186 protein-coding genes, 1 tRNA gene, 1 rRNA gene, 2 pseudogenes and 1 riboswitch (1 of these 191 cut by a window edge) are annotated in these 230,686 nt (G+C 44.9%); of the genes and pseudogenes, 83 read left to right on the top strand and 107 right to left on the bottom strand.

The window, feature by feature from the left end; all coding sequences use genetic code 11:
- The first annotated feature begins 11 nt into the window (after positions 1-11).
- Positions 12-127 (top strand): 5S ribosomal RNA (gene rrf / locus BZA03_RS04445).
- A gap of 629 nt (positions 128-756) precedes the next feature.
- Here rrf and BZA03_RS04450 read toward each other — a convergent pair.
- From BZA03_RS04450 to BZA03_RS04460, 3 genes are all read right to left on the bottom strand, one after another.
- Positions 757-2,496 carry an AMP-binding protein gene (locus tag BZA03_RS04450; protein ID WP_110288087.1) on the bottom strand — a complete coding sequence of 580 codons (1,740 nt, stop codon included), beginning with the start codon at positions 2,494-2,496 and terminating at the stop codon, positions 757-759.
- Positions 2,497-2,864: 368 nt separating this feature from the next.
- Complete coding sequence (locus tag BZA03_RS04455) at positions 2,865-3,443, bottom strand: hypothetical protein (RefSeq protein ID WP_110288088.1); 579 nt, start codon at positions 3,441-3,443, stop codon at positions 2,865-2,867.
- A 302-nt stretch (positions 3,444-3,745) separates the two neighbouring features.
- A complete protein-coding gene (locus tag BZA03_RS04460; RefSeq protein ID WP_258364581.1) occupies positions 3,746-6,115 on the bottom strand; it encodes a DNA polymerase II in 2,370 nt (789 codons plus the stop codon).
- A 301-nt stretch (positions 6,116-6,416) separates the two neighbouring features.
- Here BZA03_RS04460 and BZA03_RS04465 point away from each other — a divergent pair, with 301 nt between their 5' ends.
- Complete coding sequence (locus tag BZA03_RS04465; RefSeq protein ID WP_110288089.1) at positions 6,417-7,448, top strand: MBL fold metallo-hydrolase; 1,032 nt, start codon at positions 6,417-6,419, stop codon at positions 7,446-7,448.
- A gap of 69 nt (positions 7,449-7,517) precedes the next feature.
- Here the strand turns inward: BZA03_RS04465 and BZA03_RS04470 are convergent, their stop codons facing one another.
- The 6 genes from BZA03_RS04470 to BZA03_RS04495 all read right to left on the bottom strand — a co-directional run bounded on the left by BZA03_RS04470 (position 7,518) and on the right by BZA03_RS04495 (position 14,841).
- On the bottom strand, positions 7,518-8,846 hold the full coding sequence (locus BZA03_RS04470) for a sensor histidine kinase (RefSeq protein WP_039225910.1): 1,329 nt from the start codon (positions 8,844-8,846) through the stop codon (positions 7,518-7,520).
- Positions 8,846-9,430 (bottom strand): chemotaxis protein CheX, encoded by a 585-nt coding sequence (locus tag BZA03_RS04475; RefSeq protein WP_014949492.1) that lies wholly within the window; start codon positions 9,428-9,430, stop codon positions 8,846-8,848. Before BZA03_RS04475 ends, BZA03_RS04470 begins: the two co-directional genes overlap by 1 nt.
- Positions 9,427-9,792, bottom strand: coding sequence for a response regulator (locus BZA03_RS04480; RefSeq protein WP_014949491.1), 366 nt, complete (start codon positions 9,790-9,792; stop codon positions 9,427-9,429). Before BZA03_RS04480 ends, BZA03_RS04475 begins: the two co-directional genes overlap by 4 nt.
- Before the next feature lie 267 nt (positions 9,793-10,059).
- On the bottom strand, positions 10,060-11,235 hold the full coding sequence (locus tag BZA03_RS04485) for a histidinol-phosphate transaminase (RefSeq protein ID WP_014949490.1): 1,176 nt from the start codon (positions 11,233-11,235) through the stop codon (positions 10,060-10,062).
- Between the two features lie 19 nt (positions 11,236-11,254).
- Positions 11,255-12,076, bottom strand: coding sequence for a sulfite exporter TauE/SafE family protein (locus BZA03_RS04490; protein WP_014949489.1), 822 nt, complete (start codon positions 12,074-12,076; stop codon positions 11,255-11,257).
- A 116-nt stretch (positions 12,077-12,192) separates the two neighbouring features.
- A complete protein-coding gene (locus BZA03_RS04495; RefSeq protein ID WP_110288090.1) occupies positions 12,193-14,841 on the bottom strand; it encodes a TonB-dependent siderophore receptor in 2,649 nt (882 codons plus the stop codon).
- Between the two features lie 401 nt (positions 14,842-15,242).
- On the opposite strand from BZA03_RS04495, the gene BZA03_RS04500 reads away from it, so the two are divergent.
- Positions 15,243-16,223 carry a LysR family transcriptional regulator gene (locus BZA03_RS04500; protein ID WP_014977398.1) on the top strand — a complete coding sequence of 327 codons (981 nt, stop codon included), beginning with the start codon at positions 15,243-15,245 and terminating at the stop codon, positions 16,221-16,223.
- A gap of 80 nt (positions 16,224-16,303) precedes the next feature.
- On the opposite strand, the gene BZA03_RS04505 is transcribed toward BZA03_RS04500, so the two are convergent.
- Both BZA03_RS04505 and BZA03_RS04510 read right to left on the bottom strand, forming a co-directional pair.
- The gene (locus BZA03_RS04505) at positions 16,304-17,014 is read right to left on the bottom strand and encodes an endonuclease/exonuclease/phosphatase family protein (protein ID WP_014949486.1); all 711 of its coding nucleotides are present in this window, start codon (positions 17,012-17,014) and stop codon (positions 16,304-16,306) included.
- Complete coding sequence (locus BZA03_RS04510) at positions 17,002-19,218, bottom strand: VTT domain-containing protein (RefSeq protein WP_110288091.1); 2,217 nt, start codon at positions 19,216-19,218, stop codon at positions 17,002-17,004. The genes BZA03_RS04505 and BZA03_RS04510 overlap by 13 nt, the downstream gene beginning before the upstream one ends.
- A 253-nt stretch (positions 19,219-19,471) precedes the next feature.
- On the opposite strand from BZA03_RS04510, the gene BZA03_RS04515 reads away from it, so the two are divergent.
- Complete coding sequence (locus tag BZA03_RS04515) at positions 19,472-21,214, top strand: PAS domain S-box protein (protein WP_110288092.1); 1,743 nt, start codon at positions 19,472-19,474, stop codon at positions 21,212-21,214.
- An 86-nt stretch (positions 21,215-21,300) separates the two neighbouring features.
- Here the strand turns inward: BZA03_RS04515 and BZA03_RS04520 are convergent, their stop codons facing one another.
- Positions 21,301-21,897: a porin family protein gene (locus BZA03_RS04520; protein ID WP_014949483.1), complete on the bottom strand. Its 597-nt coding sequence runs from the start codon at positions 21,895-21,897 to the stop codon at positions 21,301-21,303.
- Positions 21,898-22,411: 514 nt separating this feature from the next.
- Here BZA03_RS04520 and katG point away from each other — a divergent pair.
- Complete coding sequence (gene katG / locus BZA03_RS04525; protein WP_110288093.1) at positions 22,412-24,712, top strand: catalase/peroxidase HPI; 2,301 nt, start codon at positions 22,412-22,414, stop codon at positions 24,710-24,712.
- A 212-nt stretch (positions 24,713-24,924) separates the two neighbouring features.
- Complete coding sequence (locus BZA03_RS04530) at positions 24,925-25,410, top strand: hypothetical protein (RefSeq protein ID WP_110288094.1); 486 nt, start codon at positions 24,925-24,927, stop codon at positions 25,408-25,410.
- A gap of 48 nt (positions 25,411-25,458) precedes the next feature.
- On the opposite strand, the gene BZA03_RS04535 is transcribed toward BZA03_RS04530, so the two are convergent.
- A complete protein-coding gene (locus tag BZA03_RS04535; RefSeq protein WP_110288095.1) occupies positions 25,459-26,784 on the bottom strand; it encodes a mechanosensitive ion channel family protein in 1,326 nt (441 codons plus the stop codon).
- A gap of 722 nt (positions 26,785-27,506) precedes the next feature.
- Between BZA03_RS04535 and BZA03_RS04540 the strand changes: the two genes are divergently transcribed.
- Positions 27,507-28,958 carry a DEAD/DEAH box helicase gene (locus BZA03_RS04540; protein WP_110288096.1) on the top strand — a complete coding sequence of 484 codons (1,452 nt, stop codon included), beginning with the start codon at positions 27,507-27,509 and terminating at the stop codon, positions 28,956-28,958.
- A 58-nt stretch (positions 28,959-29,016) separates the two neighbouring features.
- Here BZA03_RS04540 and BZA03_RS04545 read toward each other — a convergent pair whose 3' ends face one another.
- The 4 genes from BZA03_RS04545 to BZA03_RS04560 form a co-directional block, all read right to left on the bottom strand.
- A complete protein-coding gene (locus BZA03_RS04545; RefSeq protein WP_061486537.1) occupies positions 29,017-29,835 on the bottom strand; it encodes a thioredoxin family protein in 819 nt (272 codons plus the stop codon).
- 83 nt (positions 29,836-29,918) lie between these two features.
- A complete protein-coding gene (locus tag BZA03_RS04550; RefSeq protein ID WP_110288097.1) occupies positions 29,919-31,484 on the bottom strand; it encodes an ATP-binding protein in 1,566 nt (521 codons plus the stop codon).
- Positions 31,484-32,140: a response regulator transcription factor gene (locus tag BZA03_RS04555; protein ID WP_110288098.1), complete on the bottom strand. Its 657-nt coding sequence runs from the start codon at positions 32,138-32,140 to the stop codon at positions 31,484-31,486. The genes BZA03_RS04550 and BZA03_RS04555 overlap by 1 nt, the downstream gene beginning before the upstream one ends.
- Before the next feature lie 208 nt (positions 32,141-32,348).
- Entirely contained in the window at positions 32,349-34,868 is a 2,520-nt protein-coding gene (locus tag BZA03_RS04560) for a S8 family serine peptidase (RefSeq protein WP_110288099.1), read from the bottom strand.
- 480 nt (positions 34,869-35,348) lie between these two features.
- Between BZA03_RS04560 and BZA03_RS04565 the strand changes: the two genes are divergently transcribed.
- From BZA03_RS04565 to BZA03_RS04585, 5 genes are read left to right on the top strand one after another with little or no spacing between them, the layout of a single operon-like run.
- Positions 35,349-35,861 (top strand): hypothetical protein, encoded by a 513-nt coding sequence (locus BZA03_RS04565; RefSeq protein ID WP_014980268.1) that lies wholly within the window; start codon positions 35,349-35,351, stop codon positions 35,859-35,861.
- Positions 35,862-35,891: 30 nt separating this feature from the next.
- Positions 35,892-37,337 (top strand): curlin, encoded by a 1,446-nt coding sequence (locus BZA03_RS04570; RefSeq protein ID WP_110288346.1) that lies wholly within the window; start codon positions 35,892-35,894, stop codon positions 37,335-37,337.
- A gap of 54 nt (positions 37,338-37,391) precedes the next feature.
- Positions 37,392-37,784 (top strand): CsgE family curli-type amyloid fiber assembly protein, encoded by a 393-nt coding sequence (locus BZA03_RS04575; RefSeq protein WP_110288100.1) that lies wholly within the window; start codon positions 37,392-37,394, stop codon positions 37,782-37,784.
- Positions 37,778-38,233: a curli assembly protein CsgF gene (locus BZA03_RS04580; RefSeq protein WP_014980266.1), complete on the top strand. Its 456-nt coding sequence runs from the start codon at positions 37,778-37,780 to the stop codon at positions 38,231-38,233. The genes BZA03_RS04575 and BZA03_RS04580 overlap by 7 nt, the downstream gene beginning before the upstream one ends.
- 8 nt (positions 38,234-38,241) lie before the next feature.
- On the top strand, positions 38,242-39,003 hold the full coding sequence (locus BZA03_RS04585) for a CsgG/HfaB family protein (protein WP_014950698.1): 762 nt from the start codon (positions 38,242-38,244) through the stop codon (positions 39,001-39,003).
- A 35-nt stretch (positions 39,004-39,038) separates the two neighbouring features.
- Here the strand turns inward: BZA03_RS04585 and BZA03_RS04590 are convergent, their stop codons facing one another.
- Positions 39,039-39,716, bottom strand: a complete 678-nt coding sequence (locus tag BZA03_RS04590) for a helix-turn-helix transcriptional regulator (protein WP_014950697.1) — start codon at positions 39,714-39,716, stop codon at positions 39,039-39,041.
- Positions 39,717-39,990: 274 nt separating this feature from the next.
- On the opposite strand from BZA03_RS04590, the gene dld reads away from it, so the two are divergent.
- Positions 39,991-41,724: a D-lactate dehydrogenase gene (gene dld / locus BZA03_RS04595; protein WP_110288101.1), complete on the top strand. Its 1,734-nt coding sequence runs from the start codon at positions 39,991-39,993 to the stop codon at positions 41,722-41,724.
- A 122-nt stretch (positions 41,725-41,846) separates the two neighbouring features.
- Here dld and lldD read toward each other — a convergent pair whose 3' ends face one another.
- The gene (gene lldD, locus BZA03_RS04600) at positions 41,847-42,980 is read right to left on the bottom strand and encodes an FMN-dependent L-lactate dehydrogenase LldD (protein ID WP_069944942.1); all 1,134 of its coding nucleotides are present in this window, start codon (positions 42,978-42,980) and stop codon (positions 41,847-41,849) included.
- 103 nt (positions 42,981-43,083) lie between these two features.
- On the opposite strand from lldD, the pseudogene BZA03_RS04605 reads away from it, so the two are divergent.
- Positions 43,084-43,982 (top strand): annotated as a pseudogene (locus tag BZA03_RS04605) (LysR family transcriptional regulator).
- Between the two features lie 215 nt (positions 43,983-44,197).
- Positions 44,198-46,228: a BCCT family transporter gene (locus tag BZA03_RS04610; RefSeq protein ID WP_110288102.1), complete on the top strand. Its 2,031-nt coding sequence runs from the start codon at positions 44,198-44,200 to the stop codon at positions 46,226-46,228.
- Between the two features lie 74 nt (positions 46,229-46,302).
- Here the strand turns inward: BZA03_RS04610 and BZA03_RS04615 are convergent, their stop codons facing one another.
- From BZA03_RS04615 to BZA03_RS04630, 4 genes are all read right to left on the bottom strand, one after another.
- Complete coding sequence (locus BZA03_RS04615; RefSeq protein WP_110288103.1) at positions 46,303-47,067, bottom strand: zinc-dependent metalloprotease family protein; 765 nt, start codon at positions 47,065-47,067, stop codon at positions 46,303-46,305.
- A 70-nt stretch (positions 47,068-47,137) separates the two neighbouring features.
- Positions 47,138-47,860 (bottom strand): lipocalin/fatty-acid binding family protein, encoded by a 723-nt coding sequence (locus BZA03_RS04620; RefSeq protein WP_101565834.1) that lies wholly within the window; start codon positions 47,858-47,860, stop codon positions 47,138-47,140.
- Positions 47,861-48,391: 531 nt separating this feature from the next.
- On the bottom strand, positions 48,392-49,267 hold the full coding sequence (mmsB, locus tag BZA03_RS04625; protein WP_258364582.1) for a 3-hydroxyisobutyrate dehydrogenase: 876 nt from the start codon (positions 49,265-49,267) through the stop codon (positions 48,392-48,394).
- Positions 49,268-49,281: 14 nt separating this feature from the next.
- Entirely contained in the window at positions 49,282-50,781 is a 1,500-nt protein-coding gene (locus BZA03_RS04630) for a CoA-acylating methylmalonate-semialdehyde dehydrogenase (RefSeq protein ID WP_020744244.1), read from the bottom strand.
- Positions 50,782-50,879: 98 nt separating this feature from the next.
- Between BZA03_RS04630 and BZA03_RS04635 the strand changes: the two genes are divergently transcribed.
- From BZA03_RS04635 to BZA03_RS04670, 8 genes are all read left to right on the top strand, one after another.
- The gene (locus BZA03_RS04635) at positions 50,880-51,764 is read left to right on the top strand and encodes a LysR family transcriptional regulator (protein WP_014950688.1); all 885 of its coding nucleotides are present in this window, start codon (positions 50,880-50,882) and stop codon (positions 51,762-51,764) included.
- A 266-nt stretch (positions 51,765-52,030) separates the two neighbouring features.
- Positions 52,031-53,347 (top strand): PAS domain-containing methyl-accepting chemotaxis protein, encoded by a 1,317-nt coding sequence (locus BZA03_RS04640; protein ID WP_110288105.1) that lies wholly within the window; start codon positions 52,031-52,033, stop codon positions 53,345-53,347.
- A 180-nt stretch (positions 53,348-53,527) separates the two neighbouring features.
- Entirely contained in the window at positions 53,528-54,787 is a 1,260-nt protein-coding gene (locus BZA03_RS04645; RefSeq protein WP_101565832.1) for a sensor histidine kinase, read from the top strand.
- A complete protein-coding gene (locus BZA03_RS04650) occupies positions 54,784-55,461 on the top strand; it encodes a response regulator transcription factor (RefSeq protein WP_110288106.1) in 678 nt (225 codons plus the stop codon). Before BZA03_RS04645 ends, BZA03_RS04650 begins: the two co-directional genes overlap by 4 nt.
- Positions 55,462-55,603: 142 nt before the next feature.
- Positions 55,604-57,121 (top strand): aldehyde dehydrogenase family protein, encoded by a 1,518-nt coding sequence (locus BZA03_RS04655; protein ID WP_110288107.1) that lies wholly within the window; start codon positions 55,604-55,606, stop codon positions 57,119-57,121.
- A 40-nt stretch (positions 57,122-57,161) separates the two neighbouring features.
- Positions 57,162-59,258: a 4Fe-4S binding protein gene (locus tag BZA03_RS04660; protein ID WP_110288108.1), complete on the top strand. Its 2,097-nt coding sequence runs from the start codon at positions 57,162-57,164 to the stop codon at positions 59,256-59,258.
- Positions 59,227-60,417 (top strand): nitric oxide-sensing protein NosP, encoded by a 1,191-nt coding sequence (gene nosP, locus BZA03_RS04665; RefSeq protein WP_014980253.1) that lies wholly within the window; start codon positions 59,227-59,229, stop codon positions 60,415-60,417. Before BZA03_RS04660 ends, nosP begins: the two co-directional genes overlap by 32 nt.
- Positions 60,404-62,917 (top strand): ATP-binding protein, encoded by a 2,514-nt coding sequence (locus BZA03_RS04670; protein ID WP_014977373.1) that lies wholly within the window; start codon positions 60,404-60,406, stop codon positions 62,915-62,917. Before nosP ends, BZA03_RS04670 begins: the two co-directional genes overlap by 14 nt.
- A 56-nt stretch (positions 62,918-62,973) precedes the next feature.
- Here the strand turns inward: BZA03_RS04670 and BZA03_RS04675 are convergent, their stop codons facing one another.
- The 15 genes from BZA03_RS04675 to BZA03_RS04745 form a co-directional block, all read right to left on the bottom strand.
- Positions 62,974-63,633 (bottom strand): response regulator transcription factor, encoded by a 660-nt coding sequence (locus BZA03_RS04675; protein WP_014950680.1) that lies wholly within the window; start codon positions 63,631-63,633, stop codon positions 62,974-62,976.
- Between the two features lie 272 nt (positions 63,634-63,905).
- Positions 63,906-64,766 (bottom strand): hypothetical protein, encoded by an 861-nt coding sequence (locus BZA03_RS04680; RefSeq protein ID WP_110288109.1) that lies wholly within the window; start codon positions 64,764-64,766, stop codon positions 63,906-63,908.
- A 200-nt stretch (positions 64,767-64,966) separates the two neighbouring features.
- On the bottom strand, positions 64,967-66,196 hold the full coding sequence (locus BZA03_RS04685) for a porin (RefSeq protein WP_110288110.1): 1,230 nt from the start codon (positions 66,194-66,196) through the stop codon (positions 64,967-64,969).
- Positions 66,197-66,477: 281 nt separating this feature from the next.
- Positions 66,478-68,976 carry a TonB-dependent receptor gene (locus BZA03_RS04690; RefSeq protein WP_110288111.1) on the bottom strand — a complete coding sequence of 833 codons (2,499 nt, stop codon included), beginning with the start codon at positions 68,974-68,976 and terminating at the stop codon, positions 66,478-66,480.
- A gap of 120 nt (positions 68,977-69,096) precedes the next feature.
- Positions 69,097-70,881 (bottom strand): insulinase family protein, encoded by a 1,785-nt coding sequence (locus BZA03_RS04695; protein WP_110288112.1) that lies wholly within the window; start codon positions 70,879-70,881, stop codon positions 69,097-69,099.
- A gap of 88 nt (positions 70,882-70,969) precedes the next feature.
- Positions 70,970-72,130 (bottom strand): pyrroloquinoline quinone biosynthesis protein PqqE, encoded by a 1,161-nt coding sequence (gene pqqE / locus BZA03_RS04700; RefSeq protein ID WP_110288113.1) that lies wholly within the window; start codon positions 72,128-72,130, stop codon positions 70,970-70,972.
- Positions 72,120-72,509, bottom strand: a complete 390-nt coding sequence (gene pqqD, locus BZA03_RS04705; RefSeq protein WP_069944927.1) for a pyrroloquinoline quinone biosynthesis peptide chaperone PqqD — start codon at positions 72,507-72,509, stop codon at positions 72,120-72,122. Before pqqD ends, pqqE begins: the two co-directional genes overlap by 11 nt.
- A complete protein-coding gene (gene pqqC, locus BZA03_RS04710) occupies positions 72,509-73,264 on the bottom strand; it encodes a pyrroloquinoline-quinone synthase PqqC (RefSeq protein WP_076012934.1) in 756 nt (251 codons plus the stop codon). The genes pqqD and pqqC overlap by 1 nt, the downstream gene beginning before the upstream one ends.
- 2 nt (positions 73,265-73,266) lie before the next feature.
- Positions 73,267-74,187, bottom strand: a complete 921-nt coding sequence (pqqB, locus tag BZA03_RS04715; protein ID WP_110288114.1) for a pyrroloquinoline quinone biosynthesis protein PqqB — start codon at positions 74,185-74,187, stop codon at positions 73,267-73,269.
- A gap of 72 nt (positions 74,188-74,259) precedes the next feature.
- Positions 74,260-74,331, bottom strand: a complete 72-nt coding sequence (pqqA, locus tag BZA03_RS20680; protein WP_071953288.1) for a pyrroloquinoline quinone precursor peptide PqqA — start codon at positions 74,329-74,331, stop codon at positions 74,260-74,262.
- Between the two features lie 104 nt (positions 74,332-74,435).
- Positions 74,436-76,295, bottom strand: a complete 1,860-nt coding sequence (locus BZA03_RS04725; protein ID WP_110288115.1) for a leucyl aminopeptidase — start codon at positions 76,293-76,295, stop codon at positions 74,436-74,438.
- On the bottom strand, positions 76,292-77,074 hold the full coding sequence (locus tag BZA03_RS04730; RefSeq protein WP_110288116.1) for an ABC transporter permease: 783 nt from the start codon (positions 77,072-77,074) through the stop codon (positions 76,292-76,294). The genes BZA03_RS04725 and BZA03_RS04730 overlap by 4 nt, the downstream gene beginning before the upstream one ends.
- Entirely contained in the window at positions 77,074-77,796 is a 723-nt protein-coding gene (locus BZA03_RS04735; RefSeq protein WP_110288117.1) for an ATP-binding cassette domain-containing protein, read from the bottom strand. Before BZA03_RS04735 ends, BZA03_RS04730 begins: the two co-directional genes overlap by 1 nt.
- On the bottom strand, positions 77,787-78,764 hold the full coding sequence (locus tag BZA03_RS04740) for a PQQ-dependent catabolism-associated beta-propeller protein (protein WP_110288118.1): 978 nt from the start codon (positions 78,762-78,764) through the stop codon (positions 77,787-77,789). The genes BZA03_RS04735 and BZA03_RS04740 overlap by 10 nt, the downstream gene beginning before the upstream one ends.
- Positions 78,761-80,110 (bottom strand): ABC transporter substrate-binding protein, encoded by a 1,350-nt coding sequence (locus BZA03_RS04745; protein ID WP_258364583.1) that lies wholly within the window; start codon positions 80,108-80,110, stop codon positions 78,761-78,763. Before BZA03_RS04745 ends, BZA03_RS04740 begins: the two co-directional genes overlap by 4 nt.
- A 184-nt stretch (positions 80,111-80,294) precedes the next feature.
- Here BZA03_RS04745 and BZA03_RS04750 point away from each other — a divergent pair, with 184 nt between their 5' ends.
- The 3 genes from BZA03_RS04750 (at position 80,295) to pedF (ending at position 84,084) form a co-directional block, all read left to right on the top strand.
- Positions 80,295-81,203, top strand: coding sequence for an ABC transporter substrate-binding protein (locus BZA03_RS04750; RefSeq protein WP_110288120.1), 909 nt, complete (start codon positions 80,295-80,297; stop codon positions 81,201-81,203).
- A gap of 300 nt (positions 81,204-81,503) precedes the next feature.
- The gene (locus BZA03_RS04755) at positions 81,504-83,291 is read left to right on the top strand and encodes a PQQ-dependent methanol/ethanol family dehydrogenase (RefSeq protein WP_014977357.1); all 1,788 of its coding nucleotides are present in this window, start codon (positions 81,504-81,506) and stop codon (positions 83,289-83,291) included.
- A 295-nt stretch (positions 83,292-83,586) separates the two neighbouring features.
- A complete protein-coding gene (gene pedF / locus BZA03_RS04760) occupies positions 83,587-84,084 on the top strand; it encodes a cytochrome c-550 PedF (RefSeq protein ID WP_014950662.1) in 498 nt (165 codons plus the stop codon).
- A gap of 144 nt (positions 84,085-84,228) precedes the next feature.
- On the opposite strand, the gene BZA03_RS04765 is transcribed toward pedF, so the two are convergent.
- Positions 84,229-85,161, bottom strand: coding sequence for an AEC family transporter (locus BZA03_RS04765; RefSeq protein ID WP_014950661.1), 933 nt, complete (start codon positions 85,159-85,161; stop codon positions 84,229-84,231).
- A 184-nt stretch (positions 85,162-85,345) separates the two neighbouring features.
- On the opposite strand from BZA03_RS04765, the gene BZA03_RS04770 reads away from it, so the two are divergent.
- From BZA03_RS04770 to BZA03_RS04780, 3 genes are all read left to right on the top strand, one after another.
- Positions 85,346-87,094, top strand: a complete 1,749-nt coding sequence (locus BZA03_RS04770) for a diguanylate cyclase (protein WP_110288121.1) — start codon at positions 85,346-85,348, stop codon at positions 87,092-87,094.
- A gap of 105 nt (positions 87,095-87,199) precedes the next feature.
- Complete coding sequence (locus tag BZA03_RS04775; RefSeq protein WP_110288122.1) at positions 87,200-88,318, top strand: adenosylhomocysteinase; 1,119 nt, start codon at positions 87,200-87,202, stop codon at positions 88,316-88,318.
- Positions 88,319-88,515: 197 nt separating this feature from the next.
- Positions 88,516-89,721, top strand: coding sequence for a Xaa-Pro peptidase family protein (locus BZA03_RS04780; protein WP_110288347.1), 1,206 nt, complete (start codon positions 88,516-88,518; stop codon positions 89,719-89,721).
- A 26-nt stretch (positions 89,722-89,747) separates the two neighbouring features.
- Here BZA03_RS04780 and BZA03_RS04785 read toward each other — a convergent pair whose 3' ends face one another.
- A complete protein-coding gene (locus BZA03_RS04785) occupies positions 89,748-91,451 on the bottom strand; it encodes a protein adenylyltransferase SelO family protein (protein WP_110288123.1) in 1,704 nt (567 codons plus the stop codon).
- A 113-nt stretch (positions 91,452-91,564) separates the two neighbouring features.
- The gene (locus tag BZA03_RS04790; protein ID WP_110288124.1) at positions 91,565-92,122 is read right to left on the bottom strand and encodes a DUF1439 domain-containing protein; all 558 of its coding nucleotides are present in this window, start codon (positions 92,120-92,122) and stop codon (positions 91,565-91,567) included.
- Between the two features lie 351 nt (positions 92,123-92,473).
- A riboswitch (yybP-ykoY riboswitch) is annotated at positions 92,474-92,600 on the top strand.
- A gap of 53 nt (positions 92,601-92,653) precedes the next feature.
- Between BZA03_RS04790 and BZA03_RS04795 the strand changes: the two genes are divergently transcribed.
- Positions 92,654-93,211, top strand: coding sequence for a manganese efflux pump MntP family protein (locus tag BZA03_RS04795; protein ID WP_014950655.1), 558 nt, complete (start codon positions 92,654-92,656; stop codon positions 93,209-93,211).
- An 8-nt stretch (positions 93,212-93,219) separates the two neighbouring features.
- Here BZA03_RS04795 and BZA03_RS04800 read toward each other — a convergent pair.
- A pseudogene (locus BZA03_RS04800) lies at positions 93,220-93,432 on the bottom strand (TonB-dependent receptor plug domain-containing protein); the annotation flags it as partial.
- A 310-nt stretch (positions 93,433-93,742) separates the two neighbouring features.
- On the opposite strand from BZA03_RS04800, the gene BZA03_RS04805 reads away from it, so the two are divergent.
- Both BZA03_RS04805 and BZA03_RS04810 read left to right on the top strand, forming a co-directional pair.
- The gene (locus BZA03_RS04805) at positions 93,743-95,629 is read left to right on the top strand and encodes a TonB-dependent siderophore receptor (protein ID WP_110288125.1); all 1,887 of its coding nucleotides are present in this window, start codon (positions 93,743-93,745) and stop codon (positions 95,627-95,629) included.
- A gap of 10 nt (positions 95,630-95,639) precedes the next feature.
- Positions 95,640-96,083: a DUF6314 family protein gene (locus tag BZA03_RS04810; protein WP_110288126.1), complete on the top strand. Its 444-nt coding sequence runs from the start codon at positions 95,640-95,642 to the stop codon at positions 96,081-96,083.
- Positions 96,084-96,101: 18 nt separating this feature from the next.
- On the opposite strand, the gene BZA03_RS04815 is transcribed toward BZA03_RS04810, so the two are convergent.
- From BZA03_RS04815 to BZA03_RS04825, 3 genes are all read right to left on the bottom strand, one after another.
- A complete protein-coding gene (locus BZA03_RS04815) occupies positions 96,102-96,965 on the bottom strand; it encodes a DMT family transporter (RefSeq protein ID WP_039226058.1) in 864 nt (287 codons plus the stop codon).
- A gap of 71 nt (positions 96,966-97,036) precedes the next feature.
- Complete coding sequence (locus tag BZA03_RS04820; RefSeq protein ID WP_110288127.1) at positions 97,037-97,906, bottom strand: MIP/aquaporin family protein; 870 nt, start codon at positions 97,904-97,906, stop codon at positions 97,037-97,039.
- A gap of 322 nt (positions 97,907-98,228) precedes the next feature.
- Positions 98,229-98,420, bottom strand: a complete 192-nt coding sequence (locus tag BZA03_RS04825; RefSeq protein WP_014950632.1) for a hypothetical protein — start codon at positions 98,418-98,420, stop codon at positions 98,229-98,231.
- A 277-nt stretch (positions 98,421-98,697) separates the two neighbouring features.
- Between BZA03_RS04825 and BZA03_RS04830 the strand changes: the two genes are divergently transcribed.
- The 6 genes from BZA03_RS04830 to BZA03_RS04855 all read left to right on the top strand — a co-directional run bounded on the left by BZA03_RS04830 (position 98,698) and on the right by BZA03_RS04855 (position 107,258).
- The gene (locus BZA03_RS04830; RefSeq protein WP_110288128.1) at positions 98,698-99,114 is read left to right on the top strand and encodes a Dabb family protein; all 417 of its coding nucleotides are present in this window, start codon (positions 98,698-98,700) and stop codon (positions 99,112-99,114) included.
- A 159-nt stretch (positions 99,115-99,273) separates the two neighbouring features.
- Positions 99,274-99,606 carry a DUF1904 family protein gene (locus BZA03_RS04835; RefSeq protein WP_110288129.1) on the top strand — a complete coding sequence of 111 codons (333 nt, stop codon included), beginning with the start codon at positions 99,274-99,276 and terminating at the stop codon, positions 99,604-99,606.
- A 134-nt stretch (positions 99,607-99,740) separates the two neighbouring features.
- Complete coding sequence (locus BZA03_RS04840; protein WP_258364600.1) at positions 99,741-100,433, top strand: hypothetical protein; 693 nt, start codon at positions 99,741-99,743, stop codon at positions 100,431-100,433.
- A gap of 95 nt (positions 100,434-100,528) precedes the next feature.
- Entirely contained in the window at positions 100,529-103,459 is a 2,931-nt protein-coding gene (locus tag BZA03_RS04845) for a cadherin-like domain-containing protein (protein WP_110288131.1), read from the top strand.
- A gap of 17 nt (positions 103,460-103,476) precedes the next feature.
- On the top strand, positions 103,477-106,197 hold the full coding sequence (locus BZA03_RS04850) for a TonB-dependent receptor plug domain-containing protein (RefSeq protein WP_110288132.1): 2,721 nt from the start codon (positions 103,477-103,479) through the stop codon (positions 106,195-106,197).
- Complete coding sequence (locus BZA03_RS04855) at positions 106,188-107,258, top strand: cytochrome-c peroxidase (protein WP_110288133.1); 1,071 nt, start codon at positions 106,188-106,190, stop codon at positions 107,256-107,258. The genes BZA03_RS04850 and BZA03_RS04855 overlap by 10 nt, the downstream gene beginning before the upstream one ends.
- Before the next feature lie 137 nt (positions 107,259-107,395).
- Here the strand turns inward: BZA03_RS04855 and BZA03_RS04860 are convergent, their stop codons facing one another.
- The 4 genes from BZA03_RS04860 to BZA03_RS04875 all read right to left on the bottom strand — a co-directional run bounded on the left by BZA03_RS04860 (position 107,396) and on the right by BZA03_RS04875 (position 112,928).
- Complete coding sequence (locus tag BZA03_RS04860) at positions 107,396-108,832, bottom strand: PepSY domain-containing protein (protein ID WP_039235401.1); 1,437 nt, start codon at positions 108,830-108,832, stop codon at positions 107,396-107,398.
- Position 108,833: 1 nt separating this feature from the next.
- A complete protein-coding gene (locus tag BZA03_RS04865) occupies positions 108,834-109,391 on the bottom strand; it encodes a hypothetical protein (RefSeq protein ID WP_110288134.1) in 558 nt (185 codons plus the stop codon).
- A gap of 11 nt (positions 109,392-109,402) precedes the next feature.
- Positions 109,403-111,574, bottom strand: coding sequence for a TonB-dependent siderophore receptor (locus tag BZA03_RS04870; RefSeq protein WP_110288135.1), 2,172 nt, complete (start codon positions 111,572-111,574; stop codon positions 109,403-109,405).
- Positions 111,575-111,767: 193 nt separating this feature from the next.
- Positions 111,768-112,928 (bottom strand): AI-2E family transporter, encoded by a 1,161-nt coding sequence (locus BZA03_RS04875; RefSeq protein WP_039226083.1) that lies wholly within the window; start codon positions 112,926-112,928, stop codon positions 111,768-111,770.
- Positions 112,929-113,119: 191 nt separating this feature from the next.
- Here BZA03_RS04875 and BZA03_RS04880 point away from each other — a divergent pair, with 191 nt between their 5' ends.
- Both BZA03_RS04880 and BZA03_RS04885 read left to right on the top strand, forming a co-directional pair.
- Complete coding sequence (locus BZA03_RS04880; protein WP_110288136.1) at positions 113,120-115,951, top strand: PAS domain S-box protein; 2,832 nt, start codon at positions 113,120-113,122, stop codon at positions 115,949-115,951.
- A 237-nt stretch (positions 115,952-116,188) separates the two neighbouring features.
- A complete protein-coding gene (locus BZA03_RS04885; RefSeq protein ID WP_110288137.1) occupies positions 116,189-117,277 on the top strand; it encodes a Gfo/Idh/MocA family protein in 1,089 nt (362 codons plus the stop codon).
- Positions 117,278-117,361: 84 nt separating this feature from the next.
- Here BZA03_RS04885 and BZA03_RS04890 read toward each other — a convergent pair whose 3' ends face one another.
- From BZA03_RS04890 to BZA03_RS04930, 8 genes are all read right to left on the bottom strand, one after another.
- Entirely contained in the window at positions 117,362-118,435 is a 1,074-nt protein-coding gene (locus BZA03_RS04890) for an ADP-ribosylglycohydrolase family protein (protein ID WP_110288138.1), read from the bottom strand.
- 89 nt (positions 118,436-118,524) lie between these two features.
- Positions 118,525-119,313 carry a lipase gene (locus BZA03_RS04895; RefSeq protein ID WP_014950619.1) on the bottom strand — a complete coding sequence of 263 codons (789 nt, stop codon included), beginning with the start codon at positions 119,311-119,313 and terminating at the stop codon, positions 118,525-118,527.
- Between the two features lie 221 nt (positions 119,314-119,534).
- Positions 119,535-121,640, bottom strand: a complete 2,106-nt coding sequence (locus BZA03_RS04900; RefSeq protein WP_110288139.1) for an ATP-dependent helicase — start codon at positions 121,638-121,640, stop codon at positions 119,535-119,537.
- A 208-nt stretch (positions 121,641-121,848) separates the two neighbouring features.
- A complete protein-coding gene (locus BZA03_RS04905; RefSeq protein ID WP_110288140.1) occupies positions 121,849-123,030 on the bottom strand; it encodes a PD-(D/E)XK nuclease family protein in 1,182 nt (393 codons plus the stop codon).
- Positions 123,031-123,676: 646 nt separating this feature from the next.
- On the bottom strand, positions 123,677-125,509 hold the full coding sequence (locus BZA03_RS04915) for a DUF4105 domain-containing protein (RefSeq protein ID WP_258364584.1): 1,833 nt from the start codon (positions 125,507-125,509) through the stop codon (positions 123,677-123,679).
- Between the two features lie 3 nt (positions 125,510-125,512).
- On the bottom strand, positions 125,513-125,869 hold the full coding sequence (locus BZA03_RS04920; protein WP_014950617.1) for a hypothetical protein: 357 nt from the start codon (positions 125,867-125,869) through the stop codon (positions 125,513-125,515).
- 190 nt (positions 125,870-126,059) lie between these two features.
- Positions 126,060-126,602, bottom strand: a complete 543-nt coding sequence (locus BZA03_RS04925) for a redoxin domain-containing protein (protein WP_014950616.1) — start codon at positions 126,600-126,602, stop codon at positions 126,060-126,062.
- Positions 126,603-126,611: 9 nt separating this feature from the next.
- Positions 126,612-127,208, bottom strand: coding sequence for an NAD(P)H-dependent oxidoreductase (locus tag BZA03_RS04930; protein ID WP_110288142.1), 597 nt, complete (start codon positions 127,206-127,208; stop codon positions 126,612-126,614).
- A 449-nt stretch (positions 127,209-127,657) separates the two neighbouring features.
- Between BZA03_RS04930 and BZA03_RS04935 the strand changes: the two genes are divergently transcribed.
- Both BZA03_RS04935 and BZA03_RS04940 read left to right on the top strand, forming a co-directional pair.
- Positions 127,658-130,144, top strand: a complete 2,487-nt coding sequence (locus tag BZA03_RS04935) for an AAA family ATPase (protein WP_110288143.1) — start codon at positions 127,658-127,660, stop codon at positions 130,142-130,144.
- 34 nt (positions 130,145-130,178) lie between these two features.
- Positions 130,179-131,411 carry an McrC family protein gene (locus BZA03_RS04940; protein WP_258364585.1) on the top strand — a complete coding sequence of 411 codons (1,233 nt, stop codon included), beginning with the start codon at positions 130,179-130,181 and terminating at the stop codon, positions 131,409-131,411.
- 318 nt (positions 131,412-131,729) lie between these two features.
- On the opposite strand, the gene BZA03_RS04945 is transcribed toward BZA03_RS04940, so the two are convergent.
- Genes BZA03_RS04945 through BZA03_RS04960 form a run of 4 tightly spaced genes read right to left on the bottom strand, consistent with a single transcriptional unit; the run spans position 131,730 to position 135,366 of the window.
- A complete protein-coding gene (locus BZA03_RS04945) occupies positions 131,730-132,521 on the bottom strand; it encodes an alpha/beta fold hydrolase (RefSeq protein WP_014977324.1) in 792 nt (263 codons plus the stop codon).
- 9 nt (positions 132,522-132,530) lie between these two features.
- Positions 132,531-133,733 carry a 3-oxoadipyl-CoA thiolase gene (gene pcaF, locus BZA03_RS04950; protein WP_110288144.1) on the bottom strand — a complete coding sequence of 401 codons (1,203 nt, stop codon included), beginning with the start codon at positions 133,731-133,733 and terminating at the stop codon, positions 132,531-132,533.
- A complete protein-coding gene (locus BZA03_RS04955; protein ID WP_110288145.1) occupies positions 133,733-134,551 on the bottom strand; it encodes a CoA-transferase subunit beta in 819 nt (272 codons plus the stop codon). The genes pcaF and BZA03_RS04955 overlap by 1 nt, the downstream gene beginning before the upstream one ends.
- A gap of 2 nt (positions 134,552-134,553) precedes the next feature.
- Complete coding sequence (locus tag BZA03_RS04960; RefSeq protein WP_110288146.1) at positions 134,554-135,366, bottom strand: CoA transferase subunit A; 813 nt, start codon at positions 135,364-135,366, stop codon at positions 134,554-134,556.
- A gap of 197 nt (positions 135,367-135,563) precedes the next feature.
- On the opposite strand from BZA03_RS04960, the gene BZA03_RS04965 reads away from it, so the two are divergent.
- The gene (locus tag BZA03_RS04965; protein ID WP_014977320.1) at positions 135,564-136,343 is read left to right on the top strand and encodes an IclR family transcriptional regulator C-terminal domain-containing protein; all 780 of its coding nucleotides are present in this window, start codon (positions 135,564-135,566) and stop codon (positions 136,341-136,343) included.
- A 6-nt stretch (positions 136,344-136,349) separates the two neighbouring features.
- On the opposite strand, the gene BZA03_RS04970 is transcribed toward BZA03_RS04965, so the two are convergent.
- Complete coding sequence (locus tag BZA03_RS04970; protein ID WP_220018906.1) at positions 136,350-137,258, bottom strand: LysR family transcriptional regulator; 909 nt, start codon at positions 137,256-137,258, stop codon at positions 136,350-136,352.
- Positions 137,259-137,361: 103 nt separating this feature from the next.
- On the opposite strand from BZA03_RS04970, the gene BZA03_RS04975 reads away from it, so the two are divergent.
- From BZA03_RS04975 to BZA03_RS05050, 16 genes are all read left to right on the top strand, one after another.
- Complete coding sequence (locus BZA03_RS04975; RefSeq protein WP_110288349.1) at positions 137,362-138,477, top strand: muconate/chloromuconate family cycloisomerase; 1,116 nt, start codon at positions 137,362-137,364, stop codon at positions 138,475-138,477.
- A 9-nt stretch (positions 138,478-138,486) separates the two neighbouring features.
- Positions 138,487-138,765, top strand: a complete 279-nt coding sequence (locus BZA03_RS04980) for a muconolactone Delta-isomerase family protein (RefSeq protein ID WP_014977317.1) — start codon at positions 138,487-138,489, stop codon at positions 138,763-138,765.
- A 49-nt stretch (positions 138,766-138,814) separates the two neighbouring features.
- Positions 138,815-139,753 carry a catechol 1,2-dioxygenase gene (gene catA / locus BZA03_RS04985; protein ID WP_014977316.1) on the top strand — a complete coding sequence of 313 codons (939 nt, stop codon included), beginning with the start codon at positions 138,815-138,817 and terminating at the stop codon, positions 139,751-139,753.
- Between the two features lie 25 nt (positions 139,754-139,778).
- Positions 139,779-141,146: a Rieske 2Fe-2S domain-containing protein gene (locus BZA03_RS04990; protein ID WP_110288148.1), complete on the top strand. Its 1,368-nt coding sequence runs from the start codon at positions 139,779-139,781 to the stop codon at positions 141,144-141,146.
- A gap of 12 nt (positions 141,147-141,158) precedes the next feature.
- The gene (benB, locus tag BZA03_RS04995) at positions 141,159-141,641 is read left to right on the top strand and encodes a benzoate 1,2-dioxygenase small subunit (protein WP_014977314.1); all 483 of its coding nucleotides are present in this window, start codon (positions 141,159-141,161) and stop codon (positions 141,639-141,641) included.
- 15 nt (positions 141,642-141,656) lie between these two features.
- Positions 141,657-142,679, top strand: a complete 1,023-nt coding sequence (benC, locus tag BZA03_RS05000) for a benzoate 1,2-dioxygenase electron transfer component BenC (RefSeq protein ID WP_014977313.1) — start codon at positions 141,657-141,659, stop codon at positions 142,677-142,679.
- A complete protein-coding gene (locus tag BZA03_RS05005) occupies positions 142,676-143,455 on the top strand; it encodes a 1,6-dihydroxycyclohexa-2,4-diene-1-carboxylate dehydrogenase (RefSeq protein ID WP_014977312.1) in 780 nt (259 codons plus the stop codon). Before benC ends, BZA03_RS05005 begins: the two co-directional genes overlap by 4 nt.
- Positions 143,456-143,508: 53 nt before the next feature.
- A complete protein-coding gene (locus BZA03_RS05010) occupies positions 143,509-144,864 on the top strand; it encodes an MFS transporter (RefSeq protein WP_110288350.1) in 1,356 nt (451 codons plus the stop codon).
- A 154-nt stretch (positions 144,865-145,018) separates the two neighbouring features.
- The gene (locus BZA03_RS05015) at positions 145,019-146,212 is read left to right on the top strand and encodes a benzoate/H(+) symporter BenE family transporter (protein ID WP_110288149.1); all 1,194 of its coding nucleotides are present in this window, start codon (positions 145,019-145,021) and stop codon (positions 146,210-146,212) included.
- 436 nt (positions 146,213-146,648) lie between these two features.
- Complete coding sequence (locus BZA03_RS05020; RefSeq protein ID WP_014977309.1) at positions 146,649-147,818, top strand: DcaP family trimeric outer membrane transporter; 1,170 nt, start codon at positions 146,649-146,651, stop codon at positions 147,816-147,818.
- A gap of 31 nt (positions 147,819-147,849) precedes the next feature.
- Positions 147,850-149,034 carry an ABC transporter substrate-binding protein gene (locus BZA03_RS05025; RefSeq protein WP_110288150.1) on the top strand — a complete coding sequence of 395 codons (1,185 nt, stop codon included), beginning with the start codon at positions 147,850-147,852 and terminating at the stop codon, positions 149,032-149,034.
- A 48-nt stretch (positions 149,035-149,082) separates the two neighbouring features.
- Positions 149,083-149,946, top strand: a complete 864-nt coding sequence (locus tag BZA03_RS05030) for a branched-chain amino acid ABC transporter permease (protein ID WP_110288151.1) — start codon at positions 149,083-149,085, stop codon at positions 149,944-149,946.
- A gap of 9 nt (positions 149,947-149,955) precedes the next feature.
- Positions 149,956-150,924: a branched-chain amino acid ABC transporter permease gene (locus BZA03_RS05035; RefSeq protein ID WP_110288152.1), complete on the top strand. Its 969-nt coding sequence runs from the start codon at positions 149,956-149,958 to the stop codon at positions 150,922-150,924.
- Positions 150,921-151,679 (top strand): ABC transporter ATP-binding protein, encoded by a 759-nt coding sequence (locus tag BZA03_RS05040; RefSeq protein ID WP_110288153.1) that lies wholly within the window; start codon positions 150,921-150,923, stop codon positions 151,677-151,679. Before BZA03_RS05035 ends, BZA03_RS05040 begins: the two co-directional genes overlap by 4 nt.
- 1 nt (position 151,680) lies before the next feature.
- Positions 151,681-152,394: an ABC transporter ATP-binding protein gene (locus BZA03_RS05045; protein ID WP_014977304.1), complete on the top strand. Its 714-nt coding sequence runs from the start codon at positions 151,681-151,683 to the stop codon at positions 152,392-152,394.
- A 67-nt stretch (positions 152,395-152,461) separates the two neighbouring features.
- On the top strand, positions 152,462-153,283 hold the full coding sequence (locus tag BZA03_RS05050; RefSeq protein ID WP_014977303.1) for an IclR family transcriptional regulator: 822 nt from the start codon (positions 152,462-152,464) through the stop codon (positions 153,281-153,283).
- Between the two features lie 335 nt (positions 153,284-153,618).
- Here the strand turns inward: BZA03_RS05050 and BZA03_RS05055 are convergent.
- From BZA03_RS05055 to BZA03_RS05090, 8 genes are all read right to left on the bottom strand, one after another.
- A tRNA-Leu gene (locus BZA03_RS05055) sits at positions 153,619-153,705 on the bottom strand.
- A gap of 160 nt (positions 153,706-153,865) precedes the next feature.
- Positions 153,866-154,999, bottom strand: coding sequence for a HupE/UreJ family protein (locus BZA03_RS05060; protein ID WP_110288155.1), 1,134 nt, complete (start codon positions 154,997-154,999; stop codon positions 153,866-153,868).
- Complete coding sequence (locus BZA03_RS05065) at positions 154,992-156,062, bottom strand: hypothetical protein (RefSeq protein WP_110288156.1); 1,071 nt, start codon at positions 156,060-156,062, stop codon at positions 154,992-154,994. The genes BZA03_RS05060 and BZA03_RS05065 overlap by 8 nt, the downstream gene beginning before the upstream one ends.
- A 62-nt stretch (positions 156,063-156,124) precedes the next feature.
- Positions 156,125-156,703 (bottom strand): Ig-like domain-containing protein, encoded by a 579-nt coding sequence (locus BZA03_RS05070; RefSeq protein ID WP_069944845.1) that lies wholly within the window; start codon positions 156,701-156,703, stop codon positions 156,125-156,127.
- 11 nt (positions 156,704-156,714) lie between these two features.
- Positions 156,715-158,307 carry a DUF4331 domain-containing protein gene (locus BZA03_RS05075; RefSeq protein ID WP_110288157.1) on the bottom strand — a complete coding sequence of 531 codons (1,593 nt, stop codon included), beginning with the start codon at positions 158,305-158,307 and terminating at the stop codon, positions 156,715-156,717.
- Positions 158,308-158,460: 153 nt separating this feature from the next.
- The gene (locus BZA03_RS05080; RefSeq protein ID WP_069944843.1) at positions 158,461-159,198 is read right to left on the bottom strand and encodes an anti-sigma factor domain-containing protein; all 738 of its coding nucleotides are present in this window, start codon (positions 159,196-159,198) and stop codon (positions 158,461-158,463) included.
- Complete coding sequence (locus BZA03_RS05085) at positions 159,195-159,728, bottom strand: sigma-70 family RNA polymerase sigma factor (protein ID WP_110288158.1); 534 nt, start codon at positions 159,726-159,728, stop codon at positions 159,195-159,197. The genes BZA03_RS05080 and BZA03_RS05085 overlap by 4 nt, the downstream gene beginning before the upstream one ends.
- Positions 159,729-159,880: 152 nt before the next feature.
- Positions 159,881-161,956, bottom strand: a complete 2,076-nt coding sequence (locus BZA03_RS05090) for a TonB-dependent receptor domain-containing protein (protein WP_110288159.1) — start codon at positions 161,954-161,956, stop codon at positions 159,881-159,883.
- Positions 161,957-162,131: 175 nt separating this feature from the next.
- On the opposite strand from BZA03_RS05090, the gene BZA03_RS05095 reads away from it, so the two are divergent.
- Positions 162,132-162,716: an RDD family protein gene (locus BZA03_RS05095; protein WP_080986437.1), complete on the top strand. Its 585-nt coding sequence runs from the start codon at positions 162,132-162,134 to the stop codon at positions 162,714-162,716.
- Between the two features lie 99 nt (positions 162,717-162,815).
- Here BZA03_RS05095 and lptG read toward each other — a convergent pair whose 3' ends face one another.
- Positions 162,816-163,877: an LPS export ABC transporter permease LptG gene (lptG, locus tag BZA03_RS05100; protein WP_014977294.1), complete on the bottom strand. Its 1,062-nt coding sequence runs from the start codon at positions 163,875-163,877 to the stop codon at positions 162,816-162,818.
- Positions 163,878-164,978: an LPS export ABC transporter permease LptF gene (gene lptF / locus BZA03_RS05105; RefSeq protein WP_014950603.1), complete on the bottom strand. Its 1,101-nt coding sequence runs from the start codon at positions 164,976-164,978 to the stop codon at positions 163,878-163,880.
- A gap of 263 nt (positions 164,979-165,241) precedes the next feature.
- Here lptF and pepA point away from each other — a divergent pair, with 263 nt between their 5' ends.
- From pepA to BZA03_RS05120, 3 genes are read left to right on the top strand one after another with little or no spacing between them, the layout of a single operon-like run.
- Positions 165,242-166,747, top strand: coding sequence for a leucyl aminopeptidase (gene pepA, locus BZA03_RS05110; protein WP_014999437.1), 1,506 nt, complete (start codon positions 165,242-165,244; stop codon positions 166,745-166,747).
- A 6-nt stretch (positions 166,748-166,753) separates the two neighbouring features.
- Positions 166,754-167,176, top strand: coding sequence for a DNA polymerase III subunit chi (locus tag BZA03_RS05115; RefSeq protein ID WP_110288160.1), 423 nt, complete (start codon positions 166,754-166,756; stop codon positions 167,174-167,176).
- A 35-nt stretch (positions 167,177-167,211) separates the two neighbouring features.
- Entirely contained in the window at positions 167,212-169,986 is a 2,775-nt protein-coding gene (locus BZA03_RS05120) for a valine--tRNA ligase (protein ID WP_110288161.1), read from the top strand.
- Positions 169,987-170,199: 213 nt separating this feature from the next.
- Here BZA03_RS05120 and BZA03_RS05125 read toward each other — a convergent pair whose 3' ends face one another.
- Complete coding sequence (locus BZA03_RS05125) at positions 170,200-172,872, bottom strand: ATP-binding protein (protein ID WP_110288162.1); 2,673 nt, start codon at positions 172,870-172,872, stop codon at positions 170,200-170,202.
- Positions 172,873-172,927: 55 nt separating this feature from the next.
- Positions 172,928-174,211, bottom strand: coding sequence for a PotD/PotF family extracellular solute-binding protein (locus BZA03_RS05130; protein WP_110288163.1), 1,284 nt, complete (start codon positions 174,209-174,211; stop codon positions 172,928-172,930).
- Between the two features lie 187 nt (positions 174,212-174,398).
- Between BZA03_RS05130 and BZA03_RS05135 the strand changes: the two genes are divergently transcribed.
- A complete protein-coding gene (locus BZA03_RS05135; RefSeq protein WP_014950598.1) occupies positions 174,399-175,247 on the top strand; it encodes an SPFH domain-containing protein in 849 nt (282 codons plus the stop codon).
- 71 nt (positions 175,248-175,318) lie between these two features.
- On the top strand, positions 175,319-175,528 hold the full coding sequence (locus BZA03_RS05140) for a hypothetical protein (protein WP_014950597.1): 210 nt from the start codon (positions 175,319-175,321) through the stop codon (positions 175,526-175,528).
- 119 nt (positions 175,529-175,647) lie between these two features.
- Here the strand turns inward: BZA03_RS05140 and BZA03_RS05145 are convergent, their stop codons facing one another.
- The 4 genes from BZA03_RS05145 to BZA03_RS05160 all read right to left on the bottom strand — a co-directional run bounded on the left by BZA03_RS05145 (position 175,648) and on the right by BZA03_RS05160 (position 179,379).
- A complete protein-coding gene (locus BZA03_RS05145) occupies positions 175,648-177,123 on the bottom strand; it encodes a sensor domain-containing diguanylate cyclase (protein WP_110288164.1) in 1,476 nt (491 codons plus the stop codon).
- A gap of 167 nt (positions 177,124-177,290) precedes the next feature.
- Positions 177,291-178,106, bottom strand: coding sequence for a choice-of-anchor H family protein (locus BZA03_RS05150; protein WP_110288165.1), 816 nt, complete (start codon positions 178,104-178,106; stop codon positions 177,291-177,293).
- Positions 178,107-178,222: 116 nt separating this feature from the next.
- Positions 178,223-178,621 (bottom strand): ribonuclease E inhibitor RraB, encoded by a 399-nt coding sequence (gene rraB / locus BZA03_RS05155; RefSeq protein WP_014950594.1) that lies wholly within the window; start codon positions 178,619-178,621, stop codon positions 178,223-178,225.
- 32 nt (positions 178,622-178,653) lie between these two features.
- On the bottom strand, positions 178,654-179,379 hold the full coding sequence (locus BZA03_RS05160; RefSeq protein ID WP_039226140.1) for a 1-acylglycerol-3-phosphate O-acyltransferase: 726 nt from the start codon (positions 179,377-179,379) through the stop codon (positions 178,654-178,656).
- Between the two features lie 205 nt (positions 179,380-179,584).
- Here BZA03_RS05160 and BZA03_RS05165 point away from each other — a divergent pair, with 205 nt between their 5' ends.
- Positions 179,585-180,724, top strand: a complete 1,140-nt coding sequence (locus BZA03_RS05165) for an HD-GYP domain-containing protein (RefSeq protein WP_075176830.1) — start codon at positions 179,585-179,587, stop codon at positions 180,722-180,724.
- Between the two features lie 62 nt (positions 180,725-180,786).
- Here the strand turns inward: BZA03_RS05165 and glnG are convergent, their stop codons facing one another.
- The 4 genes from glnG to glnA form a co-directional block, all read right to left on the bottom strand.
- A complete protein-coding gene (gene glnG, locus BZA03_RS05170; RefSeq protein ID WP_014977284.1) occupies positions 180,787-182,196 on the bottom strand; it encodes a nitrogen regulation protein NR(I) in 1,410 nt (469 codons plus the stop codon).
- Positions 182,186-183,271, bottom strand: a complete 1,086-nt coding sequence (glnL, locus tag BZA03_RS05175) for a nitrogen regulation protein NR(II) (protein WP_014950590.1) — start codon at positions 183,269-183,271, stop codon at positions 182,186-182,188. The genes glnG and glnL overlap by 11 nt, the downstream gene beginning before the upstream one ends.
- A 130-nt stretch (positions 183,272-183,401) precedes the next feature.
- Positions 183,402-184,028: a DUF4124 domain-containing protein gene (locus tag BZA03_RS05180; RefSeq protein ID WP_110288166.1), complete on the bottom strand. Its 627-nt coding sequence runs from the start codon at positions 184,026-184,028 to the stop codon at positions 183,402-183,404.
- Positions 184,029-184,267: 239 nt separating this feature from the next.
- Positions 184,268-185,677 (bottom strand): glutamate--ammonia ligase, encoded by a 1,410-nt coding sequence (gene glnA / locus BZA03_RS05185; protein ID WP_014950588.1) that lies wholly within the window; start codon positions 185,675-185,677, stop codon positions 184,268-184,270.
- A gap of 457 nt (positions 185,678-186,134) precedes the next feature.
- Between glnA and typA the strand changes: the two genes are divergently transcribed.
- The 3 genes from typA to BZA03_RS05200 all read left to right on the top strand — a co-directional run bounded on the left by typA (position 186,135) and on the right by BZA03_RS05200 (position 190,146).
- Positions 186,135-187,967, top strand: coding sequence for a translational GTPase TypA (gene typA / locus BZA03_RS05190; RefSeq protein ID WP_014950587.1), 1,833 nt, complete (start codon positions 186,135-186,137; stop codon positions 187,965-187,967).
- 362 nt (positions 187,968-188,329) lie between these two features.
- Positions 188,330-188,707, top strand: coding sequence for a response regulator (locus tag BZA03_RS05195; protein ID WP_014950586.1), 378 nt, complete (start codon positions 188,330-188,332; stop codon positions 188,705-188,707).
- Positions 188,708-188,970: 263 nt separating this feature from the next.
- On the top strand, positions 188,971-190,146 hold the full coding sequence (locus BZA03_RS05200) for a MalY/PatB family protein (RefSeq protein WP_014950585.1): 1,176 nt from the start codon (positions 188,971-188,973) through the stop codon (positions 190,144-190,146).
- A gap of 206 nt (positions 190,147-190,352) precedes the next feature.
- On the opposite strand, the gene BZA03_RS05205 is transcribed toward BZA03_RS05200, so the two are convergent.
- Positions 190,353-191,549 carry an Nramp family divalent metal transporter gene (locus tag BZA03_RS05205; RefSeq protein WP_014950584.1) on the bottom strand — a complete coding sequence of 399 codons (1,197 nt, stop codon included), beginning with the start codon at positions 191,547-191,549 and terminating at the stop codon, positions 190,353-190,355.
- Between the two features lie 253 nt (positions 191,550-191,802).
- On the opposite strand from BZA03_RS05205, the gene BZA03_RS05210 reads away from it, so the two are divergent.
- Positions 191,803-192,504 carry a UPF0149 family protein gene (locus tag BZA03_RS05210; protein ID WP_110288351.1) on the top strand — a complete coding sequence of 234 codons (702 nt, stop codon included), beginning with the start codon at positions 191,803-191,805 and terminating at the stop codon, positions 192,502-192,504.
- A gap of 61 nt (positions 192,505-192,565) precedes the next feature.
- Here the strand turns inward: BZA03_RS05210 and BZA03_RS05215 are convergent, their stop codons facing one another.
- The 3 genes from BZA03_RS05215 to BZA03_RS05225 all read right to left on the bottom strand — a co-directional run bounded on the left by BZA03_RS05215 (position 192,566) and on the right by BZA03_RS05225 (position 195,060).
- The gene (locus BZA03_RS05215) at positions 192,566-192,757 is read right to left on the bottom strand and encodes a hypothetical protein (protein WP_014950582.1); all 192 of its coding nucleotides are present in this window, start codon (positions 192,755-192,757) and stop codon (positions 192,566-192,568) included.
- Positions 192,758-192,953: 196 nt separating this feature from the next.
- A complete protein-coding gene (locus tag BZA03_RS05220) occupies positions 192,954-193,382 on the bottom strand; it encodes a CopD family protein (protein WP_014950581.1) in 429 nt (142 codons plus the stop codon).
- A gap of 1 nt (position 193,383) precedes the next feature.
- Positions 193,384-195,060 (bottom strand): chloride channel protein, encoded by a 1,677-nt coding sequence (locus tag BZA03_RS05225; protein ID WP_110288167.1) that lies wholly within the window; start codon positions 195,058-195,060, stop codon positions 193,384-193,386.
- 106 nt (positions 195,061-195,166) lie between these two features.
- Here BZA03_RS05225 and BZA03_RS05230 point away from each other — a divergent pair, with 106 nt between their 5' ends.
- Complete coding sequence (locus tag BZA03_RS05230; protein WP_110288352.1) at positions 195,167-195,874, top strand: DUF6776 family protein; 708 nt, start codon at positions 195,167-195,169, stop codon at positions 195,872-195,874.
- A 58-nt stretch (positions 195,875-195,932) separates the two neighbouring features.
- On the opposite strand, the gene BZA03_RS05235 is transcribed toward BZA03_RS05230, so the two are convergent.
- Both BZA03_RS05235 and azu read right to left on the bottom strand, forming a co-directional pair.
- Positions 195,933-197,042 (bottom strand): putative manganese transporter, encoded by a 1,110-nt coding sequence (locus BZA03_RS05235; protein ID WP_258364588.1) that lies wholly within the window; start codon positions 197,040-197,042, stop codon positions 195,933-195,935.
- A gap of 202 nt (positions 197,043-197,244) precedes the next feature.
- Complete coding sequence (gene azu, locus BZA03_RS05240; RefSeq protein ID WP_014950577.1) at positions 197,245-197,694, bottom strand: azurin; 450 nt, start codon at positions 197,692-197,694, stop codon at positions 197,245-197,247.
- Positions 197,695-197,884: 190 nt separating this feature from the next.
- On the opposite strand from azu, the gene BZA03_RS05245 reads away from it, so the two are divergent.
- The 5 genes from BZA03_RS05245 (at position 197,885) to minE (ending at position 201,985) form a co-directional block, all read left to right on the top strand.
- Positions 197,885-198,223 carry a hypothetical protein gene (locus BZA03_RS05245; RefSeq protein WP_110288169.1) on the top strand — a complete coding sequence of 113 codons (339 nt, stop codon included), beginning with the start codon at positions 197,885-197,887 and terminating at the stop codon, positions 198,221-198,223.
- 153 nt (positions 198,224-198,376) lie between these two features.
- Positions 198,377-199,750, top strand: a complete 1,374-nt coding sequence (locus BZA03_RS05250) for an aspartate ammonia-lyase (RefSeq protein WP_110288170.1) — start codon at positions 198,377-198,379, stop codon at positions 199,748-199,750.
- A 352-nt stretch (positions 199,751-200,102) separates the two neighbouring features.
- A complete protein-coding gene (minC, locus tag BZA03_RS05255; RefSeq protein WP_110288171.1) occupies positions 200,103-200,885 on the top strand; it encodes a septum site-determining protein MinC in 783 nt (260 codons plus the stop codon).
- 30 nt (positions 200,886-200,915) lie between these two features.
- Entirely contained in the window at positions 200,916-201,725 is an 810-nt protein-coding gene (gene minD, locus BZA03_RS05260; RefSeq protein WP_014977272.1) for a septum site-determining protein MinD, read from the top strand.
- Entirely contained in the window at positions 201,725-201,985 is a 261-nt protein-coding gene (minE, locus tag BZA03_RS05265; RefSeq protein ID WP_110288172.1) for a cell division topological specificity factor MinE, read from the top strand. Before minD ends, minE begins: the two co-directional genes overlap by 1 nt.
- 48 nt (positions 201,986-202,033) lie before the next feature.
- On the opposite strand, the gene BZA03_RS05270 is transcribed toward minE, so the two are convergent.
- On the bottom strand, positions 202,034-202,867 hold the full coding sequence (locus BZA03_RS05270) for a polyphosphate kinase 2 family protein (protein ID WP_110288173.1): 834 nt from the start codon (positions 202,865-202,867) through the stop codon (positions 202,034-202,036).
- Between the two features lie 248 nt (positions 202,868-203,115).
- Between BZA03_RS05270 and erpA the strand changes: the two genes are divergently transcribed.
- A complete protein-coding gene (erpA, locus tag BZA03_RS05275) occupies positions 203,116-203,460 on the top strand; it encodes an iron-sulfur cluster insertion protein ErpA (RefSeq protein ID WP_014950570.1) in 345 nt (114 codons plus the stop codon).
- A gap of 191 nt (positions 203,461-203,651) precedes the next feature.
- A complete protein-coding gene (locus BZA03_RS05280; protein ID WP_014950569.1) occupies positions 203,652-204,224 on the top strand; it encodes a glutathione S-transferase family protein in 573 nt (190 codons plus the stop codon).
- A gap of 72 nt (positions 204,225-204,296) precedes the next feature.
- Here BZA03_RS05280 and BZA03_RS05285 read toward each other — a convergent pair whose 3' ends face one another.
- Positions 204,297-205,289: a D-2-hydroxyacid dehydrogenase gene (locus BZA03_RS05285; protein WP_110288174.1), complete on the bottom strand. Its 993-nt coding sequence runs from the start codon at positions 205,287-205,289 to the stop codon at positions 204,297-204,299.
- A 155-nt stretch (positions 205,290-205,444) separates the two neighbouring features.
- Between BZA03_RS05285 and BZA03_RS05290 the strand changes: the two genes are divergently transcribed.
- Both BZA03_RS05290 and BZA03_RS05295 read left to right on the top strand, forming a co-directional pair.
- Positions 205,445-207,256, top strand: a complete 1,812-nt coding sequence (locus BZA03_RS05290) for a PLP-dependent aspartate aminotransferase family protein (protein WP_110288175.1) — start codon at positions 205,445-205,447, stop codon at positions 207,254-207,256.
- A 201-nt stretch (positions 207,257-207,457) separates the two neighbouring features.
- Positions 207,458-207,904, top strand: coding sequence for an SRPBCC domain-containing protein (locus tag BZA03_RS05295; RefSeq protein WP_014950566.1), 447 nt, complete (start codon positions 207,458-207,460; stop codon positions 207,902-207,904).
- 100 nt (positions 207,905-208,004) lie between these two features.
- On the opposite strand, the gene BZA03_RS05300 is transcribed toward BZA03_RS05295, so the two are convergent.
- Together BZA03_RS05300 and BZA03_RS05305 are read right to left on the bottom strand one after the other, a co-directional pair.
- Complete coding sequence (locus BZA03_RS05300) at positions 208,005-209,126, bottom strand: alkene reductase (RefSeq protein WP_110288176.1); 1,122 nt, start codon at positions 209,124-209,126, stop codon at positions 208,005-208,007.
- 211 nt (positions 209,127-209,337) lie between these two features.
- Complete coding sequence (locus BZA03_RS05305; protein ID WP_110288177.1) at positions 209,338-210,657, bottom strand: carbohydrate porin; 1,320 nt, start codon at positions 210,655-210,657, stop codon at positions 209,338-209,340.
- Between the two features lie 499 nt (positions 210,658-211,156).
- Here BZA03_RS05305 and fucP point away from each other — a divergent pair, with 499 nt between their 5' ends.
- Positions 211,157-212,494, top strand: coding sequence for an L-fucose:H+ symporter permease (gene fucP, locus BZA03_RS05310; RefSeq protein WP_110288178.1), 1,338 nt, complete (start codon positions 211,157-211,159; stop codon positions 212,492-212,494).
- Between the two features lie 247 nt (positions 212,495-212,741).
- Complete coding sequence (locus BZA03_RS05315; protein WP_039235284.1) at positions 212,742-213,995, top strand: SLC13 family permease; 1,254 nt, start codon at positions 212,742-212,744, stop codon at positions 213,993-213,995.
- A gap of 63 nt (positions 213,996-214,058) precedes the next feature.
- Here the strand turns inward: BZA03_RS05315 and BZA03_RS05320 are convergent, their stop codons facing one another.
- Complete coding sequence (locus tag BZA03_RS05320; protein WP_110288179.1) at positions 214,059-215,261, bottom strand: anhydro-N-acetylmuramic acid kinase; 1,203 nt, start codon at positions 215,259-215,261, stop codon at positions 214,059-214,061.
- Positions 215,262-215,271: 10 nt separating this feature from the next.
- Positions 215,272-216,597, bottom strand: coding sequence for an OapA family protein (locus tag BZA03_RS05325; RefSeq protein ID WP_014950560.1), 1,326 nt, complete (start codon positions 216,595-216,597; stop codon positions 215,272-215,274).
- Positions 216,598-216,913: 316 nt separating this feature from the next.
- Here BZA03_RS05325 and tyrS point away from each other — a divergent pair, with 316 nt between their 5' ends.
- Complete coding sequence (tyrS, locus tag BZA03_RS05330; protein WP_069944833.1) at positions 216,914-218,113, top strand: tyrosine--tRNA ligase; 1,200 nt, start codon at positions 216,914-216,916, stop codon at positions 218,111-218,113.
- Between the two features lie 55 nt (positions 218,114-218,168).
- Here the strand turns inward: tyrS and BZA03_RS05335 are convergent, their stop codons facing one another.
- The 13 genes from BZA03_RS05335 to gltB form a co-directional block, all read right to left on the bottom strand.
- Positions 218,169-218,522 (bottom strand): DUF1428 domain-containing protein, encoded by a 354-nt coding sequence (locus tag BZA03_RS05335; protein WP_014950555.1) that lies wholly within the window; start codon positions 218,520-218,522, stop codon positions 218,169-218,171.
- A 97-nt stretch (positions 218,523-218,619) separates the two neighbouring features.
- A complete protein-coding gene (locus tag BZA03_RS05340; RefSeq protein ID WP_110288180.1) occupies positions 218,620-219,978 on the bottom strand; it encodes an FAD-dependent oxidoreductase in 1,359 nt (452 codons plus the stop codon).
- A 30-nt stretch (positions 219,979-220,008) separates the two neighbouring features.
- A complete protein-coding gene (locus tag BZA03_RS05345; protein WP_110288181.1) occupies positions 220,009-220,614 on the bottom strand; it encodes an N-acetyltransferase in 606 nt (201 codons plus the stop codon).
- Positions 220,611-221,012, bottom strand: a complete 402-nt coding sequence (locus tag BZA03_RS05350) for a DUF2721 domain-containing protein (RefSeq protein ID WP_014950552.1) — start codon at positions 221,010-221,012, stop codon at positions 220,611-220,613. The genes BZA03_RS05345 and BZA03_RS05350 overlap by 4 nt, the downstream gene beginning before the upstream one ends.
- Positions 221,013-221,148: 136 nt before the next feature.
- Positions 221,149-221,553, bottom strand: a complete 405-nt coding sequence (locus tag BZA03_RS05355; RefSeq protein ID WP_014950551.1) for a rhodanese-like domain-containing protein — start codon at positions 221,551-221,553, stop codon at positions 221,149-221,151.
- A 133-nt stretch (positions 221,554-221,686) separates the two neighbouring features.
- On the bottom strand, positions 221,687-222,610 hold the full coding sequence (locus tag BZA03_RS05360; protein ID WP_170826515.1) for a cobalamin-binding protein: 924 nt from the start codon (positions 222,608-222,610) through the stop codon (positions 221,687-221,689).
- Positions 222,610-223,554: a cobalamin biosynthesis protein gene (locus BZA03_RS05365; protein ID WP_061095782.1), complete on the bottom strand. Its 945-nt coding sequence runs from the start codon at positions 223,552-223,554 to the stop codon at positions 222,610-222,612. The genes BZA03_RS05360 and BZA03_RS05365 overlap by 1 nt, the downstream gene beginning before the upstream one ends.
- A gap of 1 nt (position 223,555) precedes the next feature.
- On the bottom strand, positions 223,556-224,257 hold the full coding sequence (locus tag BZA03_RS05370; RefSeq protein WP_014950548.1) for a 5'-methylthioadenosine/adenosylhomocysteine nucleosidase: 702 nt from the start codon (positions 224,255-224,257) through the stop codon (positions 223,556-223,558).
- A gap of 164 nt (positions 224,258-224,421) precedes the next feature.
- Positions 224,422-225,009 carry a DUF2726 domain-containing protein gene (locus BZA03_RS05375; protein WP_110288182.1) on the bottom strand — a complete coding sequence of 196 codons (588 nt, stop codon included), beginning with the start codon at positions 225,007-225,009 and terminating at the stop codon, positions 224,422-224,424.
- 209 nt (positions 225,010-225,218) lie between these two features.
- Complete coding sequence (locus BZA03_RS05380) at positions 225,219-225,668, bottom strand: hypothetical protein (RefSeq protein ID WP_110288183.1); 450 nt, start codon at positions 225,666-225,668, stop codon at positions 225,219-225,221.
- Positions 225,669-225,827: 159 nt separating this feature from the next.
- A complete protein-coding gene (locus BZA03_RS05385) occupies positions 225,828-227,345 on the bottom strand; it encodes a M20/M25/M40 family metallo-hydrolase (protein WP_110288184.1) in 1,518 nt (505 codons plus the stop codon).
- Positions 227,346-227,473: 128 nt separating this feature from the next.
- Positions 227,474-228,889 (bottom strand): FAD-dependent oxidoreductase, encoded by a 1,416-nt coding sequence (locus BZA03_RS05390; RefSeq protein WP_014950544.1) that lies wholly within the window; start codon positions 228,887-228,889, stop codon positions 227,474-227,476.
- A 13-nt stretch (positions 228,890-228,902) separates the two neighbouring features.
- A protein-coding gene (gltB, locus tag BZA03_RS05395; RefSeq protein ID WP_014950543.1) for a glutamate synthase large subunit crosses the window boundary here: on the bottom strand, positions 228,903-230,686 show its final stretch. 2,683 nt of this gene lie beyond the right edge of the window; only the last 1,784 of its 4,467 coding nucleotides appear in the window; its start codon lies off the right edge, out of view — the gene reads right to left on this strand; its stop codon occupies positions 228,903-228,905.

A 230,686-nucleotide genomic window follows, 5' to 3' on the forward strand; every position in this document is an offset into this window, starting at 1 on the left:
TACCAGTTTTTCCTGGCAGCCATAGCGATACGGTACCACCTGACTCCATTCCGAACTCAGAAGTGAAACGTATTAGCGCCGATGGTAGTGTGGGGCTTCCCCATGTGAGAGTAGGACACTGCCAGGTCCCATTTAAAGAAACCCGCCTAACGGCGGGTTTTTTGCGTTTGGAAGAAAGAAAAAATGGGGTCAGAGTACATTAATCCCCATCACCCCAAGCAAAACCTCAAATTGGGGTCAGAGTACTTTATAACTTTAAACATCAGAACATAGTCATTCCCTTATCCCTAAGTGCAGCTAATTCAGAGAAATGTACTCTAACCTCCATTTTTTAGAGAAGTACAATCTACTCTGACCCCATTATTAAAATGTGTTTCTCTGCGACTGCTCTTTTTACCTACTTCTAGTTACTGTGAAAGTTTCATTTATCGAATAGTTTAAGGCGCACAAACTCCGATACAGACCTTTAGTCTTTTCACTCAGGAGTAAAGGGGTCAGAGTACTTTTTGGCTCTCACTCTAGTTAAAAAAAGAAATGTACTCTGACCCCATTATTGTGGGCTAACTAAATAATCCGGGCTCTTTAACTCTCTAGGATATGTAACAGGCAGTTTGAAAATACGGTAGATAGGTACAGACTGTAGGTGCAAGCGTTGGAAATACGAATGTAGGGTCAGTGTACTTTAGAGCGTTATCTTTTAAAAAGTACTCTGACCCCAATTTTCGAAATGTACTCTGACCCCACTACTTGCTGGGATTATGCTTCGGTTTGTAGGGCTTGCTTCTTCAGTGTTTCTATCATGTATTCGCGCATTTTAAACTTCTGAAGCTTCCCTGTTACTGTCATTGGGTACTCTTTCACAACGCTGATGTATTTGGGTACTTTAAAGTAGGCTAGTTTGGATTTAAGGTAGTCGCGTATCTGATCTTCGTCTATATGTCGATTTTCCTTTGCCTTAATCCATAGGCATACTTGCTCGCCATATTTGTTGTCAGGAATACCAAAGACAGCGGCGTCTGACACATCCGCATGTTGATATAAGACTTCTTCAATTTCTCGTGGATAAATATTCTCGCCGCCGCGAATAATCATGTCCTTTATTCTACCAACTATTGTGACATAGCCTTCTTCGTCCATTTCTCCGAGATCACCCGAATGAAGCCAACCTTCATCGTCTATGGTGGCTTTCGTCTTAACCTCATCACCCCAATAACCTTTCATTACACAGTAGCCTCTCGCGCAGATTTCGCCAGGTTCTCCAATAGGCACCGTATTGCCTTGGGGATCTATGATCTTCACTTCTGTATGGGGCATAGCGCGTCCTACGGTTTTGACCTGCTTTTCAAATGGCGAGTCAATGTCAGTAATATGATTGATAGGGCTACACTCTGTCTGACCATAACCTATGACGACTTCTGTCATATGAAATTCACTATGAACCTTTCGCATGAGCTCTTCTGGACAGGTACTACCTGCCATGACACCTGTCCTTAGTGTTGATAGATCAAAGTTTTTGAAGTTGGATAGTTCGAGTTCGGCAATAAACATGGTTGGTACGCCATGTAATCCCGTGCACTTTTCTTCTTCTACTGTACGGAGTGTTGTCTCAGGGTCGAATGACTCCCCGGGGAATACTGCGCATGCACCTGATGCTAAGCAAACTAAGTTGCCCAATACCATTCCAAAGCAGTGGTAAAGCGGAACAGGAATACAAAGTTTGTCTTTGTGTGTGAACCTCATTGCTTGTGATACTAATAGCCCATTATTTAGAATGTTTCGGTGCGTTAACGTTGCGCCTTTCGGATTTCCCGTCGTGCCAGAGGTAAACTGAATATTGATGTTATCATCCGCGCTAAGGTTCGATTCAACGGCCTCCAACTGAGATTTAAGCGCTTCCGTTGGTTCTATTTGCAATGCAGAAAAAGCCTGTAATCCTTCTACAGGCTTATCGCCAATAGTGTATACATATTTAAGTGAAGGCAACTTAGCAAGCGTTAGCGGACGCTTTGGTGTGTTCTTATCTTGGCTGTCTATTTCTGGCGCAAGCTCTTTCAACATGGCGACGTAATTTGACTGCTTGAATGACTGCGCCATGACTAAGTATTTTACGGCAACGTTATTAATGGCAAACGCTAATTCATTAGGACGATAAGCAGGGTTCAGGCATACCATGATCGCCCCGATTCGCGCAGTGGCCATCTGTACGATCGACCATTCGATATTGTTCGGAGACCATATACCCACACGGTCGCCAGGTTCTACACCGTTTGCAAGTAAGCCGCAAGCAACACGTTCTACTTCATACCAATACTGCTGATAGGTCCAGCTAACGTCTTGATGTTTTACAATAATCGCTGGGTTATCGCCATAATTGTCGACAACATTTTTGAAATACTGACCGATAGTGAGCGACGTCAGCTCAGCGTCATCAGAGCCAGTAAACTCACTTTTCTGAAGAGGGAGTAGTGAGTTCGGTGTAAATTTTGATTCCATCATATCTTGCCTCCATGCGCGTACGCATCTGATTTATATATAAATAATAGAGTTGGCTGTTTCGGCTTTTGGTTCCAAATAACCAATGGCAACAATTGCAGTAAATGCTGAATACGCAACGAATAAAACAAATAATTCAATCTTTATTAACAATATTGTTGCAAACGGGTTTTGTCGACAAGATGTTAGTCGTATATGGGGTTATTCAACGATGAATTTGTGTGACTCGTCGTACACGCTGAAAAGAGAGTAATAACCAAAAGTGACAATGTATTTGATGTCTAAAGAAAATTGTCTCGACTTTAATGAAACAAAAAAGCCTCCGACGAAGGAGGCTTCCTAAAAATTTTTACTTTACGAAAGGTGAGTGTCTATTCAGACTCAATACCTTCGAAGTAGGCACGATATTCCATACGGGTAACGTAAGAATCGCCATTTTCGTCCATCATCTCAAAGTCACCTTCGACATGTGCAACCTTTAACTCCTCGGCTGTAAGCTTACCGTCGCTGTCTACATCGATTTCAGTAAACTTATTGTCGGCTGTGGCTGACATTTCAGTACGAAGCTCCTTATTCTTCTCTGATATCATTTCACCGTCTGCTTTAGAGAATAATTCAGGGTTGCCCTTTTCCGAGAGTAGAGCGTCATTGGTGCCGTCAGTTTTCACCTGAGTAATGATGTCGTCGCTAAACATTGATGGTTTTTCATCAACAAACTTGTTGAATTCAACACGGCTAATCATGCTGTCACCATCGGTATCCATTTTTGCGAGAAGCTTACTGTCAATAACGCCAGAAGACTCTGAACCGACGATATAGCCGTTTCCATCCTTATCCATTGCGTTAAATCCCACCGAGATCTTCTCTTCGTGGTGGCCTGCTACTGCTGAAGCAGATAGTGTTGCAGCAATAACAGCACTGGTAATCATACTTAGTTTTGTGATCTTCATAATCAAATTCCTTCTGGCTTTTACAGTGAACTCGGGCGTTCAATTGCCCTAACCACTAGGTCCACAGACCTCAACATAGGTGCAGATTGGAAGTAAGTTTCAATCTGACACCGCTAATGACTTACGTAATTCATTATTCATTGAATGTGCCAAATGCATAACTAACTGATTTAGTGAGGTAATAAAAATTTAAGGCGAGGTTTTCAATGTTATTGCTATGTTAAATTGTCGCAGTGTTTGCAAGATCTTCATACGTCAAACTTAAGCTGTTCTCAGATATAGATAGAACCCCATTAATGAGATTAAAACAGCGAGAGTTGATCGTTCGCTATTGTCTCAAAATTCAGGCCAATAAGAGGCAAGATACTATCGGCAATGGGTTGGATTTGCTTTTCAATATAGTGGTCATATTGAAGGGGGGCCGTGGCGGTTTCTGCTGTTTGAGGGCCCTGTACTGTAATAACATAAGCAATGGTAGTATTAAACTGATAGCGAAGTGGCAACCCCTGTTCTTTATAGTACTCGTCCGCTAATCGCGCTGCCTTTACGTGGGGAGGTAGCGACTTGGTATACGACGACAAAGGCTTTCGCAGCCGCTTTTTATAGACCAAAGCGTGATCCATTTCACCGGACTTTATCGCTGCTATCGTGCTATTTATGTAGTCTTCAACAGGCTGTCCAGTAAACACTTTTTTGTACAGCTCGTACTGGAAGGTTTTAGCTAGTACCGTCCAATCAGAGCGGACATTTTCTAAGCCTTTAAAGACAAGTTCACCGCCCTTCATTCCTGCGTAACGTTTTTTGCTGCCTTCGGAAGAGCCTCGGATCGTCGGCATAAAAAACGTAGAAAAGTGAGATTCAAACTCAATTTCTAAGTGGCAATCAATGTCGAACTCACTTTTTAGTAACTCTGTCCACTTTCGATTAATAATGCTAGCGAGCTCAAGTCCAGTCTCTGGGGGCGTACCCAGTGCATCATTCCCTTCTACATGAACAAATGTTGAGTCGGTATCGCCGTAAATAACCGTATAGCCTAGTTCTTCAATCCAACCCGCAGTGGTTTGCATAATTTCGTGACCCCTTAATGTGATTGAGCTAGCCAGGCGAGGATCGTAGAAAGGGCAACCTCCACTACCAAGCACACCATAGAAGGAGTTCATTAATATTTTGATGGCCTGAGAGCGCGGTGCGTCATTCTGTTTTTTGGCTTCGTCGCGCTGAAGCCATAGGTTTTCAATGATGGAAGGTAGAAAATGAGATTCGCGGCTAAATACTGCGCCTTTAAAACCCTCTATCGCCGTGTGGGGGGACTTAAGCCCTTCTGCAAGTCCCAACGGATCGATTTTAAATGTACGAATGATGGAAGGATACAGGCTCTTAAAATCTAGGACTAAAACGTCTTTATATAAACCTGGCTGGGAACGCATGACATAACCACCCGGACTAGCCAAGCCTCCATTTTCAGGTCTTACCCCCGCGACATAAGACTTGCGGTGAAGCTTAGGCAAGTACACATTTAAAAACGCGGCCACTGACCCTCCGGGGCGACTCATATCTAGGCCGGTGAGAATACTGCGCAGTGCCAGAAAATCGATAAATTGGGTTTTATCCTGAATGCGATTGACCAGTTCCGTATCTTTAAAGTTATAGTTAGCGAGTGCAACAGGGTCGCTATGATAAAGACGCTTTATCGCTTCAAGCTTGTCTGCAGCCTGAATAAGCTTATTTTCGCCAAGCAGTTCTTCAGATACGTGATCGAGCGAGAACGACTCGAATTGATAAGTCATTGTTTTTAGTGCTTCGATACCATCAATAACGCATCGTCCTGGCACATCAACGAGGGTTTGATCTTCCCACTGTCTTACAGAAGCCTCTCTGCCATGGCGGCCGATAGCATACTTTAGCGAGTTAGCCCTAGCGCGGCGTTCAAGTACCGCCATATCGAACTGTTTAACGTTCCAGCCTAAAATGATATCTGGGTCGTAGGATGTAAGATAAGAAAAAAATGCTTCAAGCAGTACTTTTTCTGATTCAACGGTAATGAACTCGTACGCGCTGTCTTCTTGTCCTTGTAATGTTTGCCCAACAAAACGTGGCGGGCATAGAAGCAGCACAACGTTGAGTCCTTCACCGGCTAACGCAATGCTAAAGAGTTCTTCATGCTCATTGCATTCGATGTCTATGCTAAGTGATGTAAATGTGGTTCTGAATTGACAGGGTCTGATTTGCGCATTTTCTATAACGATCTGAGGCGTATCGTCGAAATCTTGCGGAGCCAGAAATTCCACCGCACCATACACAAAGCGCTCCATTAAGTAGCGATCGGCAACGCGAATATCCGCTTCGTACAATATAATACTGCTTTCCTGCGCATGCTGGCGAAGCTGATGCATATGTGATTCGGTTGCGGTTTTTACCGTCGCAACAGGAACTTGTTCCAGCGTGTGAAACCCGTCATCTGAAACACTGATCTTTGCTGAAATACGCTCGGCGATATTGCGTAAATCATTGGCGTGATCAACAGATACAAAGCAAGTGGGGTATTGGGGTGAAGAAATTAACCTAGCGGTGCTACTGGGCGTTTTTACCCATAGCTCAACATGCACCTTGCCTCGCCGGGTAAACGTACTTTTATTGAGTATGAACCCTTGTTGTATTGTTGAGGCTGACATGGATCTGATTTACTAACCGGCTTTGTTGACGTTAATTTCTTTAAATAGCCTCATGGGCGTGTACGTTTTATAAACTCGCATTACCATTATCTGTTCAATAACTGGCGCAAAGGTGCAATAAAAATGCGCTACCACTGTGCACGAGAAACGGCAGTAGGCTTAGTATAACGTTTGTTATCACCTACTCCTATAGATCTCTATTCGACAGATATGTTTGTTTTTGTAAGCAGCGCGAGTTAAAACGAAAACGTACAGTCTTTGTGCACGTTAGACCATGCACGATAGAAAAGGTGAGGGCGATATGGAATATCTATTCGATAAACAGGTAGAGCCGGGCGAGCTAATAGAAGTGGCCGATGGTGTTCTTTGGCTAACAATGCCGCTTCCATTTGAACTTGACCACATAAATTTGTACCTGATCCGCGGTGAAGGCGGTTGGGTGGTCATTGATACTGGCATAGGAACGTCCACCACCAAAGCGCTGTGGGAGCGTATATTCAAGCAATTAGACGGGCCAATAGTTGGTGTCATCGTTACGCACTTACATCCTGATCATGTAGGGTTAGCGGGCTGGATAGCCGACACGTATAATGTTCCCTTTTATATGTCTCAAACTGAGTACTTTACTGCCAGAGCGTTTGCGGCAGGAAGAAATGGCGCAACGAATGACCGGGATGTGCAATACTACCAACGAGCAGGTTTAGACGAATCCATGATCGCAAAGCTTACTTCTGGTGAAGGCAACGGCTACAGCAGCGTCGTTTCACCACTACCTATTAGCTACACACGTCTAAAGCATGGTATGACGCTGTCGCTTGGCGGTAACGAATGGCAGATCATCATTGGCCGCGGCCACTCTCCTGAGCATGCGTGCCTTTACAATAAGCAAAAAAATATTCTCATATCAGGCGATCATATTTTGCCGATTATCACGCCAAACATTGGCGCCTACTCAACAGAGCCTGATGCCAACACCTTAGACGACTACCTTTCTACGCTGCCGCAATTCAAGAATTTGCCCAAAGGTGCGATAGTATTACCTGCTCACAAGCTGCCCTTTATCGGCCTGCATGAGCGAGTAGATTCGCTTCTTGCTCATCATCACGAGCACCTAAAAGCACTGTTAAATGCTTGCGAGCAACCTCAAACGGTCGTAGAGCTATTACCGGTTATGTTTAAGCGCAAGCTCTCTAGTCGCAACATGGTGTTTGCAGTAGCAGAGTGTTTGTCTCACCTTAATTACTTGCTTAATGAAGGAGTCATTTCGCGGACGTTAAACAGCAAGGGTGTGTATACATTTAAAGCCTGTGAAGTAAAAAAGCTTGCTTGTTAGTTCAGTCAGAGGACATACAAACAGAGTGAGGATTAACAACGTCTTACTCTGTACTGGGCTATCTGTGTTCTAGGCCGTTTGAGAATTTTCCGCTTCGTTTTCTTTATTCTCTTCATTATCTTCACTGGACGGGGGCTGTGCTGCAGGCTGTTTCGGAATGGTGATCTCTACCACGGTTCCTTTTGCCTCTTTGCTGCTAATAGATATTTTACCTTGATGTTGTTCAATGGCGGTGTAAGCCACAGAAAGGCCCAGCCCTTGGCCTTGCCCTTCGGGCTTTGTAGTAAAGAAGGGTTCAAAGACTCGCTTTAGATGTTTTGTAGGAATACCGCAACCCGAGTCCAGTATTTTGATGGTCACCAACGTAGGTGAATCGAGCACAGTGAGTTTAATGAAGCCCCTATCTTCTATGGCCTGCGCAGCATTTATCATGACGTTCATTAGCGCCTGTTTCAGCGGCCCAGGGTTTCCCATTACCTCCACTTTCTCTAATTCACATTCAAATTTATATTGGGGCGTGCTGTACTGGGCGGAAATAAGCGTGATCAGCTGGTGACACACGGCGCAGATATCTACTATCTGCACGCCTTCAGTAGTCTCCAGCGAAAAGTTCTTAAGGTTTTCGACGATGTCTTTTACGCGGGTAAGACCGTCTGTAGACTCGGCAATTAGCTCAGTAATATCGTCCTTTAATAAGTCGTAGTGATTAGACTCAAACAGTGCGTCAATCTGCTCTTTAAGTTCGTCGGTGAAGTGTTCGAGTTGCCCCTGAACGCCATCACAAATCGCAATAAGGTGAGTTGCGTATTGCTCAAGTGTATTGAGGTTAGCGCTCACAAAACCAATAGGGTTATTAATTTCGTGGGCGATCCCCGCCGCTAGCTGACCAGTAGAAGCCATTTTCTCTGCTTGAATAAGCTGACTTTGTGCGGTATCGAGTTTGCGAATTAACTTTTTTTGCGCTTCGTGTTCTTTTTTCAGCGCTTCTGAAAGCTTTTGCTGGGCTCTAAAATAGCTAGCTTGGGCGGTCACATCTTGCAGAAAAATACACGCCAATTTTTGCCCTGTGTTTTTGTCTTTAATGGGCAAGATTTCCATGTTTTGATACATCTGTGTTTCTTCACCCGTTATAGGGCGAGAGCTCTTAAACGGAAAGATGTGGGGGCGTTGTTCCCAATAGCTAAAGCTAGGATGCTGCAGTACAAAAACTGACTTTAGTCTACGTTTTAGAAACTTACCTTGTCCTTGAAATAACTCAACAACTGGCGTTTCTTTATAGCAGTCGCGCATATTGTGAGGAAGTCGATCTAAAAAGAAGTCGTTTAGATAAACAACCTTAAAGCTCTCATCGACTATACCAATTCCGACAGGTAATTTACCTACCAGTTGTTCAAACATTATGCGAGTAACTCATCCAATGTGTCTTTCATGCGTGCAAGAGATTCATCGTCTAAGCAGAAAACAACGCGCATGCTAAACGACGAGATCGCGATAATAAACTGCACTTCCATCACTAAGCTGTGCTGCCATTGCAACTCATCGAAGTTCGCTTTATCGGGCAAGAATAACGTGGGCATGTTCAAGTTAGTGGTAAGCTCCAACTGGTCGGAAAGACCAGCCAAACACGCACCTGCCAAAATGTTACAAAGCTCCAAGATAATCTCTTGAATGTCTTCTTTGCTTAATGGTTCATCGTAATCCATTAACGTTGCGACCTCACTCAATCCAGCTTGAGATAGCACAGACATCACTTCGCCGTGTACGTCGCCTAAAAAAGACTGACGGGTATAGAAAGCGTCTTCGGTTTCAAATAAGAGACTGTAAAGCTGGGTGGGAGTAACCGCTGAGATTTTTGGGATAGAAATATCAATTTTGGTTTCAATTAACTGCGCAAGAGAGTTAGCCGCTTGCCCCATGGAAATATTTAGGAGTTCTTGAAGGGCATCTCTTTGCTCTTCGTCTAGTGGTAGTACAATGCTCATAGATACCCCAACTCAAACAACGACATTGCTAATTCTTCTTTATCAAGCGGTTTGCGTAAAAAGCGCTTTGCCCCCAGAGACATGACAATTTTCTGTTTTTCTGGCTGAAAGTCAGCGCTAATCACAATTACATTTGGGGCGTCGGGCCTTTGGTGCAAGAATTCCAACACACCAACGCCGTCAACTTCTGGCATGGTTAGGTCTAAAAGTACCAATGCAAATTCACTTTCTGACAGCGCATTTATGGCTTCTTGCCCGTTTGTTGCTTCGGTGATGTCATACTCTAAATCTTGCGGAAGTGAGCGAATCACACTACGCCTCGACAACTTAGAATCATCAGCTACTAATACAGAAATTGACATTTACAGCCTCCTAGAGCGGCATTTAATGCGATGCCTTTTTAGTAAAGTATGTGCAACTTTAGCGTTACTGCAACAATACCGTAAAAATTTTCCAATCAGCGTATTCTTTGAGCAGTGGCGCTTTAAAATGAGTATATGACAGAAGTGACTTTTATGCGTATTAGACTTTTAGTTGAAAATGACTAGGAGAGTAAACGAGGAAGTAGCAGAAAATTTAAGTCTATAAGTAGCGAGGTGTGCATCGGCCGACAATGCACACCCTTGCAGCTAAGTATTTTGCATAGTGTACATTTTTTCAAGTGCACTGGGCATGGCATCAACATAGCGTTTTACATCGCCAATTTTTCCCATACTTACGCGAGACCAGTTGTCGTACGTACGGTAGATTCCTCTAATCAGCACGTCCTGTTCAGCCATGGCTTGGCGGAAGTACTCTGCGTTGCCGTCACCTAAATTAACAAAAATAAAGTTAGTACTAGAAGGTAGCGCTGTCAATCCATTTGCTTTTACTGCGTCCATAACCATAGATTTACCTTCATAAATTTTCTCTTTAGAGAAAGTTAAAAAGGCATCGTCATTGTAGCTGGCGATAGCCGCGGCAAGGCCTGCTTGATTCAATGTATAGCCGCCCATGCCATAGCGATTGATCCACTCAGTGTTTTCCTCTGATGCGATTAAATAGCCCACGCGCATACCTGCTAAGCCATAAATCTTTGAGAAGGTTCTCGCTACAATGACATTATGACCAGCTTTAACGAGCGGAATCATTGAATGCTTAGGAGGCTCATCGATAAGCTCGTTATATGCCTCGTCGACCAACACCAGTGTTTTTTTAGATGCTTTTATGCAGAATTCGCGAAGCTTATTCGGATCGAGCACTTTTCCCGTTGGATTGTTCGGGTTGCAAATGTGCACCATACCAATAGAGTCGTCTATTGCGGCGTACATGGCATCAAGGTCAATATCAAGCTCTGCCGTATTAGCAACTCTCACTATTTCTGGCGCACCTTGTTTTTCAGGTGCTTTAGACGTGGTGTCCCAAAAAAGGTCCGGGCCCAGAATTTTTCCATTCTTGCTGGCCGCAAGGGCGGCGTAGGAAAGAATAGGGCTTGAACCTGCACTCAAAGAAATGTGCTTTCGAGTAATGCCATAGCGCTCGGCAATCATATCCAATAGTGTCATAGCGGCAGGATAAGCATAGTAGGCTCCACCTTCCGCCGATGCTTTTGCGATAGCGTCTAGCGCTTTCGGGCTCGGCCCAAACGGGTTTTCATTGGCATTGAGCTTTGCAACCCCAGGCTTTGGTCCATACATAACAGACGATGGGGAAGCGCTTGCGCTAACAGATTGGGCGCTCACAAGGTGACTTATGCCACTCGCACCTATTGCTGACGCTGCAACTGTGCCACCAATAAACAAGCGTCTTGAACGGTTATAACTCACGGGTTGTCTCCTTCTTCTTTTAAATGGCTTTATAGAACATTGCGCTAGAAACAATGACGAGATAGATGCCAAATAAGCGCTTTAGCTTCTTTTCACTGAAGTTGTGCGCCATTTTGGCTCCGATTGGAGCGGTAAAGATTGCCCCAATACTGATAGCAATAAGCGCAGGTATATTGATGTAGCCAATAGTGCCTACCGGCAACGAGGCGGTTTCAGGGTGCTTCATAAACAAAAAGCCAATGGCCCCTGGAAGCCCGATAAGAAAGCCGACTCCTGCGGCGGTCGCGACAGCCTGTTGAATGGTGCGCTGGCACATCACCATAGTGATTACTGTCGGCGTACCGCCGCCTATGCCAAGCAGAGCAGAGAAACCACCCAGAACAAACGCCAAAACCGCTTTGCCTATGCCTTTAGGCATATCGAAAACAAGCCCGGGTCTTACAACGAACTCAGGGAAAAGGAAGTATACGGAGTAAAGTAGAACACCAGCGGCGAACACGACCGTTAAACCATTGGCGCTGGAGTTGTTTGCGATGAGCAGCCCGCCACCAACGCCAAGAATAAGCCAAATACTCCACGAGCGAAGAATGTCAAAATCCACCGCACCTTTAGCGCGATGCGCCATCACTGACCGAGCGCTTGATACAACAATGGATGCCAATGATGTTCCGATGGCTACCTTAACGAGGGCTTCTGATGGAGGAGTAAAAAACGGAAAAACAGCGAGAAGAGCAGGCACGACAACAAACCCCCCGCCATTACCAAACAGACCTGCCGTGATACCTGCAATGGCACCAGTTATACACAAAGTAACTACAAACCACAGTAGCTCTATTTCCATTTGCTTTTTACTCCGCATGAAACAGCTTTAAACATGAATGACCTTTTAAGTTTTTCTTATATACAGTTAACTACATACACAAACACCGACTTATGTCGGTGTTTGCAAGGAGCCAGTTAAAAACGGGCTGCAAGTCGGGTGTAGTAATATCCTCCCTGCCAATCAACCACCGAGGCAGAGTCATAGACTTCACCGCAACAGGCGTCGCCGTTAGTACTCACATCTGGGTAATTGTCGAAGAGATTTCTTACCCCCACTGACAGGGTGAGGTTTTCGTTAATAAGATAGGAGCCCTCTATATCGAACATATATTCGTCACCAAAGGTTTGAATATTCGTGGCGTTTACCCCGTCATCGCTTCCCGCATTTTCGTATTCGCCAAAATAGCTAAGACGTGCAACGGCAGACCACACGTCGTAACTGTGGGTAACTGAGAAGACACCACGCATTTCGGGACGGCCATTTTCAAAGTCGAACTGATCCTCAGCGTTCAAGTATTCACTCGGATCAGAATCGAATTCTGTTTTGTTGTAATTCACAGAGCCGGTTAGCACGGTTGCGCCATACTTCGATTCCATCTTGTAAGTAGCAACAACGTCCACGCCCTCGGTTACGGTATCGAAAGCATTTTGGAAGAAGAACACACCACCAATGGACTCGGCGCCAGAAACATTGGCACCTGCTAGGGCTAGATAGTTTTGGTATGCGTCATAACCGTCTGCTTGAGGGTCGGTAACGACAGTGGTGGAAACATCTCGGGTAGACACAGAGTAAAGGCGGTCTTCAAGCTTGATGTTGTAGTAATCAACAGTGAGCGTTAAATCGCCATAGTTCGCAGTCATGCCCAGCGTAAAGTTGGTCGATTTTTCGGGTGAAAGCTCGTTGGCACCAAGCGCCTGCGCTACTTCGCCGCCGGCTGGGAACAAACCTGTTGCTACTGGGAAGCCATCGGGCAGACGTGTAGATACGTTGGTCGTGCCTTGCTGACCTGGAGTAGGAGCTCTAAAGCCAGTGCCAAAAGACGACCTAAAGCCTACTTCATCACTAAACTGATAGAACCCTGCTACTTTGTATACTACTTCTGAGCCAAAATCAGAATAGTCTTCATAACGCAGCGCAGCCTGAGCAAACAGCTCGTCTGTAATGTCACCAGAGATATCCGTGTATACCGCATATGAGTCACGCTCGTATGAGCCCGAATAGTCTGGTGAATAGCCAGGGAAGCCGTTGGAGCCAACGCCTACAACAGTATAAACGGCGTCTACTCCAGCGAATCCATCATCTTCAACCCCATCGTCGTTACTGTCAGCACTGGTGTAGTTGGCACAATTCAGAGTTGAACCGTTAGCAATGACAGCAGCGCCCAGTGCCGTAGTAGTGTAGTCGTCGTTACAAAACTCCCATGGATCAGATGTGGCGTAAGAGCCTGCAAAATAGGAACTTAGCTCGCCTTCAGAGATTTCGTACGACTCATCTAAGTAACTTGCACCGAAGGCAAGAACATACTGGTTCAAGTCATAGGTGAAGTCAGCTTGAATCTGTGTTTCTTCGTTGGTTAAGTCACCCGGCTTAAATGAAGTAGGTGACTCGTTACCCAGTGACGGGTTAATGGTATTGGCTAGTGTGTAAGAGATTTCATTATTGCCGTAACGACCACTGATATCATAAGTAAGGTCGCCCGACATGCCCTTAACACCACCAACAAATGAGTAGTCAGTCACATCACCGAAGAAACGAGGCGTGAAGCCACCGGGGAAGAACTCTAGTGGGTTCCAGATTGAACCGTCCTCTAGTCGAATGTCTTCAATGGTGCCATTGCCTGGATAGCGATAATAAAATGAACCGTCACCTTCACTTTCTGAATAGTTACCGAATGCGTAGAGTTCAAGTTCACTGGATAGTGCGTAACCGGCGTTAAAGAAAACACGCGTCCCGCTTGTATTTGGTTGCCCCCATGGTTGGACTACGTCTGAACCATGAACGCTGTTGGCCATGGCCGTAGCATCAGCGATGTATTGATCTGACTGGTCATCCACACAAAACCATGGCTCACAATATTGCTCACCGCGAAAGGTGGCCTCGCTGTCAGAGTATTCGGCTGAAATACTGAAAAAGCCATCGTCGCCTAACGCGAAACCTTTATTCCCAGTAACGGTAATTTGATCGCCATCTCCTTCGTAGTAGCTGCCGTAGTCGGCAGTGAACGAGCCGCCTTCGGTGTTATTTTTTAATTGAAAGTTGATAACACCTGCAATGGCATCTGAGCCATATTGCGCAGCTGCACCGTCGCGCAACACTTCAACACTTTGAATTGCTGCGGTGGGAATAGTTGCGATGTCTGGCCCCTGTGTGCCAGAACCGCCAATTGAAACAAGTGCGGCCCTGTGACGACGTTTAGAGTTAACCAAAACAAGCGTTTTATCGGTGGGCATACCTCGAAGCGTTGCTGGACGGATAAACGTTCCGCCGTCGGAAATGGGTTGACGGCCTACGGAATAAGAGGGAACGAGTGTCATAAGGACATTGTTCATATCGGTAAACGCAACGGCTTCAACGTCTTCGGCGGTGAGTACATCAACCGGTACAGGGGAGCTGGTCACCGAACGCGGTGCACCGCGGGCACCAACAACGGCAATGCGTTCTAGGTCTTTGGCTTCTGTGGTTTCTTCAGTCACTTCTTGCGCCTGTACAAGCAATGAAGTAGTGAAAAGTGTTAATCCGGTAAGTGCGTAACGTACTGCAGTGTGGAGCTTTTTCTGTTTCATTTGTGTTCCCAATCGTGCTTATTGCTACTTAGTTTTGTGGGTGTGGATTATTAAAATCTGCACTCTTTTTAGGCACGCACGAGCACTACTTTGATGCGAGAAGCATCTTGTTATTGTTGTCTAGCTACTCGTGTACAAGAACAAGGCTAAAAACTCTTTGGCTTTGCAGGAAGAAAGAAGATTATTCAGGGGTATAAGAAAAATATTGAGCCGTCTCACAGGGCGCTAATTTAATGCTATTAGACTTAAGTATGGAGGAAGACAAGATTTTCATGCCCCACTGCTTTTAGCCCATTTTTACAATTTTGCTTCATATAACTTAATGGAATGGCATATTCGTTGCTGCGGTCTTCATTAAACCGTTCCCGTTCTAGAACTCACCACCTTTGTAAGGAGGGCAAGTGCATTCAAAACAGCTGCATTATTTTGTTATGACTGTGCGTAAGGGGAGTATTGCTGCGGCGGCGAGAGCATTGGATATCGCTCAACCCGCCATTAGTCAGCAGTTGGCAAGTTTAGAAAGAGAGATGAAAGCGACGCTGCTTGAAAGAAGTTTTTCGGGAGTAAACCTAACATCGGCGGGCGAAGTTTTTTATAAACATGCATTAAAGCTGCTAACCGAAATAGACAACGTTAAGGCCGCATTGGAAGCCTTTCAAACTGGACAAAAGAAGGTAGTAAAAATAGGAATGCTACCGTCAATCGGAAATGTGCTTTCTTTACCGCTGCTCACGGAGATAACGGCTAACCATAAAGGGCTCAAAGTCGAAATCAGCACTGGACCGTCTTACACCATTAATGATTGGCTTGAGTCAAAGCAGGTGGATGTTGCGCTTACTTATCAGCAAGCTGTCGACCCTAAATTCATGCGAGTCACACCGCTAATTCAAGAAGATCTTCATTTGGTTTTTTCTGCCTCCTCATCGTGTGAACAATACGCCAAGCTTCGAGATAGAACGACGATCCGTTTTTGGGAAATCAGTGAATTACCTTTGCTATCACCGGGTAACAAAGATGCATTGGGTCAACTAATTGCTGACTATGAAAAAGCAACGGGCGTTAGTTTGCAGCACGATTTGGCTTATTCTGGACAACTCATGACTGGCCTTAGGCAAGTTATGCAGGGAGAAGGCGTGATGATCCTTCCTACATCAGCTATTTTTCATTTAAAGGAGTCTGGCCTAGTTTCATCACTGAAAATAACACAGCCAGAAATGCAGCGTACTGTACTCGCTGCGACAAACAAAAGTGCCAAGACGCTACTAGATAGCAGTCCGATCATTGATATTCTCAGAAAAGTAGTGGCCCAAGAAAACGCACTGAAACACTGGTGCGGTACGTTAGAATTTGCCGCTTCATCGTTCATAGCGCAACCTGCATAGCACTGTGCCAATACAAGATGATGCTAAATTTCGCGTACGACGAGAATAATGCAACCCGTTAAGTGCAAAAGAGCACTGGGTTAGTCGTTCTGGGGCAGTTCAATATCAACAAGCACAGGTAAATGATCTGACAAGATTCGAGTTTTCGCATTTTTTAATTTTCTGCACGCTTTTACCTTGATGTCGTCAGACACCCATACTCTATCAAGTGCAAATACAGGAAAGTGGCTTGGAAATGTTGCCCCCACTTTTTGCTGTAATAGCAATTCGTTAAGTGCTTTAAACGCTTTTGAGAAAAACTGCCACTCGTTGAAATCACCGGCTAGAACTAGAGGGATTTGCTTCTCTTTCATCTTCAAAGAAAGGTGCTCATGAAGCAAAGAAAACTGTGAGCGACGTTCTAGCTTCTTGAGCCCCTTATGGGTATTCACCACCGTAAGGGGGGTCTTCTCTGTCTTGAGCTCTACAATCTGAACATTTCTAGGCTGTCGCCCGTTTTGGCTTACATCCAGTGTATCGTGCGCTAATACGTCAAAGCGAGTTAGGATGGCGTTGCCATACCAGCCATCAGATTCCCTAATGGCTGGTGATGGAATGAGCTTAAACGTGTTTTCAGCGCAGATATCTTTAACGTCCTGTGCTGTACTTCGCTCAGAGGGACGAGTATCCATTTCTTGCAGCAGCACCACGTCGGCGCCACTGTTTGCCAAGAATTGCCCTATGCGTTTGTAATCGTGCTTTTTGTCTCTACCTATTCCGCTGTGAATGTTGTAGGTCACTATGCGGCACATTTCTCTACCTCATCTTTGTCACTATTATCACTGGCAGTATCTTGATTCCCCGACTCCTTCCGAGCTTGGTAGTAGCGAGCAAATTTTTGCGAGCCCCAAATCATAAGGCCCCATAAAACGATTCCGCCAACTAAATAGCTAATGGTTTCCACAGAAGGGTTTTGCCAAATTTGTGCTATCGAATCACCCACAAGCCCTTTGGCAATCATGGGCGGGAACATGCCTAAAAATGTCCCCACTAAAAACTGGAAAATGCCAATAGATGAGATACCCGCTACCAAATTCACCAAACTAAAGGGCGCTACAGGCAACATTCGAATGGCCGCGACGCCAACGATACCGCTACGCTTTAGTTTTTCATCAACGGCAGCTACCTTTGGACCTCCAATTTTTCTAAGCCCCGCGTTGCCTGATAGCTTGCCTATTCCAAACATGATTGCAGAGCTCATTAGTGCTCCCATGATACCGTAGATGGGCCCCCATATAGGACCAAAAATAGCAGCCACAGCAAGTGACAGTACAGTGACCGGGAAGAATAAAACGCCGCCGACCACATAGACCAGTAACACGGTAGGCAGAGCAAAGTAGGTTCCACGACTTTTCTCTAGAAAGGCGTTAATGCTGTCGGAACTTAACCATGGTATGGACTGGCTAGCCCAAAACATAAGCCCGCCAAGAACAGCAATGATGGCAAGACCAATCAAAATCATAATACTGCGACGTCTTGGGTTACGAGCAGGCATAGCAGCTCCATCAAAGGTTGGCACCGAAATAAGGGGTTCTTCAGGGTCAGATAACGCTCTGAACACATTCTTAACGGATTGTTCGGTAAACACCTCATCGCGAACTTCGGTAAGTACGTAGCCGTGTGCTATCTGATCCTGCATTAATGCTTCAACCGGATATTCATTGTTGAATAACGCTGGCATTGCATCAATATCGCGTCCCGTGTGCTCTGCGAGTAAGTCGTTTCTCACTTGCTCAATACACGCCTGATTGTCCTTAGTGCTACCGAACAACACCGTGTCGATTTCGGTGTCTAGCGTCATTGAGCGATTACTCAAGTTTGATGACCCGATAACAAGGTATTTGTTATCGATGGTCATCACTTTGGAGTGGATGCGCTTGTATGCCTTGCGGCCTTGCATGTCTTCAATTGAAGAATAAGTCAGTTTTACTCGCTTAGGGTCAATCCCTTTTTCTAAAATTTCCTTGAATTCTATGCGGCTTGCCCAAAATGCTTCGCATTCAAACTTACCTTTTGGCTCGTAGGAACTTACGATAATGACCGAAAGATTAGGTTTCAGTTTGAGCTGCTTATTTAGCGCTTCAGCGATCTCCTGACGCGTTGTGAACTGATTCTCAATGTAGATTACAGACTCTGCTTCACCGATAAGATCAAGCAGCATATGACGTACCTCTTGAGCAGGCTCGACCTCATCCATAAATGGAATTGTTCTGGCAAGTGCACACTCTACGTCTTCAAAAAGGGGAGGATAATCTTGTGGCCAAGCATCAGGCAACGGGGCATTTTCATCAATGCGCGCGTCCTCGCGGATATCAATAGGTGAAGAGTCAGCAACACGCTGCCACCTCCATCGAACTAATTTTGAAAAGTCGGCTACTACAGGTCCACTTGATACCATTTGCACATCATGAAGAGGACCATACTCCCCATCAGGCCCATCACGCTCTTCTGAAACTACGGGATGGTCACGGGTATCCCAGCGGTTAGTGGATACATCCATTCCACCTGAGAATACGAGTTCATCATCGATAACCACAATTTTTTGGTGCTGGCTTCCGCCCATCGGAATCGTGTCATCGAGCTCGGTTTGCACATTGTCTGGAGTTTTTTCTTCCCACACTTCCTTTGCCCACATTTCGCGCTGTGCGAAAAAGGCTAGCGATGAGTCCCAACGTAGCAGGTAAATTTTAATGTCAGGATTTTGCTCAGCTTTCCACTTAAGTAAATCACTTATTACGCTCGGTGCTTCACTGTTCGCTTCGTCGTCGCCTCGCAGCAAGCGAATGCGGCTATCTATATCCCATCCCACAATGAAGATACTGTGCTTAGCTTTAACGATAGAGCTGTGCAAGGCTTTATAATAGTTTCCGCAATCTATCAAAGGTGTAGAAAAGCGAGCCTTGCTCTCTACCCAACAGTTTTGACCGGGTTGAAATACACTCTTTCCTGATTGCATGTGACTTTTCCTATTTATTCATTTTTCACTATTTGTATTCTGTTGCAGAATTTGTACCTCTATAAAACGTAAGAGCGAAAAATGTAAATAAATGATTTTTATAGATAATTAGAGTTTTTGAGCTCGTGTGTAAGATGTATCAGTTCGCAATGTGTAATATTTTCACTGTGAAATGAGTTTAATATTCACAGTTGGAAAAACAGGGAAAGATCTCCTATATAACTTAAAAAATTTAATGAGAAGGTCTAGATAAATGAAGTTTTTTTCAAAGGAAAATGCGGCGAAACAGGCGCTTGCTCAATCAATCTTGGCTGTAGTTACCATAGATGAAAAAAACAACATTACGTTTTACAACGATGCCGCTCAAAAGTTATGGGGCTATACGCCAAACGAGGTACTAGGCAAAAATATCAAACTATTGGTTCCCCACGAACACAAAGCAAATCACGACAATTACGTTAATTCTCATCGACAAACAAATGTTAATAAAATCGTTGGCAGCTCGCGAGAAGTCGAATTAGAAACAAAAAGTGGGGAGCGAATTTGGGTTCAGCTTGCTTTATCTCAGGTTATTGTTGCAGGAAAGAAGCACTACACCGCTTTCGTTCGAGACGTTACAGAAGAGCGAGAGTCTCGCGAAATAGTGGAGCAAACATTAGAGCAAGCGTTAGATGCTGTGGTGTGTATCGATGAAAACAACAACGTAACCTTGTTCAACGCATCCGCTGAGAAGCTATGGGGATACACAAGAGATGAAGTAATTGGCCAAAATGTGAAGATGTTAGTGCCTCAGGCGATTCAAGCGAACCACGATAACTATGTCAACGCAAATAGAGAAACAGGCCAAGACAAAATTGTCGGAACCAGCCGCGAAGTTAAAGTGGAGCGGAAAGACGGTAAAAGCCTGTGGGGCAGGCTGTCTTTGTCTAAAGTAAGGCTGGCTGACCGAACCCTCTACACAGCATTTATTAAAGATGTAACAGAAGAAGTAGAGCAGCGAGAGTTACAACGTATGCTTTCGCTGGTTGCCAACGAAACAGACAATGCCGTCATTATATCTGATGCAGATGGTCTCATAGAGTACGTTAATAACGGGTTTTACCGGTTGACGGGGTGGGAGCTGGACGAAGTAAAAGGCAAGAAACCTGGATCATTTTTACAAGGTGAGGAAACCGATCAACGTACTGTGGATGTGATACGACAAAAAATTAAAAACCGCGAAGCATTTTATGATGAAATTCTTAACTATAGAAAGGACGGTACACCTTACTGGACTTCACTATCAATAAACCCCGTTTTCAAAGAAGAAAAACTCGTTAACTTTATCGCGGTTCAGGCTGATATTACTCGTGTTAAGCAAATGGCTTTAGATTTTACTAACAAATTAAAAGCTATAGGCAGTGCACTTGTTCTTCTTGAAATGAAGCCTAATGGTGAAGTCGTTGAGGCAAACAAACTACTACGCGACACATTGAACGGGGTAATGAGCTCTGAATCATTTGCAGATGAGGTAATGAATAGTCTTTCTGCAGAGGACAAGTCTACTCTAGAGAGCGCTGGTTTTGTTTCAAAAATTACTGAGTTTCAAGTGGCTGGGCGTTATCTTGCCTTTGACGCGAGAATCAGCGCACTTAAGAACTTTAACGGGCAAGTAACACGTTATGTCTTTTTTGCCGTTAATATCACCTCTAGAAAACAAGCGGTGAACGATACTCAAGATTCTATGAAAGAGCTACTGGTTACCAGCCAGACTATAAGTAATATAGTGGGCACAATTAATTCTATTTCTGAGCAAACTAATTTGCTAGCGCTAAATGCAGCGATAGAAGCGGCACGAGCAGGTGAAATGGGAAGAGGGTTTGCGGTTGTGGCTGATGAAGTACGAACGTTAGCAGGTAACTCCCAGTCCTCATCCAATGAAATTGACAACTTAGTTAAAACGACAGTGTCAAAAATTGAGGAACTGGCGCAGCTCATCCAGAAAATAGACGGGTAGCAAAAAGCAAAAAAAGCCTTGGCTGTGTTGCCAAGGCTTTAGCATTCTCATTAAGTCACGTTGTTAAACGTGAGGCAACAAATGTCTTAGAAACGATACTCAACACCAATACTGGCTTGCTTAAGATCGGTTTCAAAATCGGTGTCGTCGATGTCATCAAACGCTTCGTCTGCATCAAGCTCTGTATCATAAACAGTGTACTCGGCGTTTACTAAAAAGTTACTAGTAATCGCGTAGCTTAGACCTGCGCCTACAAACAAGCTTTCGTCATCGTTATCACGTGAAACGCCAGCAAAGTTATACTCGGTTTCTGACCAAAGTTGACCTGCTTTCGCGTAGAGAGAAAAACGCTCTGTTAATGGAAGAATACCCTTGATCGCCGCTGTGTAGCCGTCTGTTTCAGCACCTGCAAGGTCGTTACCGTAATCACCAAAATCAATGTAACCACCTTCAATTGCAATCCACTCATTGAATTTATATCCAACAAGGCCTTGCCAAACATCTTTGTCATCGTCAAAGTCATCTTCACCTTCAACGCGTAGGTAACCGTAATTACCACCTACATAAAAACCACTGTCTTTTGCTTCAATTTGATTTGATTGAGCATGCGCACCGAATGAAGCCATAGCACTGATAGAGGCAACAGCTGCAAGTCCGGTAAGTGTCTTAAGTGTGTTTTTCATAAGTTCATCCTCATTACTTCTTTAACATTCCATCGACTTCTTATCTGAAGTTAATGCGTCTTTAATTGCATCATCTCTGTATCAATTGCTGTGCCATGGTAGAAATTGCAGAATGTATTTCAATTAGATGAAAACTTTACATAAACCGACACTTTTTAGTTGGTTATTTAGCCGCTTATAGAAAGTATGGAAAAGTTTCACTCTTCAAGAAGCGAAAAAATTTCCCAATCTCTGAAAGAGATTCACAGATCTAGCTCATTTTCCGCATTACATAGTTCTACTGAGCGACAGTCGTTTACGTTATAAAGTGAACTGGGTTTTTAAGGTATTGAAATTAATAAACTTTTCATTGATTGGATTTTCTAATCAGTTGAATTCATTTTATCAACTGTAAATATTCTCTAAGCCTGTCTATCTTTTAACTGCTTATGAGGTAAACAAAATGTTAACAAATTGGTGGTGTGATTCGCACTCACGCTTTGGTAACTACAACAAACTCAGACGGGAAAAGACCATGACTATAAACAGGTTTAAAAAAACCACATTATCAGTACTTGTTGCCCTATCGCTTGGTGCAACAGGGGCTATTGCCAACGATCAAATTAGTAAGCCTGCGGGTGCTAAAGGCACGGGCACTGCTAAAGCTTTTCAAGCGAAAAATAATCAATTTTGGTGGCCTGATCAGCTCGATCTCTCTCCGTTAAGAGATCACGATAATCGCTCAAACCCACTAGGTGATGATTTCAGTTATGCAAAGGCATTCGCTAAGCTAGATCTCGACCAAGTAAAAAAAGATGTTAATGAGCTACTCACTACTTCTCAAGATTGGTGGCCGGCCGACTTCGGAAATTATGGTCCTTTCTTCATTCGACTTTCATGGCACAGTGCAGGTACCTATCGTACGCTAGATGGTCGTGGCGGTGGTGACGGTGGTCAAATGCGTTTTGATCCGCTGAACAGCTGGCCAGACAACGGAAACCTTGATAAAGCGCGTCGCTTGCTTTGGCCTATTAAGCAAAAGTACGGTGAAAGTTTATCTTGGGGCGACTTAATGATCCTTGCGGGTACTGTAGGCATGGAGAACATGGGCTTTGACACCTATGGATTTGCGGGTGGTCGTACCGACGACTGGGAACCTGACATGGTTTATTGGGGCCCAGAAGTGGAAATGCTTGCGAGCGATCGTGAAGAGCGCGACGGTAAGCTTCAGCGCCCGTTGGGGGCAACGCACATGGGCTTGATCTATGTTAACCCTGAAGGCCCTAAAGGTGTGCCTGATCCGATGGGATCTGCGAAAAATATTCGCACTGCATTTGGCCGTATGGCGATGAATGATGAAGAGACCGTTGCGCTAATAGCGGGTGGTCATACATTTGGAAAAATGCACGGCGCACACAAGCCTGCTGATTGTTTAGAAGCTGAGCCAGGCGGTGCAGGCTTAGAAGAGCAGGGACTAGGTTGGAAGAACAACTGCGGTAAAGGCAATGCAGAAGACACAGTAACGAGCGGTTTGGAAGGTGCTTGGACACAGCTACCTACTAAATGGACGAGCCTATATCTCCAAAACTTATTGGGCTTTGAGTGGAAGCAAACTCGCAGTCCTGCCGGCGCTATCCAGTGGATCCCTACCGATGAATCGCTTCATAAATCAGTACCAGATGCGCATGTAGAAGGTAAGAAAAATCCTCCTGTAATGACCACAGCTGACTTGGCGCTTAAGTACGATCCAGAGTATCGAAAAATTGCCGAGCGCTTCTTAGCGGATCCCAAAGAGTATCAAACGGCATTTGCTAAAGCGTGGTTCAAGCTAACTCACCGTGATATGGGTCCTAAGGCACGTTACTTGGGTAACGATATCCCAGAAGAGAACTTCATCTGGCAAGATCCAGTGCCTAAAGCTGACTATAAAGCGATCTCTGATAAAGACGTTAAGAAACTTAAAGCTGACATCTTAGACAGTGGTTTAACCGTTCAGCAACTTGTGAAAACAGCATGGGCGGCAGCATCTAGCTTCCGAGCATCTGATTTACGCGGTGGAGCGAACGGTGCTCGTATTGCCCTTGAACCGCAAATGAATTGGGAAGCCAACGAGCCTGAAACCGTTCAAGCCGTTGTTTCTAAGCTTAAAGAGATGCAAGAAGACTACAATTCACGCATGTTTTCTAAGAAGAAAGTATCGCTTGCTGACCTCATTGTGATTGGCGGCGCGGCAGCAATTGAAAAAGCAGCGGCAGATGCTGGCGTCAAGGTTACTGTGCCAGTGGTTCCTGGTCGAACTGATGCTACCCAAGAGCAAACAGACGTTAATTCGTTTTCATTGTTAGAGCCAACAGCCGATGCGTTTAGAAACTATTACAACGCAGAAGCTAGCTATCGTTCGCCAACCGACATGCTGGTAGACAAAGCCGATCAGCTTAATCTAACAGTACCAGAAATGACTGTTTTGCTTGGTGGTTTGCGTTCATTGGGAGCAAACACAGGTGGCACTAGCCACGGTGTATTTACTGACAAAGTAGGCACGCTTAACAACGATTTCTTCGTAACGCTTCTTGATATGGGCGTTAAGTGGAGAAAAACAGATAACCCGTCGGTATATGAAGGTGTAAACAGAACTACTGGTGAAGTTATGTATACAGGTACGCCTGTAGATCTGGTCTTTGGATCAAACAGTGAGCTGCGTGCAGTGGCCGAAGTTTATGCCTACGACAACGCGAAAAGCCACTTTGTTAAAGACTTCGTCGACGCTTGGACCAAAGTGATGACGCTAGACCGATTCGATTTACGTCACGATCTAAACGCCAGCTTGGGTAAATAGATGCGGTATAACTGCTATCGCGAATTAGCTTAACAACTAATGCTCAATAGACATAAAAACTAAAAGGGCGCTTCCGCGCCCTTTTTAATTGATTTCTATAAGTTGTGTTATGAATTCTTAATGTGATTAAAACGACCGCGAGACCATCGCAAACCCATCTTTAATTCGATACACTGAACCTTTATTTTTCGCTTCTATAGACAATTACCACAATGGCTAGTCTTCAACGAACGTTGGTCAATTTAGAAATGCTAAGCGACGATATTAATGCACTTCACGTCGATGCACTTAATTCGCATGCCCACATTAAGCTTTTACACAATGTGTTGAATGAGCTAAAGAACGCCGAGCAATTTGTTGCCTTAGAAACAGAAGCCAGTTTCCAAAAGTCGTTATCCGGCTCACTGTTTGAGAGCATATTTGAGCGAAAGCGTATGGTGGGTGTTTACATAAAGCTGGTGGGCTATGTTATTACAGCGTGGGAAGCGACCAATAAAGCGAATGCAATCATCAGTGAAAACTTCGATTCAAGTGCCGATAAGCGATTGGAGTTACTGCAGGTAAAAGCAATAAAAGCCAAATCTCAATTAAAAACCGTAGCGTCAGCGATGGGCAAAGAAGACTATGCAAAGTTTGTCCAGACGTTAGGTCTGTCTGCCCAAGAGTGGCAATGGGATACACTTCGCGCTAGGTTTTAGCCAGCGCGAAGGTATGACCGAAAGCGCTCATGTCATGAGCGAGTTTAGCTACGGTGTGGTATTTCGAATACCAATGCCTTGTTCGTTGATAACTCTTACTTCGCGTTGAGGGAACGGTATTTCAATGTTGTGCTCGCGTAATGTTTCAAACACAGTAAGCAGCAAATCGCCACCCACGCGGTTTTTACCATCGTCCACACCTTCCATCCAAAACTCAACGAACATGTTAACGCCAGAGTCGCCAAAGCTATCTATTTCACAGTCAGGCAGCTCTTCAAATGGAACATCATCGCCACTGATCACCTGCGGATGTTCCGATACTGCCTCTTTAATAATCTCTACCATCGCGCGGATGTCAGTTTTATAGGCGACAGAAAAGTCGATGCGGTAACGTTGTTTTTGGTTTTTGTGTGTCCAGTTTATTAGCAAGGAGCTGATAAACTTTTCGTTAGGCACCAGTACATCTTTACCGTCATATGTCTCTAATACGGCATAGCGCATTTTAAATTCTCTGACGATACCTTTCTGCCCGTCTTCCAATTCAACGTAATCGCCTACGGTCAACGATTTATCCAATAGAATAATAATGCCCGAAATGAAGTTTGATGCGATGGACTGCAGACCTAAGCCTAAACCCACACCTACTGCACCACCAAACACGGCTAGTGCGGTAAGGTTAATTCCCATGACGTTAAGCAATAAAAGAAACACCACACAGAACAGGGCAACTTCAAACAGCTTTGCGAACACTTCTTTGGTAGAAACGTCGAGCGACTTATGGTTTCGAATAATATCTTGACCAATGGCGTTCGAGCTGCGGCCTAGCCAGAACAGCAAGCCACCAAACAACAGTACTCTTGTTACGCCATACGCTGAAATTTCAACATTGCCGACTGATATTGCCATTGACTCCAATACTGAAGTTATCAGCGGAAGCACGCCAACTAAGTGTAAAAATAGGATAGGTAAACCCACCCATCGCATAAACGCTGCAATGGTGTTGTTTTCGACAAAACCAGTAATCAAGGAATTAACAAACAGCATTAGTGCTACAACAACGGCTATTTCCAATAGCCATGCATCAAACTGAAATTGCGCCCCCAACACGGTAGTAAGCTTTAGCATACTGATGGTGATAAGCGGGAATAGTGCCTCACCCAGATTGTATAAAAAGCCGTGCATAGTATGTGCGCCTTGCTGTGGCTTTTCTCGGGTAAACTTAAATGGCTTTTTTACTTGTCGTGCAAGCAAAAATGCAACGCAATAAATAACTGCGATTGTTGTAAGCTGGATAACAAAGCTATCAGACATCACCGATGCTTTGACTAAAGCCAACTTTTCCTCAAAGTGCTGGGTTAAACTATCAACATTCATGTTTTCTACTTCACTTGTTTACCACACTGCAGCAGCGTGGATGTAATTTGAGCGTGGAATAACTGCGCGCTTTTTATCTGTTATAACAAATATGGTAAAGCTTTTTTTATCTATCCAACAGAAATTGGCTATCAAGTTGACTTTAATTTCAAAGGTTTTGAGGTGTTTTTACGTAGAAGAGCCCTGTTTAACTTGTTTTTTTAACGCACACTTTTAAAAGCTAAATGTCTTAAGGTATTGATAAATATAATTAAACTCTGTTACTTGAAAAGTTTACGTTTCTAGGTCGCAAAATTCGTACTAAATAGATATTTATCGTTTTGATAAAAATATAAATATAACAATATCTCTCCTAAAAATGAGGGAATACGGTACGGTTCAAGACCATTCTCTTAGTGCGAAAAGCCGATGAAACTTCCCTTGCTGTTATGCTATGTAAATTGGAACTTATTAAGTGAAACGTCAGGAAAGCTTAACTAGATTTTGAACAAAAAATGCGCTGGTGGCTTTCGGCTTTTAGTGGTAGACTCCGCGCGCAATTTGTAAGAGTAAACACCTACGTTCTTTTCTTGATGTCAAACACCAATAAGCCAAGTTGGCAATGGCGTATCTCTTTAGGTTTTCCCAGTAATCTATAACCCCCACGGTTAGCAATAAAGCACTAACGCTTATACCTTTGCGGTATGCAATTTTTTATAAATACCTATGACAGGAGTTTATTAATGTCATTTACCCAATTAGGGCTCGCTGAACCCTTGTTAAAAGCTATTGAAAAACGAGGATTTAGTACACCATCACCAATCCAGGAAAAGGCAATACCAGAAGTATTGCAAGGAAAGGATGTGTTGGCAGCTGCGCAAACGGGAACAGGGAAAACTGCAGGATTTGGACTTCCTATTTTACAGAGATTGATGGAAGGACAACCTGTATCTGGCAACAATGTTCGGGCACTTATCTTAACACCCACGAGAGAACTTGCTGCTCAGGTAGAAGAGAGCATCAGAGCGTTCAGCGAGTTTTTGCCGTTAAAAACTGCCGTGGTATTTGGTGGTGTAGGGATTAATCCTCAAATGATGAAGCTGCGTAAAGGTGTGGATGTGTTAATTGCTACGCCTGGACGATTGCTTGACCTCTACCAGCAAAACGCTGTTAAGTTTTCTCAGCTTGAAGTGTTGGTATTGGATGAAGCCGACAGAATGCTTGATATGGGCTTTATTCACGACATTAAGAGAGTATTGAAGCTATTGCCACAAGAGCGTCAAAGCTTACTGTTTTCAGCCACGTTTTCTGATGAAATCACTGCGCTGGCGAAAACAATAACGCGCAACCCTGTGAGTATTTCAACCGCGCCAGCGAATACCACGGTAGAAGCGGTTCAGCAGCACTTAGTGACCATTGATAAATCCAAAAAAACGACCGCGCTTATTTGTCTGATCAAACAGCAGAAGTGGGAGCAGGTGTTAGTGTTTAGCCGCACGAAACACGGTGCTAATCGTATTGCAGAAAAGCTAACTCGGTCAAAAATTCCAAGTGCCGCTATTCACGGTAATAAAAGCCAAGGAGCGAGAACTAAAGCGCTTGCTGACTTTAAAAATGGCGCAATTAAAGTGCTGGTAGCCACCGATATCGCAGCACGCGGTATCGACATTAGTGAATTGCCTATCGTTGTAAACCTAGACTTACCCAATACGGCAGCTGATTATGTTCACCGAATTGGTCGTACAGGGCGCGCAGGCGCTAGTGGACAGGCGTGGTCATTTGTATGTGCTGAAGAACTGCAAAACCTGAAAGATATTGAGACACTGATTCAAAAGCTGCTTCCTCGTGAAACCTTGGAAGGTTTCGAGCCTCAGCAAGCCGTGCCTGTTACCACGCTTTCTAAGCCTAAAAAGCCCAAGAAGCCGAAAAAGCCGAAAGCACCACATGGTGAGAGCGGCAGCGAAGGTAAACGAAGTGGCGAGAATAAAAAGTCGGGTCAACGCCAAGGTAACCGTAGCGGAAATGGTAATCCGCGCGCAGGTAAACCGGATTCGCGCAACAATAGCGGTGGAAAGCCTGCAGGTCGAAGACGCTCAGGAAGTGAAGGAAGTGCCGCTAAACGACCAGCTAAGCGCAGAAGTAATCCGTCAAATAGCACCACTAATAATACGGCATCAAACAGGGCAAAAGCGTAAACAGTTGAACTGCGCTTCATAAAACCGAGTTTATTAAAAAAGGGCCGTTGGAAAGGCCCTAATTATGTTCCCACGAAAACGGATTGTAGTGTCGCAATGCTGGCGTGGTGTTGACTCCGTTGCCATTCTCAGAATCTAACGTAAGCTCGGCGCGCTTTATCAGCGTTTTTTGCAGTTCAGTGCGAAACCCTTTGGTCTCTTTCCATAGCTCGTTAAGCCCTTGTGGGGTATTACCTTGTAAATCTAGCGCAAGTAGCGGACCCAGTTTGTCATAAGCGCTTTGTAATCTGAGTGCTTGCTCTTTATTGTAAGCTTCTTCTTCATCTGTCGCTTCCCAGTTAATAAACGGGGCTTTTTGCGCAGTTGTCATTGCAGGAAAGCGAGAGAAATACTGAATATACTCCGATAAGGGAATGCTGTCAGCGCGCCCCCATATATCCATTGACGTTCTGTTTAACAATGCGCTGGTTTTAGGTTCAACCACCATTACCGTTGGTGTGGCGTAATAAATGGGGTAGTCAAATCGCTCGGTTATATTTCTTCTGTCTTCAAGTGTTCCCACATCAACAAATACGGTTTCATAATGAGCGCGTAGAATAAGGTCCATTTCCTTTGTCGCAAAACGCTCAGCTAAGCCAGTACTGTCGTGGCACCACTGAGCACCCAGTACAACCAAAAGTAATTTGCTTTGTTCCACAGCTCGCTGCTGTGCATTGACCACATCTTGATAGGGTGATGCAGACGGAGCGTAAGTGTAAGGACTTTCATTTTGAGTACTTACACAGCCATTTAACGTGGTGAAAATGGCAATTAGGACAGCAATGTTCAGGCACTGTCTAAAAAAGGGGGCTCGGCGAGTAATGAAATTTTTTTGCATACGGTTATCAAAATAGTAGTTAAATCAACAGCAATGTAGCATAAAAAGGATGCAGCGACGCACCTAAAACGCAGTAGAGTAACTTAAGCACTGTAGGGCAAAGTCAGGCAAACTCGGGTGCCTGTTGGTTTGTTCTGGGAAATATCAAACTCACCATTTATCAACTTTGCGCGTTCTCTCATCGACAGCAGGCCGAGTGTGGGTTCAGCGTTTGCTAAGTGGGCAAAATGCTCAGGGATGCCGCCGCCGTCGTCAGTAACGATAAATACGGCACTGTGTTGCGCATAGTTGATATCAATACTGAGCGACGTCGCATTGGCATATTTTATACTGTTTGTCACCGCTTCCTGCACAATGCGATAGATATGTATTTTCTGGTCTGAATCGAACGGTACTGGCGTGCCGCTAACGTTAAACGAATAGTCTATGTTTGCGCGCTTGAGCGTGGTAATGATCTCTGAACGTTGGATCACGCTTTCAATGGGAAGTGTATCAATACCGGACGGACGTAATCCCCCTAAGCTTTTCTTCATTGCGTGGTATAGAGCATCTATCTTATTGAGCATCATGTCGTTGTCGCTTTCTCTGCTATCTAGCGACAGTTGAAGTTTCAAATCGACTATGCGGTGACCAAAGTCGTCGTGTAAATCCCGCGATAAGCGCTTTCGTTCATCTTCTTGCACTACCACTAATTGACTGGCCAGTGCTTGAGCGCTTTGCACCGATAGTTCAAGAGCCTCGTTTTTCTTCGCAAGCTTCATATTCAACAAGGTAGATTGGTTAATTGAAGCACCTAAAATGAGGCAACTTGTACATGATGCTAAGATGTAAAACTGATGCTCAATGGGAGGAAGTGCGCTCTGGCTTGCCACCACGAACGCAGTAATACCTATGAGTAAACACGAAAACGCACTGCCAACTATGGCATAGCGATACGATAAAAACAGCGCGGGGAAAACCGCTAGATACTTAACCTGATAGCTGATGTTAATTTGTTGGGAGTAGGCATAGCTGCTCAGCACCAGCAAAACCAGCCAAGCGATTGTTGTAAGGTACAGTACTAAGTGACTCTTAGGGATAGATGGCCGTTTATATAATGCGAAAAGAAAAGGACAAAGAACAACAATTCCTACAAAGTCACCTAATGAAAAATCAAACAAAATAGAAAGAAAAACCTCTATGCCTGTTTGCAGTTCAATAGCCCTTCTGCCCAGAAATACCGCCCCAAGAGCAACACTTATAAGAACACCAAAAGCCAACGTGGCAAGGGTGCTGGAAACATTGTCTATATAAGGTGCGCTAAAGCGACGTCTGAATAAATAAACGCATGTACAAATTACCGCGGGTGACAGCACTAAATGGACTAAATACCAACCTATGGTTCCACTTAAAAACGCCGTATTGTCGAGAATGCCACCGGGGTGAAATAAAATGAAGTGGGTTGATTTTTCTGCGATGAGTAGCAGTGGCCAGCTGTAAATTGGCAGTAGTAAAAACGCCGCCAGGCGAACTCCAGCAGGCAAATACCAGCTCACCGTACCTGAAATAATTTCAAATTGGGTGCTGAACAACCACACGCCGTGAAATAGCGCGGTATAACCTAATCCCATTAGTAAATAGGTAACGTTGAAATACCGCGTTAAATTCATCAATTTGCTTTGACTAGCGTGTCGTCGTAGATAACGTCAGAAACGTCGAGGTACCCAGTTTCTAACGCAATTCTAAGTAAACCAAATTGGGAGGTTACATTGAGTTTCTTGTAAATATTAGTTCTATGAACCATCACTGTTTTCGGGGCAGTATCTATGTAGTAAGCAATCTGTTTTGGCTGGAATCCTTTTGCTAACAGTAAGAAAATTTCCTTTTCCCTTTCAGTAAGGATAGAGGTTAGCTGTTTATCACCGAAAGCTAACTTTTTACTAATATCTGTGCTTAGATAATTCTCGTCTTTTTCTAGAGCTTCCAACGCGTCCATTAACTCTTTGGTGGCAGCATTCTTTGTAACGTAGCCATCGGCGCCGAGCTCAAGCGCTTTACTGATATAGCCTACATGATCATACATGCTCAGCATTAAGCACTTTACAAACGGCGCGTCTCTCTTGATTTTTATTAGCGTGTCGAAACCACTTTCCTGTGCTAACGAGATATCTAGAATGGCAACGTCAATATCGTCTAACGTAGCGAAGGAGGGAAGAGCATCCAGAGAGCTTACTGCGTAAGAAACATGCCAGCCATACTCTTGCTCGATAAGTGTTTTAATGCCATCCCTTACAATTTCGTGATCGTCAATAATGAGTATGTGCATGAAAAAATGCTTATTATTTCTTAATGCATCAAGTGTACGTTGTATTTGGCTTATAGTGAATAAGCCGATGGCTTAGATTGGTGCTCTCTTTAATTCTCAGAATAAAAAAAGCCGGCCTATCCTTGGCCGGCAATTGCTTAACTCTTAACTGTTCAGCGTTTCATTCGCCAACTGTCACGAAGAGTGCGTCAGCGATACGTAAACTACATTAAAGGTTTACAGACACTGGTGCAGAGCATGCAGAGGTTTCATCACAAACCATATAAGTATACTCACCAGGTTGAACGCCTCTGCTTCTGTCGCGATAACGTCCAGTGTTGCTTACTTCTTCAAGTAGCTCACCGTTGCGATAAATCATTACAGTATCGGCCATCGAGCCACTATATGATAAATCTACGCGTAACGAACCGAATCGAGACAGCATAGCGCGGTCAATCTCGGCAACAATGTTGCTATCTGAAACTGATACGGTTTCTGTTGATACGCCAGTTTGGCCTTCAGAGTCGGTAACCGTAAGGGTTACGTCATAGGCACCTGTGCTCGCGTAAACATGCGTTGGATTCTCTTCTGTTGAAGTAGAGCCATCGCCAAAGTCCCAGCTGTAGCTGACAATGTCGTCATTAACGTCGTTACTGTTATTAGTAAAGCTTACTGATAATCCTGAAGCGTCATAGGTAAACGCAGAGTTAGGCGGTGTTGGGCCTACTTCACCAATACCGGTCACCACAAGGCTCCATGTGTTAACAGTGCCGTTGTCACCGTTGAACGTATCAAGCACGTTCAAGGTCCAATCGCCTGTTGCTACTTCGCCGTTAAAGGCATCAGAGTTATAGCTCTCAACGATATCATCTGTAGCGCCACCTTGATTCTGACGAAGAACGGTGGTCGTACCCTGAGGAGAGGTCAGTGATAGTACGAGGTCTCCGCTATAGGTGTGTGTGATATTTACCGACGCCTGCATACCGAATACGGTTAAGTCGTCAGGAACGTTTATCACTAGGTCCACGCCGACATCGTCTGGATCTTCTTCATTCGGTAACGTAGGTACAGCATCACCAGAATACGCGTAAGGGAATTCGTTTAGCCCTTGAGGGTAAACATAAAGATTCGCTGATTTAGATTTCTCAATATCACCGCTTACACCGTTCACCGTAAAGCTGTATGGACCCCAAGGCGTATCTTCAGATGTCTCTACGGTCAGTGTTACCGTATCGCCAGGCATTGCCGAGCTTGCACTTAAAGACGCGATATCACTTGGCTCTGCAAGCGATAGCTGTACTTCTTCTTCGTAGCCAGCAATTGAACCAACTTCAATAGTGAAGGTGTAGGTTTCACCCGCTTCAATTTCAGCTGAACCAGGTGTAATGCCCAGTTTAAAACCTGGAGTTGGATCAGCTTCTTCAAGTGCGTTAAGTACATTTAGGCGGTTACCAGATACGGTGCGACCATCAGCCCATAGGCTAGTTTCACCTGTAGACATTAACAGCTCTTTCATTTCAGATGGCGTAAGTTCTGGGTTTAGTGACCACACAAGTGCTGCTGCACCCGCAACATGTGGCGTTGCCATTGATGTGCCTGAGTATGCCGCATAGCCGTTACCTGGGACTGTAGATAGGATAGCTGTACCTGGCGCCGCGATGTCTACAGTTTCAATACCGTAAGAGTAGCCGCTGTCTCCGTCAGTACGAGTGTGGCTAGCAACTGCAAGCAGACTGTTTGTTGTAGTGACATAGTTAGACGGGTAGTTATCTACGTTGTCGTTGTTTGAACCAGAGTTACCTGCCGCAGCAACAAACAAAATACCCGCTTGGCCAGCTTCTTCAATAGCAGTTTCTAGCGCTTCACTATAGCCGCCGCCACCCCAGCTGTTGTTGGTAGCTTTAATATTGATGCCGCGGTTCTCTTTAAGGTCGGTGAAGTAATCGATACATTCAATAGCGCCAGCGGTTGAACCGCCGTCAGGACCTAAGAATTTACATGCAGCGATTGACACGTCATGGTTTACACCGACCACGCCAATTCCGTTTCCGCCCACAGCGCCAATTGTCCCGGCCACATGCGTACCGTGAGAATCATCGTCCATAGGATCAGAATCGCCGTTAAATGCATCGATACCGTAAACATCGTCAATATAACCGTTGCCATCATCATCAATACCGTTTCCAGCAATTTCACCTGGGTTAACCCATGCGTTATCTGCAAGGTCTTCATGATTGTAGTCAACACCCGTATCGATAACGCCGATGACCACATCGCTATCACCGGTTGTAATATCCCATGCTTCTGGCGCGTCAATATCCACATCTGCAGTACCGCCGGCTTGACCGGTGTTATTCAAACCCCATAGGTCACCATAAGAAGGATCGTTAGGTACCAGGGCTTTGCGGTACAAGAAGTTTGGCTCGGCGATTTTAACCGCAGGATTTTTCTTTAAGATTTCTATGGCGTCTTTTACAGACTTGCCACGAAGTTCCAGTTTGGCAATGCGACCATTTAAAAGGTTAGAGAAGCGATCATCTACCTCATCACGGTTTGCGTCACTAATTCGTGCACCTACCGAAGAGCGAGCGCGCATCTTTTCCGCTTTGCTTACATTTTCTTTGTATACAACGATAACGCTATCGTCGAAAATTTCGGCTTTTGTGGCGTGTGCATGACTAGATACCATTAGCGGTAGAAGGGCTAATGACAGTGCTGAAAGGCCTGTTTTAAAAGGCTTTGTTTTCATAATTAGATTCCATAATTAGCAATAATGCTTTAATCACAGAACCTTCTCGTTCGGTCTGATATAACTAACGGTTAAAACTTATAACGCAAATTTAAAAACCTGCCACCCCTAACAGTAAAATTTGCTCAAAAATACTACTTAACCACTAGGAAAAAGTGAGAAGAGAAGCCCAAAGTGGTACTTAATTACTATGACTTTTGACAGGTAGTTAAGATCTCTATGTCTTAGGGGCGCGCTGTAACAATACCCGTTAAAAGACCCTACAAAAACTAGGTGGTCTTACCAATAATTACTCGGTGCGTGAATTTTCGTCAAATCTAGCACTATGGTATTACCCATAATAAATAACTTGCTGATTTAACGTGTGCTAACTGTATTTGACCTGTAATAAATACAACTTATTGGTGATGGATTCTCGCCGTCTTAAGGAGTGTTATAGAGGGGTCACCTTTGTTGTTAATCAAGGAAGCAGTCGTTCTCATGGACAAGAAGCTAAAGGTTAAAAAGAGCCAATTTGCTAATAACGCTAAGGCATGTAGAGCCGTTGCGTTGGCAGCCATTACGGGGTGCAGTCTTCTAACCGTAAATCTTCCTGCTTATGCTCAACAGTCCGACTTATCAACAAGCTCAGACATGGTGGAATCTTCTCTTTCAATGAGTCTGAATGCTCAAGCTATAACGATAGACGATGAAACGGTCTTCATCGCTGTTAGTCAGTTTGGGCTAAATAACATAACTAACATTATCCAAAGCGGCAACGGCGCCAACCTATCGAATGTTGTTCAAAACGGCAGTAATAACGAAGCTCTTATCACTCAGCTGGGTGAGGGGAACGTGGTTAATTTATTGCAGCAAAACAACAATAACTATTTCGAGATTATTCAAGATGGGTTCGACAATGTAGCCAATGTTAATCAATTGGGTGAACAGTCTTTTACTGTTTACCAGATAGGGAACGAAATGGTGATTAACATCACACAATATCAAGAATGATGTGATTGCCATAGGGAGACAAATGTGAAAATGAAAAAAACAAAAATAGCGAGTGCATTGCTTTTAGTAGCAGCGACAGGGTGGGCATCGGCTCAGGAAGTTCCAGCGAGTAAGACAGTTGATTTCAGTGCTTCCGCAGATTTTATTGCTGCAGCTGAAGGCAATGAAATTACGCTAACCCAAACGGCCCCAGAGGGAAATGAGGTAGGTAATGAATCTATTTTAAGTCAGGAAGGTGACTTAAATGCAATCTTTGTAGAAGTAACGGGTGACGCAAACGAAGTACTAGCTTCGCAAATGCAGTCAGGTAATACCTTTTTTGCAAGTGTCACAGGTAACGGCAACTTCTTAGAGTCTGAGCAAGATAGTTTAAATAGTACAGCCGATGTCGTTGTCGAAGGTGACGATAACACGGTTTCACTTGTTCAATTAGGTGATGGCGGCCCTATCGGTTTTATTTTTAATCGCTCAATAAATAGCATTTCGGGCAGCGGAAACACGTTATCAGTGTATCAGGGCGATGGTGGTAACTGGGCTAATAATGCCATTGCGGGTAACGACAATACGGTATTTGTTGATCAAAGTGGTGACTGGCACGAATCGTATGTTCGCGAGTTAAGCGGTGATGCAAACGTTATCGATGTTATTCAAGACGGCTATTACAACGTGTCTGATTTAACCGTTATCGGATCAGAAAACGAAATTGAAATTGACCAAGATGGCGACCAGAACGCTGTGGGTTGGAGCATGGTTGGCGACGGTAATGTGCTAGAGTTTGAACAAGATGGTGATGGCAACGAGATTACCACAGGAGTATTTGAAGGCTCTGGCAATGAAGTTAATATCGATCAAATCGGTGACGTTAACTTAGCTACCGTAGAAACTATCGGCGGACAAGCGAATACGTTCGAAATTAACCAAGTGGGCGAAGGCAACACGGCTTATGCTGGCGTAATTGGCTTATTAAACGAGTTTGATTTAACTCAGGTAGGTGATGCCAATGAAATCAGCACAGTTAATTTCGATGGCCTGTTTAACACCGTTGAAATTGAGCAAGATGGCGATGCCAATTTGGCGTTAGCACAAGCTGGTATTGGTGATGCAACTTACTACGCTGATGGCAACATCATTGAAATGTCTCAAGAGGGTGTTGAAAATACGGCATCAGTTGAGTTGGCAAGCAACGTTACATCAAGCTACAACGAAATTATGGTTTCGCAAACGGGCGAGCTTAACTTACTAGACCTATTGGTTAACGGTGACGACAATATTGTTAGTGTTATGCAAGAAGGCGTAGGAAACTGGGTAACAGACGACGCAGGTGGTCAGTTCGTTATTTCTGGTGATATGAATACATTTGAAGTTACGCAAATGGGTAACGATAACTTAGTTACAGGTAGTATCACTGGCAACGGCGGCACAGTAAGTGTTACGCAGGTTGGTGACTACAACGTAGCTACCGTTGTTCAGATGTAAACCTACAGATGTAAAAGTGAGTAGCCGGGCGTTTGCCCGGCTATATTCAGTAATATGAAGTACTTGTATTGTTTCTCTCTTATCACACTGCTTTTTAGTGTGTTCTTTTCTCCGATTCACGCAGAAGAAATTCGGCTAGGTGGACTGTTGCTCGATAACAGTATTAGCCGCCAAGGCCACGAATTTGCCTCTCGCATTAGCCAATACTGGCGAGAAGTCCCAGACAGTTCGGGTAAGAACCTTGTTGTTAAAGAAATTATTGTGCCACAAGCGGGTACTCTTCTTTCGGTGATTTACGACAATAGAGTGGTTTATCAAACGTACATGGGGCGTAGACAAGTACCGTTAGATGAAAAAGTACAGCAAGCCATCATGTTAGCTTTAGACGCGGTGGCAAACGCGAGTATAGACAGTAGAAGCCCAGATTTAGCAGGGGACGAATGGTAATGAAAAAAGGGATATTGATAGCAGCCTTAATCGCGACTGGCTCGTGGACTTCAGCTAGTGTGAAAGCAACAGAGTTGGTGTATGAACCGATCAACCCGTCATTCGGTGGTAATCCACTTAACGGATCATTTCTATTAAGTAAGGCGAATTCACAAAACGCTCATACAGCGCCTTACAGCGAGCGCTCCTATGACGAACGCCTGCAAGAATCACTCGAACGCGCCTATATCAATCGTATAGTCCGCGAAATCACAGACATCGCATTCGGTGAACAAGAATATGATGAAGATGGAAACCCGATAGACAGCATATTCAATCAGGATAGTATTTTTGTTAGTGGTGACTTTCAGGTAGAACTAATAACGAGTAATCCTGACAGCATTGTTGTGAACATTACTAACTTACTGACAGGTGAGGTTACTGTCGTTGAAATTCCACGGTTTGGGTAGGGAAACACATGAGAAGTACCGTTTTTTTAATAGTGGCCATGGCGCTTGCAGGATGCCAGTCCATCACGAATACGCTGCCGCCTGATACGACGGCCGCTGATGTAATTAAAGACAGTGCCACATTGTCTGAAGTAAAAAGCTTGCCAGCGCCTATGGGACAAATTCCGGTTTCTGTATATGCGTTTAGAGACCAGACCGGGCAATATAAACCTAGCACTGGGGCTAGTTCTTTTTCTACTGCGGTGACTCAAGGCGCAACCTCTATTCTTGTTCAGACTTTAAGCGAGACATCGTGGTTTTTACCTGTGGAGCGTGAAGGGCTGCAGAACATACTTACCGAACGCAAAATAATTAGAGCCGACGAAAGCAGCGGAGGCGATTTGCCGCCACTCACGACAGCGAGAATTATTATAGAAGGTGGGATAATTAGCTACGATACCAACATTCGTACCGGCGGCGCTGGTGTAGAGTACTTTGGCATTGGAGCGAGTGAGCTGTTTAGGGAAGATCAAATTTCCATTTACATGCGTGCAGTTGACGTGAGAACAGGTCAAGTATTGGTGTCGGTTTCAACATCTAAGAAAGTACTAAGCCAGGAGGTGAGAGCAGGCCTGTTTAGGTATGTTTCGCTTAAGCGCTTGCTTGAAGCAGAAACGGGCTACACGACTAATGAACCCATGTTCGAGTGCGTTAAACAAAGCATAGAAAAAGCGGTGACTGAGTTGGTGCTACAAGGAATGGAGAAAGGCGTATGGCGCGCAAAAGCGTAAGCGCCATACGCAATTAAATTCAATGGATTATCAGTTTAGATGCTTACTTGTTGTGGTTGGCTAAACTGATGATCGAACCACTTTATAAGTTCAACGCGGTTTCGGCAGTCCGTCTTTCTAAATATGCTGTAAACGTGAGTTTTCACCGTATTTACGCTGATGTGTAAGCAGTCTGCAATCTCCTGATTTTGGGCACCATCTGCAATTTTGCGTGTGATGGCCAACTCCCTCTTGGTCAGCACAGTATGTGACGATTGAAGTGCAGCAACGGGTTTTGCTTTAGACACTAAATTGGCATCAATATAGCGACTCATAATCTCGCGACTGAACCATTTGTTGCCCGCCTGAACTTGTTGAACACCGCGAACCAGAAGTTCTAAGCTATCTTCAATATGGAAAATACCATTAATACCATGTTGCAGTGCCGCATAATGAAAATCGACGTCAGACTCTGGCACGTTGAAAATGACTTTGTTCAACTCTGGGTTATCGTTGACTACAGGCAAGTTGAGCATAGCGGCAGAGTCACAATACTGCGCATCGATAAAGAAGGTATAGGTGTTATTAAGCACGCTTCGAGGTGGATGAATCGCACCGGTTGTGACGACAAATCCACATGACGGCAAAATACTTAGGAATCGTTCGTAAGCCCCATCCCTTCTAGTATTTTCTGAAAAACTTTTTCTTGTTAAAACGAACGCTTGATGTGACATGAAAGCTCCTTTTCGTGTCTATCAACCTTACGAACTATACATTGGCTTTACAATACTCCTCTGGTCTAACTTGCTCCGCCAAAGCGTAACAAAATGTAACAGTGAAAAACGCCTGTAAGTTTTGCTTAAATGCTAGAGCCTCTAAGTGTTCAACGAATTAAATATAAGTAAATTATCTCGATAAAAGCGGCTTGCCCCCTTTGTTAATAATGGTGTTAGTGTATAGTTCAACACCAAGTCATTCCTTCCATTATTTCAACACACAGAGAGAACCATGACCGTAAACGTTGACACTCAGTCTTTGATTGCATCAATGCGCGATGTAGTAGGGCAGGCCTATTTGTTAACTGATAAAGCGAAGAAGCAGCCTTACACTAAAGGGTTTCGTTTTGGTGCGGGCGAAGCGCTTGCGGTAGTGCGCCCAGGAACGCTTGTCGAAATTTGGCGTGTGCTTAAGCTGTGTGTTGAAGCCGACGTTGCGGTTATTATGCAGGCGGCCAATACAGGGTTAACGGGTGGCTCTACGCCAGATGGTAAAGATTACGACAGGCCTCTCGTTATTATCAGTACTATGCGTATTGATGATATTCAGTTAGTTGACAACGGAAAGCAGATCGTTGGCTTAGCGGGGAGCACCTTGTTTGGATTGGAAGAGACGCTTGCGCCTTATGGTCGCGAACCTCACTCTGTGATTGGTTCTTCATGTATTGGCGCATCGATCGTGGGGGGAATATGTAACAATTCAGGTGGTGCTTTGGTCAAGCGGGGCCCTGCCTATACTGAATTAGCGCTTTTTGCCCAAATCGACGCTAATGGCAATCTATCTTTGGTAAACAATCTGGGGATTAATCTAGGTAGTGAGCCAGAAGAAATTCTGAATAATCTTGAGAACAAACGTTACAAAGAAGCTGACGTTCAGCACCCTGAAGCTCGTGCATCAGACAACGAGTATGATGAACGAGTTCGAGACGTTGATTCAGACACACCTTCGCGCTTCAACAATGACGGCAGAAGACTTCATGAAGCTTCAGGCTGTGCGGGTAAGCTTGCCGTGTTCGCAGTGAGGCTAGACACCTTTCCTATTCCTGAGAAAAAACAGGTATTTTATGTGGGGTCTAACGACGCCGCTGTGTTTACCCAAGTGCGTCGCGACATACTTTCTACTTTCAAGAACTTGCCTGACTCGGGTGAGTACCTTCACCGTGACTGCTACGACGTATCCAAGAAATACGGTAAAGATATGTTTATCGTTATCAGCAAGCTTGGCGCCAAATTTATTCCTAAGCTGTTTGCATTTAAGCGCAAATTTGACGCATTTACTGACAAGCTGGGCTTCTTACCCAACAAAATGTCAGATCGCGTTATGCAGTATATGAGCTACGTTTTTCCTAACCACTTGCCTAAGCGAATGGAAGAGTACAGAGACAAGTATCAGCATCATTGGATATTGGAGATGAGCAACGACGGGGTAGATGAGGCCAAAGCCTACCTTGATGCTTTCTTTAAAACCAATGAAGGTAGTTATTTTGAGTGTACAGAAGAAGAAGCTGATAAGGCTATTTTGCATCGCTTTGTTGCTGGTGGCGCGATAGGTCGTTACCACGTGATGCACAGCAAAGACGTGGGCGCTATGATGACCATCGATGTTGCACTTCGCCGCAACGATCCCGACTGGTTTGAAGTGCTGCCTAAAGAAATAGACGACCAGATAGACACAAAACTGTATTACGGCCATTTATTCTGCCACGTAATGCACCAGAATTACGTGTTGAAAAAAGGGGCGGATGCCAAATTGTTAAAGGGTAAAATTCTGGAAACGTTCGATGCGAGAAGCGCTGAATACCCAGCAGAGCACAATGTGGGACACGAGTACTTTGCAAAAGATGCGCTGAAAAACTTTTACCGAGAATTAGACCCAACCAATAGTTTTAACCCGGGAATAGGCAAAACCACCAAACTTAAAAATTGGGCTGAGCATGATGGAAGTTGTTGTGGTGGGCATCATTAAGCGCAAACAACGCTTCCAGCCACTTGTGCATTGGTAAAAGAGCCATAAAAAATGCAGTGACCCCCAATAGTTGGACTATGCAATTACTGGGGGTCTTTTTAGTGGCCTTGGTGCCAGCGATACTAAAAAGCGAGAGAGTCGAGGTTAAGTTCACTGACTGATTTTGCACCACATAGTGTCATCGCGACATGCATCTCCTGTTTGTACAGATCGAGTAAGTTCTCTACCCCTTGTTTGCCTTCAGCAGCAAGTGCATAAATAAAAGAGCGCCCTAGTAAAGTACAATCGGCACCTAGTGCCAGCATTCTCACCACGTCCAAGCCGTTACGAATACCTGAGTCTACGAAGATACTTAGATCGCCTTTCACCGCGCTAGCAATCGCTGGAAGAGCCTTAGCGGTAGAAAGCACGCCATCTAGCTGACGACCGCCGTGATTGGATACTACAATGCCTTCTGCGCCAAAACTCAGCGCATCTTTGGCATCTTGTTCAGTTAAAATGCCTTTGATAATCATTGGGCCGTCCCAAAACTCTCTGATCCATTCTAAGTCTTTCCAACTGATAGACGGATCGAAATTGGCGCCCAACCAGCCAATATAGTCTTCCAACTGGGTCGGTTCGCCACGATAAGTAGAAATGTTGCCAAGATCATGAGGCTTACCGAATACGCCTACATCAAATGCCCAACGAGGATGAGTCATCGCTTGCAGTACGCGACGGCTTGCAGCAAATGGCCCACTCATACCGGAGTGTTTATCGCGATAGCGAGCCCCTGGTACAGGCATATCTACGGTAAAAACCAACGTTGTTACACCCGCTGCTTTGGCGCGCTCCAGAACATTCTTCATAAAGCCGCGATCGCGAAGCACATAGAGCTGAAACCACATTGGACGTTCAATGGCTGGTGCGACTTCTTCAATAGGACATACTGACACCGTCGACATGGTAAACGGGATGCCTTTGTTTGCTGCCGCTTTAGCGGCTTGCACTTCACCACGTCGCGCATACATTCCGGTTAATCCCACGGGAGCAAGGGCAATAGGTAAAGCCAATTGTTCACCAAAGACCGTTGTAGAAAGGTCAAGCGACGACATATTTCTCAGCACTTGCTGCTTTAATGCAATGTCAGCCAAGTCAGTTTCATTGCGTTTAAGTGTATGCTCTCGATAGGCACCACCATCAATGTAGTGAAATAGGAACGGCGGTAATATTTTTTGCGCAGCGCGTCGATAATCAGTCGGCGATGAAATAATCATGTCTTTAATCGATTGTAATTAACTTGATAAAAATATAACGTTTCTCGCCTTAGGGATATACGGCAACAATGAAATTTATCTTTTCCAAAAGTGAAGTAATAACGTGAGAGCAGACGATTTAATTCTCTTTGCACAAATTGCGGAGATGGGCAGTTTTAGCAAAGTGGCAGAGGCGAACAACATTACCAACTCGGTAGTCAGTAAGCGAATAGCAAAGCTTGAAAAAGAGCTGGGAACGCAGCTTTTGTATCGCACTACTCGCAAACTCACGCTTACCGAAGCGGGTCAAGCTTTGAAACAAGGCGCCATGAATGTAAAGGCGTCCACGCAGGAAGCTATCGACACAATTTCTGGATACAGTGAACAAATATCCGGACACATTAAAATGTCGGTTCCAACGATTTCGGGCGATTTACTGTTAGCCGATGCGGTAGCTGAGTTTTGTACACTTCATCCAGGGCTAAGCGTTGATATGTCTCTAGATAATCGATTTGTAAATCTAGTAGAGGAAGGGTTTATCTTGTTATTCGAACGGGATATTTGGAAGACTCAAGTCTGATTGCGCGGCACTTTTTAGATTCCCATTGGGTGGTTTGCACATCGCCGGATTACATTAGACGAAAGGGCAGGCCTAAAGCACCAGAGGATTTGAGCTTTCACAACTGTTTGTTGTATTCCTACCACACATCCGGCGCAAGGGAGTGGGAGTTTACGTCGTCTCAAGGCAGTTACACCATCACCGTAGATGGCGCATTTTCAAGTGATAATGCAGGGGCGCTTCGCAAAGCAGCTCTTGCTGGTAGAGGTATTGCCTACGTACCTAAATGTTTGGTATTCGAAGATTTATGTAATGGAACACTGGTCGATTTGTTTCCAGAGCGGGTAGGTAAGGTGTTAGGCGTTTATGCCGTTTATCCTTACAGCCGCCAGCCATCTCGAAAAATTAAGCTGTTAATTGAACATATCAGGCAGCGCTATTTATCTATGTCTGATTATTTTTGATACGCCAGAGGCAATCACGCCCGTTAATCTCTTTTTTCAGAGCAGGTCCTTGCCGCTTAAAGCGCCTTATTTACTTGAAGTCACAGTCTGTAGCGCCAAGAAAAGAATATATCTGGGTAATTATCTGAACCAAAGCAAATCCTCACTAGTAGAAAAAAGCAGCTTTTAAGTTTTCGCAGGGTTTCAACTTACCTGTCAGTGAAAAGGGACTTGCTATGAAAGGCCAAGTAAACAACTCCACCATTCTTCTTCCTGTATTTCTCCCCGCCGTCGTCATTATTTTGCTTCTGGTGATCGGAACCATCAGCAACCCCGAACTTGCCGGCGAGGCCTTCGATAGTACATTGGCATGGATTACAGAAACCTTTGGTTGGTTTTACATGTTGTCGGTCGCTATCTTTTTGGTATTCATTGTATCGGTAGCATCATCTAGCTGGGGAAACATAAAGTTAGGGCCCGATCATGCAGAGCCTCAATATAGCTTTCCCGAATGGTTTTCTATGTTGTTCTCAGCAGGCTACGGCGTAGCGCTGCTCTACTTTGGCGTAGCAGAGCCTGTTCTACACTATTCTTCACCGCCTGCAGGAGCAGCTGAAACTGTTGATGCGGCGAAACAAGCCATGCAAATCGCATTTTTTCATTGGGGCTTTCACATCTGGGCGATCTACGGGCTAGTCGGTTTGGTTCTTGCCTATTTTGCTTTTCGACATGGCTTGCCGTTATCTATACGTTCAGCTTTGTATCCGCTGATAGGGGATAAAATTTATGGCCCTATAGGTCATGCGGTAGATGTATTCGCCATTCTCGGTACATTATTTGGTATCGCCACTACACTCGGACTATCCGTTACACAGATCAATGCGGGGCTTAACTATCTTTCTGGCGATATTCCCATTGATATCATGGTGCAGGTAGGCACCATTGCTATCGTAACCATTGCCGCAACAATATCGGTCATCGCGGGCATGGATAAGGGCATTAAAAGGCTATCAATTCTTAATATGGTTCTGGCTGTATCGCTTATGAGTACCGTTTTTATCTTCGGAGAAACGGTTCATATTTTAGAAACCTTTTTACAGAACACAGGAAGTTATATCAACGGCATCATTGAGCGTACCTTTAATCTTCAGGCCTACAGTCGCAGCGATTGGATTGGCAACTGGACGCTGTTTATTTTTGGCTGGACCATCGCTTGGGCGCCGTTTGTAGGCATGTTTATCGCCAAAATAAGTCGAGGCAGAACCATTAGGCAGTTTGTTTTTGGTGTAATGCTTGTGCCTACCATGTTCACCTTCCTTTGGTTTTCCGTGTTTGGCGACACCGCGCTAAATGCCATTATGAACCAAGGTGTTATTACACTCATTAGCGATGTGCAGGAAAACGAAGCGGTTGCCTTATTTAAGCTCTATGACTTGCTACCTGGCGCGTCAATCATGTCAGGCTTGACCGTGTTATTGATCATTACGTTCTTTGTGACGTCATCAGATTCTGGGTCGCTGGTTATCGATTCTCTTGCTTCTGGTGGTAAAGAAGAAAGCCCGGTTTGGCAGCGTATCTTCTGGGCGTGTTTGGAAGGAACCGTTGCAGCAGTGTTGCTGTTGGCTGGTGGACTGAATGCCCTGCAAACGATGACCATTGCGAGCGCCTTACCATTCGCCTTCATTATGCTAGCGTCTGCAGCAGGTCTATGGCGTGCGCTTGTCATTGAAGGCTACCGAAACAACAGTTTGAAGGCGAATACGCTTAATAGAAACCACGGTCGCTCGACTAGCCTAAAAGGCCGACTCGCAGCAATGGTCGATTACCCAAGCCGAAGTGAGGTGCATGAGTTTATTGATAAAACTGTGATTGCAGCGATGAAAGACGTACAAGCTGCTTTGAAAGCGAGAGAGTGGGAGGCGTTTGTTAAGCTTGATGAGGAAACGGGAAGGGCCACCTTCACTGTTGAGCGTCACGATCACATGGATTTTATCTACGATATTCGTATGACTGAATATTTAGTGCCAGGGTTTAGCTACGCAGAGCTGCGTTCAGAAGAAGACGAGTCGGAAAAATATTTTCGCGCTGAAGTATTCCTTCGTCGCGGAGGGCAAGCTTACGATATTTACGGATATGACAAAGAGAGTATTACTAAGGACATCTTAGATCAGTTCGAAAGTTATCTTCACTTCCTCGATACCAGCCCAGGCGAACTGCCTTGGGAAATGGATGCGTATGATGACATGTTGACGCAGCCTAAAGAGTAAACAATCCACAGGGGCTTAGGTTGAAGGGAAAGCAAGGCTGCTTTCCCTTATTTATCCCCTAATTAATTACTTACTTAGAAGTAGTTAGCAATTTGGTTAATAACCGCATTTACTGCGCGGTAAGCATTAGATTCGTTTTCAACGCCACAGGCTTGGCCATTACAGCCTGACCAGTAAGGGTCAGAGAAATAGTCTAGCTGGGTGGCACTACCGAACGCCTGAGGATAGGCCATGATAGTTGAGAAGTTATTATCAACGCCGTGACCGATACCATCATCATATACACCGCCTACTGAACCTTGGCGAACAGAGTGGCCTAAGCCCATGTTGTGACCGAGTTCATGAACAAATGTGGACAGACCGCAATCAACGGCGCTAATGCTGTACATGCGGCTTTGCGAGCTAGAATACAGTGTACCGTTGTTGCCTTGACCTACCCAGCCAATGCCGCACACGTAACCCACTAGCTGACCGCCTTCATAAATGTTTTCACGATTACCTAAAAGCACAACCATGTCTGCGCCGTTTGAAGATCGTGCGTTTTGCACACCACTGCTATCCGTTAACAGGTCTAGCGCACTTTCGGTAGGTTGAAGGTCGCTAGATGTAGCAGCAGAAGACTGAGCGCCCACTAAACGCAACTGTAAATCTACCGCATTATTTTGATAAACACGGTTGGCGTGTGAGATGTATTGGTTAATTTTAGTGTCGATATTAGACACATTATTTGCAGCAGGTTGGGTGTAAAGCACCATTACATCGATGGTGGCTGCTGTTACTGATGTTGCACAAAGCAGTGAAACTGCCATTGCCGTTAAACACTTAAATGTGTGTTTCATTTTTATTTCCTTCTTGTTGTTTTATTTGAGCTTGTTGAATTTCCTGTGAAGCTCAACAGGCACTAGGGGATTAGTTTTGACCGAGATCGAAGACTTCTTCAGCGTTGTCGTCGCTAAGCGGGCGTTCGCTGTCGGGTTCACGTTCGATGTGGTTTTGCATCATTGAAGACTTCGGTGCGATCCACGCGTATTTATCATTGCCTTCAAGCACAAACACGTCGCGAGGCGTGGCTAAGTTTCCGTAGGTGGCGTTTTCGCCAAGCGTTATAACAGCGGCGTAGAGAGAGCCCGCACCTGGGATGTGGGCCTCTACGGTACGATCGCCGTTTGGATGAGTGACAACGTGATCAACTTCACCGGTGTAACTGCCACCGAACTGTGGGATGTATAAATCGAGATACTCGCCAACTTCTACCGTCATTAATTCTTCACGATCAAGCTCAATGTAAGCTTCATCGGTTACGTCAGCGGGAATATAGCCTTCTGCTTCAAGTACCTTTTTGCCATCTTCTGATGTTGTCCAGACGATGGTGTCTTTCTCTGATTTACCGTTAGTAGTAGTTGTAGCCTGAGCTTTTAGCTCGGCTTCATTTTTTGGTTTGAAGTTATCGACACCTGTCGATAACACTTTGCCGTTTCGTTGCCTTTCAACAGCGTTTTCTTTACCAACAGGTTTTGTCTCAGCATTCGCCGCTGCTACCTCTTTTTTGCCCGAAGGGGCTGTATCGATAAAGGCGAAAATACAACCAATAGCTACAATTGCCGTCGAAGCGGCAACAATACGCTTTTTCATAGTGTGTTCCTTTTATTTTTACTTACTGAATTTAGGAAATTGAACGTTAGAAATTAGCGACACTCTGCTTCTCAAAGCGCGCTCTAAGTGAGCGATATATAGAACCAATGTGTTTAGTGAAATTGCTTAGTGAATTAAGTAAGTCATTAAAACGTATAATATTTTCACGGTTATAAAAGTATCGCTTTGCATAAGGGTGTATAAAATTTAGCCCTTTAATGCAGTGTAAATTTCTTAGGCTAAATACGGGACTGCAAGATGTAGACCGAACGCCGAATTGGCTTGTTTTAACCATGTGAGTGAGAACGAATAAGCCACCTAAAAGTGGCTTCTAATTGATGAAAAGGGAACACTAAATAACAAAGGAACAATTCCGCTTGGTAAGGGAGCTTGCGAGGTAGCAACAGCGCAAAAACAAGCGAGATAGGTAGGGAAATGATAAAAAAAGAGCGAGTAAAATCCTTTACTCGCTCAGTAAGAAGGCCACCTTTTCTGAGGGAAAGTAGCCGTCGGAGAACTGTTGGTTTTCTCTTACGCTAATCGGTTGATTATTGAAGAGAAATCCATCCCTGCATTGCCTTCTTCGCAATGCATTTCAAACCACTTTGCAGCAAGCTCACCCATAGGTACTTGCGCGTTGACGCCCTTCGCGCCCTGCATGGCAAGACCTAAGTCTTTGAGCATAAGCGCCGAAGCGAAACCGCCGGCAAAATCGTTATCAGCAGGGCTTTGTGGCCCCACACCCTTAACAGGGCAGTAGGTGGTCATTGACCATGTCTGTCCCGAGGCATTTGACGCGATATCGAAGAACACTTGCGCATCTAAGCCAAGTTTTTGTGCCAGCTGGAAGCTTTCACACGTCGCAATCATGGTCGCGCCAAGTAACATGTTGTTACAAATCTTTGCTGCTTGTCCCGCACCATGGCCGCCCGCATGGACGATTTTTTTGCCCATTGCGCTAAGTACACCATGGGCTTTGTCAAAGGCATCAGCGTCGCCACCCACCATAAACGTGAGTGTGCCGCCTGCAGCCGCTGCAACACCACCAGAAACTGGCGCATCCAGCATTTTAAGGCCTTTTTTCTCAGCTAATTCTGACACACTCTTCGCCGTTTCTACGTCGATGGTGGAGCAATCAATAAGCAAGGTGCCTTCGCGGACAGAAGCCAAGATCTGATTTGAATAGATATCTTTTACGTGCTTGCCTGCTGGTAACATAGTAATAACGATGTCGGCCTCAGCAGCAGCTTGCTCGGTACTTTGCGCAATAGTGCAGCCTGCTTCTTTGGCTTTGGACAGTGCCGCTTCGCTTAAGTCAAAAGCCAATACGTTGTAATCGTTCTTAACTAGGTTATCTGCCATCCCTGAGCCCATATTACCTAGGCCAATAAATGCAACTGTGGTCATAATAGTCTCCTCACTTAGCCCATGGTTGGAATAACAAAGGCGTTGTCGTTCGTATCTGAGCCATCAGGCCAGCGCTGCGTAATGGTCTTAACCTTGGTCCAGAATTTCACCCCTTCCATACCGTGCTGGTTGGTATCACCAAATGCAGAGCGCTTCCAGCCCCCAAAAGTGTGGTAAGCAACTGGCACTGGAATAGGTACATTAATCCCTACCATGCCCACGTTTACACGTTGCGCAAATTCGCGCGCAGCATGGCCGTTACGGGTGTACATAGCAACACCGTTACCGTATTGATGATCACTTGCTAAGTTAACCGCTTCGTTGAAATCTTTCGCGCGCACCATTTGAAGCACTGGACCAAAAATCTCCTCTTGGTATGAGCGCATGTCTTTGGTCACGTGGTCGAAGAACGTTGGGCCGATGAAGTAGCCTTGACTGTCGTCTGGGATCTGACTGGTTCTGCCGTCGTAAACAAGCTCAGCACCTTCTTCTATGCAAAGGTCGATATAGCCTTCAACGCGCTCTTTGTGAGCAGCAGTAACCACAGGGCCATAATGAGCGTTAGGATCTTCACTATGACTTACCATAATGTCTTTAATAGCCGGAATAAGCTTGGCTTTCAGTTTCTCAGCGGTTTCATCGCCCACTGGGACGACAACCGGTAGCGCCATACAGCGTTCACCGGCACTGCCGTACGCAGCACCTACTAAGTCGGTTACCACCTGATCTAGATCTGCATCAGGCATTACGATGCCATGGTTTTTCGCGCCGCCCATGGCTTGAACGCGCTTACCAGCACGAGCGCCACGCTCGTACACGTAGTTAGCGATGTCAGAAGAGCCTACAAAGCTCACCGCTTTAATAGTTTGATGATCTAAAATACCATCAACCACTTCTTTGTTACCGTGTACAACGTTAAGTACACCTGCAGGAAGGCCTGCTTCAATCATAAGCTTTGCCAGTTCAACAGGTACTGACGGATCGCGCTCTGATGGCTTTAAAATGAACGCGTTACCGCAGGCAATTGCCACACCGAACATCCACATTGGGATCATGGCTGGGAAGTTAAATGGCGTAATACCTGCCACTACACCAAGTGCTTGGCGCATGGAGTACACATCGATTCCTGGGCCTGCGCCTTCGGTATACTCACCTTTTTGCGCATGAGGGATACCACAGGCAAACTCGATAACTTCAAGGCCACGCTGAATATCACCTTGCGCATCAACCAACACTTTACCGTGCTCGCTTGATAATAGTGCCGCTAAGCGATCGCGGTTTGCTTCAACCAACTCTTTAAACTTGAACATAACACGAGCGCGTCGTTGAGGATTTGTTGCTGCCCACTCAACCTGTGCAGCTTGGGCTGTTTCAATTGCATAGGCCAAAGTTGAAGTGTTAGCCAAGCTTACTTCAGCCTGAACTTCACCTGTGTTGGGCGCAAATACCGACGCGGTGTTTTCGCTGCTATCCTCAAAATCTTTACCTGCAATAAAGTGAACAATCTTTCTCATGACATAGCTCCTGTAATTTTTAACAATATTGAAACCTTGTGTTTGCAAAGACAATACATATACTTGCAGTATGGTGCTGTAAAAATGCAGGTGTTTAAGTGAATTGGGACGACATGCGTTTGTTTCTTGGTTTGGCAAGAAATGGTCGTGTAGCTATTGCAGCTAAAGGCTTGAAGGTAGACCCTACGACATTAATTCGTCGTGTAAAAAAACTGGAGGACTCATTAAATTGCAAGTTGTTCGAGCTAACTAAAAAGGGGTATGTGCTTACCACCCATGGCAGTGAGCTAGTTACGTATATTGAAAAAGCAGAGCATTACTTTCTAGAGGCACAAAATGAATTAGGTGATGAACGCTCGCATTTGGCAGGTACGATCAGAGTGAGTGTTTCTGAAGGTTTCGGTAGCTGGTTTTTAGCGCCTTTACTACCCGATTTTAAAAAGCAGTATCCGGGGATCAGTATTGAGCTTGTGGCAACCAGCGGCTTTTTAAACCTGAACAAACGAGAAGCCGATATGGCTATCTTGTTAGAAAAGCCCAGTAAAGGCTTGCTGGTTACACAAAAATTAACTGACTATAACCTCTATCTTTATACCCACCAGTCCCTTATCAGCGACAACGAACCACGAACATTACAAGAGCTCACCGCCTTCAATTTAGTGAGTTACGTGCCCGATTTGGTGTATGCGCCTCAATTAAAGTTCATTGAAGAGACTGCTTTGTCACAATTGAGTGCGCTTCGCAGCACCAGTATTAATGCGCAATATCAAATGCTTGTAAATGGCGCAGGGGTAGGCATTTTACCTAAATTTATGGCTGAAACTCAGCCAGGCTTAGTTCGACTCATTGAAAACGAGATTCATATTAAGCGTACATTCTGGCTGGCCACACACAAAGAGACTCATTCTCAGGCACGCTTTCAGGTATTTACAAAATGGCTTACAGATAAAGTTACGCAATACCATTCAAAATTTCTCGACTAAAAAATTAGACGTTTATCTACTGTCTTTTGCAGGGTAAATATGTAAAAAATAGCGTAGCAGCGTCGAAAAACTCGCCACGCATTAATACAAGTGGCTGAATGTGGTCTAGGCTTTAATAAATTAGGCCGACACGTCCTAGTTAAAAAGACATTGTCTAGCGAACCGTTTGCTAAACCTTGTGTAGATTAATCAAATTATCGTTAAGGCAAGGTTAGTTACTGCCGATAAACGGCATATTACTGTAATTCTCTGTCAGGGAAGGCCCTATGTTCAATAAACACTTAGTGAAAGAAAACGAAGCGCTTCGCGAGGAGCTACATATACTCAAGCAAGTGCGAGATGGCTTGCGCGAAGAAATGATCTTTCTGAATCTTAATGAGCGTGGTGAAATTGAAGCCGTCAACGAGATGTTCGAGAAAGAGCTAGGTTACTCACTCTCTCAAGTGAAAGGGCATCGTTTCTTTGAATTTGTTCCCGAGATTGCCAGAAACACGCCTCACTTTAAAAAACTGAAAGATTCTATCGAGCAGCGTGTTCATTACTGGGGGGCGATTGAGTTTCTTCGTGAAAATGGTGAAGAAGCGTGGTTAAGGGGCGTAGTTGAACCTATTTTTGACGGAAAAGGGAATATTCACAAATTCTCAGTTAACCTCAACGACCTCACGCGCACTATAGCCAACTCGAAAGAACACGAAGATTTGGTGGCCGCACTACATAAGTCAAATGCAGCGATTGAATTCGATTTAAACGGCAATATTCAAGACGCAAACGAAGCTTTCTTAAAAACCGTTAAGTACAGCCTTAACGATATTAAAGGTCAGCATCATAGAATTTTCTGTGACACTGAGTATGCGAATTCCCGCGAATATAAAACGTTTTGGGAGCGACTCGCTCAAGGCGAGTTTGTAGCAGGAAGATTCGAACGCTTCGACGCTCACGGCAACACTATTTGGCTGGAAGCCACCTATAACCCGATTTGTGATTCTCACGGTCGTATGTATAAAGTGGTTAAGCTGGCTACTGATATTACTGAGCAAGTGGCACGAGAAAATGCCGTGTCCAGTGCTGCTGATATCGCCTACCGTTCTTCAAACACAACGGATCAAATCGCCACACGAGGAAAGGAAGTCATTAGCGAACTGCTTTCTGAAATGTCTTCGCTGTCGCAGCAAATGGATAGGGCAAAAGAGGGAATTAATGCGTTGGACGCTCAGTCTCAACAAATTGCCACTATTATCGGAAGTATCAGTGCTATTGCCGAACAAACCAACTTGCTTGCTCTAAATGCTGCGATTGAGGCGGCACGTGCTGGCGATCAAGGGCGAGGTTTCGCTGTAGTTGCTGACGAGGTGCGTCAGTTAGCATCGCGTACAACCGAAGCCACAGAAGAAATCATCAATGTGGTTAAACACAACCAGACATTGGCCACCGACGCAGTAAATTTGGTTAATGAAGGTGATGAAAAGGCGCAATCAGGGCTCAACTACGCCAAAGAGGCGGGTGAAGTTATCGAACAAATTCAAGACGGTGCGAAAGAAGTCGTTGATGCAGTAGGCCAATTCAGCAGTCGACTGGGAAGCTAGTAGCACAGAGAAACAGGCTTACCGATAAGTGTAGACTGTCTAAGTTCTTACCAAATAAAACATCGCTCAAAACAGAATTCATCCTACCTTGGTAGGATGAATTCGCCCCTATTGCAGGATGTGCTTTTTAACGTAGCCTGTATAGCATAACCCTGTAATAAAAGGCTTGCAGGGGCGGTTATGTCAGGTTTTACGAAAATATCTACAGCTATAGTGGCCGTATTCATTGGCTGCTTTTTGGTTTTTACCTGTCTGGTCTACTTCCACATACAAGATAACATTGAGGAAGAGATGACGGGCGCGCTTAATCAAGTGCGAGAAATGGTCAACCTTAATATCCCTGTTGCTGATATCGAAGCGATTGTAGAGCCTAGCCCTCACTTATCCGCCCATTATTTCACGGGGCGCCTTCAGGCAGAGCAGACCTCAGTGATGCCGACAACCGAACGTACTGCACTCACACCTGTAATCATCCCAATTCAGGAAAATCAGTATCTTATTGTTACGCCTTTTGATGCTACTGAACTCACCCAGAATCTCACTTTTTTTGCCTTGGTGGCGGGACTGTTTTTCGCAACCTTTGTCCTGTTGCTGTTTACGTTAAAAGTGGCGGTTAAGCAAAGGTTAGTGCCGCTAAATCAGCTCGCTGACGCGTTATCTGAGCTACGAGAAGGCAAGGAATCACAGCCCCTGGCACATTCAGATATCACCGAAATGAACAGGGTATTAGACCAATTTAAGCATCTGCAAAATGCACTTAAATCAAAAGAAAAGCAGCTCATAAAAATAGATAAGCAATTAGCGCTTCTTCAAGAGCAAGAGCGTAATTACCTTGCCAGAGAGCTTCACGATAATGTGGGGCAGTTGCTGACCACGATAAAAGCCCACGCTTATATTTTGGTTAACGCAAAAGAGCGATCTGTTGTTGAACTATCGGCACAGAAAGTTCAAGTGATGTCACATCAAATAAGCGATGCAATTAGAAAACTCACTGCTCACCTACACCCGCTTGTTTTAGATAGAGTCTCTCTTCAGTCGTCGCTTGAGCGACTGGTGTACGAACAAGAAGTAGCACAGCCCGATACGCAGTGGGACGTGTCTATTAATCTAAAGCGCTATCAAGAAGATAATGAGCGAGATATTCATCTTTACCGATTTGCTCAAGAAGCCATTAACAACGTGATTAAGCATGCGAAGGCCACCAAGGTTAGCATTCAAATTTATGGCGATACTCACCGTGTTTCTGTGATGGTCAAAGACAACGGTCGGGGATTAGGGAACCACATTGTAGAAAATATTGGCATGTCTTCAATGCGCAGCCGAGCGCGTTGTATAGGAGCAAATTGCAGTGTAACGTCACCCGATGATGGCGGCGTTGCTGTATCGCTGTCCCTTACCCTTAAAAAAATGCCTCCTCTTATGGGCGCTAACGTCGCATGAATATTCTAATTGTCGACGACCACGCTGTGGTGCGTGAAGGATACAAAGCTTTACTCAATGCGATGATGCCCGACTGCCGTATTTTTGATGCTGAAAACGGCGCGCAAACCCATCGTTTATTAGCCAGTAGTGACATTGAGATCTTAATCCTAGACATAAACCTTTCAAATGAAAGTGGCCTTGTTTTAGCCAAGATTTTTTTGAAGCGACATCCAGATTTAAAAATTATCTTTTTCAGTATGTTCGAAGACAGCGTCATATTGCACCGCGCCATGCAGACCGGTGCTATGGGGTACATCTGTAAAAGTAGTTCGCCTGAAATATTGATCTCGGCAATTAAGGTCGTCGCAAAAGGGCAAAAGTATATTGAGCGAGGCCTGGCGGTAAATTTAGCCAATCAACTTCTCGATACCAATGTGGACATTGCTGCCAAATTAACAAAACGTGAGTTCGAAATATTTATTGCGATAGCAATGAATAAATCCCGCTTCGATATTGCTGATGAGTTGGGACTATCGGCTAAGACTGTCTCTAACGCGCTCACAGTCATTAAGCGAAAGCTCGACGCGGTGCCCTCCCAGTTTTCAGCCATTGCGGCTAAACACGGTTATATCGGTGATGCAGAGCTTTCAGCGTCTCAATCGGTGTCTTTTGTCGAGAAGAGTGAGAAGTAGCCATAGGTTTCCCCTCCTAAAGTAGGAGTCAAATCGGTCTATCGCATCATGGTAGGTACAACGTAAAAGTACCATTATCACACTACACAACAAACCAAGTTAGTGCGCGTGGTACGCGCAAAGTTATCAAAAGGTACTTCTTATGATTTATGCAAAGCCAGGTAGTGAAGGTTCGGTCGTAAGCTTCAAAGAAAGCTACGGTAATTTTATCAATGGCGAATGGGTAGCACCGGTTAAAGGTGAGTACTTCACCGCAACATCTCCAGTAGACGGCAGCGACATCGCACAAATCCCACGCTCAACATCTGAAGACATTGAGCTTGCGTTAGATGCCGCTCACGCTGCGAAAAAGGGCTGGGCAGATACGTCAGTAGCTGAGCGTTCTAACATTCTTCTGAAAATAGCCGATCGCATTGAAGAAAGCCTAGAGCTACTTGCCGTTGCGGAAACATGGGACAATGGTAAAGCCGTTCGCGAAACGCTTAATGCAGACATTCCGCTGTGCGCAGACCACTTCCGTTATTACGCAGGCTGTATTCGAAGCCAAGAAGGCACCATCGGTGAAATTGATAAAAACACGGTGGCGTATCACTTCCACGAACCTTATGGTGTAGTTGGGCAAATCATTCCATGGAACTTCCCGCTACTTATGGCTGCATGGAAACTTGCGCCAGCACTTGTTACCGGTAACGTAGTGGTGCTAAAGCCAGCAGAACAAACGCCAGTATCTATCTTATTGTTCGCCGAACTAATCCAAGACCTACTACCACCGGGTGTACTAAACATCGTTAACGGGTTCGGGGCAGAAGCCGGACAGGCTCTTGCAACAAGCACAAGAATCGCAAAAATTGCGTTTACTGGCTCTACACCTGTTGGCGGACATATCCTTCGCTGTGCTGCTGAAAACCTTATTCCATCTACCGTTGAGCTTGGCGGCAAGTCGCCAAACTTATTCTTCCCAGATATCATGAATCACGAGCCTGAATTTATTGATAAGTGTGCGGAAGGTTTAGTGCTTGGATACTTCAACCAAGGTGAAGTATGTACGTGTCCTTCTCGAGCGATTATTCACGAAGACATCTATGATGCATTCATGGAAAAAGTGTTGGAAAAAATTCAGAAGATCAAACGTGGTAACCCACTAGACACAGACACCATGGTAGGCGCACAGGCATCTAACGAGCAGTTCGAAAAGATCCTTAAATACATCGATATCGGTAAGTCAGAAGGGGCTCAGGTTGTCACTGGTGGTGAGAAAGAGCAGCTACCTGGCTTTGATGGAGGCTACTACATTCAGCCGACTATCTTGAAGGGTGAAAACCACATGCGTGTGTTCCAGGAAGAGATTTTTGGTCCGGTAATCGCTGTTCAAACCTTCAAAACCGAAGAAGAGGCGATTGAGATTGCCAATAATACAAGCTTCGGACTTGGCGCTGGTGTATGGAGCCGCGATGCGAATGTAGCATTCCGCGTGGGTCGAGCGATTGAAGCAGGTCGCGTGTGGACGAACTGTTATCACTTGTATCCAGCTCACGCTGCGTTTGGCGGCTACAAGAAATCGGGCATTGGCCGCGAAACCCACAAGATGATGCTAGATCACTACCAGCAGACAAAAAATCTATTGGTAAGCTACGACATCAACCCACTTGGTTTCTTCTAAGTAAACCTGAGGGCGGCGCCTACCGCCGCCCGCTACTTTTATGCGCATCGCATTTTCCTCAATCATTTTCTTGCTGTTTCTCAGCACCAATGTGTTGGCGCAGTCTGACGCGACAGACATTCCACAAGACATTTACAAAATATTTCCCAACGCTACACGCGTGGGGGAGATGCACACTGACATCAAGGTAACCCCGGTCTATCAGCTTCAGCAACTACTCGGATATGTTTTTGAGTCGAATGACTTTGTCGACTTCATAGGCTTTTCAGGCAAACCGGTTAATGTGGTGATTGGGCTAGACACACAAGGCAATGTGGTCGATCTTTTCGTCAAGCAGCATAGCGAGCCGATTTTTTTGCACGGGCTTGGCGAGAAATCCATGTTTGATTTCGTTGCTCAATATCAAGGGCACAGTGTCAAAGAACGTTTTATCATTGGTGGTAAAAGCAATGTAGGCAAAGACGCTACCTACTTTGATGGGGTTACGAAAGCCACCGTATCGGTGCTGGTTATCAACGATACCATCGTGACATCTGCATTAGCCGTTGCCAGAGCTAAGCTCGATGGCTTTGTTGCGCCTAGCAACAATATTATCAATCCAGACTTTTACGAACCTCTTACTTTTAGCGAATTGGTGGACAAGGGCTACATTCAAAAGCACCAGATTACTCAGAAAAATACCGAAGGGCTTTCGAGAGAAGTGGTTCGGGCGGTTGACGATATTCAAAGCGAGTTTGCTCTTGATGGTGACATCATTGCCGAACACTACTATGCGTTTTTAAGTCTTCCTGTTGTGGGGAGAAACCTGCTGGATGAAGAGGAATTTGCTCGGTTACAGGAAAATCTAAATCCGGGTGAAATGGCACTGATGGTACTGAATACGAAAGGGTTCAGTTTTATCAGCGATGAGTTTATTCCCCAAACCACACCTGAGCATTTACGGGTATCTCAAGGCGGTTTTCCCACGGCTATCCGCGATATCGATTTTTATAGCTTCTATGACCCAGCATTTTCACAAGCATTGCCCGACTACAACGATATCAAAGTACTTCGAGTAAAATCGAAAGGTGGGCTGTCACTTGACCAAGAAATGGAAATAGCGATTAGTGTGCCGTTTAAGCCGAGTTTCTTCGAACAAGATGAGCATCTGTTCCCTTTGAAAGTGACACTGCCTAGTGAACTATTTATGGAAAATCCTGAGGCTCAGTTAGCGAAGCCCATTCCGTTGTGGCAGAAAATTTGGAGGGACAGAACCTTAACGATAAGCATCACCGTTGTTTATCTTGTAGCGCTGTCGTTGTTTTTTGCATTCCAGCAAAGGCTAACGCCTTACACCAAGTTTGTGCATACAGTGCGGGCATTTTCCCTTGTGTTCGTGCTGTTTTTTATTGGCTTTTACGCTCAAGGGCAACTGTCTGTTGTCAACATATACACGCTGCTACTGGATATTGTCGACGGATTTTCCTTAGAGGTATATCTTCTCGACCCGGTCATTTTTATTTTGTGGAGCTTTGTATTTGTCTCGTTGTTTATCGTTGGGCGGGGACTATTTTGCGGCTGGCTTTGCCCCTTCGGAGCACTCCAGGAAATGATGGGAATACTGGCCGAAAAGCTCAGGATAAAACAAATTAGAATTAAGCCACAGCACCACAAACGGGCGCAAAAAATTAAATATGTATTGCTTATAGGCCTAGTCGCGTGCTCATTCTATTCGCTAAACCTTGCGGAGAAGCTCGCTGAGATAGAGCCGTTTAAAACGTCCATAACCCTACACTTTGTTCGATATTGGCCTTTTGTTCTGTATTCGGTTTTATTACTGCTACTTAGTTTAAAAATTCATAAAGTGTACTGCCGCTATTTATGTCCGTTGGGAGCGGGGCTTGCCATTTTGGGGCGTTTCCCTTTAGTTAAATTGCTTACACGTAAAGATGCCTGTGGTAATCCGTGTCAGCTGTGCAAACAAAAGAAATGTGGTATTGATGCTATAGAACAAGACGGCAGCATTGACTATGCTGAATGTATTCAGTGCCTTGAGTGTGTGGTTACGTTAGATAACCCTGACTTGTGCAAAATCGATAAATATAAAAAGAAAAAGGTGCCAACGCGTGTCAAAAACCTCAATCCTGTCCGCACTTAGTCAACCTGCTAATAGCAAGGTTAACGATGACAACCATTCTAGTTTATACGGTGCTAAAGAAGCCTGCCGTGATGTGGCCAATGAGATTTTAGCCAACGTTAAGTGCGATGAAATAGAGCTATTACTCTTTCATACCAGCACGCTGTTTGACTTAGACACCGTAGCAAAGGAAATCTCCGCACGTTTTCCGCACGTGAATATTGTTGGCTGCACCAGTGCTGGAGAGTTTAATAAAAATGGGTACGGAACAGAAAAACTTTTGGCCGTCGCGTTTTTGAAAAACGAATTTTCTATTGCCACAGCATTGGTGCCTAATTTAGGCGAAGTAAACTTTGATGAAGCCCACGATATTGCCAGTGGTTTGCGCCGAGCCTTACAGGGAAGGGAGCGTCGTTACGATACAGAGCAGCACTTCGTTATTTCTGTGCTCGATGGACTTACCCGCCATGAGGAACATTTTCTAGAAACCTTTGCGACCGCATTTGGCAATATTCCACACTTAGGCGGTAGCGCTGGCGACGATTTAAAGCTTGAAGCCACCTATGTGTTTTACAACGGTGAATTTCATCGAGACGCAGCAGTACTGCTGCTTGTTGGCACGGGAAAGCCCTTCACCGTATTCTCCATTGATCACATTAACTCTCCCGTATCGAAGCTGGTGGTCACCCACGCCGATCCTGAGTCGCGAACCGTGTATGAAATAAACGGTGAACCTGCTGCGCAGTATTACGCCAGTTTATTGGGAATGAAAGCTGAAGACTTAACGCCGGATGTGTTTTCCATGTTTCCCCTTGCAGTGATGGTAGGGGGCAAATATTTCATCCGCTCTATTCAAAAAGTAGATTTGGCCACTAACGCCATTACCTTCTACTGCGCGGTAGATATTGGCATTATTCTTACATTTGTTCAGCTGGGTGACTGCATTGAAGCATTAGAAAGTAAACTAGACAAGCTGCGCGCTCAGCTTGGCGAGCCCGAATTTGTCTATGCTTGCGATTGCTTTTTGCGAAGGCTCGAAATTCAACAGGGCAAAAACGACCACGAAATAAGACGGCTACAGCAAAGGTACAATGTCGCGGGCTTCAATGCCTATGGCGAGCATATTCACTCGGTTCACTTGAACCAAACGTTTACGGGGGTGTATTTTGCAGCCCAATAATCAATTTACCGACGTGGAAGCGCTCCAAAAGGCCCTTTACGAGCAACGGCGTGAAAACGAAAAGCTTGAAAAAATAAACGCAGCGCTGATGTATCGCATGGAAGAGGGTGGTTTTAATCATCATAGCTACCGCGCCTTCGAACATTCGGTTCAACTTTCTGAAAAAGTGAGTCAGAAAACCGAAGAACTGCAGTCAGTACTGCAAAAGCTGGAGCAGTCAAACGCCGAACTGGTGCGGGCGCACGAAGAAACCCATCAGGTTAAACAGCGTTTACACGACGCCATTGAAAGCACTAATCAGGCGATGGTGTTGCTAGATAGACTGGGCGGGATCATCTTCTTTAATCGGCACTTTGAAACTGTTTGGGATGACCTTTCCATTACCCCTAAAATTGGCGATAACTATTACGATATCACCCAAGCTGCCAAGCATTCCGGGGTTATTCGCCGCGCCCTGCCCGCTGATGTCGAAGGCAGGATGATCTATCAGTTGTCGAACCGGCGATGGTATCAGCTGACCAATCGACCCACGCAAGAAGGCGGGAACGTTATTCTGTTTAACGACATCACTGAAGTAAAACTGCTTGAATCGAATCGTTACGAGCAAGTCATTAAAGAGAAAAACAAGCTGTTGCAAAGCCTTATCGATAATATTGATGTTGGAATATTGCTCATTGATAAAGAAGGTGGCATTGCGTTTTGGAATAACACGTTTTTGACCCAGTCAAACGTGCCCCAGCACGTACTGGTAAACAGTAAGAATATTTATGCCCTTCAAAATAACCGTCACTGGAGCGGGCTCAACTTAAACCCGGTGGGGCCAAGTACACAGATTATCCACGAGCAACTGGTGGTTGAACGCAACATCACTACACTGCCCGACGGCAATACGCTGTGCACGTTCACCAATGTTACATCGCAGCATCACTACGCGGAAACGCTGAAGCAAAACGAAAGCTGGATCCGCATGATAACCGATAATGTACCGGCGCTTATTGCTTACATTGGTACCGATAAAAAGTTTCAATACACCAATAAAGGTTATCGCGATTGGTATGGCGTTAGTGAGCAAGACATTAATGATATGCCTATGGATAGAAGCCATCTGAAAGAGGTTTACCCTAATCTTATTCAGTACTTGCGCCGTGTTAACCAAGGCGAAGTGGTGAGCTTTCAAAGCAAAGAAAAAAATGCTCATGGCGACGTTGGCTTTTTACAGAAAGTTTATTTGCCTCATTTCAATGAATCCGGCGATATCACCGGGCACTTTGTCTTGGCGACAGACGTGTCGCAGCAGGTAGAAAGCCAACTCCAGCTTAAAGCGGCTAAAGACCAATTAGAATCGAATGTAGAAAAGCGTACCCGTGAACTCAATCACGCCAACATCGCCCTTCAAGAAGCGATTGATTCAAAGAGCAAATTTTTGGCTGCTATTAGCCACGATCTTATGCAGCCCCTTAGCGCTGCCATCTTATTCAACGAAACATTGAAAGATCAAGTGGATAGTTCATCCAGCCCCATTGTTACCGCCCTCGATAATTCACTGTCTGATTTACATGGCCTTATTCGCACGCTTATTGAAACATCCAAACTGGACGCTGGGGTGTTACAGCCCGATAAGCAGCAAGAAAATGTATTGCCGTTACTTATGCAGCTAGCCGAAGAGTTTACGCATATCAGTAAAGACTACAGTGTAGATTTTCGCTATCGCTTGAAAGAAGCCTTCGTGGTGACAGACGTGAACTTACTTTCTCGAATACTGCGAAATTTATTAATAAATGCAATGAAATACGGTGCCAACGGCAAGGTGTTACTGGCAGCACGAAAGGTGAATGAGAACCTAGAAATTAGCATCTATGATCAAGGTGTGGGTATAAGCGAAGACGATCAGAAAGTTATTTTTAAAGAGTTTTCCAGATTAGAAAACGATTTTAACTACTCTTACAGTTTGGGTCTGGGATTATACATTGTAGATAAAATGAGTAAGTTGCTAGAGCACGATATTCGAGTGCGCTCGAAAGAGGGCGTAGGCGCATGTTTCACGGTGACCATTCCTATTACCGAAGTGTGTGATACGAGTCAGGAACAAGACTATCTTTATACTTTGGAGCCATCGTTACCAGATTACGTTTTGGATAAGCATATATGGCACATTGATAACGATGCGAATATGCGCATTGCTATGCAAACGTTGTTCGCAAACTGGGACATGGAAGTAGACACCTTCTCAGGTTTTGAACAATGCAGTGCCGTAAATAATGGCAGCTTTGACGAGTGCGACATGCTTATTGTCGATTACCACCTAGATGAAGAAGAAACCGGTTTAGACATTGCGAAACGCGTAAGAAAAATCGCGCCTTCAATGCCCATTATGATTTGCACCGCTAATCACTCAAAAGCGTTAGCGAATGAACTTGAAGGCACCGACATTCAGCTGCTGCACAAACCTGTTAACTCCTCGGTGCTTAAGGCGGCGCTAGTCTCAAGCTTGAATGGCTAAAAGTATAGGACCATGGGGCCTGTTAATCTTCGGTGCATAGCAAAGAGCAACAGGTCTTAATTAAAGACGTATTGGTTAAAGTCGATATTCGCGGCACTGGCCACAACCTTTACTCGGTTGCTGGCGCCTAATTTTTTAAGAATAGATGAGACGTGAGACTTAACCGTGGTTTCAGAAATATTAAGCTCGTAGGCAATAACTTTATTGGCTAACCCTTGAGTTAGATATTTCAGTACGGTCAGCTCTTTTCGTGTTAATGAACGAATTTGCTCCGGCGAAATACCGTTGTCATTGGTCATGCGTGTTCTGGTAGACGGCGTTCTCAATATCTCTGATGGTAAACACACGTTCCCTTCAAAAATACTCTCGATAGATGTGGCGATTTCTTCAATCTTGCTGCTTTTTGAAATAAAGCCAACGGCACCATAAGAAATGGTTTGCAGTATATTTTGCTTTTCCGTTTCAGCGGAAATAATCACTACAGGTACGTTAGGGTGTTGGTTTCGAATTTCTAAAAGTCCGTTTAGGCCACAGGTTTCCGGCATATTTAAATCAAGCATGATTAAGTCGAACTTTGCGTCTTGCTCTAGTAACGTTAACGCTTCAGAAATTGAATTGGCTTCGAGGGTTTCTGAGTCGGGAAACTTTTTCCCTAAGATAGTAATCATTGCGTGACGAAAAATAGGGTGGTCGTCAATTATCAAGATACGGTGCATGGTCTTTCCCTCAGCTAAAAAAGCGACATTTGCCGCTGGCCTTGTGACTTATTTGGGCTGGCGTTTTATTCACACATAAGCCTTGTAGTAAGACAAAATTATGGCGTAAATGAAACGCTTCAAAGTGACCAAGTTCCCCGAAATATTAAAAGCTAAACAGTCACTTCACGTGTTTACAATGTTAACATTAATATAACATTAAATCAGGCCTAATAAGACCAATGGCTTATAATAAAAAAGCACGTAAGACCAGTACTGACGGGACTTTCGTTCTATAACTCGTCAAGTAACTGCCTTCTTTTTTCGGCGTATTCTGTTTCACTAATTAGGTTTGCCTTTTTTAGTGCGTCTAACCGTTTAAAACGAGCAACGATATCGTTCTCTGCTGGTAAGGGGGCCGAGCCAGCTACGTCTTTCTTACTGGGTGTGTTTTCCCTATTCGCTGGGGAAAGTGTTTCCTTTTCTAAAGGTGCTTCAAATGCCAGCTGAGTCGGTGCGACCACCCAATCGAAGCGATTTTCCGTTTTTAGTTCTATACCAGGTGCGGAAAAAGAAAGTGGGGAATCGAATGAGAACTTTGCTTGTTTCCGGTTACCAAAATCAAAGTCGTATTTTACCAAGCCCTGAGAAGTAGGATCATAAGCCATTTCGTAGGCTTTATTGGCTACTTTGTCGAACTCGCCAATAAGAATATTGAGCTGGTCGTCTGCAACGAAAATACTGCCTGCAACGTAATACGTTTGGTTTTTAAGGCCTGCCAAATAGCGCTTCTCTTTACTAAGGGCAAAAATTACGTCTTGCTGAGCAGTCGCTGTTCGCAGCGCCTCAGGCAGATAGGCGGCAAGTAACGCAACTTGTTCGTTGGAAAAAAGCGGTGTTGACGTATTTTTATTCTTAACCACCTGAATAGCGCTAAGTATGGCGGATACATCCTGCTCTTGCAGCGTAAAGGGGTGCTGGTTGGCACGCATGTCACTGTCTGTTTCGTTTTGCTTTTCAACAAGGCGAATAAAATTGTTTTTGTCCTCCTGAAATATGACCTGTGCGTCTGCGATATGTACTGTCGTTATGAAGAGTAGGGCTAACAGAATGGGTTGAGCTGAACGTAATGAAAATAGAGATATATTTTTCATGATCTTTCCTTTTTCAATAGGAAAAGCGAGAGTGAATCTCGCTTTTTTATGTCATATCTTTTAGCTTAATTTTAATTTCTTAATTAAGTGTAAAATTAATCAGTTTTTTATCATTAATTAAATGAATCGAGTAATTTTTAAGTTTCAGAGTAATTAGATATAAGTTCAATGTTAAAATATGACTGATTTTTAATTCTCAATTAAAAGAACACAGTGCCACCTAGTTGAATTAGGGTTAAGTCTTCTGCGCTGTTGTAAATTCCTTGCGCAGATTCTGAACCATCAATATCTAAACTTAGATTTTCGTATTTCGCGTACACCAAGAAGCGCGATCCAAAATATTGTTCTGCTGCAACGCCCCACTGACTAAGCTCTGAGCCGGTAACGCCATCTAAATGAGCCATGCCGTATTGGTCGTTATAACTGGCATATTCAGCATAGAAAGCAGAATCACCAAAGCGATTAAACTGTTTTCTTATGCCTGCTTTAAAGTAATAAGCATCTGTATCGTCACCCGACCCAACAATCGCATCGTCAGCTTCTTCCATCTGATAAGTGGCTACCCCAAATACTCCTGACTCAATATGCATGAGCCCTGCTTGCAGTTGCAGCGTAGTTGAACTGTTGCCCCCAACATTGCTACCGCCATCTTTATTCACTGAGTAACCTGCATGAAGGTTAGTTTTGAAGCCTTCGTGCTCAGCCGCATACTTAACCGCAATATCGTAAATTTCGTCGTTTGCATAACCTATTGCAATACTCACGTTGCCCATTTGAGGGAGATCGTAGCGCACACCGTTGCGATATATGCCGTTACAGTCAATACCAATACCCAAGCCAGGCGTTGCTAAGCACTGAGCAAATTGACCCCACGCGACATTGGTTGAACCTTCTTCTACGCCTCGAATAAAGAAGCCATTTGCTCTAAATAATGGAGAAATTCCCGACCAGATTGTGCCAGAAGGATCAGCTAGAACGGCAATGTTATCGGTGGGAAGGCTTTGTAAACCAATGGTGATTTTACCCCAGTCGCCACCAAAGTAGAGGCTACTGCCCAACAGGCCTATGTCGCCGCCGTTGAAGGTGTCTAAGTTATCCTGATTGGCAAACAAAAGCGGGGTTTGATGGCCACCACCGGCGTAGTTGGGTGCGCCTGAAAGAGGTTCAATAATGACCTCAAAGCCCACGTCCATGCCTTGTTCTTCCAGTTTATAATTCCCTGAAAGCGTAATACGGCTGCCTAGCGTTGTACCGTTGTCTGAAAGTTGTGCCACATCACTACCCACACCGTCGTCGTAATAGGTTAAGCCTTCATTTATCCATCCAGAGATATTCCATGAATAGGGCTCGTCCTGGGCAAAACTATGGCTACTGACTGTGCTTAAAATGGCAATAGATAAACAGGTTTTTGTAAATGTATTCTTTTTCATTTTACTGTCCCAATATTGGTAGTGTTGATTAATTACAGTGGCTTTTTATTTTTATTTTTGACTGGTTTTAATGCTTTCGGTGTCCAGTAAATTGATAATAGGTTCTATTGAATTTTGAACCATCGGCCGTAAGGCGTGTTAATCTCCTTCTTTAGTAGCGGGAAAATTAAATGTATAAATGATAAAAAACGCGACTACTGTGAAAAAGTAAGTCGCGTTTTTTTGATTTTTTTGCAGCTTTTGTGTGGATAAAAGCGCGTGTGGTAACAACTGCTATCTGATTAGAATCTCGCTTTTAGATTTACACTGACCATTCGCGGTTGTGCGGGGCCCACGAACTCTGCACCTTCTACGTCGGGATAAATGTCTTCTAATACCTCATCAGCCTCGCCATACGTGCCAAAGGTTTCATAGTCTTTGTCGAACACATTATTCACACGTAGCGATGCGGTAAATGTGTCGTTGAACCGGTACGATGCATAAATGTTTGCAATAACGTATCCGTCAATCTTTTCGTTTTCGTTAGCCTCATCGCCCCTAAAGTACTGACTAGATGCTGAAATAACTTCTGCGCCTAAACGCGCTTTATCCGTTAAGGCGTAATCTGCGTAGAGCTTGACTAAATGCTCTGGCTGGCCTGGAATTTTGTCACCTGGTGTTACGAGTCTGTCTGGACCCTGAGGGTTAAAGGGGCTAAACGACGTGAATGTTGATTCATAGGTTGCGTTAAGATAGTTGTAGTTTAACCGGTAGGTTAGTTTTTCCCACGTTGAGCCTACGCTGAATTCAACGCCCTGACGCTGGGTTTCATCAACGTTAATAAAGTATCCGCGAGAGGCAACAGAGCCTGCTTGTTGGAAGATAATGTCGTCCTTACTTCTACTGTGAAAAACATTTAGCATCAGGTCGATGTTATCAATGCGTGTGGTGTAGTTCGCTTCAATAGTTTGGGTGACCACCTGATCAAGAGGAGGATCGGCCACAAAACCGTTCGGTAAGCGGCACGGGTCGTCTTCATCTGCACAGCTTAACTCTGCTGGGCTTGGCGTTCTTGAAGACTGGCTGATTGCAAGATTCAACTGGCTTTGCTCATCAATAGTAATGTCTACACCTACCGCTGGGTTAAATTGGGTAAAACGGTGATTGCCGTCCAATGAACCTTCACCGTCATCAATCAGGTCTTCCATAACAATATGGTCTCGGTTAAAACGTCCACCAAGATTGAGTGATACGGCTGAAGAGAGCTGTGTACTATTCATGAAAAATAGCGACCATGCGGTGGTGTCTACATCTAATCTAACCCTGGCTTCTTGTGCCATGAGCCCGTCGATGGGTAAAACGGTGCGTGAGTCTTGTGCAGATTCGTTTTCCAAAATACCAAATGTAGTATCAGCGGCGTAGTTAACATCTCCTTTGGTGTAGCTGGCACCAACAATTAACTCTGAACTGAAGCCGCTTAAGGCATATTGTTTTGCTAGCTGAAAAGATAACCCAGTAGCTTTGGCGTCTGTCCGGCCCGTATTGTATGTTCCATCAAGTTCATCTGCGTCCACATCTGATATTTCGGCAAGCGCGGTGTCGTCATCAAAGCCAATGAATTCAACCGCTTCTATATCGTCGCCTTCGCCTACAACAGGCAAATCATCGTCATCATCGTCGTCGCCATCATCATCACTATCAAGCGGAGCATCATCATCATCATCGTCGTCATCATCTTCAAATTCACACAGTGTTACGCGTCCATCAGCGAACTGGCAGGCACCAAAATCACTGTCATCGCCGTTGATTGATTGAGTTTGTGTGTCGCGATAAAACATATTGGCGGTTAAAGATAAGGTGTCAGTTAAAACGAAATCACCGGTTATATTAACGTGCGTAAGTTCGTTGTTGGTCTGATCGGGGTGGGTGTAGACCGCTTCTCTTCCTTCAATATCCAGCAGTTCAATAGGCGACGCACCATTTCCGAGTAACTCGTTATCGGCCATAAAGAGGTTCATGTCGAGATGCATTTTGTCACTTTTATAGGCAAGCGATGTAAATACTTGCTGCACTTCAGATGGCGAATAGTCACGCCAGCCATCTTCCTCATAATGATTCAGGTTCACGTAATACGCCCAGTGATCGTTATGACCACCTGATTCCACAGACGCGGCTTTCTGGCCGAATTGTCCAGCCTGTAAATCTATTTCGTTGACGTTGAAGCTAAACCCTGTTTTCGTTCTTAGCGCAAGGGCGCCGCCTAGCGTGTTTTGGCCAAACAGAGGGTTTGAACCAGAGTACAAAGAAACGGTATCTATAGCATCTAGAGGCATTAGGTCCCAATGCACAGTATCGCCAAACGCTTCATTAACCCGACCGCCGTTTAAGTACACCGAAATGCCCTGAGGTAGACCAAGCAGCGGAGAGGCAGTAAACCCGCGGTATTGCAGATCGGGTTGGAACGGATTGTTTTGAACATCGTTTAGGTTCACGCTTGCCAGTTGAGTTTTGAGTAGCTCCGGTAGTGAACGGTTGACGCTCCCTTCAATATCGTCTTGAGTGAGTGTCTGAACGTTACCAAATACAGCAGAGTTATTGCTGTTGGCACTAAGCGGTGTCGCTCCCTGTACCTCTATAACCTCGTAGTGGTCCATTGCATCGTTAGCTTCTGCAGCAGAGCTAAACGCATAGGTTACAGCGCTTGCAATAATCGCAAGAGCAAATGGTGAACGGGCAAGTTGATGTGTTGGGGATTGTGCAACGTTTTGGCTAGAGCTTTTAGTAGAAATTCGCGTAGGCATGGTCTTGACTGCTTCGTTATTATTTATACTTTCAGTATTGCCTTAACCATTCCCTAAAAATATCCTCCTTAAGTGGGAGGAAGTATCATAAATTGGTAGCAGTGTTTTTTCCCGAATTCCCTACGAGAGAATCGATAAAACCTTATGACACCAGTTTTCACGCTCTGTGATATTTGTGTCGCTGGCACCAAATAGAAAAAGGTTATTTTCATAGGTTGCAGCGCCCAGTGCGTAGCATTCCCCCGAGGTTCTTGGTTGCCAGAAAAGGTGGTGTACCAGTACCGCTTGTAGTCTTGACTGTTGATAGAACGCGATGCGATACACCCAGTGCGAGGCTAAATAACCAGAATCAGAATTTAGAGAAGCCGACTCTAGAGTTATTGAGGGCGATGGAATGGAAAACGGCGTTAAGTGCGAAGCAATGTGTTCAGCGTTAAAGCGTTTCAAATTGGTGGTCTTGTTGGCGAGTGGCCGCAATAAACGTGGAAGTGCAGGCAAGTGCTCTAACGCAATAAAATGTCGGTATTTAGAGGTAAGACGCGGTATTAAAAGTGACTGCTCGCTATTGGAAGCGCTGGCTTGCGCGGAAAATCCCTTACGTGCCTTTCTAATCCGCTCGAGAGCGACTGACTTTTCTGGTGAAGGTAGAGCCCCCAAATAGGAGAGCGATACCTTATTAGCACTCGCTAAATAAGCGCTTTTGGTGGCACAATCTTTGGCGGCGCACTTGTTCGAACCCAACGCATCTGTTAGTTGCGCAAAATAGTGAATAGCCGCCCCCACACCCTCTGCATGTTTATCAGTGTCTGGCATTGGCTTTGAAGGTCTAATATCAAATGAGGCAAGACACGCGGATACCACATGTTTTAGTTGTCGCAGCCTTTTATCATTATCATCGCTCACTAGCTTGTGTGTCAGATTTTGTGAAAGCTTTGGAAGTGCTTCTATCGAAAGCTCGCTTGCTGTTTCCTTCATCGCTTCGTCTGCGACGAGGCGAATTGCAAAATTGCCTTGTTGATTGATTTCGGGGTCGATAATTAAAGTGTTTTCAAGGCCTGCTACGGTGCTAAGTGTTGCTTCTTGCTGTAGTAAACCCTTTAGAAAGCACTGAGGAAACCACCAGGTTAATACATGCCTTATTGATTCGTTTTCGCCTTTTGTCGTTAGCGCATCAAGAGAGGCTTCTTTGTCTAAATGTGAGTGTTCACGTTGAGATGCGTGCTGACTCAGAGAGGCGTTTCTGTTCAGTGTTGATTCTTCGCTCAAAGCCGCTCTCTCGCTCAGGGCTGTTTCCGCGCTCAGGGCTATTTCTTCGCTCAGGGCTGTAACAACCTCTTTGCACTGCTCAAAAAAGTGGGCTGAATTACTATAAACCAGCGTGGTGATATTGCTTGGCTGATACCACTGGCGTTTGTAGTCTTGAAGCGCTTGAATGCTGTTGCTGCCTATGGTTTGTGTAAAACCACCCGCGTGTTGATAGGCATTTTTATTGGTATCGGCCAATCGAATAGCGGCGTTTAATGCATAGTCGCTGTTTGCCTCTAGCATGGCGAGCTCGTTAAAGATAACCCCGTCACGCTCTAAGATAACCTCATCGTTACCGTAATCCCGGTTAAGCAGGCCACAGTACAGGTAATTTACAGCATCAAGCAGCACGTTCGCTTTTTCAGACGAAGCGAAAAAGAAGGTGTACTCGGCGAGTGTGGTAGCGTTAATAGTAACAGGCAGAAGTGTATTGGCCGTAAAAAGTTCGTGGGCAGTTGGGTATTGGTGAGAGCGTCGAAAGCTCATGTGCTCAGCTAAATGAGACAACCCAGTGTGGCCTGCTGCAGGGGTTTTTAGCGCAAAAACAACGCTATGCACTTTTGACCCAGAGCCGGCATCAATGAAATGAAATTCAGACATACACTTTTATCATTGCGGTTTAACAGTATCTCTTTTTGTTTTGTATTTATCGCAGCGCATTCATCTCGTATTACTTGTCTCGTAGCGCTTACCTCGTAGCACTTACTTCTAGGATGGGAATCGGCTTTTCCACCTTCCGATACTGTAGTGCCTTCGACGGTGCAGTACCTGCTTTATCGGTAATGCTTTTCATCAAATGGTGATCGGGCGACTTGCTGCAAACCGGATCCGTCTTATACATATCACCTGTTAGCAGGTAGGCCTGACATCGGCAGCCGCCAAAGTCTTTATCTTTTTCATCGCAGTCCCTACAGGGCGAAGGCATCCAACTATCGCCACGGAAATGATTAAAGCTAAAGTCTTGGTGCCAAATATCGTGCAACGAGCGTTCTTTCACATTAGGAAAACGAAGGGGCAATATCTTTGCACTGTGACACGGAAGGGCACTGCCATCTGGCGTTACGGTTAAAAACGTTGTGCCCCAGCCATTCATGCACGCCTTAGGGCGAGATTCGTAGTAGTCGGGCGACACAAATATGAAGGTTGGCCCTTTACCGTTTTGCTGCGCTCGGTAGCGGTTCACTGCGGCTTCAGCTTCCTGTAGCTGCTGTGAGGTAGGTAAAAGATGGTCTCTATTTTCATAGGCCCAGCCGTAATACTGCACGGTAGCTAGCTCGACAAAATCAGCGTTCAGCTGCTCGCTGAGCGCCATCACGTCTTCTATTTCGTGAATGTTCTGCGCGGTAATGCAGAAGTTAAGCACCATAGGATAGTTGTATTGTTTTACCAACTTCGCAATTTTAAGTTTTTGTTCAAATGAGTGACGCTTGTTGCCTATTAAGTCGTTGACTTCAGCATTGGCTGCCTGAAAGCTCAGCTGAATGTGGTCAAGGCCGGCTTCTTTGAGTTTGGCAATACGTTTTTCTGTCATGCCAATGCCAGAGGTGATCAAGTTGGTGTAAAAACCCAAAGCCCGCGCATAAGCGACCAAGTGCTCTAAGTCTTTTCGAAGCAATGGCTCTCCGCCAGAAAAGCCCAATTGCACGGCGCCCATTTCCCGCGCTTCACGCAGCACACGCTCCCAATGCTCAGTAGAGAGCTCATTAAATGTTTCTTCCATGTTTACTGGGTTTGAGCAATAGGGGCAATGCAATGGGCACTGATAAGTAATTTCGGCTAGGAGCCATAGCGGAGGCGTTATGCTATTTGGTTCGTCGGTTTGTAAATCAACGTCTGTATCATTCGTCATAGCGGATCCACTTCTTTTGCTCGGCATGAACCAGAAATGCATGAACATCTTCTTCTAAGTCATCAGGTGCATCAGGGAATGCTTGGCGAAGTTCAGCACAAATGGCATTTTCCGTATTGCTGCCATCTACTCGCTTAAGAATTTCTGCCGCAGAAGGGTTAAGTTTGATCATTCCTTCGGGGAACAACAAAACATAACAACCCTGAGCTTTCTCGTACTGCATGCGAAAAAGCGGATTTAAAGAAGCTGTTTTGTCTCTTGTGCGGCCGCCCTCGTTGTTGTGACTGCTGCTATTTTCAATGTTATCTTCCACGTTATCAGCACCGACGCTATCAGCATCTAAGTGGTGCTCGGTTTGTGATTGTAAATTCGACATCATTAAAACCTCCCTATATGGCACACCCGCTGGTCGGCAATACCATCAAACGGCTTTCTCTTATATTCATAGGCAAAGCAAATGGCATCAGCAATGCTCCACAAAATATCAATTTTGAACTGCAGTATATTGAGCGCATGTTCTTGCTGTTGTCGGGTAACAAAGTGGTCAAGGGTAATCTGCAGGCCATGCTCTACATCACGGCGCGCCTGACTTAACCGCATTTGAAAGTAGGTAAAGCCTTCACTGTCAATCCATGTATAGTGCCTAGGCCAGGTATCTAATCGGCTTTGATGTATTTCAGGGGCGAACATTTCAGTTAACGATGAGCAGGCAGCCTCTTCCCACGACGCACGGCGGGCAAAATTCACATAGGCATTTACTGCAAATTTAACCGCTGGCAATAGGTGGGTTTCATCAAGTAATTCACTGCGGTTCAAGCCTACCGCTTCGCCTAACCGCAACCAGGCTTCTATGCCGCCCAGTCCGTCTTCACCTTCCCGTCCATCGTGATCGATAATTCGTTGGATCCAAGTTCTGCGTACCGATTGATCTTCGCAATTCGCTAAAATTGCCGCGTCTTTAACCGGTATCGCCATTTGATAATACAGTCGGTTGGCCACCCAGCCCTGAATTTCATCAACGCTGCAGTGTCCTTCATTCATACGTTTATGAAAGGGATGATGAATATGGTAGTAAGCGCCTTTTTCTCTCAGTTTTTGTTCGAATTCTTGTCTAGACCATGCGTGTTCTGTCATTACTACACCTCAATTTCCATACCGTCGTAAGCCAATTCAATACCTTGCTCACACAGGCTGTGATAAGCACTGGAGTCTTCGTCAAGCACGCGATTTGTGTTGTTGATATGAATTAGTACTTTACGCTTAACGTTAAATTCATTTAGCAGCGCAATGGCTCCGCCCTTTCCATTAACCGGCATGTGTCCCATATCGGTGCCCAGCTTGTTGCTAAAGCCGTGATCTATCATTTCTTCATTGGCCCACAGCGTACCGTCAAATAGCACGCAGTGAGATTCGCGCATTACTTGTTTTACTGTGTCGTTTGCCTGCATACATCCCGGCGCGTAAAAAAGCACGTTGCCCGTGGTGTCGTCAGTTATCTTCAGGCCGATATTGTTGCCCGGCACAATGTTGTCGCGATACGTCGAATAAGGGGGCGCATTAGACTCTAATACCACAGGTTGGAAAGTCAGGCCTTCTGCCCCCTTTGGTACAAAGTGTTGATGATAATCGGTATTAATTGAATGCTGTTGTAGTCCGCCGTGCCAGTGTTTTAATACGGTAAAAAGCGGGAAGCTGGTGGTTAGGTCTTCGGCCACAACATCGGTACAATAAACGGGAAGGGGTAAACCTTCGCGCAAAGTTAGCAGGCCTGTAGTATGGTCTATTTGACTGTCGGTAAGCACAATTGCGCTTATGCGTGTGCCGCGAGACACATGGGCGTCGGGCCACAGCTGCGGGTGGCTATTTATCTGCTCCCGTAAATCGGGGGAGGCATTAATGAGAACCCAATTTTTACCATCGCTACTGACAGCAATGCTCGACTGTGTTCTGCCTTTCGCCTTTATTTTACCTTCGCGTAAACCCTTACAATTGGGGCAGTGGCAGTTCCATTGCGGAAATCCACCCCCGGCGGCAGCACCAAGAATCAATACGTGCATAACAACTCCATACTACAAGTAAAAAAAGGCTGCGTCGGCAGCCTTTTTGTTCATCATCCCAGAGGGCGTTGCCTAGCGGTTATTGATGTAAAGAGTTACTTCAAAACCAAGGCGCATTTCTGTGTATTGGGGTTTAGTCCACATAATTGTTCCTCTTCTTTATGATTAAACGCATGACTGAGTATATGTTGAATATGTGTTAACAGATATCCTCCTAAGGGAGGAGAACTGTCATGAATTTTGATGATTTATTGATTATTTTTGATAGCGCAGCTGCTTAAGTAAGATAACAGCAGAGGAATAGGGCGGCCGGTCGCCGATAACGATTTGGTGTAGGTAAAAGCGGTTCCTGCCACATCGAGGTGAGCCCACGGGATGCCGTCAGCAAAGCGAGAGAGAAAGCAGCCTGCCGAAATAGCACCGGGAGAGTTTATACCCGTATTCATCATATCCGCGTGCTGAGAGGTAATGGCGTCTTGATATTCTGGCCAAAGTGGGAAAGGCCAGCACCTGTCGTTGGCCAGTTCACCCGCTTCAACTAACGCACTTTCAAGCGCTGGAGCGTTGCTAAAAAGTGCAGTGGCTTTGTGCCCCAGTGCGCTAATGGTCGCGCCGGTTAGGGTTGCAATATCAATAATAACCGAGGGGGAGAACTGTTTCGCGTAGCTGATTGCATCGGCCATAAGCATACGCCCTTCTGCATCGGTGCTCATGACTTCCACGGTTTTTCCTGAGTGCATAGTAATGATGTCACCCGGGCGATAGGCTTTGCCATCAATCGCATTATCAGCGCTCGCCACAATACCAATAATATTTATATTTAACCCCAGTGTGGCAACCGCCTGAATGACGCCCAATACACAGCCAGCGCCTGCCATGTCGTAAATCATATGGCGCATATCAGGGCTGCGTTTTAACGTTATGCCGCCGCTGTCAAAGGTTACACCTTTGCCAATTAACACTACTGGCGGTGAATTCTCTAAACCTTTGGCTGTATAGCGAAGAATAGGCATGGTGGCAGCAAACTGTGAACCTGCATTTACCGCTAAATACCCGTTCATGCCTAACTGCTTTAGCGCACTTTCATTGAGGATATCGCAAGACACCGTATTAAAGGTTTGCGCCAGATGCAGAGCTTGTTCGGCCAGATAATCTGGCGTACATAAGTTGGCTGGCATGTGGGCGAGATCTTTAGCCCACGTCATTGCGGCATTCAGGGCTGATTCATAGCGGATAGTGTGTGAAACGAGACGCTTTTGCGCGTTATTAAAATGCTTGGCATCTAATGCAAGAGACAGCGTGCCCCTAATATCAGTTGCTTGGTTAATTGCTTCATTAGTTGCGGCGTTTTTTTCAACACTAGTTGCGTTGTTGTTGCCATCGCGGGCTCGACTGCTAGAAACCGAACGATTATTCGTTTTATAGCCTTTATAGTGATAACCGTGCTTGAAATAGCTTCTAAGTAGCGCACTCAGAAACTGCGAGTGGCTCGCAATGGTGCTAACAGGGTCGCTGCTTACTGTTTCAGTGCTAGAAAGCGCCATAAACGACAGTTTTTCTAAGGTTACCGACACGCTTTTAAGCTTTTTAAATAATGCATCGAACTGCTGTTCTAGATAGCGAAATGCTGGCGCGTTAGTTTGCTTCAAGTCACTAGTGCTTTTCGAATAAAACGCGGAGTTTGAATCGCTAGCGTAGCTTGAGCGGTTAACTATGGAGGGGTCATTAGTTTTAGATAAAGTCGAGGCACGGCTAGAGACGTTGGGTGCATCTGACGCTTCAAAAAGCGCAAAATCGACACCATAAAACAGCACCCGTTTTACTTCAGCTAATTGTTGGCTAATTTTGTTTTTTCCGCTGTTTTCAGTGTCTGAGATGTAACTTGTTTTAAACGCCTTAAGGCCTTCTACTAATACACATTGGCCTTTATTTCCTGCAAAACCTTCATCGTCAAAAACCTGCTCAATGTATGTCTTAGCGAGTGTTGAAAAGTGAAAGAGTTGGCTCGCTAATAACTCGGGCGTAGTTAAAATAAGTAAGCAGTCACTATCGTCTAACGTTTCAATTTTATTGCTTTCATTAGCCCAGGTTAGGTTTGCTTTTATCACGAGAAGCACCCTTTTGAGGCTTTGGGGCGAAAGCTTCTCACAGCGAAAATAAAAGTGATAGCCGTAAGACAAAGTACAACGGCTAGCGCGTTGTGTTCGAGTTTTTCATAGAGCGCAAATCGCAGTAATTCTACGCCGCTACTAAAGGGGTTAAAGGCGCAAATCTGATACAGCCATTCGCTGGCCTCACGCATTTTCCAAAGCGGGTATAGGGCGCTTGATAGAAAGAACAACGGGAAAATGACAAAGTTCATGACCCCGGCAAAGTTCTCTAGCTGCTTAATATAGTTTGCCAGTAATAATCCTAACGAACCTAAAAACAATGACAGTAGCGCAATAACAGGCAACGCATAAACGTATCCCAACGCAGATAGACGTACATCAAGCAGAAGCGCAAAGGCAAAGAATATATACACCTGAATAGCGCTTACCAAGGTGTTGGCTATAAGCTTGCTGCCTAGCAGAAAAGGGCGGGGAACCGGGCTTAACAGCAGTACTTTCATGCTGCCCATTTCTCTGTCGTACACCATGGACAATGAACTTTGCATACTATTAAAAAGCACAATCATGGCGGCAAGCCCAGGTACAATATACTCTTCGTACAAAATATAACTCTCGTAAGGCTCGGTCATTGAAAGACCGAGGGCCGAACGAAACCCTGCGGCAAAAACAAATAGCCAAAGCAGCGGGCGCACCAATGCACTTAACAGGCGTGTACGTTGCTGCCAGAACTTCAGCATCTCTCGGGTAAGTACACCCACAAAACAGCACCAATACATCAGGAGCCTTCCTGCATCAAATGCTGCCAAAGGTGCTCAATATCCTGTTGATGATACTTGGCTAACAAGGCTTCACATTGGTTGTGGGCTAACACTCGTCCTTTTGATAAGACTATCAAGTTGTTGTTGTGCTTCACTTCTTCAAATAAATGCGTGGCCCATAGTACACTTACGTTTTGCGAATGAGCGAGTGCTTGTACTACCCGCAAAATAAGATGACGGGATTCTATGTCTAAGCCAACGGTAGGCTCGTCTAGTAGCAGCAAGGATGGCTTGTGAATAAGGCAGCGAGCTAACTCGACCCGACGTCTGTGCCCGCCATTTAAGTTTCTAATTTTTGTGTTGAGCTTAGTTGTAAGATCGAGCTCGTCGAGCAGGCCTTGAATATGAGATAGCGCGCTAGTGGTACTTATACCGTGGAGCGAAGCAAAGTAGGACAAATTTTGTTTTACTGATAAGTCGATATCTAAGGTACTTTGCTGAAATACCACGCCCATTTTCGCCATAATACTTGTGCGAGATTGAGACAGGGTAGCACCATCAAAGGTAATGCTGCCTTGCGTGAGTTTTTGAAGGCCCGTAATAAGCGCAAATAAGGTACTTTTGCCTGCGCCATTTGGCCCAAGCAGCATGGTTAAGCCTGGTTTTAGGCAAAGGCTTATATTGTCCAGCGCGTGATGGCCGCCGTACTGATGTGAAACCGCCTGAACCGCTATTTCCATTTAACCGCCACGCCCCAAGGGTAACGTCCCACTTTTACCGTATGCTCTACGTTTAACGTGTGGGTATTGATGACAGAAACATCACCGCTCACACCGTTAGTGGTCAGCAATAAAGACTGATCTTGATTAAACGCTAGTTGCCACACTCGTCGCCCAACCAAAATGTAGTCTTCCACTTCGAAGGTATCGGTATTGATGACCGCTATGCGATTCGCTGGGCCAAGCGCCACGAAGGCGTAGGGCTTATCTTTCATAAGCACAATACCCACTGGCTGAACCTTGTCGCGATAAACGCCTTTAATGGCAAAGGAAAGGGTCTTCACTTTTTGCTTAGTAGCAGTATCGAAAATACTAACGGTGCCACCTATTTCCGAGCTTACCCAAAGGTACTTGTCATCTTTGGTAAAGTGAGCATCTCTGGGTCTTGCGTCAACCAAGCTATTTGCAATATTTTCGTGCGTTTTGGTATCTATCCAGTGCACCATGTTAGTGGTTTCTGATGTGACGACCATTATGCTGCCGTCGTGACTCACTGCCAGCCCCTCAGGCTCTACGCCCACATCTATCTGAGAAATGACCTGAGCCGTTGGAATGTCGATAACAGTAAGAAGGGCATCGTCTTCATTAGCTGTGTAAATAGTGGTGCCGTTAGGATGTAATGCTATGGTTTCAGGATCTGCACCTGAGGGAAGATCGCCCACTATGGAATGGGTAGACAAATCCATAATTTGAATGCGATCAGCATCAGAGGCACAGATATACGCGTGGGACTGGTCTGCACTTAAAATAAACCCTCGGGGTCGCTCTCCAACCTCGATAGTTTCAACCACATCAAATGTCGTCATATCAATGACAGATAGCGTGTTGTCTTTTTCGTTAGTGACATACGCCTGAGGAAGTGCAAAGGCTTGAGGAAGTGCAAAGCTTGCCATTAAACTGCCAAGCAAGAGTGCAAAGCGATAGCTCATAACTTGTCCTTACAGGTAGTGTGTGTTGCGCCTAATGTGTCCAGTTCGTTGGTTTGGTGCAGAAAGCCATCAAGGGGCGCATGAGTCACCAATGCGTCTTCGTGGGCCAGCGCAATAGGCTGACGAAATTGGTGGGTGTAGGGGCGAATAGAAAGAGGGCGGCCTTTATAGGCACCCAGCGTGTAGTGGTCGCTAAGCAAGGTTTTAAGTATTCCCTGCTGCGTTAAATCGCTTCCTTGCTGCGCAGCATTTGCCACCGCCGTTACCGCAAGATACGCGGCGAAGTCGACTTCATTCATGTGTCTGTTAAACGTATCGTTAAAACGGCTTTGAAGCTGACGGGCGCCCCATTGTTCGTGGGTAAAATGCCAACCTAGCGCTTTTAGGCCGGCAGCACCTACCACAGGTACGGGATAATAGGTGTTAAAGGGTAGGCTATACGCGAATTGCGCCGCGCTATCGGCGGTAAAAACAGCCTGATAGGTTTCAGTTGTTCGCGTAAATTGAGGAATTTCAGCAAAGGCAGCCCTGCGTAAATCAAAACTGTCTTTCCACTGTTTAGTTTCAACAAGTGAAAGCTTGAATTTTTTAGCGCTGCGTTTGAACGCGGCTAGGTATGCAGCATCGTCAGCGGTTTTTCCGTAAACTGCAAATATCTCGTCAATACGCTTAGTGCGAAACCACTGGGCTAGCGCGTCGGCTTTCATCTGATAACTGGGGATTGTATGAAACAAGGGCAGGCGACATGAATTTTGTCTCAGCAAATCATCGCTATTAGCTACGTTAAAAAATACGGCATTAGGAAGCGTGCTTTGAATAGTGGCAATCAACGGCTCAATTGAGGCAGCCTTTACCTTATCACTGCTTCGCATGTCCAGTAGTACAACGGGTGCAATATCGCCTTGCTGATTGCTGCTTATTTCTTTGTGATTTGCTTTAGCACTTGAACCAGAGTGCTGGTGTATTTTAGCTAAAGAAGCTTGCAGTTCGCCGATAGAAGGTACACGGATTTCAGTTAACTCAAACTGATAACCAAGAAATTTCCCCGTGATATTGGCATCCTTTATCGCCACACTTGCGCCAGCTGTCCCCTCATTGCTGGGGGACTTTAAATAGTCTGGTGTGCCTGGTGGAGATGTGCCCGCAACTTTTATGTAAATGACCACAATAGTGGCAAAAGAGGCCTGTGGTGCAGCTTGTTGAGTACGTGAAGGTTGCGCTTCATTAAACGCGAGCGCGCTGTTTAAAAACGACAACAGAACGCAGCAAAAAAGTGACGCTACACACTTTTGATAACGCTTACCGGTTAATCGTCTTTCAACCGTGCTTTTTACACCCTTTGCCATATACCACCCTGAGCTCAGCTGCATGCTTTTGCTGATATCTGTTTGTCTGACATAAGGGTATATGGCAATTTTCCCGAAGAACATCCTCCTAAAGGAGGAATGCTATGGCGCTAAAGTAGCATTAGTAAAATCACGCTAACCCCTTAGTATGCTTAAGAAGTTCGATTGAATAAGTGGGTAAGCTGTGCAGTTAGTTAAACCTTTTCGAGTTATTTTCATTTTACTCTGCCTGATAACGGGTTCTGCGCTTTCTGCGTTCGGGGAAGCAAGATCGTTAGACGATATTAAAGACAGCGGTTTAATTAGAATTGCGGTGTACACCGACTATCCTCCATTTTCATTTATTGAAAACGACAGCCCCACAGGTATTGATATTGATATCGCCCGTGAAATCGCGAGCGCCCTTGGTGTTGAGCTAGAACTGATATGGATGACACCAGGTGAAACGACAGAGGACGATTTCAGAAATTACCTATGGAAGGGCCATATAATTCATCGCATTAAGGCTGATGTGATGATGCGCGCGCCTTACGACCCAAGCTTTTCTCAAAAACGTGACGACGTGGGCTTGTTGGTTAATGAGCTCGTTCATATGTTTGCCCCCTATCAGCGTGAAAGCTGGCAAATCATTCACAACACGCAAACCTTGCCCGAAGTGGAAACCATGGGCATGTTTCAATATCACACGATTGGTGCGGAAATAGACAGCATTCCCCACTTTTACTTAACGTCAGCGTTTGGCGGCCGATTGCGAGAAAAAACATCGCACTATGGTTCAAACGCAGAAGCGATTGACGCAATGAAAGCAGGAACCGTCGAAGCGGTAATGGGATTGCGCTCGCAAATATCCTACCTCAGTCAGTTTGTTGATAATGAGCAATATCGCCTTGCAAGCAACGCGTTTCCGCTTATTGGAAAGCAAAAGTGGGACATAGGACTTGCTGTTCATACTAATTATCGCGCACTAGGCTATGAAATTGGTGATGTAATTACGCGAATGGTGGTAGAGGGTGATATGCAACGGTTATTTGAGAAATACAAAACTATTTATGAGATGCCGCCTTATTTTGCGGGGAATGAAAGTTCAGAATAAGATAAATCAGTATAAAAGCATGTGACCAATAGCGTTCAGAGCGATAGTACATTAGGCAATAACTCTATGGCCAATTGCCTTCTTACCTCTAGCGCCGTTATCAGTCACGCATTAGTTTAAAAAGACGTGAAAGCGTAAAGGCGTTAATCAAAAGGGAAAATAGCCCTTCATTCCTCCTCCTAAAGGAGGAGTCAAATCACTCCGCTGTTGCATAGGCATCGACATCCCCCCTAGCTATGCTAATCCTAACGAATAGTCTGAAACAGACCATTTATGGCCTACATGCAACTAGGAACCGTTATGAATAATAATATGCCAATTAAAAAACTTGCCCTGTCTATGCTGGTTTGTGCAAGTGCGTTAACTCCTGTCCATGCTGTTGTCACCGACAAAGATATTCAAAATGACCACGTTACCACTGACGACGTAGTGACGTATGGAATGGGCTTGAAAGCTCAGCGCTATAGCCCGCTAACCGCCATTAACCGCGATACAGTAGAAGAAGTACGTCCTGTGTGGGCGTTCTCATTAGGTGGTGAAAAGCAGCGGGGTCAAGAATCGCAGCCTCTGGTAAAAGATGGCGTGATGTATGTAACCGGATCTTACTCTCGTGTGTGGGCCATCGATGCGAGAACTGGTGAAGAGCTATGGCAATATGAAGCGCGTTTGCCAGACGGCATTATGCCTTGCTGTGACGTGATAAACCGTGGCGTTGCGCTTTACGATAATCTGGTCATATTTGGCACCTTGGATGCCAAGTTAGTAGCACTGGATAAAGACACGGGAAAAACTGTTTGGAAGAAAAAAGTTGAAGACTACCGAGCGGGCTACGCCATTACTGCAGCGCCTATTGTAGTTGACGGAAAAGTCATTACAGGGATTTCCGGTGGTGAGTTCGGGATCGTCGGTAAAGTGTATGCTTACGACGCGAAGTCTGGCAAACAGCTATGGGTTAGACCTACCGTTGAAGGGCACATGGGGTACTTATGGAAAGACGGTAAGAAAACCGAAAATGGTATTTCAGGCGGCGCGCCAGGTAAAACATGGCCTGCTGATTTATGGAAAACCGGTGGTGCAGCAACGTGGCTAGGTGGTACTTACGACTCAGATACAGGCTTGCTATTTTTCGGTACGGGTAACCCTGCACCGTGGAACTCTCACCTACGTCCGGGCGATAACTACTTCTCGTCGTCGCGCTTAGCTATCGACCCTAATACAGGAAAAATTGTGTGGCACTTCCAAACCACGCCGCACGATGGCTGGGACTTCGATGGCGTAAACGAGCTTATCTCGTTTGACTACCAGGAAAACGGCAAGACAGTGAAAGCGGCGGCAACCGCCGACAGAAACGGCTTTTTCTACGTCCTTAACCGCGAAAACGGTGACTTCATTCGCGGCTTCCCGTTCGTTGATAAATTAAACTGGGCAAAGGGACTGGATGAAAAAGGTCGACCTATCTACATTGAAGAAAATCGCCCAGGAAGCCCAGCGCAATCAGCTGATGGTAAACAAGGTGCACAGGTTGTCGCTCGCCCTGCGTTCTTAGGTGGTAAAAACTGGATGCCAATGGCCTATTCAAAGGATACTGAACTCTTTTATGTGCCTTCAAACGAATGGGAAATGGATATCTGGAACGAGCCTACCTCTTACAAGAAAGGTGCGGCGTACCTAGGTGCGGGTTTCACCATCAAATCAGTGAATGAGGACTTTATCGGCGTACTTAAAGCGATTGACCCTAAAACAGGTAAAACCGTTTGGCGCTACAACAACTTCTCTCCACTTTGGGGCGGCGTGTTAACTACAGGTGGTGGTTTGGTTTGGACCGGTAACCCTGAAGGTTATCTTATGGCCTTTGACGACAAAACTGGCGAAATGGTTTACAAGTTCCAAACTGGCTCAGGTATTGTTGGCTCTCCAGTGACATGGGAGATGGATGGTGAGCAGTACATCTCTGTACTATCTGGATGGGGCGGCGCAGTGCCATTATGGGGCGGTGAAGTTGCAAAACGCGTGAAGCACTTCAACCAAGGCGGCACCGTGTGGACGTTTAAATTGCCTAAGCGCTATCAGCAGGTGGCAAAAAACTAACCTTAGCTGAGCAGTAAATAGTGATTAATACATGGCCAGCGCCTAGGTGCGCTGGCCTTTTTTTCTTCACCTATTCATTTACCTGTTAGCAAGGTAAGTCTTCATCATTCTTATGGGCGTTATTTCGACTCTGACTTTAGCACTAACGTTGAAGCAGCAATTGTAAAGCTTGCGCTTTCAGTGGCTATCATTGTGGCCTCCTACCAAAGGAGGAGCCTTTCAAAACCAAAGTAGAGTTACCCCTTACTTCCTCGTACGTATACTTAATTCATAGTCTTTTGAGGATGTATGAATTATGAAAACAAAAATATCGATGTTGTTTGCGGCACTCGTGGTAACTGGCTTGTCTGGCCACGTGCTTGCACATGGAAATGTTATCCCTCAAGGAGCAGATAGCTCAGCTATGCCGCCAATCACTGATGGCGATGAGTCTGAAAATGGCTGGGTGTTTGAAAACCCATATCGAAGCCTCGATGAAGAAACCAAAACGAAGGTCATCAAGTTTGGTGAGTCAGCTTATGCAAATAACTGTGCAGGTTGTCACGGCTTGCACGCGCAGTCTGGCGGAATAAACCCAGACCTTCGTGAACTCGACCCAGAAAGTTTTGAAGACGACGAATGGTTCGTTGAGCGCTTGCGTTTTGGCTCGGCGAAAGGCATGCCTGCACTTGGCGGTATTCCTGAAGGTCAAACCGATCCTATCTTAGACCAAGAGACACTTTGGGCTATTAAAACCTACGTTGAAGCACGTCGCGTTGTGGCCATTGAAGAGGGTGAGATCGAAGCAGATTAGGGCGACGTCTGTTACGCCTTTTTCGCCGGGTTAACGTCGAGTTACCCGGCGCTTTTAGTTTCCAATACCGTCTAACAACACATCAATAGCTTCACTCTTCACTGTTTATAAACTTAAAATGCGCTTAACAAAGACGTATTTTCATCACACCAGCTGTAGTTTACTTAATATTCCAAAGGCGAGGGCGGTAATAGGCAGAGATGCCAATGTGCTCACTGCGATGATACTTGCCGCCAAACGATAATCACCGCCTAAGTTTCTAACCATGACATAGCTTGCTGCAGCAGTAGGTGAAATGGCGAGAAGAAGAACAATGCCCAGTTCCATACCTCTAAATCCAAAAGCATAGGCAAACGCGACTAATATGGTGGGATAAACCACGCATTTACTGGTTGTGCTAAGCACAATGTTAAACCAGTCACTGGAGAATGAGCGGAACTGTAGGGAAGCACCGGTACAAATAAGTGCAAGTGGCAGTGTTAGCTGCGCAAAGTATTCACCGGTTTTTATCAAGGTGGTGGGCAATTGCCATTCGAAGTAAGAGAAGGGGAGCGCTGCCGCGATAGAAAGAATCAGCGGGTTTTTCGCCATGCCAGTAACTTGACCCAACAAAGAACGCGACGTGCCTTGATAAAAATTAAGAACAAAGACAGACAATACGTTAAACAATATAGTAATACACCCCATATAGACCGAGGCTACAGCAAGCCCTTCTTGCCCATAGGTATTGGCACAATAAGCAAGGCCAATAATGCCCATATTGGCTCTGAAACCGCCTTGTACAACCACACCTCTGGCTTTGTACGGATGTACGGTCAGATGAGAGGTAATCATCAGAGCGGCAAAAACAATGAGCGTGCCCATAACTCCAACGCCTATCAGCGATAGGTTGGCGGCTTTAGAAAAGTCTGCTCGCGCTATCGATAAAAATAATAGCGCAGGGAGCGCAACGTTAAATACCAGTTTAGATCCAGCTTCTATAAACCCTTCATTGAGCCATTTAATGCGAAAAAATAGCCATCCCATTAACAGAAGGATCAAAACAGGAATCAGCGTGCTGGTAATAAAACTAAGCATAAAAGATACGTAAGCCTTTACATGTGGAAACGAAACAACATAAAAACGCATTTGTAGAATATTGATGAATTTAACCTATTCACAAACGGTTTTGATAAGCGTAACTTAATATTTATATAAGAAAGGGTTGCCGATACAAAAGCTTGCCCTGTGTTTAAAAGCCCCTATTCAAAAGAATTGATGTATGAAAGCACTTCTTTTATTTATTGGTTTTGTAATAGTTAATTGCTTGTGGGGCGGGCTCTCTCACGCTTACGCTAAAAGTACTGCGTCTTTAGATAAAATGCAGTTAGTTAACGACAAGCTGTGGATGTATTACGAGGAAGGTAGTCAGCTTACTGCTGAAGACATCCTGACTAAATATCAGCAGAATACACTTATAAAAAATACTAAAGGGCGCGTTAGTTATGGGTTCACTGGTAACACGGTTTGGGGTGTGTTGGCTGTTGAATTAGATACATATGGTGTTCTTGTTACTCGTATTGCTAAAAATAGCACAATAAACGTACCTTTTCTTCCTCTGAAAATAGAAATAGATAATGCGTGGCTAGACGATATCGACCTCTATTTTTTCGAAAACGGTCAAAGAAAGCGTCATGTAAAACTTGGTGATAATCAGGTGCACAGTGCTCGCTTTGAAAACGCGCGAATGCCTTCTGTATTCTATCGATTTACCCAGCCTGAAACGCTGGTGGTTTTTCGATTTTCCTCTGAAGATCCTATGACGATCCCCATATACGTAGGGCCACCAGTAGTTGCCAAAAACAAGACAACGGAAAATGCGTATTTTTATGGCGCGTTGTACGGCGCACTCGTTATTTTATTGGTCTACAACTTGGTTCTATACTCCTATCTCAAAGAACGGCGCTACCTGCTTTATTCCTTATACCTTCTCTCGTTTTTGCTATTTAACTTCACTTATACCGGTCATGGTTTCTGGTGGCTTTGGTCAGAATCGATATTCCTTCAACAGTGGCTTTTGCCCGCGCTAATGTTTTTGTATTTGTTCAGTGCGGTAAGATTCACCATCGAGTTTCTTAATACCCAACTCTATCTACCAAAGCTCTATCGGTGTCGGAAGTATATCTATGGCGCATTGGGCGCACTCGCTGTCATCATTGTGTTGATTGGAAGTCGCTCTTTCGCGGTGATGTCGCAGCTTGCCGTTTTAACAACAATAGCGATTTGGATGTTGTTGATAGGAATTTTTGCCTACCGTAATGGCGACACATTAGCTAAATTTTTCCTTCCAGCCATTTTATGCGGAACCGGCGGTGCGATGGTGTCGAGTCTAGCCACATGGGGGCTTATTCCATACTCGAAATGGGCATTTAGAGGCATTGAAATCGGCATGGTGTTGGAAATGTCTTTACTATCTATCTCACTGGCATTTAACTACAAACAAGTACAGCAAGCGCGCAGAAACGCCGAGCGTGACGCAAGGCTCGATCCACTTACGTCGCTTTATAATCGGCGAGCTTTTGAAGACTTGGTTTATCCTATTTGGGAGATGGGAAAGCGCAGTAATAAGTTCATGTCGGTTATGCTCATTGATATTGATTGGTTTAAAGGTATCAACGATAAATATGGTCACGACATGGGTGACAAGGTGCTGAAAAAAGTCGCTGAAGAAATTAAAGGGCAAGTTAGGGGCTCTGACATTACCTTTCGCTGGGGCGGCGAAGAGTTTTTGGTATTTTTGCCCAATACTCGGGTGCATTACGCCAAGCAAATTGCCGAGAATCTCCGCGTACACCTTTTCACCCACGACATTAACAAATTCATACGAGTGACAGTAAGTATAGGTGTGGCAGGAACCTCGCCAGGCGAAGAGAATGTCAATGTTCTCATTAAACAGTCAGACCAAGCCTTGTACCTAGCGAAAGCAAAAGGTCGAAACAAAGTGGTGGTTTGGGAGGAAGATTCAGAATAAGAGAAAATAACCGAGAGGAGAAATTCAGGAAAGTATCTAGCTGATTTATAAATACAGCATTCTCACGTATGATTCTGCTTTTCATTTTCTCAGAGTATCCTTTTCATGTACCAAGATTTTCAAGCAGAGTTGGCGTGGGCTAGCCTTCATATGCCGCGCACTCGTAATGCCATTGCATCACTTCCCAATCTGTCGAACGTTAAACTTGCTTGCAACATGCATTTAGATTTGAAAATGGCGCCTTTGGTTGAAGGGCTACTTTCACGAGGATGCGACATTTTTCTTACCACGTGTAACCCCACTACGGTGCAAGATGACGTGGTGTCTTACCTTGTTGATAAAGGCGCAACGGCCCATGCATGGCGTGATATGAGCGAGGCTGACTGGTCTGAGTCATTCGATAAAGCGCTGGCGTGGCAGCCTACCCATTTGTGTGAAATGGGCGCAGATCTGACAACTCGACTTCACGAAAATATAAAAGCAAATAAACCAGTACCGAGCATTGTATCGGGCTTAGAAGCAACGGGCTCTGGCATTAACCGTTTAAATGGTATGGCGCCAAACTATCCAATATTTAACTGGGATGATTTGCCGGTAAAAGAAGGGCTTCACAACAGGCACATGGTGGGCTTAAGCGCATGGCAAACCTTCTTCCAAACCACTCATCTAACCCTGCACGAAAAAGTAGTGGTTGTTATTGGTTATGGCTTGGTTGGGCAGGGCGTTGCCGCCTCGGCTAAAGCGTTTGGGGCACAGGTTCAAGTTGCAGAACTTGATCCAGCAAGAGCGCTTCAAGCGAAATACGACGGCTGGCCAGTGGTTGATTTAAATGAAGCGGCTAGTCAAGCTGACGTTATTGCCACTGCAACTGGCGCGTATGGCGTGGTGAATTCGAGTCATCTAGACAACATGAAAGACGGAACATTTATTTTAAATGTAGGCCATGTAGCCCAAGAAATTGATGTGCCTTATCTTAAAAACAACGCTACTCACAGTGAGCCAATGCCTTATGTAAATGCCTATAAACTGGGCGATAAAACACTGTATCTTCTAGCCGATGGCTCTATGTTTAACTTAACTGCGGGCTATGGTGACAGCATCAATGCCTTCGACGTAACTTTGGCCGTTATGGCGGCGGGTATCGGCTATATCGTAAATGAAGGCGCAAAAAGCGAAAAAGGCTTGTACTTGCTACCAGAGGCTGCGTGGAAAAGTGCACTGTGAAGCACAGCGAGTCATTAGCGAGTGTTTATCTTTAGGTACGCTGTACAAGCTGTACAAAAGGTCTAGCCATCTCTGCTTATCTCGACATTTCTATTGAATGTTGTACAGTGAGCCCGTTTTAATAAATTCATATTTAAGGCGGGCTGATGACCATTCCAACAGGCAATCAGCCTTGCGCCAGTGTAGGGACGAAAAAAATGGGTAAAATAATAGGCACAAAAACACCACAGCAGGCTTTAGATAGCCTTGTCAACATGACAGGCGATCTGCGCCCCATAGAACTCTCTGAATACAAAGCCCGAATTGCCAAGGCGCAGCATTATATGCAGGAAAATGGCATTGGTGCGCTCTACTTAAACGCGGGTACTAACTTAGCGTATTTTACAGGTATGCAGTGGTACGCCAGTGAGCGTTTAGTCGGTGCGCTTTTACCTGCAAAAGGTGACGTTGTATATATAGCTCCTACCTTTGAGATCGACTCTTTAAACGAACGCAAATTAGTGGAAGGCGACATAATTGGCTGGCAAGAGCACGAGAGCCCATATGCGCTTGTCATAGCTATGCTAGATAAACTAAATACCGCTGGAGGCGATAAACTGGGTGTGGATGAGTCGACCCAGTTTTTTATCGTAGATGGTTTGAACAAGATGCTTGGCCACTCTTGGCAAATTATCAATGGTGCAGAGGTAACAGCACACTGTCGCATGCACAAATCTGAAAGTGAACTCACGCTTATTCAACGCGCTATGGACATGACCCTAGCTGTGCACAAAGCGACTGCCAGTATGCTTTATGAAGGCATTACCACGACAGAAGTTGAAGCATTTATTAACGATGCACATAAGAAAGTGGGGGCTGCTGGAAACTATTTTTGCATTGTACTTTTTGGAAAAGCCACCTCGTTTCCCCACGGCGTTAAAGACCCTCAAGTACTAAAGAAGAACGACTTAGTATTGATTGATACTGGCTGTAAGGTGCATGGCTACCTCTCTGATATCACGAGAACCTATTGTTTTGGTGAGCCAACCGATAAGCAAAGAGCATTATGGGAAAGCGAAAAACGCGCGCAGCTTGCCGCATTTAACGCTGCAAAAGTTGGTGTTCCCTGTGGCGATGTGGATAAAGCTGCGCGAGACAGCTTAGCTAAAGATGGCTTAGGACCAGACTATAACTTACCAGGTTTGCCTCATCGAACCGGGCACGGCATTGGTATGGATATTCACGAATGGCCTTATTTGGTGAAAGACAATCCTCACCCGCTAGCATCTGGTATGTGTTTTAGTAACGAACCTATGATCGTAGTACCAAACGAGTTCGGTATTCGCTTAGAAGATCACTTTTATATGACCGAAGATGGCCCTGTGTGGTTTACTGAGCCTAGCGAATCGATTGACTCTTTATAAGTAAACTAAAATTAAGCTGCTCTTTCTTACGAAGAGCAGCTGTAGTGCGCGACTCCGCCCGCACTGAAAAATTCAAGTGGGCGCAGCTGGTAGTACTTATTCTCTACCTCTTTTGATTGCTCATCATAAGGCGCAGTAAGTATCTTCTGAAGTTCGTGAATTGGCGTAAAGTAACCTTTCTCTGCGGCTTTATAGGCAGGCACAATTAACCATTCGCGCCATGTGAATTTAGGGTTTGCTTTGCGCATATTCTCTGCGGTAGCAGCAATAGCGTTTGTAACATCACCTTGTGTTTCGGCGTCCTTTTCAATGCGCTCACGCCATGTTTGTAGCCATGCTTCCCATTCTGTCATGACCTCTGCTTTAGGCGGGTAGTAAAAGCTTTTCGTCAAGCTCGCCATATCTTCAGGCATTGACGATAGCTCTCGGAAAAACAGATTGTAGTCCACGCCTGTGCGCAGCATTAATTGCAGCAGCTTAATCAGCAAGTCGTGGTCGTAGCTGGCAGTACCAAGCTTTGTTGCCCACATGCTCTCCATAGCGCTTTCCATAACGCCAGAAAAACCGTCGTTGATCTCGTTAAGCTTAGAGAGCTGTTTACTGTTGCCTTCTAGTAGTGGCATTAGTGAGCGGCAGAACATATCAAAATTCTTTTGCGCAGCAATGGGCTGGTTTAAAAACGAGAAGTGACGACCGCCGCCTGTCCAAGGCTGGTAGTCTGCTTCAAAAAACTCACAAAAGCCGAATGGCCCATAATCCAGCGTAAAGCCTCCTGCGGCGCAGTTATCGCTATTAAAATTGCCCTGGCAATAACCGACGCGAACCCAACCAGAAACTAGACGCGTTAGCCGGTCTCGAAATAGTGCAGCCAGCGTTACTACTTGCTCTTCAAACAACGTGGTTATGTCAATTTCACTTGAGTACTCTCGCTCAATAAGGTGCTTAACAATGGCTTCTAGTTCGTTTAACGCTTCGCTGTGTTCGTTGCAGCGAGCTCGCCTAGCAAAAAGCTCTATTTGGCCTACGCGCAAAAAGGAGGGCGCCACGCGGGTGGATATGGCCGTTATATTTTCTACCATCACTTCAGGTTCATAGGAATGAGACCCTTCGCGATACCACGGCCTGTCTACCGTGTCTGATTCAGACATAAACAAGCTCAGCGAACGTGAGGTCGGAATGCCAAGCGCATGCATGTGTTCTTGCACTAAAAATTCGCGCACGCTTGAGCGCAATACGGCGCGCCCGTCTGCGCCGCGACAATAAGGCGTGCGACCCGCACCTTTTAACTGCATTTCCCAACGCTTGCCGTTTAATACTGCTTCAACGATAGAAATTGCTCTGCCGTCGCCGTAGCCGTTACCTGTTCTAAACGGGCACTGCTGTGTGTACTCCGTACCGTAAATAGAAAGTGCGTAGCCGGTTGCCCAGCCGAAGGGCTTCATTGGAGCAGGTACATCCGACATGTCCCCTGAGAACAGCTGGGTGAAATCTTTAGATGTTGCCAAGCTATCGTCTAAGCCTAATTCGGCAAACAGCGTTTCGCTATGAGCAACGTACGTCGGTGCAGTTAATGGGGTCGGAGTAACTGGCACATAGTGACCTGAGAACACTTGGCGCGGGTCATGGTCGTCACCATCGCACGTCGACTGCGGGTCTGGGGTAAGGGTATTCAGCAAAGAGTAATCTACGTGCTTTGCGAATTCATCTAGTGTTTTGATACGTTCTGTCACTATGCCTGCCTATTTCACTGAATGGGAAAATCTGTTTGCGAGCATCGAGGCTCAGGTTACTTTTGCACCTTTTACCATTAACAATCTCGACACTTCATATGTTTTTTCAATGATTATTGTTTAGGTCGAAGTGCAAGCTGCCCTTGCTCTACAGTTAGCTGTAAAGGTACCGTTGAAAGCATGCTTACTGCTTTGTTCGCAGGGTCTAAGCGATAAACGGGGTTAGTGGCTAGATAGCCGTTGATGAGCTGCATGAATTCGCCACTTACAGGGGCTAAATTACCCTTAAAGCCGCCAGCATCAATTGTGCTATCAAGTAGAGACAATGAGCGCACAAAAATCGCTTTTTCTTCACTGTCGTAATAAGGCGTGCCTTCCAAAGCTAGACTTACTTTTGCAGGGTAGTTCAACCCAAATGCACTAATACGCGCCGTGGCAATAGCGCCTAACTGAACCACGTCTCTGCCATCTGGGCCTATGGTTGCTGTCATATCTTCCACGTCTAAATAAAGAGGAATACCAGCAAGTGACGTTTGCTTTTGCAACTTACTCACTTGGCTATCAAGCACTTGTTCTAACTCGGCATTAGATACAGTGTAAACCGCCAGTTGAGAGAGAGTAGCGCAGCCTGCAAGAATGGCAACGAAGGCAATGGAAAGTAGAATTCTCATAAAAAAGTCTCTTTTAGCAATGAGTTGTCGAATTACACCGTGCGAGCCAGAAACACTGGCGCTGCAACAACGAAGTGCTTCTATTGTACGGGCTGAGGAAAGAGATGAACAATGAAATCGTTAACTCGCTAAGACAACGGCTTATTCAGGGAGTCCATGAGTAGGAGAGAGGCGCAAAGCGTAACGCTGGAAAAAAATACTTGGTTGCCGACACTTAATAAAATTGAGTGTATGACCACTGGTGGAATATGTGCAATCGAAAGAGCGTGAACATGCCGTCATTTATATCTCAAGTTGGACAGTTTGTCGCAATCAACTTGATTAGTTTAAAGCGGCTGTATTACCGTAGGCCCCTCGGTTGGGGAGTAGCCTGTTTCCGTTTCGAATGGAAAAGTTTGTATCAACATAATTGGTCACATTACCATGGTACAAACACCTCTTGGTTGGCGAGACCATCGATAAGTCCACGCTTAAAGGTCAGGCGTGCGGATTTGTCGTGGACTCAATTAGCCTGACCGGAGTTCTAAAACTATGAGTATCTTCGCTCTTATCTTGCTAGCCTTTGCTATGTCAACAGATGCGTTTGCCGCCGCGATAGGCAAAGGTGTCAAAATCAATCGCCCTCGTTTAAGTTTTGCCCTCAAAATTGGCCTTTTGTTCGGACTTATAGAGGCAACAACTCCATTTATAGGCTGGTTCATTGGTCGCGCGGCGTCTTCATACGTTGAAGCATGGGATCATTGGATTGCGCTAATCATTCTTTCTGGTTTAGGTATTCATATGGTACTCGAGAGCCTGAAACCTGCCGAAGAAGAGTCGACGTCTCAAAAACAATCCTTTATTTTGTTGTGTATTACTGCGTTAGGCACAAGCATCGACGCAATGGCAGTGGGTGCAAGTCTCGCGCTAATTGACGTGAACATTGCTATTGCTGCGACGTTAATTGGGATAGCCACTTTTTCTATGGTAACTATTGGCATTATGTTGGGCAGTGTTATGGGAACATTGATAGGTAAGCGAGCAGAGACATTTGGTGGCATTGTGCTTGTTTCGGTTGGTACTTGGATCTTTGTGAGTCACACACTCTAGAGCGTGTTGATCTTTGTGGTTTGAACATTAACCGTGCTTCTATTACCGCTATAGCCACGCACGTTGAAGCCGTTTATTAAATAACCCGATGGGTTATTTTCATCGCCAGAAAAACCTCGGTTCGCAAAGCTATCGAACATGCCGCCAGAGTTGTTTTGTCTAACAATGGTGGGCGCAAAATCTAGCGCATCGATGAAGCGCGTGATCCCTTCTTTTAAGATCAAGCATAAGCAAGGTATTACGTGTCTTTGGCAGGTTTTGTAGAGATCGTGAATGTTATGTTATCTCGTTTCTTTTAGAAAGGAAGGTAAGCAGACAATAAGGTGAGATTGATAATTATTGCGGGCTGCTACAGATACATACAGTCTGTTTATATTGATAAATAGAAATGTGCAGAGCTGTAAGTAAACATAAACTTACTGGTCTAAACTCACCTGCGCAGCGTTTTCCTCGGTCTGCTAATGCTATACACTTCGCGTTTTTATTACTCTTGCCTGCAGGCTGAACCTAAATTTTTAACTAGGACACTGAATGCGTCACACAATCCTACCTTTGCTCTTTTGTACTTTACCTTTTACCGCCATGGCCGCTGAAAGTGTTGATTCATCAAACGTTAACTCTGGCGTGAACAGCAACGAAAAAGGCGTAGAAAAAATTACGATTGAAGGGGCGGCGACGGCGAACAACAAGCCGGTAGGGACGTTTAATTCACCTATATCTAACTTAGAGTACGATCCGCGAGTCGATTTGCAATCAAGAAACATGGCAGAAGCGCAGGCTGACGTGACTATTCGCGGCGGTATATTCGAAAACACGGGTTTTCGCATAGGAAGCGCAACGCTGATCGACCCGCAAACGGGGCACTATTTCGCCGAGATTCCTATTGCGCCAGAAATGTTGACGAAGCCGAGTATTTTCACGGGCGTCGATAACGCGCTTTACGGCGTAAATAGCTCTGTAGGTACCGTGTCTTATGGCTGGCGTCCCATCCAAACAGCAGGCAGTGTGTCAGTGGGAATAGGTAATAACAACTTCAATTTGCAGCGTGTACACGGTGCAGTAAAGCACGCGCTTAGTGATTTACCCGGTTGGTCTGTTGGGATTGAAGGGGAGTATTCTCGCTCTGAAAGTGATGGCACTATTGCTAATGGCGATCATAATTTCGAACGCGCGTCAGGGCGTATTCAGCTGGCAAGTAATGACTCACAAACCGACGTGTTTTATGGCTTTCAGCAAAAATTTTTTGGCTGGCCTAACTTGTATACGCCTTTTAATGTAAACGAGACAGAAGACATTCAAACCCGTTTGGTCATGCTAAATCACAAACAGCGCTACGGCGAAGAGAGCATGAAAAATACCTTTGAAGTTTCTGCTTACTACAGAGAGAATGACGACCATTACGTATTCTCACGTGAAAATCCTGAAGCGTTTCAGGCGTTTCATGAAACCCAAGTGAAGTCATTGGCATTTTCCGGTACTCATAATGTTTCGCAAGAATTCGGTATTAACTACGCAGCACAGCTTACTGCAGACGACATCACGTCAACCACACTAGAGAACAATTTCACCTCTCGCGACTACTACAAAATAAGCGTAGTGCCCGAGTATCGAACTCAGTTGAACAGCAATGAATCGCTTACCATTCGTTTAGGTGGGGCGTTTGACGATACAAATCGCGACGATGACCGACTGTCTTTTGTGGGCGATATTAGCTGGCTTACCCAAGCAGGGAGCAATGCCTCGCGTACACTCTATCTTTCGTATGCAGAGGCGACGCAGGTGGCTGGCTACACTGCTGTAGGCGGCAGTACCACAAGCGGTCTGTTTAGAAGTAACAACCAGTTACAGCGAGAAGTCAGCAAAAACCTAGAGATTGGGGCTTCATTTGATAAAACGTCTTTCAAAGTTGATACCGCCGTATTCTATCGCTGGGATAACGAGCTGACAGATTGGACGTATAGCTTCGATGCTACTTCAGCTCGCAGTGCAAACCCGGTTGATATCGAAACCTTAGGTGTTGAGGTGATTGCCATTAAACGCTTTGAAAGCGCAGATGTGGTGGCCAGCTACACCTATTTAGATAAGTCTGAAGACTATCGAATTGATGAGGTAGACGCGAGCTTTTACGCGCTTAACTATCCGCCGCATCGCGCCACCCTTGGGGTGGTGTGGTTTGCAACCGATACGGTTGAAGTGCGCATTGACAACGAGTGGCGGAAACAAGAAACCAATGCGCTTAGAAACGGCGATGACTCTGCGTTTTTCTCACATGTCACTCTCACATATTCACCTGCTCAGGTTGAAGGGTTAAGTCTGGTATTGGCAGTCGATAACTTGTGGGATGAGCGCTTTGAAGAAATCCCAGGAACGCCGGGTCGCGGCGACCAATATTCTGCCACTGTTACCTATTTTTGGTAAGGACGGCGCAATGACAGTTAATTCTCCTCATACCTTGGACGATTTTGCTGGACGATGGACGCTAACGCGCAAAATCATCCAGCGAAATGGCGATGTATTTACCTTTTCTGGCGAGGCTGAATTCAGCTGGCTGGAAGGCAGTGTACAAAAAGAAAAAAGCGGCTTGGCGTATTACGAAAAAGGCGAAGTAACTGCGCCTAACGAAAGCGTAATGCTCGCAGAACGTCGGTATTTCTGGCAGCAGCCTCAAACCGGTTTATTTGAAGTGTTATTTGACGATAAGCGCTATTTTCATTCTTTCAGTGCGACCAACCCAAACGCTGAGCACTTGTGCGGCGATGATAATTACGTGGTGCGCTATGACTTCACAACGTGGCCTGTGTGGCGCTCTACGTGGCAGGTCATTGGGCCGCGCAAAGACTACACCATGGTGAGTGAGTATAGTCCTGCGTAGCTTTGGCCTTTTTGAGGCTTATAACTGTTTCTGCTTCTTAGTGTGTTGATGAGACATCCAAAGTGCAATAGCAATGATGGCACCGCCAAGAAGCAGGCGAGAAAAGTCGGTGTCTTTTTGCCAAAGCAGTAAATTAACCACAAGCCCCGCTGGAATAAGTGCGTTATTCATAATAGCTAACGTACCACCAGAAACGGCTAGTGCCCCCTGGTTCCAAAAGTAGTATCCAAGCCCTGATGCCACAATACCCAACCACAGTAGCACTCCCCATTGCTCGGTATTTTGCGGTAGTTGACTTGGGTTGCCGAAAAGGAAAAAAGCGGGCAAGGCTACAACTAACGCGCCTAAATAAAACCACGCGAATACGTTGTGATAGGGTACTTGGGCTGTAAAAGTCGAGGTCAGCTTTTTATAACCCACTTGTCCTAGTGCAAAGGAAAGATTAGCACCCTGAACAATGGCAAAACCAAACCAGTAGTTATCAGTCACGCCGTCAAAGCGAATTATGGCTGCACCTGCGGTGGCAATAAGTGCGCACAATAAATAAAACGGGGTAAACCGCTTAAACAGGGCGTCGTTCAAAATGGCGACATAAAGCGGCGTAAAAATGGTGAAAAGCAACACTTCTGGCACGCTTAAAAACAAAAATGCGTGATAGAAGAAGATGTACATCAGCCCTAATTGCACAGCACCTAAACTGGCCAGAATCACCTTTTGTTTAAGGTTCAATAATGCTGGCCTAAGGAAAGGAAGGAAGACAAGTGTGGCGAGCACAATGCGTGTCAAAACAGCAAAATAACTGTCTACTGAGCCCGCCAAAAACTCGCCTATGAGCGAAAAGGAAAATGCCCACAGGACAGTTACTGCTATTAAATAAAACACACGCTATGCTTCTTTGTAAGTTCAACCGCGGCGTAAAATAGGCCATCGCCGCTCGTATATCAATAGTTAGCTTACCCTCTATCAACACTCGCTTCAGAAGTTTGTGTAACAGCGGAAGTTTCGCAATCGTTTGGAATAGTGCAGGCGCGACTTTCTGGCGAAAGGGAATGACCTATTAATACAGGGTACAGCCAAGCGCCAAAGCATGCTCCACATATAGGCGCTACAATAGGCACAATAAAGTAGGGGATGTCTTTCGCCCCATCAAGCGCATACTCCCATCCTGCAATATAGGAAAAGAGCTTAGGACCAAAATCGCGAGCTGGGTTCATGGCAAAACCGGTCAACGGCCCTAAAGAAGAGCCAATGACAGCAATGACAATACCAATTAGTAGCGGATTCATGGCTCCACGGGATGCGCCGTTATTTTCATCTCCCAATGCCAGTATTGCGAACATCAAAACTGCAGTGATAACGAACTCAACGCCAAAGGCTCCCCAAAATGAAAGGGCTTTGTGGGGAAAAGTAGAGAAAATGCTTGCTGTTGTGAGAGCGTCTACACTATCGCGCGAGAGGTTATGAGTGAGTTCATAATCTATAAAAAGTTGATGATACAACCCGTAGATAAGTGCAGCAGCAGCGAATGCCCCCAAAAACTGGGAAAGAATGAAGGGGGCAACTTTGTGCTTTTCAAAACCGTGAAAAAGCGCAAGCGCAATAGTTACCGCTGGATTGATATGTGCACCGGAAACGCCAGCAGTACAATAAATGGCAACAGCGACGCCAAACCCCCAGACAATACTGATTTCCCATTGACCGAACGAGGCGCCTGTTAATACCAATGCTGCAACGGCACCAACACCGAAGAATATCAGAATTGCCGTGCCTATGAATTCAGCAACACACTGGCGGAAAAGCGTTGGTTCCGTGAGAGGTAACATAATTCTTCCTTTTAATCTTTAACCAGTACAACGCATTGATCAGAAAAAGAAGCGACAGAGCTATGTTATGAAGAATGAAAGCTGAAACCGTTTTATGTGGCGCAATAGTGCATTAACCGTTCATTCAACTAACAGGCCGTTAGGTGCTAATTCTGACGCAGCTTCCCATGTACATTTACTAGGAATGCATCATAAAACGAACATAAACGAACTACAAATGAGCAAAAACGAATATTTGTCGTTCTTGGTGTTGATACTGGTATTCAGCTTGGTATAGCAGCACCGTTGTTACCTCAGAGCGATAATCCTAAAAAGGCCAGTCTTAGTGGAGTACGGATAGCTCAGTACTGAGGCTAGCATTTTTGTTGTCGCTATCGCCTTTTAACTCTCCAGCTTCTTCAACCAATGCCGTCATAGCGTCAATAATATCGAGGAAGCTTGCTAGCTGCTCTGGCGTTAGACCATTAGATAAGTTTTCAATTTTATTGATAAGCTGTTTGGTAGGTAAGCGCATAGCGTCAAAATCTCGTTGTTTATATGTTTAAAATTCAGTTTCTTTAGGTATCTTTCAAGTTGCTTGCCAACATGCAGAATATTAAATTCCTGGCGCTTTCTTGCCTTGCTAATTGAGTTCAGATCTATTTCGCAGTGAAAGACAGAGCTCACAAGTGTGTTTACGCGAAGATGAACGGGTTCCTATTGCTTCAATTGAGATCCAATGTCATTGTAGAAACATCAGCATGTTCAATGTTTATGACAGAAATCTACAGCTAAGGTAAGCAGGCTCTATTATGGCAGATACAAAAAGACGACAATTTTTAGCAACCGCAGGAGCGTTTGCTTCGCTATCTGCATTGCCCGCTATGGCGCATTCGTCCCGCACCACAAACGCTGAGTTACCACCTATCCTTCATATGGTTTACTTCTGGCTGAAAGATCCAACGTCAACAGAAGATAAGCAAAAGCTCATTGCTGGTTTGCAATCGTTGCGCGCTATCCCACAAGTTCACTCGCTTCACATTGGTGTGCCTGCCAATACACTAAAGCGTGACGTGATAGATAACTCGTTTGACGTGTCTGAACTTATGCTATTTGAAAGTGTTGAAGCGCAAGATGAGTACCAGCTTCATCCTATTCACAAAAAGTTTGTGGAAGAGTGTTCTCATTTATGGCGTGAAGTTGTGGTGCGAGATTCTGTTTCGGTATAATTCTTAATTTGCCGTGAGAACGTTTTACCCTTTTACCGAATAGTATGGTATTCATCGCGTACTAAAGGCGAATCCTCAGTCTAGACGCTTTTAAAGCGTGGTATGATGCCGTTTAGAAAATTCCGGTACACAAACTAAAGAGTTATTAAAGGACAAAAAATGCCGCACATTCGCGTAAGAGGTATCGAGCAATCAGCGTTAGAAGAGGTTGCAGGTTCAATCGTTGAACAGTTTGCCAAATTGACCGACACCCCTAACGATCATTTCACAGTAGAGCACATTGCGAGCCAGTTCATTGTGGCCGGTGGAGCCTCTTCGGCTTATCCGTTTGTAGAAGTTTTGTGGTTTGATCGCGGGCAGGATGTCAAAACTGCAGTGGCTCACGTTATCGATACTGCGCTTCGCCCCTTCGTAGGAGAGGATAAGGACATCACCGTTTTATTTGAAGATCTCAACGGTAACGATTATTACGAGAATCGCGAACATTTCTAGCGTTTGTATGTCTTGTTAAGCTCCTGCAGAGCAAGGTTATCTAGTCCTTTTTCATTGCTACTTTTCTCTTTCCATCTTTTTAAAGGTTCATCATGTTCTTTGAGCGAGTTTCGCATCGTCCACTGTTTTTAAACGTGGCTTTTTTGATTTTTCCTGTTTTACTAGCGACGAGTTTTGGCCTTCATGCCAAAGTATTTTTGGACGAAAAGACTCTTGTTTACCAAGGTGGGATCTCAAAAGAAAACAACGAAAATGCATTCGAACTGTTTAAACAGGCAGAGGTGAAACCTACTACTTTGGCAATTACCAGTGGTGGCGGCAATGTAGATTTAGGAATGGACTTAGGAGAGTTTGTTCTTGAACACAGCCTGGATGTAAAAGTGAGCACATTTTGCTTTTCTTCTTGCGCAAACTACGTATTCACCGCGGGTAAAAACAAGTGGCTTGGAGAAAAAGCGGTACTGGGTTGGCATGGAGATGCGGCTTCAGCCTATTGGCGAGACAGCGATATTGACGCCATGGTAAGGCATTTAGAGGGCGAAGAGAAAAGCAAAAAATGGCAAGAACTTCGACAACATTACGACGATATCACACAAAGATCTGTTGCCCGAGAAAAGCGGTTTTTTGAACGTATTTCTACCGACCATGCACTGCTTACTATAGGGCTATCGAAAGACCTGATTAAAGCAGCGGTTGAACAAAAGGCAAGAGGGTGGACGGCTACTCCGGCACTGCTAGAAAAAATGGGGGTAAATAACATCAAGTTTATATCATCTCCCTGGCAGCCGGAAAACGATCCTCGTTTCCCGCTTTTAATTCTTGAATAAAGAAATGTAAAGATTTGAACTTTTAGCAAATGAGAATTGATATCATTTGCATTATTTATTAGTATGCGCTCCCTTTTTGCTTGGAGTTGGCATACATGGCACTTGAGTTCGTTCAAAACAAAGAAAATAGACGAAGAATTAACGTAAAACTGGCGTGTTTGACTACGTCTGTTTTAGCGTTAACTGCATGCGGCGGTGGAAGTGGAGGCAATAACGCGCCAAGCTTAAGCCAAGCTAGTTTATCAATAACTACGCTTGAAGATAATACCGCAACCGGAACGGTTGTGGCGTCAGATTCAGACGGTGACACGCTAGGGTTTTCAGTGGGTACAAGCCCCTCTAATGGAAGCTTAACCGTGAGCCAAGACGGTAGTTTTGTTTACACCCCTAGTGCCGACTTCTTTGGTGAAGACACGGCAAGCATCACAGTATCAGACAGTATCGAGTCAGTAAGTGCATCGATTTCTTTTACGGTTACAAATGTAAACGATTTACCTGTCATTCAGACCTCATCGCTAGTTGTCGGTAGTAACGGCGAAACAACCGGAATTATCGAGGCCACAGACGTTGATGGGGATACATTGACGTTTACCGTGAATGCCCAACCTGAACAAGGTGTAGTAGACATTGATAGCGCAACTGGGGCGTTTACTTTTGTCGCGAACGAACTTGCCACGGTTGACGACAGCTTTGTAGTGAGTGTGTCAGATGGCATCGGTGAGGCTGTGCTTGGTACTATCGATTTAGGTGCCTCGTATGTGAGTAATGAAGATAAACTTACTTACTATTACGCTTCGTCTCATTCACATATTACAAACGCCGAAAATATGGTGGTAAGGGATGGTACGAACGATGTTTTTGTCATTACTGACGCCGAAGTGGCAGAAGATGCCTACATCAATATTGCCGTTGGCTATGCAGTAGCAGGCTTTGCAGACTTAAGTTTACAAACTATCAATGAGAAGGTCATCACCCGTTCAGGTAAAGCTGAAGCGCTGCGCTTAAGTGCTAACGAACTGGAAAGAATTGGGGAAAGTGACGCTGCAAAAACTTTCAGAACCGAAGCCGTCGTTCAGAAAAATGCGTATATTGCCGAGCTTGGTTTAGATAACTTAAGTACAAGTGATGCCACCTTTTATCGAAAGCTTGTTGAAGATTATATCGACGCCGATGACTTTGATTCTGCAGTAGTTGTATTAAACATCACCCGAGCCTACGCCGAAGAATTGTCTGATTTGACCCAAGCGCGTACCAGCGCACACGGAAAATTTGGCGTTTTAGCTACAGACTTATTGGCGAGCCGTGTAGAAGCCTACGCTACGCAGCAGTCTGATTTAAACTACGAATCAGTCATTACCGCGTTAGACTACGCAATTCACATTGCGGATACCACAAGCTTTAATACGGTAAGGGGAAACAACAATTTTACTAGTCGTACGTTACTGCTAGTCGAAGCGACGCGCTACGCATATGCCGCTAGCCTAATCGGCAGCGATGAACAGAAAGCAGAGCTGACGCACAGAGCAAAAACCTCATTAGCACGCGGTATATCAATGTATGTGACCGCTGACTATGACGATGCTTATCGCGTTGATGTGGCTGACTATGCAGAAGAAACGTTAAGTCGCTACCCAACGGGACTGGGTAACCTGACTGGCCCCTTCGCTGCTCTTTATCCAGATTATATTGCGGCAAACTCTACCGAGACTGCTATTGGTAATTTACCGCTAATGTTAGTAGAAGAGGAAGAGGGCTCAACAGATTTAGACACTAAGAAAGCGTATCGCGATCACTATGCTTACAGTATTGTAAGCCACGCATTTAACGGTGAAGATATTACCCCGCTTATTGAAGCGCTTACCCATACCTTTACTGTGACCTACACTGACACCGAATACGTGGTTGAAGCCCTAGTAGAACAGGATGATGCTGGTTTTCTGGATAAGCGTGCAGCGTGGTTTTTACACTATTCAGGCCTGAATGCTGAAGCTCGACAAATGACAACAGCGGCTATCGACGTGCTATCCACTCAAGCTTATTTTGATGACGTTGGTTACAACGTAGATAAGTTGGTAGAAAACTACGGATGTAGTCGTTTCGTCGAGCTTTACGCTGAATTTGGCGGTGATAATGAAACACGAAATACTCTCTACGGTAAGTGTTTAGATATAGTGGCTTTGTACTTTGGCGAAGATAGCCAAGCCTCAGAGCTCCAAAAAATGAATGCGTTTATCAATGCCGCTTTTATCCAGCGTGCACTGGGTAACGAAGAAGGTATGCAAAGTGCCATAAGCGCAGCTCAAGCCAATGTAGAAGCCCTTGCAGGAGACGATGAAGATCTTAGCAGCTTGTTCGAATCCAGAATCTATATTGCCAATGCATTTGCGTCGCTAGGCAAGCTTGAAACGGCGGCCTCTATGTTCTCTACCATCGCCGACCAGGCTGTAGAAGCGGTATCTAACGCGGCCACAATAGAAGACAAGGTTGATGCGGTAGACGATATTCTTGGTGAGCTTGAAGCGGTATTCGAACCCGATGACAGCAACGCTTTTTTAAATATTGACAACCTACTACTTGCCACTAAAAAGCATGCTGGTCTGAATGAAGAATATGCTCAGGCTATCGGCAGTATCAAAGCTACAGGCGCTGCTTTACTAGAAAGCTTACTGGCAGCAACATCTGAGTTTGCAGACAGCGAAAACGTCGATTTTTACGAATCATTCATTGAGCAATATGCATGGTTAGGTAATTACGAAGACGCGCAGTCGTTATCTGTTAACGAAATCTACACCACTGCGGATAGCGAAGCCTTATTTGCAGTTATAGCGGAAACAATGGCGACCCAAGATGACTTCCCAGCATCGGCAATAGCCAACGTAGATACTGACAATGATGGTCTTCCCAACTTTTTCTTATTAAATGCGACCGAAGACGCTATCTCTGAGTCTGGACTTAGTACAGACAACGACGCTGATAACGACGGCATTGAAGATCCTAACGATCTAAACCCTCTAGACAAAGATTAAGCATAAGGTAATTTTTAATGAAATATGCAGCCCCTAGCGGGCTGCTGTTGTCGTTATTAGCCAACGCAACGTTTGCTAATGCCCAACAGCAGCAAGATGTAGTTGCTCCTACGAGTGATGTTTGCATTTCTGAAGACGCATTGAACAGGATGACCGATGCTGAACGATTGGCGTGTGTGGAAGAAAACGAGAATGCCAAAAAAATTGAACGTATCTTAGTTGAAGGTCGTTTTATTGGCTTGCAAGTGCCAGAAGTTGAAGGGCGCTTTACGCTAGATAGAAACTTCATTGAGTATACGCCGCGCACGGGCGGAGACTTTACCGAATTACTCGGACTATTGCCGGGTGTGGTGCTTGGGTCTGAGCAATATGACGCGTCTGAACAAGGAGAGATTCAGGCACAGCGGGTGTCAATTATGGGCGCTGAAGCATGGCAAACCGGTTTCTTCCTTGACGGTATGAACTTTAACAGTCGCCAAGATCCAAGCTCTTACCGTTCAAATGACACGCTTATAAATGATGTTGAAGGTACAACGCAAACCTTCAACATTAATCAACAAATTATAGATAGCATTACGGTTTACACCAACAATGTGCCTGCCCAATACGGCAGTTTCAGCGGCGGCGTGGTAGATGTAGAAACGCGCGAAAGCTATAAAGAAACCGAATTTGGTTTTAACTATCGCACTTCTCGAAGCGATTGGAATAGCTATAAAACCTTTTTAGCTGAAGATGTGACCGAAACCAATGAAGAGGCACCTGATGAGCCTGCCTTTGAGAAGCAGATATTAAACGTTAATTTTGCCAAAGCGCTGAACGAATACTACCACTTGCTGGTTTCAGCAAATTACACCACCAGTGAAATATCAAAGTTAAGCCTAAATCAACCGGTTGCTACTGAGCGCGAAAACGCCAACGTACTGGTTAAACTTACCCAACGAAATCTATGGGTAGATAAGCTCACGTTAACGGCTAACTATTCGCCGTATACAAGCAACGACATCATAGCCAATGCAATTGACAGCGACTTTGAAATTGAAGGCGGCGGATTCAGTAGTAGCGTTAAAGTTGAGCACGGTTTTGATAGTTTCGCGCTTGAGTCAACGCTTAGCTTCGCAGAGAGTTACAATTCGCGCTCCGCAAACCCTCACTACTATCCTTGGGCTAAAGCTATTGGAAGGGAGTGGGGAATAGGAGATCCCACGCAAGAAGCCGCTGTGTCGAACCAAGGTGGATACGGCGACTTGGACAAAACTCAGCAAACGCTCTTTTTCGATAATTTAGTCAGGTTTAACGCGTTTAACTGGTTGGATATTGAACACAGCATAAAAGCTGGGTTTCAATATAATAATGAGTCGCTGGAGCGACAGCGGTATTACGATACCTACGTTTACAACTCACCGATCACTGGGGTGAGTAACCTGAACTGTAACGGGGCGGTGTTCGACTGCGTAGCTTTAACGACGTCAATGACCATAGAAGAATTAGAGGTACAGCTTGGACAGCCTCTAGATTTTACCAATCCTGATCACGTATTGGCGTATTCAAATATTGTGACTGCGTCTCCTCAGTATTTCGCATTGAGAAGCGTGTATCCTGAAGAATACATCGACGTAAATGTGCAAAATGTTTCGTTTCACGTTACCGACAGCATGGACTTGGGCGACGTAACACTAAACGCAGCGCTGCGTGCGGATTACGATGACTTTCTACAGAATGTAAACATTGCCCCCCGTATTAGCGGTGGTTACCGGTTATTCGGCGATGGCGATAAGCTCATTACTTTTGGTGCGAACCGTTATTACGATACCAACCTACTTTCTTACGCAGTGCGAGAAGCACAGCTGCCTTATCAGCTGGAACGCCGAAGCATTGCATTAAATGGTGAACTCCAAGGTTGGTCGCCTTTATCTGGTGGAAGCGACTATCGCTATCGTTTTGAAAACCTGGATACGCCTTACAACGATGAAATTGTACTTGGTTGGAAGCAAGCTACTGACTGGGGGAATTACGCCATTGAGTATGTTAAGCGCTGGCGTCGCGATCAGATTTCCGTGAGCGGCGACCCCGTTTACAACACAGAAGACGGTTACTACTACCGTACGCAAACCAATAATGGTAAAGGCCAAAACGACCGTATTTCGCTTTCGTGGGCATGGCAATTTAATACCAGTAGTTTTTGGTTTAATACCACCTACCAAATAAGTGAAGAAGTCAGTTTCGACGAAGAAGACGTAGATGTAGCGCCTATTGATGAGCTTATCTTCTTACGCAGCGGAGATGAAGAGACAGGCTTTACCTATGTCGAAACGACGCTCAACAATTTAAGTCTTGCTAAAACTGAGTTTTCACAGCCGCTGGCGTTTAATGTGGGCTGGACAACAGGATGGACCGACACCTTCACAACTAGCGTAACAGGCTCCTATCGCCAGGCATTTGACGATTATGTTGCTACTGACGATGTGCAGTCTAGCGGACAGCTTTTGCGTATTTGTTCTATTTGTGATGGTGAAGAGGTACTTAATGTTCCTGTTTATCAGCTAGTGAACGTTCCAAGTCGCTTTTTGGTTAATGCGTCTGCTACTTGGGTACCTGAAGTAGTAGGAGATCATGCTCTGCGGTTTAGAGTGGATGTTCAAAACCTCTTTGACGCTCGAACTTATTCCGTTACCTCAGGCACTTCGGGTATAGAGACCGGTCGTTCAATTTGGTTTGAAGTGGGTTATCAATGGCACTAATCAGGTTATTCGCCACTGCTTGCAGCTTTCTGGTAACAACAGCGGTTGCTGGCGACGCATTGCGAGAATGGTATGCCGCGCCTATTGACGAATGGCCAGCAGCGATAACCGCTGATGGCCATGCGCCACTCGCTTTGTCGCCGCTAACGCCAATTGGCTCTTTGGCGACTGAGCAACAAATAAAGCTAGGTGAAAAACTCTTTAACGACCCTATTTTGTCACGAGACAATACGGTGAGCTGTGCAAGTTGTCATGTAAAGTCGCTGTCATTCCAAGATGGCTTGCGCAGTGCTAAAGGAGTGAGAGAGCAGATAGGTAATCGCAATACCCCGGCTATTTTTGGTATTGACCACTGGCAAAGCTTTTTTTGGGATGGTCGGGCGCAAACTGCCACTGAGCAAGCGTTAAAGCCAATAGAAAATCCAATAGAAATGGATTTGCCATTGGAAGAAGCACTAAAGCGCTTAAATACTTCGACATACTATAAAGCAGCGTTTGACGAAGCCTACGGAAAAGAGCACATCACATCAGCGATGTTAGCGATGGCTCTGGTTGCGTTTGAACGTACAATCCCACCGCCAGACTCGAAGTATCAACGCTTTATTGCTTTGGCTCAAGAAATGCCTAAAAAAGCACAAGCTATGCTTTCTGAATCTCAGCTAGAAGGATTACATCTTTTTAGAACGAAAGCGAAATGCATGACATGTCACGAAGGTGCACTGCTTAGCGATAATGATTTCCACGTTACAGGGTTTCACCGTTACGGCTTGTCTTTTGAGGACTTGGGAAGAAGTGAGTTCACTCAAAATGTACAGGACATTGGGAAGTTTAGAACTCCATCACTATTAGGTGTCTCTAAAACTGGCCCTTGGATGCACAATGGGCTGTTTGTGCAATTCAGACCCATGATTGAACAATACAATGCGGGAGGCTTTAGGCCAAAACCGAATAGAAAGAACGCAATGGATCCGCACTATCCCAAAACGACCCCGCTTATACAGCCACTTGATTTAAGCGATGATGAAATAAATGCGCTGGTGGCGTTTCTTAACATACTTTAGAAAGGAAAAGCCTTCCAAATGGAAGGCTTTTTACTGTTGACCACGCTGACAACAATACCAATCCGCATACCGGATTGGTATAAGTAAGCATGTTCACTTTGCCTCAATTCTATCAGATCCCATTAGAACCAATGTGCCTATACATTCCAGCCTTTCTTTAATCGCGAGTATAGGTAGCGCCATACGCACAGGGCAAAAACGATAAACGCGCTGTCTATAATGAGCGAGTTCATGACTAACGAACTAGGGTAGTGAACAGCAAAGTGAGTAATGGCCAATACAACTAACAAGGCGGCGAGACAATTCAACAGCACCAAGTGAGTTTTCATAAGCACTTTTTGCATTAGTGAAGCGATAAGAATAGCTGTCAATGTTACCCAGAAAACAGGTTTTGTGGGCAGCGCCAGCGTTAACTCTAACAATGCTGCCCAAATAAATGCGATAGGCGTGCCCCACACGAAACCCAGCCAAAGCTGGTTTAAGGCATCTTGCTTAGCGCGTTTTGCCAACCACAAATTTATGCCGGTAACAGAAATAATGGTTAACGCGAACCCCATTAATCCGAAGAATATCTTCATTGCTTCTGGACCGAAGTGGCCGAAGTGTATGCGATATACAGAAAATATCGCTTGTTGGCCAGCATCACCATCTGAATAACCGACTTTATCGATGTATTGTCCACTGGCATCAAAGCGGTATTGTTCTGAATAAATGAGCTTATCCAAGTGCTGCGAGCCGAGCAGAATATACTGATTGTCTTTGGTCGCGTTTTCCAAAGTAACAAAAATGGGCTGGGTATTGGGCTCCATTTTCATTATGTCGGTCAGCGCTTTTTCTATATTCGCAATGGCTGGCTGATGTTCAAGCTGAATTGATGAACCATAAATGTCGGCAAACAGATCGAGCTTGTTTCCTTCATATAAAGTATCGGCATAAATGGACGTTAAAAACGACGCTAAACCAAAATAAACGCCGGTTAGCGCAATCATCAAGTGAAAAGGTAAGCCCCACACGCTCATTCTATTGTGTAAGTCGCCTTGTGTAAGCTGCTCGTTGTTACCTGTTCGCAAGCGAAAGGCATCTTTAAAAATACGTCTGTGAGCAACAATGCCAGAGATAATCAATGCACTCAAAATAGCACCCAAAACACTGACAGCCATCATTCCGATGTCTTCAGGTAGATGCAGGGCGGTGTGTAAATCAACGATTAAATCAGTAATAGGGGTTGTGGATGGTTCACTTAATTCGCCGGTTGGAGAAATATTCCAATACTCACCGTCTGCACTAATGCGTGCGCGTGGCAAATCGTGCGTAGGCAAGCGAATGACAATGTTTCCCTGTGTTTGACCCTCTTTCATTGTGAGAAAGCGTTCATAAGCATTTTGAATGCTGCCAGGGGTGTAATCTAGATTATCTGCAATATGGGGTTGTTCCCATCGCAGAAGTTCTTGAGAGAAAACAGATAAAGTGCCTGAAAAGCACACCCAATACATCAACACACTAACGGCTAGTCCTAACCAAGCGTGACTTTTTAAGGCGCTTTTATTTGCGCTGGGAGAAATAGAAATACTCATTTTATATACTATACAAGTAGAAGTAACTTAACGCGCTTAGTACACTCAACACCCCAACCGGGCGCCATAGTTTACTGTCTGCACAAAGCCAGTATGCGCCACATCCCCATAATAGAGGCATGGTGTAAATTCCCAGTGAAATCTGGTTTACTTTGCTCATGCTAAGCGCTGTTGTCCACACTACGGTAACTAACATGGCGCAAATAGCACTTAAAAACACACTGCCAAGTAGTTTTACAAGGGCGTTAAAAGCAATAGCGGTAGACGGGGTAGTCAATCCAGATGCGAACGGTAAATCGACGCGTTTTACATCTTTACTTATTCGTTGTCGGGCGAGATAAATCCAACTCCATGCTTGTAACGAGAAAGCGACCACTGCGTAGCAGGTACCTAATTCAGGGCCGTACTCTGTAACCCAAAGGCTTAAACTCGCCAGCATTAACAACAATGCCGAGAGTTTAGCTATACGTTTAAAGGCGATCTGTGTGCTTTGCCAAGCGCGGTAAAACAAACCTATCGCCAATGCGCTGCCTAAAAAGGCAGCGATTGACAGTAGCATAACTTAACCCGTTAAAAATTGAATGAAGCAGACAGTCTGAATGTCCGAGGTTCACTTAATACAAGGTAGTTTGAGCCAGGGAAGCCGCCTACCGACGCCCAGTAATTATTGTCAAAGACGTTATCTACACGAGCGCGAAGTGTGATGTCGGTCATTCCTGCAAGGAAGCTGTAACGAACGCCTAAATCAAAACGATTAGATGCATCGACTTCAAGGTTATTGTCGGCACTAGCATATTGTTTCGACGTATAGGCCGCACGTGCATCGACAGTAAGCCCTGGAAGGGCATCAATATCCCACTCAAGATTAATGTTTGCTTGTAAATCAGGAACACCAATGGCCGTTTTGCCATCTAGTGTACCGTCTTGAGTTTTCGTCATTTCCGCATCGAGCCAAGTGAATCCGCCCAAAACACGTAAATTTGAAGTTGGCATGCCAAATACGCTTAACTCAAGTCCTTGGTTTTGCTGTTCACCATCGGTACTGAAAACATTGTCTTCAACAATTGAGCTTTGCTTTGAGGTGTTGAAAACACTCAATGAACCACCGTATTGGCCAGCATCATATTTTACACCTACTTCTATTTGCTCGGCGCTGTATGGGTCAAAAACTTCACCCGCGTTTTCAATTGGTTCACCACCGCTTGATGCAGGCGCTACCTCACCAGGAAGCAGTCCCTCGATATAGTTGGCGTAATAAGACACCTGTTCTGATGATTTATAAACAATGCCCACAACCGGCGTGAATTGAGATTCGTCGTAGCCTGACAACTCATCACCTGTATTGTAATCAAACGTGCGGGTTTCAATGTTTTGAACACGGCCACCAAGGGTTAAGAGAACTTTTCCATCGTTAAACGAAATCATGTCTGCAAGAGCAAAACTTGAAAGGTCTGTTTTTTCTGTGATTAGTGGGTTGCTAAGGTCGCCACCAATAAAGAAGTCAGCATCGGGCATGGTTGCCGTTACCGGGTTATAAATATTTCCAGCAAAGCCGCTAAAATCAGAAAACGCATAGGCATTTTCAGATTCTAGAGAAAACGTTGATGCAGACGTAATGATCGTGTGTCCAACGCTTGCGGTTTTGAATTCGATATTTAGGCCCACTTCACCTGAGCGAATTTCATCATTTCGAACGTTATCAAAACGGTAAGCGGAAAAGTCGCCATTTGCTTCTGCCTGTCTAGGGTTAGCAAACACATTATCTTCTTCACCCGATCTGAAACCATACGCCGCCCACGCAGTGATGTTGTCGGTAAAATCGTACTCTCCTCGAACCGCACCGAAAAATTGACGCTCGTTAGTGTAAGTCCACTCTTGGGCAAAATTGGTGTCGCTGTCAGGCGCTTCTGGAATTGCACTGCCAGGAGTGACTGCAGGGCGTGGTGAGTCAACCTGATGGTCTTGGTAGCCCAAATCCAAAGAAAGACGGAAGTTATCGCTATCGTGATCAATGCCAATAGCAGCAACGCTCAATTCACGATCTTGGTTATCGATACTTGTTTCGCCGCCTCGTTGTACAAAGTTAGCTCTTACGCCTGTACTTTGACTGTCGTCGCCAAATCTGCGGCTTACATCTGCTGCGCCATACCAATGTCCTTGAGACTCGTATCCAAGCGTTACACGGTTTAATGGGTCATCGCCCGCGCGCTTAGGCACTATATTTACCGAACCACCTAAGCCGCTCCCGCCCGGTGCTGCGCCGTTTAGAAATGCACTGGCGCCACGGAAAACCTCAACGCGTTCTGACAACTCGGCAGCAACATATTGGCGAGGTAAAACACCGTACAATCCGTTGTAAGTCATATCGTCAGAATAAACGGGAAACCCGCGCATTACGTAAAGTTCTTGAAAATTACCGAAGCCTTTTGCCACACGAACCACCGGATCGTTTTGCAATACATCGGCGATACTTCTTGCTTGCTGTTCCCTTATGATGTCTGCGGTAAAGTTGGTGCTTGCGAATGGAGAGTCCATCATGTCGAGATTACCTAAAATACCCGCACGACCACCGCGAGATACTTGGCCTCCTGCAAAGCTATCTCGTAATTCAACCTGAGATGCATCAACAGTAATATGCTCAATGTCATCATTATTATTATTTTTTTCTGTTTGTGCATATACAGGCGCGCCTGCACACGACAGGCCGATCATCACGGCCAAGGCACTTTTAAGCAAATTCATGGGAGCTCCAAAAATCAAAAGACAACGAATATGATAACTATTTTCATTTTAAAAAGGCAGGATATGTTCCTTTAAAATATGCATTTCGTCTTTTATTTGAAGAGGACTATCGTGCTTTGTGCCTAGATTTTAGGTAAAAGTCCGCCCACGCTGCTATCCATGCAACGTGGTTGATGGGGCAAAGAGAGTGAAATTATTTTGACTCGAGAAGTTTAATCCAGTGATCAAATACGCCTAGATTTTCGAGAATGATCTTAAAACACATTAGTATAGGCACGGCAAGTAAAACGCCTACCACACCCCATAGCCAACCCGTTATTGCTATCCAAATTATGATTATTAATGGGTTAAGCTGCATACTTCTTCCTAGCACCGCGGGCGTGATGAGCTGTGATTCAATGATATTCAACATTAAAAACAGACCCGCAGGCAGAAATGCACTGCTGGTAAGCCCAAACTGCACAAGCCCAACTACCAGCAATACCACGCAGCTCGCCACACCACCCAAGTAAGGGACAAAGTTCATCAGCGCAACCAGCGCTCCCCAAAGTAACGCATCGTCTATTCCTAAATAGTAAAACACGCCAGCTGTAGCTAACCCTAAGCAAGAGTTTATGATGCTGATGGTGACGATATACGAAGACAGCTCCCGTTGAATTTGATCTACCAACACCAGCGTTCGTCGCTTGTTGGTAACAATAGGGAAGTCTCTTACAAAAACATTGAATAGGTTGGGGCCAAAAACCAACAAGAAGAAAATTAAAACGATACAGGCGAGCACCTGTGCCAGTAAAAATGGCGCGTTACTGAAGAGTGTGAGCCCAATATCTATTCCGCTTTGTTTAATTTTGTCCGTCACAGAGTTTGTATTGTCTTGTGATGGAGAAAGTTCAGGTGTCTTCTCATCGTCACCAAACCAGCTAAAGAATGAACGTTCTTTTTCAACGGGTTCAGCTGGAGGCGTTGCATAAGCGTCGATGTTGCTGCTTATCTCTTCAATTTCTTTGGATATCTCGGCAGCAATTTTGGGGAGAGATTGCATCCAGCGTTCTGCCGGCTCAGCCAGCTCTATACCTAAAAATGTAAACGGCGCGACCAGCAAAATAATCAGGGCTCCTGCTGACAGTGTGCGAGGTATGAATAACTTGCGTGCGAATGCAACAAGAGGGCTCAAAAGCAGAGCAACAAAGGCGGAAAAGAAAAGAGGAACAAGTAAAGATTTGGCAAGGTACAACGTATAAATGACAGCAAAAATCACAAGAATATTTAGCAGTCTGGTTTGTTGGGCTATTTTGGGGAACTTCCCAGCATACTTCCCGTTCCCTTTATCTTGATTCGAGCCAGCGTTGTCCATGTCTTAGCCTTGGTAGAAAGTGATCTTGGTAGAGCTTTTACTTGTAACAGCGTAAGTGTTACGAAAATTTAATCATTTAAGTTCACTTACCGCACCGCTAGAGAAGTCGCTTTGTACTGCTTAACGTAAATCGTTAGCTAAATAGTGATTTCTACTTTAGTATAATTTTTTCTACATTATTTGAGCGAATTATGTCTGAGCCAATAAGTAAGGCTTCATCTTCTTTTACCGACGACATCCCCTTTCAAGCTCTTATAGAAAATATAACTGATGCGGTGATATTTGCCGATATTAAAGGCAACGTTATTTACGCTAACCATCAGGCCCGTTCCATCTGTGGATTAGACAAATCTGATCTCTTTGACTGCTCGGTGTTTAGTTTGTTTCCTCAGTCGCAAGTACCGAATATTACTCAACAGTTCGAACTGGCAGTAAAACAGGAACCCGGTAAAACAACGGAAATTCGGTTTGGTATTGACCACGCCTGGTTCAAACTCACCATTTTCCCCGTTGCGGCAGGTGTAGTGGGGTTTTCGTTTCATGACTTCTCTATGAAGCGCAGGCTACAGATCATTTCTCAGTCTCAAAGAGATGCCATGAGACTCGCATTATCTGGCGCTACACTAGAAGATGTGTTGACCGTTTTAGTCAATGCAGTAGAGAAGGTGACAGATTTTCAAGCTGTAAGTGGAATATCCTTGGTATCTGAAGATGGGTTATCACTCATTAGCGCGGCTGCACCGTCGATGCCAGAAGAAACTAGGCGGTACTTCAAGAATATTACAATCGATGATCTAACGCCGTTAGGACAGTGTTGTCAAACTCGTGATGTGGTGAATATTCACATAAACGCCCAAACTGATTCGAGTGATTTTAGTCTTTCCACTCAGGCATTAGGACTTCAATCATTTTGGTGTCGTCCCATTTTATCTGCAGAAAGTCGTACGGTACTGGGCACTTTCTGTTTATTTCATCGCGAGCGATTTGCCCCATTACCCGATGACATTGACGTCATTAATGCACTGTCTAAAACCGCTGCAATCATTATTGAGCGCAACAACGAAAATCGCGCCCGACGGGTTGCGGAGTCGGCGTTACTAGAGAACATTGAGTCTTTTAATAAGCAGCGCAGGCTTTACGAAACGGCTCTGTCGAATACGCCCGATTTGCTTTATATCTTCGACCTTGAGGGGCATTTTACGTATGCCAACGACGCGTTACTGCAAATGTGGGGGCTGAGTTGGGACGAAGCGATTGGCAAAACATGTTTAGAGCTTGGGTATGAACCTTGGCATGCAGATATGCACATGAAGGAGATTCGTCAGGTAATTGAAACAAAGCAACCAATTCGTAGTGATGTTCCTTTTACCGGTACTCACGGTCGCCGTATATATGACTACATATTTGTTCCTGTTATTGGTGAAGACGGAAACGTTGAAGCCATTGCTGGTTCGACGCGAGATGTTACTGAGCGTAAACACGCTGAAGAAATGGCTAAGCGAGCAGAGTCTCGCAGACGCTTAGCACTGGAAGCATCACACAGCTTTGGTATTTGGGATTGGGATATTAAGCAAAACTTGTTCACGGCAGATGAGCGTTTGGGAGAACTCTTTAACCTCAGTAGCGATGAGGCTGAAAACGGTGTAGCCATTGAAGTGCCCAAACAATATATCCACCCAGACGATTTAGCAGCGTGTGAGGCTGCTATTTGTGAAAGTATTAATAACCGCACCCCATTTGATGAAGAATACCGTATCTTACAAAAAGACGGCACTGTCCGCTGGGCTTCATTCAGAGGACGAGTCATTTATAACAGCTCTGGTGAGCCGGAACGTTTTCCGGGAGTAGGTGTAGACACCACGAGAGAACGAAATGCGATAGACGCGCTTCAAGAGGCCGATCGCCGTAAAGATGAGTTCCTTGCTACGTTGGCACATGAATTACGTAATCCGCTTGCACCAATTCGCAATGCGTTGGAAATTCTGCAGTCAGACGACTACAGCCAAAATCAGAAGAGTGAGGCATTCGGTCGAGTCGAACGACAAGTAACGCAAATGATACGGCTTGTTGATGACCTTATGGATGTATCAAGAATTACCCGAGGGAAAATTCGAATTCATCGAAAACCTGTGAACTTGTGTGAGATTCTGGGTACGGCGATTGAGACTATTCAGCCCCTGATTGATGAAAAACAGCATACGCTGCTGGTGGAAAAAGTAGCAGAGCCTGTTTGGGTAAACGGAGACCTTATCCGGTTGTCGCAGATTTTCTCGAATATTATCAACAATGCTGCAAAGTACACTCCACCGGGTGGCAATATCGAGGTCTGTATTACTACTTGCGACGGTAAGGTAACCATTGCAGTTAAAGACAATGGAGAGGGCATTCCAGCAGACAAGCTAAAATCGGTTTTCGATATGTTTACTCAGGTAGATGGTGCCCTTGAACGTTCTCAAGGCGGGTTGGGGATTGGCCTTACTCTAGTGAAGAAACTCACTGAATTGCACGATGGAACGGTAAATGTGCAAAGCGATGGCGTTGATAAAGGCACAACGTTTATCGTTACCTTACCCGTTTTAAGTAAAGTACCCAAATTAGCCAGTAAACCGGAAAAGGCCCATGACGTGGTAGGCGCTACCGCTGAAAAGCTCAACGTTTTAATTGCCGATGATAATCAAGATGCCGCTATTACCATGGGATGGATATTGGAGGCAAAAGGGTGTCAGGTTCAAGTAGTGGAAGATGGGCCATCCGCATTAAAGGCTGTCGCGTCTTTCACGCCCGATTTAGTGTTGTTGGATATCGGCATGCCGGGTATGAATGGTTACGAATTATGTACGTCACTTCGTCAAAATCGCGCGTTAGCTGACGCAGTATTTGTGGCGCAAACGGGATGGGGACAACCATCGCACATCCAGCGTTCGAAGGAAGCTGGGTTTGACCATCACCTTGTTAAACCTTTGGATTTGAGCGACCTTGAACCTATCGTGGCAGAAGCTTGGCGGGCAAAGCGCAAACAGTAAATTATGTTGTCGATAAAAGTGAGCTGCTTTTCGTCTGATTTTGTTGTAAATCGTTTCGCGTTACCAAACGGCACGATGCGCCATAGGGCTTTAAAGATGTATTGGTTGTCAGCTATAAACCTTCAATGGTGTTACTGGTAACACATTCGATAATATCGCAACGGTATTGTGATCTTTCTGAGTAAGAAAGGTACTACTAAAACCATGCACGGATTAATTTCTTAATGGAGAGTACTAATGCCCCGCATTACTCGTCGTCACTTCCTTCAATTGGCAGGTTCAGGTTTGCTGGTTGCGCACAGTCCTTATTTACTGGCACAGCCTTCGAAAAAGAAAATAGGGGTGGCGCTGTTAGGGTTGGGCAATTACAGCACAAATTTACTCGCCCCTGCCTTACAGGACACTAAACACTGTGAATTACGGGGGATAATCACGGGGAGCGAGAGTAAGATCCCGCAGTGGCAGCAAAAGTACGGCATTAAAGACAGTAATGTGTACACGTACAGCACCATGGCAGATATTGCGAATAATGACGATATTGACGTTATTTACGTTGTAACGCCTACTGGCACACACAAGGACTTTGCGGTACAAGCCGCAAATACCGGAAAGCATGTGTGGTGTGAAAAGCCAATGGCTATGGATAGCGAGGAATGCCAAGCTATCATAGATGCGTGTAACAAAAATGGCGTGCAGTTGTCGATAGGCTATCGCATGCAGCACGAACCCAATACTCGCACTTTTCATCAGTATCTTGAAACTAAGCCGTATGGAAACTTGACCGCGGTATCGAGCTTTGCTGGTTATGCCGGACAAGGAAGAGCGCCTGACAACTGGCGAATGAAAAAGCACATGGGCGGCGGTGCACTCTATGATATGGGCGTTTACGCGATAAACGGCGCGCGCTTTTTAACGGGCCGTGAGCCATTAGCGGTAACGGGAAGTCATCCACCACAGCGCTTTCCAGAGACGTTTACTGAGGTTGATGAAACGACCTTGTTTACGATGGATTTTGGCGACGGACTAGTGGCCGATTGCGGTACCAGTGTAGTGAAAGGGTTTAACCATTTTAAAGCTGATTGTGAAAAGGGCTGGTATCAACTTAAACCCATGCAGAGCTATAGCGGGGTAACGGGCACAACGTCTGATGGAAAAACTCTGGCTCCTATAAACGGTATGCAGCAAACGCTGCAAATGGATAACGATGCACTGGCCATATTAACTGGACGACAACCTATGGTGACTGGCAATGAAGGTCTGGCCGATATCCGCATTGTGAACGCTATATTTAAGGTGGCGAGAACAGGGGAAACGATTGCGTTGTAAGGCGCTTTTGCGCGAATACGCTACCGGACAGTGAATGCCATTTGCTCATTTTGCGACTGGGTCTACCAGACTTTTGTGCCTTAGTTACCGTTCATCAAGAAGGTTAATTAGCGCTTCCAAGTCCTTTTTATCAGCTAATTCACTAAACCATTGGGATATTTCTGTCGCCTGAATTAGCCCCATTATGGCCCCTAATACAAAACCGCGGTGCACGTTGTCGCCCCCCACGTTGGTGTTCGCAATCAACGCCTTTTTAGGCGTATCAGCATAACGGTAAGCGAAGTACAAAACGGCGGGCCACGCGTCTGAGATATAACACGCTGGCGAATACATACGCCCAACAATTTCGATATCGCTTTTGTTTTTTGCCGCTATCGCAGCCAAATTCATGTGCGCAGATTTACGGGCAATATCTTCTAAAATGGCCTTGGGTGATTCACCTTCGCGATGCACTAATTTGTAGATTAACTCAACATAGAAATCGCACACCGATGCTAAAGACTCATCCGGGTGAGTTAAATAAAGGTGACTACGACACAGACGTTTGATGTCCTCAAGGGCTGTGCTTTTGCTTGCTTCTACTACCGCCAGAGGTGTTACCGACACAAAAGCGCCTATTGAAGCCGTATCATGTGTAACCGCCCCACATTTGTGTGCTGGTGTACCTTGTTCTAAGTTCGCAAAAAAGCCTCTGTGATAAGACTCAGCGTATGTGTCAGGGTGTTTGGGTTCATCAGCGCGCATAAAGCTAATATATTGAGTTAAAAACTCGTTTTCGTCATACCCTTTAAGTGCGCATGATAAAACGATACGCGCGCAATGCGCATTGAGTGTATTTTCTCCCGCTTTCATATCATGATGATAATGAATGTTGTTCTTACCCCAATACTGCCTTTTACCTTTGAGAATAACGTCGCCCACTATCTCTTTTTGATTTGCAGATGCCTTATTCGCGCGCCCACCGTGCTGCGTTGAATGTAGCGACATTATTGAAGACGGATGAAATGATGGCGCATCCTCAAATTGCTCTACCCCTAACGGAAACGCCTTATATATATCTGCCGGGTTGTAATACCAATGTACCGGCATAGCCAACGCGTCGCCGATAAACGCGTTCTTAAGCGCCGCTTTTGCTCGTTTGATTGACAGTGAAGACATTTCTTTAAGCCTACCTCTTATGCAGTACTGTGCGGGATTGAATAATCAAGTACCTTTAAATTACGCACTGTAGGTCGAAAATGATCGTTCTAATGCTCATCGAAAAGCGACTTGTTGCGGATATATTTTCGCATGTAGTGATAGGTAATTGGGCGTAACAACCAGCTGTGAAGCGACATCAAAAAGCGTTTATGGGTAGGTGTGTTTTCGTAAATTTTATCATCGTGCAGCCACAGCATCTTGCCAACGTGCCAGAAGTAAAAAGGGAAGGGCGGCATAAAGGTTATTACATCTAAATCGCAGCAAATGCGATACGTTCTATGGTGTAGCGTGTAGTGCTTATACCAAGAGCGCGTGCCCACTGCGGGCTGTCCGAAAGTCACTACCCTTTTTACTGACTTTGCGTATAAACGCTCAAAGTAATCAGCCATTAATACCGCTACTGCGCCGCCGGACGAATGGCCAATGAATGTAAAGCGCTTGCCTTGCTGCCTAAGTGGTTCAAGCACTTTTACAAGTAGCTCTCTCAGTGGTAATGCTTCGTTGGATGTCTTAGTGCTGGAATACATAGGTTGAGCCAATAGCCGCGCAAACCCCCAGTGGACCCAGAATTTTCTGTTTAACTGATTGAGTTTGTTTGGGATGAAGAATAAATTCGCTAGCCAATCTCTTACCCCCAATGAACCGCGAAAAACGATAATGACCTCTTTTTTATTCTCGACCCACAAAATTCTTACGCTCATTCTGCCGTACTTATCGACTAGCTGGCGTTCATAAAAAGGATCTAAGATTTTTTGGTATTGCTCGTCGGCATCAGGGTAGGCGAGTTGGCAGAGAATGGCATATCTTTCATATTGATAGCGTTTCAATTTCTTCATGAAAACTCGTATTGGAGCATTTAGCGTTTTTGAAGCTGAGCCGTTGAAGACTCTTTCACTGAATACTTCACGCTACAGGGAGTTTATTTCAGTGTTATGACGGGGCGCGTCATTTTTCTTTAAATGTCCGTACTCTTTGTTGTGTCACCTTGATGTAGAAGCACTTTACCTGCTGTAACACGCCTTGATTACGAACATTGTAACTCTGGCTGAGGGGGGAATTATCTATGCGGACTGGTATTATTCCACATCCCAAGAATATTTTTCTTTATATCGGCTATAGCGCCTTTGGCTATCTTCTTTTCACTGGCTGAAGCAGTGCGCTTAGGGTAAGCAATTGGTTCCATACAGGTGCAAACAGCATCGGTTAAGAAACGGCTCTTGGCACCGTATACATGCTTGTCACCAAACTTTTGTTGTTCTGGCACCCAATATTTCAGAGGCTGAATCAAGCTTAGTTCATCTTTCGCTCGTGTTATGGCAACGTAAAGTAAGCGTCGCTCCTCTTCAAGCGCACGTTTATCACCCGCTGCGTACTCGTTGGGAAAATTGCCATCGGCAACATTTAGTACGAACACATGCTTCCATTCTTGGCCTTTAGCGCTATGCACCGTCGACAAGATAAGAAAGTCGTCATCAAGCAAAGGTTTGCCCGCCAGATCACCTGTACTCTGCGGTGGATCTAGTGTGAGTTCAGTTAAAAATCGCTCTCTCGATGAATACTGCCCAGAGATCATTGTGAGCTGTTCAATATCGCCGAAACGTGTGAAATGATCGTCATAATTAGCTTCCAACAAATCTTTATAAAACTCTGCAATGGCGCTTGTTTGCTCGGCCCATGGAATATTGTTGTGGTGCACGTTATCTAGCAAATCTATAAGAGAAAGGAATGAAGGCTTCGCGGACTCTGAAAGTGCGAAGCTGCGCAATTTACCCAATGCAAAGTCGTGCTTTTCTAAATCGTTAAACACTCTCTCAGCTATCTTTGGACCTATGCCGGGCAATAACTTAAGCACTCGAAAGGCTGATATTTTATGTTTAGGGTTATCTGCCCAACGTAAAATGCAAAGCATATCTTTTACATGCGAAGCTTCCAGAAATTTAAGGCCACCATGTTTAACGAAAGGGATATTGCGTCGAGTAAGTTCAAGCTCTAGACGATCGCTGTGATAACTTGAACGAAACAGAACGGCTTGCTGTTTTAAATCAATCCCTTCTTCACGAGCCGCCAAAACTCGCTCAACAATATATTCTGCTTGGAACATGTCATTTTCAACAGTTACCCACTTAGGCATAGGGCCGCTTTTACGCTCGCTGAACAACGATACCTTATAGCCTTCATCACTTTCTGAAAGAAGGGTATTAGACAAGTTCAATATGTTCGGATGTGACCGATAATTCTGTTGTAGCGTTATCACTTTGCCAGGCAAGGAAAATGCAGTTGGAAAGTTAAGGATATTGTCCACCGTGGCCGAGCGAAATGAATAAATTGATTGGGCGTCATCGCCTACAACGGTAAGACCTTCACCAGTAGGGAAGAAACCTTTTAGAATGCCAGCTTGAAGAACGTTGGTGTCCTGATACTCGTCTACCAACACATTGTCGAATTGCTCTCTTACTTTTTGAGCAATAGCGTCGACCTGCGCCATGTGAAAACAGTAAAGCAGTAAGTCGTCATAGTCTAAACTCACTTGTTCAATTTTAGTTTTCGCGTAGTGAGCAAACAGCGTGTTCAGCTCTTCTTCCCACTCGCTACAATAGGGGAAATGAGTATCGAGTATGTCGATAAGCGGTGCTTGCGCGTTCACACAACGAGAGTAAATGTCCAAACACGTTTTCTTTTTAGGAAAGCGTCGATTTACCCCGCTAAAGCCAAGTTCGTGGCGAAGCAAGTCAAGCATATCCGCGCTGTCGTTACGATCCATAACCGTAAAGTCGGGATCTAAACCGATGAGTGAAGCGTGCTCTCGTAGCAGTCGCGATGCGATTGAATGAAAAGTGCCCATCCAAGGAAGTGTGACTGGATGATACGCCTTTTGTTTCTCACGTAACGTTCGCTCTATTATGCGGTTCGCCCGTGAACTTAATTCCGACGAAGCCCTTCGCGCAAACGTCATCAATAAAATTCGTTCTGGCGCAACACCATGCAATATTAACTGTGCCGTTTTGTGGGCGAGGGTGTTAGTTTTACCTGTACCAGCGCCTGCAATAATTAACAGCGGGTGGTGCGTTTCATCGCTCAGCTCCGTTTCGCCCGCACCTACGGAACTCAACCCGTAATTCACGGCTTCTTGCTGCTGCGGGTTTAATTCAGAATGAGAGAGCATAAAAAATCCTATTGAAGAGCACTTCAATAGGATAAATTAATGCACTGTATATTTAAACAGTTTTGTGTGGTGTTTAATTTTCTACCTCTGAAGTTTATGACGCTCTTTCGGGTTTAACATTTCATCCATTAATGCTTTAACTTTTGAAGCCTTGTCAGGAACGGCGGCCTATAGACCGGCCTTAGTATCTGTTTTCAAAAAGTAGACATCATTCTTCTTTACTTTTACTCAATTCTGCAAGGAAAGGTTGGAAATTCGGACAAGATAGAAGCAACTCCTGTAATAAACTAATTGAACGAATAAATTCATTAAGCTGCTCTGGAGAATCATGTAACTCAGAGAAAAATGCATCCATGCGTATCAAAACAGCGAAAGGGTGATAAAGGTTTACTTCGGCATTTGTATCAGCGCTCAAATTATCAATCACTTTCCACTTATTATCATGGGGCGAATAACTAACGTTCGATGCATTTAACTCGTTAATTCTTTCTGCGATCTCGCTTCTAAGCCCTTTAAAAGTAGTGCTTGATTGGAGCGAGTTATGTAACGATTTTTGAAAGTCGAAGATTAATCCGACGTGCATGTGTTTGCCCGTTATGTGTTCAAATCTATGGTCAGCACCATCAGCCAAAAAGCCGCAGAAAATACCTGGCTTCCAATCAAGCTTCTGCTCATTTCCAAAACTACAAAACTCTATTCCAATTCGACGCTCAACAGCGGAAAGTCGATCTTTTACAGTAGGTGCCAAAAATTGGGCTAAAGGCCAACGGATATGTTCAAGAGAGGCTTGCTTGATTAGCGAACGCATTTGTTCTTCTAGCTGTTTAGCTTCAAGGTAATGCGTAATAGCCAATTGATTGATAGGAGATATCTTACCTAATCCCTCTGCTTGAAGAAGTCCTTTGAAGGACTCCAAGTACCATTTGGCTGTTTCATTTTTTAAAGGCTTAATTTTACCCAATAGTTCGTGAATATCATGCCAACAAATAGCGCAGTCGGGGTTTTGTTTATGTTGATACTCTCGTGCAGTTATAAGAACAACGTAATGATAATTGAAATGTTCTTCAGCATAGGCTCTGTAATTATCGAGCTGAGAATAACTCAATTCAGAATAGACTTTATGCTCGAAAACTATTACCACGTCGTCCCACTTAACAAGCATGTCAGGAAACTTTCCGTCAAAGTTGTCTTGCGTCGAGACCTCGTAACTACTGGCATTGAAAGCTTTTGGGAGCGCTGATTTTGAATTAATCTCTTCTAAGAGAGCTACCATAACCTCGCTGCTATTTTTCAATAAGTGCGCAAATGCCTCTGTTAAAAAGTTCTCTAATGGATCTGATTTATCTCTAGGTCGATACTTTCTTAAGTTTACGAGTAGGTTGTCTTCCATGCTCAGGTCTCTTCCACATTGATCGGTTTTATTTATTTAGTTATCAAGTAACTCACAGAAAACACCATTTTCATAAGTGCTTTCACCTCGCTCGCAAATACTTATTTCAACCTAACGATAGGAGTTAATGTATACGGTAAATTGATTATGCATTTGAAAGGTTAGATAAAAGTCATTAGTAAGCGATTCAAAAGACCGAATAGTGAGTATCTCTTTTCCATTTACATTTTTCGTCCTGTAATGAAAAAGTGTCGATAATGAGTTTTCTACTGCACTTATTTTTAATAATAGTGCTATCAGCAAAAATTTTAAACGTAGCACATCTCTTCTCAAAGAGAACTCGTCCACGAGGGAACATCTGATACTCAGAATTCATAAGTGTAGGAAATTCTGGAAGGTAAGCTTTCTCGGTTTCCCAAACACTTATATGGCTAAAACATGTGTCGGCAATACCCAGACTACTGTACTTTGCTTTCGACAATAATATAGACCTAGATATTAGCCTTTCATGGTAAATCCAAAAGATACCAATACGTGAATTCGATGCTGTCATTTAAGTTGTCTTAATTTAGTTTTACACCCCACTGACACTTTTCATTTTTAGAACCCTCTTTAGATGTTACGTTTCGAAAGCCCCAAAAAAATGTTAAAACCGATACCCCAACATAAAAGCTGCACTAGATTCAAATTCATCGGCAACTTTCTGTATATTCACTTCAAAATCTAACGCGATGTTTTCGAAACCATATTGGTGCAAGCTAAACGATACTGCATCGATTGGCTCATCACTTCCATATTGGTTGTAGGTCCTACTTAAGTTAACCGCCAACTTACTATTCAGTTTTGTATATGCATATAGCCCAATAACGGGTTTGGCGTACACAAATGCTTCGTGCTTGTTAGCGCCTGCACCCACGATGATGTCGCTATACACCCCTAAACCCTGCATTACTTCACGTGTAAAGCCTAAACCAAACTCCGATTGCACAATGAGTTTGCGTTGTCGCTCGCCGGTTAGCACACGATTTATTCCAATGTTAAATGATGATGACCAGTTGCTTATATTTTGCGTAACAGGTACCCGCGACACCATTTGGTAAAGCATGGCCTTGTCCACATAGATATCACCTAAGTTGCATTGCTCTAAACCAACTCTGAACTCAACGTCGGCCAAGATAAGCTCGGTTTCACCAATCATGCTCCTGTTGTCGTCGGCTAGCCTTCTTGCAACAGGAAAGGCACGAAACGCCATGAACGAACGGCTGTCTTGATGAGTGAAACCGGCAGCAACATAACCTTCTTGCTGGCGAGAGGAAGGAACGGGGAGCTCAGACACGTCTAAAGAAAGGTGCTTATATTTAGCATCAAACGCTGCAATTTCAGCGGAGTTCTTTTGATATTTCTGTTCTGAAATTGTTTGTGCTGACCTAAAGTACTGATTAAGCGCCAGTGCGTATTTAGTTTCAACAAACGAAAGTGATAATGAATCTAGCTGAGCGCGAGCTAAATGCGAAGATATGGCAGACGCGCGTTTACTCCCGATGCTTTCTTCTAACGTCGTTATTTCCCATTTGTTAGAAGGTACGAATTGGGTTGATGCAATGAGAGAGTTTGCTTGTGCAAACTTAACAACATCAAGAGGGGTCAGCCAGCTTGCTACCTGATTTAGATGAGCAGGACGAGCAATATTAACCAACAACTGAGTAACGGTCGCACAGTTGAATATATGAAAAAAATAAGCGGGGCTCTGCTGTCCCAATTCCCATATGTAGTCTTGCACAAAGTGGCGCTGTTGTTCGTTGAAATCTAGCGTATATCGCCAAATGTTTCTTTGCTCTTCATAGAGATAAAACTGCTCAAATTCTTGGTAAGGAGCAACCTTAAATACGCCTTCTTTTCCTGTCATCAATGTTTCGTACATGATGTGAGGAACGTTTAAAGAGTCTAGTTCTGTAAAAAACGTAATACCGTGCTTAACGGGAATGCCTTTATCGTTAGTTCCATCTAGACGAAGCATAATATGCCCCATCATAGAGCTAGCAGATGTAACATTTTCTGAGGCGTAAATTAGCTTGATACTATCGGCCGGAACACTTTCTACAAATTTGCGATATTCTGCGCAGTGCTCGGTAGGGGTAATAGATCCAAATTCGGGTATGAAGCGCTTGAGCAACCGTAACCGGGCAGGGTAGTTGCAAATGTTTTGGGTATTACGCTGAAAAAGGTCTATGGTAGCTTGCGCTTCGGCCAACGGGCTGACGAACGACTTTGATATATAAATAGAGGTGTCGTTAGTAATTGGCTTCCCATTTTTAAGTTGTAACAATAGATGCCACAATGGGTCGTTAGCTATTTGCTGTAACGTTGCGCTATCAACTTTTGAGTAGCTAGTTTGAGTAACGTCACTGGCCGTGGAATTAGCTGCGAAAATCAAAAAAAAGGAAGCAAGAATGCTTCCTTTTAGAATTCGTGTAAACATATCTTATTTACAAGGTACGCTTACTGAATCTTGGTATTTCCACATTTTGTCTGAGCCGTAATCGGTAGACGAACCGAATACACCGCCACTAAGAATGTTGATGAAAAACGCAGATTCAACTTCTTTGTTTAGGTTAACGTCGGTACATTTTGCATCGTCAGCAACTAGCACTTTATCTTTGTTCTCTTTCTTAACAGTAACCACGCCAGGCACTGTTTGAGACATGCCGTCAACAGTAACTGTAGTCGTTTCACCGCTAGTTGTCGTAACGTTTATTTTGTGTGTTTCTTCGGTAAGAATGGTGGCACAACCTGAGGTAAGAATAAGGCTTGCAGCAGCTAGTCCAATTATTTTTTTCATTATATTTCCCTTTCTGATTTTGAATGTCGAATTTTCGACGAGCGTTAATATAATGTTTACGCTATAAAAATCAAATAAAGATTGTTTCTAAATTGGTCTGCAGGTGTGAAAGGACAAATATAAGTAAGCGTATGCGCCGAGATAATAAAGTTAGCGTCAAGTAGCCATGACACTAACTTCATAAGTGCGCTTATTTGTGCATACCGCGAATAGGGTAGTTGTTATCAGGATTACGAATCCAGCCCAAACCACTTACTAATGTCTCTAATTCAGGTCTAACAAATGGATTGTTAGAAATATCTGCGACGTGCACAAGACCTTCATTGTTCACAACAAACAGCGCGGGTTCGGAAAACGGGTGATCAGTTTCTTGAGGCGATCTTGGATCAGAGATATAAACGCCTAACTCCTCCATTTGCTCCACCGTTAAGCCGTACGCAATTGGAAAGTTGATATCCAATCTAGGCAGGTGACTTTCAAGCTGCGCTTTACTGTCGCCAGACACTGCAATGAGATCTACACCAGTTTCGGCAAGATATCCTCTAACACTTTCGAGTTGATTGAGGTATCGAGTGCAAAGTGGACAATGCTGCCCTCGGTAAATCACCACCATTTTCCAGTCAAGACCGTTCTCAGGTGTCGCTAACTTTTTAGTGTCGCCATTTAACAGCTTTGCTGAAACATCTGGAAAAGCAGAGCCTGCATGTAACTTATTGGTGTATTCAGTAGCCATGATAGTTCCTTAAAAATGCTTGTGAATGTGAGCTTCAAAACGTTTGAAATCGTTTTCCACATCGGCGTTTTTCATCACGTCAAAGCTAGCGAAAGTTTCCATTGGCTTCATGCCAAAGAACTTGAAGTTCATATGCATTGGAAACAGTAAATCGTCTACAGATTTACCTTCAAAAAACTCTTCGCTGTCGTTGAATGACTCTTCTGGTGCATTGAAGGTTAAAGACATCATGTATTTAACGTTGGTAAGCGTACCGCCTGTGCCGTAGTTTTTCTTCGGTGATTCGGCAACGCGACCATCGCCAGCACATAAGGCGCCACCCATGCCCGCAGTGTAAACTTCATCCATGTACTTTTTGAAAGACCATGGCACACCCATCCAATTGATTGGTGCCTGTAGAAGAACGATGTCAGCCCACTGATGATGGGCCAACTGTTCTTCAACGTTGTGCTCTTCGGCCATTGTCACTACGCGAGTGTTATAGCCTTTAGCTTCAAGCAGCGTTACCGCTTTATCGACGAATGACGCGTTTAGCTTGCCTTCTGAAAAAGGGTAATACTGGTGTGCATTGATAATTAGCACATTGCCTGTCTTTGTGGTGGTCATCTCAAAACTCCCAAAAAAATTGAATAAAGCTTATTGCTTACCGGTGGTTTATTTTAGTTACCTTTGAACTTTAAACAACTAGTGGTGTTTTGGTAACTATGTTGGGGACTAACGGGATATTGTATAAATTTATTTTGAATCAATTGGTTAAGTGATTAAAGAAAGTGGGTTGCCGTTATAGTACTACTGCGTTAAATAACAAAGAGTCATTCGTTTAAGGAGATTGAGAGATTTAAGGGTGATCATAAGACTGGATCCTTTAGCCATAGAAGAGAGAGCCGAAAAAGTTCTAGAACAACGCTTTAAAGAATGGGAAGCTGGATATAAGAAATGCGGCTGTATATAGATTAAAAAGTAGCTTGCAATAGAATAAGCTGAAAGCACTGCATTGCTATGTTCAAAGAAACGAAGTTAGTATGTTGCAATTAAAATAGGGACTTTTCTCAGTAATGGAAATTTCATTAGAAGAACAAAAAAGCCTACTAAACCAATTCCTCGAGCGCTGGCCAGTTGAAAAGATTAACCAGTTGACGTTAGAAGAATATATTGATGTAGATAATTATGACACTTTTGCCTATTGGTTAGAGCATAAAACGCGTGAATTAGGATCGATCAGAGGAGGTGATGCTTCTAAATTTGGAATTTATAAGCGAAAACAACCGCCCAAAGGTAACAGGAAGCACATCTCTCATGGAGAGCTTTATTCTTGGGTTAGCCGGTTTGGTAATTCAGAAGAAGATGCTTTTGAAAACGTAAAAGCTAAATTAATCGATATTATTCGACTAGTAGGGGCTGATGATCTTGAAGGTATTGATAATATTGATTTGGGGGATACACTCAAATGGAAAGTTGCTTTTCTTTATCAAAATCAGGGAACCCCAGCCCTCTTAAATATATTCAAACTTGAATCGTTACGACAGATAAGTAATAAACCCAAAGCAACTTTTCCAGAAGCATATCGATTACTGATGGCTGAGCGTGGAAGCAAAAACGTTATCGAATATGGCTTTGACGTGTATAAGCAGCATAAAGCAATGTTACTCCTTGACGATGACGTTGATGACGAAAAGCATTATCAAACAAGTAAATCTTCCGCAGCGCTTAATACAATTCTTTATGGGCCACCAGGAACGGGAAAAACTTATTCCACAATAAGCAAAGCAATTGAGATCATTGAACCAAAGTTCTGGGCCACAAATATAAAAAACAGAGCTGCTTTAAAACAGCGATTTGATGAGCTTGTAAAATCTAATCGAATAAATTTTGTTACTTTTCACCAAAGCTTTAGCTACGAAGATTTTGTTGAAGGCATCAAAGCTAATACCGATGAAAATGGCAAAATAAGCTATGACATAGAAGAAGGTATTTTTAAGCAAATGTGCGATGCTGCGTCGTCGCGTGTTGTGACTGAAGAGAGTGACCTCTCTATCGATGTCTCAAGTCGGAACGTTTGGAAAATGTCCTTAGGCAACACCCAAGGTGAGGATGCATATGTTTATGATCATTGTATTGAACATAATTATATCGCTTTAGGTTATGGCGGTACGATAGACTTTTCGGGAGCAGATTCCAGAAAAGAGATTACTAAACTATACCGTGATGCTGGCTTTACGATAGAAAACGAAAGCTACGATTACAACGTAACTTCTATCAACTACTTTAAAAACCATATGAATGTTGGCGATTTAGTCATTGTTTCAGATGGAAACCAAAAGTTTAGAGCCATAGCTGAAGTGACTAGTGAATATTACTTCGAAGAAAATGAAACTGGTCATTATTGCCAGCTAAGAAAAGTACGATGGTTAAAAGTTTATTCCCCGTCTCTACCAACAAGTGAGCTATTCAGTAAAAATCTTTCGCAACAAACTATTTATAGTTTAAAGCCCCCAACTCTGGATTTAATAAAATTACAGGCTTTACTGACCGGGGGGGAAGAAAAAGGCAGTTTAGCGGTTGGATCAAACATCTCTGGTTACGCAGTTACGTCGATAAGTAGTGAAATCATTGAGTTCAAGAAACCTAATGGCTCTCGGTTACCGTTACCAATGAGTATTATTAATGAGCTCGTTGACTTGGTGAAAAATGGCAAAGGTACTATAGAAGACATAAAAAATAAGACGTTATTCGACAAAGTAGAAACGAACTTAGAGAAATATCTAGTTAATGGTTACAGCAATTTATTGGCTCAACTAGTTGCCTATATTATTGATAATGGACTTTCTTTTGGTGATCGGGTGTCCAGTGACAATAGGGTACTGATTATCGACGAAATTAATCGAGGGAATATAGCCAACATTTTTGGTGAGTTAATTACTTTGATTGAGCCGAGCAAAAGAGCAGGTGAACCAGATGCTTTATCCGTGACTCTTCCGTATACCAAAAAGCCATTTAGTGTGCCTTCAAACCTCTATCTACTTGGAACAATGAATACTGCTGATAAGTCGTTAGCTCAGGTAGACATTGCGCTTCGGCGGCGGTTTGAATTTGTTGAAATGATGCCTGACTATGAGGTACTCAAATCAATCCCCAAAATTCAGGGAGTTGATATTTCGCGCCTAGCTAAAGCAATTAATCAACGAATCGAATTGTTGTTCGATCGAGAGCACACCATAGGCCACAGTTTTTTTCTTCCTCTTATTACTGAGCCGACTATTGAGAAGTTAGGGGAAATATTTGAACTTCAAATCTTGCCGCTATTGGAAGAGTATTTCTTTGAAGACTGGGAACGGGTTGGACAAGTTTTAGGGGATCATCTCAAAGCCCCAAGTAATAAGGCTGAAAAAGACCATAGATTCATTATCGAGAAATATTCTACAAGTGAAATTGCAGAACTAATGGGAAGTGAGTGGGAGCCCAATGGAGTGCAAGCATTTATAAGAAATGATTACGCTTTAACCAATCCAGATGCCTATATAGCGTGTTATGAACCACGTTAAATCCTATGTTCAGGTAAAAGAGTATGGATTACTGGTGGAAACCGGTGACGATACTAACCCTAATCATGCAGAAGTCTCGACTTCGGCGTTTAATTGGTTGATGAGTAACGGCTTAAGCATAGCTGGTAGAGAGCTTGTTCGTGTAAAGCGAATGGGTAAGAAGCTCGCGTTGCAAGTTGTAAACTTTGTCGGTGTACTTGACACTCCGTGCGGTACACGTATAGAGATTCTGCCGAAAATCTACAGTGACCAAACGTCAATGGAGGCCTCAAGAAAAACGCTACTGAAAATGTTAGCAGTTGTTGAAAACTTAAAGCTAGAGCAATTCAATAATGCCCATCTTCAAGTAGTAAATCAGCCATTAATTGAAGTGCTGATTTCACAGTTTTTGTCACAAGTTTCTCTTCTACTAAAAAAAGGTCTGCGTAGTGAATATCAACGCGTTGATGCTCAAAGAAGTTTTCTGAAAGGACGGTTGAACACAGTCAAACAGATGCGACAACGGCCCGGAAGAGACCATATCTTTCAAATTTCCTACGATACTTTTTCTGTTAATAGAGCTGAAAACAGGCTTATTTTGTCTGCTGTTTATATTGTTTCGAGATGGACAAGAAGTTCACAAAATCAGCGTCTTGCGAGAGAACTTATCTTTGCCTTTGATGGTGTTAATAAATCAAATAACCACAATGAAGATTTTAAGCGTTGGTCGACGGACAGAAATCTAATTCACTATCGAAATTTAGAATCCTGGTGCAAATTAATACTTTTCAACGAGTCTCCGCTTACCATGTCTGGCAATACGGAGGGGGTATCATTTTTGTTTCCTATGGAAGTCTTGTTTGAGCGATATGTAGAGAAGAAACTAAGCAAATTATTACCGAGTCGGTTCTCAGTAAAAGGCCAAATAAAAGGAGAGTCACTCACAAGCCATAATGGACAGAATTGGTTCAACTTGCGCCCAGATATCGCTATTTATGACAATGGTGAGATAGCTGTTATTGCTGATACTAAGTGGAAGATAATTAACGAAAATCTTAATACATCGAAAGACAAATATTATCTAGCACAATCAGATATGTATCAGTTATTCGCTTACGGTGAGAAGTATCTCAAAGGGCAGGGCTCTCTAGTGCTTATTTATCCTAAAAATGAAAATTTTCTTGAATCTCTTCCATCATTTGAATTTAAACCAGGTTTACTTTTACACGTAGTCCCTTACGATCTAGACAAAGATGAGCTCCGAATAAACGCGCCTATACTTTTTTAACGACATTTCGATAACAAGTAGCGTAAAAAATCGTGAGACATGAATCGCTAACTAAAGAATAACTATGCTAATAGAGGGAACTGCACCGGAGTAGTAGTTGTTCGAGTAGGCTATTTAGCAGAAGAAATTTAATTTTTGAATCAAAGTTACTCCATACCCGTAATATTACGAATAGAACTAGGGCTAAATTGCGTACCTCAACGTATACCTTTGTTCGGTGCACGGTTATACACAGGGCAAACTCTCAATATAAGATTTTCTAATTTACATTGCTCTTTAGTTACTAGCCGCGCGCTCTGTTCCAAACATTTAAAAGCATTAGATATCTCTCTTTGAAAAGTGCTCCTTTATCAAAGAAGTAAACTCGCGACAAGCTTCAACAGAAGGTACATGTCCAGTTTGTTTTAATTCAGTCACAGGTGCACTAAGGGTTTCTCCCAATGCTTGTAATGATGAAGTGGGTGTAGCGACATCATCTTCACCTGCAATAAGCAAAATAGGTGCACCATTAGGTTTAAGCTGTGTATGTGTGTCTCTTTCGCCTAACCACGCACACAATAAACCGTAAGAGTGATCGTCAACGTTCGCGAGTGATCCTTCCCATTGAGACAGCAACGTGGGGAAACGTTTAGTACTAACCGGGCTAAACCATCTTGGAACTAAGCTGGCTGCGAGGGTTTCAAGCCCTTGCTGAGTCACATTTTTCTGGCGCTCCAGCCATGCTTCAGTGGAACCTATTTTCATACCAGTATTAGTTAACATGGTGCTTAACAAGCGTTCTGGATGGGAAATTAATAGCTGTTGCCCCAACATTCCGCCAATTGACGTGCCCATGAAATGAAACTTATCTATACCTAGAGAGCTACATAGGGTTAATAAGTCGTCAACTAACTGTGATTCGCCAAGGCTTTTCGTATTGGCGGGGAACGCTACACTGTCACCATGTCCAGGTAGGTCATACCGCAAAATACTGAAGTTCACCATTAAGTCTGGAACCAAGTAGTCCCATACACGCATATTCATACCCAATGGGTGAGCTAGCACTAAAACAGGTTTGTGCTTAGTCTCAATGAACTGGTAGTGAATACCTTGCTCTGAAATTGTCGCCATGTTGAGTTCCTAAATGCGTTTTAGCAGTGTCGCTATACCTTGGCCAACACCAATACACATACTGCATAGTGCATAATCGGCCGAGGTTTGTTCAAATTGTAATGCGGCGGTATGCAGCAGGCGTGCCCCCGACATACCGAGTGGATGGCCAAGTGCAATGGCGCCGCCATTGGGGTTCACTCTTGGATCATCTGCACTAAGTCCAAGTTCCTGCATACAGGCTAATGCTTGCGCTGCAAATGCTTCATTAAGTTCAATAGTGCCAATATCGTCTAGGGTCAACTTTTGTTTTGCAAGCAATTTATTAATTGCAGGTTTTGGGCCTATACCCATGATAGTGGGTTCAACGCCAGCGGTAGCCATCCCTTTAATTTGAGCAACAGGCGTTAAGTTATAGCGTTCAACGGCTGCTTCACTTGCTACAAGCATGGCAGATGCGCCATCGTTAATGCCCGATGCATTACCTGCGGTAACCGAGCCATTTTCACGAAACGGAGCTTTTAGTTTTGCCAATGCCTCTAATGTAGTTTGAGGGCGTATGTGTTCATCTTTGTCGATGACGATGGCATCGCCTCTTCTAGGCTGAAAGGTCACAGGAGTTATTTCTTTAGCAAAACGGCCAGACGCTTGGGCTGCAGCCGCTTTTTGCTGAGATTGATACGCAAAGTTGTCTTGTGCTTCTCGGCTAATCGAGAATTTCGCTGCTACATTTTCTGCAGTCTCAGGCATGGTTTCAGTGCCGTACTGCTGCTTTAACGCAGGGTTAATGAAGCGCCAACCCATGGTGGTATCTTCAAGTATTTGTGAGCGGTCAAATCCGCTTTGGGCTTTGCCCATCACAAATGGAGCTCGCGACATAGACTCAACGCCGCCAGCAAGAATAAGGTCTGCTTCACCTGCAGCAATTGAACGGTAAGCAAGGCCAATGGCATCCATACCAGAGCCACACAAACGATTAATTGTGGTGGCTGGTACCGAAAATGGCACGCCTGCAAGTAACGTGGCCATTCTAGCAACGTTTCGGTTGTCTTCACCGGCTTGGTTGGCACAGCCGAAAAACGCATCATCAATGCTTTCTGCTGGTAGTTGAGGGCACTGCGCCAGTACTGTACGAATAACTTGTGCAAGCAAATCATCAGGGCGAATGTTGGCTAGCCCACCAGCATAACGTCCAATGGCAGAGCGGTTGGGGTTACATAAATAAACGTTCATTACGCAGTCTCCGTTTGGCTGTGCGCCGCTTCAGTAACGCGCTTTAGTTCTCTTAATACTTCGATTTCGCTGCTGGTGGGTTCGTCAGTGGTTTGAAGTGTGTCAACAAAGCGAATGTCCCAGCCAGTGGCATCAATTACCTGTTGCTTTGTAACGCCTGGGTGCAAACTCACTACAATAAGTTCGTTGGTTTCATCTTCTGGCTTTAATATACAAAGGTCAGAAATCACCAAAGTTGGGCCTTTACCCAGCGTAGATTTGCCTTTGCGGCCTTGACCGTCTCGACCAAAACCCAATGTGGTAATGAAGTCGACATTTTTAACAAAAGTGCGCTTTGAATGCCTTACGGTGATGATCACTTCTTTGGCATTGGTTGAAATTTCTGGTGCTCCGCCACCGCCAGGAAGGCGAACTTTAGGGTTGGCATAACTATGGGCGCCATCAGGGCCACTGTCTTTGTGCGATGCAGCGATAACTGTGGTGTTAATGTTGCCGTATCGGTCTACTTGTGCGGTGCCAAGGAAGCCCACATCAATATGACCACCTTGCAGCCAATAACGGAACATTTCGGGAACCGAAACGGTGGTAAGTGCCGACTCGCAAAGTTCGCCATCACCAATAGATAAGGGCAGAACCTGCGGTTTGGTTTCTATGGTACCTGACTCGTAAATAAGTGTTATGTCAGGGGCATGAGTAAGGCGTGCTAGGTTCGCTGCAGCACTTGGTAAGCCAATGCCCACAAAACAAGTCGAATTGTTATTCAGGGCACGGGCAGCGGTAATCGTCATCATTTCGTCTGAAGTATATTGTTCGGTCATGATTATTCTCCTGCTTGAAATACTTCTTCATCTAGCCACTTTAAAAATGGCTCGCGATCTCGGCTTATGCTGTCCCACCTCTTGTAGTAACTGTTGTCGCGCGGGTAGTAACCATGTGTATAAGACGGTTTAGCGCCAAACGGTACGGTGGCAATGGCGTTGATAGTCCAAGCGGGAAGTACACAGCTATTTGGACTTGCTTCCAAGTCGTCCACAATTTCTTCGACGGTGACGATGCTGTAGCGAGAAGAGAGCACAACTTCCTTTTGAACCCCCAAAATACCTTCAATGAGTACGTTTCCTGCGCGGTCTGCTTTTTGCGCATGGACTATGCCCACATCGGGTTTAATAGATGGCACCGCTGCAAGCGCTTCGCCAGTAAATGGGCAAGTAACGGTTTTGATGTTGGGGTTCACGTGCTGCAGATCACTACCTACATAACCTCTGAATACCGCCATGGGTAAGCCCGATGCGCCCGCTTCATAAGCATTCGCCATTGCTGCGTGACTGTGCTCTTCAATTTCAAGCGGAGCCGGATAGCCGTGCTCAATGGCGTCACGTACGCGGTGTAAAGAACCTACACCTGGGTTTCCTCCCCATGAAAACACAAGTTTGCTCACACACCCAGCACCGACTAGCTGATCGTAGATAAGATCAGGGGTCATTCTTACCAATGTGAGATTGCGGCGTCCTTGGCGAATAATTTCATGCCCTGCGGCGAAAGGAATAAGGTGAGTAAATCCCTCTAATGCAACGATGTCGCCGTCCTTAACGCCATCTTCAATAGCTTTTGAAAGTGATGTAAATAGTGTCATAATAAAAGTTCGCAATACGAATGTTGATTCATAATGCGAACAAATTAATAATTTTGATTGTTTAGGTCAAGTAATAAATGTTAAAAAATTGCTAGGACGATCAGTCAAACCAATTTATGTTGCTGAATTCATAAGAGAACTGGCACTTCGTTAAACAATAAGAAATAATTCGCAAGAACCAACAAGAGACAAAGTGCATGAGTGAAGAAAAAATACCGTCAACCCATCGCGATTACATAAGCGCGCTTGCTACCGGACTAGAGGTGTTAGGGGCGTTTGATGGTCAAAACAAAGAGATGACCTTATCGCAAGTAGCTGAAAAAATGGGAATTGATAGGGCTAAAGCCCGTCGGTTTTTGCTTACATTGCATTCTCTTGGCTATATCCGTCGCGAGGGGCGACTCTTCGCCTTGGCACCTAAAGTGCTGTCGTTAGGGCAAGCTTATACCAGCAGCAATGGTTATATAGCAGTGGTTGAGCATTATCTTAAATCGATTACCGCAGAATTAGGGGAGTCGGCGTCTCTTGGGAAGTTAGATGGACAGTCAGTGGTGTACGTGGCGCGTTCTCCGGCATCACATCGTCTTATGTCGATTAACATAACAACGGGCACTCGACTGCCTGCACCGTATACGTCAATGGGACGAGTACTTGCAGCACATCTTGACGCTTCAGAGTTAACAGCATGGGTGAATGAAGCACAGTTACACCCACACACTGAGAAGAGTATTACCACTGCACAGGCGTTAGAACAGGAACTGATTAAGGTTAAGCAACAAGGTTTTAGTATTGTTGATCAAGAGCTTGAAGCAGGGTTGCGCTCGGTTGCTGTACCTGTATTTAGTGGCAAAGGTGAATTGCTGGGGGCGATGAACTTAAGTACCAATGCATTAAGGGTGAGCTTAGAGACCATCACCGAGCATTGTATTCCAGTACTTAAGCATGCTGCTGAACAAATAAAACAAGATCTGCGCTAACCCCTTTTAGGGGTAGCGACCTTCTATTCGGTTTTGCACCAACTCATCTAATATCACCATGGCCGCAGCCATAATGTCATCTTCGGCTTCCTCACGTTTACTGAGAAACACCGGGCTGTTTATGCCGTCGTCTTTAAGCCGAACAAACGCTACACCATCTCTATTCATGCGCATCACTTGTTCAGGCACAAGGGTGAAGCCCATATCTGAGGCAACAAGACCCAGTGCAGTACCTATATCATTAACTTGTTGGGCAACTCTGACTCTCAACCCGCGACTGGCAAACAGATCCAAACAGATGTTAGCGAACGTTGGAGGCTTACCACCTGGGTAAGTAATTAACGGCAGTGTTGCGAGCTCTGCCATATCAACATCGTCATTAGCAAGTGGATGATGGATAGGTAGAGCGGCAAGGATAGGCTCGCTGAACAACAACTTCTGTGTCACATCGGCTTCTAGTGATGGCATCACAACCCGACCAAAACCCATATCAATTTTACCTGACTTGAGGGCTTCTATTTGTTCACCAGTTTTCATTTCGTGCAGTTCAACATCCACTTTGTGCTGCTGTCTTAATCGCCTAACAAGCTGAGGAAGTTGCCCGTAAAAAATGGATGGAACAAAGCCAATTCTGAAAATTCGCTTTTTTCCTGCATCAATTCGCCGACTTTCTTCAACACATGAAGCTAACTTTTCAAGTATGAGTTGAGCCTGTTTCCAGAAGTATTCGCCAGCGGGGGTTAGGGTAATGCCACGGGCTTCTCGTTGAATGAGTTGAACGCCAACCTCTTCCTCTAACTGTTTGATTTGTCTTGTTAAAGGTGGCTGGGCCATGAATATCTTTTCGGCCGCTCTGGTCATGTTCTTTTCTTCCGCTACCGCACAAAAGTAGCGTAAATGCCTTAACTCCACCATACCTCCTAGGTATCGATACTAACTAAATCAATATTGGTTGTTAACAAAAAATATTTGTAGGTTACACGCAGACATTTACTGGCAACACAAAATTAACATTTTCATGATATCACAAATTCAAACTTACATTGTCGATATTCCTACGATACGACCACACAAATTGTCCATGACATCTATGGCGGTTCAGTCGATGGTTATCGTAAGAATTACCGACGACAACGGCCTTGAAGGTATTGGCGAAGGTACAACAATAGGTGGTCTTGCGTACGGCGCTGAGAGCCCAGAAAGTATCAAAACCAACATTGATACTTATTTAGCACCTTATTTGATTGGACAGTCAGTTGCCAGCCCTAAAGCATTAATTAACAAGTTACAACTTGCTTTTAGAGGCAACCCTATTGCCAAGTCTGCGGTGCAAACGGCCCTGCTTGATTTACTTGGTAAACAACTTGGCGTGCCAGTTTCAACCTTACTCGGTGGTTCTTGCAATAATCATTTGTCTTGTCTTTGGGTATTGGCCTCAGGCAATACCGAAAAAGACATTGAAGAAGCGAAAGGCCTGGTAGCCGAAAAGCGTCATAACATTTTCAAACTGAAAATCGGCTCTCGTTCGGTACGTGACGATGTAGCGCATGTGGGCAAGATCAAAGCAGCGTTAGGCGATGACGTAAGCATTCGGGTTGATGTTAATCAAGCGTGGAGCGAGTCTCAAGCTACTTATGGTATGGCTGCACTACAAGAAGCCGGTATTGATTTAGTAGAGCAACCGACTCCTGCAAAAGATTTTGCCAGCCTTGTCCGTCTGTCTAAGAAATTTAACATCGGCATTTTGGCTGATGAATCTATTGCTGATAGCACAGATACCCTTTTGTTGGCTCAGCAAGGCTTCACAGGCTCAGTGGCCCTTAAGATAGGCAAAGCAGGCGGACTGTTTGGTGCACTTGATGTGGCTGCTGTGTGCAACGCGGCAGGTATTGGGCTATATGGCGGTACGCTGCTCGAAGGCACTGTGGGTACCACTGCCGCGTTACATGCATGGTCGACTCTACCTGTTATTGAATTTGGAACAGAGATGTTTGGCCCACTTCTGCAGTGCGATGACATCGTTAAATCCCCTCTAAATTATCACAACTTTGGCGTTGAAGTTCCTACGACAGCCGGGCTAGGGCTCGAAATCGATGAGGACAAATTACGCCAATACATCCGCAAGGCGAAGTAAGGAGCAAATATGTTATTCAAAGTTGAAATGACTGTGATACCGCCAGCACATCTGAGCGAAGAAGAATTTAATGCAATTAAGTTGAAAGAAAAAAACTATGCCGAAGGACTGCAGGAAGAAGGCATTTGGGTACACCTTTGGCGAGTGGCTGGTCAATACGCCAATGTGAGCATATTTGAGGTGAAGGATAACCAGCATTTACACGACGTACTAATGGGCTTACCGCTGTACCCCTTTATGACGATGAGTGTGACGCCTTTGTGTCAGCACCCTTCATCAATCAAATAAAAGACTAACAGGCAAAAACTCGCTGCATTGCAGCGCGGAGACTAAGACTATGACTACTATCAATACTTTACAAACTGAACATGTTCAAACGTTACTTAAGCGTGCCGCTGGCCTAGACAACGACAAAGGCAATCCTCGCACTAAAGAAATTATGCACCGCTTGCTAACTGACGTGTTTAAGATGATTGAAGACCTCGACATTACACAAGAAGAGTTTTGGCAAGGCGTTAACTACCTAAATGAATTAGGTGCTAATGGCGAAGCCGTGCTGCTTGCTCCAGGTTTAGGTTTTGATCATTTTCTTGATGTTCGTGAAGACGCCAAAGACGCTGCTATTGGTGAGCTAGGCGGTACTCCACGTACTATTGAAGGTCCGTTGTATGTCGAAGGCGCGCCTACAAGTGAAGGCGAAGCAAGAATGGATGATGGTCAGTCTCCTGGCCAAGAAATGTGGCTACACGGTCAGGTTGTTGATGAAGAAGGCAACCCGATTGCAGGCGCAGTCGTTGATATCTGGCATGCAGACGTGAAAGGTGCTTACTCACATTTTGATCCTTCTCAAACTCCGTTTAATTTACGTCGCCGCATCATAGCTGATGAGCAAGGCTGTTATCGCGCACGCAGTATTGTACCTAGCGGCTACGGTTGCCCTCCAGGTGGTTCAACGATGAAAGTGCTAGAAAGCCTTGGCCGTCATGGTAATCGCCCAGCACATATTCACTACTTTGTAGCCAAAGACGGCTTTAAGCACCTTACTACGCAAATTAACTTAGCCGGTGATGAATACACCTATGACGATTTTGCTTTCGCAACGCGTGACGAATTGGTTGTTGAAGCAAAAAGTGTATCTGAGCCAGAGCAAATTGAAGCCATGGGCTTCAAAGACAACTACCTTGATGTGGAATTCAACATCACATTAATGGCAACGAAGAACGACGAGAAGCAAGACAAGCATGCTCGTGCCCGTGCAACTGTGGAGCAGGCGTAAGCCTGCTACCTTCGGGAGATAAATTATGTCAGCAACATTGAATCAACTAGAACAGAAGATCCGTGGTGCCGTTGAGGCCGATGAAGAGACGGGACATTATCGCTGTGACCGTGGGATCTTTACCGACAAAGACTTGTTTGACTTAGAAATTAAACACATCTTTGAAGGCAACTGGGTATTTTTGGCACATGAAAGCCAAATTCCCGAAATCGGTGACTATTACACTACTACAATTGGTCGCCAGCCGGTTGTTATTACGCGCAACAAAGACGGCGACCTAAATGCCATTTTAAATACGTGCTCGCACCGCGGTGCCACACTGTGTCGTCGTAAGCGCGGTAACAAAACGTCTTTTACTTGCCCCTTCCACGGTTGGACATTTAACAACTCAGGCAGACTTTTAAAAGCGCGTGATCAGAAGAAAGGTGGTTACCCTGAGTCGTTCAACACAGATGGCTCTCATGACCTTAAGCACATTGCACGTTTCGAATCCTATCGCGGCTTTTTGTTCGGTAGTTTGAATGCCGATGTATTTCCGTTGGAGCAATATTTAGGTGAAACCACGAAGGTTATCGACAACATTGTGGATCAAGACCCAGAAGGTATCGAAGTGATTCGTGGTACTTCAACGTACACCTACGAAGGAAACTGGAAGCTAACTGCTGAAAACGGCGCCGATGGCTATCATGTTGGAACCGTTCACTGGAACTACTTATCAACGATGAGTCACCGCAACTATGAGGACGGCGGGACTGAAGCGGTTGATGCAAAAAGCTGGTCGGGCGAAGGTGGTTTCTATTCTTTTGAAAACGGTCATATGATGTTATGGACTCGTTTAACAAATCCAGCAGCACGTCCTATCTATAATCAACTTGGACGCCTAAAACAAGAAGTTGGTGAGGCAAGAGCTGACACCATTGTGAATCAAACGCGCAATTTGTGTTTGTACCCTAACGTTTACGTGATGGACCAATTTTCAACGCAAATTCGCGTACTTCGACCTATTTCTGTGAATAAGACGGAAGTGTCTATTTACTGCTTCGCGCCTAAGAGTGAATCTGCTGAAAATCGTCAAAAGCGCCTTCGTCAATATGAAGATTTCTTTAACGTATCTGGCATGGGAACACCGGATGATCTAGAAGAGTTCAGAGGTTGTCAGCAGGGCTACGAAGCGCGTGATATGAGATGGAATGATATGAGTCGCGGTGCTGCTCATTGGAGGGAAGGCCCAGACGACTATGCCAAAGGCGTTGGTATGGACACTATAGCTTCAGGTGTCAAACCAGAAGACGAAGGGTTATATGTTCATCACCACAAACACTGGATTGAAGAAATGTTAAATGCGATTGAGCTAGAAAGAGCCAGTCATATTCCAGTCATACAAAAAGATTAAGAGGTGGAAGCTATGACTTATCACGAAATTCAGACCTTTGTATTTCGCGAGGCGCGGTTACTTGACGACCGTCAATGGGATGACTGGCTAATGTGTTATCACCCAAAGTGCGAATATTGGATGCCAGCATGGGATGATGATGATCAATTAACCAACGATCCTCATAAAGAAATTTCACTCATTTATTACCCCAATCGCAATGGTTTGGAAGACAGAGTATACCGCATCAAGACTGAGCGTTCTGGCGCGAGTATGCCTGAGCCGAGAACCACGCATCAATGTAGTAATTTAGAAGTACTGAACCAAGACGAGACAACAGCGGAAATCCGCTACAACTTCAATACGCTAAGCCATCGCTATCGCGAGACATCACACTTTTTTGGAACTGTGTTTTGTTCGTTGGATATCAGTGGCGAAACGCCAGTTATTACGCGTAAAAAAGTGATTTTGAATAATGATTACATCAATCAGGTTATTGATGTATATCACCTGTAAAGACGGAGAATTATTATGTCTTTCAAAGTAGCTCTTAATTTCGAAGACGGTGTAACGCGTGTTATCGAGTGTAATGATGGCGAGACAGTACTCGACGCCGCCTATCGCCATCAAGTGAAACTGCCAATGGACTGCTCTGATGGTGTTTGTGGAACCTGTAAAGGTAGCTGCAAGCAAGGTACTTACGAATTAGGTGATGAATATATCGATGAAGCGTTAACCGACGATGAAGCTGCTGATGGGCTAATTCTTACCTGTCAGATGCAACCTCAATCAGATGTGGTGATTTCTATTCCTGCATCCTCTTCACTCTGCGCATCAGGCCCGCAAAGCATTACAAGCACCATTACCAGTGTAAATGCATTGTCAGATACCACCATTGAATTAAATGTCGCTTTGTCTGCGCCACTTGATTTCTTGCCTGGTCAATATATTAACTTGGGGCTGCCAAACTCAGATGAGACCCGAGCGTATTCATTTAGCTCTTGCCCGGGAAGCAAAGATGCAAGCTTCCTTATCCGCAATGTGCCTAATGGCCTAATGAGTACTTACTTGAGCAAAGACGCAAGTGCTGGAGATGTGCTTCCCGTAACCGGTCCACTAGGTAGCTTTTACTTGCGCGCAGTAGAGCGCCCAGTACTTATGCTAGCAGGCGGAACAGGGCTTGCACCTATTCTTTCTATGCTTGCGTCGCTTGTGCAGGCTCCAACAAGTCAACCTGTGTATTTACTCTACGGTGTGACTAATGTGGATGACTTGGTGAAGCTTGAAGCCTTACAAGAATATGCCGAGGCATTAGACAACTTTAGCTACGCCACTGTCGTAGTTAACCCAGATAGCGCACATGAGAAGTTGGGTTTTGTTACTGATCATATGGAAAGTGTTCCATTTGCACTTGCTGATGCCGATGCATATTTATGTGGACCTCCGCCGATGGTTGATGCCGTGCGTCAATACTTTAAAGATGCGGGCACAAATCCATATTCGTTCCACTACGAAAAATTTAACCCCAGCCAGCCTAAAGAGGAAGCCGCATGAGTTTGCGCTTCGATGAGCAGGTCATCGTAGTTACTGGCGCAGCGCAAGGCATTGGCCTTCGCGTTGCACAACGAGCCTCTATTGAGGGAGCTAAGTTGGTATTGGTTGACCGCTCAGCGCATGTTCAACAGATTGCCCAGTCACTCAATGAAAACGGTGCGGATGTTATTGCTGTAGAGGCTGATTTAGAAACCTATGAAGGTGCGCTTAATGCTATGAATACGGCATCGGCGCATTTTGGGCGAATCGATAAGCTTATCAATAATGTGGGGGGGACCATTTGGGCCAAACCCTACGAGCATTATCAAGCTGACGAAATTGAAAAAGAAGTTCGTCGCTCGTTGTTCCCCACGTTGTGGTGTTGTCGCGCAGTATTACCGGCCATGTTAGACAACGGAAAAGGCGCCATAGTGAACGTGTCTTCGGTTGCTACTCGTGGTGTAAACCGCGCGCCTTATGCCGCGGCAAAAGGGGGCGTGAATGCACTGACAGTGTCACTCGCCTTTGAGTACGCGCAGCACAATATTCGTGTGAATGCCACGGCACCAGGTGGAACCGACGCGCCTCAGCGCATTATTCCGCGCAACGAGTCTACACAAAGTGAGCAGGAAAAAATTTGGTATCAGCAAATTGTCGATCAGACCATTGATACCAGTTTTATGTCTCGTTACGGCACCCTAGATGAACAAGCATCTGCCATTTTGTATTTAGCTTCAGATGAAGCCAGCTATATTACAGGAACTATTTTGCCTGTTGCTGGTGGAGATTGTGGGTAAAAAACAAGAATAAAAAGCCGCTTTTAAGCGGCTTTCTTTATGAGAAAAGAGTTATGAGTAATGCATTAACCGCATTAATAAACAATGCAAAATTTAACCGCTTTCATTTGCGCACGTTACTGCTGTGCGCACTGATTATTATATTCGACGGCTACGACTTAGTTGTGTACGGCGTAGTGCTACCTGTATTAATGGAACAGTGGTCATTAACACCTGTACAGGCAGGCGCGTTGGGTAGCTATGCGTTATTTGGAATGATGATTGGGGCAATTGTTTTTGGACAATTGGCAGATCGCATCGGGCGTCGCTTGTCTATTGCTATCTGTATTGCACTGTTTAGTGGTTTTACCTTCATCAATGCTTTTGCGTCCAATGTGACCGAGTTTGGTATATGCCGCTTTATTGCCGGGCTAGGCATTGGTGGAGTTATGCCTAATGTAGTTGCGCTTATGAACGAGTATTCGCCTAAAAAAATGCGCGGAACTCTGGTGGCCATTATGTTTAGTGGCTATTCTGTCGGTGGTATGATGGCGGCTTGGTTAGGCATGCAAATGATTCCACAGTGGGGGTGGCAATCGGTTTTCTATGTGGCTATTTTACCCCTCGTGTTACTTCCTTTAATTCTTGCCTTTTTACCTGAATCACTGGCGTTTCTCATTCGTCAGGGAAAAAGAGACACCGCCAAGAAAATCATCTCGCGAATTGCACCTTCAAATACAGATGTGTCTCTCAAGGGCGAGGAAGACGATAGTGTAGTAGCACCAAGCCATTTTGGCGTTAAGCAACTCTTTAACGGTCAAAATGCGTTGCCTTCTATTTTGTTGTGGTGTGCGTTCTTTTGCTGCTTACTGATGGTATACGCATTAACGTCTTGGTTACCTAAACTGATGAATAATGCAGGGTTCTCGTTGGGGTCTAGTTTACAATTCTTACTAGTGCTTAACGTTGGTGCTATTGCTGGTGCTATTTATGGCGGGTGGCTTGGCGATCGTTCTAATTTGCCTAAAGTACTCACCTTCTTCTTTATTGCTGCTGCGGTATCAATCACCCTTATGGGCTTAGATATACCAAGCTTTGTGCGCTATTCGGCTATTGCTGTGGCGGGTGCTGCAACAATAGGTAGTCAAATACTCTTATATGCCTGTGCAGCGCAGTACTATCCGTTACACATTCGTTCTACCGGCCTTGGTTGGGCATCGGGGATTGGCAGAAACGGCGCTATCGTAGGACCCTTACTGGGTGGCTATTTATTGTCAGAACAGCTTGAACTACACCTTAATTTCATGGTGTTTGCTATTCCAGGCATTATTTGTGCGCTTGCCATGGGGATATTTTATTTTCACCAACATCGCGCCAGTAGCGCAAAACATATAAGCGGTGTACAACCTAACGTTGTTGAAAACGCTTAATTTACAAAGCGTGTAACATCACTGTTTACTCGTTCTGTTATACCTACTACACGCATCTCAAACGGAAATATGTAGTTTAAGTAAACCGCGTTCCCAAGCTGTGCTATTCGCAGGCAATTTCTTGCGGGTAGCACGGCAACCAATGGAGTGACTTATGCAAAATCAGCCTACTTTCATTTCTTTTCCACCGTTAAAAGACTGGTCGTTGTCTGCCGCAGTAGCGGGGATCCTTGCTTCGACAATGGGCTATGCAGGTCCACTGGTTATCTTGTTTCAAGTTGCCGAATCGGCGAATTTGAGCAGTGAGGTACTGACTTCTTGGATTTGGGGGATGTCTATTGCTAGCGGTTTACTATGTGGTTGGTTTAGCTTGCGCTATCGCATGCCCTTGCTTTTTGCATGGAATGCACCGGGTTCTGCCTTGCTCGTCACCTTAGTGCCGGGTATGCCGTGGAGCGATGTGATAGGCGCGTACATTATGTCTGGTGGCATTTTGTTGTTATTGGGAGTAACAGGGGCATTTGAGCGACTAGTGAACCGATTGCCTTTGGCCTTAGCTGCGGCATTGTTGGCAGGAATACTGGTTAACTTCTCTCTGGATCTCTTCTCTAAAATGACACAAGCGCCTTTACTGGGGCTAGTGATGTTCGCAGGCTATATTTTATTGCGTCACTTGCTGCCGCGTTACGCCATCATGCTTACCGTTGCTATTGGGGTAGGGGTACTGGCCTTAAACTATGATTTGTCATTTCAACAAGTTGACTGGCAAATATCAACACCCAATTGGTACATGCCTAGCTTCTCACTCACTGCATTATTTAGTATTTCAATACCGCTTATGCTAGTTGCTGTGAGCGGCCAATTTATTACTGGTATCGCCATACTAAAGCAAGACAAGTATTCACCACCGTCAAATCAGATTGTTGCAGGTAGTGGGCTTATGAGTATCTTGTTTGCGCCAACGGCATGTCATGGGGTGAATTTATCTGCAATAACCGCTGCCATTTGCACCGGCCCAGATGCCAACCCCGACCCTAAAAAACGCTATTTTGGCTCTGCTGTCGCCATGCTGTGGTACATTATGTTTGGGCTATTTAGTGCCGCGCTAGTGAGTGTGATTCAAGCGTTTCCTGCTGCGTTTATCGCAATGGTGGCCGGTATTGCACTTTTGGGGGCGCTGGAAGGGTCACTTTCTACAGCATTAAGCCAACCTGCAGATCGAGAAGCGGCGTTGTGTACCTTTCTTATTACCGCATCGGATTTGTCGTTATTAGGGCTTTCCTCCGCGTTTTGGGGGCTAGTCATTGGCGGCACTATCATTGTTGTTCAGCGCTATCTTAAAAAGTAACACCAGCAACAAAAGTAACATCGCTCCCAAGCAATTTGGACCCGCCTAATGGCGGGTTTTTTATTTATTTTTTTTCCTTTATGTTTGCTCATTTTTAATTATTGGTGAATTAATTTATAAATAATGAATAAGTTGTGGCGTGTAATTTTTGTCTATAAGAGCTATCAATGCTCTTCCAAATCTGCTTGTAATTATCAATTAATAACAATGGTTTATATGTTTTTCAATGCATTGTTGTTCAACCTATATACCGCAAAGCCATACCCGTTAAGTATTGCGAGCCACTCATTTGGTATTGGTTTGTGATTTATCTTCACAGTAAGTTCCCTGTTTAGAAACAATTGCATAACACAAAATTTACAAAGGTGGGTTGCCTTAACGTCAGTTGTTTCTGTTTATCACACACATGCTTGGCACATTTACAACGGAGAACTGAATGAATACTTTAAAACAAAAAACACTCATCAAGCCCCTACTTGCCTCGTCACTATCGGTTGGTTTAGCGCTTGCTAATGGCGCAGAGGCAGCGAACCTAGCTGACACCGAGGTGAAATTCTCTGGTTATATCAAAGTTGACGCAATGTATAGCGACTACTCAAACGGTGAAGGTGTTGGCCCTGGACGTGATATTTACGTACCGTCTTTGGTACAAACGGGCGCCACAGACGATGGGCTAGGTGGCCGATTTGATGCGCACGCGAAACAGTCTCGTTTCAGATTTACTACCAATACGCCAGTAGACGGTGAAGACGTCATTACCGGTGTGTTTGAATTTGACTTTCTATTGACATCTGGTGGTGATGAGCGAGTGAGCAACTCCTATACGCCACGTATGCGACATGCTTACTTGAAATACAACAACTGGCTAATTGGTCAAACTTGGTCAACTATCATGGACCTAGGCGCTTTGGTTGAATCAGTAGATTTTATTGGTACAACAGACGGTGTGGCTTTTACTCGTCAACCACAAATTCGTTATTCAAATAACGGTTTTGAAGTGGCGCTGGAAAACCCTGAGACAACCGTTGGCACTACCACTACCGCGCAAATTACGACAGATGACAATTCTGTACCTGATCTCATTGGTACTTATACGATGAAAGCCAGCTGGGGTCATGTGAAAGTGGGCGGTATCTTGCGTCAGCTTGCTTATGAAACACAAGGCGAAGATTACTCAGACACGGGTATTGCACTATCGCTTTCATCGCGCATTAACTTGAGCAATGGCGATGATATTCGCATTCAAGTAGCTAGTGGTTCGGGCTTAGGTCGTTATGTTGGCGTAAATGCTGCCAATGGTGCCTTCCTAGACGATGAAGGTAACTTTGATGCCATTGATGCAACCGCGGTTACTGTAGCTTATCGCCACTTGTGGAGCGAAAGCGCTCGTACCAATCTTATCTTCTCTTCATTAGATGTAGACACCGTCGAAGGCATGGTGGGCTCGCGCACACATGACGTTTACAGCACGCGCATTAACTACATCTACAACATTACTAAGCCGCTATCGGTTGGCTTGGAATATACCTACGCAAAGCGTGAAACTGTTGACGGTTTCGACGGCGATATGAGCCGCGTTCAAGCAATGGCGAAATACGCTTTTTAACATTCACCTACCACAATACGAGTAACTTACCATGATATTTAAAAATAAAACGCTCAGAAAAGTCGTCTTGGCCAGTAGTGTGATGGCGACAAGTGTGTTGTCAGGTATGTCTGCACATGCCGACGAATCGCCCATAAAAATTGGCGTAATGCTGCCATACAGTGGTGTTTATGCTGGATTGGGTGAGGCTGCTACTAACGGCCTGAAACAAGCCCTAAAAGAAAAGGGCAATACTATTGCCGGTCGCCCTGTTGAATTCATCATTAGCGACACTGAAGCAAAGCCAGCACGCGCTCCAGAGTTAACCTCTGCAATGACCGATAAAGACGATGCCGATTTCATTATTGGCCCAGTTCACTCAGGGGTAGCAATGGGCATGATCAAATCGGTTAGAAACAAAGACTCTATCATGATCATTCCCAATGCAGGTGCTAACGCTGCAACAGGAGCATTCTGTCAGCCGAATGTGTTCCGCACGTCGTTTTCGTCTTGGCAAACTGCTTATCCAATGGGTAACCAAGCCATTGAAATGGGCTATAAAAAGGTGGTGACACTAAGCTGGAACTACGGGTTTGGTAAAGAGTCGCTTGCCGCGTTTTCAGAATCATTTGAAGCAGCTGGTGGCGAAGTGGTTAAGGAAATTTTCGTACCGTTTCCAAAAACAGAGTTTCAGTCTTACCTAACTGAAATTGCCTCAATAAAGCCTGATGCTGTATTTGTGTTCTTTGCCGGTGGTGGCTCGGTTAAGTTTGTTAAAGACTACGATGCCATGGGGCTTAAAGGCAAAATTCCACTTATTGGTTCTGGTTTCCTAACCGAAGGCACCATTGAAGCGCAAGGTGAAGCCGCTGACGGCCTATTCACCACACTACACTATGCCGACACCTTGGATAACCCTAAGAACAAAGCGTTCAGAGCCGAGTATTTGTCATTGTACAACAAGCCTGCTGACTTATACGCCGTTCAAGGGTATGACGCCGGTCAATTGATTATTCAAGCCGTGGAAGCAACCAAGGGTAATACCGCTGACAAAAAAGCTCTGATAAAGGCAATGGAAGGTATTGAAATTGATAGCCCGCGCGGCAGCTTCCATTTCTCTAAGGCGCACAATCCAATTCAAAACATCTATTTAAGAAAGGTTGAGAACGGAGAAAACGTGGTGGTTAAAACCGCTGCTGCGAACCTGAATGACCCAGCACGTGGTTGTCGTTTATAAGTTATTGCAAGTAGGGAAGCCCACGGGCTTCCCCATAGAGGTATAAAAATGGAAATGTCGCTTTTCTTCGTGCAATTACTAAACGGTATTCAGTATGGGCTGTTACTGTTTTTGGTTGCATCAGGTCTCACATTAGTTTTTGGCGTTATGGGTATCTTGAACCTTGCTCATGGCTCTATGTATATGATTGGCGCTTATTTGGTGTATTACTTTGCCGCCATGACAGACAGCTTTTGGTTAGCTGTGGTCATTGCTTGCAGTATTGCTATGGTCATAGGCGTAATTATTGAGCGCTTTCTAATAGTGCATTTATACAAGCGCGACCACCTTGATCAGGTACTGCTAACGGTTGGTTTAATCTTTATTTTTAACGCGGCACAAAGCTTCATTTGGGGTAACGACCCTCTGGGGGTTGATGTACCTGAGCTGCTGTCATCGTCTATTCAAATTACCGATATCGTTGAATATCCGGTTTATCGCTTGTTCCTGTCGGTATTGTGTGTGGGTATTGCCATAGGCATGTATTACGTCATCAACAATACTAAGCTTGGCATGATGATCCGCGCCGGTGAGTCTAACCGAGAAATGGTTGAGAACTTGGGCGTGAATATCGGCACATTATTTACCGTCGTTTTCGCCGTTGGCGTTACCTTATCTGCCTTGGCCGGTATTGTTTCTGCGCCTGTGGTGAGTTTAGTACCTGGTATGGGCGAACGCGTACTCATTTCATGCTTTGTTGTGGTGGTGATTGGGGGAATGGGCTCAATAAAAGGGGCTTTTGTGGCGGCCTTGCTAGTAGGCATTGTTGATACGTTCGCATCTGTGCTGTTGCCCGGCATGTCGAGTATGACAATTTACTTGCTAATGGCACTTATCCTTATTTTTAAACCACAAGGGCTTTTCAAAAGTTAAGGTTGTACGATGTCTGTATTTTCTAGCAAAGCTGAAAAAGTATTTATTTTTGCGTTTTTCTTTATTGCCTTGGGTATCCCCTTATTTTTCAATGAGAACACGTTTTACGTAAACAAAATCTCCACCATGCTGATTTTGTCTATTTTTGTTATGTCTTTGGACTACTTGGTGGGAAGAACTGGCCTTATTACCCTTGGTCACGCCATGTTCTACGGCTTAGGCGGATACTTATTTGCCATTATGCTCCCCGAATACGAAGTGGTTAACTTTTGGTTGTATACCTTTTATGTCATGGCCGCTAGTGGTGCTATTGCACTTATTGTTGGCTTAATTGTGCTAAGAACTAGCGGTATTTATATGATCATGATAACGCTGGCATTGGCGCAAATGACATTCTATTTCTTTGCCGACTCAACGGAATACGGCGGCTTAGACGGGTTATTTATTTATCTAAAACCCGAAACCAGCATTTTTGGTTTAAATTTCTTAGATTTAGATAACGAGAACCACTTCTATTACCTGTGCTTGCTATCGCTATTTAACTGCTACGTGTTTTGTAAAGTTAGTTTGCATTCTCGGTTTGGGCGTGTGATTGACGCAATAAAAGAAAACCCTGAGCGTGCCACTGCACTTGGCTACAACATCTTTCACTTCCGTTTAGTGTCGTATGTATTGTCTTCATCACTTGCCGCTTACGCAGGCTACTTGTTCTCGCTTCAATACGGTTTTGTTAATCCAACCATGATGGGTTGGGAAGTCTCTGCTTCTGCATTAGTAATGGCTATTTTAGGTGGTCTAGGCACTATTTTTGGGGCAATTCTAGGTGTATTCATTTATGAGAGCTTGCACTACGGCATTGAACACATGACCCAGTATTGGATGTTTTGGATGGGCTCGCTCATCATCTTAATGGTACTGCTACTAAAAAGTGGTATTGCCGGGCTAACTGAGCAGTTAGTCGGAGGGAAACGCAAATGAGTGAATGTATCTTACAAGCTGAAAACCTTTCAAAGCACTGGGGCGGATTAAAAGCGCTCAACGAATTTAATATTAAGTTTTACGACAAATCGCTGCATAGTATTGTGGGTCCTAATGGCGCGGGAAAAAGCACCCTGCTGAATATATTGTGCGGTACGTATCCGGCAACTAAGGGTGTGATTTTGTATCGAGGTGAAAATATTACGGGCCTGAAAAGTTATCAGTTCTGCCGCAAAGGAATAGGGCGAAGTTTTCAAAAAACCAATATTTTCAAAGATGCCACATGCTTGGAAAACTGTTGCATTGCCGCCCAGCAACGAGTGGGTAGCAGCTTTAATATGTTTAAGTCGAAGCATTCAAGTAAGCATGTAACTGCGATTGCCCAAGATGCCCTTGAACAGGTAGGGCTATTGAAGCAAGCCAATATCAAAGCCAGCGCCATTAGTTATGGTGAGCAGCGTCAGCTAGAAATTGCCATGGTATTGGCGACCGACCCCCAAGTACTTTTACTTGATGAACCAATGGCGGGTATGGGCCATGAAGAGTCGCTTATCATTATTGACCTGCTTAAGTCGCTGAAAAAGCGCTACTGCATTGTGCTGGTAGAGCACGATATGGATGCCGTTTTTGAGCTATCTGACCTAATGACCGTGATGGTGGATGGGCAGCATTTGATCACCGATGTGGTAGATAACATTCGAGCAAACCCTTTAGTTCAAGAAGCCTATCTAGGCAACGATGACGAGGTATTTTAACGTGACAGACAACATTCTAGAGGTAAAAGGCATTCATACCTTATACGGAGAAAGCCATATTCTGCACGGAATATCATTTGCCATTAAAAAAGGGCAGACCGTAAGTATTATGGGTCGCAACGGCATGGGTAAGTCCACAACATTGAAATCTATTTTGGGGATCGTAAAGCCGCGTAGTGGCGCTGTTTTGTACAAGGGCAAAGAAATTGGTGCTCTTCCCACGTGGAAACGCATGCGCAACGATATTGCCTATGTGCCAGAAGGACGGGGCATGTTTCACAACTTAACTGTGAAAGAGCACTTACAAATGGCCGCGCGAAAAAACTCGCGAGGTGAAGCGCATTGGACTTATGCGAAGGTGCTTGAGGTGTTCCCTCGTTTAAAAGAGCGCTTAACCAATAAAGGCACTCAACTCTCTGGCGGTGAGCAGCAAATGCTAGCTATAGGTAGGGCGCTTTTGACCAACCCAGATTTACTGATACTCGATGAAGCCACAGAAGGCTTAGCACCACTTATTCGCAGAGAAATTTGGGATGTTATTCGCAAAATTAAAGAAACCGGTGTGTCGACCATTATTGTGGATAAAAACATTAAGGTATTGCAGACGCTGTGCGATCAGCACATTCTTATTGTGAAAGGGAAAGTGCAATTTTACGGTGACTCGCAAGCCCTTGAGGAAAATCGCGCATTTATTGAAACCAATCTTGCGGTTTAATTACGCTGTAATGCGGTGAGAAGCTGGGGTAGCATGACGCCCACTTGGATGAAGAGGCAGCAACACAATGGATGACGACAAAGCAATTGCAACCCGAAAGGGTATTGGCTCTCTAGAACTAGGGCTTGAGGTTTTAGAGTTAATCTCTGAGCACAGCGGCCCTATCTCGCTAACTAAGTTATCTGAGCTGGCAGAAATGAGCCCCAGTCGACTTCACAAATACTTGGTTAGCTTGACCAAGCTTGGTTATGTGTCGCAATTAGACAATGCCAAATACATGCTTTCAAACAGCAGTATTCGCTTAGGTATGTCGGCACTAAAACATTCAAACCCCGTTCAGGTGGCCTTTGAATATGCAGATAAGCTTCACCAAGAATTAGATAAAACCATTACTGTAACCATTTGGAATGGTGATGTACCGCTAGTGATAAAGTGGTTAGACTCCAGTCACTTTTTGGCGGTGAATATCCGTTTGGGATCAGAGCTGTCGCCGTTTACCTCTGCCGCTGGGCGTATTTTCTTATCCCACCTACCTAAACTGCGATGTAAGACGCTAGTTGAACACTACTACGATTCCCCTGCACCTATGCCACGCTACATGGGTAAGCCTATAAAAAAAGCGATGTTCTACGAATTGCTAGAAGAAATAAAAAAAAGCAACTTGTGTTGTTTTAAAGAAGATTTCTTGCCAGACATTAATGTTGTAAGTGCACCTATTTTTAGTTTAGATGGTTCGGTAAGCACTGTTATTAGCTTGGTGGGCAACAGCAAGGAAACCCCAGTTAATGCAAAAAGTATATATGTACAAGCCGTGAAAAAGGCTAGTAATGAAGCTACCCGTAAGATATCTGGACAGCTTAGAGCAACCTCAGAATGTTACTCTTTTTAAGTTCAGCCTTTAATGATAAAAAAACGGCTTTACTCCCAACTTGGCTTTTTTAGACATGAAGTTATGCATGTGTGACTTTGTAGAAGTGGTGTACACTAATACCCCAACTACATTTATTCAATGCGCTAATAATACTGCTCTTAAAATTAGCATTTGTCCTAGAAGGTAGATATCTGAGCCAAAAGGAGCATGCAAACGAAAAAGCTAAAGGGACTTAAAACTTGGGTTCAGTTATGAGATGAGTTTGATAAATTATCATTCACTGAAACTAGTGAAATCAAAAAATAAAAACCGACGCAAAGGTCGGCTTTAGTATCTCCTTCTTTCGAAGAAGATGGTACCAGTGGGCGGACTTGAACCGCCACGCTATCGCTAGCAACGGATTTTGAATCCGTCATGTCTACCAATTCCATCACACTGGCATTGTGTATGGTTATCAACGTGGTGTTGATGCATGGCATTATAGCGATGCGGCGCGCCTATACAACAACTTTTTAAGCTTTTTGTGATTAAGTGCCGAAAGATTGTTCAAAAGCGTATTTGGCTTTATCTATTTCTTATTAATCAACAGGACGCACACTTTTACCAACGCTGAAGCGTCCAATTAATCGCTACTACCGCGATTACTGACGATGCAATTGGCATTATGGCTTTTGAATATAACCTTACGTGTCTAAGTAAGATGAGTAAGGGTAATAGCAGCGTAACTATGGCAAGTTGACCCAGCTCTACCCCTATATTAAAAGCGAATACATTCATTACCAAGCTGCCCGACTGGGCATTAAGGTCGCCAAACACGCTCGCAAATCCCATTCCATGGAGTAGGCCGAACCCAAAGGTAATAAACCCTAAACGCATGATCACTGGGTACACGTTATTAAGCGCAGTTATAGCCACTGATATAGCAATGCCTAGCTCAACAATACGGCTATTTAACGTAATAAAATCCAGTGCTGTGGCAGTTAATGTAATCGAGTGCGCTAACGTAAACGTGCTTACTAATATTACCGTACTTTTTATAATGTACCTTTTGCTTTGCTCTTTCACCCAGCTCTTATTTTCCCTGTAAAGATTAACGGTGAGCAACGTAGCAACCAAAAACAGTATATGGTCTAGTCCAATGAAAATGTGCCAAATTCCCTGATAAACCATCTCCCCAAACTGGGAAATCCAGCTTTTTCCTGTAGCAGAAGCAGTGATAAAAGAGCGTTCATCACTTAGCACATAAACACTAGTGTGGTCGTTTAACGTTACCGTTGTGAGTAGCTTGTGGGTGGGAAAATCGCTAACTATGCCAGTGTATTGTATCGATACTTCGTTTACATATACGCAATTTACCGACAGCGGGTATACCAGTAATGACTCTGCAGATATATCTCGTATAGAAGGGGGAGCAATACTAACCGTACATCGCGTTTCGCTATCTCGAATCACTAGGTGGTTTTGGATATAGTCGTTCGCCATAGTGTGGTTTCTGTTGACTTCACCCCAGGTCAAATTACCGTCATTATTACTATCTAGCCCTGCTGCTTGCCCTATATCTTCAGGCTTTAGCAAAAGCTCGCCAGACAAAGTGTTATTTGAATCATTTGTAAGCGTTAAATAGCCGTTGCTCAGTTCGTGTGAATGCGTGAAAACGCTGAAGGCGGCGAAGATGAAAAATGTGATAAATTTAATCATGACTCGTTTACTGAAGGGGTTGAGAGCATTAGGCATTGGTCGATACTTCATTAGCCTGTCGAGCGCGCTCTAGGAGGTTTTTGTCATCTAATGACTGTGCGTATTGCCAGTTAATTTCGGCAAATTTAAGCGCCAGTGGGTAATCAGGTTCAATCTCTAAAAAGTAAGTGGCGACCTGTGCGGCGTGAGAACTGTCTTCTCGCCATACTCGAATTTCCATGTTCTTAGCAAGTTGAGTTTGTACTTCAGAGCGCACAATACCTTGCGCTCGTTCCGCAATTGCCCATTTAAGTAGCAAGCCATCGTCGGCTGTCAACATATCGGGTACGGAGTTGCTAAACCCAGAACTCACTGCCTTATAGTTATTCAACGCAAAATGTGCGTCGGCCCAAACTAACATTGCGCTTATAGGTAGCTTTTCGAATTCTGTTTGTGACAAGTGCTCAAGCGCGGATTCAGCGTTACCAAGTTGAAGCGACATGTCTGCAAGTACTTCATAAAACCACTGGCGCTCCGCAGGCCTCACTGTACTCGTGTAGGTCTCAAAAGCACTAAGCTTTTTCAAAAATTTTACGTCTTTATTTTGTGAAAAATCAGCGTTAACCATACACGTGAAAGCGATTAAAAAACTTGTTTGCCCTACCAGCTTTTCACAGTTTTCTTTCGCCTTTTTAGCGTTACCTTGCTGAACGTTTATGTCTGCCAGCAATAACTGTGCAGCTGGAGAGCGAAAGCGGGCTATTTGATTAAGGTGTTGCTTGGCTTGTTCGAACTTATGAATGCCTTGAAGTAGTCGAGCTTCTAAAACAACTAAACGCTCTTTTTGACCCGCGTTCAACGAATCGAATTTTTGTCGCATTATGTTCGTGAACCTAGCAATACGCTCTCTTTCATCACCTTTTGCTTGAAGGTATCTACTCGAAGTTAAAATTTTTTCCGCTTCGTCGATACTTGCTATGGATAGCTGCCTAGGCTGCCACGTTGCGATGACGGTATCATAATTGAGTTTTTCAGACTGAGCAGATACCGAACAGACTGTTAGGGCTGACAATACGCTCATTATAGGGAGTATGAGAGTACTGCTTCTCATCAACTTCATCAGAACTTCCTTTAAAAAAGCCGTCCCTGGCCTTACGGTTGACACTGGGTACTGAACGTTCGTTATTGACCAATCAATAAATCATCGAACGTGGTGTCGTCAGCATCTTGGGTGAACTCGCGCCCGTTAATTGGCAGCGGTTCATCGGTCGGTGCTTGATTAAAGGCATCACGGGTATAGCTAGAGAACGATACCTGCTGTGCCTCAATCGTAACGCTAACGGTGGCCGTAACTTCTGGATTTACGCCGTCAGAAACGGTGAATGTGAAGCTATCGCTACCCGTTACCTGAGCGTTAGGTGTGTACGTAAAGCTGCCATCAGCATTAACTTCTGCATTACCTAACGTACCGTTTTCACCAAGCCCGAAGGTAAGTGCATCACCATCGGCATCGGTTGCTGTCAACGTGCCATCAAACGCAATATCTGCTTGCGTCGTTAGCATTTCATCAACGGCTACAGGCGCTGCATTTTCTTCTGGCGCTTGATAATCGTTATCGTCATCACTATCGAAACAACCAGTTAGCGCTAGCACCAATCCAGAAATGACCCACAACTTATGTTTCTGCAAAGGGGCTTGAGCCGACTTAACAAACGCGGGGGCATTTGGATTCTTGTTAAATAACCTAATCTTCATAGACATGATGGATCTCCTTATTCAGAGCCAGCAAGTGGTGTTTTTAGGTAAGGAAACGATGAATCAATCATGCTTGGATCTACAGGTGCACCATCAGTGAAAGGTACATTACCCACGCTGGCGTCTTCTGGTGTACAAAGGCCAAGATCTGTATCCTCACCTGCTACTGGGATCGGATAGCACAAGCGGCCCATAACAACGCGAAGGGCAATATCAACCACGTCATCACCTGGGCGGCGACCGTTTGGGAATCCTGCTAAGTCATCGCCTGCAACACCAAATGCTGACTGTGATTCGGCTGGCGTTGCTGGGATCCCTGTGTTAAGGCGCAGCATTTCTGATGCTGTAACCGTTGCTTGCTGGTTAACGCCTGGGAAACCTGTAAGGAACGCTGTCACTAAGTCCATACGCGGGAAATTCGTCGGCGCAAGCGTCTCAATATCCGTACCCAGCGTAGTATTCACTGCATCTTTAAACAGAATGTTCAGTAGTTCTGGTAAAGAAGGGTGGGTTACATAATCAGCGAATTGACCGTCTGCACTTGGATGAGAAGTAGAGAATTTGTCTTTATCGCCAATACCGATAACAAGCTCATTTACTAGCGGGTTACCTAAACGAGACACTTGAGTCATCGCACCACCATTAGTCTCAGGTTTCGCAAAAGTAGCATCTGGGTTTAGGATACGCGCTTGCGGCAAGCTTGCCGTGGTCCAGCTACCAATTACGCCATTACCTTCACCGGTAACACACGCCTTAGGTACTTCAATAGATAACGCTGTCACGTTTTTATCGGCTAAGTCATCATTCATGGCACTTTGCGTTATACCGCCAGGAAAACCTTCACCATCGCCTGCGCCCGGTGCGCTGTCGCCCTCAACAGGTACATAATTTACCAAGTCGAATGTTTTGCCTAAGTTAACAACGAAGGGGTCTTTACGCTGACCAACAAACACTTTGGCCATGTCATCGCATCCAGGGATACTGAACGAATAAATGAAGCTTTCAGCATAACGTGCGTATTCCGCTTCACTGGTAAAGGTTTTATTACCAATGTAATCAAGCGGCTTTTTAAACATATCGCCCATGGCGGGAGTAAGAGTAGTGCGCGTGCCTGTCTGCATGTCGCCACTTACCATAGTAAGGCTGTACATTTCTGAGAAGTTTGCTGCGCTTGAATCGTCTGCGCTGATTCCGCCTACATTTTTAAGCGGTACTTTCACCATTTTCTGTTCGCCTTCAGGGCCTATAGGCAAGGCGATACCTTCGTTATCGGCAGCAAGCATATTGTTAAACTTAAAAACAAAGCTTAAGTCTTCAACCGCGTCGCCATCGCTATCAATATGAATGGCGTAGTGCGCATTCGGGTCCATTGCAAAGTAGTTAGGGCCACCATAAGCATCTTGCAGTGGAATATAGTTTGCTATGAAAGTCACATAATCTTCACGGCCTTGTTCATAGCTATTGAAAGCATAAAAGTCGGTGCTATCTAACGCTGGGTGGCGAGTGATATTCGGTGCTTCTCGGTGACTTGACGCTATTGCGCCAGCAGTTACGGCTGCACATGTCACGGCGACAGCCAGTGACAAAGTTTTGCGTTTGAATTGGATCATGTCGAGTCTCTCTGTTTTTTTATGAGTTCAAGAGACCAAACGACTGAGGTTTCACCTTAGATGCAAAAATATTTAAAAAATTAAAATAAAGTTTTTATAAAAAGTAAAAGGCCACGTTTCGTGGCCTTTTGGTGTGCTGCTTTGTGCGTAAAATTACACTGAAACAATCGGTGCTATATATAGCACTTCCGTTGGTGCGCCTGTTACCGAGCCGCCTGGTGCTTCTAAGCTCACTGCTAACGCCGCGATACTTTGATCTAGCAAGATATCTGGTGTCGCGCGCGTGTCGCCATTAACTTCAGGCATCAAGCCGAGAGAAATTGGTGCTTCGCCGTTTGCCGGCACCATCCAAAGCTCATAGTCTTTGTCTGCTAACGCCACAAATGCATCGGTGACCTTAACATTCATTGTCGTGTCAGAAACTTCTATTACCCACAATGGCGTGTTATCAGCATTATTGACTACGGCAATATGGGAAACCTCTGGGGTAGGCACAGGTTGCATCATGAAAAGCAATACGGCTAACACCAATGCAGCAGCTGTGGATATGAATGATAAGTTCTTCCAGCGTTTCTGCTTTTCTTTTTCAAGATCAACTACATTGTCGCTACTTGGTTTTGCGTTAGTCGTTTGATCGACAAACTCTGTATCATTGGCCGCCTTGTGGCCAAGCTTCACTTGTATGCTCTCCCACACGCTGTCAGGAGGTGTCACCGGAGGCAAGGTTTCAGCAAATCCAGTAAGGTATTGCTCCCATTGTGCGGTTGCATCGCTAACAGCCTGATACTGCATCATTAACTTTTGATAGCGCGTACGCGCTTTGCCGCGCAGCGTTCCAACTACATACTCAGCGGCGAGGGCGTTTAATCGCTCTTCTTTTAAATAATTCATAGTGATAGGCACCTCTGCAAGCTTTGCAAGCCTCGTCTTATCCAGCTTTTAATGGTTCCAAGTGGTGACGCCAAGTGAGTTACCACCTCTTGATGCGACATGCCATTCACATAGGCTAAATGGATAGCCTGACGCTGCGGTCCATCAAGTTCATCTAAACAAGAGGCCAATTTTGCTTGCTCTGCCTCTAACTTTATTGATTGTGTGGTTTCCATACCTGACGGTGCGTCATCATTTAATTCGACTTCATTTCTTACGTTGTGATAGCGGATTAAATCGAGCGCACGATAGCGAGCTATACTGACCATCCAGGTAAGTACCGTACCTTTGCCTCGTTGATAATTACCGGCGTTATGCCAAATTTTTATATAGGCGTCTTGCGTGGCTTCGTCAGCGAGTTCAGGGTGTTTCAAAAGCCTTAAAGCAACAGCGTAGAGCTGTGGACTTGTTATCTTATAAAGCTCTGCGAACGCTTTTTTGTCGCCGTCTGCGGTTTTACACAGCAGAGGAAACAGAGTTTCGTGTTCCATTGTTGCTCCTATTTTTATCGTTGTAGTGCGGCCATTTGTTTATTGCTCTAACTATTTGGCGGCTACTTCTTAAAGTAGCATGTTTTATATACAACTGCCTGAATGGTTACCTAATCAATAGACAGACCCCCAAACAGTAAAGCGTTTATGTATTAATACTTTATTGAAAAGGTAAGGCGAACATTTCTTGGCTCTACCGGGTGATAATGCAAATCCTCAATCCCTTCCTCTGGCTCTCCGGGCAGCCTAGATGCGTAAAAATAATCAATATCGTGATCGTCACTGTCTAGGGCATTGAGTACTTCTAACGTTACGTCCCAAGTTGGCTGGCGATAGGCAACTTGAGCATTAATTAAGAATGTTGATGGCGGTGAAATTTCATCGAAACTTTCTACTGTACGAGAGCTTAGGTAGCGGCCTCGTAGAGTATAGCTGAACCCTAGTTGATTACTTCTTTGATAGTAGGTCAGCCCTGCACTCACCACACCTGGCACGGTGCCATCAATGTGACGGCCTTCGCCTTCAACGCTGTCGCTAAATCGTGCCTTGGTCCACGCAGCTTCAATGTCTGTTGTTAGGTGATGGCTTATCCAGTAGTAGGCACTCACTTCAATGCCATGTCTCTCGGAGGGGCGACTGGCTTCAGTAAAGCCTGCATCACCAACATATACCAGCTCGCTATCAAGCTCTAGGCGCCACAGGGCAGCAGACAGGTTATAGGTTTTGTTATCGGTATAGTTAACGCCCGCTTCATAGCCAAGGCTCTTTACCAATAAGGGAGCTGCTTCGGTAGCGTCACCACTTACCGGGTCTATGCTAATTGTTGCTCCTCGCGCATCGTTAGAGTGAAAGCCCTGCCCAATGTTGGCAAATGCGGTGAGTTGGTCTGATACACTGTACTTCAAGCCTGCTTTAAGGGTAAATAAACCGTCACTTTCGCTTCCTGAATTAGCACCAAGACTGCTGGTAACGTCCACATCTAAGTAATCGTATCGACCACCTAATGACAGGCTTAGTGCGTCACTCAATACAATGTTTGACTGGGCAAAAAGAGCATAGCTGTTGCTGTTTATCTCGTCTTCTCGGATAGTGCCAAAGCGGGTTAAGTTTTGGGTGCGATACAAACCCACGTTTTCAATATCGTCGAAACGCCACTGGCCGCCTAAGGTAATACTGCTTCCATCCGTAAGCGCCAAGGGAAGGGTAGTGAATATTTCACCACCGTAAATTTTTCGGTCGTCGGCCTGTTCGAATTGATCGCCTGTCTCTGGGTTATCAAGGAAGTAAGTAAAATTTGAAAAAAGGCTTAGCGTTGTATCTATGGCATACAGTGAGGCATTCCATGTATCACTCGTATAGTTTGCGGAGAGACTATAGCGAGACGAGTCGCCGCCAACTTGGGTGTCGATAGAGCCAAGACGGTCTATTAAGCCGCTTTCAATAGCGCGCTCAGGTACTTGGTCAGCACCGTTCCAGCTATTATCGTAGGCCATTCCTGTAATGGCGAGTTGTCCGTCTAACAAAGGCGTAATATAACGAATATGGGCGTTTTTCTTTTTTACATCTTCGTCAACGTCAGTCCACGGGCCGTCATAGGTTTGATATTCCAGCGCTGTAACAACGCGGCTCTCTCCTGCTTCAAAGTGATTTAATGCAACAGCGCGCTTGAACCCATATTCTCCTAAACCTAAGAACAACTGGTTTTGCTCAAGTGAATCTCTTAAATTGAAGAACGCCCCGCCAGCGCTAGAAAAATCGCCGATGTTGGCATAATAGGTGCCTTTGAAGTAGCTTAGATTGTCGATAAATTCGGGGATAATAAAGTTAAGGTCACTGTAGCCTTGGCCATGTCCGTGGCTTCGCATGTTCACCGGCATACCGTCTACACTCACCGTAAAATCCGTGCCATGATCGAGGTTAAAACCGCGCAGGAAGTACTGGTTGGCTTTTCCCGAACCGCTGTGTTGGGTCACCATCATGCCTGGGATGAATTCGAGTATTTCACCGGCGCGCAACATTGGGCGTTCAATCAAGGTGTCACCAGACACCCATCCCTGCGAAGCCGAGATAAACTCTCCGTCTTTTACAGATGAGTCACCACGTACTCGAATATGCTCAATATCACCTTCGGGGTCGTCTAACGCCATTGCAGCGCCCATACCAAGCGAAAATGAGCTAGCGAGAAGTGTTGTTACCAGAGTTTTTGCTGTCACCGTATTTACGTCCATTATCCGTTTGTAATAGCAATAACGATTAACAATGGTTAATGGATGCAAAAAGGTGGAAATCATTTTTCTTTGCTTATTGCGCTATTAAATGCCGTTAACTAAGGCTTATGTTGTTTAAGCGTTGTGGCGCTTGTGTCAAAATAAACGCTGTTGTTAATGAAGTGAAGAGAAGCCCGTGGCGAGACACGACAGAAAAGCCAAGAAGAAGTCCCCATCATCAAATCCTCTAAAAACGAAGGATGATAAAAACACGCCCAACTCAGAATCAGGCAGTTCATCACTTGAGCGAGCGGGGTTTGTGCGACGCTTGTTGGCAATGATTTACGATACGCTCGTGGCTACTGCCGTAGGGATGTGTGCGGCCATGGTCATGATAGTAACGCTGGTGGTTATGCTGAAAAACGGTGCCCTTGACCTGCAAGGCTATGCTGAACCTGCCGATCTTATTCAGGCTTCTTTCGGTTATAAACTGCTTATTCAAACGTGGGTGGGTTTGTGGATAGCTGGGTTTTTCTTGTGGTTCTGGCGCAGGGGCGGGCAAACCCTAGGTATGCGTGCATGGCGTTTGCGAATTTATAGCACGGTTGAAGAGCCAATGACCTGGCCGCGCTTGTTCATTCGCCTAATAGCATCGTTGGGTGGTCTAGGCACCTTACTTGTTTTGTTTGATTTCAAGAATAAACAGTCACTGCAAGACCGACTGGCAAAGACCGAAGTGTTGAAGTTAACCAAAGAAGCGAACGACCACAAGAGCTGGTAAAGATGCCTTGTAAGGCGCTAAAAAATCACAAAAAAAGAGGCTGTATGGCCTCTTTTTTATTAGTTTTGACTATTGAATCAGACGAATGTGATAGCTTGATCAACGCCTCAACATTACCCCTGCAATGGCCGCGAACAGCAAGCTTGGTAGTAAAGCCCCTAAGAACGGAGGCAGCTGATAGACTAAACTCACTGGGCCAAATACTTCATTAAGAATAAAGAAACCGAAGCCTGTCAGTACGCCCATGATCACGCGAGCGCCCATTGTAACGCTACGCAGCGGGCCAAAGATGAACGACAATGCCATTAACAGCATTACGCCTACCGAAATAGGTTGGAATACCTTGCGCCACAAGGCGAGTTGATAACGAGAAGGGTCTTGATCGTTATTTTCTAGGTAGTTCACGTAATCCAGCAGCCCAGTAATAGATAAAGCCTCTGGCTTAACCGCAACAATGCCTAGTTTGTCTGGTGTCAGTGTTGAATTCCAACGCATGCGGTTATTTTCATCTACTGTAACATTCGTTTCAGTAAACTTGGTTACTTCAACGTCGCTTAGCCACCAACCGTCGCCGTCGAAGGCCCCATTTTTAGCGTGAGTAATGCTCTCTAGCGACAAGTCAGGGTTAAAGCTAAATATGCTCACATCTTTAAGAGAGTCTTGGCTTAACACCTGACCTATGCTTACAAATCGGTCGCCATCCTTTGCCCACACCAGCTTATCGGAAGAAAATAAACTACCGCCTGAAATGGCTTCAGTTCTTATCTGTTTTGCCTTGGTTTCACTGTACGGGGTGACCCACTCGCCAACGGCCATCACTAATAAGATCATTACAAGGGTCGACTTCATGGCTGAGTTTATGATGTTCCAGCGGCTCATACCTGCGGCCTGCATCACTACCAATTCGCTATTGCTAGCCAATACGCCCATACCAATAAGGCCGCCTAGCAAGGTTGCCATAGGGAAGAACTGCTCTAAGTCGCGAGGCAAGCTTAGCAATACGTAGATAAAAGCGACCAGCATGTCATAGTCGCCTTCGCCAATTTTTCGCAGCTGTTCTACAAATTTAATAAGCGCGCTTAAGCCAATAAGTACACTAAGCGTAACGGTAATAGTGCCTAACAGCGTGCGGGCGATATATAAATCGAGGATCTTAAACATCTACTTTTTCCCCAATATCCAAGCGCGCAGCTCTGTGCCGGTTTTTCTGTCTCGCACAATTAACATGACACCAATGATCAGCATGATGGTATGCACCCACCATAAGCCAAGCTGAGGTGGCATTTTGCCGTCTTCTAACACTCGTCTACTTGCCAGTAGCAACAAGAAGTATCCCAAGTAAAGCAGGATGGCAGGGAACATTTTACCAAAGCGGCCCTGACGCGGGTCGACTGCGCTTAGCGGCACAGCAATCAGTACTAAAAATGGAATGGAAAGCGGTATGGCAATACGCCACTGAAGCTCGGCTCTGGCTTCAATACTGTCGTCTTCCCACAGTTCGTTAGTAGGCAGTACGCTTACCTTACGACGAGTTTCGTCAGCGGGTTTATCGGCAATCTGAATTTGGTATTCGTCAAATTCTACTTTGCGGAAAGCCTTTTCAGATTGCTTTCCTTCGTACTGTACCCCTTCTTTCAATACAAGGTTTCGCGTGCCGTCAGGGTTATTAGCCACTTCACCAGTTTGCGCATACACAACGCGCACGTCGCCTTCGCTATCGTCTGTTTGATTTTGCGATAAAAACACACGTTGTAGCTTATCGTTGTTGTCTACATCGTGCACAAAAATAACCGCTTTTTCGTTACCGGTTTGCTGGAACCTACCTGGCATTAGCGCCGAAATTCCCGCCTCATTTCTGGCTTTTTCTCGCAGCTGATATTCGTTCTCTGCAGCCAGTGGCGCGAAATAAAGGGTAATTGCGCCTGTGACTATCATGATAAGTACAGACAAGAAGAGCATTACCCGCGTTACATACCATTCACTGATACCACAGGCTCGCATTACGGTCATTTCACTGTCTACATACAGCCTGCCGTGTGCCAGCATAATGCCCAAATAGGCGCTGATAGGCAGCACTAATGAAGAGAGGATAGGGGCATATAAACCTAGGAAGCCAAGCACTAGCCCAGCGGGAATATCACCGTCCGAGGCGTCGCCCAAAACGCGCACAAATCGCAAGGTGACAAAAATTGCCATTAGGATAAAGAAAATCGCTAACTGAGATTTCAGCGTTTCCTTAAGTAAATAGCGGAATATCAGCATCTCAGCCCTTCCGGAAAATTAGGAATTTTAGTGAAAGAAAGCACAATTTTGTTTAAACTTACCGTTTTTACAAGTTTTGCCTGCAATCATAAACCGTTTGCATGGTGTTTTGACGCAAATTTAACCTATATTCAATAGGTCTTTAAGCGTGAATTGCAGCGAACTAAAAAGTTATGCTGCGTATTAAAACATAAAGCAGCGCGAAACGTTACGTGATTTTAGTCATCGTGCAAACCATAAACGACGAAAAGCGAGGTGATATCGTGGAGTTTAGTGTAAAAAGTGGCAGTCCTGAAAAGCAACGCAGCGCATGTATCGTTGTGGGTGTCTTCGAGCCGCGCCGCCTAACGGCAGTGGCTGAACAACTAGACGAAATCAGTGAAGGTTATATCAGCAACTTGTTACGCCGCGGCGACCTTGAAGGTAAAGCCGGCCAAATGTTGTTGCTACACAACGTGCCAAATGTACTAAGCGAGCGCGTGCTTCTAGTCGGTTGTGGTAAAGAGCGTGAGCTTGATGAGCGCCAGTACAAAAACATAATCGCCAAAACCATTCAAACATTGAATGAAACAGGCTCAATGGAAGCGGTATGTTTCCTTACCGAACTTCACGTTAAAGGTCGCGATACCTACTGGAAAGTACGTCAGGCAGTAGAAGCAACTGAAGACACGCTTTACACCTTTATGCAGCTTAAAACCAAGAAAGGCGAACCACGTCGCCCACTGCGTAAAATTGTATTTAACGTACCTACACGCCGTGAACTTACTGTGGGTGAACGTGCAGTTGAGCACGGTTTAGCGGTTGCTCGCGGTGCGAAAGTGACCAAAGACGTGGCTAACATGCCGCCAAACATCTGTAACCCAGCGTACCTGTGGCAGCAGGCGCAAGAGCTTGCCAGCCAGTATGACAGCGTCACTGCTGAAGTCGTTGATGAAACCCAAATGGCTGAGCTTGGTATGCAAGCGTATTTGGCTGTAGGTCGTGGTTCAGACAACGAAAGCATGATGAGTATTATGCATCATCGCGGTGGTCCAGCTGATCAAGCCCCAATTGTGCTTGTAGGTAAAGGCCTTACTTTCGATTCAGGCGGTATTTCAATTAAGCCAGGCGAAGCCATGGATGAAATGAAGTACGACATGGGTGGTGCTGCCGGCGTACTGGGTACTATGCACACTATCGCGGCGCTGAATCTGCCAATTAACGTTATTGGTGTATTGGCAGGCTGTGAAAACATGCCAGATGGCAAAGCGTACCGTCCGGGTGACATTCTAACGACTATGTCGGGTCAAACCGTTGAAGTACTAAACACTGATGCGGAAGGCCGTTTGGTATTGTGTGACGCGCTAACTTACGTAGAGCGTTTTGAGCCAGAGCTAGTGATTGATGTAGCCACGCTAACTGGCGCAGCGATTATCGCACTTGGTCACCATGCAACAGCTGTGATGAGTACGCACAATCCGCTTGCTCACGAACTACTTAATGCGTCAGAGCAAAGCTCAGATCGCGCATGGCGTTTACCGCTATGGGACGATTACCAAGAGCAGCTTGAAAGCCCGTTTGCCGACATGACGAACCTTGGTGGTCGCCCAGCAGGGTCAATTACTGCGGGTTGTTTCTTGTCGCGCTTCACTAAGAAGTACAACTGGGCTCACCTTGATATTGCCGGTACGGCATGGCGCAGTGGCAAAAATAAAGGCGCAACAGGCCGTCCAGTGCCTATGCTGTCTCAGTTCCTAATGAACCGCGCTGATATCAAGTTAGAGGACTAATCATTCATGCCACAAGTGATATTTTATCAACTTACCAGCAGTGACAATGGTGTGGCAGGCCGCGCCAGCGAAGTTATTGCATCAGCGTTTGCCAATAAGCAAAAGATTAGCGTGCTGTGCGATACACAGGCGCAGGCTGAAGACGTTGATGAATTGTTGTGGCAGCTGCCGGCTGACCGTTTTGTTCCCCATAACCTTTATGGTGAAGGGCCGCAATCAGGAACGCCGGTGGAAATTTGTTGGCGGCCAGAGCAGGTAGCCAGACGACAAATGGTGGTTAATGTGGGGGCCGGTATGGTGCCTACACCCAACCAGCATCGTCAAATCATCGATTTTGTACCCGTGGACGAGAACGCCAAACAGGCCGCGCGGGTAAGATACAAAAACTATCAGCAAGCTGGATGCAACATGCAGTTTAAATCTGCATAAATCATTCGCGTTTAGCTTCAATTTGAGAGTGTGTAATGGATAAAACCTTCGAACCGCAGTCCATCGAGCAGCAATGCTACAAGTCATGGGAAGAGGCGGGTTTATTTAAAGCTTCAGGTAGCGGCGACCCTTATTGTATTTTGCTTCCGCCACCAAACGTTACCGGTAGCCTTCACATGGGCCATGGTTTCCAGCAAACCATTATGGACGCCTTAACCCGTTATCACCGCATGAAGGGCGACAATACGCTATGGCAAGTGGGTACTGACCACGCCGGTATTGCTACCCAAATGGTGGTAGAACGCCAACTTAACGCTGAAGGCAAGACGCGCCACGATTTAGGTCGCGAAGACTTCATCAAGAAAGTATGGGAATGGAAAGAGCACAGCGGCGGAACGATCACCGGTCAAATGCGCCGTCTAGGTACGTCTCCTGACTGGTCTCGTGAAGTGTTCACCATGGACGAAGACCTGTCTAAAGCCGTAACGGAAGTGTTCGTTAAGCTACACGAAGAAGGCCTTATTTACCGCGGTAAGCGTTTGGTTAACTGGGATCCAGTGCTTCACACAGCAGTATCTGATCTTGAAGTACTAAACGAAGAAGAAGACGGCCACATGTGGCACATGCGCTACCCACTTGCAGATGGTAGCGGTGAGCTAGTGGTTGCGACAACGCGTCCTGAAACTATGCTAGGTGATACCGCGGTTGCGGTACACCCAGATGACGAGCGTTACCAAGGCTTTATCGGCAAAGAGATTAAGCTACCGATCACTGGCCGTTTAATTCCGGTTATCGCCGATGACTATGTCGATCAAGAATTCGGTACAGGCTGCGTTAAAATTACGCCTGCTCACGACTTCAACGACTACGATATGGGTAAGCGTCATAACTTGCCTATGATCAACATTCTTACCGACGATGCGAAAATTAACGACGAAGCGCCAGAAGCGTATCGCGGTTTAGATCGCTTCGACGCCCGTAAGCAAATTGTTACTGATTTAGACGAACAAGGCGCATTGGTTAAGATTGAGCCGCACAAGCTTAAAGTGCCGCGCGGCGACAGAACGGGTGCGGTAATTGAACCGTACCTAACCGACCAGTGGTATGTAGCCGTTGAGTCTCTTGCTAAGCCTGCAATTGAAGCGGTTGAAAGCGGCGAAATCCGTTTTGTGCCAGAGAACTGGAACAAGACTTACTACCAGTGGATGCACAACATTCAAGACTGGTGTATTTCACGTCAGCTGTGGTGGGGACACCGCATTCCAGCGTGGTACGATGAAAACGGCAACGTTTTTGTTGGCCGTACCGAGGAAGAAGTACGTGAAAAACACGGCCTTAGCAGTGACGTAACACTTTCACAAGATGACGACGTTCTTGATACCTGGTTCTCAAGTGCACTATGGCCGTTTGCGACCATGGGCTGGCCAGAAGAAACGCCAGACCTAGAAACCTTCGTGCCGTCTTCAGTGTTAGTCACCGGCTTTGACATCATCTTCTTCTGGGTTGCCAGAATGATCATGATGACCAAGAAGTTCACGGGCAAAATTCCGTTTAAAGACATCTACATTACTGGTCTTATCCGCGATGAGAACGGCGATAAAATGTCAAAGTCGAAGGGCAATGTGCTTGACCCAATCGATTTGATTGACGGTATTGATATTGAGTCGCTAGTTACTAAACGCACCGCGGGCATGATGCAGCCTCAGCTTGCTGAGAAGATTGCCAAGCGTACCCGTAAACAGTTCCCTGATGGTATTCAGGCCTACGGTACAGATGCACTGCGCTTTACTTTTGCAGCTATGGCGTCAACCAGCCGCGATATCAACTTTGATATGGCCCGTGTTGAAGGCTACCGCAACTTCTGTAACAAAATTTGGAATGCATCGCGTTTCGTATTGATGAACACAGAAGAGCACGATACAGGTCGCGACGGTGGTGAAATGGTGCTTAGCATGGCCGATCGCTGGATTTGGGCGAAGTTCCAACAAACGCTGGTAGAGTTTGAAAAAGCGCTTGAAGACTACCGTTTCGACATTGCGGCACAAACCGTTTACGAGTTCACCTGGAACCAGTTCTGTGACTGGTATCTAGAGCTTACTAAGCCAGTGCTTAATAATGACGCCAGCACCGAAGCTGAAAAGCGAGGTACACGTCATACGCTTATTAACGTACTTGAAAGCTTGCTTCGCTTGTTGCACCCGCTAATGCCATTTATCACCGACACAATTTGGCAGCGCGTTGTGCCACTAAGTGCGCTTAAGGTGGAAGAGGGCGCAAGCATTATGGTTCAGGCATTCCCTGAAGTTGATGCAGCGAAACAAGACGACAAAGTACTTGCCGATATCGAGTGGGTGAAGAAGTTTATCGTGGGTATTCGTAATATCCGTGGTGAAATGGATATCTCACCAAACAAACCGCTTAATGCGCTACTTAAAAACGTAAGCGACGAAGACGCGCGTCGTCTTGATGCGGCTAAGGCATTCCTAGATAAGCTTTCTAAGCTTGAAACCGTAACTATTTTGAAAGACGGTGAAGAAGCGCCAGCCAGTGCAACAGCGCTAGTGGGCGAGATGGAAATTCTTATCCCAATGGCTGGGCTTATCGACAAAGACGCAGAGCTTGCTCGTATTACTAAAGCCATGGAGAAAATCGAGAAAGATGTTTCTCGTACTCGTGGCAAGTTGGGTAATGAGAAGTTTGTAAGCAATGCGCCTGAAGCGGTAATTGAAAAAGAACGCGCTAAGTTGGAAGAGGGTGAAAAAGCCCTAGCCAAACTTAAAGAGCAGTTCGAGACCATTAAAGCGCTTTAAGTGCAGCCCCTAGAACGGGGTTTATCGATACAAATTAGAAGGGTTACCGAAAGGTAGCCCTTTTTTATTAGCGATTTAACAGGCCCTAAACATAGCGCGTTTGTTCGAAAACCGTTCCTGCATTCTCACACTTCGCTAGGAAGCTTGCCAGCGCCTATTGAGTGGGTAACTATTTATGCGAATTGGTATACGAACCTATCTTTACGTTGGCGTTTAGAGCTGTTTGCCTAAGTACTGTTTTAACATGCCTATCAATGATTTTTGCTTTATTGGCTTGGTGAGGTAGTCGTTCATACCGGCGTCTATCGCGCTTTGTTTATCTTCCTTCATTGCATTAGCCGAAAGGCCGATAATAGGTACGCCAGTAAAGCCTTTTTCGCGGAGTTGTGTGGTTGCCTCATAACCGTCCATCACCGGCATTTGTACATCCATCAATATTAGGTCGTACTGCGGGGCATTTTCTACTTTTTGCACGGCTTGCTTGCCATCTTCTGCAATATCGAAAGTAAGCCCAAGATTGGTAAGCATTTCTCCGGTGACGAGTTGATTTATATTATTGTCTTCTACTAAAAGCACGTGGCCTTCTAGTGATGTTGCTTCCGCTTCTTCACTAAAATGATGTCCGTTATAACTTGCATCTTTAGATATCACCTGATGAACAAAACGCTCAAATTGTGCAGGTGTGAATGGATGCATGATAAGTGGGCCTTTCCATAGCGTGTCATATTTAGCTTGTAGCGCGCTGCCTGCACTTTCCATTACCAGACCTACCGACTTCCCTTTTTCTAGCAAGGTGTTTAACCAAGCAATATTCTGTCTGAATTCACTGAACTCATGGATATCTACAATGATATGTTCAGGTAAAGCGGCGGTATTTTTGGCATCTTCTATTGATAGCGTTGATTTAGTTGGCAGCTGTATCTGGTTGCAATAAGCCGCAGGCAGCAATGCTGCTTCAGTAACATAAAGGCTATCAACAGGTAGCTGGGGTGTTTGTTCAAGCACGCCAGGTTGGTTTTTAAATGCTTTCAGCGGCAGTTCAACTTCAAACGTACTGCCTTTTCCCATAGTAGAAGTGGCATCAAGGCGGCCGTTCATAAGTTCAGTAAGCTGGCTTACAATCGCAAGGCCAAGGCCGGTACCGCCGTATTTTCTATTGGTTGAACCGTCTGCTTGAGTGAAAGGCTTAAATATTCTATCTAACTGGGCTGCACTCATACCTATGCCGGAATCGGTGATTCGCATGGTAAGGTTTAACACGTTCCCTTTTTCGTTCAGGCTGCCATCAAACTCAATATCTATACGTCCTTGCTCGGTGAACTTCACAGCATTGTTGCCTATATTCATAATTATTTGGGCAATGCGCAGTGGGTCGCCAATTACTTGCGGAGGTATCTTTGGATTTACCGTAAAGTGCACCGATAAGTTCTTTTCTTTTGCGCGTAGTGCAATGACTGCAATGAGGTTGTCGAACAGTGAATGCAAAGAAAAGCTCACTTCCTCAATCTTCAATTTACCCGCTTCAATTTTTGAGAAGTCGAGAATATCGTTAATTACGCTCAGTAATATTTGCCCAGAATACGCTGCCTTGTCGAGATACCCTTTAACAGTAGTGGACAGCTCTTGCTGTTGCGCCAGTTCTATTAGCCCGATAATGCCATTCATCGGCGTGCGGATTTCATGACTCATATTGGCTAAAAACATACTCTTTGACGCGGTTGCTTGCTCCGCTTTTATTTTCGCCTCAGTAATCGCTTTATTTAAGCTTTCAAGCTGAGAGTTCATGGTTCTTGCTTCATCTAGCAGTTTTTCTGTCTCTCGGTTTTTATCACTAAAAACAAGCGCCGCTTTTGCTAGCTTGCCAATCTCATCTTTTCGGCTGCTGCCAGGAATATTGGAAATTTGTACGCCTTGGGCAAGTTTGTTGAAAACTTGAGTGATAGAGCGGATAGGGCCCAATATGCGAAACATGGCAAACAGCGCTGCTGAGAGGGCGAGTAGAATGGCAACAAGAGAAAATAACTCTCCGTTACGCTGTGTGCTTTCAGCCAGTGTGTAGGTGCGTTGAGTCGCAATTTCAGAGTCTGAGGTTACTTTTTTGGCTAGCTCACCGCTCAAATAGAGGAATTCATTGGCAGAACCCGCCATCACTACGTTAACCAAGAATAAATTACCTTGGGTTATCTGGGTTAGCTTAACGAAATCGGCTTTAATTTTTTCCGACAATCGCTCCACTCTTTCCTGAAGGGATGTATTTTTCGTTAGCGTTAATTTGCGTAGTGAATCTGCGGCTTCGTTGAATGCTCGAATAAAACCCATGTCGGGTTTCATCAGATATTTCAGCATCGCATTTTCTGCTCGAATAAGAAGCGTCTTTGCCTGTTCTTCAGAGGCAGCAGAGATATCTCCGTTTGCTTTAGCGTCACTCAGTATCTTTTCCAGTAACGTAATATCAGATAGGGTGCCTCTTGCAATAAGGTTATCCCTTTCAGAGCGCGCATCGACAACTTGAGTAAAATTCTCCTGATAGGCGTTAAGGTGCTCCTTCATTCTTGAAAGGATATGGTTGTCTTCCTGTATTTCCTTGTCTTCGTCTACCAGGGCTAACTTGTCGAGTTTGGTGTTAATAGTCACCATGAGTCGACTGAAGCGAGTAATGGCTGATTTGCTCGCATTCTCTTTGAATATGAGCACGTTGCGCTGTAAGTCCACCACATCCCGTTCAAGTTCCTTAACAAGTGCAACATCAACTACTGCCTTTGACGCTGATGCCACGCCTTTGTTTAGGACTTCTTGGTTTTCTCTAGCAATAAACCCCTGTGCCAATATAAGCGCTATAAGAGCGAGTAGCACGGTGATAAGCTGAATTCGAATTGACGATAACATGTGAACTAAAAAAGCCTTATTCCATTAACGTTATGGGTTTTTACTTAACGCAACATTATGCAGTGATGAATTCGTACCACTTCTGCAAACTGTATTCGTAGGTTGGCATAACGGTATTCCATACGGCAACATTACTAAAACGCTCTTCATAACTCCCACCAGTGCGCTGGGCGCCTTGTCTAACACTAATATTTCCGTCGGGCCCTTTTAGCGGCTCTGATGCTACTTGCCCTTTGTACCAGTAATTCCATTCGGCGTCTGAAAGATATTGAGCTGAACGTTTAGGGTTGGAAATATAGTAGCCTTGTCTGGCAATAAATGCGCCAGGCCACCCCGACAGCCACCAGTTCATATACTCATAAGCCACGTCCTTTATTCTACCTTGTGTGGCAGAGGACATGCACATTACACCGTGCCATCCGCGGTAGCCTTCTTTCGGTGCTGCAAACGTAACCGGAATATCTTGACCGTTCAGTGCAGAGACCGCAGGCGAGAACATGCTTTCGATTGCAACCCGTCCACTTTTCATGAACTCAACAGACTCAGGGACCGAGGTCCAGAATCCATTGAAATGGTTTAACTGAGTCAACTCTATAAGTAAGCTAAACAAATCATCAAGTTCATACTCGGTCATGGCACCGATATCTTGGAATTGAATGAATCCTTTAGCTTGTGCGGCAAGTGCTAAATCGAAAAGTCCGATAGTGGGGTCGTTGACTATGCCCACTTTTCCTGAATAGCGACTGTCTAAAAGCCAGCCCCAGCTTTCTTCTTGCCCTTGCAGTTCTTTGGGTAACTTTGATGTGTCATAGCCAAAAGAGTCAACATTGTGCACATAAGGTAAAAAACTAATTGTGTCAGTATGGTTGGCGCCCAGAGTGCCGTCGTCCTGTACATTAATAATTTTATGCGGTGCGTCGCCAGCGCCCATTCGCGCGTTCTCGGTAAGTTTTCCGGTCTTGCTTAAATCGTTTATTTCTTCCCAATACTGAAGGCGTTTCTTCTCTATGGGCTGAATAGCGTGAGCGCGCCACAATACATTAATGCTATTAGACCACTGCTCATAAAGGTCGAATGACGTGGGGTTCATCGACGCCTTTTGAAGAACGGTTGCACTGCCACCTGGCTCAAGCTCAATTTTAATGCCTAAGTCTTCCATGGCGCGCTGACGAATGGCTTCTTGAAGCGTGACATGAGTGCCTAATACGCGCAGCGTCGGTTTTTCTTTTCCGATTGAAAAAGGGGTAATGCCCGCAGTAAGACCAAAGGCGAGACCGCCCTTTAACAAGGTACGGCGCTGGAAAGAAGAAGCGACGTTTTTATCTGAGTTTGAAGGCATTAACGTACGTCCATAGTAAACGATGACCCTCCATTATTCTGGCATCTATTTCATAGAGTTACCAAAAAATGTTACCCCATAGTTAAAAATAAAATGTTGCTTTGACATATTTGGTAACACATCAAAATTAGCGAGTAGTTAAATTCTGTATTATAAGGATATCAAAATGATATCAAAGGTGAGTGATATGAAAGAAAAGAAAGGGTTTTCGGTAAACGGTTATTTGATGATCTGTGTTTTGCTAGTCGCACAGGTTGCTACGTTTTTCTATGCAGTGTCGGGTAACCCCGAAGCTGGTGTAATTCTAAGCGTTTTAGTGGGGAGTTTGTGGTTGGGCTATTTCATGGTGCAACCCAACCAAGCTAAGGTCATGACGTTTTTCGGCAGCTATGTAGGTACTGTCTCTGATGTTGGATTACGCTGGACAATTCCTTTGTTCCGTAGAGCTAATATTTCTCTGCGCATAAGAAACTTTGAAAGTGCCAGAATTAAAGTTAACGACAATCAAGGAAACCCCATTGAAATCGCCTCTATTGTCGTGTGGAAAGTGAGCGATACTGCTGAAGCAATGTTTGACGTAGACGATTACGAAAGTTTTGTGCGAATTCAAAGTGAGTCCGCGATCCGCAATATGGCAAGTAGCTTTCCTTACGATCCGCGTGACGACGAGCAAGCGGAAGTCGCACTTCGTAGCCACCCAATAGAGATATCAGCGCGTTTACAAGAAGAGATCCAAGCTCGCCTTGCGAAAGCTGGGATCACAATTTTGGAGTCTCGTATCAGCCACCTTGCCTACGCGCAAGAAATAGCAAGTGCCATGCTTCAGCGTCAACAAGCATCAGCTATTGTGGCTGCCCGGAAGCAAATTGTAGATGGTGCTGTGGGAACCGTAGAAATGGCACTTCAGCGATTAAATGAAAAGGGTGTAGTAGAGCTTGATGAAGAGCGTAAGGCGACGATGATCAGTAATTTATTAGTTGTGCTGTGTGGTGATAAGTCGACGCAACCGGTTATTAATACAGGTACAATCTACTAGCTCGTTTTTTTAATTTAAGTTTGAAATTGTAGTGCCGCAGCGATGCACTGCGGCACATAAGGTTTGTGATTTTGGCAAAGAAAAAAGCGTATCCACTTAGGATAAATGAAAATGTACTTGCCGCCATGGAGCGATGGGCTGCCGATGACTTGCGAAGTGTAAATGCGCAAATAGAGTATGTATTAAGACAAGCGCTAGTGAAGCAGGGAAGAGTGAAGCTGGTAGAAAAAGTGGTAGTAGAGGTTGAAGGTATTGAGCCGCCTGACGGGGGAGAAAACTGAGCAACGTGGCTGGACAGCCAAATCGATGCTGAGCTGATAAGCTAACGATTTAGGTTATTAAAGGTGAGCCGTAGTGAACAATATGCTCATGTAGCGTTACCACGAATCAATATTAGCTTTTACGTAACATGATGAGGTCTAGAATGAGACTCTGTGCCAGCTCTACCATCTTCACAGGGTTCTAACCCTTCGTTATCGATATCGTCATAACATTCGCACTCTATGGTATTGCGACCTTTATTTTTGGCTCTATAAAGGGCTTCATCTGCATCGCAAAGTAGTTGCTTTATGCTTGCCTCTTTCAAGTCGCTTACATATACCGCCCCCAAACTAAGGGTAACTTGCCTTCCTTTCAACGGAGGATGGGTTTCATGGAGAATGCTGACTTTCTCGCGAAATCTGTCTAATAGTTGGCGAGGGGAGACTGGACTTGTTAGTACCATACAGAACGCAAACTCTTCGCCACCTATGCGCCCAATGGCATCATCTTGACGAAAAAATTGCTGCATTGTCTGAGCAACGATGGTTAATACGTCATCGCCAAATCCGTGGCCATAACTATCATTAATAGTCTTAAAGTGATCAACATCGGCGATGCCAATCAACATTGCATGTCCATTGCGTTTTGCGAAGTTTAAAGACTTTGCAAATGCGTCTAGAAATGCCCGTCTATTTGGAATGTTCGTGAGCGCGTCATAATATGCCAGTTTCTCTAATTTATGATTGGCTGAACGAAGCTCGCTGGTTCGACGGTTAACCAGGCTTTCTAAGTTCTGCTTTATTTTCTTAAGTTCTGCATTGCGCTTATCTAGCTGTTCAGATTGGAACTTCATTTCGCTAACGTTACGCTGAACAGCTGCAAAATGGGTGACTTCACCGAATTCATTGGTAAGCGGGAATATGTTCATTTGAACCCAGAAAGGTGTGCCAGACTTCGTATAATTTAAAAGTGTTTCGGTACATGGGCGTTGATCAATAAGTGCCTGCCGAATACGCAGCGTAGAGGCTTTGTCGGTTAGGGCACCTTGAAAAATGCGAGGTGTCTCACCCAATAACTCCTCAAGACTATATTCAGTATGTTTACACAATGCTTCATTGGCATAGATGATTTTAGGAGAAAGCGGGGCATCGATATTCTGAGCTTCCGTTACCAAAATCATATCTTGTGAATGTTGAACAATATCTTTGTAAGAGAAATCACTAATCTTTGCCGTGATATCAGTGAAATAAACCACTACAAAAGACGGTGAACTGCCATTGACCTTGTACTTTTCGGGATACGCGTTGACATTAAACCACGTTATTTTATCGGTATCTTTATTTATCGTTCCCAATATTCGGTCATTTATAGCGGTGCTAGTAGCAAGCACCTGGGCAATGGGAAGTTCGTGGTAAGGTACTTTTCTGTTTTGCATGTCAATGAACTCCCAGGAGTCCACGTCTAAGCTTTTCTCTTTAAGTTTATCTATACTCAATCGAAGCAGCGTTAACGCAGCGGGATTGGCATACTCTACAACGCCAGTCGCATTGTGAATGACTACGCCAATTTGCGTATTTTCTAATAGATTGAACAAGTTAACATTGTCGATGCTCATTGCACTACACCAATTGAAAGCGTCAGTATGTACAGTTTTCCTTGGTACATTGGCGAATCAACGTTAATTGGAAAAGAAGGTTTATATTATATAATAGACTTTAGTATAAAAAATAGCCAAAAGCTGCAGGTGCATGCAGCTTTTAGCTGATTAACTTTCCAAGATAGTTAGCAGTGTCGGCGTCTAACAGTTCGTCTAACAAGTACAATGCCACCTAATAGACACAGTGGGAGTAAAGACCATGCTCCGCCATGCTCTTCTACTATGACTACCGTATCTTCAACCACATATTCATTATTTTCACTTTCAAGGGGAAGATAGGCGAGTGCACTGTCATCATAGGCATCGGTATACGCCACAAGCATTTCGGTATCTGCATCATAAAGCTCTAATAGAATGTCATACTCACCGGGCGGATAGCCAGAAACTAATGTGCTTTCAATGGTAAAGGTATCTGTTGAGTCTTCTGAGTAAATGTAAAATTCAGACGACACGTGAATAGACTCGTATACGTCGTTTTTGCCCAAATACAGAACCGCGTATACTGGCGCGCGAGTGAAAATGGTGTCGGCGTCAAACTCAATCGAAAACGTAGAGTGATAACCATCGTAATCAATGTCCTGCTCAAGCGTTACCCAGCTTTCATAAATCCAAAATTCATTAATACTGCTGACTACGATATCGCTAGAGGACTTACTCACGGTTAAATGCTGTTGATGCTTACCCGCCTTGGCAAGGGACTGTTGAGCAGTCTCAACGTCATCAACAGATTGAGTGATTGTTTCTTCGCTTGTCAATGCACCTGAGGTTTTAGGCAGCAGCGATTCAGCGGCAACAAATGGTTTGTCGTAACGGTATTCGTTAGAGGTAACGCTTTTGTTTTGTGCGCTATTTTCGGTACTGGCATGCACAGGTGACATAATCGCAAGCTGTATTGTTGCAATAGCAGAATATGTAGTAAGTGAGAAAAGTAGCTTTTTCATCTGTCCATCCTTTTCCAATCGATAATGACAGTGTCATTGTTGACGGAAAAAGATGAACAAAAGCTGAAGGGGAACTTAACGCCTTCTCAGTTAAAGCGGTGAGGGTGCCTTAGAGATCAGTCGTCGAAGTAGTGATCTTCTTCTTCGTATTCACCTTCTTCACGCGGCTCGAAGTAAGTACCCCAACCGTCGTAGGTTACATCATGCTTGTCGGCAATTTTAAGCAAGGTGTCAGAGTCCGCATTGAGTTTTTCAATATCTAGCTTTCGCTCTGCAACCGCGTCGAAGCAGAAAATGGTTTCGCCATCATCAAGAATAAGCTCTTCTGCGTCGGTGACTTCAAAACCAGCTTTAAACGCATCAACAGCTGCCTTTTCTAGCACGTCGAAGTCAGTGCTGGCGAAGTGGTGCTCAATGGTATAGTCGGCATCGGCTTGGCTGCCGTCTTCTAGAAGGGCATCAATAGTTTCTTGGTTAAACTCGTACCACTCTTCTCTTTCATCGAACTGGGTCATAATAAACACTCGTTAGCAATTTTGACGCAAGTTTACCTGCTTTTTTCCAGTTCATCGACCTGTGTATTAAGCGCATCAAACTTTTGTTTCATTTCATCGTTAAAATGCACCATCCACTCTTTAATTGTCTTGTCCTCGCTCAAAGCCTGAGGGGCGGCAATATCAATAAGCACAATGCCGTTATCCCAACGGTTCCATTTTACTTTATTGTGCAAATTGCTGGCGGTTACCATAACAACCGGTTCGTTGGTGGCCTTAGCTAAGCGAAATGCACCTTGCTTAAAAGGTAATATGCCTCTGCCATAGCTTCGTGTACCTTCTGGGAATAGCCATACCGACGTTTTCTTTTTCGCAATGCGTTTTGCAGCAATGTCGAGTGTATTACGGGCCTTACCTGAATTCTTTCTATCAATCATGATATTGCCTGACAACCAATAGATTTGGCCGAAAATAGGGATCCACTTTAAGCTCTTTTTGCCAATGGTTACCACGCCAGGCAGTGCAGCTTTACAGATAGTGATAACGTCGAAACTGTTTTGATGATTGGCGATGTAAACGTAGGGCTCGTTTATTTTAACCGCAGGATCTTTCTTTATAATAATTTTGAGACCTACGACCTTAGCCATAAGTGAATACATACTACCCGCAATATGCACGTTATCTTTGTGAAAAGGTCGTGCGATACAAACAATTAGCAGAACGATGTTAATGAGTAAAAAGGCGATAAAAAGTGCCGGAATGCGGAATAAAGCGATCAAAACAACTCCTAGATACAATTGACGCGCGCAGTATAGATGAAGTTTCAGCGTACACTTGTCCGATGAGTTTTTACAGTGCGGAAGGTATAGTTGAGCAATAAGTTGGAAAAGTGGCTATGTTTCTCACCTTTAGTATGAGGAAATTTTGCCGATACCCAATTACAATAATAAAAAGCGCAATCGAACCTAACTCGGTAACCACTATATGCAGACATTTACTCCAGACGACCTAGAAGAAGATATTCTTGCTGACCTTATGGAGGAAATAAACGAACTCTATGAATCAAGTGAACAAACCTTGATTGAATTAGAGCTTCGTCCGGAAGACAACGAATTGCAGCGTGCTCTGTTTCGCTCAATCCACACCATTAAAGGTGATTTAGGCCTGGTTAACTTCTCTCCCATGATCCCGCTTTTGCAGCATGTAGAGGACTTGCTAGATTATTTGCGCAAAGGGCAGGTGGCCTACACAAGTACTATGAGTGACTTGGTATTGCTTACTATGGACAGAGTAAAAGCCTTTGTAGAGGCTGTAATGGCCAATGGCAAAGCCGAGTACGATGACAATCTTCACAATCAGCTGGTTTTAGCTATCGGTCGTGTGACACCTGAAAATACTGCTGAGCATGAAAAACGCCTTACCGAAGCGGTCTTATTACTTAACCCAGCGTTAGATATTGTTGCGGATGAAGACGACCCACAAAACGTTCAGATAAAGCCCCCTACGTTAGCGGCTACAGGTATCCCTAAAGATATTAGTAGTGAAAAGAAGCAAGATATTCTATTTTTCCGCGACTTAATGCAAACCATTGAACGCCGCTCTAACTACTGGTCTGGTCGCGGTGATCGCATTGCCAAACTCGCTATGTATATTAACGATGTGGCCGAAAACCCTATCGACGAAGATCAGCTTGCCGTAGCCAGCTATGTACATGACTTCGGAATGGCCTTCATGCCATTGAAGCTTCTGCACAAAGGCGATGCGCTAAGCGATATCGAATTTAATCTTATGCGCTCTCATGTGTATAAAAGTGCCCGTTTGTTAGAGCACCTAGACCAATGGGATATGGCGCGCAAAATTGTGATGCAGCACCATGAACGCACTGATGGAACAGGTTATCCATTGGGGCTAAAAGAAGACGATATATGTGAAGGTGCGAAGTTACTTGCCATTGTTGATACCTACGATGCAATGACACACCCAAGAGCGCACAATGAAGATAACGTACTTTCTAAAAAAGAAGCGGTAATAGAAATAAATCGAAGCGCCAAAGGCCAGTTTAGTATGAAGTGGGTAAGGCATTTCAATCAGGGAATGACGGCGTTACTGACGAAAGGACATTAGATCGCAAGCCGCTTATAAGCTAGCAGCGAGTTCCCTGCTAGCTTTCGGCGTAGTCATTAGGGTTAGTTCACACCCAGTTCTTTTAACTTTCTTGTTAGGGTATTTCTTCCCCAACCCAAGCGTTTGGCCGCATCTTGTTTATGGCCATGAGTGTGCTGAAGTGCTCGCTCAAGCATAATACGCTCAAACGTCAGCATCGCGTCGTTAAGAATATTGTGATGGCCGTCGCGAAGCTGTTTATCGGTCCAGCTTGCCAACAAATCTGGCCACTCACCCGATTCAGCGCTAGGTTTTTCAATACTGCTATCGCTGTGAATTTCCGGTGGCAGATCGCTGGGCAGCACTTCTTGACCACTCGCCATTACCGTTAACCAGCGACACACGTTTTCTAGCTGTCTTACGTTTCCAGGCCATGGTAGCTGAGACATTACGCGCTCAGCATCTTTCGATATGCTTTTAGCTTCTACATCAAGTTCTTTGGCTGCTCGGCGCAAGAAGTGACGGGTCAGTAGTGGAATATCTTCGCGGCGCTCGTTAAGTGAAGGAAGGTGCACTCGGATAACGTTTAAGCGGTGGAACAAATCTTCCCTAAACTTACCTTCAGCAACCCTTTGTTCTAAATTCTGGTGAGTTGCAGCGATGATGCGTACGTCCACACTCACTGACTGATGGCCACCGACACGATAAAACTGGCCGTCTGCAAGCACACGTAAAAGGCGGGTTTGTACATCTAACGGCATATCGCCTATTTCATCTAAGAACAATGTTCCGCCGTCGGCTTGTTCGAAGCGGCCTTGACGAGCTGCCTGGGCTCCGGTAAATGCGCCCTTCTCATGGCCAAATAGTTCTGATTCTACAAGGTCGGCAGGAATGGCGGCCATATTAAGGGCGATGAAAGGTTTACTTGCTCTAGGGCTGTGCCTATGAAGGGCGTGCGCCACAAGTTCTTTACCCGTTCCTGATTGCCCGTTAATTAGCACGCTAATTGAAGAGCGAGACAAGCGACCTATGGCACGAAACACTTCCTGCATGGCAGGTGCTTCGCCAATAATTTCCGTTACTACGTCTTCAACTTGCGCTTTAGATACGGTGGACTGCTCTCTGGCATGTGCCAGCGCCCGCTGGGTTAAGGTTACTGCCTCGTCGATATCAAATGGCTTTGGCAAATATTCAAAGGCGCCTTTTTGATATGCGTTAACTGCGCTGTCTAAATCCGAATGCGCCGTCATAATGATAACGGGGAGCATAGGGTGCGAGGCATGCACTTCGTTCAGTAAGGTCATGCCGTCCATTTGTGGCATTCTTATGTCTGAAATGATGACTTCAGGGGCTTGGCCGCTTTGAAGTTGAAGCAATAAATCTTCAGGGTTTTCAAAACTTAAGCAGCTGATATCTGCTGCTTGTAAGGCCTTTTGCAGCACCCAACGAATAGAACTGTCATCATCGACAATCCACACAGACTCATTCGTCATCGTCTGTCTCCTTACGATCTATTGGTATGTAAATTACGAACTCAGTGTGACCAGGGTAGCTATCTACATCTATTTTGCCGCCGTGGTGGTTTATAAGGGTCTGTGAAATAGACAAACCCAACCCAGAGCCATTTTGCTTGCTTGTGACCATGGGGTAGAAAAGTGTGTCTTTTACTTCAGCCGGAATACCCGGGCCGTTATCAATAATTTTTATTTTTGCTACCAGCGCGTGACGCTTCGTTTGAATTGTCATTTGGCGCTCTATTCGCGTAATTAACCTAATTTGTGGGTTGGGGGTTTGGCTCTCGGTTAATGCCTGAACGCTGTTGCGCACAATATTGAGCACCGCTTGCTGAATCATGTCAGGGTCTAACATAAGCGGTGGAATGCTGGGGTCATAGTCGCGAACTATGGTAATGGGATTGTCTGAGTCAAAGCGCATTAAGCTGCGTATTTTTTCAAGTGCTTGATGCACGTTGCTTTCTTCAAATCGAGGTAGTGAATTAGGTCCAAGCAATCGATCAACTAAGTTTCGCAGACGATCAGACTGCTCAATGATCATGCTTGTAAATTCTTTATGCTCGTCAATCAGCTCTTTTTCTAATAGCTGTGCTGCACCGCGAATACCACCAAGAGGATTTTTGATTTCGTGTGCAAGGCCGCGAACCAATTCCCGTGCTGCGTAATGCTGCGCGTTTTGTAAAGTTTCTCGAGAAATTCGCTTTTGCTGGTCAATCTTTTTAACTTCAAATAGCAGTCGTGGGCCGTCTTCGAAGTGCAAGTTGGTAACGGTTAGGTCGGCAGATACATAGCGGTTATCTCGAAAAGCCAACTTAATTTCGTTTTCGGTGAAATCTTCACCTTTTCTGATGGCAGCTTTAAGTCGGGTGGTTTCTATTGTGCCCGGCAAGAAAAAATCTTGAAGTGGATGCCCAATAAGTTGTTTTAATCCAGTCTCAAACAAAGCTTCACCAGCGTGGTTGGCATAAACAATCGTAAGTTTGTTGTCTACCATTACCAGTGCGGTATTTAGGCTATTGATTAGCTGTTGTGTTTCTAACTCGGTGGAATGCATCCGAGCTCGTCTCCTTTGCACCATAATTGTGCATTGTAGCTTGCAATGATGCGTTGCGCGAATAAAGAGCTCAAGAAGAAATGTTCACTGAACCTCTATGGTGCGCATACATAACAGTGGTTGCACGCTATTAGTTATTAATTAACGCCGATGCCTGATGCAGGTAAAGGGTTTGTAATGGAGACGATGCAAGAGTCTTGCCCGTATTGTTCGTGAGTTCAACTTTATAAGTATGTGCCCCACGATGGATACCAGTAAGCTTAAAGACGCCTGAACTATTGCTAGCTAATGGGGCGTCGTCAAAGATTAATCGGTAGATTGGCGCTTTGGGTGCACCAGGTTGTGCGGCAGAAATAGTGAATTCACCCAAGTTATTGCGAATTGTCGCTTCTGGTGCAGGTGACTTAATGACTACGCGATAGTTGGGCTTGGGGGCAGCCGGCTTCGCAGGGGGAGGTGGGGTAACCTTTGCCGCGGTTACTACGTTTTGCGTTTTTACATCGAAAGCTAGGGGTTCTGCGTTTTGCTGCGGCTTGTCGGTGTAAGTCACAGAGCCGTCTTTACCTACCACCTTGTATATGGTCATTGGAGAGGTAGCTGCGGCTGACGTTGCATTGTCGCTTTGTTCGGTTTCGCTTTCTTGTGCTTCTTGTTGGGTACTTTCTTGGCTCAGCATTTCCGCTTGCAAAGGCAGTAAGCCATTGCCGCTACTTAGTAATAGCGAAATTAAGCAAATGTGTCGCGTCATGTAGTGCACGTGTCGTTACCTAATCAATGTGGTTTTGGCTAGCTGGCTAATTCATATAGCTTGCTATGTTTGGCTTATGGATAACCTTTCTAGTTGTATGCAGATGCAAGCGGGCAAAGCCCTGTGCGCAGTTGATACAGCATGAAAGAGTATTCATTAGCATAGCTATAAAAACATAGTAGATAAATCGTACGCATAAAAAAAGCCCGCAGAGCGGGCTTTAGTATAAATTGCTATACAGTGCGAAATTACACGCTGTAGTACATGTCGAACTCAACAGGGTGAGTAGTCATGTTAAGTTTCGTTACTTCTTCAGACTTAAGATCGATGTATGCATCAATCATGTCGTCAGTCATAACGCCACCAGCTTTAAGGAAGTCACGGTCGTTATCAAGAGCTTCAAGTGCCATTTCTAGCGAGCTTGCAACTGTTGGAATTTCAGCAGCTTCTTCTGGCGGTAGGTCGTACAAGTCTTTATCCATTGAATCACCAGGGTGGATCTTGTTCTTAATACCGTCGATACCCGCCATAAGCATAGCAGTGAACGCTAGGTATGGGTTAGCTGTTGGGTCAGGGAAACGTACTTCAATACGACGTGCTTTATCGCTAGTTACGTGAGGAATACGAATAGATGCAGAACGGTTACGTGCAGAGTATGCAAGCATTACCGGTGCTTCGAATCCAGGAACTAGACGCTTGTATGAGTTAGTAGAAGCGTTAGCAAACGCGTTGATTGCGCGCGCGTGCTTGATGATACCACCAATGTAGTAAAGTGCTTCCTCAGAAAGACCTGCGTACTTGTCACCTGCAAAGATGTTTACGCCATCTTTAGAGATAGATTGGTGACAGTGCATACCAGAACCATTATCGCCAACAAGCGGCTTAGGCATAAAGGTAGCTGTTTGACCGTATGCGTGTGCAACGTTGTGAACAACATACTTGTAAACTTGAATTTCGTCAGCTTTCTTAACTAGCGTATTGAATTGGCAAGCAATTTCGTTTTGGCCAGCAGTTGCTACTTCGTGGTGGTGCGCTTCGATAACAAGGCCCATCTCTTCCATAACTAGACACATTGCAGCACGGATATCGTGAGCAGAGTCCACTGGTGGTACTGGGAAGTAACCGCCTTTAACGCCAGGGCGGTGTGCCATGTTGCCGCCTTCAAACTCTTCGCCAGAGTTCCACTTTGCTTCAGAAGAGTCAATCTTGTAGAAAGAACCCGCCATGTCAGTGTGGAAGCGTACGTCATCAAAAAGGAAAAACTCTGGCTCTGGGCCGAAGAAACATGTGTCACCGATGCCAGTTGATTTTAGGAATTCTTCTGCACGACGAGCAACTGAACGTGGGTCACGCTCATAACCTTCCATTGTTGAAGGTTCAACGATGTCACAACGGATGTTTACTTGTGTCTCTTCAGCGAAAGGGTCAACTACGCAGCTTGTTGCGTCTGGAAGAAGAACCATGTCTGATTCGTTGATGCCTTTCCAGCCAGCGATAGAAGAACCATCGAACATTTTACCTTCTTCGAAAAACTCTTCATCAACAACGCTCGCAGGAATAGATACGTGTTGTTCTTTACCCTTTGTATCGGTAAAACGTAAATCTACAAACTTCGCTTCACTTTCTTTAATCAGCTCTAATGCCTTTTCTACTGACATCGTGTCCTCCAGGTTTAATGTAAAAATGCGGAATGATCAGCTTCACTCCAACAGTGGCAAAAGTGAAAGCGATTATCATGCCATCTATATGTATACCGATTTCTGTGGCATAGACGGGCATCTATCACTTCCGTTTGAATTAAATTGCATTATATTGGTGCAATGTTGCACCAATATGGCGTTTTATGCTCATTTGTACGTCAATCAGCCTAGATTACTTTGTAGCGTATAGCCACCAAATATGATCAATTAGGTGCAACGGGGCTGGTTATTTGTTGAACAAGTGTTTGAAAACCAATAAAACTCGTTTCCATCAAAAAAAAGATGCGCAAACGTCGTGGTTTTTCTGTACAATCCGCGCAAATTTTTCTATCTGCATTTTTTTGCAACAAATCTAACGCATACTCCTTTCCACTGAATTGAAGTAGACGTTGATTTACACAGGCTCTATATAAGCATGAATACCACTGATATTAATAAATTGCGTAACATCGCAATCATCGCCCACGTTGACCACGGTAAGACCACCCTGGTAGACAAACTGTTACAGCAGTCTGGCACCCTTGAATCTCGAGGCGAGCAAGAAGAGCGCGTAATGGACTCGAACGACATCGAGAAAGAACGTGGCATTACCATCCTAGCTAAGAACACAGCGATTAACTGGAACGACTACCGTATCAACATCGTAGACACTCCAGGACACGCTGACTTCGGTGGTGAAGTAGAGCGTGTAATGTCGATGGCTGACTCTGTACTTCTACTTGTAGATGCACAAGAAGGCCCGATGCCACAAACCCGTTTCGTTACGCAAAAGGCATTTGCTCAAGGTCTTAAGCCAATTGTTGTTATCAACAAAATCGACAAGCCTGGTGCGCGTCCTGATTGGGTTATGGATCAAGTTTTCGACCTATTTGACAACCTAGGTGCAACTGACGAACAGCTAGATTTCCAAGTTGTTTATGCGTCTGCACTTAACGGTTGGGCATCACTAGATGCAGATACTAAAGAAGACGATATGACGGCATTGTTCCAAACTATCGTTGACCAGGTTTCTCCTCCTGATGCAGATATCGACGGCGCATTCCAAATGCAGATCTCTCAGCTTGACTACAACTCATACGTGGGTGTTATCGGCGTAGGTCGTGTTAAGCGTGGTTCTGTTAAGCCAAATCAACAAGTAACGGTTGTTACTGCTGATGGCAAAAAGCGCAACGGCAAAGTAGGCCTAGTTTACGGCTACCTTGGCCTTGCTCGTCACGAAGTTGAATCTGCTCACGCGGGCGACATCATTGCAATCACAGGTCTTGGCGAACTTAAGATCTCTGACACCATTTGTGACATCAACACTGTAGAAGCACTTCCTCCACTTACGGTTGACGAGCCTACAGTAACCATGACGTTCCAGGTAAACACCTCGCCGTTTGCAGGTAAAGAAGGTAAGTATGTAACGTCACGTAACATTCTAGAGCGCCTTAAAGATGAACTAGTACACAACGTTGCACTGCGCGTTGAAGAAATGCCTGATCCGGACAAGTTCCGCGTATCTGGTCGTGGTGAACTTCACCTAGGTATTCTTATCGAAAACATGCGTCGTGAAGGTTACGAGCTTGCAGTGTCGCGTCCAGAAGTAATTCTGAAAGAAGTTGACGGCGCAACGCAAGAACCATACGAAACCTTGACTATTGACTGTGAAGAACAGCACCAGGGTTCAATCATGGAACAGCTTGGTCTGCGTAAAGCAGAAATGACTGACATGTCTCCAGATGGTAAAGGTCGTGTACGTATCGACTTTATCATTCCAAGCCGTGGCCTAATTGGTTTTCAAACAGAGTTCATGACGTTAACGTCGGGTTCTGGCTTGCTATATCACACGTTCGATCACTATGGTCCGTACAAAGGCGGTATCATTGGTAAGCGTAAGAACGGTGTTCTAATCGCTAATGCAAACGGTAAAGCACTAACTAACGCCCTGTTTAACCTTCAAGAACGCGGTCGCCTATTCATCGGTCACGGTGTTGAAGTGTACGAAGGTATGGTTATCGGTATTCACAGCCGTGACAACGACCTTACTGTTAACGCGCTTAAAGGTAAGCAGCTTACTAACGTTCGTGCATCAGGAACTGATGAAGCGCAAACACTTGTTCCGCCTATCAGAATGTCACTTGAGCAAGCGCTTGAGTTCATCGATGACGACGAACTAGTAGAAGTAACGCCTGAATCTATCCGTATTCGTAAGAAGCTTCTTACAGAAAACGAGCGTAAGCGTGCATCACGTGCACCTAAGTCTTAATAGCTTCTAAGACTTACATTGATTTTGAAAATGCCAGCGTCAGCTGGCATTTTTTTTCCATTTTGCCGATGAGTTTGGCCTGCAATCGTTCAAATCGTGTCTCAACTTACACACCGTCACTTCCCATCAGAAAAGCTGCTTTCTAGCATTATCACTAAAACGTTAGAAAAAGTTTAAATATCGACCAAAGGTTAGTGGTCAAAAGCGTTCAGAGATTCTATCCTTGAAAATATCAGTCCGCATAGATCAATACCCAGCGAGCATTTATCTATGCGGATTGGTACAATTGACTGACGTCTTAACACGTGAGCTAAGTCGTTGTAATATTTACGGCTAATGACCTAACAAAAAGGGGAAGGGTAGTGTTTTCTGTAGCAGTAGTTGAAGATGATCCTATCACGCTTGACCTTATCACTGACGCGTTGGAAACGCAGTTAGACGCCACCGTGTATCCATTTACACGTAGTAAATTTGCAAGGGATTTTTTGCTGCAACAAACCGCAGAATCTATCAGCTTGATCATCAGTGACCAAGTAATGCCGGATTATGATGGACTAAGTCTTCTAAAAACCTGTCAGTCTTCGGGTTTGGACGTTCCATTTTTACTCATTACTGCAGACCCTAACAAAGAGTTAGTGATAGAAGCGCGTAAGCTTCAGGTTACCGGTTTCCTTGCTAAGCCACTCAATATGGAAGAGCTAGTTCAAAAATCGAGAGAGGCGGTGTCGCAGGCCAGCTAAGCCTGTAGGTTGTATTTCATTTTATGCATCGCACGCTAAAGGTGTGCATGAGAGCCAAAAATCTACTTCGTGGTTAACGATGACAATGTAAAACAGGTTAGGACAGCAAAGCGCAATTTACCTTTGGCTTTAACGTGTTAATTTATCTCTATTAAAGTACATTTCGATATAGAAAATTCGGGTTAATTCATCTCACGCCCCTAGTTTATGAGGCGCTAAAATTCTACACTGTTGGCATAAGTTTTTATGCAACAGGATGTAATGTGAGCGCCTTATTCGATAATACCCCTCCCAGAAAAGACACATTTTCGTTTAAATGGCAAAAGTACAAAGGGAAAGACATCATTCCTGCGTGGGTTGCCGATACTGAGTTTCGTTGCGCGCAGCCAATTCTAGACGCCATTTCGGGTCAGGTTGAGCATGGCAACATGGGTTACATACTGCCTGCACATCACGAAGGCGCTATTCAGGCTGTAGTGAGATGGCTTAAAGATAAGCATAATTGGGAAATTCAACCCGAGTGGCTAGTGTGGACACCAGGCGTTGTGCCAGCGTTTAACGTAGCGTGTAAAGCCTATTGTGAACCCGGTGATAAAGTACTTATTCAAACACCTAATTATCCGCCTCTACTGGCTGCCCCAAAACTGAATGGTCTCGAACGGGTAGATATAGGCACGGTAGTGCAAAATGACGACGGCACAAGTTCTGAAACTATCTCGAGTGTTGAAGGTGCGCGCTATACGTTAGATTTTGAAGCATTAGAAAGAGAAGCGGCTGATCCTAAATGTAAGCTGTTTATTCTTTGTAACCCAATGAACCCGGTAGGTTCGGTGCTTACTAAAGCTGAATTAGATCGCATTGCTGAGATCTGTAACGCGAACAACGTTAAGCTATGTTCTGATGAAATCCACTGCGACCTTATTCTAGAAGAAGGCAAACAGCACATACCGGCGGGCCGCGAGTCCAACCTTGCTGAAAATAGCGTCACGCTAATGGCTGCCAGTAAAACATTTAATATTGCTGGTTTGGGAACGTCTTTTGCCATCATCCCTAATCGCCAACTGCGTCAGGCATTTACCAATGCCGCAGCGGGCATCGTACCTTGGGTTACTGTATTGGGCTTAGCGGCTACAGAAGCAGCATTCACTCAATGTGACGAGTGGCATCAGCAGCAACTTACCTACTTGCGTGAAAACAGAGATATGGTGTTTAACACAGTAAACAGCATTGACGGGCTTAAAATGCTCAAAGCCGATGCGACGTTCCTTGCGTGGGTAGACGCCAGTGGACTAGGTGTAGAGAACGTCCAGCAGTGGGCCGAAGAGAAAGGCGTAGGCCCGTCACCAGGCATCGATTTTCACAAGGCGGACCATTTCAGAATTAACTTTGGCTGCAGCAAAGCGATGCTCCAAGATATTCTGCAACGCCTCGCCAGCTAAAAATTGGGGTCAGAGTACTTTTTCAGCCCTAAAATGGGGTCAGAGTACTTTTTGCAGCTACGCTTTCTATTAAAAAGGGCCAAAGTATTACTTTGGCCCTTCTCATATGCAGTAAGTTTGTTAGTCACGTAATTTCATTGCTATCTGCGAGTGCACACTACAACGACATACAAAGGGAGAAAATTACTCTGACCCCATTTTTGCAGCTAGCTAAATACGCCGATTAGTTTATACAGGCCTAAACCAATCACAGTACCCACTACTAGAAAGCCTGCCAGGTTACTTTTCCATGTGTTTCTAAACTCCCCCAGTGCGGTGCTTTTATTCATAACGACCAATAGAAATATGGCAATAATTGGCAGTAAAAGAGCATTAGTCGCTTGAGCAAACAGGATGGCGGGTAGGGGCTTAAAGCCAAGTGCTGCAACGCTGACACCCACTACAATGATGATAAACCATACCGCTTTAAAGCTCTTGCTTTGCATATCGTCAGAAAGCCCCAGAGCTCCTGTTACCGCATAAGCGGCTGCTAGCGGCGCAGTGATAGCACTGGTTAAGCCTGCGGCGAATAACCCTAGTGCAAAGAACCACTGAGCTTTGTCACCTAAAACCGGTTTAAGCTGTTCGCCCATGTTTGAAGCGTCCATAGTGGCAGCTTGATTGAAGAACGCCATCATTGCTGTTGCCATTACGATAAGCGTAATAAGCCCACCCATACTAATAGCTCTAGCAGACTGGTTTCGGCACGCGACGACCGCGTCTTGTTTATCTTGGCCTTTCGATGATTTTGCAACTAGGCTCGCGTGAAGAAACAAGTTGTAAGGCACGATGGTGGTACCAATAAGCGCCAGCACCGTGGTAATGGCGTCAGCGTCCAGCCGCGGAGACATTAACTGACTAAACATCGCGGCGATATCAGGTTTGGCTACCAACAGCGTGATAAGAAATACGCCAGCCATAATAAAGACGAGATAAACCAGTACTGTCTCTATCCACTTGTAGCTGCCCGACCAGAGTAAAACTATAGCGATCGTGCCCAAAATACTGGCCCAGGGGCCAATGCCTATACTGATAAATGCGTCTAGCCCGATTGCAGCGCCGGTTAGGTTGCCCGATTCATAGGCTGCGTTGCCAATGCCGATAGCACTGACAATAAGCACGATAAAAAGATTCTTTAGCCATGGCTTGTAAGCCATGTTTTTCATTGCACTGGCTAGGCCTTGGCCGCTGGCCACACCTAAACGCGCAGCCATGTCTTGCAATACTATGGTTGCGAATATGGAGAAAAGGAGCGCCCATACTAGGTGAAAGCCAAAGTTTGCACCTGCCAGACTTGCCGTAGTTACTGTTCCAGGGCCAATAAAGGCGGCCGCGATGATGTATCCTGATTTATCTTTTGCCATTGCAACGACTCTTAGTTAAGTTTTGCTATCATGACAATAGGTAGGCGAGCACGCAACAGTACCGCTAAACCAATACAGTAACAGATTGGTTTTAAACCTATTGTCGCGTACCCAGTGTAGAAGTTTGTTGTTTACTCTTTACCTTATTTCCCATTATTTTGGGTAGATAAAAGGTTACAAAACATGCCCTCTACAAAGTGGCCGCGCAGACTACCGTTTCATAAAAGAGAACGCAAATTAAAATAGGATGGTAATGGTGAAAGATGGGTTTCCAATAAACACAATCAGCGATATTGTTTCGCTTCCCAGTTTCGAGAATGTGCTTCCGGACGCTTATCACGTAGATGGAATGATCTTTGCCGTTGCCTCCGCACCAGAAATTCCCATGCCCGAACAGTGGATGCCGTGGCTCATACAGTCTAGTGACAGCCACCTTGTAGACAAAGATGTAGATAAGCTTGCTGATACATTAATGAATGGCCTGCGGGCGCATTTGGATTTTATGCGTCAGGAAAAGTCGCCCATGCCTAGTGAATTGAACGTTGCGATAGAGGTGCAAGGAACGACGAGGCCTTCGAAAGAGCTCGAAAGCTGGCTAAGTGGGCTTTTACACGTGCATAAGCAATTAGAACCTGTGTGGCAAAATGCGTGGAACCATTGGGAAAAGCATTTAGAAAAAAGTAAGGCGAACAAGAAAGACTGTGACGATAACGAGCCTGAGAAAACAGAACCTGCAGAAGCTCGCCTGTCTCGATGTTTAAAGCTTTTCTCAACGCTTGCTAATATTGAATTAGCCTTGTCTTACAGAAACGACAAACAAGCTGCTCAGCTTGAAAGTAATATAAACATGCTTGTTAAACAGCTTCCTTCGGTGCTGGCAGATTACACTAAGTTGTCAGGAGAGCTAGCAGGCGCGTTACCCAATCAATTTGAAACCTTTAACAAAGTAACCTAGGGGAAAATTTGATAACTGGGAGCTGCAGGAGAAGCAAAAAAACAAAAACGCTAATTCAAAATTAGCGCTGTCTTTGTTGTTGATGCCGTTGATTCAACGTGTGTTTAAGCGAAGCGGTATAGCTGTCTAGTTCAAGCTTCGCCTTTTCGTATTGCTCGTTAAGAAGCCGTGAAGCAGGCTCCCTCATGAGCGCCTTAAAGGCAATATCTGTCTGTTTGAGCAAATGCTTGAGGTGTTGATTACTGTCATCCATGTATAGCATTCCGATAAAAACAATTTGTTAAACCCGAGAAACAGCAGGTTCTGGGCGACTATGTGCAATGCTTACAACACTCTCAACAACAAGCTTAAAATTACTTCTCACACTACACAGCAGTACTGGTTCCTTGAGTACTGACTTTTCAATGACTTTGTACGTGCGCCTTTACTATTTAGTTTGGCTTAAACTTTTATAAAGGTTTTACCACAGCCAGGCAAACGATGGCGAGAATGATAAGCACCGGCGCTTCATTTAAAAAGCGATAAAAGCGCGGAGAGTGTCTATTTTCGTCGCGTGCAAATTGCTTCATTAACTTAAACAAATAGAAGTGATAGCCGTAAATAGCAAGAAGCAGCAGCAACTTTATATGAAGCCACCCCGACATTTTAAACCAAGTTCCACCATAGCTGACAATAAGCGCAACGCCGAATGCCAGAGTTAACAAGGCGAATGGAGTAACAAAGAACCACAGGCGGCGCTCCATGACCTTAAATTCGTCTTTTACCACTTGAGATTTCGTTGTCGCGTGATACACGAAAAGTCGCGGTAAATAGAAAAGTCCTGCCATCCAAGCCAGCATGAAAAAGATGTGCAGCGCTTTAAACCATAAAATGTACATACTAATAATGAGCCTTTTGTAAGAAGCTTTGTAAGATATTCCACGTTACTACGCCAATAATATCGTTTAGCTCCTGATCGTAAATATAAACTGCGCCAGAGCGCGAGTTTTTAAGGTGTTCGTATACTTCGTGTAGTGTAGACTGCGCGCTAATACCTTCCATTTCGTAATAGTTTAACGCTGTTGCATCGTGTTCCAAACTCACATTGTATTGGACCAGCTTATACTGCACACCTATTTCAAATTTTAACTTCTGAATGACAATTTTTGTTGGATCGCTTTCTAAGTAGTTAATTAACGCTTGCTCCGGCGCATCGTGAAATAGCTTGTACTCAGTATTCATCGCTGCAAGTACGCCCGTTTTCTCAAGCGCTTCACGAATAGACGAGATAGCGTAAGGGAGATTTTGATAATCAAGCTGGCGTATGAAAATAGAGCGGTTGCCAAAGAACTGCGTAGAAGTCACGTAAGCAGGCACAATTACCAACATGGCTGGTAGAATAATTTGCGGGCTGTACGATAGTTCCATAACCGCGGAAAGCGCTGCAAGAGGCGCGTGCAATACTGCGGTCAACATGCCTGCTATGCCTAACAGGGCGAAGCTGTTGGTAAATTCGGGTACGTCAATAAAGTACGACAGTGGCAATAAAAGTACGGCGCCAGCAAGCATGCCAATAACCATCACAGGGCCAATGATCCCTCCTGGAATACCGAGGCCAATAGCAAAAACCGCCAAGATAACTTTAAACACCAAAGTAGAAACCAACAGCAGCGCGCCGGGAGAGCTATCAAATAAGTGCTCAACATCGATAAAGTTGGCGCCAAGGGCTTCAGGTATAAACATACCAATGGTACCGGTAATTAGCGCAGCAAGTATTAAGCGCCACACCATGGAAACCGGCCTGAACCACGTCATCACCCGCATAAGCTGGCTATTGAATAAAACGGCCAGCATGCCTAACAGAATGCCTAGTAGCACTAAGTAAAAATACATCCACTGGCTAAATGCATTAAACGATAAAAACGAAAGCTCGTTTACTTCCCCAAATACAATGCGAGTGAGCACCGAGCCACAGGCAGCAGCCAGCATGACAGGAACAAAAATATGTATTTTGTATTCCCTAAGTACCACTTCCATCACGAATATTACGGCAGCAAACGGGGTGTTGAATGATGCCGATATCCCTGCCGCAATGCCGCAGCCTGCAAGTATTCGAATACTGTTGTAGGGCAAGCGAAGCCATTGCCCTAAGAAACTACTGCCTGACGCGCCTAAATGAACGGAAGGGCCTTCTCGACCAACAACGAAACCGCCGGCCAGGGCTAGCATGCCCCCAAAGAACTGGTTAATGGTGGTTCTAAATGGAATATGACCGTAATAGTACTTCACTCGATGAATAACGAAGGGAATACCTAAACGGTAGTGCTTGAAGCCCGTAAGAAAGGCGATAAATAGAATTAATCCTACACTGGTAAATGGCATGATAAGCCAAACCAACCAGTCATAGGTAAGCACCGACTGAAGCGACGAAACGCCTGTTTCTTGTAGCCATTCTACGCACAGCCGAAACAGTATAATGATAAGCGCCGCGCAGGTTCCCCCTACAATGCCCAGCATGCACAACTGAATGGATGTGCGTGGATGAGCTACTTCCTCTCTTAAAGCCTGCAAGCGCATGTTGTGGTACAGTAGATTAACGTAAAAAGAAGCTTACCATAAACACCTAAAATTCATAATGTTTAGAGCGCCTTAGCGCACGGTGTTTTTTGTTGATGTAGATATCATGACGACAGATCAGTTAAAAGAAGTTTTAGGCAACTACAAGTGGACACTCTTAGTGGCGCTTATTATGTTTGCCATGGTTGGGTTCGGCTATAAGCTAGCGCGAATTATTGACGAAGGTGACAGCAAGAAAGTACAGGCTCAGCAAGAAACTATTGCTATTTTGTCTGAAGAAAATCATGCGCTTACTACCAAAGTGAATCAGCTGGAAGTCGCCATGGAGCTTGCCACGCTCGAGACAGAGAGCATTACCAATACATTAGGCGAACAGAAAAAAGAACTAGAGGCGCAACAGGAATTATTGAGTTTCTATGAACGCGTCGTGGCGCCTGAGAAAACCGACGAAGGTTTTGCCATTGAAGGGGTAGAAGTTTTTAAGTTAAGTGACAATACCTATCAACTTAGGTTGGTTCTGCTGCAGTCTAAACAGCAAAAAGCAGTGATAAATGGCAGTTTAGATATTGCCGTAGTCGGTCAGCGAAACGGTGAAGTGATCACGCTGAAATCGGGCGAATCGAGCCTGCTGGCAGAAGATATCAAATATCGCTTTCGCTTTTTCCAAGCCGTTAACGTAACTCTCACTATTGAGGAAGATATAAATCCCGAAACCATTAGTTTTTCTACAACGGTCTATCAATACAAAACCCGTAAAGGCAACTATGAGATAAGCGTGCCGTGGAATGAAGCGCTTTCTGTCGAAATAGAGTAATCGCTGTGGGGCAGCGCTAGCCTATCCGTTAATTCAACCTTTTAACGCATCGAAAGCTTTATTCAAACAAATACCAGTAGCCATAACCCACAAGAAATGCAGGAATAGCAGAGTACACTGTGGCAATAAGCGCTGCTTTGGGTGAGAGCGCAATGGCGGGAAACAACGCGTCGCCGTCATTACTTATTGCATTGCCAAGTTGTGCTGAAAACGGAACTGCGCCATTAAGGTATAAGCTGGTTACCAATATCTGCGGACCGCAACCAGGTAAGAACCCGATGATGATCGCCAGGCCAACTAAGCCGGGGCCCATGGATTGAAGCAGCCCTGCAATGTCTAGCCCAAACCAGACAACAGACAGCTCGAACATAAGAAACGCGAGTACTACCCATGCCAATACAAACTGTGTGTCTAGTGCGGCTTTCTCTTGCCATTTAGGCGGAGGCGGAATTAAATCCTCTTTCGTAATCGAAGCGTATCCGCTTCCCGAACCACACAAAGACCATAGTCCAAGGCTCGAAATACATAACGCGGCACCAATCAGCGTTAGTGTACTTTCACTGATAGCAAGGTAACTGTGTACGGGAAGTTGAAAGGCCAAACCAAGCGCAATCGCCAACGAGGGTAAGCTCGCAATCATCCAGAATACTTTAGAAAGTGATATGGCTTTGTGGCTTACTGTTTTGGGTTTATCACAGTTTTGCGATTGTTGGAGCGCACCATCGGCTTCAGGAGCCTGGTAATTATGAAATTTATTGACCACTAGCCCCGTCATTGCTCCCACCGTGACGCTGACGGCCATTACGGTTAAGGCATCTAACGGTGCTTGGGCGAGTAACAGAAATGCGGCATCGCCCATAGTGCTGGTTAGCACTGCTACCACAGCTCCAAAGCTTGTCACACCTCGTGTGTACTGAGTGACAACGATAATAGCACCGCCGCAGCCAGGCAGAGCACCAAGTAGGGCAGATAGTCCTACCTCATGTACAGGGTGCGCTTTCATATAATTACCAATGGCTTCGGCCGAAACGCGCAACGTGGCGACGTAATAAAGCGCAAGCGATGCATATACAAACGCTGCCACTTGAAAAAATGCATCTGACAACACCGATAAGGTAACCGCACGGGTGCTGTTATAAGTAAGAAGAATGGCTATAAACAGCGGCATCAACAGCCGTTTATTGGTTAAGTGAGGAAAAAAAACGTTTTTTAATAGGGCGCTAGTAAAAGAAGGTAAGTGCTTATACCGGACCACCGCCTTAGCGCTTTTTGATGTGTGAGACGCCGTATCCATTGCAACTACACCCTCGACCTACTGTTATCCATGTTTAAGGCGTGCCGAGTCAAGCACGCCTAGTTTTCGCAACGCCTTAGCTCGAAAGCGTAACTGTGCCTTTCATGATGCCGATGTGACCAGGGAACGAGCAGAAAAACATGTATTCTTCATCTTTGCTTAACCCTTCAACAGAAAAGGTCGTAGAAGTCTGTTCACCGCCGCCAATAATGTCAGTCGCGCCAATTACACGCTCATCGTCTGGCTTAACGTAATTGTTGTCTAAACCCGCACTCATACCGTCTGTTGCCACTGCTTGTCCGTTGGCTTTTGTTGTCATCACCCAGTTATGGCCCATGGCTTGTTTAGGTAACTGACCTGTGTGCTTCAAAGTCACGGTAAACTCGCTACAACTCGCCGGGATAACAACGTTCGACGTATTGAATTGCATGGCGTCGTTTGATTCCACAGTCACTTCGCATTCGTTAGCAAATGCACCAGAGGCCATAAGAAAAAGGGCTGTGCCACCAAGTAACTTCTTGATCATAAATAATGTCCTTTGAATTTTGGTTAACTTCACCTATCGGTGGAATTGGAAGATCCAATTTTCTTTACGAAAAAGAATAGCACTGGATCATTGTAAATGCTAACGATTATCATTTATATTGGGTGATATATAAAGAAAGCGCTTTTATGTACATCGAGCTTTTTTGTTTTTTCACGCACAAGGGATGCACATGTCTTCGATACGAAATGCAGTTCAACACGTTCGATTTGGATACAACGACAATGAGCTGAACTCAACGCTTTTAAGAAATTATCTAGATGGCGTAACTTTCGTTGCCAACTTATTGCCAAGTGATAGAGACAAATTTTCTATCTATAAAAATGCGGTTGAGGTGCTTTATGAAACCCTGTGCGATCCGCAGGTCGGTCAGCAATGGCGGCATAGTTGTTTAGAGCATTTGTACAAGCCGTTACTTAAAGCTGAGCGCTACGCGTGTAACGAGAGTGATCGAATTGCGCTTGCGAGAATAAAAATAGACATGAACACCAGAGAGCCTGTTGATCTTTGATGTACAGCAAAGGTCTGCAAGCGCTAGTGCACCATTTTTTATAATTCACTTACTAGGGCCTAGTTTTCTAATGCCACTAGCCCTAATAGGATTCTGATAAAAGCGTGGCAACCACGCCGAAAAACTAGCTATATCAACACAAGGATACGAGTCATGACAGCAACACGCACAGAACGCGACAGTATGGGCGAGCTACAGGTCCCCGAAAATGCACTCTACGGCGCGCAAACTCAGCGTGCCATTCAAAACTTCCCTGTAAGCGGGCAGCGCATGCCCGAAGCCTTCGTACGCGCGTTGATTACAGTAAAAAAAGCCGCAGCACAAGCCAACATGAAACTCAAAGTGCTGGATAAAGATCGCGGCCAAGCGATAGTTAAAGCCTGTGATGAGCTGTTGGCACTTGATGATGTGATGCAGCATTTTCCCGTTGATATATTTCAGACTGGTTCAGGCACCAGCACAAACATGAACGCCAACGAGGTCATTGCTCGCTTAGCCTCTCGTTATTCTAGCGAAGAGGTTCATCCGAATGATCATGTAAATTACGGGCAAAGTTCAAATGATGTGATCCCTACCACCATTCATGTTAGCGCGGCTATTGCATTGTCAAACGAGCTTATACCGGCCGTTGAAAGTTTAGTTCGTACTATTGAAGTTAAAGCAAAGTCGGTAGCGCAATACTGCAAAACCGGACGCACTCATCTCATGGATGCGATGCCTGTAGGCATGGATCAAAGCTTACTGGCTTGGGCTTCTCAGCTTAAGCAACAGGTTAAAACCCTGCGCGCTGTACAGCCAGCTATTCAAACCCTTGCCCAAGGAGGCACTGCGGTGGGAACAGGTGTAAACGCCCATGCGGATTTTGCTACGACATTTTCAGATGCGCTAGGGGAGCTGACCGACATTGCGTTTAAGCCCGCTGACAATTTCTTTGCATTGATTGGCTCTCAAGACACAGCAGTGACGCTTTCCGGTGCGACAAAAAGTTTAGCCGTCACCCTTATGAAAATTGCTAATGACTTGCGCTGGATGAATTCTGGGCCTTTGGCTGGTTTAGGTGAGATTGCGCTGCCTGCGCTACAGCCAGGTTCATCGATTATGCCCGGCAAGGTAAATCCGGTCATTCCAGAGGCAGTGGCGATGGCTTCAGCACAGGTGATAGGTAACGATACGGCGATTACTGTAGGTGGGCAGTCTGGGAATTTTGAGTTAAATGTAATGCTACCAATGATTGCCAGCAATTTGCTTTCAAGTCTGTCGCTAATGACCAACAGTGCGACGCTAATCGGCGAGCAGGCGATCGAGGGCTTTACTGTAAATCAAGATAACATTGAAGCTGCGCTTTACAGAAACCCCGTGCTCGTCACCGCGCTCAACCCTGTTATTGGCTATGCTAAAGCCGCAGAAATAGCAAAAACAGCCTACAAAGAAAACAAGCCTGTTATTGATGTGGCTGAAGCGATGACAGATATGCCCAGAGGCGAGCTAGAATCACTGCTAGACCCGAAAAAACTTACCACACCTTAAGCGCTGTGAGAAAACGAAGATGATAAAAAGTGCGATCTATGATCGCACTTTTTTTGTGGTGAAAGAGACGTTTGTATACAAACAGGACGCACTAAAAACTCGCATAATTTACGCTTGATTAAAAACTGTTCAACGATTGGCACGTTCTTGGCTTGTTCTAGGGTTATTATCAGGGTAAAACGTGTTTTAACCGGTATACAGTTGCTGTATGCGAACGGGATTTTTGATACAGTGACGCAATAAATAAATTGTATAGCTGCGTAAGACAGCAACAGACACTAGCGCTAATAGGTTTTGCTTATTGTCATGGCTAATTGCTATGAGGAAAGTGACGCCTTTTCGGGAAGAAAAAATGACAGAAACTTGCTTTCGCATGAAGGGCACTACGCTCACCAGTATTGTGTTAGAAGTAATAGATTTTGAGCCAGATAATTTTGAAGCTCAGTTATCTCAGAAGGTCGCGAGCGCGCCGCAGTTCTTTACCCGTTCCTCACTGATTTTACATTTAATAAAGCCTTTATCTGCTACAGAGTTCGAGCTGCTGGTGGCGCTATGTCGTCGACTGCAATTGCAGCCCATGGCCGTGAAAGGTGAGGTGGCAGAGCTGAAGCCTACCATCAATGATTTGGGGTTAGCCGATGTAAGCCAAAGCAAATTTACAGACAGCGCCCTTCGTTCGCACAAAGCGAATGGTGGTGAAAACAATAACGGAAGCGGCGAAAACCCTTCTCAAACCGCACAACAAGATCAAACCGTTTCAGCGCCGCCAAAAAGTGAACCGGCTCCTGCAACCGCAACCACGCTCAAACCTGCCAAAGTAATTAACCGTCCGGTACGTTCTGGTCAGCAAGTCTATGCCGAAGGCGGAGACTTGGTGGTAACGGCTTCTGTAAGCGAGGGGGCTGAGCTGCTTGCCGATGGTAATATTCATGTTTACGGCACCCTGCGCGGCCGCGCGTTGGCAGGCGTAAAAGGCAATACGGGAGCCCGTGTATTTTGCCAGTCGTTAGACGCGGAACTTATTTCAATTGCAGGGCAATTCATTATGCACGAAACCGTGAAAGGTGAATGTTGGAAGAAACCTGCACAAGTATATTTAGAAGAAGAAACATTACGTATAGAGCCGTTGGCTTAATGCTTTGTACGCACTAATAGGAAAGAATAGATGGCAAAGATTATTGTAGTAACCTCAGGAAAAGGTGGTGTAGGCAAAACTACATCGAGTGCAGCAATAAGTACGGGACTTGCGTTAGCAGGCCATAAAACGGTAGTGATAGACTTCGATGTGGGCTTGCGAAACCTTGACCTTATCATGGGATGTGAACGCCGCGTTGTTTACGATTTTGTAAACGTCATTAATAAAGAAGCCTCACTTAAACAGGCGCTAATTAAAGACAAAAGAACGGAAAACCTTTTCATTCTTCCGGCATCACAAACTCGCGATAAAGACGCGCTTACCGTTGATGGTGTGCAGGCCGTATTAGACGAGCTTAAGAAAGACTTTGAGTTTATTATCTGCGATTCGCCAGCGGGGATTGAGCAAGGCGCACAGATGGCGTTGTATTTCGCTGATGAAGCCATTGTGGTTACTAACCCTGAAGTGTCGTCTGTTCGGGATTCAGATCGTATTTTGGGTATTCTCCAAAGTAAATCGATGCGCGCAGAAAAGGGCGAACCGGTTAAAGAACACCTCTTATTAACCCGTTACAACCCAAGTCGTGTTGAAAGTGCTGAAATGCTTAGCGTTGCAGACGTTGAAGAAATTTTGGCGATTCCACTATTGGGTGTTATTCCAGAATCTGAATCGGTGCTTAAAGCATCTAACCAAGGTCAGCCGGTTATTCTTGACGAAGAAGCTAATGCAGGACAAGCTTATGCTGACGCTGTAAAACGTCTGCTAGGCGAAACTGTTCCACATCGTTTCCTAGAAGCAGAGAAGAAAGGGTTCTTTAAGCGTCTGCTAGGAGGGAAGTAATGGGAATTTTCGACCTGCTCAAAAAGAAGCAAAAGCCAAGCACCGCAGCGGTCGCCAAAGAGCGGTTACAAATTATTGTTGCGCACGAACGTAAAAAGCGGACAGAGCCTGATTACTTGCCAATGATGCAGCAGGAAATTGTTCAGGTAATTCGCAAATACGTGACAATTGCTGACGATCAAGTATCAGTACAGCTAGACAATAACGATGATTGCAGCGTACTTGAACTGAACGTGACTTTGCCAGACAGCAATAATTAAGACTTAATCGCTTAATTAGTTATGGCTGCCTGTCAGCGTTCTTTCACCTTAGTCGCTCATTAGAGCTTCATCGACATCTAGTTGCTTGGAGGCCAGCGCGATTAAACGCTCATCAAGTGGAGGCGGAGAGATATCTACGCCTTCACTGAGTTTGGCGATAACGGCGTCAAGTACGTTAACCCTTGCTTGCCACTTAAACTCCCCGTTAATTACATGCCATGGCGCATAACGCGTGTGGGTGTGCTTGAACATGTCATTTGTAGCTTCTACGTAGGCGTTTCGCATCTTACGGTTATGCAAGTCTTCCTCGGTTAACTTCCAGCGCTTGAAAGGATTGTGCAGCCGCTCTTCAAATCGCTCGCGCTGCTCGCTTGACGAAATATGCATAAAGAGTTTGATAATACGAACCCCGCTGTCACTGAGCGTTTTCTCAAATGCGTTTATTTCTTCATAACCGCGCTGCCATACCTCTTCATCAACCAACTTATCTACTCTTTCTACAAGCACTCTTCCGTAGTGTGAGCGGTCAAATATTTTAAGTGTGCCAGGAGAGGGGATCTGTTGCCAAAAGCGATAGAGAAAGTGTTTGTCTTGGTCTTCTTTTGCGGGCTTTGCCACAGGAAATACACTCACGCCACGAGGGTCTAATTTCTCAGTAATACGCCTTATAGCGCCGCCTTTTCCTGACGCATCCCATCCTTCAAACACAATAAGTGCTCGTTTTTTCTGATGAAAGTAAGATTGCTGAACGTGAAAGAGTTTTTCTTGCTGTTGTACTAACGCGTCTTTGTATTCTTCTTTGCTCGTAAAGCGAGACTGTCCGAAATCGTCAAACAGCACTGGGGTAGAAGAAGGTAATTGGGAGTTGTCGGTTGTACTCATATGCCGCCCCTTTATTCGTGTATCGTCATTATTTTAGATACGTTGATCACACTGCTATTTTCTATCTGCTAGTGTTAACTAGTTTACTTAACTTTTCTATCTCAACGTGTCACTTAACAGAAACGCCGTTAATGTGCAGTAACTTGAATCGTTAAGTTTTGCCCCAATAATTGCTAACTATCCGCAAGTATTAGATAATTGCGACCAAGCACAAAGTGCGAAAGCACGAGGTTAATGTAGAGGTGGGTATGTCTGTAGAAACGGCGTTGCCAATTGAGTTTTCAGACGCTGCAGCAGCGAAAGTGAAAGCCCTTGTTTCAGAAGAAGAAAATCCTGATTTGAAATTACGTGTTTACGTAACAGGTGGTGGTTGTTCTGGCTTCCAATATGGTTTCACGTTCGATGAGAAGGTGAACGAAGGCGATATGACCATTGAAAAAGACAGCGTAACTATGGTTGTCGACCCGATGAGCTTACAATACTTGGTCGGTGGCATTGTCGATTATGTAGATGGTCTGGAAGGTTCACGGTTTTTAGTTCAAAACCCAAATGCCACGACGACTTGTGGCTGTGGTGCAAGCTTTAGCGTTTAAGGGCTTAAGCTATACGCTACTACGCTTTTTAAGCGTTGAACGTTCAGCTTTGAGCGCTTGATGTTAATACGATAGGCATACATCGCATCATTTTGTATGCCTGTCGGTTGTCTTGTTCTTAACACTTCCTTTTATTTTCAAATTCCGGCTACACTGATTTCATAGAACGACTACGGTTTAGGACAGCGTTTATGAAATTATATGGCTCCACCACTTCTCCCTACGTGCGCCGCATTCGCATCGTACTTGCGTCTACAGAACATGAATTTCTTAATCTTCAAATTTTTTCAGGTGAAGATCGCGAGTTGCTCGCCTCTCGCAACCCTACGCTTAAAGTGCCTTGTCTTGAAGATGACGGCCAAATGATTTTCGACTCTCGCATTATTTATAACTACCTTGCCGATAAGCTTGATCACGAAGGGTTAAGTTGGGAAGAAGAGAATCAACTAACCCTGATTGATGCAGCTAACGACTCCTTTGTTCAGCTTATGCTGCTGAAACGTTCAGACTTTGATATTAGCGAAGACAAAATGTATTACCGTCTTCAAAACGAGCGAATTGAAGCTGTGTTAGATGCGCTGTCAAACCAGCTTGATGCGGGTGGATTTAGTGGTTGGACTTATCCCGAAATCTGTTTGTACAGCATGATTGACTGGGTACTTTTCCGTGAGCTACACAGCATGAAGGATTATCCTCAGCTGTTATCGTTTCATGAAAAGCACCATGATCGCATTGAGATAACGGCAACTGACCCTAGAATTTAAGCGTCAGCGTAACTAGCTACAGACAGGCTGTATTTTAGCCTTGAATGGATGACGAGAAGGGCTATTTAAACACTAATAGCCCTTTGCAAAATCAAACTGATAATTAAGCGATTCACCGTTGATGTAACGCAGCGCATTCTCTAAAAACACGTCGGCTACGTCGCTTGGCTGTGATTCCGCTGCAGTGTGAGCGGTTACTGAAATACGAGGGTGCTGCCAAAACGAATGAGCGGGGTCGAGAGGCTCGTTACGAAAGACGTCCAATACTGCATGGGCCAATGCGCCGTTGTCTAAAGCTTGCAAGAGCGCATCGTCGTCAACCGCACTGCCTCGCCCTGCGTTAATAAATACACTGTGGGGTTTCAGCGCACTAAAAAATTCGTGAGAAAGCATGTTTTGCGTAGATGGCGTGTCGGGCATTAAATTCACCACGTGGTCACATGCTCTGGCAAACGCTTCGATAGTGTCGGGTGTATAAACAGCATCGGCACCTTTTACTGCTTGCCCGCTTCGGGTTAAACCCACAACGCTCATACCCAATGCGTGAGCAACGGGAATCAATGCTTGCCCAATACTGCCCAGTCCAGCAATGCCAAGTGTTTGTCCATTTAGCGGCATACGCTTTGATGCTTCCCAAATTGGCTGGGCGGCACGCTGGTTTTGCTCAAAAGCCTTTACGTTTCTGGCATGCCCAAGCAAGTAAGCAAAAACATATTCCCGCATTAGCTTACCAAAAATTCCCTTTAGTCCGGTAAGTATGTAGTTCTTCTTATCTGCATTTAGAAGGGGAGCATTGCCTGCCCAGGTAGACTGACACCAGGTGAGTGCTGAACATGTATCAATGATTCGAGACGCAAGGTCGGGGTCTGCAAGCAGTACCGTAACGGTTTCTGGATTTACATCTTCTGGGCATTGAGCAATTTTTTTAAGCGTTAAAAGCGGGAGACCATCAGCGCCTATGAAGTCGTTATTATCTGCTATTCTTTGGCGAATCGCTTCGGCAATATCATTCGCCTCATCGCTCAAAATAGTCAGTTCAATCCTCTTTGAACTCCTTGCTGTCATTTGCTTAACACTCCTAAAGTAAACTTTTCTTTCCTCTGTCTGACTGCACAATCGTAATGCCAATTGTTCTAAAAACGTGATTTAAGTTTTACATTTTTGTAAACAGTGTTGGTGTCATGTACATGCACCTGAAGTCAATTTGCAACGGAATCGCTATGCAGTCAGAAAACAAATTCCAAAACTCAACAGATGTTGATGTAACGCACGCTAAGGTGCTTTCACCTAAGCGTAACACGACCCAAGCCGAAACAACGCAGGCTTTAGTTGAGGAACAATTATCTCATTTCGGTATAAATGCTGAGAGCGACTACGGTAGGGCACTCGCCAACACCGCTCATCACTTATATGGTGCTCAAGCAAGCGTTATGCAGCTATGGGATATTACGAGTAATACGCTACAAGGACTTGATAAAGAAGACAGACTGGCTTATTTCAACGCTAAAAAGTTTCTGTCTTTTCAAATTGCGAAGATACTGGATACGTTGCAAAACCCATTTCGTGCCACGTACCAAAGTTTGTCGAGTGGCAATGGCTCGCAAGGGCACTATCCACTGTTCGACAATGTCACGGCACTTTTTTCTGCAACACCCGTGGTGGTAAGAACAGCGACTTATGTGTATGCCTGTACTGAATGGGTCGACGACGCGTTTCAAGGCAAAGAATTTACTCACCAAATTTATTCACGTCTGTTGAACCCAACGAATATTTCCCTTGCTAACGCCATTGTGGATATGGAAGCGGGTCCTTACGCTGCCGAATATCTAGCCTGGAACTTCAACTCGGGCATGGCTGCCATTGACGCGTGTTTATCAAATGTTCTTAGTCATGGCGATGTACTGATTGTTTCGAGGAACGTGTACGGCGGAGTGTACCAGCTACTTCATGATTATTTCGCCCGCAGCAATCGAATGGACATACAGGTTGCGTGGTTTGACGGTTATGACGCAAAGAGCTTTGCAGAGTTCATGCAGCAAACTAAAACTGAACATGCGTCGCGCTTAAGCAATGGTGCGAAAATGCACGTGTATTTAGAGTCGCCTTGTAACCCACATGGTTACGTATTGGATGTGCCTGGGATCTGTGAATTAGCGCATGCACAAGATGCGTTGGTAATGTTGGACTCCACCCTTGCGACACCTGTACTGCACCAGCCACTTCAGCATAAAAACAAAGCTGCACGACCTGACTATGTGATCCACAGCTACACTAAAGATTTGTGTGGTAGCGGTGCTACCACAGCAGGCGTAGTTATTGGCGAAGGGCACCGCATGTTCCAGCCAAAAGGCAGTTCAGCAAATGGTGTTGATTGGTCACAGACCATGTTTTGGGATGTGTACTACATCAAAGGTGCGTTCTTAGACTCTGAAAAGGCCTTTGACGTATTAAACGGCATGAAGACCTTAGAGCAGCGCATGATGACCAAGGTCATCAATACGCAAGTGTTTACTGCATTTTTAAATGCCCACGATCAAATTCGTGTTAACTGTCACGCACTGCCTGAACACAGTAATGCCGGTTTGCGTGAAAAGCAGCATACACACGGCTGGCCGTGTACTTTATTCACGGTTGATATGGCGCCGGCAAACCTGCCTCGCGATGTATTTGTGCGGTTCTTCGATGCCCTAGAGCCTGCATTCAGCCACCAAGTGAGTATTGGCCAAAATAATACGATAATTTTATGCCCGGCGCTGACCTCTCACTCTGAGCTCAGCTCAGACGAGCAGAAGAAAGCAGGGATAGAGCTGACCACTATGCGTATCGCCATGGGTACCGACAACGTTAAACAGCTCATTGCCCACTTTATGCTAGCCGCCAAACATTTTATCGAGCCTCATGCTCCAGGATTTTGTGAGAAGTTTATGGCAAATGCCGACATCGACAATCTGTATTTGTCGGTAAGTGAAAGAGTAAGTTCACAACACTTTGGCAGCAAGGCCAGTATGGATTCACTGATGAAAGGTGCATAGGTTCATTTTTTAGCTCAAGAAGTTGCTTTGAGCTGTCGATAAAAAATATTGAGGATGTTCTCCTTCTCCCGGGCCTTTCCTTACGCGGGCTCGGGATTTTTTTATTTATAGCAAAGGTAAATGACGCTAGAGCGCCTAACTTTTGTTATAACGTAAGATAGACACAGATCTTTAACGTCAAAGAATATCTAAGGCAGCCTTATGCACGAGTTTAAAATTGATGTAACGCTAGATGCATCATTGCCCTTTGTTTTTGCAGCATTTCACGAGCCTGAATATCTTAGTGAGTGGTTTGCGCCGGGCGATTGTTCGGTCACACAAATTATGAGTGATTTCAAGGAAGGCGGTCGCTATCGCATAAAGATGATGGATCCCAGCGGTATTGAAATGTCATTGACTGGTGAGTACGTGACTATTTTAGCGAACGAGCAGCTGTCGTTCTCTTGGGCGTGGGAAGATGATATGGAAGAGTCGGTGATGACATCAGTGGACATTCACTTCGAAAAGACCGAAGAGGGTAATGTAAGGCTAGTGCTCATTCAGCAGGGCTTTCTCAACAAGCAAGAGTGCGATCAGCACAACTACGCGTGGATGTCGTGTCTAGAAAAACTTGCCGTATTAGCCGCTAAGAAAAAGTCGTTCAACTAAGGCCATATTTAAATAGTGAGAACGCGTTAGCATTACACATCGTGTTATTTCAAATAACGCTTTTGAAAAGGGCAGAGCGCTAGGCTCTGCCCAAAGACAATCAGGTCAGCGAAGTCATCGCGTCCTTCCCACTCTTCTCGCGGTAGGTTTCAAAATCGTTGTAGCCTTCAACACCACCTCCGTACCACGATGATGGATCGTCAAAGGACTCGAGAGGGTAATTATGCTTAAATCGTGTCGGAAGATCTGGATTCGTGATCCAAGGTCTTCCAAACGCAATCATGTCACCATCGCCATCAGATAAACGTTTCTCGGCTTCTTCTTTGGTGTAGCCACAGTTTCCAATGATCATACCGTCGAATAGTGCTCTAAATTCAGCAAGGGTCATGGCTTCGCCTCGTTCATGGAAGCCAAAGGCCAAGCCATCCATTACGTGTAAATAACCTATCTCCAATTTGTTTAGCTGTTGGGCAACAAAGGTAAAGGTTTCACGAAAATCATCGGCCCCCATATCGTTAAATACACCGTTTGGCGATAATCTCACGCCAACGTACTCTTTATCCCACACGCTCAATACTGCATCCATCACCTCGTCCAAAAAGCGGTAGCGGTTATCGACACTACCACCATAATTATCGGTGCGCTGATTGCTGCGGCTATCCAAAAATTGATTGATGAGATAGCCATTTGCAGCATGAACTTCCACACCGTCGAATCCGGCTGCCTTGGCGTTAACGGCCGCTTTTTTGTAGTCTTGCACTGTGCGTTTTATATCGTCAAAGGTCATCGCCTTCGGCACTTCGTAGGGCTTCTTGCCTTTAGGCGTGTGAATTTCGTCCCCTTCAATTTTTATTGCTGATGCAGACAGGGGCAAATTTCCATTGTGGAAATCGCTGTGTGATGCGCGTCCAGTATGCCAGAGCTGCAAAACGATTTTTCCCCCTGCCTCGTGCACTCTATTGACCACCGAGCGCCAGCCCTCGACCATTTTGTCGGTATAAATTCCAGGGGTATCAACCCAGCCTATGCCTTCTTCTGAAATGGCCGTTGCTTCAGTAATAATGAGCCCTGCATCTGCGCGTTGTACATAGTGATCGCCCATAATTTTACTGGGTATGCGGTCGGCGCCAGCTCTACCTCTCGTCATAGGGGCTAATACCATGCGGTTTTGCAATGTATTCTCTGCCCAATCAAACGAGCTAAAAAGTACTGAGTCTGTCATTCTTATTCCTTATTCAACGTAGAATAGATTGATGTTGAAGCGCTAAGCGTATTGGTGCTCAAAACGCTATAAGATAGTAGTGAATACAGAGATAGCGAGAAGTTGGATTGGTAGAAAGTTGTCCTTGAAACTAATTAAACTCAACGGCAGGGAATGGCATCGGTTTGAAAAAAAGCGCCCGAAGGCGCTGTAAAGTGTATTGCAGGGAGATTTAAAGTATCAAAGCCGCTAGGTTTACGTCGAACCTTAGGCCCAGAACAATTGCATCATCAAGTGCCATGACTCTGTCGCGCTGTGCGAATTGGTCGGGGTTGATAATGTAGTGAACGTTCGGCTGAATTCTTACGTGGTCATTGAGTTGATAACCATAACTTAGCTCTAACATGGTTTGGCTGCTTGCTGGTGTGCCAACCCCGCCGTTTATGCTTCTTAATATACGCTGATCCTCTAGCGCTTCGTCACTGTACTGTTGACGGGTAAATACGAAGCCAATAGTATCGTCAGGGCGTGAGGCCAGTGTGCCTCGCAATACAAAGCCCGCTTTTATATAGTAGTCTTCAATCAGCTCGCCCGATGTACCGGTTAGCACGGCTCCGAATAGTGTTAACCCTTCTTTCGTTAGTGGGTTAGGACGAGTAACAGTTTGTTCAAAACGTGCGAATATACCCGAACGACCGTTTCTAACAGCGTAATCATTGCCTGACTGCGCCGCATAGTTGCCCTCCTCATCAAAGACTGGGTCGGTGTAGTCTGCGCCATCGTACCAACCGCCAATTTCGTAGCGTCTTGGAAGTTCGTCATTGTCCCACGTAGTTTGATATCCCAGAGTGAAGGGCACAACAACACCTGTAGCCTCATTAGTCGCCCAATCGAAGCCGTGATCGCCTAAGTCTTGATGACTGGTGTTATCTTCATAGACGCCGGTATGAAAGTACGTTTTTTGCGAAAGCCAGTATTTCGCATGGCCACCCCAACTCGAAACCGGCCACCAAGTAAAGTTACTGGTTCTAAATACAAAGGTTGGGTTCCCACAAGCAGCATTGGTTTGAAAGTACTGACAAAGTTCAGAGCCTAAAAAACTGATATTCGCTACTGTACGGCCACCTTCTAGTTCTAAATCGCCATCTAAAAACGAGGAAGAAATCGTAAACCGTGCAAGACGGGTATTTTGGCCGCCAAAGATTTCTTGTACGGACGTACTGTTCCCAATGTAGTGTTCGGCTAAGTTTTTGCCGTGTCGGTTTGTCATAGCAATATGGATTTTGGTGTCTTTCCAGCCCGCTAGCGTATTTAAATCTAATTCCCCACCTACAAAGAGCTGACCAGCATAGGCACTGCCTCTGCGTTCACCACCGTCAATATTGGTGGCTGACTCACCCGTATAACTTGCTTGAAAGTCAAACGCGTCTTGAAACTTACTTTGTGATGCTGACGCAGTGGCGGCAACAATGGCGGTGCTTGCGAGGAGCGCTGTTTGCAAGCCTGTCTTACATCCAGAAAAGCGACGGGTAACTGTAGGTGTTTTCATCATTATTCTCTCAATTAAAAATGTTTATCAACCGCAGCTTGTTATGAGCGTGTGACTGATGACATCTACGCATTTGTTGCTAACTCCTTGTTGACGCAAGATAAATCAGAGTTAGCTAACGTTACAACGCGTTAACATATGCTTGTTTTGAACGAAATCTAACTAACCTTTATCATTAAATCAACCTTGTTTATTTATTTCTTTTGCTACATTTGTGTGTTTTTCGTTAATAGTTGGGAGATGCGATGGCAATATTTCAAGGTGAGTAGAAAGCGTTCAGTGAGGGGTGCTATCTAGGTTATGTCATTGTCTATTAAGAAATTTTCAAAGGCGGTTTTATCCGTTTAATAACAGTCACGCATTTTCTGTTAACGGTCGTCTACATATAAAGTCTAATTTTTAACGCAATTTGAAATAAGTAAATCAAATTGATTTATTGACAGGGGTAAAGAGCAATGCTTAAATTGGTTAACTAATTTTTTACAAGCGAAAGGCCGTTCTTATGAAAAACAACGCCCCTTTGGTTTCCAAAGACACATTGATTCCCTTTGTATTGTTAACGATTTGCTTTGCTGCATGGGGTGTGGCTGCGAACATGACAGACCCTTTGGTAAAGGTATTTAGTAAAATATTTACCATGTCGTCTTTGCAATCGGCATTGGTTCAATTTGCCTATTATGGCGCGTATTTTTGCTTAGCCATCCCTGCTGCTTTTATCAACAAGCGCTTCTCTTATAAAACAGGTGTATTGACCGGACTGGGCTGCGCGGCCGCGGGGGCATTCTTGTTTTATCCTGCAAGCCAAACCATGACTTACGGCTTTTTCCTTGCTGCACTTTTTGTATTGGCTGGTGGATTATCCATTCTGGAAACGTCGGCGAACCCTTACGTCATGGCGATGGGAAATCAAAAAAGTGCGACACGCCGTTTAAATCTAGCTCAAGCATTTAATCCCGTTGGTACTAATTTAGGTGTGTTTTTGGCTGCAACACTTATATTGCCAAACCTGAATCAGGCATCTGCACAAGAGCGTGCCGCCATGTCGGTAAGCGAGCTTAAAAACGTGATAGGGGCTGAGCTTGATGCGGTAATGCTTCCTTATGTAGGTATGGCATGTGTACTCGTTTTGGTTTGGGTTGCAATCTTCCTGATCAAAGCGCCAATTCAAGAATCGGTTGAGTCTAGTGTGGAAGACGTTCAGTTGGGCGCTTCGCTTAAGCGGTTAGTAGCCAACAAGCATTATCGGTTTGGCGTATTGGCTCAGTTTTTTAATGTCGGAGCACAAACGTGCGTGTGGACCTTCACCATCCAATATGCAATGAAAGCGACAGGTGGCAATGAAGTGAGTGGTGGTGAAATTTTACAATACAGCATGATTGTATTTCTAATTTCTCGCTTCGTGATGACGTGGGTTATGCAGTACCTCTATCCAGCTAGACTGCTAATGATCATGTCACTGATTGCCATGGCGCTATGTATCTTCATGACACAGTCTCCTAATTTAGCAGGCGTAATCGCATTGGTATCTATCTCTGCCTGTTTGTCACTCATGTTTCCAACGATTTACGGCATTGCGCTTGAAGGTCTGGGGGAAGACACCAAGCTAGGCGCAGCAGGTCTTGTGATGGCGATTCTCGGCGGTGCCATTATGCCGCTCTTCCAAGCCGCCATTATTGATAGCGCAGGTGTTGTTGTATCATATATTGTTCCAGCTATTTGCTTCTTGCTTGTAGGTGGCTACGGCTACTTCGATATGCGCGCTAAAAAGAGCAGCGCTAAGCCTCAGTCCGATATAGACGCAGATGCCCTTAAAAAGATGGAAATGGGAATAGCTAAGTAGTATTTCTTCAGAAACGTGTACGGGGCCAGTGATTCTATCACTGGCCTTTTTTGTATATTGAATACGTTATGTATTCCACTTTTTTGAGGAATGCACTCAATTAGTTAACAGCATTTTTTCACCGTATTTTCATCAGTTTAGTGCATGTTGAATATAACTGATTTTTCCCCTTGTATAGCGCAGAACACCTGCTAAAGCATGAACAGCAATCGTATAATTCACCCCTGACAATTTGGGAGTAAAACGTATGCTGGACTATGTGCTCATTGGCATAGCGGTAATGGCATTATTGGGTGTGGTATTTGAAGAAGTGCTACACGTGAATAAAGCCAAAACCACATTATTTTTCGGAACATTCGCATGGATCCTTCTTTTCATAGATGCGAATAGGGGCCCTCACCTAGCAGAGCTCAATGAACACCTCATAGAAAACATAAGCGAAATATCCACCCTCTGGTTATTCCTTGTAGCGGCAATGACTTTCGTTGCTTACCTTAACCGCAAAGGCATGATTGAAAACATGTTAAACATTATCATGCCGCAAAAAATAACCCTCAAAAAACTCATATTCTTTACCGCTATTTTTAGTTTTTGCTTCTCCTCGCTAGCTGACAACATCACAGCGACCTTGGTGTCTATTGCCATGGTTTTATCCTTGGGTTTGCCCTTTAACCAAACCATGCGATTTGCCGTGCTAGTGGTATTTGCGGTGAACTCTGGGGGCGTGTCGCTAATAACCGGGGATGTCACCACTCTTATGATTTTCTTGGATGATAAGGTCACTATAACTCAGCTGCTCTTACTTATTATTCCTTCACTCACAGCAGTACTATTTCTAGCGTTACTGTTGAGTATAGGTATGAAGGGGGAGGTTAAAATAAAAAAAACACGCCATGAACTTAGGCCGGTTGATTACGTAATTGCGGGAATATTCCTGTCCACTATTGTACTGACGTTAATTGCCAATGTGCTTTTTGCTATTCCACCTATGCTTTCGTTTTTAGCGGGTATGGCGGTTATGTTTTTAGTGGCAACCTTTATGGGAGAAGAAAAATATGATGATCCTATCTTGGACTATATTCGCCTAATAGAATTCGACACGCTTCTGTTTTTCCTTGGGGTGTTGCTGCTTGTCGGAATGCTCGATCACATTGACGCATTGGGCGCACTTTTACATGTATATAGCGTAATGCCTTCAACAGGAGCCAACTTTGTGATGGGGGTGTTGTCTTCCATGATAGATAATGTGCCATTAACTGCTGCGTTGTTAAAAGCGGACATTGCCATGTCGACAGCTGAGTGGATGGCGTTCACGTATGCAGTAGGCGTTGGGGGCTCGTTACTTATTATTGGCTCATCAGCAGGTATTGTTACCATGAGTAAGGTTAAGGGCCTGACGTTCGCCAAATACGGCAAGTTCGTGTTGCTTCTTCTTGCAGCGTATAGCGTGGGTTACGCGCTGGTATTGGTAATGGCGAATTTGTTTGTTACGGCAAGTTAAGGTGGTGACGTTGCTTTTATAAACAGAACCAATAAAGCGTTTGAGGGCGATAGCCTGTCGCCCTTACGCTTTTTTATATAACGCTCCGAGTACCGTGGCTTTCGAAGCCCCTGTGACTGCAGGCACATTGCCTGGAATATCATTCATATACGCATGTGCAAACCACGCAAATGCTGCGCCTTCAACGTGCTGTGGATGGATGCCCAGAGCATGGCTGTCTGTTACTACATAATCGCTTAAAGCATTGCTCAAGTTATGCATTAATGCTTTATTGAAAGCGCCACCGCCACACACTATAACTTCGCTTTTTGCGCCTTCTTTATTTGTTTTAGGAAAATGCTTCACAATTTCCTGAGCGATAGTGCTACCTGTTAGCGAAAGTAAGGATGCTTGCACGTCTTTAGGGGCTAAATTATTGTTCTTTTCTTCGCTTTGCAGCTCTGCACTAGAAGGGAAGTAATCGGCGAGCGCATTGCTTAACCAATTAATATTGAAATACTCTCTGCCAGTACTTTTAGGCGCAGGCAAAGCGAAGTAATCATCCAGTAAGAGCCTGTCTAACAGACCTGAGTGACAATGCCCTGACGCAGCCCATGCTCCATCTTTATCAAAGCTTTTATTTAAATGAAGACTTATCCACTGATCCATCAAGGTGTTACCGGGTCCGGTATCAAACCCTTTAGGTGGCGAAGCATCTTGTTTTGGCGCAAGCAGTGAAACGTTTGCTATACCGCCAATGTTAACGAGTGCTCGGTGTTTATCATCACTGGCAAATACTGCATTGTGAAAAGCGGGCACTAAGGGAGCTCCTTGACCACCAAGGGCAATATCTTTGCGCCTAAAGTCGGCAATAACATCAATGCCGGTAAGAACAGCGATGGTATTAGGATCGCCTATTTGACAGGTGAAGCCGCGTATGGATGATTCTGCAAAGTGTGCTGACAATACATCGGAATTCGGATGATGACGTACGGTTTGGCCGTGCGAGCCAATAGCCGTAATATCCGAAGGATGTAGGTTGTTTTTCTCAAGCAGCGCTAAGGTGACCTTTGCAAAGGTTTCAGCAACCAGTCTATCAGCGATGGCCAAACTGTTAAGTTCATCAGGGCCTTCACTACAAAGTGCATTGAGTGCAGTAAGCAATTCGGCAGAATAAGGAATTGAATGGGCGGCGAGGGTGGTGCAAGACGTTTGCGAGATGTCGCACAGGACGGCGTCGACGCCGTCCATGCTAGTACCTGACATCAGGCCAATATATTTTGCCATTTAGTCGTCGCTATTTCATTGCAAGCATAATGCGCTTGTTATTATCTAGCTGCTCTTGGCGTATTGCGGCAATTTCCATAAACCTTTCTTTCTCTTCCTTAGCAATAGGAAGCGCCTTCGGTAGTTCTACCGTTCGTGGGTTTCGGTGAACACCATCCACTAAAAACTCATAGTGAAGATGGGCGCCAGTAACCATACCTGAACTACCTAAATAGCCCACGGTTTGGCCTTGCTTAACCGTATCTCCCACTTTCACTGCACGCTTTTTAAAGTGAAGATATTTGGTTGTGTATTTCTCGCCATGCTGAATGAAAACATGGTGACCGTTATATTTATCGTATCCGGCTTTAATTACCTTACCGTCACCCGCAGCCATAATTGGCGTACCAACCGCAGCAACATAATCTGTACCGCGGTGCGCTTTCCAACGCTTTTGCACGGGGTGGAAGCGAGCTTTTGTGAAGTTAGAGCTTACATATCTAAAATTCACTGGCGCACGCAGGAAGCTCTTACGCATACTGCGCCCTTCAGGCGTGTAGTATGTGCCATCTTCGTGAAGAATAGCGCTAAAATGCTCGCCTTGGTTGGTAAACTCCGCTGCAACGATGTCGCCGTAACCGACAAATTCACCGTCGATGTATTGCTCTTCGAATACTACGTTGAACGTATCGCCAGAACGGATCTCAATGGCGAAGTCGATATCCCAGCCGAAAATACCCGCCAAATTCATAATTTGGTTGCTGGTTAAGCCTGCATCACTGGCGGCGTTCCAAAAGCTTGAGTGAATTTCACCTTGGGCGAAGTTGTAGCGAATGTCTACATCTCGCTTTTCAAGCTCAGCGGTTAAGGCGCTGTTCTCATCCGACGATTCTGGACGTACAAACAGGGTTTCAGTCGAAGACAATTTGTACTTTAGCTCGCCGAAGCTGCCGTCTTTATTCGCTTTAAACGATAGTTCATCGCCGGGCAATAAAGTAACCAGCGTTTTTGTTAGCTCTCCTGCCTGCGTTACGTTATATACGTCACGCGAAGTGAAGCCAGCACGCTTAAATAGCTTTGCTAATGTATCGCCACTGCGCACCTTGTACGTCTGCCATGAAGATTCTTCTTCACCAGAAAATACATTGGTTGACGGCGCAATATGAAGCTCCACCGGATAGCGGACACCCGCATCCAGAATGTGTGCTTCTTGATGGCGACTGGCTTCTACTGGTTCACTTGGAAAAAGAATAAGCCCACCCAGAAATAAGCTAGCTACTGCTAACCCAGTTCTGTGCTGTTTCGGTAATTTTTTAAATAAATTTAGCGCTTTAGAAGCGTCTAATTTCTTTCTCATACTACTGCCCACCTGAGAAATGTTATGTGCACAACACTATTTCACATACGTTGCTTAAAAATGCAACTTTTCTCATTATATTGTTAGCGCAAATTGTTACACCCAATAGCTCTTATCATGAAGACTATTTCTTGAGATTACTGAATACAGTCCACGATAATTCAGCACTCTAATCCCACATTAAAAACTGTTGGGTTTAACAACATGACTGTTTGTAATCCGTTTTTTGACGCGCAAACCTTTTAATGGTTCCGTTGTACGCGTAAAATGCCCGCCAATATTGAATATACAGTTTTTTTAAGAGTGTGACGTACAAATGAAAGATTGGCAAACAGCGCTAGCTGAGATTAAACGGGGCGTTGATGAAATACTCCCCGAAGAGGATTTAATTGAAAAACTAAAATCCGGCAAAACCCTAACCATCAAAGCGGGTTTTGATCCAACTGCGCCTGATCTGCATCTTGGTCACACTGTGTTGATCAACAAGTTGCGTACATTCCAGCAACTAGGCCACAAAGTTGTTTTTCTTATTGGCGATTTTACTGGCCTAATTGGCGATCCTACAGGTAAAAATGTAACACGCAAGCCTTTAAGTAAAGAACAGGTATTAGAGAACGCGAAAACGTATCAAGAACAGGTGTTCAAGATCCTTGATGAAGATAAAACGGAAATACGTTTTAACTCAGAGTGGATGGACGACCTTGGTGCGGCGGGCATGATCAAACTTGCTGCAAGTCAGACGGTTGCTCGTATGCTAGAGCGCGATGACTTTAAAAAGCGTTATAACAACGGTCAGCCAATTGCTATTCACGAGTTTCTGTATCCGTTAGTGCAAGGTTGGGATTCTGTTGCGCTAGAGTCAGACGTTGAATTAGGTGGTACTGATCAGCGCTTTAACTTGCTAATGGGTCGTGAGCTTCAAAAAGAGCAAGGCCAAAAGCAGCAATCTATTGTAATGGTTCCGCTTCTAGAAGGTCTAGACGGCGTTCAGAAGATGTCTAAGTCTTTGAACAACTACATTGGTATTACAGATGCGCCAAACGATATGTTTGGTAAAGTGATGTCTATTTCTGATGATTTGATGTGGCGTTACTATGACCTTCTAAGCTTCCGACCGCTAGAAGAGATTGCTGAGCTTAAAACTCGCGTTGCTAACGGTGAAAACCCACGTGATATTAAAATCATGCTGGCGAAAGAAATTATTGCACGCTTCCATGACGACGCAGCGGCAGAAGGCGCGCATCAGGACTTTATTCAACGTTTCCAGAAAAACGCTATTCCTGACGACATGCCCGAGCTTGAAATTGCATTGAGCGATGAAGGTATTGCCATTGGTAATTTGTTGAAAGAAGCTAACCTTGTAGGTTCGACTTCAGATGCTATGCGCATGATTAAGCAAGGCGCAGTTAAAATTAACGGCGATAAAGTGGAAGACACCCGCTTAGTAATCACCGAAAAAGGTGAAAATGTGTATCAGGTGGGTAAACGCAAGTTTGCGCGTATTACGCTAGCCTAATGTTTTTCTGATAGTTTTTGAAAGCCCGCTTAGTTAAGCGGGCTTTTTTTTGCTTTTATAATTCCAGCATTGGTACGAAGCCCCCGTAAATAAGGCGTTTACCGTCGAAAGGCATGGGGTTTTCGTTTTCCTGCATTCTTGGATCTTCCATCACCTTTTTCCAAGCAGTATCACGTACTTCTTTTGAAGGCCAAAATGCAATGGAAAACACCACGGTTTCATTTTCTTTGGCTTTAACAGCCATCGGGAAAGACGTGACTTCCCCTTCAGGGACATCGTCACCCCAAGCTTCAAGTATTTTAGTCGCACCATACTCTTTAAAAATATCGCCAGCGAGTTTGGCGTGCTCAATGTATAACGCTTTATTTTCAGTGGGAACGGCTACAGCAAAGGCATCGATATATGACATGAGGTGACTCCGTCAAAGAATAGATACCTAAAATAGCCTAATTTATAGACAGCATGCAATGCTTAACTTTAAGGTGAATCGTAATTTATAACCATTACTAGCGTTCTGCTATTTTCGCCCATTGGTACAAGCCATGCAGTGCTAGCCTTGTTGCTTTTGCAAAGGGGTAGGTTTTCAAAGGAGAACGATAAAGGGGAAGCGATAAATCGACGTCATTGCTACCCATCATACGTTGAGCGAGTCGTTGCCCTGCAAACGCGGCAAAAGAAACGCCCGAACCGCAATACCCCATGGCGTAACCGATATTACCGCTAGAGCAGTTTAAATTGTTGCCGCTTACCTCATTGTCGATGAAAATCCGCGGCATATTGTCTAACGATACACTTACCCAACCACTCCAAAAATAATCCATGGCTATACCGCTAAGTGAAGGGAGACTTTTTACCATAGCGCGGTATAGTCGCTGTTTCTCTGACGCGTTATCTGCATCTTTACCTTTTACGGCACCACGACCGCCGAATAATAATCTGCCATCTGGCAAAACACGGTAGTAGTATTTCATCATCCGTGTATCCATAAAGCTCATTGGCGTGGTTAGGCCAGACTTCGCGCGCTGTTCGCTACTCAATGGCGCAGTGACAAAAATGCTCGACTGAACAGGAAATTGCTTATTGTCTACGCTGTCATGAAAGCGCTTAGGGGTATAAGCATTAGTAGCAATGAGTATGTGTTTGGCCGAAACTGACCCGCTGGGTGTTGCGACAACATATCCGGTTTTGTGCTTTTCAATGCGAATGGCTGGCGAGTCGTAAAAAAGCGTTGCTCCAAGCTCCTTTGCTACTCTTGCATATTCGCTTACTAATTTTAAAGGGTGTAAGCATGCACCCTTTAGCTCAACGCCACCATACGCCCCTTCAATACCAAAGCGCGCAGTAAGGTCTTTTTCACTAAGCGGAGAGCTCGTTACGTTGAAGTGTGACTCAAGATGCTTAGCACTGGCACAGAGTAGTTCGGCTTGCTTTGGGTTATGCGCCAGTTTTAAATAGGGTCCTTCTACCAAATCGACCTGCATATCAAAGTCTGCAATACGTTGTTTAAGCAGGTGTACCGCGCCATCAAACTCGCCCTGCATAGCTTTGGCGATGTCACGACCCCACTTGTCCTCTATGGCGCTTAAGCTCAATCGGCCGCTACCCGAGAGGATAAAGCCTCCGTTCCGGCCCGCACAGCCAAATCCCGGTGAATTCGCATCAAGTAGCGTGACTTCTTGTTTCGCTTGAGCAAGTGTGATGGCAGCTGAAAGACCGGTATAACCACCACCAATGACGAGGTACTCAGTGTTTACCTTCTTGTTTAAAGGCGGCAGTGTTGGTGGTTTGTGTGTGGCATGCCAGTAGCTGTTTGCCGCGGGTAACATTGATGAAACGCCGCGTGAAATAAGAGGATCGTAGGTCATAGAATAAAAACGTTTTTACCTTTGGCGTACTTATGGGGCTTGAAATTGAAGTAGCATTTCCGCACCTTCACACTCGCAATAACCCTCGCATACAGGGCAATCGTAGCCTTCGTGAATAGATGCGTAGCGCCATTTATTGGGGTGTTTCTTGATAAGCTGCCCCCCATTTTTAGTGAAGTACTTAAATGCGCTGTTGCCAGGGCTTGCCAACCAAATATGCGCTAAACCCGCTTCTGCGCCTTGAATTTGCGCACATTCAATCGATTTACTTAATAGTCTGCTGCCAATTCCACAGCCCTGCATTGCAGGGTCTACCGTATTACATTTGAAATAGCATACGGTATTTGGATCTACTGGCCAAAGGGAAGGGCTGCACCACTCATCTGCTTCCCATTGCGTACGCGCAAAGGTGAGCCTGAAACCAACAACCTTTTTTTTGTATAGGGCTACCCAGCTAGCATTAGTATTGCCAACAAAGCTCTTTGCATAGTAATCAGCAAGTAGCTCGTTGGTTAGGTAGTTATCTCCGTGCACGTGATTACCAAGAGCAATCACCCCTGCAAAAAACTCAGGCGCTAGAGACTCGTAGCTGATATCACTTTGAATTATGTGGCTCAAATGATTTGTGGGCTTCATACTTTTTCTTTACGCGGGGCGTTTTTCATCCCGTCAAGGTGCACATCCAAGGCTTCAACTGATATCAATATTTCTCTTACCGACATCCATAGTGAATACAGAAGTGATACTAAACTTGCAGCAAACACCCAGTTTCCTACCTGTTGATAGGTGAGGTATATCGCTAGCATGGATACTACACAAAGAAAAAAACTACCCACACCTGCTATTTGCATTCGCTTAATAAGTTGAATACGTAATCGAAGGTTTTTTATTTGTGCTTGAGTATTCTCATCTCTCTCTTCTTTTGAAAAGTTTCGGATAATAGTTGCAAGCGTTAAAAAGCGATTGGTATAGGCTAGAAGCAATAAGGAAATCGCCGGAAATAACATGGCCGGAGTAGCAATATCTATTTTCATGGGTGTTTCATACAATCGTCGAGTAAAAAGAGTGTATCACAGGGGCTCAGTTACGCACAGTAATCAGCCAAGAGGTTGAACTTACAACATCTTTAGTGCCAAAGACTAATACGAAGGAGAAGGCGGAATATTGAGTCTACATTCGGTCAACTGTCATGCCAGCGGCACTCCAGCCTAACATATCGCCTTCTAAATGCATGACTTCAGAAAAATCGAGTTCTTCCAATACTTTCATTGCCAGTTTGGCTCTTCTGCCTGAACGACAATAAATGATAATAGGTTTGTTTTTGTGGCCTTCTAATTCGCTAAGGTAGTCATTGATATTTTCATGGGGCATATTTACTGCGCCAGGAATGTGACCATCGGCGAATTCTTGCGGAGAGCGAACATCAATAAGGAGCCAGTCGTTGTTCGCAACTCGCTCGATAAGATATGGTGATGCGGCAACAGAGGCTTGCGCGGTCGCTTTCGCTGTGCACTGAAGCGACACAAACAATGCAACACTGATAACAACTAGAAAACCCGCAACAACAATCCGCATGAATAAAAACTCTTACCTTTTTATAGAAGATTAGAACCTGCTCTTATTCTGTTACACAAAGGCGCTTAAATTGGGCCAAGTCGGTGTGTATCAATTGAAAACAGCCCAGCAGGTCTAGACTTAAGTATAACGCTTATGCGCTTTCTTTAATACCTTTACAGAGTACTTTTAGTTCATTTATTAATCGCAATGAAAACCTACTGGTGACGTCTGGATCCACAACAATTAAGGGGGCTTTGAGGAAAGAGCGATGATCACGCCAGAATACCTCAAGTTCTGAATGCGTACTTTTAGATGCCGCAATGAGTGCATGAGGTTGGCGAGTGAGTACATCTTTTAATGCGACTTGAGGATAGTCTACAGGACTGTCTGCAAATAATGTTTGAGCACCACACACATTCAGCAGTTGGTTACCCCACGCGTTGGGACCGATGGTCATAAGTGGAGCAGTCCACGAATAATAAAATACTGGTATAAGCGAGGATTTGTCGTATTTACTTCGAAGTTCGGCTAGTTCGTTGAGAAAATCATTGGAGAGCTGGGTCGCCTGCTTTTGCGTATTTGTAAGTGCCCCAAGCCTTTTAATTTCGCTGGCTATATCAGTGATATTTTCGACCTTACTGCTAAATACGTTTAGACCCATCGAGGAAAGCTTATGGATATCTTGCGGCTTATTGCCTCCATCCCATGCAAGAATTAAATCAGGTTCTAACGCCACAATGGTAGCGATATCGGCACCTTGAAAATCCGCCACCCGCTTAATATTTTTCGCGGCGTCAGGATAGTCGCTATAGTCGCTTACACCTACAAGGTTAGGGCCTAAGCCCAAACTAAATGCCCATTCGGTAAGGTGGGGCGCAAGGCTGACTATCTTTAGCTCGACGGAATTTGATAAGGCGCTTGATTCCGAGCTTGGTGCAACATCGGCAGAAGCAAATTGATCTGAATGAGCTAGGTGCTTTGTCTCGGCATCTGATTCTGAGTTAGCAAATGTGAGAAGAGGTAAATAGCTTAAAATTACAAAAAAAATGGTTTTCATCATAACTGCTGTTTTCATTAGGCTACGGCCATTGCCAGCATAGCTAACGATGCGAAGGCGCTAACCGCAATCATGGCATGAGTAACCGTATTTTTGGCTGTCAACATGTGAGAGTACTTTACCTCGTTAGCGCCTCCCACGCGGGTGTATCGAATCTTCTTGTTGGCATAAATTGCTGGGCCGCCGAGTTTAATATCAAGCACACCGCCCATAAGCGCAAGCAGTAGCGAGGTTTTATCTTTCACTGGGGAGCGCTTTATGGCGCGAAACCCTTTAATAGGATGGCTGACCAGTAGTGTTGCTAGACCACCAATGACCGCGGGCGGCATATTAAGTAAGTAAACAAGATTGCGTACGGGTTTGGCAAAGAAAGTCATTGCAGGGGTTCGGTAATGCCACTGCCAAGATGTGAGCAAAAGCAATCGATAAATGAGTGCGCCTATGGGGCCTGCCACTACAAAGTAGAAAATAACGCCGCAATAAAGATAAAGAAACTTCAGCCATAGCGATTCTATCGCGGCTTTGGCAATTCCTATATCGGAAAGTGAATCGCATTGACGTGCAGTAATGGTTTGCGCCATTTCACGTGCGAGGGATTTTTTATTTCTTCCCACACTCGCCAGCACTTTTTTGTACTGTTGACGCTGGTAACCGTAGTCGAGCAGTGCGACAAGAATAATCGCCTCAAAGAATACGGGGTATTGGGCCATGTACACCAAGATGGCAACACATACTACCAATGGCGCAAGAAGAACTAGGGCGGCTAATGAGCCTGAAATATAGTGCTGAGACCTACCGTATTCGCGAGAGGGCACCACTTTGCGCCCCATTTGCTGAACGAGGTAGCGCATGAGCGTTAATGGATGAGTACTTTGGGGCCAGCGCCATAATGCGTCAACGGCGATAGCCAGCCAAAGTACGAATAGCGACTGGTATTGCGGGTCGCTAATTACCTCTGTCATCTTATTTTGCGAGAGCCTTAATCATTGCCATAACTAATTGTGCTGAGTGTTTAGCGGCAGTGTCTAGATACTCTTTAAAGCTCACTGACGACGTTTTTCCTGCAATATCCGACAATGAACGAATGACAAGGAAAGGCGTGTCGAGCATATGGCAAGTTTGACCTATAGCTGCACCTTCCATCTCAACCGCTTTCATGTCTGGGAAGTTTTCACGCAGTTCTGCTACAGCTTCGTCGCTACCGATAAACGCATCGCCCGTACAGATTAAACCTGTTGTCGACTGAAGCGACGTAATGCCTGTGGCAGCACTACGAGCGGCTTCCATTAACCTTGTATCGCAACGGAAATCTTCAGGCATACCTGCGCATTGACCGAGCTTGTAGCCAAAATGGGTTAAATCGGCATCATGGTGAATAACGTGACTGGCGATCACTAAATCACCGATGTTTAGATTCTTGTCGAAACCTCCGGCAGAACCGGTATTGACAACAGCATCAGGGGCGTACTGTTCGATAAGTACAGTAGTAGCAATTGCTGCAGCCACTTTACCAATACCGCATTTTACTAGCACCACTTCTATGTCGTTAAGTGTACCTTCGTAAAACGTCAGGTGCTTCCACTGGGTTTCTTTTACATTCCAAAGTGACGCTTTAAGTAGCGCAACTTCTTCGTCCATTGCACCTAAAATACCAATTTTTTTCATAACTTTACCGACGGTGTTGAGGGAATTTAACGCGTGAATACGCTGTTGAAAGCGTTAATTGTATAAGGAAAATAGAGAAACTGACAGAAAAATGCCTCTGTTACCGCTATTTGAGAGTAAGAAAATAGCAAAGCAACAAAGGCCAGGGGAAGTGGGCTTATGTCTTAAGCTGCAGCTGGTCTGCTTGAACGCACTGGGCGAGTCGGGCGCTTTGGTGGCTCTGGATTATGCGTTGGCAGCTGTGCCATTTTTTGCTGTAAACGGCGATATGGAATGAGTTTGTTTTCCAAACACTCGCGAATATCTTCAACGGTATAACCAGATTTCACTTTAATTCTTGCATGAGGAAGGCCGGCAGCATCAAGTGCTCCGGTTACAAACCAGTCTTTTTGTGATTTATAACCATCTTTGCCTTGGCTATGAACTAAGTCGATAGCAAGAACAGGACTCATGTCGTGTTTATCTACTAATACAAAGTCGAGCTGTCTGCTAGAAGCTCTGCTGATGGCTTGGCTTGCCGTCTTTTTATTTGCAGACTGGCGAACCGCCACTAAATCGTTAAGACGCACACGGCACACTATGCGAAACTCTCTTCCCATAGCCTGTTCGATAAGGTTTAAAAAAGAGTGCTCAACGGGGGTGAACAATTGCGGCTTTCGCCTAAATGGAAATGCGACACCGCCGTCTGACAACTTTATGGCACCCAGTGCAACGACAATAAGTAACATCATTAGAATAATTGCCAATTCCATCGTAACCCTCGCAAATATCAATAGTTAAAGCCCACGGAATGCGTAATAAAGAAGCCCGCTAAAGTGTTTATATCGAAAAAAGCTTGGGCTCCGTTTGCAGTTTGAGCGTCATAAAAATGACACTCACTGTTACCGTGGAGTAGTTATTGATGATTTTGCAAAGCAGATGCCAACATGAGTAGATTTCGTAGTTGTCTTGCTAAAAGGGCTTATTTCGTTGTGGATGTAACAAGAATATCCACTTGAGAGCCAGTATTATCTGGGCTGATTATTACTCTGACCCCTTTATCTTCTGAGGATAACAACGTGCGGCCGCTAACTGGCGTGTGAGTTTTTAAAGCGGGGTGCGCCGTTTGGTAAACATTCAGTAATTCACTCGGGGAGCGAGGAGAGTGGTAAACCATTACTGCTGTCTTGCTTTCGTCAAATGCTTGGCATTGTCTTGCATCATCAGAAATCTTAATTTGCTGAAAATCAGAAGGGCAAGACATGATGCTTGGCTTACTAGGTGAAGAGTTGACGCTTTGTTTCTTAGTTTGGTTGTTAACTTGCGCATTTAATGAAGCGTCAACAGCAATGGTATCAGCTAAGCTGGCATTGCTCGCTGCTATCGCCAGTGTTAGACAAAATGTAAGTTTCTTAATGTTTAAATGCTGCATAGATAGATTCTTCACCCGATGTGCGATGTCTTTAATTGCTTAAACGATAGTAGAGTCGTAACTCTCGCGCTTCAACTAAACCTTGGTCTATTAACGTATATTAGTGAGGTTTTTCGTATAGGTTTTGGTTTAAAGCATCACTTCATCACTACAACTCTATTACTGGTCATAAGGCGTGGTCAGTAATTGATACAGCGCATTTGTTCCACTGTAAAAGTTCCCTATACGTAAGTTTTCATTAGGGGCGTGTTGATTGTTATCAGCATTGACTAATGGAATAAGAATTACCGGCTTCTCTATACTGTTTACTAGCGGTGCGGTTGGAACAGTACCCCCCATCATTGGAATAACTACAACCTTCTCATCGCTTACAGATTCTAGTGCCTTTTGCGCCCATAGACCAACTGGCTCATCGAGGGACGTTTGTAGTGCTGCAGTGCCGGGGCTAACTTCTATAAGAATGAGTTTTTCATGCTTTAGACGGGTTTCTTTTGATGGCAATTCGTCCACAATGTGATATCCCTTAGCTGTTATATAGTCTTTTAACAGCTTAACTTGTCTGGACGAGTGAGCCTCTTTTGTAGTTCTAATATCGATGGACGCTGTAGCGCTAGCCGGAATGATTGTCCTTACTGCTGTTGTGCTTGCAGCGCTCAATCCATTGATATTTAGAGATGGAAGACTAATGGATTCATAGTAGTTGCCACCTACAGACTCTGACTTTGTTACCCCAAGGCGTGCCAATAGTGCATTTTCATCAATAGGAATGTCTCGAAGCACCTGTTTTGTTTCTTCTGACAGAGGAGTGTCTCCGTAATAATTAGGAATAGTCACCTTGCCATTTTCATTTTTCATCCCTGCTAAGAGTGTTGAGAGCATAAAAGCGGGGTTTTGAATGTAGTTGCCAAAGTGCCCACTATGGCTATCAGAGTTTGGTCCGAAAACAGTGAGCTTAACCAGTGTCGCACCGCGATGACCGAAAACCACGGTAGAAGCGTTGGATGGATGCATGGGACCGTCTAACATTACTACGGCATCTGCAGAAAGCTGCGCTTTGTTTTTTTCTATCACTTTTGCGAGGGTAGGAGAGCCACCTTCCTCGTTTGAATCAAGGAGCACTTTGATATTAACTGATGGCGTCACCTTATTCGTCGAAAGTGAGTTTATGGCTGCTAGTAACATCATTATTGGGGCTTTGTCGTCAGATGCCGAGCGCGCAAAAATACGCCAATTAGGGTCATAGTCTTTATCGAGTAAAGAGAGTGGTTTTTCAACCCAGCTGTCATTTTCTTCGATTTTTAGAACGGGCTTCCAAGGGCTGTCTTGTTCCCACAACTCAGCGTTAACCGGTTGACCATCCATATGTGCATAAAAAAGCAGGGTAGGGGCATTTTTCCCAGCTAGCATGTAATCAGCATACAGCATCGGCATGCCGTTGTTTTCCAGCAGCTGAGTATTAAAACCATACTCGCTGTATTTCGTTGCCGTCCAACGCGCAACCTTTTCTATATCAGTTGCTGATTGCGTTGCAACGTTGGGTAGCGTGAGATATTCCAAGTAGTCTGCGAACACTGCTTTAGCCGAGCGAGTGGTAAGTGCGTTACTTTCCTCTGCCTGGGCGCAATATGAAACGGAAACTAAAAATAACCCGTAAAGTAGCCCTGTCCGCAATCTCATGATGTCATCTCTTTATTCAATTATTCTATCTAATGTAAATCGTATCTCTTTAGTTTTAAATAAAAAAAGCTCGATAGCAGAACTATCGAGCTTTTCGTGATTGGACAATAGGCTTTAGTTAGCGAAGGTTAAACGCCAATATAGTCCATAATCCCTTCTGCGGCTTTACGGCCTTCGTCGATAGCAGTAACAACCAAGTCACTACCACGTACCATATCGCCACCGGCAAAGACTTGCGGGTGAGAGGTCTGGTAAGCAAATTTGCCAGCAGATGGCGCGCGTACGCGACCTTTTTCATCAAGCATAATGCCGAAGTCAGCAAACCATGGCGCAGGGCTGGGCTGGAAGCCGAAGGCGATAATTACCGCGTCTGCTTCTAGTACGTGCTCTGAACCTTCCACCTCAACAGGGCGGCGGCGACCATTGGCATCCGGTGGCCCCATTTCGGTTTTAACCAGCTTAACACCACATGCCTTACCGTTTTCATCTACTGCAATGTCTAGCGGCTGAAGATTGAATTTAAACTCAACCCCTTCTTCTTTCGCATTAACAACTTCGCGGCGAGAGCCTGGCATGCTTTCTTCGTCACGGCGGTATGCACAGGTAACTTGGGCAGCGCCTTGGCGAATTGACGTACGAACACAGTCCATGGTGGTATCACCACCACCTAATACAACGACGCGCTTGCCTTTCATATCAATGTAATCAGCAGGATCTTTTTCAAGGCCCATTACGCGATTGGTGTTGGCGATAAGGAAAGGTAAGGCTTCGTGAACGCCTTCAACTTCTTCGTTATCGAAACCACCTTGCATCGACTTGTACGTACCCATGCCTAAGAAAACAGCATCGTATTTATCAAGCAAATCCTGGAACTGTATGTCTTTACCAATTTCAGTGTTAAGTACGAACTCAACACCCATCTCGGTAAAGATTTGGCGGCGTAGCTTGATCACGTCTTTCTCTAATTTAAAAGACGGGATACCAAATGTAAGTAGGCCACCAATTTCTTCGTATTTGTCGTAAACAACAGGTTTAACGCCGTTACGAACCAGAATATCAGCACATGCAAGACCAGCTGGGCCTGCACCTACAATCGCCACTTTCTTGTCGGTCCATACTACGTCAGACATATCTGGGCGCCAGCCCATTTTGAATGCTGTATCGGTAATGTACTTCTCAATACTACCGATAGTAACTGCACCAAAATCGTCATTCAGTGTACATGCACCTTCGCACAGTCTGTCCTGCGGACATACGCGGCCGCATACTTCCGGCAAACTGTTGGTTTTATGAGAAAGTTCCGCAGCTTCTAAAATGCGGCCTTCGTTGGCCAAGCTTAACCATTGTGGAATGTAGTTGTGCACTGGGCACTTCCATTCACAGTATGGGTTACCGCAGTCCAAGCAGCGATCTGCTTGGCCTTCGGTTTGAGATTGGCTCAGCGGTTGATAAATTTCCGCGAACTCTTGTTTACGTACCATGATCGGCTTTTTCGGCGGATCGATACGTTCAACATCGACAAATTGATATACGTTCTTTGCCATAAACTAAATCCTCCTACTGAGCCTGAATGCGTAATTCAGCACTTGAACGACTGATGTGACCAAGCAAGTTTTTCACATCACTGGTTTTTGGCTTAATAAGCTTGAAGCGTTTCAGCGTTGCGGCGAAGTCAGTAAGCAACGACAACGAGTGCTCGCTTCCTGTTTCTTCGTAATGCTGATTAATTAAGCCACGTAAGTGCTCAGCAAGAATCGCTTTATCTTCAATTGGCATTACATCGACCAGTTCCGCATTTACACGGTTATCAAGGTCGTCACCATCATCCATAAGATAAGCAAAACCACCAGTCATACCTGCACCGAAGTTAACACCAACCGGACCAAGTACAGCCACGATGCCGCCTGTCATATATTCACAGCCGTTATCGCCAATGCCTTCAACTACCGCAATAGCACCAGAGTTACGTACGCCAAAGCGCTCGCCAGCACGGCCAGCAGCAAACAGCTTACCGCCTGTTGCACCGTAAAGGCAGGTGTTACCCATAATGGCGCTGTCGTGGGCGTCGTAAGAGATATTGCGAGGTGGGTGAATAACAAGCTTACCGCCGGTCATCCCTTTACCTACATAATCATTGGCATCACCTTCAAGGTGCATATGCAGGCCGCCAGCGTTCCACACACCGAAGCTCTGACCCGCTGTACCGGTAAGTTCAACTTTGATAGGTGTATCTTCAAAGTCGTGGTTACCGTGGTGTTTAGCGATTTCACCTGATAGCAATGCGCCGACAGAGCGATCCGTATTGCGGATTGGGTATTTAAGGGTAATAGATTTACCGTCAACAACCGCTTGCTGGCCGTCTTTAAGCATCTGCGCGTTCAATTCACCTTTATCGATAGGTGCGTTGGTCGTTTGTGAGCAAAATAAGCGCGTATGGTCGCCTGCTTTAGGCTGCGCTAGCAACGGAGACAAATCTAAACGGTTTTGCTTAGCGGTAATGCCATCTAGAACTTTAAGTAGCTCTGTGCGACCAACAAGGTCGTCGAACTTAGCAATACCCATAGACGCCATGATTTCACGCACTTCTTGAGCAATAAACTTGAAGTAGTTCATTACCATATCAGGTAAGCCAATGAAGTGGTCGTCACGCAGTTTTTGATCCTGCGTTGCAACACCGGTCGCACAGTTGTTCAAGTGGCAAATACGTAGATATTTACAGCCTAAAGCCACCATTGGACCTGTACCAAAACCAAAGCTCTCAGCGCCTAAAATACCGGCTTTTACTACGTCTAAGCCTGTTTTCAAACCACCGTCGGTTTGAACGCGTACTTTGTGACGTAAGCCGTTTTCAATAAGCGCTTGCTGAGTTTCAGATAAACCAAGCTCAAATGGGCTACCCGCATACTTAACTGATGTTAGCGGGCTTGCACCTGTACCGCCGTCGTAACCTGAAACGGTGATAAGGTCGGCATAGGCTTTCGCTACACCCGTTGCAATGGTGCCAACACCCGGCTCAGATACTAACTTAACGGATATAAGTGCCGTTGGATTAACCTGTTTCAAATCGAAAATCAGCTGTGCCAAATCTTCAATTGAGTAAATATCGTGGTGCGGAGGTGGTGAAATAAGGGTTACACCCGGCACAGAGAAACGTAGCTGTGCGATGTATTTATTTACCTTATCGCCTGGAAGCTGACCACCTTCACCCGGTTTTGCACCCTGCGCCACTTTAATTTGAATAACGTTTGCGTTAACCAAATAGTGAGGCGTCACACCAAAGCGACCTGAAGCAACCTGCTTAATTTTAGAGTTCTTTTCAGTTCCAAAGCGAGAAGGGTGTT

The sequence above is a fragment of the Alteromonas sp. I10 genome, from assembly GCF_003201515.1.
Lineage (GTDB): Bacteria > Pseudomonadota > Gammaproteobacteria > Enterobacterales > Alteromonadaceae > Alteromonas > Alteromonas macleodii.

Bases quoted from the DNA above. Each gene is read 5' to 3' on its own strand.
- BZA03_RS04450 (WP_110288087.1), bottom strand. From the start codon at position 2,496: ATGATGGAATCAAAATTTACACCGAACTCACTACTCCCTCTTCAGAAA.
- BZA03_RS04455 (WP_110288088.1), bottom strand. From the start codon at position 3,443: ATGAAGATCACAAAACTAAGTATGATTACCAGTGCTGTTATTGCTGCA.
- BZA03_RS04460 (WP_258364581.1), bottom strand. From the start codon at position 6,115: ATGTCAGCCTCAACAATACAACAAGGGTTCATACTCAATAAAAGTACG.
- BZA03_RS04465 (WP_110288089.1), top strand. From the start codon at position 6,417: ATGGAATATCTATTCGATAAACAGGTAGAGCCGGGCGAGCTAATAGAA.
- BZA03_RS04470 (WP_039225910.1), bottom strand. From the start codon at position 8,846: ATGTTTGAACAACTGGTAGGTAAATTACCTGTCGGAATTGGTATAGTC.
- BZA03_RS04475 (WP_014949492.1), bottom strand. From the start codon at position 9,430: ATGAGCATTGTACTACCACTAGACGAAGAGCAAAGAGATGCCCTTCAA.
- BZA03_RS04480 (WP_014949491.1), bottom strand. From the start codon at position 9,792: ATGTCAATTTCTGTATTAGTAGCTGATGATTCTAAGTTGTCGAGGCGT.
- BZA03_RS04490 (WP_014949489.1), bottom strand. From the start codon at position 12,076: ATGGAAATAGAGCTACTGTGGTTTGTAGTTACTTTGTGTATAACTGGT.
- BZA03_RS04495 (WP_110288090.1), bottom strand. From the start codon at position 14,841: ATGAAACAGAAAAAGCTCCACACTGCAGTACGTTACGCACTTACCGGA.
- BZA03_RS04505 (WP_014949486.1), bottom strand. From the start codon at position 17,014: ATGTGCCGCATAGTGACCTACAACATTCACAGCGGAATAGGTAGAGAC.
- BZA03_RS04510 (WP_110288091.1), bottom strand. From the start codon at position 19,218: ATGCAATCAGGAAAGAGTGTATTTCAACCCGGTCAAAACTGTTGGGTA.
- BZA03_RS04515 (WP_110288092.1), top strand. From the start codon at position 19,472: ATGAAGTTTTTTTCAAAGGAAAATGCGGCGAAACAGGCGCTTGCTCAA.
- BZA03_RS04520 (WP_014949483.1), bottom strand. From the start codon at position 21,897: ATGAAAAACACACTTAAGACACTTACCGGACTTGCAGCTGTTGCCTCT.
- katG (WP_110288093.1), top strand. From the start codon at position 22,412: ATGACTATAAACAGGTTTAAAAAAACCACATTATCAGTACTTGTTGCC.
- BZA03_RS04530 (WP_110288094.1), top strand. From the start codon at position 24,925: ATGGCTAGTCTTCAACGAACGTTGGTCAATTTAGAAATGCTAAGCGAC.
- BZA03_RS04535 (WP_110288095.1), bottom strand. From the start codon at position 26,784: ATGAATGTTGATAGTTTAACCCAGCACTTTGAGGAAAAGTTGGCTTTA.
- BZA03_RS04540 (WP_110288096.1), top strand. From the start codon at position 27,507: ATGTCATTTACCCAATTAGGGCTCGCTGAACCCTTGTTAAAAGCTATT.
- BZA03_RS04545 (WP_061486537.1), bottom strand. From the start codon at position 29,835: ATGCAAAAAAATTTCATTACTCGCCGAGCCCCCTTTTTTAGACAGTGC.
- BZA03_RS04550 (WP_110288097.1), bottom strand. From the start codon at position 31,484: ATGAATTTAACGCGGTATTTCAACGTTACCTATTTACTAATGGGATTA.
- BZA03_RS04555 (WP_110288098.1), bottom strand. From the start codon at position 32,140: ATGCACATACTCATTATTGACGATCACGAAATTGTAAGGGATGGCATT.
- BZA03_RS04560 (WP_110288099.1), bottom strand. From the start codon at position 34,868: ATGAAAACAAAGCCTTTTAAAACAGGCCTTTCAGCACTGTCATTAGCC.
- BZA03_RS04565 (WP_014980268.1), top strand. From the start codon at position 35,349: ATGGACAAGAAGCTAAAGGTTAAAAAGAGCCAATTTGCTAATAACGCT.
- BZA03_RS04570 (WP_110288346.1), top strand. From the start codon at position 35,892: ATGAAAAAAACAAAAATAGCGAGTGCATTGCTTTTAGTAGCAGCGACA.
- BZA03_RS04575 (WP_110288100.1), top strand. From the start codon at position 37,392: ATGAAGTACTTGTATTGTTTCTCTCTTATCACACTGCTTTTTAGTGTG.
- BZA03_RS04580 (WP_014980266.1), top strand. From the start codon at position 37,778: ATGGTAATGAAAAAAGGGATATTGATAGCAGCCTTAATCGCGACTGGC.
- BZA03_RS04585 (WP_014950698.1), top strand. From the start codon at position 38,242: ATGAGAAGTACCGTTTTTTTAATAGTGGCCATGGCGCTTGCAGGATGC.
- BZA03_RS04590 (WP_014950697.1), bottom strand. From the start codon at position 39,716: ATGTCACATCAAGCGTTCGTTTTAACAAGAAAAAGTTTTTCAGAAAAT.
- dld (WP_110288101.1), top strand. From the start codon at position 39,991: ATGACCGTAAACGTTGACACTCAGTCTTTGATTGCATCAATGCGCGAT.
- lldD (WP_069944942.1), bottom strand. From the start codon at position 42,980: ATGATTATTTCATCGCCGACTGATTATCGACGCGCTGCGCAAAAAATA.
- BZA03_RS04610 (WP_110288102.1), top strand. From the start codon at position 44,198: ATGAAAGGCCAAGTAAACAACTCCACCATTCTTCTTCCTGTATTTCTC.
- BZA03_RS04615 (WP_110288103.1), bottom strand. From the start codon at position 47,067: ATGAAACACACATTTAAGTGTTTAACGGCAATGGCAGTTTCACTGCTT.
- BZA03_RS04620 (WP_101565834.1), bottom strand. From the start codon at position 47,860: ATGAAAAAGCGTATTGTTGCCGCTTCGACGGCAATTGTAGCTATTGGT.
- mmsB (WP_258364582.1), bottom strand. From the start codon at position 49,267: ATGACCACAGTTGCATTTATTGGCCTAGGTAATATGGGCTCAGGGATG.
- BZA03_RS04630 (WP_020744244.1), bottom strand. From the start codon at position 50,781: ATGAGAAAGATTGTTCACTTTATTGCAGGTAAAGATTTTGAGGATAGC.
- BZA03_RS04640 (WP_110288105.1), top strand. From the start codon at position 52,031: ATGTTCAATAAACACTTAGTGAAAGAAAACGAAGCGCTTCGCGAGGAG.
- BZA03_RS04645 (WP_101565832.1), top strand. From the start codon at position 53,528: ATGTCAGGTTTTACGAAAATATCTACAGCTATAGTGGCCGTATTCATT.
- BZA03_RS04650 (WP_110288106.1), top strand. From the start codon at position 54,784: ATGAATATTCTAATTGTCGACGACCACGCTGTGGTGCGTGAAGGATAC.
- BZA03_RS04655 (WP_110288107.1), top strand. From the start codon at position 55,604: ATGATTTATGCAAAGCCAGGTAGTGAAGGTTCGGTCGTAAGCTTCAAA.
- BZA03_RS04660 (WP_110288108.1), top strand. From the start codon at position 57,162: ATGCGCATCGCATTTTCCTCAATCATTTTCTTGCTGTTTCTCAGCACC.
- BZA03_RS04675 (WP_014950680.1), bottom strand. From the start codon at position 63,633: ATGCACCGTATCTTGATAATTGACGACCACCCTATTTTTCGTCACGCA.
- BZA03_RS04680 (WP_110288109.1), bottom strand. From the start codon at position 64,766: ATGAAAAATATATCTCTATTTTCATTACGTTCAGCTCAACCCATTCTG.
- BZA03_RS04685 (WP_110288110.1), bottom strand. From the start codon at position 66,196: ATGAAAAAGAATACATTTACAAAAACCTGTTTATCTATTGCCATTTTA.
- BZA03_RS04690 (WP_110288111.1), bottom strand. From the start codon at position 68,976: ATGCCTACGCGAATTTCTACTAAAAGCTCTAGCCAAAACGTTGCACAA.
- BZA03_RS04695 (WP_110288112.1), bottom strand. From the start codon at position 70,881: ATGTCTGAATTTCATTTCATTGATGCCGGCTCTGGGTCAAAAGTGCAT.
- pqqE (WP_110288113.1), bottom strand. From the start codon at position 72,130: ATGACGAATGATACAGACGTTGATTTACAAACCGACGAACCAAATAGC.
- pqqD (WP_069944927.1), bottom strand. From the start codon at position 72,509: ATGATGTCGAATTTACAATCACAAACCGAGCACCACTTAGATGCTGAT.
- pqqC (WP_076012934.1), bottom strand. From the start codon at position 73,264: ATGACAGAACACGCATGGTCTAGACAAGAATTCGAACAAAAACTGAGA.
- pqqB (WP_110288114.1), bottom strand. From the start codon at position 74,187: ATGCACGTATTGATTCTTGGTGCTGCCGCCGGGGGTGGATTTCCGCAA.
- BZA03_RS04730 (WP_110288116.1), bottom strand. From the start codon at position 77,074: ATGTATTGGTGCTGTTTTGTGGGTGTACTTACCCGAGAGATGCTGAAG.
- BZA03_RS04735 (WP_110288117.1), bottom strand. From the start codon at position 77,796: ATGGAAATAGCGGTTCAGGCGGTTTCACATCAGTACGGCGGCCATCAC.
- BZA03_RS04740 (WP_110288118.1), bottom strand. From the start codon at position 78,764: ATGAGCTATCGCTTTGCACTCTTGCTTGGCAGTTTAATGGCAAGCTTT.
- BZA03_RS04745 (WP_258364583.1), bottom strand. From the start codon at position 80,110: ATGGCAAAGGGTGTAAAAAGCACGGTTGAAAGACGATTAACCGGTAAG.
- BZA03_RS04755 (WP_014977357.1), top strand. From the start codon at position 81,504: ATGAATAATAATATGCCAATTAAAAAACTTGCCCTGTCTATGCTGGTT.
- pedF (WP_014950662.1), top strand. From the start codon at position 83,587: ATGAAAACAAAAATATCGATGTTGTTTGCGGCACTCGTGGTAACTGGC.
- BZA03_RS04765 (WP_014950661.1), bottom strand. From the start codon at position 85,161: ATGCTTAGTTTTATTACCAGCACGCTGATTCCTGTTTTGATCCTTCTG.
- BZA03_RS04770 (WP_110288121.1), top strand. From the start codon at position 85,346: ATGAAAGCACTTCTTTTATTTATTGGTTTTGTAATAGTTAATTGCTTG.
- BZA03_RS04775 (WP_110288122.1), top strand. From the start codon at position 87,200: ATGTACCAAGATTTTCAAGCAGAGTTGGCGTGGGCTAGCCTTCATATG.
- BZA03_RS04780 (WP_110288347.1), top strand. From the start codon at position 88,516: ATGGGTAAAATAATAGGCACAAAAACACCACAGCAGGCTTTAGATAGC.
- BZA03_RS04790 (WP_110288124.1), bottom strand. From the start codon at position 92,122: ATGAGAATTCTACTTTCCATTGCCTTCGTTGCCATTCTTGCAGGCTGC.
- BZA03_RS04795 (WP_014950655.1), top strand. From the start codon at position 92,654: ATGAGTATCTTCGCTCTTATCTTGCTAGCCTTTGCTATGTCAACAGAT.
- BZA03_RS04805 (WP_110288125.1), top strand. From the start codon at position 93,743: ATGCGTCACACAATCCTACCTTTGCTCTTTTGTACTTTACCTTTTACC.
- BZA03_RS04810 (WP_110288126.1), top strand. From the start codon at position 95,640: ATGACAGTTAATTCTCCTCATACCTTGGACGATTTTGCTGGACGATGG.
- BZA03_RS04820 (WP_110288127.1), bottom strand. From the start codon at position 97,906: ATGTTACCTCTCACGGAACCAACGCTTTTCCGCCAGTGTGTTGCTGAA.
- BZA03_RS04825 (WP_014950632.1), bottom strand. From the start codon at position 98,420: ATGCGCTTACCTACCAAACAGCTTATCAATAAAATTGAAAACTTATCT.
- BZA03_RS04830 (WP_110288128.1), top strand. From the start codon at position 98,698: ATGGCAGATACAAAAAGACGACAATTTTTAGCAACCGCAGGAGCGTTT.
- BZA03_RS04835 (WP_110288129.1), top strand. From the start codon at position 99,274: ATGCCGCACATTCGCGTAAGAGGTATCGAGCAATCAGCGTTAGAAGAG.
- BZA03_RS04845 (WP_110288131.1), top strand. From the start codon at position 100,529: ATGGCACTTGAGTTCGTTCAAAACAAAGAAAATAGACGAAGAATTAAC.
- BZA03_RS04850 (WP_110288132.1), top strand. From the start codon at position 103,477: ATGAAATATGCAGCCCCTAGCGGGCTGCTGTTGTCGTTATTAGCCAAC.
- BZA03_RS04855 (WP_110288133.1), top strand. From the start codon at position 106,188: ATGGCACTAATCAGGTTATTCGCCACTGCTTGCAGCTTTCTGGTAACA.
- BZA03_RS04860 (WP_039235401.1), bottom strand. From the start codon at position 108,832: ATGAGTATTTCTATTTCTCCCAGCGCAAATAAAAGCGCCTTAAAAAGT.
- BZA03_RS04865 (WP_110288134.1), bottom strand. From the start codon at position 109,391: ATGCTACTGTCAATCGCTGCCTTTTTAGGCAGCGCATTGGCGATAGGT.
- BZA03_RS04870 (WP_110288135.1), bottom strand. From the start codon at position 111,574: ATGAATTTGCTTAAAAGTGCCTTGGCCGTGATGATCGGCCTGTCGTGT.
- BZA03_RS04875 (WP_039226083.1), bottom strand. From the start codon at position 112,928: ATGGACAACGCTGGCTCGAATCAAGATAAAGGGAACGGGAAGTATGCT.
- BZA03_RS04880 (WP_110288136.1), top strand. From the start codon at position 113,120: ATGTCTGAGCCAATAAGTAAGGCTTCATCTTCTTTTACCGACGACATC.
- BZA03_RS04885 (WP_110288137.1), top strand. From the start codon at position 116,189: ATGCCCCGCATTACTCGTCGTCACTTCCTTCAATTGGCAGGTTCAGGT.
- BZA03_RS04890 (WP_110288138.1), bottom strand. From the start codon at position 118,435: ATGTCTTCACTGTCAATCAAACGAGCAAAAGCGGCGCTTAAGAACGCG.
- BZA03_RS04895 (WP_014950619.1), bottom strand. From the start codon at position 119,313: ATGAAGAAATTGAAACGCTATCAATATGAAAGATATGCCATTCTCTGC.
- BZA03_RS04900 (WP_110288139.1), bottom strand. From the start codon at position 121,640: ATGCTCTCTCATTCTGAATTAAACCCGCAGCAGCAAGAAGCCGTGAAT.
- BZA03_RS04905 (WP_110288140.1), bottom strand. From the start codon at position 123,030: ATGGAAGACAACCTACTCGTAAACTTAAGAAAGTATCGACCTAGAGAT.
- BZA03_RS04915 (WP_258364584.1), bottom strand. From the start codon at position 125,509: ATGTTTACACGAATTCTAAAAGGAAGCATTCTTGCTTCCTTTTTTTTG.
- BZA03_RS04920 (WP_014950617.1), bottom strand. From the start codon at position 125,869: ATGAAAAAAATAATTGGACTAGCTGCTGCAAGCCTTATTCTTACCTCA.
- BZA03_RS04925 (WP_014950616.1), bottom strand. From the start codon at position 126,602: ATGGCTACTGAATACACCAATAAGTTACATGCAGGCTCTGCTTTTCCA.
- BZA03_RS04930 (WP_110288142.1), bottom strand. From the start codon at position 127,208: ATGACCACCACAAAGACAGGCAATGTGCTAATTATCAATGCACACCAG.
- BZA03_RS04935 (WP_110288143.1), top strand. From the start codon at position 127,658: ATGGAAATTTCATTAGAAGAACAAAAAAGCCTACTAAACCAATTCCTC.
- BZA03_RS04945 (WP_014977324.1), bottom strand. From the start codon at position 132,521: ATGGCGACAATTTCAGAGCAAGGTATTCACTACCAGTTCATTGAGACT.
- pcaF (WP_110288144.1), bottom strand. From the start codon at position 133,733: ATGAACGTTTATTTATGTAACCCCAACCGCTCTGCCATTGGACGTTAT.
- BZA03_RS04955 (WP_110288145.1), bottom strand. From the start codon at position 134,551: ATGACCGAACAATATACTTCAGACGAAATGATGACGATTACCGCTGCC.
- BZA03_RS04960 (WP_110288146.1), bottom strand. From the start codon at position 135,366: ATGACACTATTTACATCACTTTCAAAAGCTATTGAAGATGGCGTTAAG.
- BZA03_RS04965 (WP_014977320.1), top strand. From the start codon at position 135,564: ATGAGTGAAGAAAAAATACCGTCAACCCATCGCGATTACATAAGCGCG.
- BZA03_RS04970 (WP_220018906.1), bottom strand. From the start codon at position 137,258: ATGGTGGAGTTAAGGCATTTACGCTACTTTTGTGCGGTAGCGGAAGAA.
- BZA03_RS04975 (WP_110288349.1), top strand. From the start codon at position 137,362: ATGATATCACAAATTCAAACTTACATTGTCGATATTCCTACGATACGA.
- BZA03_RS04980 (WP_014977317.1), top strand. From the start codon at position 138,487: ATGTTATTCAAAGTTGAAATGACTGTGATACCGCCAGCACATCTGAGC.
- catA (WP_014977316.1), top strand. From the start codon at position 138,815: ATGACTACTATCAATACTTTACAAACTGAACATGTTCAAACGTTACTT.
- BZA03_RS04990 (WP_110288148.1), top strand. From the start codon at position 139,779: ATGTCAGCAACATTGAATCAACTAGAACAGAAGATCCGTGGTGCCGTT.
- benB (WP_014977314.1), top strand. From the start codon at position 141,159: ATGACTTATCACGAAATTCAGACCTTTGTATTTCGCGAGGCGCGGTTA.
- benC (WP_014977313.1), top strand. From the start codon at position 141,657: ATGTCTTTCAAAGTAGCTCTTAATTTCGAAGACGGTGTAACGCGTGTT.
- BZA03_RS05005 (WP_014977312.1), top strand. From the start codon at position 142,676: ATGAGTTTGCGCTTCGATGAGCAGGTCATCGTAGTTACTGGCGCAGCG.
- BZA03_RS05010 (WP_110288350.1), top strand. From the start codon at position 143,509: ATGAGTAATGCATTAACCGCATTAATAAACAATGCAAAATTTAACCGC.
- BZA03_RS05015 (WP_110288149.1), top strand. From the start codon at position 145,019: ATGCAAAATCAGCCTACTTTCATTTCTTTTCCACCGTTAAAAGACTGG.
- BZA03_RS05020 (WP_014977309.1), top strand. From the start codon at position 146,649: ATGAATACTTTAAAACAAAAAACACTCATCAAGCCCCTACTTGCCTCG.
- BZA03_RS05025 (WP_110288150.1), top strand. From the start codon at position 147,850: ATGATATTTAAAAATAAAACGCTCAGAAAAGTCGTCTTGGCCAGTAGT.
- BZA03_RS05030 (WP_110288151.1), top strand. From the start codon at position 149,083: ATGGAAATGTCGCTTTTCTTCGTGCAATTACTAAACGGTATTCAGTAT.
- BZA03_RS05035 (WP_110288152.1), top strand. From the start codon at position 149,956: ATGTCTGTATTTTCTAGCAAAGCTGAAAAAGTATTTATTTTTGCGTTT.
- BZA03_RS05040 (WP_110288153.1), top strand. From the start codon at position 150,921: ATGAGTGAATGTATCTTACAAGCTGAAAACCTTTCAAAGCACTGGGGC.
- BZA03_RS05050 (WP_014977303.1), top strand. From the start codon at position 152,462: ATGGATGACGACAAAGCAATTGCAACCCGAAAGGGTATTGGCTCTCTA.
- BZA03_RS05060 (WP_110288155.1), bottom strand. From the start codon at position 154,999: ATGCCTAATGCTCTCAACCCCTTCAGTAAACGAGTCATGATTAAATTT.
- BZA03_RS05065 (WP_110288156.1), bottom strand. From the start codon at position 156,062: ATGAAGTTGATGAGAAGCAGTACTCTCATACTCCCTATAATGAGCGTA.
- BZA03_RS05070 (WP_069944845.1), bottom strand. From the start codon at position 156,703: ATGTCTATGAAGATTAGGTTATTTAACAAGAATCCAAATGCCCCCGCG.
- BZA03_RS05075 (WP_110288157.1), bottom strand. From the start codon at position 158,307: ATGATCCAATTCAAACGCAAAACTTTGTCACTGGCTGTCGCCGTGACA.
- BZA03_RS05080 (WP_069944843.1), bottom strand. From the start codon at position 159,198: ATGAATTATTTAAAAGAAGAGCGATTAAACGCCCTCGCCGCTGAGTAT.
- BZA03_RS05085 (WP_110288158.1), bottom strand. From the start codon at position 159,728: ATGGAACACGAAACTCTGTTTCCTCTGCTGTGTAAAACCGCAGACGGC.
- BZA03_RS05090 (WP_110288159.1), bottom strand. From the start codon at position 161,956: ATGGACGTAAATACGGTGACAGCAAAAACTCTGGTAACAACACTTCTC.
- lptG (WP_014977294.1), bottom strand. From the start codon at position 163,877: ATGTTTAAGATCCTCGATTTATATATCGCCCGCACGCTGTTAGGCACT.
- lptF (WP_014950603.1), bottom strand. From the start codon at position 164,978: ATGCTGATATTCCGCTATTTACTTAAGGAAACGCTGAAATCTCAGTTA.
- BZA03_RS05115 (WP_110288160.1), top strand. From the start codon at position 166,754: ATGCCACAAGTGATATTTTATCAACTTACCAGCAGTGACAATGGTGTG.
- BZA03_RS05120 (WP_110288161.1), top strand. From the start codon at position 167,212: ATGGATAAAACCTTCGAACCGCAGTCCATCGAGCAGCAATGCTACAAG.
- BZA03_RS05125 (WP_110288162.1), bottom strand. From the start codon at position 172,872: ATGTTATCGTCAATTCGAATTCAGCTTATCACCGTGCTACTCGCTCTT.
- BZA03_RS05130 (WP_110288163.1), bottom strand. From the start codon at position 174,211: ATGCCTTCAAACTCAGATAAAAACGTCGCTTCTTCTTTCCAGCGCCGT.
- BZA03_RS05135 (WP_014950598.1), top strand. From the start codon at position 174,399: ATGAAAGAAAAGAAAGGGTTTTCGGTAAACGGTTATTTGATGATCTGT.
- BZA03_RS05145 (WP_110288164.1), bottom strand. From the start codon at position 177,123: ATGAGCATCGACAATGTTAACTTGTTCAATCTATTAGAAAATACGCAA.
- BZA03_RS05150 (WP_110288165.1), bottom strand. From the start codon at position 178,106: ATGAAAAAGCTACTTTTCTCACTTACTACATATTCTGCTATTGCAACA.
- rraB (WP_014950594.1), bottom strand. From the start codon at position 178,621: ATGACCCAGTTCGATGAAAGAGAAGAGTGGTACGAGTTTAACCAAGAA.
- BZA03_RS05165 (WP_075176830.1), top strand. From the start codon at position 179,585: ATGCAGACATTTACTCCAGACGACCTAGAAGAAGATATTCTTGCTGAC.
- glnG (WP_014977284.1), bottom strand. From the start codon at position 182,196: ATGACGAATGAGTCTGTGTGGATTGTCGATGATGACAGTTCTATTCGT.
- glnL (WP_014950590.1), bottom strand. From the start codon at position 183,271: ATGCATTCCACCGAGTTAGAAACACAACAGCTAATCAATAGCCTAAAT.
- glnA (WP_014950588.1), bottom strand. From the start codon at position 185,677: ATGTCAGTAGAAAAGGCATTAGAGCTGATTAAAGAAAGTGAAGCGAAG.
- typA (WP_014950587.1), top strand. From the start codon at position 186,135: ATGAATACCACTGATATTAATAAATTGCGTAACATCGCAATCATCGCC.
- BZA03_RS05205 (WP_014950584.1), bottom strand. From the start codon at position 191,549: ATGGCAAAAGATAAATCAGGATACATCATCGCGGCCGCCTTTATTGGC.
- BZA03_RS05210 (WP_110288351.1), top strand. From the start codon at position 191,803: ATGGTGAAAGATGGGTTTCCAATAAACACAATCAGCGATATTGTTTCG.
- BZA03_RS05215 (WP_014950582.1), bottom strand. From the start codon at position 192,757: ATGGATGACAGTAATCAACACCTCAAGCATTTGCTCAAACAGACAGAT.
- BZA03_RS05220 (WP_014950581.1), bottom strand. From the start codon at position 193,382: ATGTACATTTTATGGTTTAAAGCGCTGCACATCTTTTTCATGCTGGCT.
- BZA03_RS05225 (WP_110288167.1), bottom strand. From the start codon at position 195,060: ATGCGCTTGCAGGCTTTAAGAGAGGAAGTAGCTCATCCACGCACATCC.
- BZA03_RS05230 (WP_110288352.1), top strand. From the start codon at position 195,167: ATGACGACAGATCAGTTAAAAGAAGTTTTAGGCAACTACAAGTGGACA.
- BZA03_RS05235 (WP_258364588.1), bottom strand. From the start codon at position 197,042: ATGCCGCTGTTTATAGCCATTCTTCTTACTTATAACAGCACCCGTGCG.
- azu (WP_014950577.1), bottom strand. From the start codon at position 197,694: ATGATCAAGAAGTTACTTGGTGGCACAGCCCTTTTTCTTATGGCCTCT.
- BZA03_RS05245 (WP_110288169.1), top strand. From the start codon at position 197,885: ATGTCTTCGATACGAAATGCAGTTCAACACGTTCGATTTGGATACAAC.
- BZA03_RS05250 (WP_110288170.1), top strand. From the start codon at position 198,377: ATGACAGCAACACGCACAGAACGCGACAGTATGGGCGAGCTACAGGTC.
- minC (WP_110288171.1), top strand. From the start codon at position 200,103: ATGACAGAAACTTGCTTTCGCATGAAGGGCACTACGCTCACCAGTATT.
- minD (WP_014977272.1), top strand. From the start codon at position 200,916: ATGGCAAAGATTATTGTAGTAACCTCAGGAAAAGGTGGTGTAGGCAAA.
- minE (WP_110288172.1), top strand. From the start codon at position 201,725: ATGGGAATTTTCGACCTGCTCAAAAAGAAGCAAAAGCCAAGCACCGCA.
- BZA03_RS05270 (WP_110288173.1), bottom strand. From the start codon at position 202,867: ATGAGTACAACCGACAACTCCCAATTACCTTCTTCTACCCCAGTGCTG.
- erpA (WP_014950570.1), top strand. From the start codon at position 203,116: ATGTCTGTAGAAACGGCGTTGCCAATTGAGTTTTCAGACGCTGCAGCA.
- BZA03_RS05280 (WP_014950569.1), top strand. From the start codon at position 203,652: ATGAAATTATATGGCTCCACCACTTCTCCCTACGTGCGCCGCATTCGC.
- BZA03_RS05285 (WP_110288174.1), bottom strand. From the start codon at position 205,289: ATGACAGCAAGGAGTTCAAAGAGGATTGAACTGACTATTTTGAGCGAT.
- BZA03_RS05290 (WP_110288175.1), top strand. From the start codon at position 205,445: ATGCAGTCAGAAAACAAATTCCAAAACTCAACAGATGTTGATGTAACG.
- BZA03_RS05295 (WP_014950566.1), top strand. From the start codon at position 207,458: ATGCACGAGTTTAAAATTGATGTAACGCTAGATGCATCATTGCCCTTT.
- BZA03_RS05300 (WP_110288176.1), bottom strand. From the start codon at position 209,126: ATGACAGACTCAGTACTTTTTAGCTCGTTTGATTGGGCAGAGAATACA.
- BZA03_RS05305 (WP_110288177.1), bottom strand. From the start codon at position 210,657: ATGATGAAAACACCTACAGTTACCCGTCGCTTTTCTGGATGTAAGACA.
- fucP (WP_110288178.1), top strand. From the start codon at position 211,157: ATGAAAAACAACGCCCCTTTGGTTTCCAAAGACACATTGATTCCCTTT.
- BZA03_RS05315 (WP_039235284.1), top strand. From the start codon at position 212,742: ATGCTGGACTATGTGCTCATTGGCATAGCGGTAATGGCATTATTGGGT.
- BZA03_RS05320 (WP_110288179.1), bottom strand. From the start codon at position 215,261: ATGGCAAAATATATTGGCCTGATGTCAGGTACTAGCATGGACGGCGTC.
- BZA03_RS05325 (WP_014950560.1), bottom strand. From the start codon at position 216,597: ATGAGAAAGAAATTAGACGCTTCTAAAGCGCTAAATTTATTTAAAAAA.
- tyrS (WP_069944833.1), top strand. From the start codon at position 216,914: ATGAAAGATTGGCAAACAGCGCTAGCTGAGATTAAACGGGGCGTTGAT.
- BZA03_RS05335 (WP_014950555.1), bottom strand. From the start codon at position 218,522: ATGTCATATATCGATGCCTTTGCTGTAGCCGTTCCCACTGAAAATAAA.
- BZA03_RS05340 (WP_110288180.1), bottom strand. From the start codon at position 219,978: ATGACCTACGATCCTCTTATTTCACGCGGCGTTTCATCAATGTTACCC.
- BZA03_RS05345 (WP_110288181.1), bottom strand. From the start codon at position 220,614: ATGAAGCCCACAAATCATTTGAGCCACATAATTCAAAGTGATATCAGC.
- BZA03_RS05350 (WP_014950552.1), bottom strand. From the start codon at position 221,012: ATGAAAATAGATATTGCTACTCCGGCCATGTTATTTCCGGCGATTTCC.
- BZA03_RS05355 (WP_014950551.1), bottom strand. From the start codon at position 221,553: ATGCGGATTGTTGTTGCGGGTTTTCTAGTTGTTATCAGTGTTGCATTG.
- BZA03_RS05360 (WP_170826515.1), bottom strand. From the start codon at position 222,610: ATGAAAACAGCAGTTATGATGAAAACCATTTTTTTTGTAATTTTAAGC.
- BZA03_RS05365 (WP_061095782.1), bottom strand. From the start codon at position 223,554: ATGACAGAGGTAATTAGCGACCCGCAATACCAGTCGCTATTCGTACTT.
- BZA03_RS05370 (WP_014950548.1), bottom strand. From the start codon at position 224,257: ATGAAAAAAATTGGTATTTTAGGTGCAATGGACGAAGAAGTTGCGCTA.
- BZA03_RS05375 (WP_110288182.1), bottom strand. From the start codon at position 225,009: ATGGAATTGGCAATTATTCTAATGATGTTACTTATTGTCGTTGCACTG.
- BZA03_RS05380 (WP_110288183.1), bottom strand. From the start codon at position 225,668: ATGCAGCATTTAAACATTAAGAAACTTACATTTTGTCTAACACTGGCG.
- BZA03_RS05385 (WP_110288184.1), bottom strand. From the start codon at position 227,345: ATGAGATTGCGGACAGGGCTACTTTACGGGTTATTTTTAGTTTCCGTT.
- BZA03_RS05390 (WP_014950544.1), bottom strand. From the start codon at position 228,889: ATGGCAAAGAACGTATATCAATTTGTCGATGTTGAACGTATCGATCCG.